The organism is Burkholderia sp. CpTa8-5, from assembly GCF_017815045.1.
GTDB classification, from domain to species: Bacteria; Pseudomonadota; Gammaproteobacteria; order Burkholderiales; family Burkholderiaceae; genus Burkholderia; species Burkholderia sola.
Window position 1 is genome coordinate 169,555 of sequence record NZ_JAGIQD010000006.1, and the last position, 163,688, is coordinate 333,242.

The 163,688-nt window shown below is 67.8% G+C and carries 126 protein-coding genes, 1 pseudogene and 3 riboswitches (1 of these 130 running past the window's edge); of the genes and pseudogenes, 83 read left to right on the forward strand and 44 right to left on the reverse strand.

Features of this window, described 5'->3' with window-relative positions:
* The 12 genes from rbsK to J8I35_RS12305 form a co-directional block, all read left to right on the forward strand.
* Nucleotides 1–161 carry the final stretch of a ribokinase gene (gene rbsK, locus J8I35_RS12250; protein WP_209925571.1) on the forward strand. Its footprint begins 769 nt before the window's first position, so 161 of the gene's 930 nt are visible here — the last part of the coding sequence; its start codon lies off the left edge, out of view; the stop codon is at nt 159–161.
* Nucleotides 162–445: 284 nt separating this feature from the next.
* Complete coding sequence (locus J8I35_RS12255) at nt 446–2,218, forward strand: methyl-accepting chemotaxis protein (protein WP_209925682.1); 1,773 nt, start codon at nt 446–448, stop codon at nt 2,216–2,218.
* Nucleotides 2,219–2,766: 548 nt separating this feature from the next.
* Nucleotides 2,767–4,689 (forward strand): PrkA family serine protein kinase, encoded by a 1,923-nt coding sequence (locus J8I35_RS12260; protein ID WP_027784391.1) that lies wholly within the window; start codon nt 2,767–2,769, stop codon nt 4,687–4,689.
* Nucleotides 4,690–4,814: 125 nt separating this feature from the next.
* A complete protein-coding gene (locus J8I35_RS12265) occupies nt 4,815–6,083 on the forward strand; it encodes a YeaH/YhbH family protein (protein WP_006476064.1) in 1,269 nt (422 codons plus the stop codon).
* Nucleotides 6,080–7,759 (forward strand): SpoVR family protein, encoded by a 1,680-nt coding sequence (locus J8I35_RS12270; RefSeq protein ID WP_050012590.1) that lies wholly within the window; start codon nt 6,080–6,082, stop codon nt 7,757–7,759. Before J8I35_RS12265 ends, J8I35_RS12270 begins: the two co-directional genes overlap by 4 nt.
* 237 nt (nt 7,760–7,996) lie before the next feature.
* Nucleotides 7,997–9,301 (forward strand): MFS family transporter, encoded by a 1,305-nt coding sequence (locus J8I35_RS12275; protein WP_050012591.1) that lies wholly within the window; start codon nt 7,997–7,999, stop codon nt 9,299–9,301.
* A gap of 426 nt (nt 9,302–9,727) precedes the next feature.
* A complete protein-coding gene (locus J8I35_RS12280) occupies nt 9,728–10,543 on the forward strand; it encodes an ABC transporter substrate-binding protein (protein ID WP_209925573.1) in 816 nt (271 codons plus the stop codon).
* Between the two features lie 96 nt (nt 10,544–10,639).
* Nucleotides 10,640–11,362, forward strand: coding sequence for an amino acid ABC transporter permease (locus J8I35_RS12285; protein ID WP_124714634.1), 723 nt, complete (start codon nt 10,640–10,642; stop codon nt 11,360–11,362).
* Between the two features lie 2 nt (nt 11,363–11,364).
* The gene (locus J8I35_RS12290; protein WP_209925574.1) at nt 11,365–12,090 is read left to right on the forward strand and encodes an amino acid ABC transporter permease; all 726 of its coding nucleotides are present in this window, start codon (nt 11,365–11,367) and stop codon (nt 12,088–12,090) included.
* Nucleotides 12,091–12,441: 351 nt separating this feature from the next.
* Nucleotides 12,442–24,462, forward strand: coding sequence for a hemagglutinin repeat-containing protein (locus J8I35_RS12295; protein ID WP_209925576.1), 12,021 nt, complete (start codon nt 12,442–12,444; stop codon nt 24,460–24,462).
* Nucleotide 24,463: 1 nt separating this feature from the next.
* Complete coding sequence (locus J8I35_RS12300) at nt 24,464–24,892, forward strand: hypothetical protein (protein ID WP_209925578.1); 429 nt, start codon at nt 24,464–24,466, stop codon at nt 24,890–24,892.
* A gap of 339 nt (nt 24,893–25,231) precedes the next feature.
* On the forward strand, nt 25,232–26,992 hold the full coding sequence (locus J8I35_RS12305; protein WP_209925580.1) for a ShlB/FhaC/HecB family hemolysin secretion/activation protein: 1,761 nt from the start codon (nt 25,232–25,234) through the stop codon (nt 26,990–26,992).
* A 175-nt stretch (nt 26,993–27,167) separates the two neighbouring features.
* Here J8I35_RS12305 and J8I35_RS12310 read toward each other — a convergent pair whose 3' ends face one another.
* Both J8I35_RS12310 and J8I35_RS12315 read right to left on the reverse strand, forming a co-directional pair.
* Nucleotides 27,168–28,439 (reverse strand): M23 family metallopeptidase, encoded by a 1,272-nt coding sequence (locus J8I35_RS12310; RefSeq protein WP_124593137.1) that lies wholly within the window; start codon nt 28,437–28,439, stop codon nt 27,168–27,170.
* Nucleotides 28,440–28,778: 339 nt separating this feature from the next.
* Nucleotides 28,779–29,426, reverse strand: coding sequence for a TetR family transcriptional regulator (locus tag J8I35_RS12315; protein ID WP_124556425.1), 648 nt, complete (start codon nt 29,424–29,426; stop codon nt 28,779–28,781).
* A gap of 151 nt (nt 29,427–29,577) precedes the next feature.
* Here J8I35_RS12315 and J8I35_RS12320 point away from each other — a divergent pair, with 151 nt between their 5' ends.
* From J8I35_RS12320 to J8I35_RS12330, 3 genes are read left to right on the forward strand one after another with little or no spacing between them, the layout of a single operon-like run.
* A complete protein-coding gene (locus J8I35_RS12320) occupies nt 29,578–30,780 on the forward strand; it encodes a MexX/AxyX family multidrug efflux RND transporter periplasmic adaptor subunit (RefSeq protein ID WP_209925581.1) in 1,203 nt (400 codons plus the stop codon).
* A 15-nt stretch (nt 30,781–30,795) separates the two neighbouring features.
* Entirely contained in the window at nt 30,796–33,936 is a 3,141-nt protein-coding gene (locus J8I35_RS12325; RefSeq protein WP_176015683.1) for a multidrug efflux RND transporter permease subunit, read from the forward strand.
* Nucleotides 33,936–35,396, forward strand: a complete 1,461-nt coding sequence (locus J8I35_RS12330; protein WP_209925684.1) for an efflux transporter outer membrane subunit — start codon at nt 33,936–33,938, stop codon at nt 35,394–35,396. The genes J8I35_RS12325 and J8I35_RS12330 overlap by 1 nt, the downstream gene beginning before the upstream one ends.
* A gap of 622 nt (nt 35,397–36,018) precedes the next feature.
* Here J8I35_RS12330 and J8I35_RS12335 read toward each other — a convergent pair.
* Nucleotides 36,019–36,219, reverse strand: a complete 201-nt coding sequence (locus tag J8I35_RS12335; protein ID WP_209925582.1) for a hypothetical protein — start codon at nt 36,217–36,219, stop codon at nt 36,019–36,021.
* A gap of 23 nt (nt 36,220–36,242) precedes the next feature.
* On the opposite strand from J8I35_RS12335, the gene J8I35_RS12340 reads away from it, so the two are divergent.
* From J8I35_RS12340 to J8I35_RS12390, 11 genes are all read left to right on the forward strand, one after another.
* Nucleotides 36,243–36,755, forward strand: coding sequence for a fimbrial protein (locus J8I35_RS12340; protein ID WP_050012601.1), 513 nt, complete (start codon nt 36,243–36,245; stop codon nt 36,753–36,755).
* A gap of 122 nt (nt 36,756–36,877) precedes the next feature.
* Entirely contained in the window at nt 36,878–39,331 is a 2,454-nt protein-coding gene (locus J8I35_RS12345) for a fimbria/pilus outer membrane usher protein (RefSeq protein ID WP_050012602.1), read from the forward strand.
* Nucleotides 39,332–39,348: 17 nt separating this feature from the next.
* Nucleotides 39,349–40,095, forward strand: coding sequence for a molecular chaperone (locus J8I35_RS12350; protein ID WP_050012603.1), 747 nt, complete (start codon nt 39,349–39,351; stop codon nt 40,093–40,095).
* Nucleotides 40,092–41,114 (forward strand): fimbrial protein, encoded by a 1,023-nt coding sequence (locus J8I35_RS12355; RefSeq protein ID WP_209925583.1) that lies wholly within the window; start codon nt 40,092–40,094, stop codon nt 41,112–41,114. The genes J8I35_RS12350 and J8I35_RS12355 overlap by 4 nt, the downstream gene beginning before the upstream one ends.
* 240 nt (nt 41,115–41,354) lie before the next feature.
* Complete coding sequence (locus J8I35_RS12360; protein ID WP_050012605.1) at nt 41,355–42,023, forward strand: RNA polymerase factor sigma-70; 669 nt, start codon at nt 41,355–41,357, stop codon at nt 42,021–42,023.
* An 85-nt stretch (nt 42,024–42,108) separates the two neighbouring features.
* A complete protein-coding gene (locus J8I35_RS12365; protein WP_050012606.1) occupies nt 42,109–42,351 on the forward strand; it encodes an MbtH family NRPS accessory protein in 243 nt (80 codons plus the stop codon).
* 45 nt (nt 42,352–42,396) lie between these two features.
* On the forward strand, nt 42,397–43,404 hold the full coding sequence (locus tag J8I35_RS12370; protein ID WP_089467403.1) for a TauD/TfdA family dioxygenase: 1,008 nt from the start codon (nt 42,397–42,399) through the stop codon (nt 43,402–43,404).
* Complete coding sequence (locus J8I35_RS12375; RefSeq protein ID WP_124652828.1) at nt 43,404–44,252, forward strand: ABC transporter ATP-binding protein; 849 nt, start codon at nt 43,404–43,406, stop codon at nt 44,250–44,252. Before J8I35_RS12370 ends, J8I35_RS12375 begins: the two co-directional genes overlap by 1 nt.
* A complete protein-coding gene (gene fhuB / locus J8I35_RS12380; protein WP_124556431.1) occupies nt 44,249–46,339 on the forward strand; it encodes a Fe(3+)-hydroxamate ABC transporter permease FhuB in 2,091 nt (696 codons plus the stop codon). The genes J8I35_RS12375 and fhuB overlap by 4 nt, the downstream gene beginning before the upstream one ends.
* Nucleotides 46,336–47,136: a siderophore-iron reductase FhuF gene (fhuF, locus tag J8I35_RS12385; protein WP_209925584.1), complete on the forward strand. Its 801-nt coding sequence runs from the start codon at nt 46,336–46,338 to the stop codon at nt 47,134–47,136. The genes fhuB and fhuF overlap by 4 nt, the downstream gene beginning before the upstream one ends.
* A complete protein-coding gene (locus J8I35_RS12390; RefSeq protein ID WP_209925585.1) occupies nt 47,133–48,158 on the forward strand; it encodes an iron-siderophore ABC transporter substrate-binding protein in 1,026 nt (341 codons plus the stop codon). Before fhuF ends, J8I35_RS12390 begins: the two co-directional genes overlap by 4 nt.
* 173 nt (nt 48,159–48,331) lie before the next feature.
* Here the strand turns inward: J8I35_RS12390 and J8I35_RS12395 are convergent, their stop codons facing one another.
* Entirely contained in the window at nt 48,332–50,077 is a 1,746-nt protein-coding gene (locus tag J8I35_RS12395) for a cyclic peptide export ABC transporter (RefSeq protein ID WP_124556434.1), read from the reverse strand.
* Nucleotides 50,078–50,350: 273 nt separating this feature from the next.
* Between J8I35_RS12395 and J8I35_RS12400 the strand changes: the two genes are divergently transcribed.
* The 9 genes from J8I35_RS12400 to J8I35_RS12440 all read left to right on the forward strand — a co-directional run bounded on the left by J8I35_RS12400 (nt 50,351) and on the right by J8I35_RS12440 (nt 72,621).
* A complete protein-coding gene (locus J8I35_RS12400) occupies nt 50,351–60,034 on the forward strand; it encodes a non-ribosomal peptide synthetase (RefSeq protein ID WP_209925586.1) in 9,684 nt (3,227 codons plus the stop codon).
* 9 nt (nt 60,035–60,043) lie between these two features.
* Nucleotides 60,044–65,032 (forward strand): non-ribosomal peptide synthetase, encoded by a 4,989-nt coding sequence (locus J8I35_RS12405; RefSeq protein WP_209925587.1) that lies wholly within the window; start codon nt 60,044–60,046, stop codon nt 65,030–65,032.
* Nucleotides 65,022–66,053, forward strand: coding sequence for a GNAT family N-acetyltransferase (locus J8I35_RS12410; protein ID WP_209925590.1), 1,032 nt, complete (start codon nt 65,022–65,024; stop codon nt 66,051–66,053). Before J8I35_RS12405 ends, J8I35_RS12410 begins: the two co-directional genes overlap by 11 nt.
* Before the next feature lie 33 nt (nt 66,054–66,086).
* Nucleotides 66,087–67,463, forward strand: a complete 1,377-nt coding sequence (locus J8I35_RS12415) for a lysine N(6)-hydroxylase/L-ornithine N(5)-oxygenase family protein (protein WP_175978246.1) — start codon at nt 66,087–66,089, stop codon at nt 67,461–67,463.
* A 22-nt stretch (nt 67,464–67,485) separates the two neighbouring features.
* Entirely contained in the window at nt 67,486–69,750 is a 2,265-nt protein-coding gene (locus tag J8I35_RS12420) for a TonB-dependent siderophore receptor (protein ID WP_089488426.1), read from the forward strand.
* Nucleotides 69,751–69,838: 88 nt separating this feature from the next.
* Nucleotides 69,839–70,678 carry a formyltransferase family protein gene (locus J8I35_RS12425; protein ID WP_124679753.1) on the forward strand — a complete coding sequence of 280 codons (840 nt, stop codon included), beginning with the start codon at nt 69,839–69,841 and terminating at the stop codon, nt 70,676–70,678.
* A complete protein-coding gene (locus tag J8I35_RS12430; protein WP_089488428.1) occupies nt 70,678–71,694 on the forward strand; it encodes a GNAT family N-acetyltransferase in 1,017 nt (338 codons plus the stop codon). Before J8I35_RS12425 ends, J8I35_RS12430 begins: the two co-directional genes overlap by 1 nt.
* Nucleotides 71,695–71,944: 250 nt before the next feature.
* A complete protein-coding gene (vapB, locus tag J8I35_RS12435; RefSeq protein ID WP_050012619.1) occupies nt 71,945–72,208 on the forward strand; it encodes a type II toxin-antitoxin system VapB family antitoxin in 264 nt (87 codons plus the stop codon).
* On the forward strand, nt 72,205–72,621 hold the full coding sequence (locus J8I35_RS12440; protein WP_089488429.1) for a PIN domain-containing protein: 417 nt from the start codon (nt 72,205–72,207) through the stop codon (nt 72,619–72,621). The genes vapB and J8I35_RS12440 overlap by 4 nt, the downstream gene beginning before the upstream one ends.
* 44 nt (nt 72,622–72,665) lie before the next feature.
* Here J8I35_RS12440 and J8I35_RS12445 read toward each other — a convergent pair whose 3' ends face one another.
* Nucleotides 72,666–73,571, reverse strand: a complete 906-nt coding sequence (locus tag J8I35_RS12445) for a nucleotidyl transferase AbiEii/AbiGii toxin family protein (protein WP_050012620.1) — start codon at nt 73,569–73,571, stop codon at nt 72,666–72,668.
* Nucleotides 73,540–74,610: a type IV toxin-antitoxin system AbiEi family antitoxin gene (locus J8I35_RS12450; RefSeq protein ID WP_209925686.1), complete on the reverse strand. Its 1,071-nt coding sequence runs from the start codon at nt 74,608–74,610 to the stop codon at nt 73,540–73,542. Before J8I35_RS12450 ends, J8I35_RS12445 begins: the two co-directional genes overlap by 32 nt.
* Nucleotides 74,611–74,969: 359 nt before the next feature.
* Here J8I35_RS12450 and J8I35_RS12455 point away from each other — a divergent pair, with 359 nt between their 5' ends.
* Together J8I35_RS12455 and J8I35_RS12460 are read left to right on the forward strand one after the other, a co-directional pair.
* Nucleotides 74,970–76,133 carry a M20 aminoacylase family protein gene (locus tag J8I35_RS12455; protein WP_209925592.1) on the forward strand — a complete coding sequence of 388 codons (1,164 nt, stop codon included), beginning with the start codon at nt 74,970–74,972 and terminating at the stop codon, nt 76,131–76,133.
* Between the two features lie 112 nt (nt 76,134–76,245).
* Nucleotides 76,246–76,533, forward strand: coding sequence for a type II toxin-antitoxin system ParD family antitoxin (locus tag J8I35_RS12460; RefSeq protein ID WP_209925600.1), 288 nt, complete (start codon nt 76,246–76,248; stop codon nt 76,531–76,533).
* Between the two features lie 35 nt (nt 76,534–76,568).
* Here the strand turns inward: J8I35_RS12460 and J8I35_RS12465 are convergent, their stop codons facing one another.
* The 4 genes from J8I35_RS12465 to cobA are packed head-to-tail and all read right to left on the reverse strand — an operon-like array spanning nt 76,569 to nt 79,702.
* Nucleotides 76,569–77,879 carry a cobyrinate a,c-diamide synthase gene (locus tag J8I35_RS12465; protein WP_209925602.1) on the reverse strand — a complete coding sequence of 437 codons (1,311 nt, stop codon included), beginning with the start codon at nt 77,877–77,879 and terminating at the stop codon, nt 76,569–76,571.
* Nucleotides 77,880–77,881: 2 nt separating this feature from the next.
* Complete coding sequence (gene cobO / locus J8I35_RS12470) at nt 77,882–78,484, reverse strand: cob(I)yrinic acid a,c-diamide adenosyltransferase (protein ID WP_050012624.1); 603 nt, start codon at nt 78,482–78,484, stop codon at nt 77,882–77,884.
* Between the two features lie 34 nt (nt 78,485–78,518).
* Nucleotides 78,519–78,896 carry a cobalamin biosynthesis protein gene (locus tag J8I35_RS12475; protein WP_209925604.1) on the reverse strand — a complete coding sequence of 126 codons (378 nt, stop codon included), beginning with the start codon at nt 78,894–78,896 and terminating at the stop codon, nt 78,519–78,521.
* On the reverse strand, nt 78,893–79,702 hold the full coding sequence (cobA, locus tag J8I35_RS12480; RefSeq protein ID WP_245170217.1) for a uroporphyrinogen-III C-methyltransferase: 810 nt from the start codon (nt 79,700–79,702) through the stop codon (nt 78,893–78,895). The genes J8I35_RS12475 and cobA overlap by 4 nt, the downstream gene beginning before the upstream one ends.
* A gap of 109 nt (nt 79,703–79,811) precedes the next feature.
* Nucleotides 79,812–80,048, reverse strand: a riboswitch (cobalamin riboswitch).
* Between the two features lie 298 nt (nt 80,049–80,346).
* Here cobA and J8I35_RS12485 point away from each other — a divergent pair.
* Entirely contained in the window at nt 80,347–81,843 is a 1,497-nt protein-coding gene (locus J8I35_RS12485; RefSeq protein WP_209925606.1) for an EAL domain-containing protein, read from the forward strand.
* A gap of 93 nt (nt 81,844–81,936) precedes the next feature.
* Here the strand turns inward: J8I35_RS12485 and J8I35_RS12490 are convergent, their stop codons facing one another.
* Nucleotides 81,937–84,075, reverse strand: a complete 2,139-nt coding sequence (locus J8I35_RS12490) for a TonB-dependent siderophore receptor (protein ID WP_209925607.1) — start codon at nt 84,073–84,075, stop codon at nt 81,937–81,939.
* Nucleotides 84,076–84,227: 152 nt separating this feature from the next.
* Nucleotides 84,228–84,493, forward strand: a riboswitch (cobalamin riboswitch).
* Between the two features lie 220 nt (nt 84,494–84,713).
* On the opposite strand from J8I35_RS12490, the gene cobW reads away from it, so the two are divergent.
* The 7 genes from cobW (at nt 84,714) to J8I35_RS12525 (ending at nt 92,903) form a co-directional block, all read left to right on the forward strand.
* Nucleotides 84,714–85,802 (forward strand): cobalamin biosynthesis protein CobW, encoded by a 1,089-nt coding sequence (gene cobW / locus J8I35_RS12495; RefSeq protein ID WP_209925608.1) that lies wholly within the window; start codon nt 84,714–84,716, stop codon nt 85,800–85,802.
* Between the two features lie 6 nt (nt 85,803–85,808).
* Nucleotides 85,809–89,618, forward strand: coding sequence for a cobaltochelatase subunit CobN (gene cobN / locus J8I35_RS12500; RefSeq protein ID WP_209925609.1), 3,810 nt, complete (start codon nt 85,809–85,811; stop codon nt 89,616–89,618).
* Nucleotides 89,615–90,688, forward strand: coding sequence for an ATP-binding protein (locus J8I35_RS12505; protein WP_209925610.1), 1,074 nt, complete (start codon nt 89,615–89,617; stop codon nt 90,686–90,688). Before cobN ends, J8I35_RS12505 begins: the two co-directional genes overlap by 4 nt.
* 68 nt (nt 90,689–90,756) lie before the next feature.
* The gene (locus J8I35_RS12510; protein WP_209925611.1) at nt 90,757–91,365 is read left to right on the forward strand and encodes a VWA domain-containing protein; all 609 of its coding nucleotides are present in this window, start codon (nt 90,757–90,759) and stop codon (nt 91,363–91,365) included.
* A gap of 61 nt (nt 91,366–91,426) precedes the next feature.
* On the forward strand, nt 91,427–91,879 hold the full coding sequence (locus tag J8I35_RS12515) for a YaiI/YqxD family protein (RefSeq protein ID WP_050012632.1): 453 nt from the start codon (nt 91,427–91,429) through the stop codon (nt 91,877–91,879).
* A gap of 96 nt (nt 91,880–91,975) precedes the next feature.
* On the forward strand, nt 91,976–92,548 hold the full coding sequence (locus tag J8I35_RS12520) for a DUF1993 domain-containing protein (protein WP_209925613.1): 573 nt from the start codon (nt 91,976–91,978) through the stop codon (nt 92,546–92,548).
* A 28-nt stretch (nt 92,549–92,576) separates the two neighbouring features.
* A complete protein-coding gene (locus tag J8I35_RS12525) occupies nt 92,577–92,903 on the forward strand; it encodes a low molecular weight protein tyrosine phosphatase family protein (RefSeq protein ID WP_209925615.1) in 327 nt (108 codons plus the stop codon).
* A 56-nt stretch (nt 92,904–92,959) separates the two neighbouring features.
* Here the strand turns inward: J8I35_RS12525 and J8I35_RS12530 are convergent, their stop codons facing one another.
* Nucleotides 92,960–93,364 (reverse strand): NUDIX hydrolase, encoded by a 405-nt coding sequence (locus J8I35_RS12530; protein ID WP_209925617.1) that lies wholly within the window; start codon nt 93,362–93,364, stop codon nt 92,960–92,962.
* Between the two features lie 157 nt (nt 93,365–93,521).
* Nucleotides 93,522–93,782, reverse strand: coding sequence for a hypothetical protein (locus tag J8I35_RS12535; RefSeq protein ID WP_124652784.1), 261 nt, complete (start codon nt 93,780–93,782; stop codon nt 93,522–93,524).
* A gap of 277 nt (nt 93,783–94,059) precedes the next feature.
* On the opposite strand from J8I35_RS12535, the gene J8I35_RS12540 reads away from it, so the two are divergent.
* The 4 genes from J8I35_RS12540 to J8I35_RS12555 all read left to right on the forward strand — a co-directional run bounded on the left by J8I35_RS12540 (nt 94,060) and on the right by J8I35_RS12555 (nt 98,665).
* Nucleotides 94,060–95,223, forward strand: coding sequence for a CoA transferase (locus J8I35_RS12540; protein WP_050012637.1), 1,164 nt, complete (start codon nt 94,060–94,062; stop codon nt 95,221–95,223).
* A gap of 132 nt (nt 95,224–95,355) precedes the next feature.
* Nucleotides 95,356–96,657 (forward strand): citrate:proton symporter, encoded by a 1,302-nt coding sequence (locus J8I35_RS12545; protein WP_209925619.1) that lies wholly within the window; start codon nt 95,356–95,358, stop codon nt 96,655–96,657.
* A 37-nt stretch (nt 96,658–96,694) separates the two neighbouring features.
* Nucleotides 96,695–97,861, forward strand: a complete 1,167-nt coding sequence (locus tag J8I35_RS12550) for an acyl-CoA dehydrogenase family protein (RefSeq protein WP_050012639.1) — start codon at nt 96,695–96,697, stop codon at nt 97,859–97,861.
* Between the two features lie 60 nt (nt 97,862–97,921).
* Complete coding sequence (locus J8I35_RS12555; RefSeq protein ID WP_050012640.1) at nt 97,922–98,665, forward strand: IclR family transcriptional regulator; 744 nt, start codon at nt 97,922–97,924, stop codon at nt 98,663–98,665.
* A 102-nt stretch (nt 98,666–98,767) separates the two neighbouring features.
* Here the strand turns inward: J8I35_RS12555 and J8I35_RS12560 are convergent, their stop codons facing one another.
* From J8I35_RS12560 to cobG, 5 genes are all read right to left on the reverse strand, one after another.
* The gene (locus tag J8I35_RS12560) at nt 98,768–100,123 is read right to left on the reverse strand and encodes a chitinase (protein WP_209925620.1); all 1,356 of its coding nucleotides are present in this window, start codon (nt 100,121–100,123) and stop codon (nt 98,768–98,770) included.
* A gap of 347 nt (nt 100,124–100,470) precedes the next feature.
* On the reverse strand, nt 100,471–102,186 hold the full coding sequence (gene cobJ, locus J8I35_RS12565) for a precorrin-3B C(17)-methyltransferase (protein WP_209925689.1): 1,716 nt from the start codon (nt 102,184–102,186) through the stop codon (nt 100,471–100,473).
* A complete protein-coding gene (locus J8I35_RS12570; protein WP_050012643.1) occupies nt 102,183–102,917 on the reverse strand; it encodes a precorrin-2 C(20)-methyltransferase in 735 nt (244 codons plus the stop codon). Before J8I35_RS12570 ends, cobJ begins: the two co-directional genes overlap by 4 nt.
* A complete protein-coding gene (locus tag J8I35_RS12575) occupies nt 102,914–103,540 on the reverse strand; it encodes a precorrin-8X methylmutase (RefSeq protein ID WP_124593110.1) in 627 nt (208 codons plus the stop codon). Before J8I35_RS12575 ends, J8I35_RS12570 begins: the two co-directional genes overlap by 4 nt.
* Nucleotides 103,533–104,894, reverse strand: a complete 1,362-nt coding sequence (cobG, locus tag J8I35_RS12580) for a precorrin-3B synthase (protein WP_348522259.1) — start codon at nt 104,892–104,894, stop codon at nt 103,533–103,535. Before cobG ends, J8I35_RS12575 begins: the two co-directional genes overlap by 8 nt.
* A gap of 106 nt (nt 104,895–105,000) precedes the next feature.
* Nucleotides 105,001–105,192: riboswitch (cobalamin riboswitch) on the reverse strand.
* A gap of 202 nt (nt 105,193–105,394) precedes the next feature.
* Here cobG and cbiE point away from each other — a divergent pair.
* The 4 genes from cbiE to cobM are packed head-to-tail and all read left to right on the forward strand — an operon-like array spanning nt 105,395 to nt 109,253.
* Nucleotides 105,395–106,666 carry a precorrin-6y C5,15-methyltransferase (decarboxylating) subunit CbiE gene (cbiE, locus tag J8I35_RS12585; RefSeq protein ID WP_209925690.1) on the forward strand — a complete coding sequence of 424 codons (1,272 nt, stop codon included), beginning with the start codon at nt 105,395–105,397 and terminating at the stop codon, nt 106,664–106,666.
* Nucleotides 106,666–107,754: a cobalt-precorrin-5B (C(1))-methyltransferase gene (locus tag J8I35_RS12590; RefSeq protein ID WP_209925624.1), complete on the forward strand. Its 1,089-nt coding sequence runs from the start codon at nt 106,666–106,668 to the stop codon at nt 107,752–107,754. The genes cbiE and J8I35_RS12590 overlap by 1 nt, the downstream gene beginning before the upstream one ends.
* Nucleotides 107,751–108,482 carry a cobalt-precorrin-6A reductase gene (locus J8I35_RS12595; RefSeq protein ID WP_089488440.1) on the forward strand — a complete coding sequence of 244 codons (732 nt, stop codon included), beginning with the start codon at nt 107,751–107,753 and terminating at the stop codon, nt 108,480–108,482. The genes J8I35_RS12590 and J8I35_RS12595 overlap by 4 nt, the downstream gene beginning before the upstream one ends.
* 42 nt (nt 108,483–108,524) lie before the next feature.
* A complete protein-coding gene (cobM, locus tag J8I35_RS12600) occupies nt 108,525–109,253 on the forward strand; it encodes a precorrin-4 C(11)-methyltransferase (protein ID WP_050012649.1) in 729 nt (242 codons plus the stop codon).
* A 37-nt stretch (nt 109,254–109,290) separates the two neighbouring features.
* Here the strand turns inward: cobM and J8I35_RS12605 are convergent, their stop codons facing one another.
* Entirely contained in the window at nt 109,291–110,469 is a 1,179-nt protein-coding gene (locus J8I35_RS12605; protein ID WP_209925626.1) for an MFS transporter, read from the reverse strand.
* A gap of 130 nt (nt 110,470–110,599) precedes the next feature.
* Here J8I35_RS12605 and J8I35_RS12610 point away from each other — a divergent pair, with 130 nt between their 5' ends.
* Nucleotides 110,600–111,121 (forward strand): MarR family transcriptional regulator, encoded by a 522-nt coding sequence (locus tag J8I35_RS12610; RefSeq protein ID WP_209925628.1) that lies wholly within the window; start codon nt 110,600–110,602, stop codon nt 111,119–111,121.
* Nucleotides 111,122–111,313: 192 nt separating this feature from the next.
* The gene (locus J8I35_RS12615) at nt 111,314–111,796 is read left to right on the forward strand and encodes a hypothetical protein (protein ID WP_209925629.1); all 483 of its coding nucleotides are present in this window, start codon (nt 111,314–111,316) and stop codon (nt 111,794–111,796) included.
* Between the two features lie 250 nt (nt 111,797–112,046).
* Here J8I35_RS12615 and J8I35_RS12620 read toward each other — a convergent pair whose 3' ends face one another.
* The 5 genes from J8I35_RS12620 to J8I35_RS12640 form a co-directional block, all read right to left on the reverse strand.
* Complete coding sequence (locus tag J8I35_RS12620; RefSeq protein WP_209925631.1) at nt 112,047–113,183, reverse strand: FRG domain-containing protein; 1,137 nt, start codon at nt 113,181–113,183, stop codon at nt 112,047–112,049.
* A 1,193-nt stretch (nt 113,184–114,376) separates the two neighbouring features.
* Complete coding sequence (locus tag J8I35_RS12625; RefSeq protein WP_209925633.1) at nt 114,377–114,868, reverse strand: hypothetical protein; 492 nt, start codon at nt 114,866–114,868, stop codon at nt 114,377–114,379.
* Nucleotides 114,869–115,252: 384 nt separating this feature from the next.
* Nucleotides 115,253–115,957, reverse strand: a complete 705-nt coding sequence (locus tag J8I35_RS12630) for a glutathione S-transferase N-terminal domain-containing protein (RefSeq protein ID WP_050012694.1) — start codon at nt 115,955–115,957, stop codon at nt 115,253–115,255.
* A gap of 168 nt (nt 115,958–116,125) precedes the next feature.
* The gene (locus J8I35_RS12635) at nt 116,126–117,250 is read right to left on the reverse strand and encodes a porin (protein WP_209925635.1); all 1,125 of its coding nucleotides are present in this window, start codon (nt 117,248–117,250) and stop codon (nt 116,126–116,128) included.
* 237 nt (nt 117,251–117,487) lie between these two features.
* Nucleotides 117,488–120,181 (reverse strand): LuxR C-terminal-related transcriptional regulator, encoded by a 2,694-nt coding sequence (locus J8I35_RS12640; RefSeq protein WP_209925636.1) that lies wholly within the window; start codon nt 120,179–120,181, stop codon nt 117,488–117,490.
* A gap of 241 nt (nt 120,182–120,422) precedes the next feature.
* Here J8I35_RS12640 and J8I35_RS12645 point away from each other — a divergent pair, with 241 nt between their 5' ends.
* The 13 genes from J8I35_RS12645 (at nt 120,423) to J8I35_RS12705 (ending at nt 132,445) form a co-directional block, all read left to right on the forward strand.
* Entirely contained in the window at nt 120,423–121,370 is a 948-nt protein-coding gene (locus tag J8I35_RS12645) for a universal stress protein (protein ID WP_209925637.1), read from the forward strand.
* Nucleotides 121,371–121,388: 18 nt separating this feature from the next.
* A complete protein-coding gene (locus J8I35_RS12650; RefSeq protein ID WP_209925638.1) occupies nt 121,389–122,369 on the forward strand; it encodes a quinone oxidoreductase in 981 nt (326 codons plus the stop codon).
* A 10-nt stretch (nt 122,370–122,379) separates the two neighbouring features.
* Complete coding sequence (locus tag J8I35_RS12655) at nt 122,380–123,228, forward strand: TauD/TfdA family dioxygenase (protein WP_209925646.1); 849 nt, start codon at nt 122,380–122,382, stop codon at nt 123,226–123,228.
* Nucleotides 123,229–123,357: 129 nt separating this feature from the next.
* Nucleotides 123,358–124,413, forward strand: coding sequence for a 3-keto-5-aminohexanoate cleavage protein (locus J8I35_RS12660; RefSeq protein WP_209925648.1), 1,056 nt, complete (start codon nt 123,358–123,360; stop codon nt 124,411–124,413).
* A gap of 161 nt (nt 124,414–124,574) precedes the next feature.
* The gene (locus J8I35_RS12665) at nt 124,575–125,903 is read left to right on the forward strand and encodes an MFS transporter (RefSeq protein ID WP_209925650.1); all 1,329 of its coding nucleotides are present in this window, start codon (nt 124,575–124,577) and stop codon (nt 125,901–125,903) included.
* A gap of 31 nt (nt 125,904–125,934) precedes the next feature.
* Nucleotides 125,935–126,543: an alpha/beta fold hydrolase gene (locus J8I35_RS12670; protein WP_209925652.1), complete on the forward strand. Its 609-nt coding sequence runs from the start codon at nt 125,935–125,937 to the stop codon at nt 126,541–126,543.
* Between the two features lie 188 nt (nt 126,544–126,731).
* Nucleotides 126,732–127,025, forward strand: coding sequence for a type II toxin-antitoxin system death-on-curing family toxin (locus tag J8I35_RS12675; RefSeq protein ID WP_245170219.1), 294 nt, complete (start codon nt 126,732–126,734; stop codon nt 127,023–127,025).
* Between the two features lie 350 nt (nt 127,026–127,375).
* Complete coding sequence (locus tag J8I35_RS12680) at nt 127,376–128,542, forward strand: extracellular solute-binding protein (protein WP_209925654.1); 1,167 nt, start codon at nt 127,376–127,378, stop codon at nt 128,540–128,542.
* Between the two features lie 50 nt (nt 128,543–128,592).
* Nucleotides 128,593–129,672, forward strand: coding sequence for an ABC transporter ATP-binding protein (locus tag J8I35_RS12685; RefSeq protein ID WP_050012695.1), 1,080 nt, complete (start codon nt 128,593–128,595; stop codon nt 129,670–129,672).
* Between the two features lie 49 nt (nt 129,673–129,721).
* Nucleotides 129,722–130,594, forward strand: a complete 873-nt coding sequence (locus tag J8I35_RS12690; RefSeq protein ID WP_050012653.1) for a sugar ABC transporter permease — start codon at nt 129,722–129,724, stop codon at nt 130,592–130,594.
* Nucleotides 130,594–131,517, forward strand: coding sequence for an ABC transporter permease (locus tag J8I35_RS12695; RefSeq protein WP_089488443.1), 924 nt, complete (start codon nt 130,594–130,596; stop codon nt 131,515–131,517). Before J8I35_RS12690 ends, J8I35_RS12695 begins: the two co-directional genes overlap by 1 nt.
* 114 nt (nt 131,518–131,631) lie before the next feature.
* The gene (locus J8I35_RS12700) at nt 131,632–132,069 is read left to right on the forward strand and encodes a hypothetical protein (RefSeq protein ID WP_124640261.1); all 438 of its coding nucleotides are present in this window, start codon (nt 131,632–131,634) and stop codon (nt 132,067–132,069) included.
* A gap of 163 nt (nt 132,070–132,232) precedes the next feature.
* Complete coding sequence (locus J8I35_RS12705; RefSeq protein WP_046545736.1) at nt 132,233–132,445, forward strand: hypothetical protein; 213 nt, start codon at nt 132,233–132,235, stop codon at nt 132,443–132,445.
* Nucleotides 132,446–132,657: 212 nt separating this feature from the next.
* Here the strand turns inward: J8I35_RS12705 and J8I35_RS12710 are convergent, their stop codons facing one another.
* A complete protein-coding gene (locus tag J8I35_RS12710; RefSeq protein WP_209925691.1) occupies nt 132,658–133,623 on the reverse strand; it encodes a D-2-hydroxyacid dehydrogenase in 966 nt (321 codons plus the stop codon).
* Nucleotides 133,624–133,882: 259 nt separating this feature from the next.
* On the opposite strand from J8I35_RS12710, the gene J8I35_RS12715 reads away from it, so the two are divergent.
* The 5 genes from J8I35_RS12715 (at nt 133,883) to J8I35_RS12735 (ending at nt 138,506) form a co-directional block, all read left to right on the forward strand.
* Nucleotides 133,883–135,073 carry a CaiB/BaiF CoA-transferase family protein gene (locus J8I35_RS12715; RefSeq protein ID WP_089488651.1) on the forward strand — a complete coding sequence of 397 codons (1,191 nt, stop codon included), beginning with the start codon at nt 133,883–133,885 and terminating at the stop codon, nt 135,071–135,073.
* Between the two features lie 21 nt (nt 135,074–135,094).
* Entirely contained in the window at nt 135,095–136,057 is a 963-nt protein-coding gene (locus J8I35_RS12720) for a hydroxymethylglutaryl-CoA lyase (protein ID WP_209925655.1), read from the forward strand.
* Between the two features lie 27 nt (nt 136,058–136,084).
* Nucleotides 136,085–136,468 carry a VOC family protein gene (locus tag J8I35_RS12725; protein WP_050012659.1) on the forward strand — a complete coding sequence of 128 codons (384 nt, stop codon included), beginning with the start codon at nt 136,085–136,087 and terminating at the stop codon, nt 136,466–136,468.
* Between the two features lie 210 nt (nt 136,469–136,678).
* A complete protein-coding gene (locus J8I35_RS12730) occupies nt 136,679–137,506 on the forward strand; it encodes an alpha/beta hydrolase (RefSeq protein ID WP_209925657.1) in 828 nt (275 codons plus the stop codon).
* Between the two features lie 106 nt (nt 137,507–137,612).
* A complete protein-coding gene (locus J8I35_RS12735; RefSeq protein ID WP_089488446.1) occupies nt 137,613–138,506 on the forward strand; it encodes a LysR family transcriptional regulator in 894 nt (297 codons plus the stop codon).
* A gap of 74 nt (nt 138,507–138,580) precedes the next feature.
* Here the strand turns inward: J8I35_RS12735 and J8I35_RS12740 are convergent, their stop codons facing one another.
* Entirely contained in the window at nt 138,581–140,044 is a 1,464-nt protein-coding gene (locus J8I35_RS12740) for an MFS transporter (protein WP_209925659.1), read from the reverse strand.
* Nucleotides 140,045–140,527: 483 nt separating this feature from the next.
* Between J8I35_RS12740 and J8I35_RS12745 the strand changes: the two genes are divergently transcribed.
* The 3 genes from J8I35_RS12745 (at nt 140,528) to J8I35_RS12750 (ending at nt 141,587) form a co-directional block, all read left to right on the forward strand.
* Complete coding sequence (locus J8I35_RS12745; protein WP_050012663.1) at nt 140,528–140,899, forward strand: GFA family protein; 372 nt, start codon at nt 140,528–140,530, stop codon at nt 140,897–140,899.
* Entirely contained in the window at nt 140,896–141,024 is a 129-nt protein-coding gene (locus tag J8I35_RS34840) for a hypothetical protein (protein ID WP_256122098.1), read from the forward strand. Before J8I35_RS12745 ends, J8I35_RS34840 begins: the two co-directional genes overlap by 4 nt.
* A 107-nt stretch (nt 141,025–141,131) precedes the next feature.
* Complete coding sequence (locus J8I35_RS12750) at nt 141,132–141,587, forward strand: MarR family transcriptional regulator (protein WP_050012664.1); 456 nt, start codon at nt 141,132–141,134, stop codon at nt 141,585–141,587.
* A gap of 52 nt (nt 141,588–141,639) precedes the next feature.
* On the opposite strand, the gene J8I35_RS12755 is transcribed toward J8I35_RS12750, so the two are convergent.
* The 8 genes from J8I35_RS12755 to J8I35_RS12790 all read right to left on the reverse strand — a co-directional run bounded on the left by J8I35_RS12755 (nt 141,640) and on the right by J8I35_RS12790 (nt 146,254).
* The gene (locus tag J8I35_RS12755; RefSeq protein WP_209925693.1) at nt 141,640–142,356 is read right to left on the reverse strand and encodes a GNAT family N-acetyltransferase; all 717 of its coding nucleotides are present in this window, start codon (nt 142,354–142,356) and stop codon (nt 141,640–141,642) included.
* Between the two features lie 164 nt (nt 142,357–142,520).
* Nucleotides 142,521–142,847, reverse strand: coding sequence for a DUF4148 domain-containing protein (locus J8I35_RS12760; RefSeq protein ID WP_209925661.1), 327 nt, complete (start codon nt 142,845–142,847; stop codon nt 142,521–142,523).
* 72 nt (nt 142,848–142,919) lie between these two features.
* Nucleotides 142,920–143,246, reverse strand: coding sequence for a DUF4148 domain-containing protein (locus J8I35_RS12765; RefSeq protein WP_209925663.1), 327 nt, complete (start codon nt 143,244–143,246; stop codon nt 142,920–142,922).
* 64 nt (nt 143,247–143,310) lie between these two features.
* Nucleotides 143,311–143,637, reverse strand: coding sequence for a DUF4148 domain-containing protein (locus J8I35_RS12770; RefSeq protein ID WP_089488450.1), 327 nt, complete (start codon nt 143,635–143,637; stop codon nt 143,311–143,313).
* 66 nt (nt 143,638–143,703) lie between these two features.
* A complete protein-coding gene (locus J8I35_RS12775) occupies nt 143,704–144,123 on the reverse strand; it encodes an organic hydroperoxide resistance protein (RefSeq protein ID WP_050012697.1) in 420 nt (139 codons plus the stop codon).
* Between the two features lie 496 nt (nt 144,124–144,619).
* Nucleotides 144,620–145,171: a shikimate kinase gene (locus tag J8I35_RS12780; protein WP_050012670.1), complete on the reverse strand. Its 552-nt coding sequence runs from the start codon at nt 145,169–145,171 to the stop codon at nt 144,620–144,622.
* Nucleotides 145,168–145,815 (reverse strand): hypothetical protein, encoded by a 648-nt coding sequence (locus tag J8I35_RS12785; RefSeq protein WP_209925665.1) that lies wholly within the window; start codon nt 145,813–145,815, stop codon nt 145,168–145,170. Before J8I35_RS12785 ends, J8I35_RS12780 begins: the two co-directional genes overlap by 4 nt.
* A 28-nt stretch (nt 145,816–145,843) precedes the next feature.
* Nucleotides 145,844–146,254 (reverse strand): acyl-CoA thioesterase, encoded by a 411-nt coding sequence (locus J8I35_RS12790; RefSeq protein ID WP_050012672.1) that lies wholly within the window; start codon nt 146,252–146,254, stop codon nt 145,844–145,846.
* A 383-nt stretch (nt 146,255–146,637) separates the two neighbouring features.
* Here J8I35_RS12790 and J8I35_RS12795 point away from each other — a divergent pair, with 383 nt between their 5' ends.
* Nucleotides 146,638–147,750, forward strand: a complete 1,113-nt coding sequence (locus tag J8I35_RS12795; RefSeq protein WP_209925666.1) for a 3-deoxy-7-phosphoheptulonate synthase — start codon at nt 146,638–146,640, stop codon at nt 147,748–147,750.
* A 19-nt stretch (nt 147,751–147,769) separates the two neighbouring features.
* On the opposite strand, the gene J8I35_RS12800 is transcribed toward J8I35_RS12795, so the two are convergent.
* On the reverse strand, nt 147,770–149,137 hold the full coding sequence (locus tag J8I35_RS12800; RefSeq protein ID WP_050012698.1) for a glutamate--cysteine ligase: 1,368 nt from the start codon (nt 149,135–149,137) through the stop codon (nt 147,770–147,772).
* A 120-nt stretch (nt 149,138–149,257) separates the two neighbouring features.
* Complete coding sequence (locus J8I35_RS12805) at nt 149,258–150,094, reverse strand: helix-turn-helix transcriptional regulator (protein ID WP_050012673.1); 837 nt, start codon at nt 150,092–150,094, stop codon at nt 149,258–149,260.
* A 103-nt stretch (nt 150,095–150,197) separates the two neighbouring features.
* On the opposite strand from J8I35_RS12805, the gene J8I35_RS12810 reads away from it, so the two are divergent.
* The 5 genes from J8I35_RS12810 (at nt 150,198) to J8I35_RS12830 (ending at nt 155,917) form a co-directional block, all read left to right on the forward strand.
* Complete coding sequence (locus J8I35_RS12810) at nt 150,198–151,697, forward strand: efflux transporter outer membrane subunit (protein WP_209925668.1); 1,500 nt, start codon at nt 150,198–150,200, stop codon at nt 151,695–151,697.
* Nucleotides 151,698–151,706: 9 nt separating this feature from the next.
* Nucleotides 151,707–153,071 (forward strand): HlyD family efflux transporter periplasmic adaptor subunit, encoded by a 1,365-nt coding sequence (locus tag J8I35_RS12815; protein ID WP_209925671.1) that lies wholly within the window; start codon nt 151,707–151,709, stop codon nt 153,069–153,071.
* Nucleotides 153,068–154,606: a DHA2 family efflux MFS transporter permease subunit gene (locus J8I35_RS12820; RefSeq protein WP_209925673.1), complete on the forward strand. Its 1,539-nt coding sequence runs from the start codon at nt 153,068–153,070 to the stop codon at nt 154,604–154,606. The genes J8I35_RS12815 and J8I35_RS12820 overlap by 4 nt, the downstream gene beginning before the upstream one ends.
* Nucleotides 154,607–154,665: 59 nt before the next feature.
* Nucleotides 154,666–155,097, forward strand: a complete 432-nt coding sequence (locus tag J8I35_RS12825) for a hypothetical protein (RefSeq protein WP_050012700.1) — start codon at nt 154,666–154,668, stop codon at nt 155,095–155,097.
* A gap of 85 nt (nt 155,098–155,182) precedes the next feature.
* On the forward strand, nt 155,183–155,917 hold the full coding sequence (locus J8I35_RS12830) for an autoinducer binding domain-containing protein (protein ID WP_124593092.1): 735 nt from the start codon (nt 155,183–155,185) through the stop codon (nt 155,915–155,917).
* Here J8I35_RS12830 and J8I35_RS12835 read toward each other — a convergent pair.
* Genes J8I35_RS12835 through J8I35_RS12860 form a run of 6 tightly spaced genes read right to left on the reverse strand, consistent with a single transcriptional unit; the run spans nt 155,840 to nt 161,266 of the window.
* Nucleotides 155,840–156,622: a glutamine amidotransferase gene (locus tag J8I35_RS12835; RefSeq protein WP_124640231.1), complete on the reverse strand. Its 783-nt coding sequence runs from the start codon at nt 156,620–156,622 to the stop codon at nt 155,840–155,842. The genes J8I35_RS12830 and J8I35_RS12835 overlap by 78 nt on opposite strands.
* 20 nt (nt 156,623–156,642) lie before the next feature.
* Nucleotides 156,643–157,287, reverse strand: a complete 645-nt coding sequence (locus tag J8I35_RS12840; protein WP_050012677.1) for a glutathione S-transferase — start codon at nt 157,285–157,287, stop codon at nt 156,643–156,645.
* Nucleotides 157,281–158,519: a cystathionine beta-lyase gene (metC, locus tag J8I35_RS12845; protein WP_245170220.1), complete on the reverse strand. Its 1,239-nt coding sequence runs from the start codon at nt 158,517–158,519 to the stop codon at nt 157,281–157,283. Before metC ends, J8I35_RS12840 begins: the two co-directional genes overlap by 7 nt.
* Nucleotides 158,510–159,163, reverse strand: coding sequence for a pyridoxal 5'-phosphate synthase (locus tag J8I35_RS12850; protein ID WP_050012679.1), 654 nt, complete (start codon nt 159,161–159,163; stop codon nt 158,510–158,512). Before J8I35_RS12850 ends, metC begins: the two co-directional genes overlap by 10 nt.
* An 8-nt stretch (nt 159,164–159,171) precedes the next feature.
* The gene (locus tag J8I35_RS12855; protein ID WP_124556487.1) at nt 159,172–160,074 is read right to left on the reverse strand and encodes a CoA ester lyase; all 903 of its coding nucleotides are present in this window, start codon (nt 160,072–160,074) and stop codon (nt 159,172–159,174) included.
* Between the two features lie 49 nt (nt 160,075–160,123).
* Nucleotides 160,124–161,266 (reverse strand): acyl-CoA dehydrogenase family protein, encoded by a 1,143-nt coding sequence (locus J8I35_RS12860; RefSeq protein WP_209925675.1) that lies wholly within the window; start codon nt 161,264–161,266, stop codon nt 160,124–160,126.
* A gap of 207 nt (nt 161,267–161,473) precedes the next feature.
* Between J8I35_RS12860 and J8I35_RS12865 the strand changes: the two genes are divergently transcribed.
* Complete coding sequence (locus tag J8I35_RS12865; protein WP_209925677.1) at nt 161,474–162,487, forward strand: hypothetical protein; 1,014 nt, start codon at nt 161,474–161,476, stop codon at nt 162,485–162,487.
* 34 nt (nt 162,488–162,521) lie between these two features.
* Here J8I35_RS12865 and J8I35_RS12870 read toward each other — a convergent pair whose 3' ends face one another.
* Together J8I35_RS12870 and J8I35_RS12875 are read right to left on the reverse strand one after the other, a co-directional pair.
* The gene (locus J8I35_RS12870) at nt 162,522–163,100 is read right to left on the reverse strand and encodes a YbhB/YbcL family Raf kinase inhibitor-like protein (RefSeq protein ID WP_124593085.1); all 579 of its coding nucleotides are present in this window, start codon (nt 163,098–163,100) and stop codon (nt 162,522–162,524) included.
* Nucleotides 163,101–163,234: 134 nt separating this feature from the next.
* Nucleotides 163,235–163,504, reverse strand: a pseudogene (locus J8I35_RS12875) (helix-turn-helix domain-containing protein); the annotation flags it as partial.
* Nucleotides 163,505–163,688: the final 184 nt, after the last annotated feature.

Below are 163,688 nucleotides of genomic sequence, written 5' to 3' on the forward strand. Positions count from 1 at the left end.
CGGCGGCCGGCGACACCTTCATCGGCGGCTTCTCCGCACGGCTCGCGGCCGGCGCGAACGTCGATACCGCCATCCGCTTCGCGCAACGCGCGGCGGCGCTGTCGGTAACGCGCGCGGGCGCCCAGCCCTCGATCCCGACGCGGGCGGAACTGGCCGACTAGGGCCGGATCCCCAGTCTCGCGTTTTCGGTTCCCCACGCGCCCGGTCCGTCGCACGAGACGGCCGGGTGCGCTGCATTGGCGCGCCGACGCGCGTTCGCCCCGTTTTCGCTCCGACCCGAATTGCGTCGATTATTCAGCCTTATTCAATAAACAGACGAATAATGCGAAATAAACACGGCAAAACCATCAAGTTATGCGCCGCGCGGTCGTAAATGCACCGAGTGAAGCAATGCTTCGAGCCAACGGGCCGGGCCCGTTCATGACGACGCAACACAGGGTGGATGATGGTGTTCAGGAACCTGACGATTCGTGCGCGCATCGGTTTGACGATGGCGTTTCTGGCGGTACTGCTGGCTGTCACCGGCGTGCTCGGTCTGCACGGGATGACGCGTTCGAACGAGTCGACGCGCGAGATTTACACGAACCAGATGCCGAGCGCGGTCGACGTCGCGGTCTCGGAAATGTTCGCCGCACGCGAGCGCCTCGCACTCGACCGTGCGGCGCTGCTGGCCGGCACGCCGGACTCGGCGGCGGCCATCGAGCGCAGCCGCGCGATGCGCACGCAGTCGGACGCGTGGTGGCAGAAATACCTTGCGCTGCCGCGCGACGCCGACGAGGACCGGCTCGCACAGGACGTCGCCGCCCGGCGCAAGGTGCTGCAGGCCAGTTGCGACGCGTTCGCGAGTGCGGTCGCGGCCGGCGATCATGACCGGATCGGCGACGGCGCGAAGCAGCTTCAGGCGCGCTATACCGAGCTGGCCGCGGCCGGCGAAGCGCTGCGCAACTTCCAGTTCACCAATGCGCAGGCGCGCTTCGATCAGGCGGAATCGGTGTTCGAGACGATGCGCGTGCTGTCGATCGTCGTGCTGTTGGCCGGCATCGGCGCCGCGGTGCTGTCGTGGCTGACGCTGAGCCGCGCGATCGGCCGCCCGATCGCCGACGCGCTGTCGCATTTCGACGCGATCGCCGCGGGCGACCTGCGCCGGCCGATCGTCGTGGACCGGCGCGATGAGATGGGCCAGATGCTGGAGGGCCTCGCGAGGATGCAGCGCGGGCTCGTCGACACGGTGCGCACCGTGCGCGGCGGCAGCGAGTCGATCGCGACCGCGGCCCGCCAGATCGCGGCCGGCAACATCGACCTGTCGTCGCGTACCGAGGAACAGGCCGCCGCGCTGCAGGAAACCGCGTCGAGCATGGAGCAACTGACCGGCACCGTGAAGCAGAACGCGGACAATGCGCGTCAGGCAAGCTCGCTGGCCGCGAATGCGTCCGAGATTGCAAACAAGGGCAATACGGTGGTCGGCCAGGTGGTCGGCACGATGGGCGAAATCAACGACAGCTCGGCGAAAATCGCGGACATCATCGCGATCATCGAGGGAATCGCGTTCCAGACCAACATTCTTGCGCTGAATGCGGCCGTCGAAGCCGCGCGGGCCGGCGAGGAAGGCCGAGGCTTCGCGGTTGTCGCCGGCGAAGTGCGCAGCCTCGCGCAGCGTTCGTCGAGCGCGGCGAAGGAAATCAAGGCGCTGATCGACGCGTCGGTGGAGCGGATCCGGACCGGCTCGACGCTGGTCGACGAAGCCGGGCGCACGATGAGCGACGTGATCAGCGCGGTTCAGCGCGTGACGGACATCATGGGCGAGATCGCGGCGGCGTCCGAGGAGCAAAGCGGCGGGATCGACCAGGTGGCGCGCGCGGTCACGCAGATGGACGAGGTCACGCAGCAGAATGCCGCACTCGTCGAGGAAGCCGCGGCTGCCGCGCAGTCGCTCGAAGAACAGGCGGCCCGCCTGCGCGAAACGGCGGCGGTATTCCAGCTCGACGACGGAGCGACACGCGCGGGCGCCGTCGTTGCGGTGGCGGCGCGTCATGCGCCGCGCACGCCGTCCGTCCCGTCCCCCGCACCGGCTGCCGCGCGCGTCGAACGCGACGCCGCGCCGAAACGTGCGGCCGCTGCAGCGACGGCGCCGGCGCGCAAGCCTGCCGCCGTCTCGGCTGCGCCCGCGCCCGCGCCGGCCGCCGCGACCGCCGGCGGCGACGACTGGGAGACGTTCTGATCGGCGCGCGCCGCGTATCGATCCCCATTTGGTGACCCACGACGCCCGCGATTGCGGGCGTCGTCGTTTCTGCGACAGTTGAATGTGACAGCGTGGACGATCGGTCGTGCATCGGCACGTGCGTTGCGCATCGTGCACCGACGGACCCTCGGCGATGCGCTGCATGCGCGTCATGTTCCCCCGTTCGTCGTACGGGTATGTCCGTAAGGGACTGCGAAAAAAATTTGTAACGGTGCGCGCGGCGTGTCATCGCACGCGACCGCTCGAACGTATAGGAATGAAGGGAGAGGCGACGACGTCGGAGGCGTCCAACGCACGAGACGTTTCGATGTTCGACGAGACGCGGCGGATGCAGTTTCTGCGGCTCGGGAGGTCGATTGTAAAACGACGAAATGCGTTGTCCAAGCGGTGTTGTCGAGAATGACGAACTTCATACGAAGAGTTCGTGAAAAAAAATAAGAAAGGGTTTAGGATGAATTCGAACGCGCTTGCTTCTGCGCAGTCAGACGAAGGCAGGCACGTCTTCAGACTCAGGCGAGGGAGGTAGCATGGATATTTACAGCAGCTTCGCGAACCGCTTCGAAAAAACGCGAGAGGAAGAGCTCTCGCTGGAGGAGTATCTCGCGCTCTGCAAGAACGATCCATCCGCGTACGCGACGGCTGGTGAACGCATGCTGGAAGCAATCGGGGAACCTGAACAGATCGATACCCGCAACGACCCGCGCCTGTCGCGGATCTTCGCGAACAAGGTCATCAAGGTGTATCCGGCATTCCGTGAGTTCTACGGAATGGAGGAGGTGATCGAGCAGGTGGTCGCATACTTCCGCCACGCTGCGCAAGGTCTTGAAGAGAAGAAGCAGATTCTCTATCTGCTGGGCCCGGTGGGCGGCGGCAAGTCGTCGATCGCCGAGCGCCTGAAGCAACTGATGGAGCGCGTGCCGTTCTATGCGCTGAAGGGCTCGCCCGTCAACGAATCGCCGCTCGGGCTGTTCGACTACGACGAGGATGGTCCGATCCTCGAGGAACAGTACGGCATTCCGCGCCGCTACCTGAAAAGCATCCTGAGTCCGTGGGCCGTCAAGCGCCTGCACGAATACAACGGCGACATCCGCCAGTTCCGCGTGGTGCGCCGCTATCCGTCGATCCTGCGGCAGGTCGGCATCGCGAAGACCGAGCCGGGCGACGAGAACAACCAGGACATTTCGTCGCTGGTCGGCAAGGTCGATATCCGCAAGCTCGAACAGTACGCGCAGGACGATGCCGACGCCTATAGCTACTCGGGCGGCCTGTGCCTCGCGAACCAGGGCCTGCTCGAATTCGTCGAAATGTTCAAGGCGCCGATCAAGGTGCTGCACCCGCTGCTGACCGCCACGCAGGAAGGCAACTTCAAGGGCACCGAAGGTTTCGGCGCGATTCCGTTCGACGGCGTGATTCTTGCGCACTCGAACGAATCGGAGTGGAAGGCCTTCCGCAACAACCGCAACAACGAGGCACTGCTCGACCGGATCTTCGTCGTGAAGGTGCCGTACTGCCTGCGCGTGTCGGAAGAGATCAAGATCTACGAGAAGCTGATCCGCAATTCGTCGCTGGCCGAGGCCGTATGCGCGCCGGGCACGCTGAAGATGATGTCGCAGTTCTCGGTGCTGTCGCGCCTGCATGAGCCGGAGAATTCGAGCCTGTTCTCGAAGATGCAGGTGTACGACGGCGAAAACCTGAAGGACACCGATCCAAAGGCGAAGTCGTACCAGGAGTATCGCGACTACGCGGGCGTGGACGAAGGGATGACCGGCGTGTCGACACGGTTCGCGTTCAAGATCCTGTCGCGTGTGTTCAACTTCGATACGAGCGAGGTCGCGGCGAACCCGGTGCATCTGATGTACGTGCTCGAGCAGCAGATCGAACGCGAGCAGTTCCCGCCGGAAACCGAGCAGAAGTATCTGTCGTTCGTGAAGGACGTGCTCGCGTCGCGCTACGCGGAGTTCATCGGCAAGGAGATCCAGACCGCGTATCTCGAGTCGTATTCGGAGTACGGTCAGAACATCTTCGATCGCTACGTCACGTATGCGGACTTCTGGATCCAGGATCAGGAATTCCGCGATCACGACACGGGCGAGAGCTTCGACCGCGCCGCGCTGAACGCGGAACTGGAGAAGATCGAGAAGCCGGCCGGGATCAGCAATCCGAAGGATTTCCGCAACGAGATCGTGAACTTCGTGTTGCGTGCGCGGGCGGCGAACGCCGGCAAGAATCCCGTGTGGACGAGCTACGAGAAGTTGCGCGTCGTGATCGAGAAGAAGATGTTCTCGAACACCGAAGAACTGTTGCCGGTCATTTCATTCAACGCCAAGGGTTCGGCGGAGGAGCAGCGCAAGCATGAGGACTTTGTGAACCGGATGGTCGCGAAGGGCTATACGCCGAAGCAGGTGAGGCTGCTTTGCGACTGGTACCTGCGCGTGCGCAAGTCGTCATGACGCGCGCGGTATCGCGCCCGGACGGCGAGTCCGTACGGGCGCTTTCAGAGGCGCCGCCCGCATGACGGCAGACGGCATGCGCGGCGAGTGCCCCGGCAGATCGACTTTCGAGCGGGAGACCGGGAGTGCTTCATCAAATCATCGACCGCAGGCTGGCCGGCAAGAACAAGAGCATCGCCAATCGCGAACGCTTTCTGCGTCGCGTCAAGAACTACATTCGTCGTGCCGTGTCCGACGCGGTGCGCGACCGTAGCATCAAGGATATCCAGAGCACGCAGAGCATCACGATCCCGCGCAAGGACATCGCGGAGCCGAATTTCCGGCACGCGCCGGGCGGGCGTCGCGAATATGTGCACCCGGGTAATGAAGACTACGTGCGCGGCGACAAGATTCCGCGTCCGCAGGGCGGCTCGGGCGGCGGCGGCAGTCAGGCGAGCAACGAGGGCGAAGGGCAGGACGACTTCGTGTTCGAGCTGTCGCGCGACGAATTCATGCAGTACTTCTTCGACGATCTCGAACTGCCGCGCCTCGTGAAGACGCACCTGCTGACGGTGCCGAGCTGGAAGAACGTGCGCGCGGGCTGGTCGGCGGAAGGTACGCCGAACAACATCGACGTCGTGCGTTCGCTGCGCAGCGCGCTCGGCCGGCGCATCGCGCTCGGCTCGCCGCTCGTCAACGAGCTGCGCGAGCTCGAGGCGCAGCTCGAAGCGCTGAAGAGCGACCCCGAAGACCGCCGCGCGGAAATCGCGACGCTCGAGGCGGAGATTCATCACCTGAAAGGGCGCATCTGGCGGATTCCGTTCATCGATCCGTTCGACCTGCGCTACATCAACCGAGTGAAGCAGCCGCAACCGTCGAGCCAGGCCGTGATGTTCTGCCTGATGGACGTGTCGGGCTCGATGGACGAGCAGCGCAAGGATCTCGCGAAGCGCTTCTTCATCCTGCTTTACCTGTTCCTCAAGCGCAACTACGAGCGCATCGAAGTCGTGTTCATCCGCCACCACACGCGCGCCGAGGAAGTCGACGAGGACACCTTCTTCCATTCGACCGAAAGCGGCGGCACGGTCGTGTCGAGCGCGCTCGAACTGATGCGCAAGGTGATGGACGAGCGCTACTCGCCGACCGAGTGGAACATCTACGGCGCGCAGGCATCCGACGGCGACAACTGGACTGACGATTCGCCCAAGTGTCGCAAAATCCTGGAAGAGGATATCCTCACCAAGACGCGTTACTTCGCGTATATCCAGGTCGCGCCGGAAGAGCAGAATCTGTGGCTGGAATACGCGCAACTGGCCCTGTCGCAACCGCATCTCGCGATGAAAAAAGTGGAATCGGCTGCGGACATTTACCCGGTGTTTCGCGAATTGTTCGAAAAGCAGGTGGAAATGTCATGACGACCCGCCATCTGCACAACGAGTCGCGCGGCTACGAGCCGCGCCCTTCCGGCGACGATACGGCCGGCCCTGCCGCACCGCAGCAACGCGCGCAGGCCGAACCGCCGCCGCCGGCCGCCGACTTGCCCGGTTCCGGGCAAAAGGAAGCGCGTATGAACGTTGCCGAACGCAAGCCGTTGCCGTGCCCGTCCGACTGGACGTTCGAATTGCTCGAGGAATACGACACGCACATCTCGCAGGTCGCCGAACAATACGAGCTCGACATCTACCCGATCCAGCTCGAACTGATCAGCGCCGAGCAGATGATGGATGCGTATGCGTCGGTCGGGATGCCCGTCAACTACCGTCACTGGTCGTTCGGCAAGCACTTCCTCGCGACCGAGAAGAGCTACCGCCGCGGCCAGATGGGCCTGGCCTACGAAATCGTCATCAATTCGAACCCGTGCATCGCGTATCTGATGGAAGAGAACACGATGACGATGCAGGCGCTCGTCATCGCGCACGCGGCGTACGGGCACAATTCGTTCTTCAAGGGCAATTACCTGTTCCGGCTGTGGACCGACGCGCACGCGATCATCGATTATCTCGTGTACGCGAAGAACTACGTCGCGGAATGCGAGGAGCGCTACGGCCTCGATCGCGTCGAGGAACTGCTCGACTCGTGCCATGCGCTGATGAATTACGGCGTCGACCGCTACAAGCGGCCGCAGAAACCGTCGCTGTCGAAGGAGGCGGCGCTGCGGCGCGAGCGCGAGGCGTACCTGCAGTCGCAGGTCAACGAGCTGTGGCGTACGCTGCCGGGCAAGAAACCGGAGCTGACGGAGGAGCAGGACGACCGCTATCCGTCCGAGCCGCAGGAGAACCTGTTGTATTTCGCGGAGAAGAATGCCCCGCTGCTCGAACCGTGGGAGCGGGAAGTGATCCGCATCGTGCGCAAGATCGGCCAGTATTTCTATCCGCAGCGGCAGACGCAGGTAATGAACGAAGGCTGGGCGACGTTCTGGCACTACACGCTGCTCAATACGCTGTACAACCAGGGCAAGCTGGAAGACGGCTTCATGATGGAGTTCCTGCATTCGCACAGCAACGTGGTCTATCAGCCACCCGTCACGAAGCCGTACTACAGCGGGATCAATCCGTATGCGCTCGGTTTCTCGATGATGAGTGACATCCGACGGATCTGCGAAGCGCCGACGGAGGAAGACTACAAGTGGTTTCCGGAGATCGCGGGCACGCCGTGGCTGCCGGCGATGCACTACGCGATGCGCAACTTCAAGGACGAGAGCTTCATCGCGCAGTACCTGTCGCCGAACCTGATTCGCGAGATGCGGCTCTTCTCGGTGCTCGACGACGACATGCGCGATTCGCTCGAGGTATCGGCGATCCACGACGATTCCGGCTACCAGTACGTGCGGCAGGCGTTGTCGCGGCAGTACGACATCCATCACCGCGAGCCGAACATCCAGGTGTGGGCCGTCAATACGCGCGGCGACCGCAGCCTCACGCTGCGCCACTTCATGACCGACAACCGCCACCTGTCGGGCGACAGCGACGAAGTGCTCAAGCACATGGCGCGGCTCTGGCAGTTCGACGTGTACCTGGAAAGCGTCGACGAGGCCGGCACCGTGCGCAAGCGCTACGAGTGCCGCTACGTGCCGCCGGAAGTGCGCGTGTGATCGTCGCCGCAGTCGGAAATGTTTGCATCGAACGCCAGCCTTCGGGCTGGCGTTTTCATATGACGAACGCGTGGCGGGAGAAAATTTTTCTACATCCGGACGAACCCGGAGCGCTTGTTACTTTACATTTCGCTAAAATCCCGTAGCGCCGTGCGCCGGAACCGGTGCCACGTGCGACCGCACGCGGCGGCCCCCAGCCGTCTCGCCCAGAAAGCACTAAAAGGAACAGACCAACCCATGGACGTCCAGACCGACCAAGCTGCGCTGTCCGCGCATGACACCCGGCGGCGCGTGTTCGCCATCGTCGGCGCCTCATCGGGCAACCTCGTCGAGTGGTTCGACTTCTACATCTACTCGTTCTGCGCGCTGTACTTCGCGCCGGCGTTCTTCCCGAGCGGCAACACGACGACGCAGTTGCTGAACACGGCCGGCGTGTTCGCGGCCGGCTTCCTGATGCGTCCGATCGGCGGCTGGCTGTTCGGCCGCATCGCCGACCGTCACGGCCGTCGCGCGGCGATGATGATCTCGGTGCTGATGATGTGCGGCGGGTCGCTCGTGATCGCGGTGCTGCCGACCTATGCGCAGATCGGCGCGCTCGCGCCGGCGCTGCTGCTGGTCGCGCGCCTGTTCCAGGGCCTGTCGGTGGGCGGCGAGTACGGGACGAGCGCGACCTACATGAGTGAAGTCGCGCTGAAGGGCCGTCGCGGCTTCTTCGCATCGTTCCAGTACGTGACGCTGATCGGCGGCCAGCTGTGCGCGCTGCTGGTACTCGTGATCCTGCAGCAGACGCTGTCCGCCGGCGAGCTGAAAGCATGGGGCTGGCGCATTCCGTTCGTGGTCGGCGCGGCGGCCGCGCTGATTTCGCTGTACCTGCGCAAGTCGCTCGACGAGACGTCGACGAGCGCATCGCGCGACAAGAAAGACGCCGGCACGATCCGCGGCGTGTGGCAGCACAAGGGCGCGTTCTTCACCGTGGTCGGCTTCACGGCCGGCGGCTCGCTGATCTTCTACACGTTCACGACGTACATGCAGAAGTACCTCGTGAACACGGCCGGCATGCACGCGAAGACGGCCAGCAACGTGATGACCGTCGCGCTGCTCGTCTACATGCTGATGCAGCCGGTGTTCGGCGCGCTGTCGGACAAGATCGGCCGCCGCACGTCGATGATCCTGTTCGGTTCGTTCGCGGTGATCGGCACGGTGCCGCTGATGCACGCGCTGAAGGACGTGACGAGCCCGGTGGCCGCATTCGTGCTGATCACGGTGGCGCTGGCGATCGTCAGTTTCTACACGTCGATCAGCGGCCTCATCAAGGCCGAGATGTTCCCGCCGGAAGTGCGCGCGATGGGCGTCGGCCTGTCGTATGCGGTGGCGAACGCGATCTTCGGCGGCTCGGCCGAGTACGTTGCGCTGTGGTTCAAGTCGATCGGCAGCGAGGAAACCTTCTACTGGTACGTGACCGTGCTGTGCGCGATCTCGCTGATCGTGTCGTGGCGGATGCGCGATCCGAGCAAGGAAGGGTATCTGCGTCACGAGCCGTGATCGGCCGCGCGTCGCGCGTACTTGCATGATGACGAACGTCCCGCCGGTTGGCGGGACGTTTTTTTGCGGCGTGCGATTCCGCACGCGCCGGCATGAGCGTGCCGCGTCATATCGATATGGAAATCGATTCGTTGTCCATGACGGGCGATTTCCTTAATCTGGCTGCGTAGTTCGTGTGACACCTCCTTGACTGGGATTCGCGCCCGCTGCTTGCAGCGGGCGTCTTTTTTTGTGTGACCGCGTGCGTGACCGCAGCCCATGTGCCTCATCACGAAACCCGCAGAGCAAAGCACCATTTGTTGGTTCGAATTCGCCGCACGCGCTGATACGTTAGCGGCTTCGCGACGACACACTTCGTCGCGATGTGTTTCGAACCGTGCCGCCGCGCGATCCGCGGCGGCCTCCATAACAAATCAGGTCGTGCTCATGAAAATCAACACGCTCGCTACGTGGCTCATCGGGGTCGCGCTCATCTCCGCAGGCACCGTCGCGCATGCGGACCGTCTCGACGACATCAAGAAGGCCGGCGTGCTGCGCGTCGCGACGTTCGACAGCAACCCGCCGTTCGGTTATGTCGACGCGAAAAGCAACCACATCGTCGGTCTCGACGTCGATTACGCGAAGGCGCTCGCCGACAAGCTCGGCGTGAAGCTGCAACTGCAACCGACCAACCCCGCGAACCGCATTCCGTTTTTGACGTCCGGCAAGGTCGATCTCGTGCTCGCGAACTTCACGATCACCGACGAGCGCGCGAAGCAGGTCGACTTCAGCATCCCGTATTTCTCGTCGGGCCAGCAGTTTCTCGCGAAGAAGGGCGTGCTGAAATCGGCCGACCAGCTGAACGCGCTGCGCGTCGGCGCGGACAAGGGCACGACGAACGAGATCACGCTGCGCGAGAAATTCCCGAAGGCGACGATCGTCGCGTACGACGACACGCCGTTCGCGTTCGCCGCCCTGCGCGCCGGCAACGTGCAGGCGATCACGCAGGACGGCCCGAAACTGATCGGCCTGCTCGCGAACGTGCCCGACAAGCAGAACTACGAGATCCCGGCGTTCACGATCTCGAACGACTACATGGGCGTCGGCGTGCCGAAGGGCGAAACGCGCCTGCTCGGCTTCGTCAACGACACGCTGAAGGGGCTCGAGGCGAACGGCCGCGCCACGCAGATCTACGACGCATGGTTCGGGCCGACGACGAAGACGCCGCTCACGCGAATTTTCCGGATCGGCGACAAGACCTGACCTTCGCTGCACGCGCGCCGCGATCGGCCGGAACACTGGCCGCGCGGCGCTTTTCGTTTTCATCTCCGACCGCGCGCGTCGTGCGCGCTCTCCAGCATGCTCGGATTGGCTCCCAAATATCTATCCTGGCTCTGGCAGGGCTTCCTGCTGACACTCGGCCTCGCGGCCGCGTCGGCGATTGCCGCGACCGTCGGCGGGCTGCTGCTCGCCGTGATGCGGCATGCGCGCGGCAGGACGCCGCGCGCGTTCGCCGCCGCGTACGTCGTCGCATTCCGCAACACGCCGCTGCTCGTGCAACTGCTGTTCTGGTATTTCGGCGTCGCGTCGTTGCTGCCCGATACGTGGATCGCGTGGCTCAATGCGCGTCATGCGGTGAGCGCCGGCCCGTTCACGATCGCGTGGCCGTCGTTCGAATTCGTCGCGGGCTGGGTGGGATTGAGCGCCTATACGGCTGCGTTCGTCGCCGAGGAATGCGAAGCCGGCCTGCGCGGCGTGCGGCGGGCGCAACACGATGCGGCGGCCGCGCTCGGCCTCACGCCGACGCAGTCGCTGCGTTACGTGGTGCTGCCGCAGGCCGTGCGCATCGCGCTGCCGCCGCTGTTCGGCCAATACATGAATCTCGTGAAGAACTCGTCGCTCGCGATGGCGATCGGCGTGGCCGAGCTGTCGTATGCGTCGCGGCAGGTCGAGACCGAGACGTTCAAGACGTTCGCCGCGTTCGGCGTCGCGACGCTGCTGTACGTCGCGGCGGTGGCCGCGATCGAGGCCGGTGCGTATGCGGCCACGCAATGGCGCGACCGGCTCGGAGCAGGGCGCTGACGATGGATCTTTCGCTGCTGCTCTCGAATCTGCCGTACCTGTTGGTCGGTGCGTTTCCGGACGGCCCGCTCGGCGGCGCCGCGCTGTCGCTGGTGCTTGCGCTCGCGAGCGCCATTGCGTCGGCCGTGCTCGGCGTGGCGCTCGGTGTCGCGATGGCGCTCGCACGCGGTCCGTCGCGCGTGCTGCTCCTCGCATTCATCGGTTTCTTCCGCGCGACTCCGGTGCTGATGCTGATCTTCTGGACGTATTTCCTGATGCCCGTGCTGCTGCACATGGACGTGCCGGGGCTCGCGACGGTCGTGTGCGCGCTGGCGCTGGTCGGCGGCGCGTATCTCGCGCATGCGGTGCATGCGGGGATCGTCGCGGCGGGCGACGGGCAATGGCAGGCGGGGCTCTCGCTCGGGCTCACGCGCTGGCAGACGGTGCGCTACGTGCTGCTGCCGCAGGCGATCCGGATCATGACGCCGTCGTTCGTCAACCAGTGGGTCGCGCTCGTGAAGGACACGTCGCTCGCGTATATCGTCGGCGTGCCGGAGCTGTCGTTCGTCGCAACGCAGGTGAACAACCGGCTGATGGTGTATCCGGCGCCGATCTTCCTGTTCGTCGCGGTGATCTATCTGGTGCTGTGCACGTCGCTCGATGGCGCGGCGCGGTGGTTGTTGTCGCGGGGGGCGCAGGCGCGGCGTGTCGAGAGCACGGCGGTCGAACGGATCAAATCCTTGCGATGATGTAATCCCGATAAGCAATTACAAGAGATCTGATTACAGGTCGCATGCCGATTCGACCTCGCAATTCTGTCAGGGATTTTTTTGAACTGATGGGTGAGGTAAGATTCGCCCGGATTGCCGTTAACAATACCGTCGATATTTGCAGTCGGCGGAGTATTTCATTATATAAAATATCGAGATAGTCGGATTGGCATGGCAGTAATCGACCGATGTATCGAGTCGTCTCGTCCGTCGCTTCCCGGCGACGATTGACACTCGTTGACGGTGCCTTTCCACGATTTCAAATAGATTCCACGCGATGTCCGAGGCCGTCAGGGCGGATCGAACGAAAATCGCGAGTAGACCAAGAAGATGAACAAAAACCATTATCGGCTGGTATTCAGCCGCGTACGGGGTATGTTGGTTGCCGTCGAAGAAACGGCCAGCAGCACGGGGAAAACAAATACGGGCGAGACTCGCCGTGTCGCCAAGCGCGGCGCCGAGCATCCGGCAGCGAAGTTCGCATTACGGGTGACTGCATTCGGCGCGCTGGTCGCAGCCGGCGCGAATCCGATATGGGCGACTGCGCAGATCGTCGGCGCGGGGCCTCACGCGCCCGCGGTGGTGCAGACGCCGAACGGCCTGCCGCAAGTCAACATCAACACGCCGAGCGCTGCCGGCGTGTCGCTGAACACCTATAACCAGTTCGACGTTCAGAAAAACGGCGCGATCCTGAACAACGCGTCGACGATCGTCAACACGCAGCAGGCCGGCTATATCAACGGCAACCCGAACCTGAGCGCGGGGCAGGCGGCGCGCATCATCGTCAACCAGGTCAACAGCACCGCGGCGAGCCAGATCAAGGGGTATGTGGAGATCGCGGGCAGCCGCGCGGAGATCGTGCTGGCCAACCCTGCCGGTATCGTCGTGGACGGTGGCGGGTTCATCAATACCTCGCGCGCGGTCTTGACAACCGGCGTGCCGCAGTTTGGCGCGGACGGGGCGTTGACGGGCTTCAATGTCAATCGCGGCCTCGTAACCGTGCAAGGCGCGGGCCTCGATACTTCGAATGTTGATCAGACCGACATCATCGCCCGTGCCATACAGGCTAATGCCGCGATCTATGCGAAGAATCTCAATGTAGTCGCCGGTACGAATCAGGTTAATCACGACACGCTTGCCGCGACGCAGGTCGCCGGTGACGGTCCTGCACCTGCTGTCGCGATTGACGTGGCTCAGTTAGGCGGCATGTATGCCAATAGGGTGTTTCTGGTTGGCAACTCCGCAGGCGTTGGTGTCGCGAACGCAGGGACGATCGCGGCGCAGGCAGGCGATTTGACGTTGCAATCGGACGGCCGGCTTGTGCTCGCGGGCAAGACCACGGCAAGCGGCAACCTTGCGATGTCGGCGTCGGGCGGCATCCAGAATAGCGGCACCACGTATGCGCAACAATCGTTGTCGGCGAACACTGCAGCCGATCTGACGAACAGCGGGACGCTCGCGGCGCAGCAAAATACGACGGTCAACGCCGGTAGCATCAACTCGACCGGCACGCTCGGGGCGGGCGTGAACAACGACGGTTCCGTGGCGCGCAGCGGCGACCTGAACCTGACCGTGTCGGGCCAACTGACCGCGACCGGCCAAAAAGTCGCGGGCGGTAACGCGTCGCTGACGGGCGGCAGTGTGAATCTCGCCGGCAGCCAGACCGCCGCGAACGGCAATCTGTCGCTGAACGCGACGGCCGGCGACGTGAATCTGTCGAACGCGACGACGAGCGCGCAAGGCGCCATTCAGGCGAACGCATCGGGCACCGTGATCAACGATCACGGCAGCCTGTCGAGCGGCAACGGCACGACGCTGACCGGCGGCAACCTGTCGAACCAGGGCGGCAAGGTGTCGTCGCAGGGGCAGCTGTCGGTCAACGTCGCAGGCCAGATCGCCAACCAGTCCGGCGAACTGGTATCCGAAAGCACGGCGGACGTGCGTGGCGGCGCCATCGCGAACAACCAGGGCACCGTTCAGAGCGCGGCTGGCATGACGGTGGCCGGTGCGTCGCTGGACAACACGGCGGGTCGGATTACGTCGCTCAACAGCGACGGCCTCTCCGTGACGACCAGCGGCCAGTTGACCAACGCAGCGGGCAAGACTGCAAACGGCGCGCAGGGCGGCGTGATCGGTGGCAACGGCGACGTCACCGTGCACGGCGGCAACGTTGCCAACCACGGGACGATGACGTCCAGTACGAATCTGCATGTCTCGGGACAATCGATCGACAATAGCGGTGGCGCTTTGCAGGCTACGCAAAAGGTGGCGGTCGATGCGGGCGCGCGTCTGATCAACAGCGGCGGCTCGATTGTCGCTCAGACGGCGGCACTGAGCGGCACGACCCTCGACAATAGCGCAGGCGCGGTGAAGGCCGACACGGTGTCGTTGAACGCGACCGACCTCGTGAATCACGGCGGCACGATCACGCAGATCGGCACCGGCGCGATGAGTGTGAACGTGTCGGGCACGCTCGACAATTCCGGCGGCGGCACGCTGCAAACCAACAGTACCGACCTGACGCTCGCTCCCGCCTTGCTGGTCAATGACGGCGGCAAGATCACGCATGCGGGCACCGGCACGCTTACGCTCGGCAACGGCACGGGATCAGTGTCGAACATCGGCGGTACGATCGCGAGCAACGGGCGCGTGGTGGCGCAATCGGCCACGCTGAACAACACGGCCGGCTCGATCAGCGGCCAAACCAGCCTGTCGGCCACGGTCGGTAGCGCGCTGAACAATACGAATGGCAAGCTGCTGTCCAATACGGACCTTGGCATCACCAGCGGCACGCTCACGAACGACGGCGGTCAGGTTAGCGCGACTACGAACGCGATGATCCACACGGGCTCGATGACGAACCTGAGCGGTTCGATCGTTGCGCCTAACCTGTCGGTGACGGCTGATTCGACGCTTAACAATAGCGGCGGCAAGCTCGAAGCCAACCAGCTCGCGTTGACCACACCGAACCTGACGAACCATGGCGGCACGATCACGCAATATGGCTCGTCGACCATGGCTGTCGACGTCAGCGGCACGCTCGATAACTCGGCAGCCGGTGTGATTCAGACGAACAGCACCGACCTTACGCTGACCCCGGCTTCGCTCGTGAACGATGGCGGCACGATTACGCATGCGGGTACCGGCACGCTGACGATTGGCAACGGCACTGGTTCGATTTCGAACGTCGACGGCTCGATCGCGAGCAATGGGCGAGTCGTCGCGCAAAGCGGTTCGCTGAACAACACGTCGGGGGCGATCAATGGCCAAGCCGGGGTGACAGCGACGATCGCCGGCGCATTGAACAACACGCATGGCAAGCTGTTGTCCAGTACGGACCTTGCCGTTTCCAGCGGCACGCTGACGAACGACGGTGGCCAAATTGGCGCAAGCGCGAACGCGATGATCTACACGGGCGCGATGTCGAACCTGAGCGGTTCGATCGTTGCGCCTAACCTGTCGGTGAAGGCCGACTCGACGCTTGACAACAATGACGGTTCGCTCGAAGCGAATCAGCTCGCGTTGAGCGCGTCGAATCTCACGAACCGCGGCGGCACGATTACGCAACTTGGCTCGTCGGCCATGGCTGTCAACGTCAGCGGCACGCTCGACAATTCGAATGGCGGCACGCTACAAACCAACAGTACGGACCTGACGCTTTCTCCTGCATCACTCGTGAACGATGGCGGCACGATTACGCATGCCGGCAGTGGCACGCTGACGCTTGGAAACGCGACGGGATCGGTATCGAACGTTGGCGGATCGATTGCAAGCAACGGTAGCGTCGTGGAGCACTCGGCCACGCTGAACAATACGTCGGGGTTGATCAACGGCAAATCCGGGTTGACGGCGACGGTCGGCAGCGCGTTGAACAATACGAACGGCAAGTTGCAGTCCCGTGCGGACCTTGGCATTTCCAGCAGCACGCTGACGAACGACGGCGGTCAGATTGGCGCGAGCACGAATGCGTCGATCCACACGGGCTCGATGACGAACCAGAGCGGATCGGTCAGCGCGTCCAATCTGTCCGTGACGGCCGGTTCGACGATCGACAACAGCAGGGGCAAGCTCGAAGCCAACCAACTTGCGTTGACCGCGCCGAACCTGACGAACCACGGCGGGACGATCACGCAATATGGCTCGTCAGCCATGGCTGTCAACGTCAGTGGTTCGCTCGACAACTCCGCAGCGGGCGTGATTCAAACGAACAGTGCGGACCTGACGCTGGTCGCTAGCCAATTGAACAATGCCGGCGGCACGATCACGCATGCCGGCACCGGGATGCTGACCATCGCGCCGGGTAACGGCGCGAGTGCGCTGAACAATGCAGGCGGGACCATTGTCACCAAGGGGCGAGCGGTTGTCGACGCGAGCAGTTGGGACAACTCGAACGGCATTCTCGCGGCACAGGGCGGCGTGACGGCGACGGTTGCGGGCGACGTGAACAACGCACAAGGGCTGGTGCGTGCGGGCGCGTCTCTGTCGTTGACGAGCGGCGGCGCGCTGGTGAACCAGGCCGGGCACCTTCAGGCCGGTCAGGCGACGGCGGGCGACACGAGCACGCTCGCGATTCATTCCGGATCGGTCAACAACGCCGACGGGGCCATTACCGACCTCGGTACGGGCGCGATGACCGTGCAGGGCGGCAACCAGATCACGAACAGCCGCGCGGGCAACGTGTCGGGCATGGGCGCGATCACCGGTAACGGCGACGTTACGATCAGCGCGACATCGATTTCGAACACGCAAGGCGGGCAGTTGAGCGGCACGAGCCTCCATGTTCAAGGGGCGACCTTGGACAACAGCGGCGGGCAAATCGGCAGCGTTGCGAATTCGAGCGGCAACGTGGACGTGACGACGAGCGCCGCACTCACGAATACGAATGGGCAAATCAGCTCGACGCACGACCTGACGATCACGGCTCCGACACTGCAAGGCGGCGGCGCGTATAGCGCAGCGCACGATGTACGCGTGAATCTGCAAGGCGATTACACGACAACGCCGGATACGCAGTTCAACGTCGGCAACGACCTTACCTTTGCGCTACCCGGCACGTTCACCAACAACGCGGGTTTCCAAACCATCAATGGCCTGAACATTAACGCGGCCAATATCGTCAATTCGGGCGCGTTGTCGGCCGGTGGACTGCTGCATACGCAATCGAGCAATCTGTCCAACACCGGGTCGCTGGTGGGAGGGAGCGTCTCGCTCAACGCAACCGGCACGGTGTCGAACGTTGGGTCGACGGCGTTGATTGGCGCATCGGATAGCAACGGCAAGCTTGAAATTCTCGCGCACGACATCGAAAACCGTGACGACGCGACGGCGACCGATTCGATGCCGACGACGGCGATTTTCGGGATGGGTAAGGTTGTGCTCGCGGGCGGCAAGGATGCGAGCGGCAATTATACGAACGCGTCGCTGATCAATAACGTATCCGCTCTGATTCAGTCCGGCGGTGATATGGAGCTGCACGCCGACAAGGTGACGAGCACGCGTCGTGTGATGAGCACGACGGGAAGCACGAGTAACGTTGATCCGGCGGCCCTCGCGCAATACGGCATTAGCCTGTCAGGTTGCGCATCGTACTTTGTGGTGAATTGCGCGGGAGGGGGACAGATGATCGCCGGTCTCGGGCCCTCCAACATCACACCGGCCATAACAGCCGCCTTGATCGCCCAGCCGGGCGGTATGTACATTGACCCGCCGCACGGCGGCCAGTGGAACAGCGGGTACTTCTACACGACCTATACTGGAACGGCTGTGGGGAACACGGTCACGGCATTGAGCCCGACTGCGCAAATCGTGTCGGGCGGCAGTCTTAACGCAACATCGACCGGTACCCTGCAAAACTACTGGAGCAGTATCACGGCCGTTGGCAACCTCAACTTGCCGCAAAACTATGACGGCAACGGTTGGGCGGCGACGGGCCAGCAGGCGCCGACCGTGACGGTGACGTACTCGGGCCAGTACCACTACAACAACTACGACAGCAGCGAATATAACTGGCAATTGCCGTTTGGCAACGCCCCGTTCGTGACGGGCCGGCCGGGCGGCTATACCCAAGTCGCGCCAGCAGACGTCAAGACCTACCGTCTGCCGGCCTACGATTCGACCTTGGGTTCGAACGGTACGATTTCCGGCACGGGCGTGAGCATCAACAATACCGCAGGCAACGCATCGCTTCCGTCGCTCGGGCTGCTGCCCGGTCAATCGATCACGGGTTTGACGCCGGTCTCGCTCAATGGCGCAGCGGCGGGTTCGGGGGCGACGGTGACGCCTGCCACGCTCAACGGCAATGCAACGGCCTCGGCAACGACTGGTGGCGCCGTTCGAGGAACGATCGCGGGCGCGGGCGCCCAGTCGGCGGCGCCGGTGCATGGCGGCGCCTCAACACCGGTCGATCGGATCATTGCAAGCGCGACTGCGTTGAACGTGCTGAACAACCTGACGATTCCGCAGGGTGGCTTGTACCGACCGAATCCGTCGCCGAATGCGAGCTACGTGATCGAGACGAACCCGGCGTTCACGAACCAAAAGAGCTTCATTTCAAGTGACTATTTCTTCGGTCAGATTGGCGTCGACCTGACCCACATTCCGAAGCGACTGGGCGACGGGTTCTATGAGCAACAGCTTGTTCGTAATCAGGTGACGGCGCTGACCGGCCGCGCGGTATTGGGTCCATACGCGGACCTTCAGGCGATGTATCAGCAACTGATGGCGGCGGGCGCATCGTTGGAGAAGTCGCTTAATCTGCCGCTGGGCGCGAGCCTGTCTTCGGAGCAGGTATCGAAGCTGACCGGTAACGTGATCATGATGGAAACGCGCGTGGTCGACGGTCAGTCGGTGCTCGTGCCGGTCGTGTATCTGGCACAGGCGAACCAGCAGAACATCAATGGTCCGCTGATCACCGCCACCGACATCGATCTGAAGGACGCGCAGAACTTCACGAACAGCGGCACGCTGAAGGCGGACAATTCGCTGTCGATTCAAGGCAAGCAGATCGACAACGCGTTCGGTGCGCTTCAAAGCGGCGGCCTCATGTCGCTGAAGACGGACGGAAATGTCGACCTGACCTCGGCGAAGGTGAATGCGGGTAGCCTGAAGCTGAATGCAGGCGGTGATCTCATTCTCAATAGCGCGGTGAATACCGACACCCAGGTAAGCCGCGACGGTGCGACGAGCGTCAAGACGACGCTTGGGCCGATTGCTCAACTCGACGTCAAGGGCGACGCGGCGATCATCGCCGGCGGCAACCTTGAACAGCATGCGGGTGCGCTGACAGTTGGCGGGAATCTCGGCCTGCTTGTTGGCGGGAACTACGGCCTCGGTACGCAGCAAGTCGGCGAACACAAGATCGTGCAGCGCGCGAATGGCGTATCGAATACCGACATCAACGGTGTGGTTGGGAGCGCTGTGAATATTGGTGGCGTGTCGATGATCGGGGTGAATGGCGATCTGACCGCAGCCGGCGCGCAAATCAACCTGGGCAACGGGGGCACGATCGCCGCCAAGGGGAATGTCACGCTTGGCGCGGCGAGCACGACCTCGACGATCGACAGCAACAGTTCGGGTAGCGACCACCACGGCAGCTATTCGGAAACATTGCACACGTCCGACCAGACCGTGGTTGGCACGGCGGTGCATAGCGGCAATACCGTGAACGTTGCTTCAGGCAAGGACATCAACGTCATCGGAAGCACGATCTCGCTTGACCAGGGCAACGTGGGCCTGATGGCAGTCGGCAACGTGAACGTCGGCGCGGCGACCGAAACCCATGTGTCGAACATGGACGAGTCGCACGACCACGGTGGCGTCGCAAGTCATGCGAGCGCGACAAACCGGGTTGATCAGACCACCACGTATGCCAATGGCAGCACGATCTCGGCCGATGGCGTAACGGTCGTAAGCGGGAAAGACATCAACGTCACCGGTAGCTCCATTGTCGGGACGCACGATGTGGCACTGTCGGCCAAGGACAATGTCAACATCACTGCAGCAACCAACACGTATCAGGACAACGAGTATCACCAAGAGAAGCATTCGGGCCTGTCCGGCTCGGGTGGTCTGGGTATCACGATCGGATCGAGCGAAAAGAGCGATCGATATAACGCAACTTCGACGACGCAAAGCCAATCACGCAGCTCCGTCGGCAGCGTCGAAGGCAACGTGAAGGTGTCGGCTGGCAAGGACGTTCATATCGGCGGTAGCGATGTGGTCGCCGGCAAGGCGGTGGACGACGTCAAGGGCGCGACGGGTAACATCAGCATTGCTGGCGAGAACGTCACGATCGACTCGGGACAGGACCGTGCGCAATCGCATGATCAGCAAGAAGCGCGTTCGAGCGGGTTGACGGTGGCGGTCACTGGTACGCCGTTTGATACGGTGCGCAACCTGAAAGCGGATGCGTCCTCGGGCAACGGTTTCCAGCGAGGCCAATCGGTGCTGACCGAAATCGGCGCAAGTGCGGCCGATGTGCCGTCGATTTCGGTGACGTACGGTCGGAGCCGTAGCAGCAGTACGACCGACATGTCGAGTTTGACGAATGCGGGAAGCACGGTGCGTGGCGGCGGCAACGTGACCGTGAAAGCGACCGGCGGTGCGCAGAAAGATGCGAATGGGAACACCGTGGACGGCGATATTGCCGTGATTGGCTCCGCGATCAGCGCTGGCGGTACGGCGACGCTGGATGCCAACCGCGACGTGACGTTGCAGGCGTCGACCGATCAGCTTCGGCAGAGTACGTCGTCGAGCAGTTCCAGCACGAGCCTCGCGCTACTGTCGGCGCCGAGCCTTGGAGACGTCGCTCGCTGGATCGGCGGCACGGCCAACAGTGGCGGGAACAGTCCGTCACCGTACAACGCGAGCCGGAGCAATTCGGACGGCAGCCAGACGATGACCCAGCAAACGGCGTCGTCGGTCACTGGCAATAGCGTTGTCATCAAGAGCAAGACGGGCGACATTAACGTCGTCGGGTCGGGCATCAGCGGAACGCAGGGCGTCGATCTCGTCGCTACACAGGGCGCGATCAATGTACTGGCGGGGCTCGAAACCAACGTGACGCACCAGGAATCGAGTAGCCACCAGGTTGGCAGCCTCGGTAGCAACGGCACGGCGACCGGTTTTTCGGTCGGTGTGGCGAATAGCCATAGCGTGCAGGACACGTCGTCGCAAACGCAGAGCACGATGCGCAGCCAGATTGTGAGCGGCAACGGCAACGTGACGCTCGATGCGAAGCAGGACATTACGGTGGCAGGCTCCGACCTGAGTGCGGGTAAGGATTTGACGCTGATCGGCAAGAACTTGAATCTCGATCCGGGAACGGACGCGACACAGAGCCGCATGAGTCAGGATTCGAGCCAGTTCGGCGTCAGTGTTGCGCTTGGCGGTGCAGTGGGCAATGCAATCGCGCAGGCGAACCAGGCGTTTGGCCAGCCGGCGCGCGGCGGCGACTCGCGATTGGCGGCGCTCGACAAGGTACAGGCCGGACTTGCCGCATACAACGCATATCAAGTTGGTAGTGCATTGAGTAACGGGCAGCCAACGAATCAGGCACTGGTCAAGGCGACGGTCAGCATTGGCGGCGGTACCAGCCACAGCGAAGCGCAATCGAGCTCGGTCGCCAACGACGGGAGCACGCTGCACGCTGGCGGTAAGGCAACGCTGATTGCAACGGGGAGCGGAGCCAAGGATGCAAATGGCTTTGCGACCGACGGTGACATCAATGCCAGCGGGACGCAGATTAGCGCGCAGCACGTTGAGCTGAGCGCGGCGCGCGACATCAACCTGACGAGCGCGAAGGATACGAGCCAGCAATCGAGCAGTAACAGTAGCAGCAGCGGGAGTATCGGTGTCGGAGCCGCTCTCGGTGGACAGCAGAATGGTTTCACGCTTGAGCTTGGCGCGAGCACGGCACACGGCCATGCGAACGGTAACAGTGTGACGAATCGGGATACGCAGATTAACGCGAGCGATACGCTGTCGATTACGAGCGGACGCGATACGAACTTGCGTGGAGCCGAGGTGTCGGGCAATACGATCAACGCGAGTGTCGGGCGCGACCTGAACGTCCAGAGCCAGCAAGACACCAGCACCTACGACAGCAAGCAATCGAGCGCCGGATTCCAGGCAAGTATTTGCGTGCCGCCGTTCTGCTATGGCCAGACGGTCAGCGGCAGCGCGAGCGCGAGCGAGCAGAACATCAACGCGAACTATCAATCGGTGAACCAGCAAAGCGGCATCTATGCGGGTACCGGCGGGTATAACGTGAACGTTGGGAACCATACGCAGCTCGACGGTGGCGTGATCGCCAGCACGGCGACGCCTGATAAGAACAGCTTGTCGACGCAGACGCTTGGCTATTCGAATCTGGAGAACCACGCGTCTTACTCGGGCGATACGGTGGGCGTCAGCGCGAGCGGTGGATTCGGGAACAGCACGCCGGGGGGCGTGAATCTCAATACGCCTGTCAAGCAGGGCGCTAACAACACAACGGGAGCGCTGAATTCGCAGGGCCTGGGGCCGAGCGGATTCTCGGCAGCTGGCACGAGCAGCGACGCGTCGGGGACGACCTATGCGGCTGTCAGTCCTGGGAAGATCACGGTACGCGGTGACACGGGTACCGGACACGACAGCACTGCTGGGCTGAGCCGCGACACGGCGAATGCGAACGGTGCGGTACAGAACACGTTCAATGCGCAGAACGTGCAGAACGACATCGCGGTTCAGCAGTCGGTCGGCCAAGTCGGTATGCAGGTGGTGGGCGACGTAGCGAACGCATTGCAAAACAAGGCGATCGCAGACGAAACCAAGGCCCGACTGGCATATGCCAACGCTAGTGCCACAGGCGACACGGCCGGGATGGCCCAGGCACAGGCAGATTTCACGGCGGCGCAACAGCAGGAAGCTTTGTGGGGTAACGATGGTGCCGCACGCATTGCGTCGCACGCAGGAGTAGCTGCAATCGGGGCGGCGATGGGCGGTGGCAATGTGGCCGGGGCGGCCGCTGGCACGGTAGCCGGTGACATGGCAGGCAACGCCGTTGGGAACGCGCTCGGCGATACACTGGGCGGCACGTTGTTGGCGAATGCGGCATCGGGGCTGGCTGGTGCGGCGGCGGGCGGTTTGCTGGGCGGCTCGGCTGGTGCGATGAGCGGCGCAAATGGTGCATTGAGCGCGGATCTGTTCAATCGCCAACTTCACCCGCAAGAACGCACCATGATTTCTACGGCGGCGAAGGGTATTGCAGCCGCGATCGGTAAGACACAGGCTGATCAAGCGACGCTGACTGACTACTGGACCAATATGCTGACGTTGGCGGCAGGCGCAAAGGTAGACGCGGCCGCGCAGTCGCAGCTCACGAACTACGTATTCCAGTTAGCGCAGGCTGCCCAAGCGTCGGGCAATACGCAGACCCTGAACAGCTTTATGCAAAATCTGGTGATTGCACAGAACGCGATCGATCGGATGTCGGGCTACACGATCTCGGGGACGACCGGTCCGATCGTGGCGGATGGTAGCCCGGTCAAGACGTTCCAATCGACTACTGCGCAGTACAACGATAAGTACTTGTTCGATTCACCGGCTGGCACCGCGCAGGCGTTAGCGCTGGGACAGACGCCACATACAGCGGGGATTGGAGAGAAAAACTACGCTACGGCCGGTGCGATAAATCAGCAGGTGGCGGGCTTTGAGCAAAACGTGCTTCAGCGAGCTGGGGCGTCGAACGGCGCAGTTACGCCGGACTACACGGTCGAGAATCTGGTAGGGGGGGCGGCCGTTGGCAAGATTGTTTCACGCGTGCTCGGCGCGGTTTTCGGCTCAGGAGCCGAAGGAGCGGTGCAAGCCGCCGTAGACAGCAAAGTTGCTGGTGTATCGGATGGCGCTGGCGGTGCTGTTGGAGTACCCAAGACTATTCCTTATCAGCCGAGCGGGACCGTGATTCTGCAGGGAAATGCGCCAGTATGTGGTCCAGCGTGTGCGGCAATGGTTATTACAGATAACACCGGAAACTCAGTCAGTTTGGCAGACGCGATAGGTAGTTTCACAAATGGCATCCGACCAACGGGCGTCAGCACGACCGAGCTATCGAGCGTAATATCAAACGCTGGAGTGCAGAATACTGTTGAGACGGTGATGTTGCCAGGGCAACTGAGTCGAGTGTTGTCAAATGGGCAGTCGGCAATAGTTAATGTTAACGGGCACTTTATCATCGTGGACAGCGAAACGATGGTTAACGGAGTCTCGTACTACATGACTCGGGACCCTTACGTGGGTCCCCGTGGAGTCTTGGCTAGCGCACTAAATTCTGCTATGTCACGTGGCGTCAATGCAATTGTGATAGGGAAGTAACATGGATGTGAAAGATTTGCTAGATTCGCGGAGCCTGAAGCCTGGTGATCGTGTTGAAGTATCCGGCTGGCTGGTTGATACAAGCGATGGCTTGTTCATCTTGGGAGATCATTGGCCTGAAAATTATGAATACCCTTATAGGGTCAAGATCGCCAACGGAAATATCATGTATCCAATTTTGGAACAGGTTCCGAGCTTGGGCGGTGGATGGTCGCTTATATTTTATCGGGCAAAAATAAGTGCCGTTGTGGAATGTTGTTTGCCCTGGATTTTGAGGGCCGAAAACATATGCGTAGAGCCTGACAGGGGAAGCGGCCGGTATGTGGATGTCGATGTCAGGCCGGAAATAGTATCGTCATATGTTAAAAATAATGGCGAATATAAATTCGAAAGGAATAGAAATCCGGTCCGGGACTGGCTGGATGATTGATATTTGTAAATCGATGTATCGACGGATTTAAATTCTTGTTGTGGCGCCCTTGTGGTTGTGCCCGCGAGAGAGTGAGATGTTGCCGTCGGAATGCTCCTCTAGAAAAAGAGGGTCTTGGTTGGCATTGAGCCTGGAAGCGAAACACGACAGCCCACGAGCGTTGGCTGTACCCAGAGGCTTATCAAAGTCGATGTAGCAGTGCGCTAAAGATAGCAGCAGTTTTGCGGCGGAGCTAGCGCCATTGTAGTCGGTGCATTCGAGATGCACGTTTTCGCAGCAGATAAGACGGCGTGCATTCTCAACGATTATGTAGCAGGCTGAATCAGGGGTTAGTTGATAATGAGAATAAGGAATCGGCTGGTGGCTTTGCCATTCACAGCCTTGATGTCGCTCGGGGGGCACGCGCAGCAGGCTCCGACACCTGCAGACCAAGCCGCCGCCGCGCGCGCAAATGCGGAGCAGGATCGACAAGCGCAGCAACAACGCGACGCGCAGCAACGTGACGCGGCCGTGCGCGCGCCTTCGATGCGCTCGGACGTGCCGAAGATCGAAGCCTTTCCGGCGCTTCCCACGGAAACGCCGTGCTTTCGTCTCGATCGCTTCACGCTCGACGTGCCCGCGTCGTTGCCCGACGCAGTGAAAGCACAAGGTGCGTCGGCGCTGCCGATGGATCGCTTCGCGTTTGCGCGCGACTGGCTGAACCACTACGCGGGCCAATGCGTTGGCAAGCAAGGCATTGACGTGCTGGTCAAGGGGCTGTCTCAGGCAATTCTGGCGCGCGGCTACGTCACCACGCGCGTTCTCGTCCCCGAACAAGACCTGTCGACCGGTACGCTGAAACTGTCGCTGATTCCCGGCACGATCCGGCGCATCCGTTTCTCAGATGAAAAGTTGCGCGGCACGTGGAAAACTGCATTCCCGACCGGCGATGGTGAAGTATTGAATCTGCGCGACCTAGAGCAAGGTCTGGAGCAGATGAAACGCGTATCGAGCCAGGACGTCACGATGCAGATCGTTCCGGGCGAACTGCCCGGTGAAAGCGACGTGGTTCTGGACGTGAAGCGCGGCAAGCCGTGGACGGTCGTCGCATCGATCGACAACTCGGGCACGCGTGCTACCGGCAAGCTGCAAGGCAACCTGTCGGTCGGCATCGATAACCCGCTCGGCCTGAACGATACCTTCAACGTCGGCGTGAGCCAAGACCTTGAGTTCGGCGACAAGCGGCTCGGCTCGCACGGCTGGAACGGCTTCTATTCGATTCCGTGGGGTTACTGGACGGCCACGCTGTCCGCTTACACGAACACGTACTACCAGCAGATTGCTGGCGTGAATCAGACATTCGTCGCGAGCGGCAACTCAAAGACGGTCGATTTCAAACTGGCCCGCGTGCTGTCGCGTAGCCAGAACGATGTGTTCGGTGCATACGTTCGCCTGTCGCGTCGTTTCGGCCAAAGCTTTATCGAGGACACCGAGATCTCGCAGCAGCGCCGCAATAACACGATGATCGAGCTCGGCCTGACCGATCGTCACTACTTCGGCGGCGCACAGTTCGACGGCTCACTTGCATATCGTCAAGGTGTCGGTGGATTGGGCGCTCAGGACGATATGTTGGCGGCGGGAGGCGGGCCGACCTATCGCTTCAAGATGGCAGCGCTCGACGCGAACCTGGCGGTGCCCTTTGCGATCGGTAAGCAGCCATTCCGCTATGTCGGCACACTCCACGGCCAGTACACCGGGAACACGCTGTACTACATCGACGACTTGACGATTGGCAGTCGATACACGGTACGCGGCTTCGACGGTGAAACGATGCTCGCGGCGGCACGCGGCTTCTACTGGCGCAACGAACTGCAGGCGCCGATCGGGCAGACGGGGCAGGCAGTTTATGCGGGACTCGACTATGGTCGCGTATGGGGCCCGCAGCCTGTCGCCCTCGTCGGGACGCAATTGGCCGGCGCCGTGATCGGCATAAAGGGCAGCGTGGGCACGCGATTCGGAGCCTATGCGTATGACCTCTTCGCGGGTACGCCTGTCTACAAGCCGTCGGGTTTTCCGACTGCGCGAGTGATGCTTGGTTTTCAGGTGACTGCTCAGTTCTGAATGGACGCGGTCTCGTTTGTCATGAGGGAACCTATCTCGGTCAGCTACGAGGGATAAGTACTACCTCGCGCCCAAACATCGGCTCAAGCCCGTGACCAGCTGACGATGTAGAGAAGAGCGGGGAGCACTTTGACCGTACGCTCTTCTGCAACCACCAGGATCGTGTGCCTCAGAGTTAGCCTCGTTCCGCCGAGTAGTGCGTATCGAAAACCGCCCGCAACGTCGACGGACCGGTCGCAAAATCCCCCCACAGCGGCCCGTCGTTCTGCGCGAACGCGAACGGCGTCTTATTGATCGACGCGAGGCGGAAGCGCCATTGCGCGGCTTCCTGGCGGAATGCGGTGAGCTGCATGTCGGACAGCCCCGTCTGCGCGTTCGCGAGCGTGACGAGCGGATCGACCGGATCGTTCGCGACCCGCACCTCGAAATGCAGGTGCGGGCCGGTGGCCGCGCCCGTCATCCCGACCGAGCCGATGCGCTGGCCCTGCTTCACGGTTTCGCCGACCTTCAGCCCGCGAGCGTACGCGGACAGGTGCGCGTAGTACGTCGAATAGCCATCCGCATGATCGACGATCACATAGCGGCCGTAGCCGCCCGGATCGGTGCCGACGAACGATACGACGCCGTCGGCCGCCGCATCGACCGGCGTGCCGCTCGGCGCGGCGAGATCGACGCCCGTATGGAACGCCATCGCCTGCGACAACGGATGGACGCGCTCGCCGAAGAACGAACTGATGCGCGTCCACTTGACCGGCATCGTGAACGCGGCGGCTTCGAGCGGCGAACCGTCGAGCGTGTAGTACGCACCGTGCTCGGCGCCCGGCGCGCGGAACCAGATCGCGCCGAACGTGCGGCCGGCGACGCGCAGCTCGAGCGCGGTGAGGCGCGGCGTGCCGTCGTTTGTGTCGAACGCGACGCGGTAATAGTCGCCGCGCTGCGCACTCGCGCGCATCGCGACCTTGCCGGTGACGAGGTCGCCGAGCTGGATGCGCACTTCGGGCGGCACGTCGAGACGGTTCAGCGTATCGGACAGCGTGAGCTCGATGTCGCCCGCGCGCATCCCTTGCCGGCGATCGGGCGACGCGAACTGAAACAGGCTCGCGTAGCCGAGCATGTCGTTGCGATGCGCACTGAGTGGCGCGAACAGGCCCGGCTGCAGGCTGCGATCGTTGCGATCGACGTGTTCGTTGCGCTCGCCGATCGTGCGGGCGAGTTCGCTCGTCACGAAATGCTGCGCGGTGGGAAACGGCGTATCGGACAGCACGCGCTGCGGCAGCGCGGCCGTGCCCGAATCGACGGCGCCCGGCAATTGCGACACGGCCGGCAGCGCGGCGGCGAGGCCGAATGCGGCGAGGGCGCCGAGCACGGCCGCCGGCACAAGCGCGCGCACGGCGCGCTGCGCGCGACCGGGCGCGACGGCATCAGGGGTTGCGACAGACTTGACCAAGGTGTCCACATCCAGGAAAGCGGTTCAAAGGGGTGTGGGCGGGGGCCGCCGGCGGCACATCCGTCGAACGGCGACGGGGCGGGCGGCGGGCGTGCAACAAAACAGGCCCCGCCAGGGGCCTGTGTCGTTTCCGTTCGACCCAACCTGCGGGGCGGTGCCCGCTTCGAACGGCGGCGTGCATACCGGGTCGAACCCGGTTATCACGAAGACGCTAAAGAAAGATGACAGCGTCAGTCTACCGATGTTCCGCGAAACGTTAAAAATTTTAAAGAGGGTCGGCTCACTCGTTTCGCACTGCGGTAAATCGGGTTAAATCAGCATTTGTTACGACGATTTCCGTTAGTCCGGCAATTTTTGCGCGCGTCTGCGCAGGGCGCCGGACGTGCGCACGGCATCGAAACCGGCGTCGAGCATTGCCTCGGCGTCGTTCCACAGGTTGCCGCGCAGCCGGTTGGTCCAGATCATCGACGCGAACACGCCTTCGAGCAGCGACACGAGGTAGACGGCGGCCAGATGCACGTCGAGATCGGCGGCCACTTCGCCGGCCGCGATCGCGCGACGCAGCAGCGCCTTCGTGATCCGCAGCATCTGCAGCTCGAGCAGCATGCGGCGCCGCTGCAGCGCGCCGTTTTCCTCGCTCTGCTCGCATTTCGTATAGAGGATCACGAGCACGCGCTGCATCGGGCCCGGCTCGCCGCATTCCTGCAAGTAGTGCGACGCGGCGCGCCGCAGCGTGGCGAGCGGCGGCAGGCCGTCGCCCGCGTCGAACCCCTCGGACGTGCGCGCGAACGCGCGGTCGCACATCGCCAGACACACTTCCATCTTGTTGCGGTAGTGGCCGTAGACGGCACCCCGCGACATCCCGGCGGCCTCGGCGAGGTCCGCCATCGCGGTTTGCGCGACGCCTCTTTCGAGCAGCACGAGCTCGGCGGCGTCGAGGATCCGGTGCTTGATGGCGAGCGATTCTTCCCGGGTCTTGCGGGCCATGTCGTGAAATTCCTTACAGTTCGCTGTCGTTTTATTGAGACAGTGCGTCAGCCGGATGGAAAGCGGATGTATTTAATCAGTCGTGACTGATTATAATCGGCCACCCTGAGCCGCCGCATTGTATCGGCGGCGAACGATCCGAGGTCAGAACATGAATAACAAACGCACCCTGTGGCGCCGCCTGCGGCTGGCGCCGTTCGCGCTCGCGGCGCTGCTGGCCGTGGCCGGATGCGGAAAGGGCGACAAGGACGCCGAGCCGGAGACAGCGAAGCAGGCCACCGTCGTGACGGTGCGCCCGACGGCCGTGCCGATGACGGTCGAACTGCCGGGCCGGCTCGACGCGTACCGGCAGGCGGAAGTCCGCGCGCGAGTCGCGGGCATCGTCACCGCGCGCACCTACGAGGAAGGCCAGGAAGTGAAGCAGGGCGCGGTGCTGTTCCGCATCGATCCCGCGCCGCTGAAGGCCGCGCGCGACGCCGCGCAGGGCGCGCTCGCGAAGGCACAGGCCGCCGCGCTCGCGGCGACCGACAAGCGCCGTCGTTACGACGATCTCGTGCGCGATCGCGCGGTGAGCGAGCGCGACCACACCGAAGCCGTCGCGGCCGATACGCAGGCGAAGGCCGAGGTCGCGTCCGCGAAGGCCGAACTCGCGCGCGCGCAACTGCAGCTCGACTACGCGACCGTCACCGCGCCGATCGCGGGCCGTGCACGGCGCGCGCTCGTGACCGAGGGCGCGCTCGTCGGCCAGGACCAGGCGACGCCGCTCACGACCGTCGAGCAGCTCGATCCGATCTACGTGAACTTCTCGCAGCCGGCCGCCGACGTCGACACATTGCGTCGCGCGGTGAAGAGCGGGCGCGCAACGGGCATCGCGCAGCACGATGTCGCGGTGACGCTGCTGCGCGCCGACGGCACCGCATATCCGCTGAAGGGCAAGCTGCTGTTCAGCGATCTCGCGGTCGACCCGACCACCGACACCGTCGCGATGCGCGCGCTGTTCCCGAATCCGGAGCGCGAACTGCTGCCGGGCGCGTATGTGCGGATCGCGCTCGACACGGCGGTCGACCGGCGCGCGATCCTCGTGCCGCGCGACGCGCTGCTGCGCACGGCCGACCGTACGTCGGTGCGTGTCGTCGGCGCGAACGGCAAGGTCAAGGACGTCGAGGTCACGGCCGACCAGATGAGCGGCCATGACTGGCGCATCACGCGCGGCCTCGCGGGCGGCGAGCGCGTGATCGTCGACGACGTCGCGCAGTTCGCGCCCGATACGGCCGTCCAGCCCGTCGAAAAGGCGCCGCCGTCGAAGGCGGCGCCGGCAGCGGCCGCTTCGCAGGCGGCCGCCCGTCAAACCTGACCGGTTCAAACCAACATGGCACGTTTCTTCATCGATCGCCCCGTCTTCGCATGGGTGATCGCGATCTTCATCATGCTGGGTGGCCTGTTCGCGATTCGCGCGCTGCCCGTCGCGCAGTACCCGGACATCGCGCCGCCCGTCGTCAGCATTTATGCGACGTACCCGGGCGCGTCCGCGCAGGTCGTCGAGGAATCGGTGACCGCGCTGATCGAGCGCGAGATGAACGGCGCGCCGGGGCTGCTGTATACGTCCGCGACGAGCAGCGCCGGCGCGGCGTCGCTGTACCTGACGTTCAAGCAGGGCGTGAACGCCGATCTCGCGGCCGTCGAAGTGCAGAACCGGCTGAAGACGGTCGACGCGCGCCTGCCCGAGCCCGTGCGCCGCGACGGCATCCAGGTCGAGAAGGCCGCCGACAATATCCAGCTCGTCGTGTCGCTGACGTCCGACGACGGCCGGATGACCGACGTGCAGCTCGGCGAATACGCGTCGGCGAACGTCGTGCAGGCGCTGCGCCGCGTCGAGGGCGTCGGCAAGGTGCAGTTCTGGGGCGCCGAATATGCGATGCGGATCTGGCCCGACCCGGTGAAGCTGGCCGGGCACGGGCTCACCGCGTCGGACATCGCGTCGGCCGTGCGCGCGCACAACGCGCGCGTGACGATCGGCGACATCGGCCGCAGCGCGGTGCCGGACAGCGCGCCGATCGCGGCGACCGTGTTCGCGGACGCGCCGCTGAAGACGCCAGCCGATTTCGGCGCGATCGCGCTGCGCGCGCGGGCCGACGGCTCCGCGCTGTTCCTGCGCGACGTCGCGCGCGTCGAATTCGGCGGCAACGACTACAACTATCCGTCGTACGTGAACGGCAAGGTCGCGACCGGGATGGGCATCAAGCTCGCGCCGGGCTCGAACGCGGTGTCCACCGAGAAGCGCGTGCGCGCGACGATGGACGAGCTGTCCCGATACTTCCCGCCGGGCGTGAAATACCAGATTCCGTACGAGACGTCGTCGTTCGTGCGCGTGTCGATGAACAAGGTCGTCACGACGCTGATCGAGGCCGGCGTGCTGGTGTTCCTCGTGATGTTCCTGTTCATGCAGAACCTGCGCGCGACGCTGATCCCGACGCTCGTCGTGCCGGTCGCGCTCGCGGGCACGTTCGGCGTGATGTATGCGGCCGGCTTCTCGATCAACGTGCTGACGATGTTCGGGATGGTGCTCGCGATCGGCATCCTCGTCGACGACGCGATCGTCGTCGTCGAGAACGTCGAGCGGCTGATGGTCGAGGAGGGGCTCGCGCCGTACGACGCGACCGTCAAGGCGATGCAGCAGATCAGCGGCGCGATCGTCGGGATCACCGTGGTGCTGACGTCGGTGTTCGTGCCGATGGCGTTCTTCGGCGGCGCGGTGGGCAACATCTACCGGCAGTTCGCGCTGTCGCTCGCGGTGTCGATCGGCTTCTCGGCCTTCCTCGCGCTGTCGCTGACACCCGCGCTGTGCGCGACGCTGCTCAAGCCGGTGGCCGGCGACCATCACGAGAAGCGCGGCTTCTTCGGCGGGTTCAACCGCTTCGTCGCGCGCGCGACGCAGCGCTATGCGACGCGGGTCGGCACGATGCTGAAGAAGCCGCTGCGCTGGCTCGTCGTGTATGGCGCGCTGACCGCGGCCGCGGTGCTGATGCTCACGCAGTTGCCGACCGCATTCCTGCCGGACGAGGACCAGGGCAACTTCATGGTGATGGTGATCCGCCCGCAAGGCACGCCGCTCGCGGAAACGATGCAGAGCGTGCGCGCGGTCGAGTCGGCGATCCGCCGCGACGAGCCGACCGCCTATACGTATGCGCTCGGCGGCTTCAACCTGTACGGCGAAGGGCCGAACGGCGGGATGATCTTCGTCACGCTGAAGAACTGGAAGGAGCGCAAGGCCGTGCGCGACCACGTGCAGTCGATCGTCGCGCGCATCAACGAGCGCTTCGCGGGCACGCCGAACACGACGGTCTTCGCGATGAACTCGCCGGCGCTGCCCGATCTCGGCTCGTCGAGCGGCTTCGACTTCCGGCTGCAGAACCGCGGCGGGCTCGACTACGCGACGTTCAGCGCCGCGCGCGAGCAACTGCTCGCGGCGGGCGGCAAGGATCGCGCGCTCACCGACCTGATGTTCGCGGGCACGCAGGACGCGCCGCAACTGAAGCTCGACATCGATCGCGCGAAGGCGTCCGCGCTCGGCGTGTCGATGGACGAGATCAACACGACGCTCGCGGTGATGTTCGGCTCCGACTATATCGGCGACTTCATGCACGGCACGCAGGTGCGGCGCGTGATGGTGCAGGCCGACGGGCGGCACCGGCTCGATCCGGACGACGTGAAGAAGCTGCGCGTGCGCAACGCGCGCGGCGAGATGGTGCCGCTCGCGGCGTTCACGACGCTGCACTGGACGATGGGGCCGCCGCAGCTCACGCGCTACAACGGCTATCCGTCGTTCACGATCAACGGCTCGGCCGCGGCCGGCCACAGCAGCGGCGACGCGATGGCCGCGATCGAGCGGATCGCCGCGAAGCTGCCGGCCGGCATCGGCCATGCGTGGTCGGGGCAGTCGTTCGAGGAGCGGCTGTCGGGCGCGCAGGCGCCGATGCTGTTCGCGCTGTCGGTGCTCGTCGTGTTCCTCGCGCTCGCGGCGCTCTACGAGAGCTGGTCGATTCCGTTCGCGGTGATGCTGGTCGTGCCGCTCGGCGTGATCGGCGCGGTGCTCGGCGTGACGCTGCGGATGATGCCGAACGACATCTATTTCAAGGTGGGGCTGATCGCGACGATCGGGCTGTCCGCGAAGAACGCGATCCTGATCGTCGAAGTCGCGAAGGATCTCGTCGCGCAGCGCATGTCGCTCGTCGACGCGGCGCTCGAGGCCGCGCGCCTGCGGCTGCGGCCGATCGTGATGACGTCGCTCGCGTTCGGCGTCGGCGTGCTGCCGCTCGCGTTCGCGTCGGGCGCCGCGTCCGGCGCGCAGACGGCGATCGGCACCGGCGTGCTCGGCGGCGTGATCACGGCGACCGTGCTCGCGGTGTTCCTCGTCCCGCTGTTTTTCGTGATCGTCGGCCGCCTGTTCGACGTCGGCCCGCGCCGGCGCGGCGGTGCGCAGCCGACGACGATGGAGGGTTCGCAACCATGATGTTCGCGCTGAATGCACGCGCCGCGCGGCGGGTGCCGGTCGCGCTGGCCGCCGCGCTCGCGCTCGCCGGGTGCTCGCTCGCGCCGCGTTACGAGCGCCCGGCGGCGCCGGTGCCGGCGTCCTATGCGCCGGTCGACGGCAGTACGGCGCCGGCGGCCCTACCGAGCGCGGCACGGGATGCCGCGCTGCTCGACGACTGGCATGCGTATTTCACCGATCCGGCGCTGCAGGCGTGGATCGACGCGGCGCTCGCGAACAATCGCGACCTGCGGATCGCGGCCGGCCGGCTCGAGGAAGCGCGCGCGCTGTACGGCGTGCAGCGCGCGGACCGGATGCCGTCGGTCGACGCGAATCTCGGCTACGAACGCGCGCGCCAGTACGACCCGGTCGTGCGCGAAAGCGCGATCAGCGGGCTGTATCGTGCGGGCGTCGGCGTCAGCGCATACGAGCTCGATCTGTTCGGCCGGGTGCGCAACCTGTCCGACGCGGCGCTCGCCGAGTATTTCGCGACTGCCGACGCGCAGCGCACGGTCCGTATCGGCGTGATCGCCGAGGTGGCGGGCGCGTACGTTTCCGAACGATCGTTGCACGAGCAACTGGCGCTCGCTGAGCGCACGCTCGAAGCCCGCGAACGGGTGGCCGCGCTCACGCAACGCCGCTATGCCGCCGGCACGAGCGACGCGATCGAGCTGCGTTCGGCCGAGATGCTGGTGGCGTCCGCGCGCGCGTCGCAGGCCGCGCTGCAGCGCGAGCATGCGCAGGCCGTACGGGCGCTGCAACTGCTGGCGGGCGACTTCGCGCGCAACGTGCCCGACGACGCGACCGCGCTCGACACGCTGTCGATCGCGCCCGTGGCGCCGGGCGCGCCGAGCGAACTGCTCGAACGGCGGCCAGACATCCGGCAGGCCGAGGCGCGGCTGAAGGCCGCGAACGCGAACATCGGCGCGGCGCGCGCGGCGTTCTTCCCGCGCGTCGCGCTGACGACCGACTACGGCTCGGTGAGCGACGCGTTATCGAGCCTGTTCGCGGCCGGCACCAGCGTGTGGACGTTCGCGCCGCGCATCACGCTGCCGATCTTCGCGGGCGGTCGCAATCGCGCGAACCTCGACGTCGCGCACGCGCGCAAGGACATCGCGGTCGCCGAATACGAGAAGGCGGTGCAGACCGCGTTTCGCGAAGTGGCCGATGCGTTCGCCGCGCGCGACTGGATCGACCGGCAGCTTGCCGCGCAGCAGGACGTATATGCGGCGGACGGCGCACGGCTGAGGCTCGCGGAGCGCCGCTATGCGGGCGGCGTCGCGACCTATCTCGAGCTGCTCGACGCGCAGCGCAGCACGTACGAGTCGGGGCAGGAGCTGATCCGGCTCAGGCAGCTCAGGCTCGCGAACGCGATCGCGCTGTATCGCGCGCTCGGCGGCGGCTGGGCGCCGGCAACGGCGGAGGCCGCGGCTTCCGCGTGACGTGCGACGCGTCGCCTGACGCGGCAGCGTGTCGGGCGACATGACGGCGGCCGTACGATTCAACGTGCGGCCGCTGCTTCGACAGCGCGTGATGCCCGTCGTTTCGCCGCGCGGCATCGGCGCTTCCTGGCGCTGTTCCGCGCCTCCTTTTCATCTCCCGGCAGGGCAGAGCGGTTGCTTCCCTGCCACCCGCATCCGGCGACCGGTCGTGCCGCTCCCCGGCGCAAACGTGTGCCGCGTTCTTTCCTTTTTCATCTCGTCCAATCCGGCAAGCGAGCCGCGTTCCAGCGGCCGCGCATGCATGCGATTCAAGATCGGCAATTGACGAATGGATTAATCAACATATCGGAATTAATGGTGGCGGCAAAGTGTCGCGGTAAAACGTTTGTATTCTTGCGCAATCGTTTGCGTGATAAATCCATATTGATGGAATGCCATCGTTAATTTCCTGTCAGTTGAAAATGATTCGATATTGGCGTTGTAATCGGACAACGATGGCGGTGTTGGACAATGTTTTGTCCTTTGAGTGGCGGTCCTGCTCAAGCCGGCGCCAGTAAGGAAGTGCGCGGCGTCGATGATTATCGGCAAGAAATTCCCTTAATCTTCAATCGGTTCCGGAAAATCAAAAAGGACTGCGGATAAAAAATCCGGGATTGAAAATGGAAGGGAAATAATGAGGTTTTAGAGGGGTAAATCGAACATTGTCAGATGCATTTGACAATGATTTACAGACATCTTTCGTGGTTATCTCGATAATGCCGCCTCGTGTCGGACGGGAGCCACCACGCGCTGTCGTTTGTGTCCGCCACGTCGTCCATTCCATTTGCACTCCTTACGGGAAACCTCATGAAAAAATCCATCCTGAGCGCTGTCGCACTCGCAGCCCTGTCCACCTCGGCCTTCGCAGCGGGCACCGGCACGATCAACTTCACGGGCGAGATCGTCGCGGGCGCATGCGGCATCGACTCGGGCTCGGTCAACCAGACCGTGAACCTCGGCAAGGTGCCGACCAACGTGTTCAAGCAAGCCGGCGACAAGTCCACGCCGACCAACTTCGACATCAAGCTGACCGATTGCGACACCAGCGTCGCGAAGAACGCGTACTTCACGTTCACGGGCACGTCGAGCGCGGGCCAGCCGAAGCTGCTCGCCACGATCGGTTCGGCAACCAACGTCGGCATCCGCCTGCAGGCCGCGTCGGGCGAATACCTCGACAACGGCGCCGAGCAGAAGGCGCCGACGTTGCTGCAGAACGGCACGAACATCGCGCGCTTCGCGGCGATGTACGAAGCGACGGCAGCCGGCGTGACGCCGGGTACCGCCGACGGCGTCGCGAACTTCACGGTCCGCTACCAGTAAGCATCCGTACCGGAGGAGGGATGCGTGCATCCCTTCCTCCTTCGTCCTTCCTCTCGTTTTCCTTCTCCTCGGACTCCCGGTAGCACCGCGTGCGAATCAGACATTCCTTCCTTTGCGTCTCCGTGCTGGTCGTCGGCAGCCAGAGCCAGGCGACGGAATTCAATTCGTCGTTCCTCGACATCGACGGAACGCGCAACGTCGACCTGTCGCAGTTCTCGCAGGCCGACTTCACGCTGCCCGGCGAGTACATGCTCGACGTGCAGGTCAACGACCTGTACCTCGGATTGCAGCCGATCGAATTCGTGGCGGTCGATGCGACGGGCGCGGGCAAGCCGTGCCTGCGGCCGGAGCTCGTCGCGCGGTTCGGCCTGAAGCCGTCGCTGGTCAAGGACCTGCCGCGCTTCCGGGGCGGTAGCTGCGTCGACCTGGCCGCGATCGAAGGGGCGACCGTGCGTTACCTGAAAAGCGACGGGCGGCTCAAGATCACGATTCCGCAGGCGGCGCTCGAATTCACCGATTCGACCTACCTGCCGCCGGAGCACTGGTCCGAAGGGATTCCCGGCGCGATGCTCGACTATCGCGTGATCGCGAACACGAACCGCAACTTCGGTGCGGGCGGCGGGCAGACGAATGCGATCCAGGCGTACGGGACGGTCGGCGCGAACTGGGATGCGTGGCGTTTTCGCGGCGACTACCAGGCGCAATCGAACGTGGGTAACACCGCGTACGCGGATCGCACGTTCCGCTTCAGCCGGCTTTATGCGTTTCGCGCGCTGCCGTCGATCCAGTCGACGGTGACGTTCGGCGACGACTACCTGACCTCCGACATTTTCGACACGTTCGCGCTGACGGGCGCGTCGATCCGCAGCGACGACCGCATGCTGCCGCCGTCGCTGCGCGGCTATGCGCCGCTGATCTCGGGCGTCGCGCGCACCAACGCGACCGTGACCGTGTCGCAGGCCGGCCGCGTGCTGTACGTGACGCGCGTGTCGCCGGGCGCATTTGCGCTGCAGAACATCAACACGAGCGTGCAGGGCACGCTCGACGTCGCGGTCGAGGAAGAGGACGGCAGCGTGCAGCGCTTCCAGGTGACGACGGCCGCCGTGCCGTTCCTCGCGCGCACCGGCCAGTTGCGCTACAAGGCCGCGGTCGGCAAGCCGCGGCTGTTCGGCGGCGCCGGCATCACGCCGTTCTTCGGCTTCGGCGAAATCGCGTACGGCCTGCCGTTCGACGTCACCGCGTATGGCGGCTTCATCGCCGCGTCCGGCTATACGTCGATCGCGCTCGGCGTCGGCCGCGATTTCGGCGCGTTCGGCGCGGTGTCGGCCGACGTCACGCATGCGCGGGCGCGCTTGTGGTGGAACGGCGCGACACGCAACGGCAACTCGTATCGGATCAACTATTCGAAGCACTTCGACGGGCTCGATGCGGACGTGCGCTTCTTCGGCTACCGCTTCTCCGAGCGCGAGTACACCAGCTTCGCGCAGTTCTCCGGCGACCCGACCGCGTACGGCCTCGCCAACAGCAAGCAGCGCTATTCGGCGACGCTGTCGAAGCGCTTCGGCGACACGTCGACCTATTTCTCGTACGACCAGACGACCTACTGGGCGCGCGCGTCCGAGCAGCGCGTCGGCCTGACGCTCACGCGTGCATTCTCGATCGGCACGCTGCGCAACCTGAACGTCAGCGTGTCGGCATTCCGCACGCAAAGCGCCGGCGCCAGCGGCAACCAGTTCTCGGTCACCGCGACGCTGCCGATCGGCGGCCGCCACACCGTCACGTCGAACCTGACGACGGGCAACGGCAGCACCAGCGTGAACGCGGGCTACATCTACGACGATCCGGCCGGCCGCACCTATCAGGTCAATGCGGGCGAGACCGACGGCCGCGCGTCGGCGAACGCGAGCTTCCGGCAGCGCACGTCGGCGTACCAGCTCACCGCGCAGGCATCGACGCTCGCCAATGCGTATGCGGCCGCGTCGCTCGAAGTCGACGGCTCGTTCGTCGCGACGCAGTACGGCGTGTCCGCGCACGCGAACGGCAACGCGGGCGATACGCGGCTGCTGGTGTCGACCGACGGCGTGCCCGACGTGCCGCTGTCCGGCACGCTCACGCACACCGATTCGCGCGGCTATGCGGTCCTCGACGGCATCTCGCCTTACAACGTGTACGACGCGACCGTGAACGTCGAGAAGCTGCCGCTCGAAGTGCAGGTGACGAACCCGATCCAGCGCATGGTGCTGACCGACGGCGCGATCGGCTTCGTGAAGTTCTCCGCCGCGCGCGGCAGCAACCTGTACCTGACGCTGACCGACGCGGCCGGCCACGCGCTGCCGTTCGGCGCGTCGGTGCAGGACGCGGCGAACGGCAAGGAGCTCGGCATCGTCGGCGAGGGCGGCGCGGCGTTCCTGACCCAGGTTCAGCCGAAATCCGCGCTGGCGGTGCGGGCGGGCGAACGCACGCTGTGCACGATCGACGCGCTGCCGAATCAGCTCCAACTCGAAGGCACGCCGATTCCGGTGACGTGCCGGACACCGGGCGAGTCGCATGCGGCGGCCGCGCGGGTCGAACGATGATTTTCATGGATCCAGCGATGAAGAACGCTTTCTCCCTTTCTTTCCCGCGGCGCGCGCTGTGCGCGTTCGCGACCGTCGGCGCGATGCTGGCTGGCGCCGCGCAGGCGGCGATCGTGCCCGATCGCACGCGCGTGATCTTCAACGAGGGCGAGCAGGCCGCGATCGTGACGATCACCAACAAGAGCGCGACATATCCGTATCTCGTGCAGTCGTGGCTCGAGGACGCGAAGGGCAACAAGACCACATCGCCGCTGATGGTCGTGCCGCCGCTGCAGCGCATCGAGGCGAACGAGCGCAACGTGCTGCGGATCGCGAAGCTGCCGGGCACCGAGTTGCCGGCCGATCGCGAAACGGTGTTCTACTTGAACATCCGCGAAGTGCCGCCGAAGACCGATACGCCGAACACGCTGCAGATCGCGCTGCATACGCAGATGAAGCTGTTCTACCGGCCGAAGGCCGTGCAGCCCGCGCGCGACGAGGACTGGACGCTGCCGATGACGCTGCGGGTGGAGGCGGCCGCGCACAAGCTCGTGTTCGACAACCCGACGCCGTACCACGTGACGGTGGTCGACGTGAGCGCGGGCGCGCAGAAGACGCCGGTGCCGATCGAGCCGGTGATGGTGAGCCCGATGAGCACGGCCGACGTGCCGTTCAAGGCCGCGACGCCGGCGACGCTGTTCGTCACGCATATCGACGATTACGGCGGCCAGGTGGCGGTCGAGTATGCGTGCGACGCCGGTGTGTGCAAGAGCGTGAAGCAATGAGCGCGGGCATGCGTCATCGGGCGGCGCCGGCGGCATGGCTGCGCTGGGTCGTCCTCGCGCTGCTGATCGCGGCCGTGCAGCCGGCGTGGGCGCTGCGCTGCCTGACGAACAGCGGCGCGACGTCGTTGACCGAGCCGATCGGCGGCGTGGCGTCGTATCCGACCGACGCGCCGGACGGCTACGTGATCTGGGTGTCGCCGGTGCGCACGACGTCGGGGTATTGCTACAAGGACCTGGGGGACGCCGGCAGCCTGAAGGTCGTCGACAACATCTACTTCTACGCGAATCCGAATCGTACGGACCCTGCCGCATGGGGACTCGAGATCGGCATCCGCTACAAGGGCGTCGATTATTTCGACAAGACCAGCAATCGCGGCGGCGGGGTGTTTACCGGGTATTCGGTGCCGCCGTGCACCCGGTACGACTTCGACCGCGGGCGTTGCCAGCGCACGAACATCAGCATCGACTACCAGGTCGTCGTGCGCAAGAAGGGCAACTGGATCCAGCCGCCGAGCGATATCTACACGGTGTTCCAGTTCGACGGCGAGTTCGGGCTGAATGCGTTCGGCACGAGCTTCCAGTACCGGCTGAGCGGCCTGCGCAACCTCAAGCCGACACCGTGCTTCGTCGACGTCCTCGTGACGCCCGAACCGGGCATCGTCAATTTCGGGCAGGTGCAGGCGGCGGGTAACGGCTTCATGCCGGCGGTGCCCCGCAAGCGGTTCTCGTTGTCGCTGACCAAGAAATGCAACGTCGCGGTGCGGGTGGACGGGTATTTCGAAACGAGTTTTCCGGTCCAGAACGGTTTGCTGGTGCCGGCGCAGGACAGCAATTTCGGGATCGGCATCGAGGATAGCCAGGGCAAGACCATTCCGTTCAACCAGCAGTTCACGCTGGCTCAGTTCGCGTCCAACGTAATGAATCAGAGCGTGCTGATGGACGCGGTGCTGAAGTCGTTCGGGCCGCCGAAGATCGGGCGGTTCGATGCGACGGCGACGATCCGGTTGTTCATCTACTGACGGCGGTGGGCGCGGCCGCGTCGTGAATCTCGGCCGTTTCGGTCACCGGGCAACTTCCTTCGGCCCGGAAAGCTTGCCGTGCTTCGTAGACCCGTCGCGTTCGTCCTGTCCGCCGAAGCAGGCATTCCGGCAATTGTTCAGACAAATCCCACTAACCCAAAGGGTTATCTCGTAATCGGATTGAGAATGATTTGCGTTTACGTTAAATTCCCTTATCTCGGAATTTGACGGAGCAGATCGATGGCGATGGCGGAAGTGCTCGACCGACCGGTAGCGGCAGCGGCAAACCCGTTCCTCGGCAGTTATCCGGACCTGCCGCCGCGCGCCGCGCCGCGTGCGCGCCGGGCGTCCGAGCCGCGTGCGCAGGGCGCGCTGCTCGATGTGCTGATCTCGCATCGCGCGATGCTCGTCAACGTCGCGCGCGGCTTCGTCGGCTGCGCGAGCCGCGCGGAGGACGTCGTGCACGACGTGTTCGTGAAACTCGTCGAGTTCCCCAATCAGGACGCGGTGCGCCAGCCGGTCGCGTACGTGACGCGGATGGTGCGCAACGCATCGATCGACGCGTGCCGCCGGCAAAGTCTCGAAAACGTCTATCACACCGAAGAGGACGACGGCTACGACGTGCCGTCGCCCGAGCCGACGCCGGAAGCCGCGTTGATGACGCGCGATACGCTGCGGCGCGTGTGCGCCGCGCTCGACGACCTGCCGGCGCGCAGCCGGGCGGCATTCGAGATGGTGCGGCTGCGCGAGGAGACGCTGCAGACCGCGGCGCGCGCGCTGAACGTGTCGCAGACGCTCGTGCATTTCATGGTGCGCGACGCGGAGCGCCACTGCGCGGAATGCCTCGACGCATGCCATCGCGGCGTCGCCTGCCCGGTGTTCCTGGGCGGCCGCGCACGGCGGCGGTAAAAAAACGCGCCGGCCAACCGTCTATCAGACAGGAGCGGCCGAATCCGCCGCTTCGCTTCCTTCAACCGCCCAGCGATTTCCGATCATGACGCAAGCCCCGACGCCTTCCGCCGACACCGACGATCTCGTCTATACGGTCGTCATCAACGACGAAGAACAGTATTCGATCTGGCCGACGTTCCGGCCCGTGCCCGCCGGCTGGCGCGAGATCGGCGTGAGCGGCCCGAAGGCCGACTGTCTCGCGCACATCGAAACCGTCTGGACCGACATGCGCCCCGCGAGCCTGCGCCGCGCGATGGACGGCGAGCGCGCGACGCGCGCGTCGTGACCCATTGCGCCGCACGTGCGGCGCGTCACCTGAAGAGGACGTTGCATGACCCTGCTTTCGTTGCCGACGCTCGACGACCTGCGTATCGAGCCGGGACTGCCCACCGTCGTGTCGCCGCGCGGCAACGACGGGATGTCGATCGACGACGTCGCGCCGCTCGCGCGCGAGATCGCGGCCGACACGCTCGAACGGGCGGGCGGCGTGCTGTTCACGGGCTTTCGCGTGCCGTCGATCGACACGTTCCAGCAATTCGCGGCCTCGTTCGGCGATCCGCTGATCGGCTATGAATACGCGTCGACGCCGCGCAGCCAGGTCGAAGGCGCGGTCTACACGTCGACCGAATACCCGCCGCACCGCGCGATTCCGCTGCACAACGAGCAGTCGTACACGCGCGAATGGCCGCTGCGGATCTGGTTCCACTGCGCGCTCGCCGCGCCGAAGGGCGGGGCGACGCCGATCGCGGACAGCCGCGCCGTTTACCGCGCGCTCGATCCGGCGCTCGTCGCGCGCTTCGAGAAGCGCGAGCTGCTGTACGTGCGCAATTTCGGGCAGGGGCTCGATCTGCCGTGGCAGCAGTCGTTCGGCACCGACGAGCCGGCCGAGGTCGAGCGGATGTGCGCGGCGCGCGGCATCGAGTGCGCGTGGCGCACCGACGACGACGGCGAACTGCTGCTGCGCACGCGCGAGCGTTGCCAGGCCGTCGCGCGCCATCCGCGCACGGGGGACCGCGTATGGTTCAACCAGGCGAACCTGTTTCACCTGTCGGCGCTCGACGACGACATGCAGGAAGCGCTCGTCGACGCGGTCGGGCTCGAGAACGTGCCGCGCAACGTGTATTACGGCGACGGCGAACCGCTCGAGGCCGACGCGCTCGCGCAGATCCGCGGCGTGCTCGACCAGCAGCGCATCGTGTTCCCGTGGCGCACCGGCGACGTGCTGATGCTCGACAACATGCTGACCGCGCATGCGCGCGACCCGTTCGAGGGGCCGCGCAAGGTCGTCGTCGCGATGGCGCAGAGTTACACGGTCCCGCGCGACCGAACGGAGGATTGATGACGCGTCGTACCGCCGCGCTTGCCGCGCGCGGGCTGTCGGTGGGATATCGCGACCATGTCGTGATCGACGGGCTGGACCTGTCGATCGCGGCCGGCCGCGTCACCGCGCTGTGCGGACCGAACGGCTGCGGCAAGAGCACGCTGCTGCGCACGCTCGCGGGCCTGCAGCCCGCGCGTGCCGGCCACGTTGAAGTCAACGGCAAGCCGCTCGCATCGTTTCGCCGTCGCGCGCTCGCGCGCGAGCTGACGATGCTCGCGCAGTTCAACCAGATTCCGTCGGGCCTCACGGTGCGCGAACTCGTCGCGTACGGGCGCTATGCGTACGGCGGCTTCCTGCGCGGCCTGTCGCGCGCCGATCATGCGGCGATCGACGAGGCGCTCGACACGAGCGGCCTTGCGAACGATGCGGAGCGCGACGTCGGCGCGCTGTCGGGCGGCGAACGCCAGCGCGCGTGGATCGCGATGGCGCTCGCGCAGCAGGCGCCGATCGTGCTGCTCGACGAACCGACGACGTATCTCGACATTCATCACCAGCTCGACATCCTCGATGCGCTGCGTGCGCTGAACCGCGCGCGCGGGCTGACGATCGTCTGGGTGTTGCACGACCTGAACCAGGCGGCCGCGTACAGCGACGAGATCGTGCTGATGCGCGCGGGCCGTCTCGTCGCGCAGGGCACGCCCGACGCGATGCTCGAGCCCGCGCGGCTGCGCGCGGCGTTCGGCGTCGAGATGCTGAAGCTCGCGCATCCGCAGACGGGCGCGCCGATGTGCGTGCCGGCCTACGGGCCGTCGACCGACGGCGCGCCGCAGGCGGCCGGCGTCTTCGACCGGGATCTCGCCGTATGACGACGTTCGCGATGCGCAAGCGCCTCGCGGCGACGGGCAAGAGCGCGGCGAAGGGCCGGGCCGGCGCGATCGCGTTCGGTCTCGTCGCGCTGATCGCGCTGCTCGCGGCGCTGCGGATCGCCCCCGATCTGCGCGTGTGGTGGGACGCGGCGCCCGGCAGCGATGCCGCGTCGCTCGCGCACGTATTCCTGTTCGACCTCAATCTGCCGCGCGTCGCGGCCGCGCTCGTCGCGGGCGGCTGCCTCGGCATCGCCGGCGCACTGTTCCAGTCGCTCACGCGCAATCCGCTCGCGTCGCCCGACCTGCTCGGCGTGACGGGTGGCGCCCAGCTCGGCCTGCTCGCGGCGATGCTGGTGCCGGCGCTGGCGGGCGTCGCGTCGGTGCCGCTGCTGTTCGTGTGCGGGCTCGCGGCCGCCGCGTGCGCGATCGTCGCGGCGGGCGGCTGGCGCGCGACGCCGTTGCGGCTCGTGCTCGCGGGCAGCGTGTGCATGCTGCTGTTCGCCGCGCTGTCGACGCTCGTGCTCGCGTTCTTCGAGCAGAACATCGCGGGCGCCGCGCTGTGGACCAACGGCAGCCTGTACCAGCCGGGCGCGGCGGGCCTCGCGCTCGCCGCGCGCTGGCTCGTGGTGCCGCTGGTCGCGCTGCCGTTCGTGATCCGGCCGCTGAATCCGCTCACGCTCGGCGACGATGCGGCGGCCGCGGCCGGCGTGCGCGTCGATGCGACGCGGCTTGCCGCGACGATCGTCGCGGTCGCGTTCACGAGCGTGGCGGTCAGCATCGCGGGCCCGCTGTCGTACGTCGGCCTCGTCGCGCCGAACCTGCTGCGCCAGGTGCGCGGCGCGCGCGCGGCGCGGCTCGGCGTGCTGGTGCCGCTGTCGGCGCTCGCCGGCGGCGCGCTCGTGCTCGTCACCGACAGCGCGGTGCTCGCATCGGGCCTCGACGCGACGCTGTCGACCGGCGTCGCGATCGCGCTGGTCGGCACGCCGCTGATGCTCGCGATGATCCGGCGCGGCGCCGCGTGGTCGGGCGTGCTGCACGCGGATGCCGAACGTGCGGCGGGCGGCGGCTCGACGCGGCTCGTCGGCTGGCTCGAACGGCTCGGCTGGCCGTTGCGCACCGTGCTGTTCGTCGTGGCGGGCTTGCTCGTGGTTTTTGTCGGCGTGTCGGCCGGCCCCGAATGGCTGTCGCCCGCGCGCTGGTCGGCCGCGCTGTCCGGTCACGATGCGCTCGCGCGGATGCTGATCGACCTGCGCCTGCCGCGCCTGCTGTGCGCGCTGCTCGCCGGCGCGTTGCTGGCGGTCAGCGGCGTCGCGATGCAGAGCGTCGTGCGCAATCCGCTCGCGGGCCCGGAAGTGCTCGGCGTCACGCAGGGCGCGGGGCTCGTCACGCTGTTCGCATTGTCGACGTGGCCGCTGATGGGCCACGTGACGCTGGCCGCCGCCGCGCTGATCGGCGGCGGGCTGTCGCTCGCGATCACGCTCGCGCTGAATCACCGGCATCGCTACGCGCCGCTCGCGGTCGCGCTGACCGGCATCGTGATCGGCGCGCTGTGGACCACGCTCGCGCAATGGCTGATCACGCAGGAAAGCGTGCAGCCCGCGCGCTTCGTCGTATGGCTCGTCGGCGGTACGTACGGCCGCAGCTGGGGCGAGGTGTCGATGCTGCTGCCGTGGTGCGTGCTCGCGGTGCCGGTGTTCGCGTGGCTCGCGAAACCGCTCGACATGCTCGCGCTCGGCGACGATCAGGCGGCCGCGCTCGGCCTGCCGGTGGCCGCGCTGCGGCCGCTCGCGCTGACGATCGCGACGCTCGCCGCGTGCGCGGCCGTCGCGGCGGTCGGGCCGGTCGGTTTCATCGGGCTGATGGCGCCGCACGTCGCGACGATGCTCGGCGCGCGCCGACATCGCACGCGGCTGTGGCTCGCGGCGGCGTGCGGCGCACTGATCCTCGGCGTCGCGGATCTCGCGGCGCGCACCGTCGTCGCGCCGCGCGAAGTGCCGGCCGGCGTGCTGACCGCGCTGATCGGCGCGCCGTACCTGCTCGGGCTGCTGATTCTCGAGGGGCGCCGCGCCCGGCGCGCCGGGCGATGACGCCGGCGCTCGACGGCGCGCGCGCCACGCGCTTTTCGGCGTTCGCGCCGGAACCGTTCGCCGAGCACCTCGACGCCGTGTGGCTCGGCATGCCCGACGATGGGCACGCGCCGGGCCGCATCGTCGTGCCAGTCAGCGCGTTGCCCGCGCACCGCGACGCCGTGCTCGCCGCGATGGTCGACCATTACGGCGGCGATCCGGCGCAGCATGCGCGTGCGCTGATGTCGCAATGGAGCAAATACTATTTCGGCCGCGCGGCGCCGGCCGGCGTCGTTGCCGCGCTGACGCTCCGCCGGCCGCTCGACATGACGCCCGAGCGCACGTTCGTCGCGCTCGACGACGGGATGCCGGCCGCACTGTATTTCGCGAGCGATGCGCTCGGCGCGCCGTGCGACGAACCGGAGCCGCGCTATGCGGGGCTCATCGCGCATCTCGGCGCGGTGATCGACCTGCTCGCCGCGATGGGCCGCGTCACGCCGCGCGTGCTGTGGAGCAACGCGGGCAATCTGCTCGACTATCTACTCGATACGTACCGTTCGCTGCCGTGCGCGGCGGATCCCGTCCGCGATGCGGACTGGCTGTTCGGCTCGACCTGCGTGCGCGGCGAATGGAATCCGCTGCGCCAGCCCGTGCGCGATGCCGTGCCGCGCTCGCCGCTGCTGCCGACGCCGTTTCGCGCGCGCCGCGTGTGCTGCCTGCGCTACGAAATTCCTGGAGAAACGCAACTGTGTGGAAGCTGCCCGCTGCTACTGACGATGGACGACGCGGCGCTGGCCGAGCAGGACGCGATCCGGTGACGCACGCCGGCCGCCGGTATGTGCTTGGGACGCTCGCGGCCGCGCTCGGCGCCGCGTGGTGCGGCGCGTTTTCCGCATCGGCCGCCGCAGCTTCCGTGGCCGGGAGCGCCGGCGGTACGCAAGGCGCCGTGTCGCTGGCCGGCAATCCCGTCGTGTCGCAGGCCAGCGCGAAGATGCCCATGCGGCCGCAGCGCGTGGTCGCGCTCGACTTCATGTTCGCGGAAAGCGTGATCGCGCTCGACCTCGTGCCGGTCGGGATGGCCGATACCGCGTTCTATCCGGGTTGGCTCGGTTATCGGAGCGAGCAGCTCGCGCACGTGACCGACATCGGCTCGCGGCAGGAGCCGGGGCTCGAGGCGATCGCGGCGGTCAAGCCGGACCTGATCATCGGCGTCGGGTTCCGGCATGCACCGATCTTCGACGCGCTCGACCGGATCGCGCCGACGATCCTGTTCCAGTTCAGCCCGAACGTGTCCGAAGGCGGCGTGCCCGTCACGCAGCTCGACTGGATGCGGCAGATCTTCCGGACGATCGGCGCGGTGACGGGGCGCGACGCGCGCGCGCAGGCGGTCGAAGCGCAACTCGACGCCGGCATCGCGCGCAATGCGGCGCGGCTCGCGGCCGCGGGCCGCCACGGCGAGCGCGTCGCGCTGCTGCAGGATCTCGGCTTGCCCGATCGTTACTGGGCCTATACCGGCAACAGCACGTCGGCCGGCCTCGCGCGGGCGCTCGGGCTCGATCCGTGGCCGAAGAAGCCGACGCGGGAAGGCACGCTGTACGTGACGTCGGCCGACCTGCTGCGGCAGCGCGACCTGGCCGTGATGTTCGTGACCGCATCGGGTATGGATGTGCCGCTTTCCGCGAAACTCGATTCGCCGGTGTGGCGCTTCGTGCCCGCGATGAAGGAACACCGGATCGCGCTGATCGAGCGCAACATCTGGGGGTTCGGCGGGCCGATGTCGGCGCTGAAGCTGGCCGACGTGATGACCGATACGATGCTGAAGCTGCCGGCCGTGCGTTGAGCGTGCGGACGAGGCCGCGTTGACGGGCAGGGCGTGGCGACCGACTTGACGACGCGGGGCTTCCGCCTGTCCTTTCGCTACACGTCAGCCACATTCCCCGCTGAAACGACCATCGCCGACACACTGCCCATGCAGCGTGTCGGCGATTTTTTCGATCGACTGTCGGTGTCGTGTTACGCGCTCAGCGCATCGACGCCATCCTGCGCGCGCAGGCGCGCCGGCTGCGTGTCGCTGACGATGCGCCCGTTGTCGAGCTTCAGCAGACGGTCGGCGAGATCGAAGTAGCGGTCGTCGTGCGTGATCACGATCACGGCCTTGCCGCGCGCGCGCAGCTCGGGCAGCAATTGTTCGTAGAACACGGCCTTGAACGACGGATCCTGGTCGGCCGCCCATTCGTCGAACAGGTAGAACGGGCGATCTTCCAGGTACGCGACGACGAGCGCGAGCCGCTTGCGCTGCCCGGTCGACAACGCGCGCGTCGAGAATGCGCCGTCGACCACCTTCACCTTGTGGTCGAGCGCGAGTTTCGCGACGAGCGCGTTCGCCCGCGCATCGGCCTGCGCACGCGACGGATCGTCGGGGTCGACGATGCCGAGCAGCGCATCGAACAGATGGAAATCGTTGAACACTGCGCTGAAGCGCTGCCGGTAGGCCGCGCGTTCGCGCCAGCCGATCGTGCGGCCGTCGACCTCGATCGTGCCTTCCTCGGGCTCGTACAACCCCGTCAACACCTTCGCGAGCGTCGTCTTGCCGCTGCCGTTGCCGCCGACGATGAACACGAGTTCGCCCGGCTTGATCGTCAGGTCGATCGGCCCGATGCTGAACATCCGTTCGTCGCGCTCGTGGAAATACGCATGCGTGACGCCGCGCAGCGTGACCGCGCCGGCCGGCGGCACGTCGGGCGCATCGGCCGCGGGCGGCACCGTGCGCAGCGCGCCGAACTCGGCCATCACGCCTTCGATCCGCGTGAGCGACACGCGCGCCGCGTTGACGGTCGGCAGGTTGTTCAGCAGGCCGTCGAGCGGCACGAGCATGAACAGGAACACGACGACGTAGCCGGCGGCCGCGGCCGGATCGGCATGCACGCCGAGCTGCGGCCAGAACGACGCGATACCGAGGAACACGTAGAACAGGAAGATGATCCAGCCGACGCCGACCGCATACGCGCTGAACGCGCGGCGTCGATGGTCGCGCACTTCGCCGATCGCGGCGCCGAGCTGGCCGTCGACGAACTGGCGGGCGCGCGCGTCGTGCAGCTTCAGCTCCTTCGCGCCGGAGAACAGCGAGCCGAGATAGCCGAACAGGCGGTCCTGCGCCTGGCCGGCCGCTTCGAGCGCCGCGATCGCGCGGCGGTCGCCGGTGTGATAGCCGAGCGAGCCGGCGACGATCGCGGCCAGCGCCAGCACGCACACGGGCCAGGACAGCCACGCGAGATAGCCGAGGCAGCCGAACACGATCGAGCCGTGCATGACCAGGTTCGGCAGCGCGAAGAACAGCATCGACACGTTGGTCGCGTCGTCGGTCAGCACCGACTGCACGGGCGCCGCGCCGATCCGCTCGATGTCGCGCAGTTCGGCCGCGCCGACGCGCCGCGCCAGATGCACGCGCAGCCGCGCCATCGTGTCCTGCGACAGGCGGGCGAACAGCGTGCCCGACACGATCCGCGTGACGAGCGCGATCACCGCGCACAGCGCGAAGCGCCACGCGAGCGCGGCGTCGGCGGCGCCCGGTTGCGACAGCGCGCGGTTCAGCGTCGCGACGAGCAGCACGCTCGCGACGCCGTTCAGCACGCACGCGGTGAGCGCCAGCGTGAGCGACACGCGGCTTTCGCGCAGCAGCGCAAGGATCAGGCGCGCCGCGGGGCGGCCGGGGGAAGCGTCGAGGGACGGCGGGGAAGAAGGCTCGTGGGCGGCTGTCATCGGCAACGTCGGTAAAGGGGAAGGCAGGCAATAACGCGAAAAACGGCAAATCTGACGCAAAAGCGGCGGGCGGGGCGCGCCCCGTTCCGGCTTTCCTTCCTGATAGACGAACGGGCCGCGCAAATATTTAGCGACATCGCCAAAAAAAGCGGTCGCACGCATTTTGCGCACAAAGCGGTAAAAAATCGGCCGCGTCGTTCGTCACACCAGTGAAGCCGCCCCAAGCGGCCCCGAGACTTGGCCGAAGCGGCCGGACCGAAGGATTTCACGCACATGACGAGTTTCCCGACTGCGCTGCATCACCGAATCCGCGAACTGGCGCGCATCGCGCCCGACGCACCCGCCATCGCGGTGCCTTTCCAGAACGACCTGCGCCTGTCGCGCGGTGCGCTCGACGCACGTGCGTCGCAACTCGCCCGGCAACTGCGGGCGGCCGGCGTCGGCGCCGAAGTGCGGGTCGGCGTGTGCGTCGAGCGGTCGGGCGACCTGTTCGTCGCGCTGCTGGCCGTGCTGAAGGCCGGCGGCGTGTTCGTGCCGCTCGATCCGCGCCATCCGGCCGCGCGCCTCGACTGGATCGTGCAGGACGCGCAACTGCGGCACGGCATCGTCGACGCCGCCGGCCGCGCGGCGCTCGGCACGCCGTTCGAACACGCGTTCGACGCAGCGGTGGAAGCATCGGGCGTCGCGCAGGATCACGTGTTCGATGACGACATCGTGACCGTGCATCCGCGTTCGGCCGCTTACATGATCTATACGTCGGGCTCGACCGGCACGCCGAAGGCGGTGGTCGTCGAGCACGGGCCGCTCGCCGCGCATTGCGACGCGCTCGCGGCCGCGCTGCCGATCGAGGGCGGCGACCGTCTGCTGCATTTCGCGTCGGTCAACTTCGACGCCGCGCACGAATGCTGGCTCGCGCCGCTCGCGGTCGGCGCCGGCATCGTCGTGGCGCCGCCGCAGCCGTTCGCGCCGGTGGACGCGCATGCGCTGATGGTGCGCGAAGCCGTGAACGTCGCCGCGTTTCCGCCCGCGTACCTGCGTGAATTCGCGGCCGTCGCCGCGCGCGACGGCGTGCCGCCGGCCTTGCGCGTGCTCGCGTTCGGCGGCGAAGCGCTGCCGCAGCAGGCGTTCGAATTCGTGCGCCGCACGTTCCCGGCGGTGCGCCTGATCAACGGTTACGGGCCGACCGAAGCCGTGATCTCGCCGATGCTGTGGCCGGTCGAGCCGGGCGAGACGCCGGTGCTGGCCGCGGACGACGCGTATGCGTCGCTGCCGATCGGCCGCGTGATCGGCCCGCGGGTCGCGTGCATCGACGGCGCCGACGCCGATGGGGTGGGCGAACTGCTGCTCGGCGGCGTGTGCGTCGCACGCGGTTATCACGGTCGCCCGGCGCTCACGGCCGAGCGTTTCATTCCCGATGCGGACGGTGAACCCGGCGCGCGCGTCTATCGCACCGGCGACCTGGCACGCCTGCGCGACGACGACGCATACGATTATTTGGGCCGCCTCGACGATCAGGTCCAGGTGCGCGGCGTGCGCGTGGAGCCGGCGGAAATCGCCGCGTGCCTGCGCTCGCACCCGGCCGTGACCGACGCGGCCGTGATGGCCGACACCGCCAACGGGCCGACGCGGCTGATCGCGTGCGTCGCGTTGCGCGCGGCGGCCGACGATGCCGCATTGAAGGCGCATGTGGCCGCGCAATTGCCGGCCGCGTGGCAGCCGCACGGGTTCGTGCGGTGCGATGCGCTGCCTTACACGCTGAACGGCAAGCTCGACCGTGCCGCGCTGCGCGAGCGGATTGCCGCCCAGCGGATTGCCGCCGCGCGCGATACGACGCAAGCCGCGGGCGACGCGTCGCGCACACCGACCGAACAACAGATCGCGGGCCTCTGGCAGACGCTGCTGGGCCTCGACGCCACGCCGTCGCGCGACGATCGTTTCTTCGCGCTGGGCGCCGATTCGCTCGCCGCGATGCAGTTGCAGGCCGCGATCCGTGCCGCCATGCGCGTGAATCTGCGGCTCGACACGCTGTTCGCCGATCCGGCGCTCGCCGAACTGGCCGAAATCGTCGATCGCGCGGAACGCGAGACCGGCGAACCGCTGGCCGCGATTGCCGCGCGCCGCGCGCCGGCCGATGCGGCCGCGTCGGGTGCGACGTACGTCGATCGTGCGGCATCGCTCGCCCAGCAACGCTTCTGGGTGCTCGCGCAAACGCGCGACGCAAGCGCGGCGTATCACATCGCCGCGCACTGGACGATCGACGGCGTGCTCGACCGCGACGCGCTGCAGCGCGCGCTCGATCACGTGATCGGCCGACATGAAGCGTGGCGCACGACACTCGTGGACAACGACGACGGCGTCGTGATGCAGCGGATTCACGCGCATCTGCCGGTGTCGATCGCGTCGGTCGACCTGCGCGAGCAGCCGCCGGCTGCCCGCGACGCGCACGCCGCGCGTCTTGCCGAGCGCGACGCGGCCGAACCGTTCGACCTCGCGCGCGGCCCGCTGCTGCGCGCGACGCTGGTCGTGCTCGCGGACGACCGTCACCGCCTGCTGCTGACCGCGCATCACGCGATCACCGATGGCTGGAGTTCGCGTTGCGCGTTCGACGAACTGTCCGCTGCGTACTGCGCGTATGCCGAAGGCCGAGAACCGTCGCTGCCCGGATTGCCGATCCAGTACGCGGACTACGCGGACTGGCAGCGCGACATGCTGGCCGGCGGCGAGGGCGAGCGCCAGCTCGACTACTGGCGCGGCGCGTTGTGCGACGTGCCGGGCCCGCTCGCGCTGCCGGTCGACCGCCAGCCGGGCGCCGCACGCACGCTGCACGGCGCGCGCGTATCGGTGCGCCTGCCCGATGCGGTCGCGGCCGACGTGCGGCAACTCGCGCGCGACGCGCAGGCGACCGTCTTCACGGTGCTGCTGGCCGCGCTCGACGCATGGCTGTCGCGACTGACCGGCGAAACCGACGTCGTCGTCGCGGTGCCGGTCGCGCATCGTCAGCGCCCCGAAACGCGTGCGTTGCTGGGTCTTTTCCTGAATACGGTCGCGCTGCGCGTCCGCGTGGCGCCGACGCTGCCGTTCCGTGCGCTCGTCGATGCGGCGCGTACCGCGGCGCTCGACGCGGTCGCGCACCAGGACGTGCCGTTCGAGCGCGTCGTCGACGCGGTGAAGCCGCCCGTCAAGCGCGGCGACGAATGGCTGCGCGTGAAGTTCGCGCAGCAGTTCGACGCACGGCACGACAGCGTGCTGTCGGGCGCCACGGCGGTCGCGACGCCGGGGCCCGATCTCGCCGCGCGCTTCGATTTCGCGCTGGATTTCACCGACGACGCGAACGGGATCGAACTGGTCGCGGCCTATGCGACCGACTGCATCGATGCCGATACCGCGCGTGCGTGGCTCGACAGCTATGCGGCGCTCGTCGCGTCCGCCGCGCATGAACCGCACGCGACGACGGCCGCGCTGCCGTGCGATGCATCGGCTGCGTCGCGCCAACCGCGCGACGGCCGTGCGCTGCGCATCGAACATGCCGACATCGTCGCCGCATTCGCGCGGCAGGCGGCTGCCTATCCGCATCGCGTCGCACTTTCTGACGCATCGACCTCGCTGACGTTCGCCGAACTCGACGACGCATCGAACCGCATCGCGCGGGCGCTGACGCAACGCGGCGTCGCCGCCGAAGCGGCGGTCGTCGTCTGCATCGAGCGTTCGGCACGGTTCGTCGTCGGCCTGCTCGGCGCGCTGAAAGCCGGCGCGCTGGCCGTGCTGCTCGACCCCGCGCAGCCGGCCGCGCGCCTTGTGGCTGCTGCTGCCGACTGCGGCGCACGCTGGGCGCTCGTCGCCGAGCCGGCCGCGTGGCCGGCCGGCATCGACACACAGCCGCTCGACGTCGACGCGCTCGCGCAGGACGCGACGCTCGCCCATGCGGCCGGCATGCGCGTCGCGCCGCACCCGCAACAGGGCGCGTACCTGATCTACACGTCGGGCTCGACCGGCACGCCGAAGGGCGTCGTCGTGTCGCACGGCGCGCTGGCCGACTACGTGCAGGGGATGCTCGACGAACTCGCGTTCGCGCCCGACGCGTCGTTCGCGATGGTGTCGACCGTCGCCGCGGACCTCGGCCACACGACGCTGTTCGGCGCGTTGTGCGCGGGCCGTACGCTGCACCTGCTGCCGGCCGCGTGCGCGTTCGATCCGGACCTGTTCGCCGACGAAATGCGCCGCCGCGACGTGGGCGTGCTGAAGATCGTGCCGAGCCACCTGCAGGCGCTGCTCGACGCGCGCGTGCCGGCCGACGTGCTGCCGCGCCACGCGCTCGTGACGGGCGGCGAAACGCTCACGTGGGCGCTCGTCGCACGGCTGGCCGCGCTCGCGCCGGCCTGCCGCGTGATCAACCATTACGGGCCGACCGAAGCGACGGTCGGCGCGATCGCGTGCGACACGGCGTCGATTGCCGCCGACGCGCGCGATCCGGCGAGCGGCGTGCCGCTCGGCCTGCCGCTGCCGAATGCGCGCGCGCTGGTGCTCGACGCGTTCGGCGCGTGCGTGCCGGCCGGCGCGACCGGCGAGCTGTATCTGGGCGGGCCGGGCGTCGCGCGCGGCTACCTCGGCCGGCCCGCGCAAACGGCGGAGCGCTTCGTGCCCGATCCTTTCACGCCGGGCGCGCGGCTGTATCGGACGGGCGACCGCGTGCGGTTGCGCACGGACGGCCGTCTGGCATTCCTCGGCCGCATCGACGATCAGGTGAAGATTCGCGGCTATCGCGTCGAGCCGGGCGAGGTCAGTGCGGCCGTGCGCGCGACCGGCCCGATCGCGCAGGCTGAAACGCTCGCGATCGAGCACGATAGCCGCCTGCGGCTCGCGACGTTCGTCGTGATGCGCGACGGCGCGGCGTTCGACGAAGCCGCGGTGCGCGCCGCGCTGGCCGCGACGCTGCCCGACTACATGGTGCCCGCGCAGTTTGTCTCGCTCGCGCGTCTGCCGGTGACCGCGAACGGCAAGATCGATCGCGCGGCATTGCGCGAACTGGCCGCCGTGCCGGTTGCGGTCGCGTCCGGCGATGCACCGCAAGGCGCGGTCGAAACGGTGCTTGCCGATGTCTGGCAGGCCGTGCTGAAGGCGCCGAAGGTCGGCCGCGACGACAACTTCTTCGAACTGGGCGGCGACTCGATCCTCGTGCTGCAGGTGATCGCCCGGGCGCGCAAGCGCGGTGTCCGCTTCACGCCGAAGCAGCTGTTCGACGGGCCGACCGTCGCCGAACTCGCGCGCGTCGCGAAAACGGATGACACGGCCGTCACCGCGCAGCACCCTGCGGTTGCGCCTGCAACGGCCACGCCGGCTGCGAAGCCGATCCTGACGCCCGCACAACAGCGCTTCTTCGCGCTCGATATCCCGCACCGCGGCCACTGGAACCAGTCGGTGTCGTTCGACGTGCGCGGCGCGTTCGACGCGGACGCATTCGCGCGCGCATTCGACGCGTTGCTCACACATCACGACGCATTCCGCCAGCGCTTCGCATGCGCCGCCGACGGCACGTGGCACGCGAGCGATGCGGCGAAGCCGTACGACGCGCTGCCGTTCGTCGAAGTCGCCGCACGCGACGAAGCCGATGCACTGGCGCGCTTCGACGCGCTGCAACGCCGTCTCGATCTCGGCAACGGGCCGCTCGCCTGCGCATGCGCGGCACGGCTGCCGGACGGTTCGACGCGGCTCTATCTCGCGATTCACCATGCGATCGTCGACGGCGTGTCGTGGCGCATCCTGCTCGACGATCTCGACACCGCCTACCGCGCGGCATGCGAGCGCACGCCGGTCCGCCTGTCGCAGCCGGGCCTGCGCGCGGACGCCTGGGCCGCACGGCTCGCCCGCGCGGCAACGGAACCGGTGTCGCCGTTCGCAGCGGAAGCCGCCTACTGGGCCGGCACGGCGCAGGGCGACGACATCGCGCCCGATCACCCCGACGCAGCGGCGACGAACGCCGATGCGGCCGTCGTCGTGCAGACGATCGACGCGACATTGACCCGCGCCGCACTGACCGACGCGCACGCGGCCTATCGCACGCAGACGATCGAGCTGCTCGGCGCGGCGCTCGCACTCGCGCTGGCCGGCGCGCGCGGTGCCGCATCGTGCCGGGTCGAACTCGAGGGGCACGGCCGCGAAGCGCTGTTCGACGACGCGGATGCCAGCCGCACGATCGGCTGGCTGACGAGCCATTACCCGGTGACGCTGCCGGTCGCAGCCACGGCCCGCGACACGCTGTGCGCGGTCAAGGACACGCTGCGCGCGGTGCCGCACAAGGGGCTCGGCTTCGGCGTGCTCGCGCACTACGGCGATGCGGCCACGCGTGCGGCGCTGGCCGCCGTGCCGCGTCCGCGCGTCACGTTCAACTATCTCGGCCAGTTCGACGCGCCGCGCGACGCGACGCTCGTCCCGCGCTTCGGCGGCACCGGCGTCGAGCGCGATCCTCGAGGCCCGCTCGGCAATACGCTCGCGATCCATGCGTACCTCGACACGGACGGCGACGGCGCGCGCACGCTGAAGGTGCACTGGGTCTACGGTGCGCCGCAATTCGAACGCGCGACGATCGACGCATTCGCCGAACGCTTCGCGACCGCGCTGCGCGAACTCGTCGATGCATGCGTGTCGCGCGTCGCGCATCGCGGCGCCGGCGCGACGCCGGGCGATTTCCCGCTCGCGCAGGCCGCCGGCCTCACGCAGGCCGCGATCGAACGCGCGCCGCTCGACTGGCGCGCGATCGACGACGTGTATCCGCTGTCGCCGATGCAGCAGGGCATCCTGTTCCATGCGCTGTTCGCGCCCGGCCACGCGAGCTACGTGAACCAGCTCGTCGCGACCGCGACCGCGACCGCGCTGGACGCCGACCGGCTCGCGGCCGCATTCGACGCGTCCGTCGCGCGTCACGACATCCTGCGCACGAGCGTGATGCCGGACGAAGCCGCGCCGCTGCAATGCGTGCATCGGCACGCACGCATGCCGGTCGAGCAACTCGACTGGCGCACGCGCGGCGACACGCTCGACGCCGATTTCGACGCATGGCTCGCGGCCGACCGCACGCGCGGCTTCGACTGGCGCGCGCCGCCGCTGATGCGGCTCACGCTGATCCGCGTGACGGACGATGCGTGGCGGGTCGTCTGGACGCGCCACCACGTGCTGCTCGACGGCTGGAGCACCGCGCGCCTGCTCGCCGACGTGCTGCGCGACTACCGCGACCCGGACGCCGTGTCGCCGTTCGCGAGCCGCCCGGCGCTGCGCTATCGCGATTTCATCGCATGGCTCGGCACGCGCGACCGCGACGCCGACGAGCACTTCTGGACCGACCGCCTGGCGCGGCTCGATGCACCGACGCTGATCGCGGAGCGCACGGCCGATCGCGCGGATGCCGAGATGGTCACGTGGCGCGCGACGCTCGACGCCGACACGACGGCGCGCGTCGCGCAAACCGCCCGCGCGCTGAAGCTGACCGTCAACACGCTGGTGCAGGGCGCATGGGCGCTCGCGCTGCAGCGGATGACGCACCAGCCGGCCGTCGCGTTCGGCGCGACCGTCGCCGGCCGCCCCGATGCGCTTGCGGACGTCGACTCGGTGCTCGGCCTCTTCATCAACACGCTGCCGGTCATCACCGCGCCGGCGCCGCAGCAACGTGCGGCCGACTGGCTGCAAGCGCTGCAACGCGAGAACGCGGCGGCCGCCGAACACGCGCACACGCCGCTCGCCGACATCCAGCGCTGGGCGCGCGGGTCGGGCGGCGCACTGTTCGACACGCTGGTCGTGTTCGAGAACTATCCGGTGGACGAGTCGGTGCGTGACGCCGATCCGCGCGCGCTGGCGTTGAGCGGCATACGCAGCATCGAAGCGACCGATTTCGCGCTGACGCTCGTAATCGAAAGCGGCGCCGAACTGACGATCGACTACGGCTACGACACCGCACGCGTCGACGCGCGTCAGGTCGAGACCTGGCATCGCGCGTTTGCCTGCGCGCTCGATGCGCTGGCCCGTACGCCGGACGCGCTGCTGGGCACGCTGTCGATCGCCGACGATGCGACCCGCGATACGCTCGTGCATGCGCAGCACACCGCACATGTCTGGCCGTCCGAACAGCGGCAGCCGCTGCATCTGCAATTCGCCGACGCGGTACGGGCGACACCCGACGCGACCGCGCTCGAATACGCGGACGCTCACGGCCGCGTGCAGCGCGCGACCTATCGCGAACTCGACGCCGCGACGTCGCGCATCGCCGCCGCACTGCGCCGGCGCGGCGTGCAGCCCGACACACCCGTCGCGCTGTGCGTCGAGCGCTCGTTCGACATGGTGATGGCGCTCGTCGGCGTGCTGAAGGCCGGCGCCGCGTACCTGCCGGTCGATCCCGACTATCCGGCCGAGCGCATTGCGTACCTGCTGCGCGACGCGCGGCCGGCCGTCGCGATCACGCAGGCGCATCTGCGCGAGCAGGTCGAGGCCGCGCTGGGCGAGGGCGCCGATACGCAACTGCTGACGGTCGCGGACCTGCTGGCCGACGAGGCGGGCGGTATTGACGACGAAGCCGCCGCGATCGACGACGCGCAGCTCGCGTACCTGATCTATACGTCCGGCTCGACCGGCAAGCCGAAGGGCGCCGGCAACACGCACGGCGCGCTCGCGAACCGGATCGCGTGGATGCAGCACGCGTACCGGCTGACGCGCGACGACGTCGTGCTGCACAAGACCCCGTTCGGCTTCGACGTGTCGGTGTGGGAATTCGTGTGGCCGCTCGCGATCGGCGCGAAGCTCGCGATCGCCGCGCCGGGCGATCACCGCGATCCGGCGCGCCTGGCCGCCGCGATTCACGCGCACGGCGTGACGGTGCTGCATTTCGTGCCGTCGATGCTGGCCGCGTTCGCCGCGCATCTCGACGATTTCTCGGCCGCCGCGCAATGCGACAGCGTGCGCCTGATCGTCGCGAGCGGGGAGGCGCTGGCGCCCGAGCTCGTCGCGAAGATGGCGCGCCTGTTGCCGAACGCGACGCTCGTGAACCTGTACGGGCCGACCGAGGCCGCGATCGACGTATCGCACTGGACCTGCGGCCCCGACGACGCGCAGGCGGTCGCGGTGCCGATCGGCCATCCGATCGCGAACCTGCAACTGCACGTGCTCGATGCCGCGTGGCAGCCGGTGCCGGCCGGCGCGACCGGCGAACTGTATCTCGCGGGCGCGGGCCTTGCGCGCGGCTATCTCGGCCGTCCGGCGCTGACTGCCGAGCGGTTCGTGCCCGATCCGTTCGTGCCAGGCGCCCGCATGTACCGCACCGGCGACCTCGCACGCCGGCGCGCGGACGGCGCGCTCGACTACCTCGGCCGCGTCGACACGCAGGTGAAGCTGCGCGGCCAGCGGATCGAGCCGGGCGAGATCGAGGCGCTGCTGCGCGCGGCGCCGGGCGTCAACGATGCGGTCGTGGTCGTGCGCGACGCGCAACTGATCGGCTATGTCGCGCGCGGCGACGCGGGCCCGCTCGACCGTGCAGCGCTGCTCGGTGCGTTGCGCGCGCAACTGCCGGCGTACATGGTGCCGTCGCAGTTGATCGAGCTCGATGCATTGCCGGTCACGCCGAACGGCAAATGCGACCGCCATGCGCTGCCCGCGCCGGTGCGCGAAGCGACCGAAGCCGTCGAACTCGCGACCGATACCGAGCGCGCGCTCGCCGACATCTGGCAGCGCGTGCTGCATGTGGACGCGATCGGCCGCGACGGCGATTTCTTCCTGCTCGGCGGCCACTCGCTGCTCGCGACGCAGGCCCACGCGCAGGCGAACCTGCACTGGGGGCTCGCGCTGCCGCTGCGCACGCTGTTCGACACGCGCACGCTGGCGCGCTGCGCGGAAGCGATCGACGTGGCCTGCGCGGCACGCGGCGCGACCGATGCGGCGAGCGCGATCGACGCGCTGCTCGGCGAACTGGAAACCCAATAAGGACGACGGATGACGAAGGTTCAACCCGACTGGCTCGCGCTCGCGACGCGTTTCGCGCAACTGCCCGACGCGCAGCGTGCGGTCTTCATCGACAAGCTCGGCGCGGCCGGCATCGACTTCCGCGTGCTGCCGATCCCGCCGCGCACGCCGCGCAGCGATCGCGTGCCGGCATCGTTCGCGCAGACGCGGCTGTGGCTGCACGCGCGGCTGATCGATGCGCCGGACGCGTACCACATCACCGAGCGCCTCGCGCTGACGGGGCCGCTCGACGTACATGCGCTGCGTCTTGCATGCGACGCGTTGATTGCGCGCCATGAGGCGCTGCGCACGACCTTCGACGAAGCGCAGGACGGCGTCGCGCAGACGATCCACGCACCGCTGCGCTGCCCGTGGCGCGAAACCGATCTCGAAGCGTTGCCGGACGCGCAGCGCGCGGCACGCGCGGAAGCCGTCGCGACGGCCGACGAAGCCGAGCCGTTCGATCTCGGCACGGCGCCGCTCGTGCGCGCGCATCTGGTGCGCTTCGACGCGACGCATCACTGGCTCGCGCTGACCGTCCATCACATCGTGTCGGACGGCTGGTCGTCGGGCGTGATGCTGTTCGAGCTTGCGGCGTTCTATCGCGCGTATGCGTCGGGCGAACCGGTGACGCTCGCGCCGCTGCCGATTCAGTACGCCGACTACGCGCTGTGGCAGCGCCGCTGGCTCGATGCCGGCGAGCGCGACCGTCAGCTCGCGTTCTGGCGCGAACGGCTCGATCCGCAGCGCGGCGTGCTGACGCTGCCCGGCGCGACCGCACGGCCGGCCCGTCGCAGTGCGCGCGGCGCGCGCCATGTGTTTTCGCTCGACGCGCGCGTCGCTGCGCAGTTGCGCGCGTTCGCGGCCGCGTCCGGCGCGACGCCGTTCGCGGTGCTGCTCGCCGCGCTCGATGCGTTGCTGGCGCGCGCGACCGGCGACGCGCGGATCTGCGTCGGCGTGCCGGCCGCGAACCGCGAGCGCGCGGAAGTCGCCGGCCTGATCGGCTTCTTCGTCAATACGCTCGCGATCGACGTCGACGTGCCCGCGCACGGCGATTTCTCGTCGCTGGTCGCGCGTACGCAGCGTGCGCTCGTCGATGCGCAGATGCACCAGGACGTGCCGTTCGAGCAGGTGGTCGACGCGCTCGGCGTGCCGCGCAGCGCGAGCCACCATCCGCTGTTCCAGGTGATGGCCGCGTATGGCGAACGCCGCGCGCTGCCGCCGCTCGGCGCGGCGTCGGCCGCGCTGCTGCCGTCGGGCACGCCGTCCGCGAAATTCGACCTGACGCTGTCCGTCGAAGCGACGCCGGACGGCACGTTCGACGCCGCCTTCATCTACGCGCTCGACCTGTTCGACGCGGATGCGATCGCACGGCTGGCCGCGCGCTTCGTCACGCTGCTGACCGATGCGCTCGCGCGCCCGGATCTGCCGATCGGCGATCTCGACTGGCTGCCTGCCGACGAACGCGCGCAGCTCTTCGCGTGGAACGCGCCGGCCGGCGCGACCGCCGCCGAGCCGTTCGTACCGGTGCATGCACGCATCGCCGCCCATGCGCACGCGCGGCCCGACGCACGCGGTGTCGCCGATATCGATCGCGCGTTGACGCGCGGCGAGGTCGATGCCCGTGCCGCACGTTTGGCGCGCCATCTGGTGGCGGCCGGCGTGCGGCCCGAGATGCGCGTCGGCGTCGCGCTGCAGCGCTCGGTCGACCTGCTCGTCGCGCTGATCGCGGTGCTGAAGTCGGGCGCCGCGTTCGTGCCGCTCGATCCGGCTCATCCGCGCGAACGGCTCGCGCAGATCGTCGGCGATGCGGCCATTGCGCACGTGCTGACCGACGCCGCGAGCGCCGCGTCGCTGCCCGACTTGCCTGAATTGCGCATCTGGCGCGCGGACGAAATCGCCGCGCTCGACGAAGCCGCGCACGTCGCGCTGCCGGACGTGCTGCCCGGTCATGCGGCGTATGCGATCTACACGTCGGGTTCGACCGGCAAGCCGAAGGGCGTGATCGTCGACCACGCGTCGTTCGCGCTGCATTGCGCGGCGATCGCCGAGCGCTACGGCGCAGGCGAGCACGACGTGTTCCTGCTGTTCCAGTCGGTCAATTTCGACGGCGCGCACGAAGGCTGGTTTTCGCAATACATGTCGGGCGCCGCCGTGTCGGTGACGGCCGACGTGCTGTGGCCGCCCGCGCAGACCTGCGCGATGATGATCCGCGACGGCGTGACGATGACCTACGTGCCGCCCGGCTGCGCGGCCCAGCTCGCCGAATGGGCGCTCGCGCACGGCGCGCCGCCGACGCTGCGTTCGCTGACCGTCGGCGGCGAGGCGACGTCGCGCGAGGCGTTCGCGATGCTGCGCCGCGCGCTGCCGAAGGTGCGCGTGGTCAACGGCTACGGCCCGACCGAAACGGTCATCACGCCGACGCTGTGGATGTTCCGTCCCGGCGACGATCTCGCGAAGCTCGGCGACGCCGCGTATCTGCCGATCGGTACGCTGGTCGGCGCGCGCACCGCGCACGTGCTCGATGCGCGACTGCATCCGCTGCCGGTCGGCGTGATCGGCGAACTGTATCTGGGCGGCGAGGGCATCGGCGTCGCACGCGGCTACCTCGACCGGCCGGCGCTGACGGCCGAGCGTTTCGTGCCCGATCCGTATGGTGTGCCGGGCGCGCGGCTGTACCGGACCGGCGACCTCGTGCGGCGCCGCGCGGACGGCGTGTTCGATTTCATCGGCCGCGTCGATCATCAGGTGAAGCTGCGCGGCCTGCGCATCGAACTCGGCGAAATCGAAGCGCAGCTCGCCGCGCACGACGCGGTGCGCGAAGCCTGCGCGGTCGTGCACGGACAGGGCGCGCTCGCGCAACTCGTCGCGTATGTCGAGTTGACCGCCGAAGCGCAGGCGGCCGCGCAGCCGGTCGAAGCCGCGACGCTCGATGCGCACCTGCGCCGCACGCTGCCCGACTACATGGTGCCCGCGCAACTGATCGTGCTCGACGCGTTGCCGCGCAACGCGAACAGCAAGGTCGACCGCGCGCGGTTGCCGGCGCCGGTGCGGGTCGAACGTGCGTACGAGGCACCGCACGACGGCGACGAAGCCGCGCTCGCGGCGATCTGGTGCGACGTGCTGAACCTCGAACGCGTGGGCCGCGGCGATCACTTCTTCGACCTCGGCGGCCATTCGCTTGCAGCCGTGCGCGTCGCGACGCGCGTGGCCGAGCGGCTCGGCCGCGACGTGCCGGTGCGTGCGTTGTTCGAGGCGCCCGTGCTCGCGCAATACGCGCGGCAGGTGGCCGATGCGCCGCGCGCCGCGCATACCGGCGCCACGGCGCCGGGCGTCGCCATGGCCAAACCGGACGCGCACGGCGTGTGGCCGCTGTCGCCCGCGCAGCTCGGCCTGTGGTTCCTGTGGCGCGCGCAGCCGGACAGCGCCGCATACAACATTCCGGTCGCGCTGCGCGTGCGCGGCCCGCTCGACGTCGATGCGCTGCGCGCCGCGTTCGCGGATGCCGCCGCCGGGCATCCGGCGCTGCGCGCGCGGCTCGTCGTCCGCGACGGCGCGCTGCCGGGCCAGCGGATCGACGCAGACGTTGCCGTCGATCTGCCGGTGATCGACCTGTCGGCGCAAGCCGATGCGCTGGCTCGCGCGACCGCGCTGACCGACGCGGATGCGCTCGCCCCGTTCGACCTCGCGGCCGACGCGCCGCTGTGGCGCGCCCGCGTGTTGCGGCTCGGTGCGGACGATCACGTGCTGTCGGTGACGATCCACCACATCGTGTCGGACGGCGAATCGATCGAGCTGTGGCTCGACGCGGTGCGTGCCCGCTATGTCGCCCGCGTGCAGCGCAGCGCCGTGCCGGCCGGTGAAGCCGTCGAACCGGCCGCGCCACCGCTCGTGCTGCCCGCGCCGTGCCATCCGGCGCGCGTCGCGTACTGGTGCGATGCGCTCGCCGATCTGCCGTCGCGCATATTGCCGCAGCGCACCGATGCGCCGGCCGTGCCGCAATGGCGCGCGGCCCGCATCGCATTCGAATTCGATGCGCCACTGATTCGCGCCGCGCGCGCCGCCGCGTCGGCCTCGCACGCGACGCTGCCGATGCTGCTGCACGCGGCGCTCAACACCGCGCTGTTCCGCGCGACGGGCGCGGCCGACCAGCCGGTCGGCGTGCTCGCGTCGACGCGCGAACTCACGGGCGACGCGGCCCGCGCCGCGCTGGGCCTGTTCATCAACTCGGTCGTCGTGCGCACGCGGATCGCCCCGTCCGCGCGCCGTGCGGACGTGCTCGCGCAAGTGCGCGACACCGCGCTTGCCGCATATGCGCATGCCGACGTGCCGTTCGCCGACGTCGTGGCCGCGCTGCGTGCGCCGCGCGCCGCGCAGGCCAATCCGCTGTTCCAGGTGATGTTCAACTACCTGCGCCCGACCGGCGCCGCCGCACGCGACTGGGCCGGTCTGTCGCTGGCCGGATTCGACGACGTGCGCCATCGCGTCGTGTTCACGCTGGAGCTGGACGTCGTCGAGCATCCGGATGGCCGCGTGAGCGCCGCGTTCTCGTATGCGGACGAACTGCTCGCGCGCGATTTCGTCGAGACGCTCGTCGATCTGTATCACGACGAAGTCGCGCGGTTCGCCGGCGCGTCGGAGGCGGCGCTCGGCGCACCTGATAAGCACGCAGCCGCGCACGCTGCGTCCGGCGCACGCGCCGGCGCCGCGACCCAGCCCCCTGCAATGCCGTCCCATGCGGCCGCCGCGCTCGCCGCGCTGTGGTCGGACACGTTCGCGACGGCCGCACCCGAGGCCGATGCAGACCTGTTCGAAGCCGGCGCGACGTCGTTCGACGTCGTGCGCTTCGTCGACGTGGCCGGCCGTGCCGGTCATGCGCTGACGGTCGCCGACGTGTTCGCGGCGCCGACGCTCGCGGCGCTCGGCGCGCGGCTCGATGCGCAAGCGGAAACGGGGCAGGAGGCGCGCCATGCTGGCTGAAGTGCGCCCGGACGGATTCACGATGCTCGATACCTACCGCCTCGCGTTCGCGGACGGCCTGTTCGCCGCGCGCGACGGCGCGGAGATCCGCGTCGCGCAGGGCGACGGGATCGGCGCGCAGTTGCTGCGCGCGCAGCTCGGCGACGACGGCGCGCTGCGCCTCGTCGCCTATAACCATCGCGCGGCGCCGGCCGATCAGCGGCGGGCGCTGCTGGCCGCACTCGCCGCGGCGTTCTCGGACAGCGCGCGCCACGCGGCGATTCGGCTCGACCCGGCCGCATGGCCGGCGGTCGCGCTCGACGCGCTGCGCGCGAGCGGCGTGCTGGCCGACGGCGGCCGCTGCCTGCGCGACGGCTGGGCGCAGCAGGCCGACCTGTGGCGCGTCGGCGCGGCGCTGCCGTGCGCGACGCTGCCGACGATCACCGACGGCCGGCGTCATCCGCGCCGTCCGCCCGCACCGCGCGGCGACGTCTATGCGCGCGACCTGCCGGCGCTCGGCGTGCGCTTCACGCTGCGCGGCTGGCAGCCGGCGGAAGACACCGAGCGGCTCGCGCGCTGGTTCGACGAGCCGCGCGTGCGCGACGGCTGGCCCGGCGCACAGCCCGCGCCACGCGGCGCGGAAGACGCGCAGGAAACCGATCCGCACGTGACGCGGCTGGTCGGCTGTTTCGACGACGAGCCGTTCGCGTATTTCGAAGCGTTCTGGCTGAAGGAGGACGCGCTCGCGCCGCACGTCGCGGCGCGCGACTACGACCGCGGGCTGCGGATGCTGGTCGGCGAGCCGCGCTGGCGCGGTGCGCACCGCGTGGCCGGCTGGCTGCCGTCCGTCGTGCATTACCTGTTTCTCGACGACCTGCGTACCGAAGCGGTCGGCTGTGCCGTTCCGGCCGGCCACACGCGGGTTGCCGACCATCTCGCGCGGCATGGCTTCGCGCGGCAGCGCCGTCTCGCGCTGGCCGACGCGCAGCCGCTGTGGATGCGCACGCTGCGCGAGACGTTCTTCTCCGGCCGTCACGTCTGACGGGCCGGATTCACCGATAAAGGGAGCTGAGACATGCAGAGAGAAACCGTATTCGACCTGATCGGCGTCGGCTTCGGGCCGTCGAATCTGGCGCTGGCCGTGCGCCTCGCGGAGCGCGGCGGCGCGCACACGCTCGCCCATTGCTTCATCGAGCGCCAGCCGGAGTTCGGCTGGCATCGCGGGATGCTGCTCGACGACTGCCGGATGCAGATCTCGTTTCTGAAGGATCTCGTGACGATGCGCGATCCGAAAAGCCGCTACACGTTCATCAACTACCTGTTCGAACGCGGCCGGCTCAACGAATTCATCAACCTGAAGAACTTCTATCCGACCCGTGTCGAATTCCACGACTACCTGAGCTGGGTGGCCGACGCGTTCGACGATCGCGTCCATTACAGCGAGACCGTGCTCGGGATCGAACCCGTGCGCGGCGACGGCGCGAAGATCGACGCGCTGCGCGTGCTGTCGCGCGACGCGGCCGGCCACGAGCGCCAGCGCATCACGCGTGCGCTGTCGGTGGGCGTCGGCGGCACGCCGGCGATTCCCGATGCGTTCGCCGCGCTCGGCCGCGACCGCGTGATCCATTCGTCGACGTATCTGGCCGACATCGACCGGCTCGTCGCGTCGCCCGACGGCGAGCGCCGCCGCGTCGCGGTGATCGGCGCGGGGCAGAGCGCGGCCGAGGTGTTCATCGACCTCGCGCGCCGCTTCCCGCACGTCGACGCGAGCCTCGTGATGCGCGCGGGCGCGCTGAAGCCGGCCGACGACAGCCCGTTCGTCAACGAAATCTTCAGCCCCGAATTCACCGACGTCGTCTATGCGCAGCCGCACGACGCGCGCCGCGCGCTGCTCGAGCGCTATCGCGACACGAACTACGCGGTGGTCGACCGGCCGCTGATCGAGCAGATCTACGAAATGCTCTATCTGCAGCGCATCGACGGCACGCCGCGTCATGCGCTGCTCGCGAACAGCGCGATCGAGGCCGCGGTGCGCACCGCCGACGGCCGCATCGAGCTGACGCTGCGCGACCGGATGAGCGGCGCCACGCGCGTCGAGCGTTTCGACGCGCTCGTGCTCGCGACCGGCTACCGCCGCGACACGCATTCGGCGCTGCTCGAAGGGCTCGCGCCGCACCTGGGCGATGCGCTCACGCGCGGCGACGTCACGCGCGACTACCTGCTCGCGACGCCCGAGCACTTCGCGCCGCGCATCTACCTGCAAGGCTGCTGCGAAGACAGCCACGGCCTGTCCGACACGCTGCTGTCGGTACTGGCGCGCCGCGCCGACGAGATCTGCGCGTCGCTCGAGGACGGGATCGCACCCGCGCACGACGAAGGCGCGGCGCGGGCCACGCACGAAAAACGACCGAACAACGGGGTGAGCGCGGGCCGGATGGCTTTCGCTCTTTGACAAAGGCGCGGTCGGAGACCGCATGAAAAAAGTGGAGCAGAAGAAGATGGAGTGGGCAACAGGCACGCGTTTGCGTGCGATCGCAGCCGCGGCAAGCGTCGCGTTCGGTACAGCGGCGGCAGGGCACGCGTACGCGCAGACGGCGCCGGCCGTGAACGCGGGCGCCGCGGCGTCGGCCAGCAGTGCGCAAAGCGGCGCGACGACGTCAACGTCGAGCACCGCGCAGAACGGCACGCTGCCGGCGATCACCGTCAACGCGGCCTCGGCCGGCGACGGCACGGTCGGACTCGTCGCGAAGCGCAGCACGACCGGCACCAAGACCGACACGCCGCTCAACGAGATCCCGCAGACGATCAACGTCGTCACCGCGCAGCAGATCGAGATGACCGGCGCCACCGACGTGAACGCGGCGCTGCGCTACGTGCCGGGCTTCTCGTCGTACGGGTCGGACAACCGCTCCGACTGGTACGCTGCGCTGCGCGGCTTCACGCCGACCGCCTACGTGAACGGGCTGCAGGTGCCGAACACGATCAACCTCGCGAGCTGGCGCGTCGATCCGTACATGATCGACAGCATCAGCGTGCTGCGCGGGCCGACCTCGGTGCTGTACGGCGCGGGCGATCCCGGTGCGATCATCGACGTGCACACCAAGCTCGCCGACGGCGAGCGCGTGCGCGAAGCCGGCGTGCAGATCGGCAACTACGCGCGCAAGCAGTTCATGATCGACGTCGGCGACAAGCTCGATCCGGACGGCAAGTATGCGTACCGGTTCGTCGGCGTCGCGCGCGACGGCAACGCCATGACGGGCCCGAACAACGACCAGCGCGTCGCGCTCGCGCCGTCGTTCCGCTGGCGCCCGGACGCGGATACGTCGCTGACGCTGTCCGCGACCTACCTGCAGGACTGGGGCGACATCTCGTCGAACTTCCTGCCCGCGCAGGGCACGGTGCTGCCGAACCCGAACGGGCAGATCAACAAGGACATCTACGAAGGCGACGGCAGCTTCAACTACTACCGCAAGAAGCAGTGGTCGGTCGGCTACCAGTTCGAGCGCAACCTGACGCCGGCCTGGACGTTCCGCCAGAATACGCGGCTGATGCACCTGTCGCTCGACAACGGCTCGGTGTTCGGCAACGGCTTCGTCGACGGCAGCACGACCGACGTGTCGCGCTGGGCCGGCGTGTTCCAGATGAACTACAGTCGCTTCGACATCGACAACAACCTCGAGGGCCGCTTCGCGACGGGCCCGCTGCAGCACACGCTGCTGCTCGGCTTCCAGTACAACCGGCAGACCGCGACCGACAGCGAGTGGCTCGCCGCCGCGCCGCCGCTGAACATCTACAACCCGGTGTACCAGCCGGTCACGACGGCGGTGTTCACGCCCGACGCGACGTTCCGCACCAACACGTACACGACGCTGAACACGTTCGGCCTGTACGCGCAGGACCAGATCAAGTGGAACCGCTGGACGCTGACGCTCGGCGGCCGCGAGGACTGGGTCAACATGCGGCAGGACGACCGCGCGGCCGGCACGTCGACGAAGGCCGACGTGACGGCGTTCACGGGCCGCGTCGGCCTCACGTACCAGGGCGACTACGGGCTGTCGCCGTACGTCAGCTACGCGACGTCGTTCAATCCGCTGATCGGCGTGAACCTGGTCGGCGGCGGACTGCCGCAGCCCACGCGCGGCAAGCAGATCGAAGCCGGCCTGCGCTGGCAGCCGCCCGGCAAGAACCTGATGCTGAACGCGGCGATCTACCAGATCAACCAGACCAACGTGCTCACGTCGGCGCTGCCGAGCCAGGACCCGACCGGCACGAAGTCGGTGCAGACGGGCGAAGTGCGTTCGCGCGGGATCGAGTTGAGCGCGACCGGCAAGGTCACGCGCAACCTGTCGGTGATCGCGTCGTACGTCTATCAGGACGTGAAGAACGTGCAGGCCAACGACGTTTCGCTGAACAACTGGCCGGTCGACATTCCGCGTCCGCGCCAGATGGCGTCGCTGTGGACCGACTGGACCTGGTACACGGGGCCGCTCGCCGGCTTCGGCCTCGGCGGCGGCATTCGCTACCAGAGCGCGTCGGCCGGTGCGGCCGACAACTCGCTGACGGTATCGAGCGTCACGCTGTTCGACGCGGGCCTGCATTACGACATGCGCAACTGGCGCTTCGCGGTGAACGGGACGAACCTGTTCAACCGCCATTACATCAGCGGTTGCCAGTCGAACAACGTCTGCATCTTCGGGACCGACCGCACGGTGATCGCCACCGCGAAATACAACTGGTGACGTCGCGCGCCGCGGCTCGCCGGCCGGCCTTCGTAGCCGGGGCAGGCCGGCCGCGGCGCCTTCGTCCGCTTTTTTCCACGACGCCTCCATGCCGAAGAAAAATCTCGTCTACATCCAGTCGCTGCGCAACGGCGCGGCCGATCGCGCCGGCCAGCCGGTCGCTTATCGGGGCGGCACGCGCTACATGAAGGCGCCGCTCGAATTCCTCGTCGAGCGCCTGAACGATTCGCCGCTCGGCGAACGCTACACGCTCCAGGGCGTGATCGTCGACGACGACGAAGGCTCGCCGGCCGACCGCGCGAAAGTGGCCGATTACGGCTTCGCGCGCACGCCGGGCCGCCCGTGGATCCTGCCGGAAGGGCTGACGGTGCAGGGCCGGCCGGTCGACGAGCTGTTCTGTTCGATCCCGTCGACGTACCGGCGGCTGCCGCGCGACGCGCGCGAGCGCGTGGCCGGCAAACAGGCGTTCGAGCGGCGCCTGCTCGAGCGCCTGCTCGAACTCGACGCCGACGTCGTCGTGCTCGACGGGCTGCTCGTGATCCTCGACGAACTCGTGCGGCCGGGCGCGCGCTTTCACCGGCGCATCGCGAACATCCACCCGGGCATTACCGCCGACGATTCGCCGTACCAGCGGCGCGGCGCGTGGGCGACGCTCGACGCGCTGCACGGCGCGCGCGGCGAACGGGTCGACTGGGCCACCGGCGCGACGTCGTCCATCGAACCCGTGACGATGACGGGCGCGTCGTTCCACTACGTCGACAACGGTATCGATTCCGGCGAGGTGATCTGCGACGTGCTCGACACGCCGATCGCGCCGGACGACACGATTCTCGAACTGCGCTGGAACAACTTCCAGCGCAGCCTGTTTCCGGCGCTCGAGCGCGGGCTGCACGTGCTCGCCGATCGCCACGACGCGGGAGCATTGTGATGCAAGACACGCTGACGAAACCGGCCGGCGCCGCCGACGCCGTCGAAGGTGAAGTGGCCGCCGCGCTCGACGGCGCCGCGCACGGGCAGGCGGCGGCGGTCGTCGAGCATGCGCTCGACGCATGGCGGCCCGACGACGCGCCCGACGCGCTGCTCCCGACGTTAGTGGCGCTGTTCAACACCGACACGCGGCACGACGCGGCGACGATCACGGTGCCGCTCGGCGGCGCCGATGCGGCGGCCGTGGCCTCGTACGTCGCGCGTGCGGTGCGCGAAGGCGTGATCGACGGCGCGCAGGTCGCGGGCGACGCGCTGCGGCTCACCGTGTCGCGCACGACGTTCTGGCAGAACCCGCGGCCGTGGCTGAAGGCGCCTGCGTCGGGCGGGATGCCGCTGCGCTACGCGATCACGAACGGCCACCGGCATCCGGTGCGGCCGCCGTCGCCGGCCGGCGAGATCTATGCGCGCGCGATGCCGCAGGTCGGGATGACGTTCAGCCTGCGCACCGTCGACATCGACGCGCACGCGGACCTGTTCAGCGGCTGGATGAACCTCGACCGCGTCGCGCATTTCTGGGACCAGCGCGGCACGCGCGACGAGCATGCGGCGTATCTCGCCGAACGGCTGGCCGATCCGCACATGCACCCGATGATCGGCTATTTCGACGACACGCCGTTCGGCTATTTCGAGTTCTACTGGGCGAAGGAGGACCGCCTCGCGCCGTTCTACGACGCGCACGACTACGATCGCGGGCTGCACCTGCTGATCGGCGACTCGCGGTTCCAGAGCGCCGGCAAGCTGCATGCGTGGTGGAGCGGGGTGCTGCACTACATGTTCGTCGACGAACCGCGTACGCAGCGGCTCGTCGGCGAGCCGCGCGTCGATCACGTGCGGCATATCGCGTACATGCATCGGCTCGGGTTCTACACGCTGAAGGAATTCGATTTCCCGCACAAGCGCGCGGCGCTCACGGTGATCGAGCGCGATACGTTCTTTGACACTTTCCGGTTGCCGTGACGAGGCGGGCGCGCGGCGTCGGTGCGACGGCCTGCGTAGCCTGGCGATGCGCATGCATCGGCCGTCCGGTATATGGACCGCGCGGCCTGCGTCGTGAAGAATGGATCGCTCCTCTCATCGACGACAGGCCGGCAGCATGAATCAGACATCCGCGACAACGTGGGACGCAACCGCGAATGCGCGTCCCGACAAATTGACATATGCCAGCATATGTTTAGAATGGGCGCATCGTACTCCCATGGAGTGGCTCATGCGCACTGTTTCCATTTTCAAGAACGCCCGTAACCAGGCAATCCGCATCCCGAAGGACATGGAGTTCGAGGGTGTCACGGAACTCGAGATCCGCCGCGAGGGCGACACGCTGCTGTTGCGGCCGGTACGTCCCACGTGGCTGTCGTTCGCGAACGAACCGCTGGCCGATGCCGATTTCCTGGCCGAACGCCCGGCCGTCATCGAGTCCGGTCGCTTCGACCTGTCCGGCGATGCCGACGCGCCGTCGGAGTCCAACCGGTGACCACGCTCTACATGCTCGATACGAATATCTGTTCGTTCATCATGCGCGAGCGGCCGCCCGTGGTGCTGTCGCGGTTGCAGTCGTGCGTCAACGCACAGCACCGGATCGTCGTGTCGGCCGTGACCTACGCCGAGATGCGCTTTGGCGCGGTGGGCAAGAAAGCGTCGCCGAAGCATGCGGAACTCGTGACGGCCTTCGTTTCGCGGTTGGATGGCGTGCTGTCGTGGGATTCGGCGGCAGTCGACGCCACCGCCGCGATTCGGGCGGATCTCGCCCTACGCGGCACGCCGATCGGCGCGAACGATGCGTCGATCGCCGGACATGCGATCGCGGCCGGCGCGGTGCTGGTCACGAACAACGGCCGCGAATTCAGTCGTGTCGCGGGGTTGCCCGTCGAAGACTGGGTGGCTTGACCCCGACGCGCGGCAGCGTCGTCCGCTTGCCGGGCTGCGTCACGTCACACGCGGCGGGCGGGTGGGCCGGCAAGAAAGGCGTCACGGAACGCGTCGAGATACCGGTCCGCGTCGTCGTCGAACTCACCCGGCAACAGCGCGAACGCACGTGCCAGCAGGTCCTGCCCGAGCATCGCGTACATCGTTTCGTCGGCTAGCAGCGCGTGAATGGCGTCGCGCGTATGCGGCAACGCAATCCGTTTCGCATCGCGCGCCAGCAACGCCGCCGCCGCCAGCTCCGGCTGGAAACCATGTCGTTCCACCAGATCGGGCGCGACGTCCCAGATGCGCTCGCGATTACCCGCGTCGTGAAAATGCGTGAGCAGGAACAGCAGGTCGTACGCGTCGCTGTTCTGGCGCGCGCGCCGGTCCTTCCACGCAAGCAGCTTCAGCAGCACGAGCGCCGGCAGGCTGGCCACCGGCACCACGACGCCCGCGCCGACCGACACGGGCAGTGCCGTATCGACCGCCTCCTGGAAACCCAGCACGTTCAGCACGAACTCGCCGCCGGGCGGCCACGCGATTTCCCCGGGCGGCGTTTCGAGCGGCCCGAACGGCACGAGATCGAGTTCGGTGCGAAAACCCGGCGTGCCGCTGTCGAACAGCAGCTTCTGCTGATGCTTCGGCGCGTGCGCGAATTGTCCGGTCGCGACGAGCGCATCGACGAGCTGCGCGTGAAACGGCCAGCTCACCGCGCATACGGCAACGTCGACATCCCGCGTCGCACGCACCGGACGGATGCCGTGCACGTGCCACATCAGAATGTCGCGCGCGGTCGCACCGGCCACGACGAAGGCCGCGTCGAGATGCGCGCAGGCCGCGCCGACCGCTTGCAGCAGCGCGACCGCCGCCGGCTCGAGCGGCCGGCTCGCATCGATTTCAAGCGGGCGGGTGGGCGAGGTATCGGTCATGGAGCTGCGCGGCGGCGGCAAGGTTGCGGCTGTCTCCGGACGAGACGAGATCCGCATAGATCAGAAGCGGCGGCACGAGCGGCACATCCTGCTCGCGCCAGTCGAGCGCCGGCGAGCGCGGCCAGAACGCTTCGAGGATTTCGACGTCGCCACGTTCGTCCGGACGCATGCGGCCTTGCAGCAGCAGGCGGTTCGGCACGGCGCCGTGCGTATAGACGGTGATCGTGGCCGGCTTCAGATCGTGAGTCAGCAGATCGGCCGCGGGTTCGCCGCCGAGTTGCGCATCGAAGGACGCGAAATCGAAGTCGCGCCACCAGTCTGGCGAGATCGCGGCAAACCGCCGGGCCGGCAACTTCGCGCGCAGGCGGCTCGGGTAGAGCGCGACCCACTCCTGTACGAAGCGCGGCCAGTCGGGAATCAGGCGCTCGCCGTTGCGCCGTTGCGCGACGAGGCCGCGCGCGATCAGATCGTCCATCGCAAGGTTGACCGTGCCGAGCGCGACGCCCGACGCGGCGGCAATCCCCCGATACGGCTGCGCGACGAGGCCCGACTGCGTCGCGAGTGCGAACATCACGGCGAGCCCCTTCGGCGTGGTCGCGCGTGACGCCTGACGGCGCGGCGTGCGGGCAGGTTTCGGCCGACCGGCGATCATCACGGTGGCCTCCGGCTGGATCAGGCTCGCATTGCCGGCGGTATCGAGAAACGGGATGTCGTGCTCGATCAGGCGGGCGGCCAGTTCGGCGGAAAAATAAGGCGCGACCAGCATCAGCGGCCGCTCGCCCGGCGCCGGCGTGCCGCCGCGGCGACGCAGCGCCGCGAGCGCGCCCTGCAGCGATTCGACGCCGATGCTCACGGCCGCCGGCATCTCGATAGTCTGCCCGGCGATGTCGAAGCGGATCATTGCGTCGGCGCGCGCCCGGTACGTCGCCGGCACGCGCACGGGCCGCGCAGCGAAGCGCCGGCTCGCGCGCGCGAACGCGGCACAGGCCTCATCGAGCACGTGCTGTTCCGATATCGGAAGAGGAGCGTTTGCGGGCATCACGGAGGATCGATTGTTCACTGTTTTGTCAGCGTACACAAAAAATGTACATTCGTCAAAAAATGAACAAACGTTCCCAACCATTTGATGTAAATGGATTATTCCAGATTGTTGGGCGACACCCAACGATCCCCTCCGCATGAAAATTCGAACCTGAACACACAGTGTCGTGCGTGCCGATCGCCAGCGGCAGTCGTCCGGACGGCATAGCGCTCGCGAGGGCCACGCTTCGTCCCCTGCGTGCGCGATCCGACCGGCAATCAGTGGTTGCCGCCACGACGACTTTCTGTCTGTCCGGTTGCTGCTCATCGCACTATCCTTGCCTGCACATTCCCCACTGCACAACAGGAGACGACACCGTGACGCACAGCGTGATCCCCGCAGGCCTCGCCGACGAAATGATCGAGATCCGGCACCGCATCCATGCGCATCCCGAACTGGGTTTCGAGGAATTCGCGACGAGCGACCTCGTCGCCGAGCAGCTGCAGTCGTGGGGCTACGCCGTGCATCGCGGGCTCGGCGGCACCGGCGTCGTCGCGCAGTTGAAAGTGGGCGACGGCGCGCAGCGCCTCGGCCTGCGCGCCGACATGGACGCGCTGCCGATCCACGAAGCGACGGGCCTGCCGTACCAGAGCACGGTCCCCGGCAAGATGCACGCGTGCGGCCACGACGGGCACACGGCGATGTTGCTCGCGGCCGCGAAGCATCTCGCGCGCGAACGCCGCTTCTCGGGCACGCTGAACCTGATTTTCCAGCCGGCCGAGGAAGGGCTCGGCGGTGCGAAGAAGATGCTCGACGAAGGGCTGTTCGAGCAATTTCCGTGTGACGCGATCTTCGCGATGCACAACATGCCGGGCTTCCCGACCGGCAAGTTCGGTTTCCTGCCGGGGCCGTTCATGGCGTCGTCGGATACCGTCGTCATCGACGTGCAGGGCCGCGGCGGCCACGGCGCGGTGCCGCACCGGGCGATCGATCCGGTGGTCGTGTGCGCGCAGATCGTGCTGGCGTTGCAGACGATCGTGTCGCGCAACGTGTCGCCGCTCGACATGGCGATCATCACGGTCGGCGCGATCCACGCGGGCGACGCGCCGAACGTGATTCCCGATCGCGCGCAGATGCGCCTGTCGGTGCGCGCGCTGAAGCCCGACGTGCGCAACCTGCTCGAAACGCGCATCAAGGAGGTCGTCCATGCGCAGGCGGCCGTGTTCGGCGCGACCGCGACGATCGACTACCAGCGCCGCTATCCGGTGCTCGTGAACGATGCGGAGATGACGGCGTTCGCGCGCGGCGTCGCACGCGAATGGGGCGGCGAAGCCAATCTGATCGACGGGATGGTGCCGCTCACCGGCAGCGAGGATTTCGCGTTCCTGCTCGAGAAACGGCCGGGCTGCTATCTGATCATCGGCAACGGCGACGGGGAGGGCGGCTGCATGGTGCATAACCCCGGCTACGACTTCAACGATGCGGTGCTGCCGACTGGCGCGTCGTACTGGGTGAAGTTGGCCGAGGCGTTTCTGGTGTGATGGAGGATGCGGCGCGAGGTTGGGGCCGGGCATTCACAATCCGCTCCCAGTCATGACAGACGGCATGTACCTGGCCTTGGTATATGCCCATCGTGCTCAAACGAAGTGAATCATGTCGAGAAAAGCGCCTGTTCCTCCAGACGATCACGTTGTCGAGTACGTCGACGCCGGCGGGCTGACGGAGCGATGTTCCGATAGCGACACCATGCGAGCGAGATGGCGGCCGCCCGAATCATGCAACGCACAGGTGCGTGCGTTGCATGACGCGCTGGACGCCGGGGAGGCCTCCGGTCATCCCAAGACGTTCGACGGAGAAACCTTCCTGGCTCGCATGCGGGCGCAACGCGTTGCGGTCAAGGCCGGTCACGCCTGGTCACACGCTTCCTGTCCCGAATCCTGAAGAGCGTTGGCGTCGTACCGCCGAAGGCCGGCCGATCATGTCTCGAATGCTTCCCCACCGAACAGCGCCACGACCGCATCCGGATTCGACGGCCAGTACATGTGCATGTACGTCGCGACGATCGCACCCGCGCGATAAACGGCTTCGCCGCTGCCAGCCTCGCCATCGGGCCGGGCCGCGGTCGCGACCGGCGCCAGCGCCGTATCCAGTCGCGAATAATGAAACGTATGGCCGCGCATCGGCCCGGTGCGCGTATCGAGCTGCTGCATGCCGAGCGCCGCGAACCGGCGCTGCATCGTCGCATGCCCCGGCAGCAGGCCGAGCATCGGCGTCGTCGAGCCGTCCACGTCGGTCAGCGATTCGCACAGGTACACCATCCCCCCGCATTCCGCGACGATCGGCCGGCCGGCTGCCGCATGCGCGCGAATCGTCCGTGCGGTCAGCGCATTCCCGGCAAGCGTCGCCGCGTGCAGTTCCGGATAGCCGCCGGGCAAAAACAATGCATCGCAATCGTCGGGCACGGGTTCGTCGGCGAGCGGCGAGAAGAACCGCGGCTCGGCACCGAGCGTATCCAGCAACGCGAGATTGGCCGGATAGATGAACGAAAACGCCGCATCGCGCGCCACCGCGATCCGCTTGCCGGCCAGCGCGCGCGGCAGCGGCGCGGCCACGTCCGGTTCCGCGAACGTGACGGCAGCCGGCAACTCGACAAGCGCGGTTTGCGCGAGCACATCGGCCGCGCGCTCGAGCCGTGCATCGAGATCGTCGATATCGGCCGGCTGATGCAGCCCGAGATGCCGCTCCGGCAACGCGATGCCTGCATCGGCCGGCACGTGCCCGAGCCAGCGCAGGTCGTCGGGCAACGCCTGTTGCAGCAATTCCGCGTGCCGTGCCGAGCCGACGCGGTTCGCCAGCACGCCGTGAAACGGCACCTCGGGCCGGAACCGCGCGAGCCCGAACGCGATCGCCGCGAACGTCTGCGCCATCGCCTTCGCCGAAATCACCGCGACGACCGGCACGCCGAACGCGGCCGCGAGATCGGCGCTGCTCGGCGTGCCGTCGAATAGCCCCATCACGCCTTCGATCAGGATCAGGTCCGCGTCGTGCGCGGCGTCGGCGAGCAGCGCGCGGCAACCGGCCTCGCCGACCATCCCGAGATCGAGCGCATGCACGGGTGCGCCGCACGCGCGTTCGAGCAGCATCGGATCGAGAAAATCCGGCCCGGTCTTGAACACGCGCACGCGACGGCCGAGCCGGCGGTGCAGCCGCGCGAGGCCGGCCGTCACCGACGTCTTGCCCTGTCCGGACGCGGGCGCGCTGACGAACAGCGCGGGGCAGGCCGGCATGCTCAGAACTCCACGCCGCGCTGCGCCTTCACGCCTTGCTCCTTGTACGGATGCTTGACGAGCCGCATTTCGGTGACGAGATCGGCCGCATCGATCAGCGCATCGGGCGCGTGCCGCCCGGTGACGACGACGTGCACCGACTCCGGTCGAGCCGTGAGCGTCGCGAGCACTTCGTCGAGCGGCAGGTATTCGTACTTCAGCACGGTGTTCAGCTCGTCGAGGATCACCATCCGGTAATCGCCGCTTTCGATCATCCGGCGCGCCTCGTCCCAGCCCTTGCGCGCGGTCGCGATGTCGGCGTCGCGGTTTTGCGTGTTCCACGTATAGCCGTCGCCCATCGTCACGAAATCGCACTCCGCGACCGCGCCGAGGAAGTCGCGCTCGGACGTATGCAGCGCGCCCTTGATGAACTGCACGACACCGAGCCGCATCCCGTGGCCGAGCACGCGCACGGCCATCCCGAACGCGGCCGTGCTCTTGCCCTTGCCGTTGCCGGTGTGGACGATCAGCAGGCCCTTTTCCTGGGTGGCGGCGGCCTGTTTCTTTTCATGGCCGGCGCGGCGGCGTTCGGCCATCCGCTGATGGGATTCGGAATCGGTCTTCATCGGGAGTCGTCCTGTCGAAAGCGAAACAATGGGTTCAAAGCGGGCCGGCGAGCGCGACCGTCACGCCGTCCCGGATGGATTTGGGGCCGAGCAGCCGGCCGTGCGGCGCGGCGAGCTGCGCGCACGGCTCGGCTACGCCCGCGATGCCGAAGCGGGCGAGCGCGGCGCCGGACGGACCGCTCGTGGCCAGTTCCGGGCGGCTCGCGAGTTGCGCCGCGTCGAACGCGACGAGCGGCCAGCCGCGGCGCGCGCACAGCGTGCGCAGCGCACGGGCGCGCGCCTTGTCGGCGAGCGTCGCGACGAGCGCCGGTTCGGCGGCCGGGTAGCACGCGAGCGCGGCGCGGATCGCGGCATCGAGTTGCGCGGCCGTGACGCCCGCGCGGAAACCGACACCGAGCGCGACGCGCATCATGCGTGGCCGCGGAGCGCCGCACGCACCGCCGGATCGTCGGCGAGCGCCGCGACGCGGCCGATCACGACGATCGCCGGCGAGCCGATACCGGTTTCCGCGATGCGATCGACGAGCGTATCGAGCGTCGCGACGACGTGGCGCTGTTCGGGGCGCGTCGCGTTCTCGATCGCCGCGCACGGCGTGTCGGCGGGCAGCCCGCCGTCGCGCAACGCCGCGGCAATCGCGTCGAGCCGGCGGATGCCCATGTAGACCACGATCGTCATGCGGGTGGCCGCGAGTGCGCGCCAGTCGGGCTCGTCGGCCCCCGCGCCGTGGCCCGTGACGAAGATCACGCCTTGCGCGTCGCCGCGGTGCGTGACCGGGATGCCGAGCGCGGCCGGCGCGGCGATGCCCGCGGTGATTCCGTTGACGACTTCCACCGGACAACCCGCCGCACCGAGCGCGATCAGCTCCTCGCCGCCGCGGCCGAACACGAACGGATCGCCGCCCTTGAGCCGCGCGACGCTGCGGCCCGCGCGCAGGTGCGCGAGCATCGCGGCCACGATCGCCGCCTGCGGCGTCGACGCATGGCCGCCACGCTTGCCGACGTGCTCGATCAGCGCATCGGCGCGCGCATGGCGCAGCACGTCGGGGTTCACGAGATCGTCGACGAGCAGCACGTCGGCCGCGCCGATCGCGCGCACGGCCCGGAGCGTCAGCAGGTCGGCGTCGCCGGGGCCGGCGCCGATCAGCCACGCGCGGCTCATCGCGCGCGGCACGGCGCGCACCGTGTCGAAACAGTGGAACAGGGAAGGCGGGCGGCGCATCGGCGGCCGGCGGGCAGGCAGTGCATGTCGGATCGGGCGAAACCCGCGCGAACGCGGGTGGAATGCGCACCCCATCCGTTCCCCGCGGATCGGGCGTTCGGCGAGCATCGCGCTCGCCCCTTGCGTCGGCCGGTATCCGGGCTGGCCGCTTGCCAGGCCGCAGCCTTCCCGCCCGTCGAAGGGCAGTGGCATCGCGGGCGGCCTGGGCGCACGCGCGGGAAAGCGCGTTGCGCGGGCGGCGTACCGTTGCGGGGACAGCACAGGCCGGGCGGATGTCCGCCTCCTGTTTCCCGTTTAACTGCATGCGCGGAATGCGCATGCGAGCACCGAACGCGGCGCATACGATAGCACAGCGTGCGTCGGGCGCGAGGCCGGCGAACCGCGCCCGCATCCGTCCGGGACTCAATCCGGGGAAGAGGCATTGCGTACCCGCAATATTGGTGTGCAATCATCTGGTCGACATCGTAAGCAAGGCGCCGGCTTCGGGCTGCCAGTCGCACGAAGCTGACGAGACCCATACCAAAATCGGCTCGCTCTGCCGGACCTGCAGGGCGATGGCCACTACATCGCGAAGTGCCGCGCCTATGGCGAACGTACGCAGATGGACAACCTCCAGTGGGGCCGGTTATGCACTCGCGATCGGCATGCTGGTCGTTTCGGCAGGACTGGCGCTGAAAGCCTGGCCGCTTGTTACGAAGACCGTGCTGGCGCAATCGGTTGCGGGGCTGGGGGCGCAAGTCGTGCAGCAGATCGACCTTGTGTTCGATTCGGCGGCCAGGACGCTTGCCGACGTGGATGCTTCCCCGTACGCGGACTGCTCGCCGCGAGACTTGCGCCTGTTGCGATCGGCTTCCGTGCAGTCGAAGTACGTCAAGGACGTCGGACGCCTGTCGGGCACCGATCTGCTTTGCACGACGATGCTGGGCATGCTGTCCAGGCCCTTTTCTCCGAAGCGGCAGCCATTCCGGCTGACCGACGCGATGTCGGCCTTCTGGACCGTGCCGTTGTTGTCGAGTCCTGACACGCTGGGGCTCGTGGTCGCGGGAAGGAGGGCGAACCTGCTGATGGATCTGGACGCATTCAGGGTACTGCCGCCGTCAGGTCTGCACTACGTGATCGGGCTCAAAGGCCACCCAACCGCGCTCGTCATCGGGCTCGACGCGCGCGGCGTCCCGGCGTACGTCGATGCCAGCCAGGTGCCGGGGTTTCGGGCCGGCAAATCATTCTGCTCGGCCCGCGTGCCGGTGTGCACGATCGTCGTCGTGACACCGCAAGCACTGGCAAACGCCAGTCGGCACGCCGCCTGGCTGCTGGGGATCGCCGGTGGCGCGGCGGGCTGCTGTCTGGGGCTCGGGGCGCTGATGCTGCACCGACGGTGGACGGCGCTTCCCGCGCAGATACGTCGAGCGCTGGCAAACGGGCAATTTGTCCTGCGCTATCAGCCGATCGTCGCGCTGGGCGCGTCATCGCGGATCGTCTCCGCCGAGGCGCTGATCCGCTGGATCGACGGGCCAGCCGCACCCGACGTGTTCATTGCCGACGCCGAACGCGCCGGCATGATCGCCGACGTCACGGCCTTCGTCGTGCGCACGGTCCTGCGGGAGATGCGCCTGCTGTTCGACAGCGAGCCGGACTTTCGCGTGACCATCAACGTCAGCGCTGACGAACTGCGGGACGGCAGCCTGATGGCGACGCTGGACCGTTGCTGGCCGGCCGGATTGTCGCGCAAGCATGTCGGCTTCGAACTGACCGAACGGTCGACCGTGGAACTGCCGGAAATTGTGCCGGCGCTTCGGCAATTGCGCGATCTCGGGCATCCCGTCTACATGGACGATTTCGGCACGGGCTACTCCAGCCTGAGCCTGTTGCAGCATCTTCCGATCGACTACATCAAGGTCGACCGTTCGCTTCTGCCAGCCGCGCCGCAGCATGACGGCACCTCGATCATTCCGGAGATCCTCGCGATTGCCCGTCGGCTCGGGGTCGGCGTGGTCTTTGAGGGCGTCGAGACCCGTGAGCAGGCGCAGATGCTCGACATCCCGGGGCTGTCGATCGGCGCGCAGGGCTGGTATTTCGGGCGTCCCGATACAGTGCAAGCGCTGCAGGAAGCGATCGCGGAGCAGTCGCCGCGAACCGGCTGAGCATCCGGACCGAAACGCCGGTCGCGACGACCGCTCGTCTTGACGCCGTCCCCCGCGGGCCGGCCGTGCGGGGCGTCGGCGCGGCCCGCGCGGTCAGAACTTGTACGCCGCCGTCAGCGTGAACATGCGTGGCGCACCGGGCATGATCTGCGCGAGGCCCGTCGCATTCGCGTAATAGTCGCGATCGGTCAGGTTGACGGCCGCCAGCGTGACCTCGAAGTCGCGCGTGCGATAGCCGGCCTTGCCGTCCCAGCGAACGTAGGCGGGTAGTTCGAGCAGGTTGTCGCGATCGGCGTAACGCGCACCTTCGTACACCAGCCCGAGTTCGGCGAAAAATCCGCGCAGCGGCGCATGGCTGACGAACAGGCTGCCGTTCGCCCCGGACACGCCCGCCGACCGCTTGCCCGCGTACTTCGGCTCGGCGTCGACCACCCGCGCGTGTTGCCAGCCGATGCCGCCGCGGACGAACCAGTCGCCCGTGAGCCGGCCGGCGACGCCCAGTTCCAGGCCGCGATTGCGTTCGAGGCCGGTGAGGTCGAAAAAGCCCGGCCGAACCGGGTCGGCGACGCGGCGGTTGTACAGATCGAGCTGAAACAGTGCGAGGGTCGTGGTGAGCGCGCCGCCGCGCCAGTCGCTTTTCACGCCGATCTCGTATTGGCGGTTGTATTGCGGGCCGAGATCGTTGGCGTTGCCGCGCGCGTCCGGCGTGATGCCGATCAGGTCGCCGCCGACCGGCGCGAAGCTCTTGCTGTACGACGCATACACGCTGTGCGCGCGGACCGGCGACCACACGACGCCGAGCCGCGGGCTCCATGCCGTCGTCGTGCGCCGCGAATGCAGATCGTTCAGCACGTTGGTCGAATCGACGTCGAAACGTTCGCCGCGCAGGCCGCCGAGCAACTTCCACGCTCGACCGAGGTCGATGCGGTCCTGCGCGAAGATCGCGTAGTCGCTCACGCGATGGCGGTTCATCGCATACGGGCGCGGCGCCGAACCGGCCAGAGCGAAACGATCCGGTCCGCTGATCGGGACCGGCGTCGCGTCGGCCTGCCAGAGCGTCGGACTGCGTTTCTGCCAGCCGTATTCGATGCCGAACAGCAGATGATGCAGCGCCGGTCCGGTCGCGACCTTGCCGCCCAGTTCGACGCCGGTCTGCACGTTGAGATGCGTCATGTCCTGCAGGTAGCGCGCCCGTTGCACGCGCCGGTAGTCGCGCGGCTTCGTGACGTAGCTTTGCGTGACGTAGGTATTGTCGAAGGTGCTGCGCAAATCCAGCACGCCCAGCGTATGACGCAGTTCCCAGTCGCCGCCGAGCGCGTGCGTGAAGACCGAGCGCCAGTTCATGTTCTGGTCACGGATGGTGTCGCGTCCCGCCGCACCGAAGAAGGTCGCGCGCCGCTCGGACGGCAGTGAGTACGCAACGGGTTTGCCGGCCGCGTCGAGCGCGGCGACCGGCGCCGGCATGCCGCGATCGGGCACGCGTCGGTACGCGTCGTATTCGAACTGCAGCAGCCAGCTGCGCCGCGCGTCCCGCCATTTGATCGACGGCGCGATGGTCTGGCGCGTGCCGTCGACGTGGTCGCGGAAGCTGCCGGCGTGTTCGCGTCCGGCATTGAGCCGCACGCTCCATGCGCTCGACAGCATCCGGTTGAGATCGACCGATGCGCCGAGCCGTCCATCACTGCCGGTCGCCGCCGACAGATGGCCGAAGTTTTCCGGCAACGGCTGCTTGGTGATGCGGTTGATGACGCCGCCGCCGCTGCCGCGCCCGTACAGCGCCGCCGCCGGCCCCTTCAGCACTTCGACGCGTTCGATGTTGCCGAGACTGCGCACGTATTGCGCATCGTCGCGCATGCCGTCGAGCAACAGGTCGCCCGCGGCGGAAAAGCCGCGAATGCGGAACGAATCGAAGCGCGTATCCGACGTATTGGACACGCCCGGCACGCCGGCCAGCGCGTCGGCCAGCGTGCGGCCGCCGTAGGACAGCGTTTCGTCGACTGCGACGCTGTCGATGGTTTGCGGGACGTCGCGCGGATCGCTCGCGGTGCGGGTTGCCGTGCTCACGCTTTCGGCGCGCGGATCGTTCGGATGACGGCGGCTGCGCACCTCGAGCGCGGGCAGTTCGTCGTCGAACTCGGCCGCCGGGGCAGGGAAGGAGGCCACGCCGGCGAGCGAGCACAGCGACAGGGCCAGCACAGGAAAGCGCCGCCCGGAGATCTGTCGTTTCGACATGAAAATTTAAGGATGACTGAGTGATTGCCTCACATTGCCGTTGCGCGGTTGCTGGTGTTGTTGTCGGGTGAATTTTATCCCGATCAGTTGAAAACGACAATCATTCGCGTCCGCTGAGGGCCGCTCGCCTTGACGCTCCCGGCCCCGCCGCCTACACTCGCACGCGTTTTGGTGCTCGCGCGCGCCGCTCCGGCACGCGCAGTTAAACGGGAAACAGGGAGCCTGCCTGCACCGCAGTCGAGCCAACCTGTGCTGCCCCCGCAACGGTAAGCGAACGCGTCGCGCGAGAAGCGCCACGCAGCGCCGCTTCGCCGCATGCCATGCGCATGCGGACGACCGCCACTGGATGCCGCGCATCCGGGAAGGCGAAGCGGCGTGTTCGTCAGCCCGGATACCGGCCTAAACGTTGGGGTTCAGCGCCGCGGGGAGGCGGCGCATCGTCCACGGCCGCAGCCGTGTTGGCATTCACGATGTCGACCGTTCGCAAGGAAGCACCATGTCCGATTCGTTGTTCCGCCCGCCGTGCGACTGTCCGCGCGGATCACGCGGCGAGCTTCCCGCGCACCGCCCGCTGAATGACCGCGCCGCCCCCGACGCGACGATCCCGTCCTGATTCCCTCTTCGACACCGGACCTACCATGACCCTACGCAAGCTGCCCGTCACGATCGTCACGGGCTTTCTCGGCAGCGGCAAGACGACGCTGATGCGCCATATCCTGCAGCACGCCGAAGGCCGCCGCATCGCGGTGATCGTCAACGAATTCGGCGAGCTCGGCATCGACGGCGAAATCCTCAAGGGCTGCGGCATCGGCTGCGACGATGCCGACGGCGCGCAGGGCGAAGCGCCGGGCCAGTTGTACGAACTCGCGAACGGCTGCCTGTGCTGCACCGTGCAGGAAGAGTTCTATCCGGTGATGGAAGCACTCGTCGAGCGCCGCGCGGACATCGACCACGTGCTGATCGAGACGTCGGGCCTCGCGCTGCCGAAGCCGCTCGTGCAGGCGTTCAACTGGCCGACGATCCGCAACAGCTTCACGGTCGACGCGGTCGTGACCGTCGTCGACGGGCCGGCCGCCGCGAGTGGCCAGTTCGCGGAAAACCCGCAGGCCGTCGACGCGCAGCGCCGCGCCGATCCGAACCTCGACCACGAATCGCCGCTGCACGAACTGTTCGCCGATCAACTGTCGTCAGCCGATCTCGTGATCGTGAACAAGGCCGACCTCGTCGGCGACGCCGAGTTCACGCAGATCGAAACCGCGATCCGCGAAGAAATCCCGCCGCAGGTGAAGATCGTGCGTGCGACGCGCGGCGAGCTCGATCTCGCGATGCTGCTCGGTCTCGAATCGGCGTCGGAGGACACGATCCATCTGCGGCACGACCATCACGGCTCGGCCGACGACGGCGATCACGATCATCATCACGACGATTTCGATTCGGTGGTGGTGTCGGGCGACGCCGGCACGCGCGAAGCGACGATCGCCGCATTGCAGCGGGTGGTCGAAGCGCACACGATCTATCGCGCGAAAGGTTTCGCCGCGCTGCCCGGCGCGCCGATGCGGCTCGTGATCCAGGGCGTCGGCCGCCGCTTCGACAGCTATTTCGACCGCCGCTGGCAGGACGGCGAAACGCGCGCGAGCCGCTTCGTGCTGATCGGCGAGGATCTCGACGCGGCCGCGCTGCAACGCGCGTTCGACGCCGCGTGCGCGGCCGAGCCGCAACAGGCGTAACGCACGATGCATCTGCTGCGCACCACGCCGGGCGGCTTCGTCGACGATACGCAGGGCGTCGTCCGGATCGACCAGCAGCCGGCCGACATCGTGATCCTGAGTTCGGCCGACACGACGCTGTCGCTGCTCGCGAGCGTCGTGCCGCACTTGCCGGCCGGGTTCCCGAGCGTGCGGCTCGCGAACGTCACGTTCCTGCGGCAGCCTGCGTCGGTCGATTTCTATGTCGACGACGTGCTGCGTCACGCGAAGACGGTCGTGATCGATCATCTCGGCGGCGAAGCGTACTGGCCGTACGGGATCGAGCAGGCCGTGTCGCTCGCGTCGAAGCGCGGGCAGCAGCTCGCGATGTTCTCGGGCGACCTGCAGGAGGACCCGAACCTCGTCGCGAAGAGCACGGTCGAGGCCGAGCTGTGCCGGCTGTGGTGGCGCTATCTGCGCGAAGGCGGCGTGCACAACGCCGACGCGCTGCTGCGCAGTATCGCGTTTCACACGCTCGGGTTCGGCGACGAGCCCGAACCGCCGCGCCCGCTGCCGGCCGCCGCGCTGTATCACCCGGCGCGCGACCGCGCGAGCGTCGACGACTGGCGGCCGCGCTGGACGCCGGGCGCGCCGGTCGTCGCGATCCTGTTCTATCGCGCGCACTGGCAGGCCGCGAACACGGCCGTGTTCGACGCGCTGGCCGATGCGTTGATCGACGAAGGATTGAATCCGCTGCCGATCGCGGTGACGTCGCTGAAGGACGCGGTGAGCCGCGAGGTCATCACGCAGCTGTGCGACACGCATGGCGTCGCGCTCGTGCTCAACACCACCGCGTTCGCGGCCGGCGCGATCGACAGCGCCGAGCCCGACGTGCTGGCCGGCGACGCGCCGGTGCTGCAGGTGATTCTGTCCGGCGGCAATCGCGACGCGTGGGTGGCCGACAACCAGGGGCTGCACGCCCGCGACATCGCGATGCATGTCGCGCTGCCCGAAGTCGATGGGCGCATCGTCACGCGCGCGGTGAGCTTCAAGGGGCTCGCGTATCATTGCCCGCACACTGAAGTCGACGTCGTGCGCTACCAGCCGGATGCGGAGCGGATCGCATTCGTCGCGGCGCTTGCGCGCGGCTGGTGCCGGCTGCGCACGCTGGATAATGCCGACAAGCGCATCGCGCTGATTCTCGCGAACTATCCGCAAAGTGAAGGACGGATCGGCAACGGCGTCGGGCTCGACACGCCGGCATCCGCGCTACGCGTGCTCGCGGCGCTGCGCGATGCGGGCTACACGGTGGCCGATCTGCCGTCTGACGGTGATGCGCTGATCGCGCAACTCACCGAAGGCGTGACCAACGATCCCGCCGTGCGCACGCTGCGTCCCGCGTTTCAGAGTTACGCGCTGGCCGACTACGTTGCGCGCTTCGCGCGACTGCCGGCGGCCGTGCGCGACGCGCTGAACGAACGCTGGGGGCCGCCCGAAGCGGACCCGACGCTGCGGCAGCAGCGCTTCACGATCGCCGGCTGGCGCGCGGGCAACGTGTTCGTCGGCATCCAGCCGTCGCGCTCGCGCGACGACAACGACTACGCGAGCTACCACGATGCGGATCTCGTGCCGCCGCACGCGTATCTCGCGTTCTATTTCTGGCTGCGCGATGCGTATCGCGTCGACGCGGTCATCCATCTCGGCAAGCACGGCAACCTCGAATGGCTGCCGGGCAAGAGCGTCGCGCTGTCCGACGCATGCTGGCCCGACCTGACGCTCGGGCCGCTGCCGCACCTGTATCCGTTCATCGTCAACGATCCGGGCGAGGGCAGCCAGGCGAAGCGCCGCGCGCAGGCGGTGATCGTCGATCACCTGATGCCGCCGCTCACGCGCGCGGAAAATTACGGCCCGCTGCAGGATCTCGAACGGCAGGTCGACGAATACTATGAAGCGCTGATGGTCGATGCGCGGCGCGCGAAGCTGTTGCGCAAGACGATCCTCGCGACGATCGCCGATCATCGTCTGCATGACGAACTGAGCGTGTCGCCGCCGCGCGATGCGGGCGACGAGGATGCGCTGCTCACGCGCGTCGATGCATGGCTGTGCGAATTGAAGGAAGCGCAGATCCGCGACGGGCTGCACGTGTTCGGCGCGTCGCCGGTCGAGCGCCAGCGGCGCGACACGCTGCTCGCATTGGCACGTTTTCCGGTCGGTGACGGCAAGGGCGAACGGGCTGGCCTGATCGGCGCGCTCGCGCACGATCTCGCGCTTGGCAGCGATTTCGACCCGCTTTCGGCCGACTGGGCCGCACCGTGGACCGGGCCGCGGCCGGCCGTGCTGCAAACGCTCGACGCGTCGCCGTGGCGGCATGCGGGCGATACGCGCGAGCGGCTCGAACGGCTGGCGCAGCATTGGCTCAACGTCGTGTGCGGAACCGCTTCGGAGGATTCCGGCCTCGACATGCCGCCGCCCGGCGAATGGCCGCATACGCTCGCGGTGCTCGAACGCGTGCGTTCGACGCTGTTGCCTGCGCTCGACGCGTGCGGCGGCGAGGAAATGCGGCAGTTGCTGCGCGGGCTCGACGGCCGCTTCGTGCCGCCGGGGCCGAGCGGTTCGCCGTCGCGCGGCCGTCCCGACGTGCTGCCCACGGGCCGCAATTTCTACTCGGTCGACACGCGCGCGGTGCCGACGCAGGCCGCGTGGTCGCTCGGGCTGAAATCCGCGCAGCAACTGATCGAACGCCATCTGCAGGATCACGGCGACTATCCGCGCGCGATCGGGCTGTCGGTCTGGGGAACGGCCACGATGCGCACCGGCGGCGACGACATCGCGCAGGCGTTCGCGCTGCTCGGCGTGCGGCCGAAATGGGCGCACGGCAGCCACCGCGTGACCGACTTCGAGATTTTGCCGATCGAGATATTCGACCGGCCGCGCATCGACGTGACGCTGCGCGTGTCCGGTTTCTTCCGCGATGCGTTCCCGAACCTGATGCATCTGTTCGACGCGGCCGTGCAGGCGGTTGCCGCACTCGACGAGCCCGAGGAACTGAACCCGATCCGCGCGCGCATCGAGCGCGAACGCGAGAAGTGGGTCGCGCAGGGCGTGGCGCCCGACGAAGCGCGCCGCCGCGCCGGCTGGCGCGTGTTCGGCGCGCGGCCGGGCAGCTACGGCGCGGGCCTGCAGGACCTGATCGACCAGCGGCGCTGGCAGACCGACGCCGATCTCGCGGATGCCTACCGTCGATGGGGCGGCCATGCATACGCGCAGAACAGCGCGGGCGACGCCGCGCCCGACGTGTTCGGCGAGCGGCTCGCGACGATCGACGTCGTCGTGCAGAACCAGGACAGCCGCGAGCACGACATTCTCGATTCGAACGACTACTACCAGTTCCAGGGTGGAATGACGGCGGCGGTGCGGCACCTGTCCGGGCAGCAGCCGAGTATCTATCACGGCGACCATGCGAACCCGGTCGCGCCGAAGATGCGCACGCTGCGCGAGGAAATCGCGCGCGTGATCCGCTCGCGCGTCGTCAACCCGAAATGGCTCGACGGCGTGAAGCGTCACGGCTACAAGGGTGCGGCCGAGCTGGCCGCGACCGTCGACTATCTATACGGCTATGACGCGACCGCGCGCGTGCTGTCCGATCACCAGTACGCGCTCGTCGCCGACGCGTACCTGTTCGACGACGCCACCCGCACGTTTCTCGAACGGCACAACCCGAACGCGCTGCACGGCATCTGCGAGCGCTTCGTCGAAGCGATGCAGCGCGGGCTGTGGCAGCAGCCGGGCCTTTATCGCGAGCGGATCGAGGCGATCTGGCTCGCCAGCGAACAACGTCAGGAAGGAGGACGGCGATGACCCATCCGACGACGCACCGCGCCCGCGCGGTTTTTCCGTTTGCGGCGCTCGTCGCGCAGGACGCGTTGCAGCAGGCGCTGCTGCTCGCCGCGATCGACCCGTCGCTCGGCGGCGTGCTCGTCAGCGGCCCGCGCGGCACCGCGAAATCGACGGCCGCGCGCGGCCTCGCGGAGCTGCTGCCGGAAGGGCAGTTCGTCACGCTGCCGCTGTCGGCGAGCGACGAGCAGGTGACGGGCACGCTCGATCTCGCGCACGCGCTGGCCGAAAACGGCGTGCGCTTCCGGCCGGGCCTGCTGGCGCGCGCGCATCGGGGCGTGTTGTATGTCGACGAAGTGAACCTGCTCGCCGACGGGCTCGTCGATACGCTGCTCGACGTCGCCGCGAGCGGCGTGAACATCGTCGAGCGCGATGGCGTGTCGCACGCGCACGACGCGCGCTTCGTGCTGGTCGGCACGATGAATCCCGAGGAGGGCGAGCTGCGTCCGCAACTGCTCGACCGCTTCGGGCTGATGGTCGAGCTGGAGAACTGCTTCGACGCTGCCCAGCGCGAGCGGATCGTGAAGGCGCGTCTTGCGTTCGATCTCGATCCGGATGCGTTTCGCGCGCGTCACGCGGCGGCCCAGCGGGCACTCGCGGACCGGATTGATGCGGCGCGTGCGCGGCTGGCGACGCTGGATTTCGATGATGCGGTCCATGCGCGCGTCAGCGCGCTGTGCATCGACGCGGCCGTCGACGGGTTGCGCGCCGATCTCGTGATGCTGCGCGCCGCGCGTGCGCTGGCCGCGCTGGAGCAGGCCGACGCGGTGACGGTGTCGCATGTGGCGCGCGTGGCCGAAGCCGTGCTGCGGCATCGGCGCCATGCGGGGCCGCCGCCGTCGCAGCAAGGTGGTGAGCACGACGATCGTTTGCGCTCGGATACACCACGGCAGCCCGACAAGCGACACGGCGGCACCGACGACACAGAGGCCGACGCGTCCGCATCGCAGGGCGACTGGGGCTACCTGCCGCCCGAACCGACCGGGCTGCGCGACGTGAAAAGCGTGGTGCCGCTGCCGCTAAAAAAACGCTGAGCCATCGAGCCGGCGCCGCCGCGAACGCGATTCGCGGTCCTCGATGGCAGACAGGCGCCGCCGCGCGCGTGCCGGGCACGGCGCGCGCCGGCACGGCCGTCGCGTGGCCGGCGACGCTCGCCGCGAAACGCGGCGGCCCGCTGCATCGCGATCATCTGCGCTACGGGAAACGCGCGGGCACGCCGCACGCGCTACATTGCTTCGTGCTCGACTGTTCGGCGTCGATGTTGTCGCATGAGCGGCTCGCGCTCGCGAAGGGGCTGATCGTCGCGTATTTCGATCAGGCTGCGCGCGCACGCGTCGAAACCGCGTTGATCTGCTTCGGCGGCAACGGCGCCGCGCGGCGCTTCGGCCCGGCCGTACCGCGCTGGTGGAACGCGCGCTGGCTCGAGCCGGTCGACGGCGGCGGCGGCACGCCGCTCGCGGACGGTGTCGCGACCGCCGCGCAGTTGCTTGCCCGCGCCGCTCGCCGCGAGCCCGGCAAGCAGCGTTGGCTGTGGGTGCTGTCCGACGGCCGCACGCGCGAGATGCCGGCCAGACCCGCGGCGGCCGATCACGTCGTGTTCGTCGACTTCGACGATGCGGCCGTGCGAATCGGGCAGGGCGCGCGGCTCGCCGCGGCGTGGGGCGCGCGATGGATGACGGCCGACGCGCTTCGCACGGATCTCGCCGGCTGATGGCCGGCCGGCGGTGCGCTATGATCGGCGTTTGCGCTTCTGCCCACTGGACACTCCCGCCATGCAAGTACTGGTCGATGCCGACGCATGTCCCGCCGTCATCAAGGACATGCTGTTTCGCGCCGCGCGTCGCGCCGAAATCCACGTGACGCTGGTCGCGAACCAGTTTCTGCGTACGCCGCCGTCGCCGTTCATCAAGGCCGTGCAGGTGCCGGCCGGCTTCGACGTGGCCGACGCGCGCATCGTCGAGCTGGCGGAACCCGGCGACCTCGTGATCACCGCCGACATCCCGCTGGCCGCCGCCGTGCTCGACAAGGGCGCGCACGCGCTCGACCCGCGCGGCAACTGGTTCAGCCGCGAGAACATCGAGGAGCGCCTGTCGACGCGCGCGATGATGGACCAGTTGCGCAGCGCGGGCATCGACACCGGCGGGCCGGCGCCGTTCAGCGCGCGCGACGGCAAGACGTTCGCGTCGCAGTTCGACCGGTTCCTCGCGCGGCACGGCAAGCCGTAACGGCATGCGTTTGCGCCCGTCTGCGCCCGGCCGGGATGCAGGTTCGCGCCGACGCTGCTATCGTGTGGCGCGAACCCTCAGCACAGGAGCGCACGCGTGTCACCGACCCAACTTCTCGTTCCGACCTACACCCAGATGCTGCGCGCCCAGTCAGCGTGGCTCGACAAGGCCGTCGCCCACCGGCAGGCCGCCGGTGACGAACCCGACGCGGCGATGACGCTGAGGCTCGCGCCCGACATGTATCCGCTCGCCGCGCAGGTGCGCTTCTCGTGTTTCCAGGCGATGGAGCCGGTGCACCGGCTGCGCGGCGAACCGCTGCCGGCGGCATTGCTCGCGTTGCGCGAGGCGGGCTGGAATGCCGATGCGCAACCTGGCTCGCCGGCCGATGCGCAGGCGCTCATCTCCGGCACGCTCGCCTTTCTCGGCGAACTCGCACCGGATGCGCTCGATGGCGGCGCAGCGCTGCCGATCTCGCTCGAGATGCCGAACGGGGTCGCGTTCGACATGACCGGCGAACAGTACGCGCGCGACTGGGCGCTGCCGCAGTTCTACTTTCACGCGATCGCCGCGTACGCGATCCTGCGCCATCACGGCGTCGAACTCGGCAAGGCCGATTACGTGCCGCACATGCTCGCCTACGTGCGGCCGGGCACGATTCCGCAGGGTTGAGCCGGCCTCCGGGCGGCCGCGAAGCGACATGGCACATGCTCTGTTCATCTGCAGCCGCAACCGGCTACGCAGCCCGACGGCCGAAGCGGTGTTCGCCGCGTGGCCGGGCGTCGAAACCGACTCCGCGGGCCTCGCGCCCGACGCGGACGTGCGGTTGTCCGCCGAGCAGCTCGATTGGGCGGACATCGTGTTCGTGATGGAGCGCGCGCACAAAGCGCGACTGTCGGCGCAATTCGGTGCGCATCTGAAGCACCGGAAGATCGTCTGCCTCGATATCCCCGACCGCTACGCGTTCATGCAGCCCGAACTCATCGCGCTGCTCGAACGCAAGGCTGGCCCATTCCTGCGCGCGTAATCGCCGCGAGCCGTGCCCAAGCCTGAGCCGGCATCGACCTTAGCGAAGCGGTTCGCTCACGAACGCAGAAAACAGTCGAGCCGCAGCAGCTCGATGATCTGGCGTGTCGGCACGCTCGCTCGCAGCGCGTCGAGCCGGTCGACCGCGAACCACTTGCAGTGGGCGATCTCGTTGCTCGCGCGCGGCATCAGGTGCGCCGGCACGTCGGCCACGAACACGTGATGCAACTTCGTCAGCCCGCCGAACTGCACCGCGTAGTCGAGCGCGAGTCCCTCGAGCCGGGTTTCCTCCGCGAGTTCCCGCCGCGCGGCTTCGAGCGGCGTCTCGCCGCGCCGGATCGTGCCGCCCGGCAGCGACCAGCGCGCCGTGGTGCGCGCGACCAGCAGCACGCTGCTGCGCTGGCGGCACACGATCGTGGCGCGTTCCTTGATGACGGCGAGGGTATCCGGCCCGGTGCTCATGTTTTGGCAAGACAGGTGCTGAATCGTGGAGAGAAGTTCACGCCTGCGGCCGTCGTCCGACAGCAGGCGGCGACGGCGTGCAAGCCGCCGCGCCGATGTTACCGGCCGTTCGTGACAGTTCCGTGCACCGCGGTCGCACGGCGGAATGGACGAAAGCTCACGCGTGCGTGTATATCCCGCTGCGCGTCGGCTTCGTGTGGCGCGAATGGCGGCGCTTGTGAACCGCACGCCGGTGATGGGGCGACGGCGCGGTCACGTGCCGACGTGCGGGCGCGGGCCGGGCCGCCGGCGCGGCGGCATGCGGCGCGGCGCCCGGCATCCCGGTTTGCCCTTCGCCGAAATGGAAAGTCTGGTTCTGCGCATGCGCGACGCCCAGCGTCGACGCCAGCACGAAGGCCGCCAGCCACAATCGTTTCATGGAGATTCCGTCTCGTGTCGTTCGGGATGAACGTGGTCCGTCAGCTTAGCGAACGGCGGGGCGTCACCGCAACCGGCCTGCGTTCGGCGTCGTTCCCGCTTGCGCGCGACGACGCGATCCGCGCGGCAGCCGGGTCCCTCCGGGCTTGACAACATAATTCTCCGGTGTGAATATAAATTCACGCACAAGAATTATTCGTCGAATCCGGAGAAGCCGCGCGCAAGCGCCCGGCCACCGGAACCGGCAGTCCGATCGACCGGAACCAGGAGCGAGACGCATGGCGGAACACGAGCAGCAGGGCGCGCTGGCGGGATTGCGCATCATCGATCTGTCGCGGGTGCTGGGCGGCCCGTACGCGACCCAGATCCTCGCCGACCACGGCGCGGAGGTGATCAAGGTCGAGCCGCCGTCCGGCGACGAGACGCGCACGTGGGGCCCGCCGTTCGACGGCGACACCGCGTCGTATTTCCTCGGCGTGAACCGCAACAAGCTCGGCATCGCGCTCGACCTGACGCAGCCGGCCGATCGCGAGCGGCTGCTCGGGCTGCTCGAACGCGCGGACGCGCTGGTCGAGAACTTCAAGATCGGCACGATGGAGCGCTGGGGGCTCGGGTTCGACGCGCTGCATGCGCGGTTTCCGCGCCTCGTGTATTGCCGCGTGTCGGGTTTCGGCGCGGACGGCCCGCTCGGCGGGCTGCCGGGCTACGACGCGGCCGTGCAGGCGCTGGCCGGGCTGATGAGCGTCAACGGCGAAGCCGGCGGTGCGCCGCTGCGCGTCGGCGTGCCGATCGTCGATCTCGTCACGGGGCTGAACGCGGCGCTCGGCGTGCTGATGGCGCTGCGCGAGCGCGATGCGAGCGGGCGCGGCCAGTTCGTCGAATCGACGCTGTTCGACTGCGCGCTGTCGATCCTCCATCCGCATACGCCGAATTTCTTTCATTCTGGCAACGCGCCCGTGCGCACCGGTAACGCGCATCCGAACATCACGCCGTACGACAGCTTTCCGACGGCGGGCGCCGACATCTTCCTGGCGGTCGGCAACAACGGGCAGTTCGCCGCGCTGTGCGACGTGCTCGGCACGCGCGACTGGCTCGACGATCCGCGTTTCGCGGACAACCGCGCGCGCAGCCAGCACCGCGCCGCGCTGCGCACGCTGCTCGAAACGGCGCTGGCCGCGCACGACGGCGCGACGCTCGCCGAGCACCTGATGCGCCGCGGCGTGCCGTGCGCGCCCGTGCTCGGGCTCGACGCGGCGCTCGACCATCCGCATGTCGCGCACCGGCAGATGAAGGTCGAGCTGGGCCGGCACCGCGGCATCGCGTCGCCGATCAAGCTCGGCCGCACGCCGGCCACGTACCGGCGGCCGCCGCCCGCGCTGAACGAACATGCGGCGCAGGTGTTCGAGGACGACAACGGCAACGACGACCACCGCCGCACCTGACCGGCATCGCGGCGTCGGCCGTGCCGCACAGCGGCGCACGGCCGCGCGCCGCGCACACCCACATTCGGACATCACGTCGGCCCGCGCATCGACACGCCCGTCGATGCGCGCCGGCTGAAGAGGAGACGCATCATGCTCGCATGGATCGGCGCGGTCGCCATCGTCGCGCTGTTCGGCCTGATCATCACGAAGCGGCTGTCGCCGCTCGTCGCGCTGATCGTCGTGCCGGTGGCCGCGTCGCTCGCGGCCGGTTTCGGACTGCAGACCGGCAAGTTCGTCGTGCACGGCATACAGAACATCGGCCCGATCGCCGGGATGTTCGTTTTTGCGATTCTATTTTTCGGAATCCTCACCGATGCGGGGATGCTCGCCCCGATCATCGCGGGCGTGCTGCGCGTGATCGGCTGCCATCCGCCGCGCATCGTGATGGGCTCGGCGCTGCTCGCGCTGCTGATCCATCTCGACGGCTCGGGCGCGGTCACGTTTCTCGTCACGCTGCCCGCGATGATGCCGCTCTATACGCGGCTCGGGATGGATCGCCGTATCCTCGCGTGCGTCGCGTCGATGGCGGCCGGCGTCAACTTCCTGCCGTGGGTCGGCCCGATGCTGCGCGCGTCGGCCGCGCTGCACATTCCCGGTTCGGCAATCTTCACGCCGATGATCCCGGTGCAGATCGTCGGGCTCGTGTTCGTGTTCGGCACCGCGTACGTGCTCGGCGTGCGCGAGGCGAAACGGCTCGGGCTCGACCGCGCCGGCGCGGCCGCGCTCGCGATCGCGCCGCGCGAGCTGACCGACGCCGAACGCGCGTTGCGCCGCCCGGGACGCTTCGGGATCAACGTCGCGCTCACGCTCGTCGTGCTCGGCACGCTGGTGTCGGGCATCGTCGACCCGATGGTGATGTTCATGCTCGGCACGGTCGCCGCGCTGGTGATCAACTATCCGGACGTCCAGGCACAGCGCGAGCGGATCGACGCGCATGCGAAGGCCGCACTGATGATGGCGAGCGTGCTGCTCGCGGCCGGCGCGTTCACCGGCATCATGTCCGGCACAGGGATGCTGAAGGCGATGGCCGAGGTCGTCGTCGCGCACGTGCCCGTCGAGCATGCGCGCCACATGCCGTTCGTGCTCGGGCTGCTGTCGATGCCGCTCAGCCTGCTGTTCGATCCCGACTCGTTCTACTTCGGTGTGCTGCCGGTGCTCGCGGAGAGCGGCAAGCTGCTCGGCGTGCCGCCGATCCAGATGGCGCAGGCCGCATTGCTCGGCCAGATGACGACGGGCTTTCCGGTGAGCCCGCTCACGCCCGCGACGTTCCTGATCGTCGGCCTGACCGGCGTCGAGCTCGCCGAGCACCAGAAATTCACGATTCCGTTCCTGTTCGCCGCCACCGTGCTGATGGTCTTCGCCGCGGTCGCGACGGGCCTGTTTCCATTGTGAGCGGCGCGGCCGTTCACGCTTTCCGGGAGAGCAGTCCATGCAGTTCGACCTGACCGACGACCAGCGCGCGATCGAAAGCGCGATCGAGAAAATCTGCGAACGCTTCGGCGACGACTACTGGCTCGAACGCGATCGCGCCGGCGGGTTTCCCGCCGATTTCCACGCGGCGCTCGCCGACGCCGGCTGGCTCGGCATCGCAATGGACCCGGCCTACGGCGGCGCCGGGCTCGGGATGACAGAGGCGGCGCTGATGATGCGCACGATCAGCGCGTCGGGCGCAGGGCTGTCCGGCGCGTCGGCCGTCCACATGAACATCTTCGGGCTGAACCCGGTGCAGGTGTTCGGCAACGACGCGCAGAAGGCGCGCTTCCTGCCGCCGCTGATCGCCGGCCACGACAAGGCGTGTTTCGCAGTAACGGAACCCGATGCGGGGCTCGACACCACGCACCTGAGCACGCAGGCGCGCCGCGACGGCGATCACTACGTGCTGAGCGGACGCAAGATCTGGATCTCGACTGCGCAGGTCGCGAACAAGATGCTGATCATCGCGCGCACGACGCCGCTCGACCAGGTCGCGAAGCCGACCGACGGGCTGAGCCTGTTCTATACCGACCTCGACCGTTCGCATGTCGAAGTGCGCGAGATCGAGAAGATGGGCCGCAAGGCGGTCGATTCGAACATGCTGTTCATCGACAACCTGCGCGTGTCGCGCGACGACCTGATCGGCCACGAAGGCGACGGCTTCCGCTATCTGCTGCACGGGCTGAACCCCGAACGGATCCTGATCGCGGCCGAGGCGATCGGCCTCGGGCAGGCCGCGCTGCGCCGCGCGACGCAGTATGCGTGCGAGCGCGTCGTGTTCGGCCGGCCGATCGGGCAGAACCAGTCGATCCAGCATCCGCTCGCGCAGGCGTGGATGCAGCTCGAGGCCGCGTGGCTGATGGTGATGAAGGCCGCGACGCGCTACGACGCGGGCCAGTCGTGCGGCGCGGAGGCGAACGCGGCCAAATACCTCGGCGCGGAAGCCGCGTTCCACGCGTGCCAGACGGCGATCGCGACGCACGGCGGGATGGGGTACGCGAAGGAATATCACGTCGAGCGCTATCTGCGCGAGTGTATGATTCCGAGGCTCGCGCCCGTGAGTCCGCAACTGATCCTGTGCTACATCGCGGAGAAGGTGCTCGGGCTGCCGAAGTCATACTGACCGTAGCGACCCGGCGGCCCGCCCGGCGCGCGGTTTCCCGTTCCGAATCAAGCGCTCGTCATGGACGTCAAACTCGTTGCCCGCACGCTCGACCTGTTCGAGCTGTTCGCCGCCGAACGGCGGCCGCTGCCGCTCACCGAACTCGCGCGCCTGCTCAATGTGCCGGCGTCGAGTTGCCTCGCGATGGCGCGCACGCTCGTGAGCCGCGGCTATCTGTACGAAGTGCGCAAGCGCGGCGGCTACTATCCGACGCGACGCCTGCAGACGGTCGCCGCCGCGATCGACGCGACCGATCCGGTCGTCGACATCGTGCATCCGCACCTCGTCGCGCTGCGCGACGCGAGCCGCGAAACGGCGGTGCTCGGCAAGATCCAGGGTGCGTCGGTCACGTATCTCGACGTCGTCGAATCGGAACAGGCGATCCGCTATACGCGTCAGCCGGGCGAGCTGCGGCCGCTGCATGCGAACTCGATCGGCAAGGCGATTTTCGCGGAACTCGCGAGCGATGCGCAGCAGGCGCTCGGCGCGCAACTGCCGTTCGAACGCTTTACCGACGCGACGGTGGCCGACCTCCCGGCGCTCGTCGCGCAGACCGCGCGGTTTCGCGAACTCGGCTGGGCCGAGAATTTCGGCGAGAGTGCGCCGGAGCTATCGGCGATCGCGGTCGCGCTGACGCTCGACGGCGACTGGTACGGGCTGTCGGTCGTCGGGCCGACCGAGCGGATCCGCCAGCATCGCGACACGCATGCGGCGCTGCTCGTCGACGCGAAGGCGCGGCTGCAGGCCGAGCACGCGCGCGGGTAGGGCAGCGGCGCGCGACGGCGCGGGCAACGGGCCGTCGCCGGCGTGCGGTCCCGCCACGCCGGAAGCGGCCCGCCGCACGTCACGCGCGAGCGTGTCGCACCGTCACGACTTCACCCACACGCCGCCCGCGCTCGGGTTGTCGCCCTGCGTCCACCATTTCGCGCAATACTTCGCGCCCTGATACGTCACGCACGTGCCGCCCTGATACGCGGTCGTCGCCGACCACGCGGGCGTGCCGCCGCTTATCGGCTTCCACACGGCCGCCTGGCCCGGCACGTCGCCCTGCGTCCACCACTGCGCCTGATACGTGGTGCCCTGGTAGGTGACCGTCGCGCCGGCCGTATAGACCTGGCCGGCCGCCCACGGTGCGCCCGGCTGCGGCGTGCCGCCGTCCGAGCCGCCGCCGTAGTTCGGATCCTGCGTGACGCCCGCGCCCCACTTGCCGTCGAGCTTCTTGAAGATCGTCGCGAATGCGTACGGCTGCTGCGCGACGCCGGAGCAGGTCGGCGACGCATACGCGCCGCCCGACGGGCACGCCTGATCGCGGCCGACCGACCAGTTGCCGAAGAAACCGTAGCCGTTCGCGACGGCCGCGTTCAGCACGGTCTGCGCATTCGCGAGCGTGAAGGTTTCGCCCTGCACGTCGTTGACGCCGATCATCGGCGTGACGCCGACCATCTGCCACAGCTGCGCGTTGGTCTTCGGCTGGCCGGCCGACTTGAACGCGGTGTCGAGCTGCGAATAGAGCGCCTGCGCGGCGCTGATCGCGGCGGCGCCCATGTCGATGTTCGCGGGGCCGTAATCCATCGCCATCACGTTGACCGCGTCGAACGTGGTCTTGTTCGCGATGGCCGCGTTGACGACGTTCACGCCGTCCTGCGTGAGCCCGGTCGGCATCGTCGGCAGCGTCAGCGTCACGTGCAGCGGCTTGCCCTTCGCCGCATAGTCGGCTTGCAACTGCGCGACCGCCTGGAAGTTGCGCGTGACCGCCGCCGTGTCCTGCTGCGACGCGCCCTCGATGTCGAAGTCGATATGCGTGAGGCCGTACGTGTCGATCACCGTCTGGTACGCGGTCTTCAGCGCGGGAACCGTCGAGCACGCCTGCATCAGCGGCGTGCCGTTCGCGCCGCCGAACGACACCGCGACTTCGCCGCCTTTCGCGCGGTAGCTCGCGATCGACGTGGACAGCGCGGTCAGCAGCCCGCCGCTCGCGCCGTTGCCGATCGGCTGCACGCCGCCCCACGACGGCACGCAGCCGGTGCCCGCGACCACGAATGCGAGCGTGAACTGCTGGATGCCCTGGCGCACGCCGATCTGATCGACCAACGGCGTTGGATAAAGCGTCACGTCGACATACGGCGCATAGACGCCGGCACCGTGCGACACGCTCGCCATCGCGAGCAGACAACCCGCGGCAAACCCACGCGGAATGAAACGCGGCAACACATTGTTGTTCATTCTGTGTTCTCCAAGTGGAAGAGGGATACGCTGGCCTGCGTATCGTCGCCGGGGGGCAACGCACATGTCCCGCCGGCGGCGTGCCTATCTTCGAGGATTCGCGTCGAATAGGAAACTTAGGTGTTCTTCTTTTTGTTATTCGATTTCCGATACGTAACGAACTTGCCGATTCGGTCGAATATCGAAACGCGCGGAGGGCACTTTTTCCGATCGATCGCGCGCCGCCGCGCGGATGGACCGGTTCCAGCGAACCGGCATGCGGATCAACGGCTCGCTCGCATGCGCATTCACATTCGTGCGAACCCCGCCGGGATGCGGTATGCGCAACCCGGCGGGCGCAGCGGCGTTCAACGATACCAGCGCGGCGTATAGACCCATTCGCGTGCGTTGCCGATCGCGAAGCGCCGCGTCGTCGACGAGCCGACGATCACCATCGTGCGCATGTCGACCTGGTCGCTGCGCAGCGCGCCGAGGGTCGTGGTCGAAAGCGTCGCGCCCGGCCGCCCGATGTCGCGGCCGAGCACGACCACCGTGTCGGCCGCGCGATGCACGCGCACGATATCGAGCGCACGGTCGAGCTGCCACGGCCGCGCGCGCGAGATCGGGTTGTAGAACGCCATCACGAGATCGGCTTGCGCCGCGTGCCGCAGGCGCGTCTCGATCACGTCCCACGGCTTCAGGTTGTCCGACAGCGAGATCGCGCAGAAATCGTGGCCGAGCGGTGCGCCGGCCTGCGCGGCCGTCGCGAGCGACGCCGAGATGCCGGGCTCCACGCGCAGGTCGACCGCGGCCCATTGCGGGTCTCGGGCTTCATCGAGCGCTTCGAGCACGGCCGCGGCCATCGCGAATACGCCGGGGTCGCCCGACGACACGACCGCGACGCGCCGGCCCTCGGCCGCCAGTTCGAACGCATGGCGCGCACGCTGCATTTCCTCGCGATTGTCGGTGCCGTGCACGCGCTGGTCGGCCCGAAACGGGCCGGCCATGTTCACGTAGGTGGTATAGCCGAGGATGTCGGTCGAATCCGCGAGCGCCGCGCGTGCGGCCGGCGTGAGCCAGGCGGCGCCGCCCGGGCCGAGGCCGAGCACCGTCAGGCGGCCGCGTGCGCGGCCGAGCGTGGCCGGATCGACCAGGTGCGATGCGATCGCGCACGCGAGGCCGTTCGATTCTTCACGTAGCGTGTGGGCGACGCGTAATGCGCGGCCGAGCAGCGTGGTGGCGTCGGCGGGCGCGTCGCGGTCACTATCGCTATCGACGAAACGCAGCGGCACGTCGAGCGTGTTCGCCGCTTCTTCCAGTGCGGGTTCGCCGATCGCCGATGCGGGCGCGACGAGGGCCGCGAGCGCCAGCCGCGCGAGGCCCTGTGCGTCGAGCAGGGCTTCGATGCGCGCAGCAAGCGCTTCGCCGGCATGCGCGGCATTCGCGGCGACGCCGACCACCACGCTGCGCGGATGAATCACGAGTTCGTCGCGCGCGCCGCGCCACGCATCGGGCGTCACGCGAATCGCGTGCGCGGCCGCGGCATCGCGCGGCAGCGCGACGTCGTCGAGCCACGGCGCGGCGCCGTCGATGCGCATCGACGCGCCCGCGAGCAGGTCGGAGACGAAGCGCTTGCCCTGCGCGAGATCGGCGAGCGCATAGCCTTCCGGCGGATTGAGCACGCACGCGCCGAAGCGTAGTTCGCCGCTCGTCGTGATCGCGGGCGCGACGCCGACGCATTCGGCGATTTCGCGCGCGATCACGTTGACGCCCGTCAGCCCGCCGAGCAGCGGCACGACGGCCGAGCCGTCCTCCGCGACCGCGAGCACCGGCGGCTCGACGCCCTTGTCGGCGAGCGCGGGCGCGAGGCAGCGGATCACGATGCCGGCCGCGCACAGCGCGACGATCGGCAAGCCTCGCGCATAGAGTTCGCGCAGGTGAGGGCCGAGTTCGTCGAACGGCACGTCGGCCTCGACGCGCGACGCGAGACCGTGCACGAGGGCACCCGGATAACGCGCCTGGATACGCTGCGCGGTATCGAGCGCGCCCGCGCCGAGGATCACGATCGCGGGCGGCGTCGTCATCCTTGCCATTTTTCCCCCGGCACGACGAGCAGCGAGAAATACGGCGACGCCATCGGATCGACTTCGTCGAGCGGCACGATGCGCTGGTTCGCCATCGTCGCGCGCTCGACGTAGAGCGCGCGCTTCGCGAGCCCGAGTTCGTCGAGCACGCGCCGCACCTTGTCGAAATTGCGGCCGAGCTTCATCACGACGGCCGCGTCGGCCCGCGCGAGCCGCTCGCGCAGTTCGTGCTCGGGCAGCACGCCCGACAGCACCGACAGGCTCTGGTTGCGATAGACGAGCGGCTGGCCGAGCACGGCCGTGCCGCCGAGCATCGCGCACACGCCCGGGATCACCTCGGTGTCGTAGCGCGGCGCGAGACGGTCGTGCAGGTACATGTACGAGCCGTAGAAGAACGGGTCGCCTTCGCAGATTACCGCGACGTCGCGGCCTGCATCGAGGTGCGCGGCGACGATCTCGGCCGCGGTGTCGTAGAAATCGGCGATCACCGTCTCGTAGCACAGCGGCGGCGGCAGCGCCTCGGTCGTCACCGGATAGACGAGGGGCAGTTGCGTCTGTCCGTCGAGCAGGTGCGCTTCGACGATGCCGTACGCGTTGCCTTTCTTGCCCTTCGCGACGAAATACGCGACCACGGGCGCCGCCTGCAGCACGCGTAGCGCCTTGATCGTCATCAGTTCCGGATCGCCGGGGCCGACCCCGACCCCGAACAGCCGTCCGCGCGCGCGCGTCATTCGACCTCCGTCGCGAGCGCATTCACCGCGGCGGCGGCCATCGCGCTGCCGCCGCGCCGGCCGAGCAGCGTGACGTACGGCACGCCGCGGCTGTCGGCGTCGAGCGCCGCCTTCGATTCGGCCGCGCCGATGAAGCCGACCGGGAAACCGACGATCAGCGCGGGGCGCGGCGCGCCGGCGTCGATCATGTCGAGCAGGTGGAACAGCGCGGTCGGCGCATTGCCGATCACGACGACGCTGCCCGCGAGATGCGGACGCCACAGTTCGAGCGCGGCGGCCGAGCGCGTGTTGCCGAGGCGTTGCGCGAGATCGGGCACCTGCGGCTCGCCGAGCGTGCAGATCACGCGGTTGGCCGCGGGCAGCCGCGCGCGCGTGATGCCTTCGGCGACCATCCTCGCGTCGCACAGGATCGGTGCGCCGGCCGCGAGCGCGGTGCGGCCGGCCGTGCCGGCGCCGGCGGAAAAACGCAGGTCGTACACGACGTCGACCATTCCGCTCGCATGGATCACGCGTACCGCGAGTTTCTCGAGATCGGGCGGCACCTGCGACAGGTCGGCCTCGGCGCGGATCGTCGCGAACGACTGACGGTAGATTTCCTGCCCGTCGCGAATGTAGTCAAGCATCGGTGGTGTCCTGGCTGTGCCGCGCGTCCATGAGGCGGACCGCGGCCTGGTCAATCGTCAGACGGCGCGCGAGCAGGGCGCCGAGGCCCGCGGCCGCGTCGCGCCGATAAAGGTCGTAGCGTTCGGGCGCCACCGCGACGAGCGTATGCACGGCAGCGTGCGGCAGCGCGCAGTGGCGTTCGCAACCGGTCAGATGCACGTCGAGCGGATGGCCGATGCGCGCGGCGAGTGCAAGCGCGTCGCGTTTCGTGTCGGCGTGCGCTTTCGCGCAGCCCGCGCTGCCGGTGCAGGCGACGAGCGTCGCCAGCGGGTCGGACGCCGCGCACACGAGGCCGAGCGACGCGAGTGCTTCGCGCGTCGCAGCCGCGTGTTGGTTCGATACGCCGTGCATGAACACGCCTTGCCACGGCGTCATCGACAGCGTGCCGTCGCCGTCGGCTTCGGCCAGCGCGGCGAGCCGCTCCAGTTGCGCCGCGTCAAGCCGCCCGAGCGCGAATTGCGCGCCGATGCTGCAGCGTGCCGCGTCGCGCGACGGGTATGCGCCGAAACGCAACGCGGCGTCCGCGGGCGTGCGCCGCCAGCCGGCGAGCGTCGGATCGGCCGCGAGCGGGAACGGCAGATAGTGTTGCGCGCGCTCGAGCAGCATGCGTTCGCCGCACATCGACAGCAACGCGCGCATCCGCGTGACGTCGGCCGGCGCGAGATCGAGGAACGCGAGCAGCAGTGCGCGGACCAGTGCGACGCCCTGATCGATCGACACGTCGACCGACGCGGGCCGGTCGTCGTGCGCAACCGGAGGGCAGCCGGCCAGCCCCGCCGCGAGACGTACCGCGCCGTCGCCGCGACGCCACGCGGCGAGCCAGACGTCGTGCGGATGATCGAGCGCCGCGACCGCTTCGCCGCCGTCGAGCTGGATCGAGAATTTCGGCGACAGTTCGCCGCGGCGCGGCTCGCTCGCGAGCATGTCGAGCAGCGGTATGGCGAGCGCACGGCTATCGACGAGCGCGGCCGGATCGTGCCCGGCGAGCGGGCTCAGCATCACGTTGCGAACGTCGTCGCTCGCCGCGAGCGCGGCCGCATCGATGGCGGTGTTGCCGGCGCTTGTGCGCGGGCCGAGCCCTGCTTCGAGCAGCGCGCGCGCGAGCGCATCGGACGCACCGTCGCGAATGCCGCGCAACTGGAGATTCGCGCGATTGGTCGCATCGATCTCGCCGGAGCCGTGCAGGCGCGCGGCGGCGGCGATCGCACGCGCCTGGCGCGTGTCGAGCCGGCCGCCCGGCAGCTTGATCCGGCACAGCCCGCCGTCGGCGGCCGCGACCACGCGCACGAGCCCCGGGCAAGCCGACGGGCGCACGATGGGCGACGCAGGAATCGAATCGGGGGCGGAATTCAACGGGATACCGGAACAGTGTGGCGCCACGGCCAACGCATCGGTACACCCCGCCCGACGCCGACTGGCACGCACGCACTTTCTGGCCGGCAGGTCTCCTGGCTGACAGGTCGGCGCCGCCTCCCGGCCTTCCCGGTGAAACCAGTGGCATGAGGGGGAGATCGGCTCGCTGTCTACAGTTGCGGGGGCAGCCACAGCGGCGCGCGGTGCGCCCTGTGTTCCCTCTTCGGCCCCGAAGGGCACCGGCGAACGAACGGCCGTAGGATACCCGATTTCGGCCGCGATTCGCGACCGGCCGGCCGTTCGAGGCCGGCGAAGCGGGCAACGGTCGGGAGCGGGCGAGCCGGCAGATGAAACGCCGGGTGGAACACGGTACCATGCCGTTTTTTGCAACGCGGACGGCGGCACCGGCGCTTTCACGGCCGCGCGGCGACACGATGGAATCGAACGATGGGGAAGGGTGCATGACGGCGTGGCTGACGGTAGTGGGCATCGGCGACGACGGTTACGCGGGGCTCGGACGCCACGCGCGGCGCGCGCTGCTCGATGCGACGCACGTGGTCGGCGCGAAACGGCATCTCGACATGCTGCCCGCCCGGCTGCGCGCCGCGCGCGAAGCATGGCCGTCGCCGTTCGACCTGTCGGCGCTGCTCGCGCGCCGCGGCGCGCCCGTGTGCGTGCTCGCAAGCGGCGACCCGATGCTGTTCGGCGTCGGCGCGACGCTCGCCCGCGCGCTTTCCCCCGACGAATGGCGCGTGCTGCCCGCGCCGTCGTCGCTGTCGCTCGCGGCCGCGCGGCTCGGCTGGGCGCTGCAGGACGTCGGCGCGGTCTCGCTCGTCGGGCGTCCGCTCGCGACGCTGGGCCGCCACCTGCTGCCGGGCCGGCGGCTGTTCGTGCTGAGCGCCGACGGCCGTACGCCGGCCGCGGTCGCGGCCGAACTCGTCGCCCGCGGCTTCGGGCCGACGCGCATCAGCGTGTTCGAACATCTGGGCGGCCCGCTCGAACGGCGGATCGACGGCCTCGCGCACGACTGGAACATCGACGAAACCGCCGCACTCAATCTCGTCGCGCTCGACTGCCGGGCGGGCCCCGACGCGCCGCGCCGCGCGCTCACGCCCGGCCTGCCCGACGACGCGTACCGCCACGACGGCCAGCTCACCAAGCGCGACCTGCGCGCGATGACGCTCGGGCGCCTCGCGCCCGCGGCCGGCGAACTGATGTGGGACGTCGGCGCCGGCAGCGGCTCGATCGGCATCGAATGGATGCGCGCGCATCCATCCTGCCAGGCGATCGCGATCGAAGCGCATGCGGAGCGGCAGCGCTTCATCGAACACAACCGCGATACGCTCGGCGTGCCGGGCCTGCAACTCGTCGCGGGCCGTGCGCCCGATGCGCTCGCGGGGCTCGCCGCGCCCGACGCGATCTTCATCGGCGGCGGCGCGACGGCGCCCGGCGTGCTCGACACGTGCTGGGCGTCGCTGAAACCCGGCGGACGGCTGGTCGCGAACGCGGTCACGCTGCAAGGCGAGATGGCGCTCGCCGCGTGGCGCGATGCGCACGGCGGCACGCTCACGCGCGTGTCGCTCGCGCACGCCGAACCGCTCGGCCGCTTCGACACGTGGCGGCAGCCGCTGCCGGTCACGCTGTACGACGGGCGCAAGCCCGACGCGACAGACGCGGCCGACGCGGCAGGTTCGTCGAATAGGGCGAACCCGTCGAACCCAGCGGACGCGTGATGCGCGACGAAACCCCCGAACAGCCCGCGCCGCTGCGCTTCGGCTACACGACCGGCAGTTGCGCGACCGCGACGTCGCTCGCGGCCGCGCGGCTGCTGCTCGCCGGTCACGCGGACGACGCGGTCGAGATCGTGCTGCCGAAGGGACAGCGCGTGATGATGCGGCTCGAATTCTGCCGCGTCACGGCCGACGGCGCCGAAGCCGGCACGATCAAGGATGCCGGCGACGATCCGGACGTCACGCACGGCGCGCTGATCTTCGCGCGCGTCGCGCTCGCGGCAGCGCCCGGCGTGCGCTTTCATGCCGGGCCGGGCGTCGGCACGGTCACGCGCGCGGGGCTCACGCTGCCGGTCGGCGAACCGGCGATCAACCCGGTGCCGCGCCAGATGATGACCACGCACCTCGAAGCGCTCGCCGCCGAGCACGGCTATACGGGCGGTTTCGACGTGACGATCGGCGTCGAAGGCGGCGAGGCGCTCGCGCTGAAGACGATGAACCCGCGCCTGGGCATCGTCGGCGGGCTGTCGATCCTCGGCACGACCGGCATCGTGCGGCCATTTTCGTGTTCGGCCTATATCGCATCGATTCATCAGGGCATCGACGTCGCGCGGGCGAACGGCATCGCGCACATCGCCGCGTGCACCGGCAACGCGAGCGAGGATGCGATGCGCGCGTACTACCGTCTGCCCGACATGGCGCTGATCGAGATGGGCGATTTCGCGGGCGCGGTGCTCAAGCACCTGCGGCGCGCGCCGGTCGCGCGCCTTTCGATGTGCGGCGGCTTCGGCAAGCTCAGCAAGCTCGCGGCCGGCCATCTCGACCTGCACAGCCGCCATTCGAGCATCGATCTGCCGCTGCTCGCGCAGTGGGCGGCGCAAGCCGGCGCGAGCGATGCGCTGCAGGCCGCGATGCGCGCCGCGAACACGAGCCAGGAAGCGTTGAAGCTCGCGCAGGCCGACGGCGTGCCGCTCGGCGACCTCGTCTGCGCGCATGCGCTGCGGGTCGCACGCGACATCGTGCCGCCGTCGGTCGCGGTCGAAATGTTCGCGATCGACCGACAGGGCCGCTTCGTCGGGGAGGCGCGATGAGCCCGCGCATCCTGCTGCTCGGCGGCACCGGCGATGCACTGAAAATCGCGCGCGCGCTCGGCCCACATCATGTCTATAGTCTCGCCGGCCTCGGCAAGACGCCCGACGATTTGCGCTGCGACGTGCGCGTCGGCGGTTTCGGCGGCGCAGCCGGGCTGACCGCGTATCTTCGCGACGCCGGCATCGGCCTCGTGATCGACGCCACGCATCCGTATGCCGCGCAAATCAGCGCGAACGCCGCGGCGGCGACGCGCGACGCGGGCGTGCCGCTATGGGCGCTGCGCCGCGCGCCGTGGACGCCGCAACCGGGCGACGACTGGCGGATGGTCGACGACTGGGCCGGCATCGAGGCCGCGCTCGCGCCGTTCAGGCGTCCGCTGTTCACGCTCGGCCGCGAGCCGCTCGCGCATCTCGACGCGATCCCGCCGCACCAGTTCTGGCTCGTGCGCTGCCTCGATGCGCACCCCGGCAACGCCCGCGCGCAGGTCATCGCCGCGCGCGGGCCGTTCACGCCCGACGGCGAGCGCGCACTGTTCGCGCTGGCCGGCATCGACGTCGTCGTCAGCAAGAACAGTGGCGGCGCGGCCACCGAGGCCAAGCTCGACGTCGCGCGCGAACGCAGGCTGCCGGTCGTGATGCTGCGTCGGCCGCCGCTGCCCGATGCCGACCGCGCGTTCGACTCGGTCACGGCGCTCATCGACGCACTCGATCCGGCCGCGCGCGCCTGACGCGACGCAGCGGTCACCCCACGAATTGACGGAGAATTTTCGATGACGGTGTACTTCATCGGCGCGGGCCCCGGCGACCCGGAGCTGATCACGGTGAAGGGCCAGCGCCTCGTGCGCATGTGCCCGGTGATCCTGTATGCGGGTTCGCTCGTGCCGGCCGCCGTGCTCGACGGTCATTGCGCGGAGCAGGTCGTCAACACGGCCGAGCTCGACCTCGATGCGATCGTCGCGCTGCTCGCCGCCGCGCACGCGAAAGGGCAGGACGTCGCGCGCGTGCATTCGGGCGACCCGTCGCTGTACGGCGCGATCGGTGAGCAGATCCGCCGCCTGAAAGCGCTCGGGATTCCGTACGAAATCGTGCCGGGCGTGACGGCCACGGCCGCGTGCGCGGCGACGCTCGGTGTCGAGCTGACGCTGCCCGGCGTCGCGCAGACGGTGATCCTCACGCGCTTCGCGGGCAAGACGACGATGCCGGAAGGCGAAGCGCTCGGCGCGCTCGCCGCGCATCGCGCGACGCTTGCGATCCATCTCGGGGTGCGCCATCTCGCGCGTATCGTCGACGAAGTGCTGCCGCATTACGGCGCCGATTGCCCGGTGGCGGTGATCTATCGCGCGAGCTGGCCCGACGAGGAACGCGTGACGGGCACGCTGGCCGACATCGTCGGCAAGGTGCAGGGCACGCAGATCGAGCGCACCGCGCTGATCCTGATCGGGCGCGTGCTCGACGCCGAAGGGTTCGCGGATTCGACGCTGTACGCGAGCGGGGGCTGAACGCACCTGCGCCCGCGCCGCTGGCCCGCGGCGTCGCTCAGGCCCGCGCCATGCGTCGCACCTGCTTCGGCGCAAACCCTGCCGCCAGCGCGAACAGCGCGATACAGAGGCACGCCATCGCGATCCACGCGGGCGTCAGATCCGCAAGATGCTGGCGCACCAGGCCGGCCGCGAACGGAAACAAGCCTGCGACCAGGTAGCCGACGCCCTGCACGAACCCCGTCAGCGACGCGGCATCGGCCGGCGTCGCCGCATGGTCAACCGTGACGATCAACGACAGCGGAAACAGCGCGCCGATCCCCGCGCCGAGCAGCAGCGCGGCCGGCAACGCGAGCGCGTCGGGCGCGGCCAGCATCACCAGCAAGCCGACGAACAGCGACGCGATCGCCGCATGCAGCGCGGGCCGGCGATCGGGCAGGCGGTCGATCGTCGCGGAAATGGTCAGGCCCGCGACGACTTCCGCGAGCGTCACGCCACCGAGCAGGCTGCCGGCCGCGGTCGGCGACCAGCCAAGCCGCATGTAGTACGGCGGCAGCCACGCGAGCACGAGCGTGTAAGCGCCCGTCGCGATGCCGAAGAACAGCGCGAGCCGCCATGCGCGCGGCGAACGCGACGGCCGTGCATTCGATACCGACGCCGGCCCGCCGGCCAGCGCGTCGCCACCGCGGCTGGCCAGCGGCCACGCCAGTGCGGCGAGCGCCGCCGGCAGCGCCCAGCCCGCGAGCGCGGCGAGCCAGCCCCAGCGCGCCGCGGCGAACGGCGCGACGACGCTCGCGAGCACCGCGCCGCCCATGATCGACGTCGAATAGACGCCCATCGCGCCGCCGATGCGCGTCGCGAAATGCGCCTTCACGAAGCCGGGCAACAACGCCTGCACCATCGCGATCCCGACGCCCGCGCAGCACGCGCTCGCGAGCAGCAGCCATGCGTGCTGCGCCCCGACGCGCGATGCGCAGGCCAGCCCGATCAACGCGACGCCGAGCCACACGCCGCCCGCGATCCCGGTGATGCGCTGCAGCCGCCGCGCGCTCAGCGCGCCGAGGCCCATCAGCAGGATCGGGATCGTCGTCAGCAGGCTGGCCGCGCCGTCGCCAATACCCGTCGCGCGCTGGATCATGTCGAGCAACGGGCCGACCGCGGCGAGCGCCGGCCGCAGGTTCAGCCCGACGAGCACGATCGCGGCGAGCCGCCATCCGGGAGAAGTGAAGCGATTCATTGCAAGGTCCTCGATATCGGTGCGCGGCTGCCGGCGAGGCGCCGCGCGTTTTTCCGGTAAAGTATCTCGACATCAAGATATATGGCAATTTATCTTGACGTCAAGATAACTGGTGAGCCGAGGAGGGTTAATGGATCGAGCCGAGCATGCGCTCGCGCAATGGCGCGCCGAGCGTCCGGATATCGACGCAACGTCGATGGTGGTGATGGGGCGGCTGCAGGAAGCCGCGCTCGTGATCGCGCGGGACCGTCTCAATCCGCTGTTCGCGCGCTACGGCATGCAGCCGGGCGAATTCGACGTACTCGCGACGCTGCGGCGCAGTGGTGCGCCGTTCGCGCTGACGCCGACCGCGCTGTATGACGCGCTGATGATGTCGTCGGGCGGGATGACCGCGCGCATCGACCGGCTGCAGAAGGCGGGGTGGGTCGAGCGTCGGCCGAACCCGGCCGACGGGCGCGGCACGCTCGTCGCGCTGACGGATGCGGGGCGGGTGCTGATCGATGAGGCGGTTGGTGCGCACATCGATAACCAGCGCGAGGTGCTGGCCGCGTTGTCGGCGGCGGAACAGGCGCAGTTGTCGGAACTGCTGGGGAAGCTGCTGGCGGGGCTGGAAGGTGGGGCGCCGGAAGGGGAGGAAGGGACGTCGCGTTGAAGAACGCGTGATGGAACGTACGCGGCGGGCAAAAAGTTCTTTGTGAATTTTCGTGGGCGTCGCTTGCCGACCCGAAGCGGACGGTCTGCATTCTCCCGAACGGCCATTCGAGCATGCTACGCCGGCTTGCTATCATGGCACTTGGCTCCATCCGCAAGATGCGGTGCGTGGAACCCACGGAGAAATGTCTGCATGGAGAAGTTAAGGGACAATCAGCCATTAGGCGTCTTTTCCGACGTTAGAGGCCACTTCCGGTCCGAATATCAGATCGGGCGCAGGTTGGTCTGGGTGAGATGTCACCATCGCCTGAATTGCTTGGAGTGCGTTGGCAAGACCGATGAGATCTTGCCCAATATATGGGCCACAATACCAGATGCGATCGCCATTGCTGAAGACTATTCCAGGAATCAGATCCCCGATTTCTGGAGGACGCACGATAAATCTAAACGCGAAGGGCCACGCCTGGACGTGTGGGGTATAGCCGTTACGCCGGAACTTGGCGAAGCAAGCTTCGATATTTCTCGCAATTACAGCTTCGATTACTCGTCACCGACCTTTTTCAAGGACGATTACTGGAACGACCAGCCGGTTTTACTACCTGAGTTGCCTGCCCCCTATCACGTGTACGTCATCCGAAACGGGGCCGGCCAACTCAGCGTCGCCATCGATCGATAGCGAGAGGTTATCTTAAGCGATACGACGGGCCGTAAATACTTACATCACCGGATTAGCGCGAACGTCGATAACAATCCCCCCCTTAACCCGACCGTCCGCTCCTGGCCGTGCTCTGCCTGTCGGCGACCGGCGGCACGCGACCCTAAGCGGTCGCTCAGTATGATATCCCGTCAATGACCATTCGCAAGATGAACCAGACACTTCGATGTACGACGCCCCATCATTTATGAGATCGTTGAATTTAATTCTGTTATGACGAGGGGAAACGCCATGCACGCATTTCCTCACAAGCGCCGTCGATTCCGGGGAAGAGAGACCCGGCAGTAACACCCATTAATCGCAAATCAGCCATGACCGTTTCTACTTCTGATACGGGGATATCGAACGCGTCAAGGAACGATTCGCCGAGCAATCGCTCCTGAGTTTGCACGTAGTTCTCCACATCATCCACGCTCGTGACGGCTGACAGCGCCTGCTGCGGAATCACTCGAGGATTGTTCTGCGTCGGGAATTCGAGGAACGATAAGTTGTTTCGGGGAGTTGCCAGCATCAATATGGGCTCGATCGATTTCATCCACGCATCGAATCTGAATCTGAATATACGTGCATATTTACCATTCACACTTGGCGCATGCCAGTGAGATCTAAACGCGAAGAACGCAGCAACGAAAGGCGAGAATGACCAATCTAACAAGGGAGTAGGATAACCATGATGCTGTAATAAGTGAACGAATCCACCTCGATCATCATTTAAATTGATATTCATTGCCTGTGGTAGTAGACCGCCGAGGCGCTTGTGCATCATCGGCACATCCTCCGCCGTATAGCGGTACAGATTCGCGCGCCCCTCACGATGAAACAGCGAACGTAGAGGCCAGATAGCGTTCGACTGCCCCCGAAAAATAACCTTACGGTATGGGGTACCCAGAAGCTCGGCTTTCAGTTCGTTCCATGTCGTCCGCTTGCCGACGATCCGGCTTTGTGCGTCGGCCGCCATTCGACGGACTATCGCGTGCCCCGCGTCACCGACGTCCGTGGTGTATGAAAGCCGTATTCGCTCAGAATTCCAGTCGCCTTCCAAGTAAACCCGTCGCGCGACACTTTGCGACGACTTGAGAAACTGTGACGCATAGACATTGGCTTCGACGAATGGAAATGGAACATCTAGTTGCCCGGTATAGACCAAGGGAATGCTTTCAACCAAGAAAGGGTTTCGATTCGCGGGCACACGGATAGGGATTGCCCCGCATATGAAAGGTGGTTGCTGAGGCCAGTTGTAGGCAAAACCTTCGTAGTTGTCGCCAACACGGTCCAGATTTATGACGAGGTTGCCATCACGACTCTGTCCCGAGGAGCCATACTTGATACCAAGCCACTGTCCGTTCATTGTTGGATTCCGTATTGTTTTGCGTGTCGATCCAATTAACTAATCGCGCCGTCGCCAAGTCGCAATATGACGGACAGATGGTAGTCCAATGACCGACCTTTGAATAGATTCGCCGCTCGCGTGTCAATGTGCCTACGCACATGATCGACGCATATTGGCCGGATGCCGCCCGACGCGTTCGGCTGTAGTCGACTCGTTGCCGTCGTTCAGGCCGCGGCGACGTTAGCGACCGCTTTCAAGGCCCAACAGTCACCAATTCGCTACATACGGTTGAGCCTTCTGGCAACGGAAATTGTGGTTTGCAATGAAAGGAGCCGCGGATCGATGGCGCTTCTCATCAAGTGCCGCTCAATTTTCGCCCTGGGCCGCCGATATCACGCTCAGCGGTGATTGCCGCAGCAAGAATGCTACCGCTACATGTGAATCTGGAAGCAGCCGGATACCACGGTCGGCGCCGCGCACAAACTTCCACAATAGAGAGAGGAGAAGCAGCTTGCCAGTAATGGAAATCCGGTCCAGGAATCGAAAAGCGACGAATTCTAAGCAGCTGTCCTTTCTGCGCCAGGCGTTAGCAGCGACTTGTTTTGCAGCAACTATGTCCTTGTGCGGCTGCGTAACAAATACAACCCCGGGCGTCGACTTTTCCGGCGAATTCCTGGGACGCTTTCTTGTGACGGAGGCCTCCGGCGATAATGGAGTGCTAGGACGCACGTTAGAAATTGCTTCGCCGGCCGCGGGTCAGCTAGTCATCTCTATAGTTGGAGGCAGGTCCTTCGACTTGTATGACTGCAGGTCGCGGGTGGCAAATGAAAGCAACATGCTTGGGAATGACAACAGCCAAGACTCGGTTCACGAGGTTGTATGCGAGGATTCCGAAGAGTGGACCTGGGTCTTGTCCTACGGCAAGCCCGAATTGAGAGAGGAAGCCGGGCTGTTCAACAGGATTCTCCCTGGTGTACATGCCGTTCGCTCCCATTCCGGCTATGTCTTGCATCGGGGCTATCCTAACCGACTCCCGCACGTCTACGCGTTGGACCCGGTTCGATGAGTGCACGGCTACGCATTGTATCTTGGCGGGGCGCGCATCGCGCGAGTCGAATCGAAGCAGCGTGAAAATGCCAGATGGCCAGGCGGTGCCCGACCATCTAGCCACAGCATATTAAGTGCGTAAAAGGGAAAAGGCTGCCGTCGCGTCACTCTGTGCAGAACGCGCCATTTTCGAGGAATGGTCGGAGAATTTTTCGATCGACATGCTGGACAGGCTGGTGCATCAATCCATCGCTCGAGCTTTCCCCATCTGACAGTTCGACATGGCACTCGTTTCGGTGTCCTTTTATCAGGGCCGTATAGTGATGGCCCGACACCGGCGTAAACGTCACGATGCGAGTACAGGCTTCGGAGAAGTAATCCTGGGCGCGTAAAAGTGAAATCGAGAGCGGCTGCCCTGCGACCACCTTTCGAGTCAGCTCGCCATCGTCAGGTATCGCCGGCAGGCGATTTCGGTCCATGCATTCCGATGCATTGCCGAAAATGCTGGGCAAAACTAGGAAATGGTCGCTCTTCGCGAAGGTTAGCGAGGCGGTATCGCCACTTGTTGGCTCCGCGTACTGTGGAGCGACCGCAACGGCGCATCCCGCAAGCGCCGAGGCCAGTACCGGTGCGATAAGGAAGTAGAGTGATTTCACTTGGTCATCCTGTCGACTATATGCCTCACTGCGAGGGCATATCTTTAACGACAATCAACACTGAAACTTAAGGGGCGTGCCAAAAATATGGAAGCAGACTGTCGTCGCCGCCGATCGGCGACGCGGCGAGACTCGGGGGGCCGCCCTTGATTTAGCCGGTCAAGTCGTGTTTGACTTTGTCGATTGCATAGCTGCTTGCGGGGTGGAGCCGACAACCGAATGACCTCACTACGCGACGGTCGAATGGCGCCTCATGGCCGAAGACCGACAGTCTTCCCAGCGTTCCCCGAAAATTCGCGATGACCCAAAAAAAACCGCCGCACAATGCGGCGGGCGTGGCAGGTCGCAGGGCGCGGGCCGCACGTGGTGCGCCCGCGTAACCGATCAGCCCCGCGCGGGAATATTGAGCCCCCGCGCGACAGCCGGACGAGCAACAAACGCGTCAAGCACCCGCTTGACGTTCCGGAATTCGCTGAACCCGACCAGATCGCCCGCCTCATAGAAGCCGACCAGGTTCCGCACCCACGGAAAGATCGCAATATCGGCGATCGTATAGGTATCACCCATCACCCACTGGCGGTTCGCGAGATGGGCGTCGAGCACTCCGAGCAGGCGCTTCGACTCGTCGACGTAGCGCTGACGCGGTCGCTTGTCCTCGTAATCGCGCCCGGCGAACTTGTGGAAGAAGCCGACCTGGCCGAACATCGGCCCGATGCCGCCCATCTGGAACATCACCCACTGGATCGTCTCGTAGCGGCCCGCGAGATCCTTCGGGATCAGCTGGCCCGTCTTGTCCGCGAGATAGATCAGGATCGCGCCCGATTCGAACAGCGGCAGCGGCTGGCCGTCGGGGCCGTTCGGATCGATGATCGCCGGGATCTTGTTGTTCGGGTTCAGCGACAGGAATTCGGGCGACAACTGGTCGTTCGTGTCGAAGCGCACGAGGTGCGGCTCGTACGGCAGGCCGGTTTCCTCGAGCATGATCGACACCTTGACGCCGTTCGGCGTCGGCAGCGAGTAGAGCTGAAGGCGGTCGGGATGCTGGGCCGGCCACTTTTGCGTGATCGGGAAGGCGGACAGATCGGGCATGAAGGTTCGCTCGTCGAAGTGAATGATCCGCGCTGCGTTCGCGCTGCCGCGCCCGAACACGATCCACGGCGCGGCGGCGGGCCGGAGCGCGCCGAAAACGCCCACTGTAGCCGATCCCCGGAATCGCTGCAGGCGCCGGCTGCGCACGCGCCCGCACCGCCGAAGCCATCAGAAGTTGTGCCGCAGCCCGACCATCGCGGCCGTCGTGCCGACGCCGGGCGCGACCGGCTGCCCGTACACGAGCATCTGGGCCATCGTGCCGCGATTGTTCACGTGGCCGACCTGCGCGTAGACCGTCGTCCGCTTCGACAGGCTGTAGTCGGCCGCGAGCACGACCGCCGTCGACTTGTTCGCCGAGACGTTGCGATCCTTCAGGTAATACACGGCCGAGCTCACCTGCAGGAAAGGCGTGAAGCGATAGCCGACGCCAGCCGACAGCATGTCGAGGTTGACCTTGTCCGCATGCGACGGATTCCGGCCGTTGCCGTACGACGCCGACACCGAGAAATCGCGGATCGTGTATTTCGCGCCGACGTAGACGAAGCGATTGTTGTCGACGCCGGTCGGCGCGACGCCCGGCGCCGGGTTCGTGTCGTGACCGTTGTAGTAGACGGCCGACAGGGTCAGCCCGTAGTTCGCATACTTGAGCACGACCGATTCGCGCGTGCCGCCCTGGAATTGCCCCGCGACGCCGCCCGGCGCGTATTCGAGCGCGATCGACGCGCCCGCGAACGTCGGCGACTGGTAGACGAGCGCATTGCTGTCGTACAGCGCGCCGATCGAGCCGTTGGTGCTCGTCCCCGGCCAGCCGGCCGCGGTGTTCAGGCCGAGCCACGCGGTCAGCACGCTGCCGAAGAACTGCGCATTGCGCACGTCGGTGTCGGCCATCGCATAGATCATCGGCACGATCTGGCGGCCGGCCGTGAACGAACCGAACGGGCCCGACACGCCGAGCGACGCGACCTGGTTGAAGATCGCGACGGCGCCGGGTGTGTCGCTCAGCTGCAGCTTGCCGGTACCGCTGTCGAACGAGCCCTGCAGCTTGAAGTTGATCTTGTAGCCGCCGCCGATGTCCTCGCTGCCGCGGATGCCCCAGAAGCTCGAATAGATGCCGCCGTCCTTCATCCGGAACACCTTGCCGGTGTTCGGCGCGCGGGGGCTGAACGACGCGGCCGACGTGCTCTGGTACAGCAGCCCCGTGTCGATCACGCCGTACAGCGTGACGGAGGATTGCGCATGCGCGAGCGCCGAACAGCCGGCAAGCGCCGCGAGCGCGGCCAGTTTCGTCTTCATCGAAGTCTCCAGGATCGTCATTGGCCCGGACGGGATCGAGCCCGGCCGGGTAAAGCGGGTAAAGCGAGGAAGCAGCGAGGCCGGCGGCAAGGCGCGACATGCGCGCCGGGGCGAGCCGTGCGGAAAGACTACGCAACGGCAGGCAACCGCTCCCCCCCATGCGCGGGGGGCAGGGTTGCGGAGAATTGAAGGGGGGCGGACAGCTACGCCGCTATGGGCGTCCGGCTCGGACAGGTGTCAAGGCGCGTTTTCAAGCAGCCCGAGCACCAGCGCGCGGCGCACCGCATGCTTGCGCGAGCTCGCGTCGAGCTTGCCGAACAGGTTCTTCAGGTGCCACTTCACGGTTTCCTCGCCGACGGCGAGCGCGACCGCGATCTCCTTGTTCGACAGGTTGCGCGCGAGCAATTCGAGGATCGCGCGCTCCTTCGGCGTCAGCACGACGCTCGGCACCGCGCGCGGGCTCGTCGCGCCGCGCGGGGCCGGCGGCACGATGCGCGGCTGCGGCAGCGCGTGCCGCGCGGGGCCGTCGCCGGCGGCCGCCTCGTCGCCGACGCGGCGCGCCCAGTCGGCCACGGCCGGATGCGCATCGGCGAGCGTGCGCGTGAGGCCGAACATGTCCGCGAGGTTCATCGCCTCGTCGAGCAGCGCACGGCCGCCACGCCCCGACTGGTCGAGCGCGAACGCGCTGAGCGCCATGATCTCGATGCGCTCGCGGCCCATGCTCATTTCGCGGGCCAGCACGGCGGCTTCGTCGAGCGCCGCGCATGCGTCGTCCCAGCGGCGCGCGGCCAGCGCCGCGTATGCATGCGCGGTCGCCTGCAGCAGCACGACGGGGCGCCGCCACAGCGGCCCGTGCGCCGGAAATTCGGCCGCGGCGATCGCATCGATCCGCTCGACCAGTGCATGGCACGTCGCCTCGCGATAACGCGCCGCGTGAATGCGCACCTGCTCGGCGACGCTCGCGACCGACAGGCGCGGCAGCCGCCGCGCGACGCCCATCGCGTCGAGCGCCTCGAGCAAGTCGATCGCGCGATGCTCGACGCCGCGCAGCAGCGCGATGCGCGCGGCCGTGCGATAGCCGAGCAGCACGGTGTCGGGCGTGCCCGCGTGTTCGAGCACGTCGAGCCGGTTCGCGAGCAGCGCGGCGGCCTGGTCGACGCGATCGGCCTCGTAGGCGATCGCCGCGCACATCGCCGCGAGCATGCAGGTCAGCGGATGGCGCCGCCCGAGATCGGTTTCCGCGCGCGCCAGCGCCGGCGACAGCACGTCGTCCGCGAGCCGGATCTGGCCTTCGCGCAGGTAGCTCAGGCCCGCGATCAGTTCGCCCCAGCGCGCGACGTAGCCGAATCCGGCCGCCGTCTCGCCGCGCGGGGCGGCCTGCTGGAAGCGACGCGCCTGCGCCGGTTCGCCGACGATGATCGCGCGCGCCGACAGCCGGTTCGCATGCATTTGCGCGAGCCACGTCGCCGCCGGCGGCGTGAAGTCGGCCCACGGCTCGAACAGTTCGACGAAGCGATCGATTTCATCAGCGTAATACGCGGCCGCGCTGAGGATCAGCGCGCATTCGTAGCGCATCGCGGCCGGCGTGCCGTCGTCGGCCAGGATGCCCGCGATCTGGCGCCGCGCCTCGACATGGCGCTCGCCGAGCGCCAGCGCCCACGCGACCGCGATCCGCAGCGTCGGGCGCTTGTCGAGCTCCGCATCGGGCAGCAGCGCGAGCCAGTCGAGCACGTCGTTGATGCGGCCCTGCTTGATCGCATCCTCGAGGCAGCGCTGCGCGAGCGCGTACGCGGTCTCGACCTGGCCGGCCGCATACGCGTGGCGCGCGGCTTCCTCGGTCATCCCGTGCGCGTCGAGCCAGCTCGCCGCGCGAGCGTGCAGCGTGCTGCGCTCGACGTCGGCGCGCGCGGCCAGCCGATCGCGCAGCGTGTCGCGCACGAGCGGGTGCAGCCGGCACCAGTCCGAATCGTCCGATGCGATGAACAGCGGCGTGTCGCGGGCGAGCCGCGCGAGGCGATCGGGCGCGCGCGCGTCGTCGAGCAGCGCCGCGCACAGCGACGGATGCAGGCGATCGGCGACGCTCGTGCGCGTCAGGAACGCGGTGTCGTCGGCCGACAGGTTCGCGAGCAGCAGCTCGACGAGCCGGTCGCGCGTGCCGTCCACGCGGGCGGCGAGCGCATCGACCGCCTGGCGCGGATCGGCCGAGCGCGCCATCGCGGCCATCGCGAGCTGCAGCCCGAGCGGCCAGCCGTCGACGCGCTCGAACAGCCGCGCGCACGCATCGGCGTCCACCCGCTGCGCGAAGCGCGCGCCGACCAGCGCGATCGTCTCATCGAGCGTGAAACGCAGCCAGTCGGGGCCTGCCAGCGTGCATTGGCCGCCCGCGAGCAGGTCGCCGGCCGCGTGATCGAGCCCGCGCCGCGCCGCGACGACGACATGCAGGTTCTGCGGCGCGTTGTGCAGCACGTAGGTCAGCGCATCGAGACCGGCGGCCGGCAGCCGCTCCGCGTCGTCGACGATCAGCAACGCCTCCATCGACAGTTGCGCGACCTCGGCCAGCCACGCGGTCAGCCCGTCCAGCGCACGCGCCGCGCCGCCCGGGATCAACCGTCCGAAGCCTGGCCGCGCGCAGCCGGTCCGCACCGCCTGCACGAGCCCCTGCAGCAGCCGTGGCGCGTCGTCGCGCTCGTCGGCCGACAGCCACACGACCGCGCGGCCGAGCGCGACGGTTTCGCGGCGCCATTGCGCGAGCAGCGAGGTCTTGCCGTAACCGGCCGGCGCCTGCACCAGCGTGACCGGGCGACCGCCGAACGCCGGTGCGGCAAGGCTCAGCCGCGCACGCGCGAGCAGCTGCGCCGGCACGCGCGGCGCGGTCGTCTTCAGCACGAGTTCGGTGGGGGGCGCGTCGGCGCGATCGGGTGGGTAGGCCATCGGGGCAGCAGTGGGGTCCGGCGCGGCCACGCGGGCCAGCGTCCGGGGTGGGCTTGGCGGAAGGATCGGTCGAACCGCGTTCGCGCGTCAATCCCCCCCGCGCCGAGTGGGGCCGCCCGGGCGCGGCGTCGATAGCATGGGTTCCGATGCATGACGAACGCCACGAGGAGGGCACCCATGAAGATCGTATCGACCGGCGCGAAGCGTCACGCGCCGAGCGCCGGATAAGCGGAGCGGCACGATGTACCGCCATCTGCTCGTGACGGTCGACGGCGCGCCCGGCGGCATCGACGCGATCGGCGATGCGCTCGAACTGGCGCGCGCGGTCGGCGCGCGGGTCACGTTCGTGCTGTCCGCCGCCGCGCCGGACTCGCGTTTATCCGGAGCGCGGCCGCCCGGACACGGTGCGAAAGTGGAAGCCGCCGCGCGGGCGCAGGGCCTGTCCCATGCGATCGCTGGGGCCGGCCATCCGGGGGCCGGCCATCCGGGGGCCGGCCATCCGGGAGCCGGCGACGCATCGCCGGGCGCGCTCGCCGACGAGCTCGGCTGCGACCTGATCGGCGTCGCCGCGCTGCCGCCCGACGCCGATGCGGCGGCCCGCGCACGGCGGCGGCAGTTGCTCGCGACGAGCGGCGTGCCGGTGCTCGTGTGCCCGTCGCACCGGGCGCCCGCCGCGGCGCGCGTGATCGCGCGTTGTCTCGATGCGCATCGCGCGGTCGGCGTGTTGCTCGAGGCGCTGATGGCGTCCGGCGACGCCGCGCATGCGCCGCAGCGGCAAGCGGCTGATGCGCGGGATGCGCTGGCTTCGCTCGCCGCACTGCAGAACGCCCGCTTCGGCACGGCCGACGAAGCGCGGCTCTTCGCGGCATTGCGCATCCGGGCGGAGTGCGTCGCGGCCGAACTGGACGAACTCGACCGCCAGCGGCAGCGCGACACGCAAACCCTCGGCGCGCTCGCCCGGCTCGCCGAAGACGGGCTGCCGTCGGCCGCGTTCGACACCGCGCTGGCCCGCTATGCGCACGGCACGTTCGAGCAGATGGGGCGGATGGAAGGCGTGATTTTCCCGGCCGCGCGGCGCTACCTCGTCGACGCCGACTGGGCCGGACTGGACGAACCGCTGGCGGACGGCGCACCCGCGACGCCGCCACGCACGAACGAACCCGCCGATGCGCGCCGCGCATCGGACTGACGACTTACGGAGAACAAGATGGCTCATGCAGTGCGATTCCACGAAACCGGCGGCCCCGACGTACTGCGCTGGGAGGCGGTCGACGTCGGCGATCCGGGCCCCGGTCAGGTGCGCCTGCGGCACGAGGCGGTCGGCCTGAACTTCGCCGACACGTATTTCCGCAGCGGCCTGTATCCGGTGCCGCTGCCGGCCGGCATCGGCGTCGAGGCGGCCGGCGTGGTCGAGGCCGTCGGCCCCGGCGTGACGAACGTCGCCGCCGGCGACCGCGTGACGTACACGGGCTTCCTGAACACGCTCGGCGCGTACAGCACCGAACGGCTGATCGCGGCCGCGCCGCTCGTCCGGCTGCCCGCCGGCATCGCGTGCGAAACGGCCGCCGCCATGACGATGCGCGGCCTCACGTCGGCCTACCTGCTGCGCCGCATTCACGCGTTTGCGCCGGGCGACACGATCCTGCTGCACGCGGCCGCCGGCGGCGTCGGGCTGATCGTGTCGCAATGGGCGAGGCTGCTCGGGCTCACGGTGATCGGCACCGTCTCCAGCGAACACAAGGCCGCGATCGCCCGCGCACACGGCTGCGACCATACGATCGACTACAGCCGCGAGGACGTCGCGAAGCGCGTGCGCGAACTGACGGATGGCGCGGGTGTCGACGTCGTGTTCGACAGCGTCGGCAAGGACACCTTCGAAGGCTCGCTCGATTCGCTGAAGCGGCGCGGGCTCATGGTGTGCGTCGGCACCGCGTCGGGCCCGATCCCGCCGTTCGATCCGCAGCGCCTCGCGATGAAGGGCTCGCTGTACCTGACGCGCCCGGCGCTGGCCGACTACATCGCCGATCCGGCCGAGAAGAACGACCTGGCCGGCGAACTGTTCGCGCACGTCGCGGCCGGCCGCATCCGGATCGAGATCAACCAGCGCTATGCGCTGCAGGACGCCGCGCAGGCGCACCGCGATCTCGAATCGCGCAAGACCACCGGTTCATCGGTGTTCATCGTCTGAGGAGGCGCGCATGCGAGTCGAACCCCTGACCTGTGCGATCGGTGCGGAGCTGCTCGGCGTGAACCTAGCCGACGCCGTGCACGACGACGGCCTGTTCGCCGAGATCCGCGCGCAACTGCTCCGGCACCGCGTGCTGTTCCTGCGCGACCAGGACATCACGCGCGCCGAGCACGTCGCGTTCGCGCGGCGCTTCGGCGAACTCGAGGATCATCCGGTCGCCGGCAGCGATCCCGAGCACCCGGGGCTCGTGCGGATCTACAAGTCGCCCGACCAGCCGAACGACCGCTACGAGAATGCGTGGCACAGCGATGCGAGCTGGCGCGTGGCGCCGCCGTTCGGCTGCGTGCTGCGCTGCATCGACGGTCCGTCGGTTGGCGGCGACACGATGTGGGCAAACATGGTGCTCGCGTACGAGCGCCTGCCGGACCACGTGAAGCAGCAGGTCGCGGACTTGCGCGCGCGCCACAGCATCGAGGCGAGCTTCGGCGCGGCGATGCCGATCGACAGGCGGCTCGCGCTGAAGGCGCAGTATCCTGACGCCGAGCATCCGGTCGTGCGCACGCATCCGGAAACCGGCGAGAAGGTGCTGTACGTGAACGCGTTCGCGACACATTTCACGAACTTCCACACGCCGGCGCGGGTGCGCGTCGGGCAGGACGCGAACCCCGGCGCCGGCCAGTTGCTGCAGTACCTGATCAGCCAGGCCTATATCCCCGAATACCAGGTGCGCTGGCGCTGGAAGAAGAACAGCGTCGCGATCTGGGACAACCGCAGCACGCAGCATTACGCGGTGATGGACTACCCGCCGTGCGTGCGCCGGATGGAGCGCGCGGGCATCGTCGGCGACGTGCCGTTCTGAGCGCGAGCGCGGCTTAACCGATTCGCCACCCGATACACGACGCGCCGGGCTCGCCGCCCGGCGCGGCGGGGTACGCACGCCTGTACGCGTCGTACGCCCGACACACAACGATTCCCACTGGAGGACGACATGCAATTTCTCGACGATTCGCTGCACCCGGAAAACCAGCACAAGGTGGTCATCACGGTCGCGCCGTACGGCCCCGAATGGATGCCCGCCGATTTTCCGGAAGACATTCCGGTGACGATGGACGAGCACGTGCAGAAGGCCGTCGACTGCTATAACGCGGGCGCGACGGTGCTGCACCTGCACGTGCGCGAGCTCGACGGCAAGGGCAGCAAGCGGCTGTCGAAATTCAACGAACTGCTCGGCCGGTTGCGCGAGGCGGTGCCCGACATGATCCTGCAGGTCGGCGGCTCGATCTCGTTCGCGCCGGAAGGCGACGGCGCCGAGGCGAAATGGCTGTCCGACGACACGCGCCACATGCTCGCCGAGCTGACGCCGAAGCCCGACCAGGTGACGGTCGCGATCAACACCGTGCAGATGAACATCACCGAGCTGATGAGCCGCAAGGACATCGCCGGCACGTCGCTGAACGAAAACGCGCTGTGGGACGCCTATCGCGAGATGACGGTGCCGGCCGGCCCCGGCTGGGTCGACGAGCACCTGCGCCGCCTGCAGGCGGCCGGCATCCAGCCGCATTTCCAGCTCACCGGCATGCACGCGCTCGAAACGCTCGAACGGATCATCCGGCGCGGCGTCTATCGCGGCCCGCTGAACGTCACGTGGGTCGGCATCGGCGGCGGTTTCGACGGTCCGAATCCGTACAACTTCATGGAATTCGTGCGGCGTTGCCCGGACGGCGCGTGCATCACGCTCGAATCGCTGATGAAGAACGTGCTGCCGATCAACACGGTCGCGATGGCGCTCGGCCTGCATCCGCGCTGCGGGATCGAGGACACGATCATCGACCAGAAGGGCAACCGGATGACGTCGGTGCAACAGGTCGAGCAGTGCGTGCGGATCGCCCGCGAACTCGGCCGCGAGATCGCGACCGGCAAGGACGCGAAGGCGATCTACCGGATCGGCGTGCAGTACGACGGCGTCGACGAAACGCTCGCGCAGCTCGGGATGGCGCCGAACCGCCGGCCGGGCCAGGTGAGCGTGCCGCTGCGCGCGGCCTGACGCATAGCGCACCGGGCGGCCCGCGAGCGCCGCCCGCCGATCGATGTGGCGCGGCACCCATCCTCGCGTATCGGTATGGCGCGAGGCAAGCTCCCCGAAACGGAGCGGGGCCGCGCAAGCCGCGCCGGGGCATTGCCGCCCCGGCGCCGGAGGAGACACGCATGTTGATTCATCACGTCGAGCCGTCGCTGCAGGACCTGACGGCCACCGAGCGGCGCGCGCCTGCGTATGCGTGGCTCGTGTTCGGGTTGACCGTCGGGCTGCTGCTGTCCGACTACATGTCGCGGCAGGTGCTCAATGCGGTGTTTCCGCTGCTCAAGCACGCATGGGCGCTGTCGGACACGCAGCTCGGTTCGCTGTCCGGCGTCGTCGCGCTGCTGGTCGGGCTGCTGACGTTCCCGCTGTCGGTGCTGGCCGACCGCTTCGGGCGCGTGCGCAGCATCGTGCTGATGGCCGCGTTGTGGAGCGTCGCGACGCTCGGCTGCGCGCTGTCGACCCACTACGCGGAAATGCTGGTCGCGCGCGGCCTCGTCGGGCTCGGCGAAGCCGCGTACGGCAGCGTCGGCGTCGCGCTGATCCTCAGCATCTTTCCGGCCCGGCTGCGCGCGACGCTGACCGGCGCGTTCATGGCCGGCGGCGCATTCGGTTCCGTGTTCGGGATGGCGCTCGGCGGGCTGGTCGGCGCGCATCTGGGCTGGCGCTGGTCGTTCGGCGTGATGGCCGCGCTCGGCATCGTGCTGCTCGTCGCGTATCGCTGCATCGTGACCGAGCGGCGGCTCGCCGCGTGCCGCGTCGAGCCGTGCCGGCGCGAGGCCGACGCACCGCGCGACCTGCGCGGCAGCGTGCGCGCGCTGATGTCGGGGCTGTTCGCGTCGCGCTCGGTGATCTGCGCGTATGTCGGCAGCGGGCTGCACCTGTTCGTGCCCGGCGCGCTGTTCGCGTGGCTGCCGAGCTACCTGAACCGCTACTACGCGATGGCGCCCGACCGCGCGGCCGTCGTCGCGGCCGGCTTCGTGCTGCTCGCGGGCGTCGGGATGGTCGGCTGCGGGATCGTCACCGACCGCGTCGGGCGGGCCGACGGCTCGCGCAAATGGCTGACCGCGATCGCATATTGCGTGCTCACCGGCGTGTGCCTCGCGGTTGCGTTCCGGTTGCCGCCCGGGCCGCTGCAGCTCGCGCTGATCTGCGCGGGCATGCTGGTCGGCGCGGGCGCGTCCGGCGCATCGGGCGCGATGGTCGCGAACCTCACGCCGGCCGCGATCCACGCGTCGGCGTTCGCGACGCTCACGCTCGCGAACAACCTGCTCGGCATGGCGCCGGGCCCGCTGCTGACCGGGTGGGCGGCCGATCGCGCCGGGCTCGTCGGCGCACTGCAGTGGATTCCGGTCGTGCCGCTCGCGGCGGCCGTGCTGTTCGCGGTCGGACGCGCGAGCTATGCGGCCGATCTCGCGCGCGTCGAACGCGAACGGCGCGCGACACGACTTTCCTGAACTCTCTTCCCGAACGCTTCCTGGAGGCTGCATGACCCTGGCGACCACGCCCACCATCCTGATCGTGCCCGGCTTGCGCGATCACGTCGAAGACCACTGGCAGACGCATCTCGAACGACGCGTGCCGAACGCACGCTCCGTCGCGCCGCTCGATGCCGACAAACTGAGCCGCGCCGCGCGCGTCGCGGCACTCGATGCGGCGCTCGCCGCGATCGACGGGCCGGTGATCCTCGTTGCACACAGCGCGGGCGTGATGATCGTCGCGCATTGGGCACGGCAGGCCACGCGCGCGATTCACGGGGCGCTGCTCGCGGCGCCGGCCGATCTCGATACGCCGATGCCCGCAGGCTATCCGACGCCCGACGCGCTCGCCGCGCACGGCTGGACCCCGGTGCCGACCGGGCCGCTGCCGTTCCCGAGCATCGTCGCCGCGAGCCGCAACGATCCGCTCGCGCGCTTCGACCGCGTCGAGACGCTGGCGGCCGGGTGGGGCAGCCGGCTCGTCGATCTCGGCGAGGTCGGGCACCTGAACCCGGCATCCGGCTACGGCGAGTGGCGCGATGCGGAGCGGTGGATCGGGGAGGTGGCGGCGCTCGGAAAAACCCCTTTGCACCCCGGCGGCCTGACGTTCCCGGCCTGATTCGGGCGCTTCAGCGCTTGTACGGAAACCGAGAAAGGTGACGTGCTGCGGGCCGCACGAAAAGTCATTTCCGAGCACCGAGACGTGCCGATCGCATTGAAGGATCGTTGATTTGCTCGACCTCGATTACGTCATCACGATCCATGACGAGATCATCCGGGATCTGGGCGGACTGAACGGATTGGCTCATGCCGGCGGCCTTGCATCGCGTGGACAATCATGCGCATTACGCCGGGCTCGACGACGTATTCGGCATTGCCGCCACCTATGCAGTTGCCGTCGCACGAGGACATGTGTTCAACGATGCCAACAAGCGTACCGATCTCACCTGCGCGTTGACTTATATGGAGCGACAGGGGATTACGATTCCCCGTCGCGCCGATCTTGAAGATCTTATGGTCGATGTGGCTGACGGCACGGTAACCAGCGAGGAACTGGCCGAATATTTCAGCGCGGTCCGGGAACTCTCCCAACGCCGTTGACGACCGCGAGTCACCCATCCTCGTACCCATCGCCGTAGATCAATCGTTCAACGGCGTGCATCGCTGGGCTTCTTATCCGGGTACCCGCCGTCTAACGTGCCATTTGGCAATGCACCAAGGAACCCGTTTCAGTCCGCATCACGCCAACATACGACGTCCTAACACGCAAAATGTGTGCGGCGCGCCAAACTGGCCGACTGGTTACATGCCGCATTCGGATGTTTCCCGGAAGCTTTTTGTCAGGGAAAGTCCCGCCCCGCATCCCGTGGTTTTTTGTTGACCGACATCGTATAACGCCGTCATGATTTCCTGACAAGAAAGGTCCCATCCACCGACCGAAGTGAGGAGACATGAACACCACCCCGATCGCTCGCCGTGTCCGCCGGATCGCACTCGCCCTGGGCTTCACGCTGTCGGCCGGCGCGGCCGTTGCGGCCCCCGTATCGCTGAACATCGTCGACGTCGCAGGCAACCTGCAGCTCACGCAGAAGGCCATCGAGGCGTTCAAGGAGAAGAACCCGACCCTCGTCGCGAACGTCACGTTCACAAACGCACCCGCGCCGCAGTTGCCGGGCAAGATCAAGGCGATGCAGGCGGCGGGGCGCTCCGACATCGACCTCGTGCTGACGGGCACCGACGCGCTGGCCGCCGGCATCGAACAGAACCTGTGGCAGAAGCTCCTGCCCGACAACGCAGCCGCGCTCCCCGGCGTGCTCGACAAGTACGCGCCCGGCCCGCGCAAGATGCAGGATCTGGCGCAGGGCTTCGGCCTCGAAGTCACCTACATGCCGGCCGGCCCGTTGCTCGAATACAACCCGGCGAAGGTCTCCGACCCGCCGAAGACGCCCGACCAGTTGCTCGCATGGTGCAAGGCGCACCCGAACAAGCTGATCTATGCGCGCCCGGCGAACTCGGGCCCCGGCCGTACGTTCCTGATGGGGCTGCCGTACGTGCTCGGCGACAAGAATCCGCAGGACCCGATCAACGGTTGGGACAAGACCTGGGCATTCCTGAAACAGTTGAACGACTGCGTGCCGTATTACCCGGGCGGAACGTCGGCGGTGATGAAGGAGCTCGGCGAGGGCACGCGCGACATGACCGTGACCGTCACCGGCTGGGATCTCAACCCGCGCGCGCTCGGCATCGTACCGGCCGAATTCAAAGTCCAGGCGTTCGACAACATGACGTGGGTCAACGACGCGCACTACATGGTGATCCCGAAGGGCGTGCCGAAGGAAAAGCTCGACGTGCTGTTCAAGCTGATGAATTTCCTGCTCGAGCCGGCGCAGCAGGCGACGACCTACGACGACGGCTACTTCTATCCGGGCCCGGCGGTGAAGGGCGTGACGCTCGAGATGGCGCCCGCGCACAGCCAGGAAGTGATCAGGAAATTCGGCCGCCCCGAATACGCGAAGCTGCTCGCCGATCGTCCGCACGTGCAGCCGCTCAACGCGCAGGCGATGGTCGCCGCGTTTCAGAAGTGGGACCGCGAGATCGGTTCGCAGAAATCGAAATAACGCATGAACCCGCGGGCGCTCGGGCGCCCGCGCCGACGGAGTTCGCGTACATGAAGCACAGTTTCGAACGGTTGCGGCTCGACGGCGTGTGCCGCAGTTTCACCAATGCGCAAGGCGCGCAGGTTGCCGCGCTGAACGGCCTCGACCTCGAGATCCGGCGCGGCGAATTCATCGCGCTGCTCGGCCCGTCCGGCTGCGGCAAATCGACCGCGCTGAACTGCATCGCCGGGCTGCAGCCGCTCACGCGCGGCGGCATCTGGCTCGACGACACGCGCATCGACGTGCTGCCGCCCGAGCGTCGCGGCTTCGGGATGGTGTTCCAGAACTACGCGTTGTTTCCGCACATGTCGGTGCTCGACAACGTCGGCTTCGGCCTCAAGATGCGCGGCGTGGCGAAGCAGGAAACGCGGCGGCGCGCGCAGCAGGCGCTCGAGCTCGTGCAGCTCGTCGGTCACGAAGGCAAGCTGCCCGGGCAACTGTCGGGCGGCCAGCAGCAGCGCGTCGCGATCGCGCGGGCGATCGTGATCGAGCCGCCGCTCGTGCTGATGGACGAGCCGTTGTCGAACCTCGACACCAAACTGCGCATCGAGATGCGCGCCGAGATCCGCCGCATCCACACGCAGCTCGAACGCGCGACGATCTACGTCACGCACGACCAGGACGAGGCGCTGTCGATGGCCGACCGCATCGTCGTGATGAAGGAGGGCGTCGTGCAGCAGGTCGCGTCGCCGAAGGACGTCTACACGCGTCCGCACAACCTGCACGTCGCGCGCTTCATGGGCTATCGCAACGTGCTGCCGTTCACGCTCGAAGGGATGGCCGGCGACGGCGTTCGGGTGACAGCCGGTGGCGTGCGCCTCCTCGGCGTGCCGATGGCCGGCTTCGACGCGAAGGACGTCGTGATCGCGCTGCGCCCCGACGACATCGAGCGCGCGGAAGCGGGTGCCGACAATGCGTTCGACGCGACCGTCGAGACGGTCGAATACGGCGGCCGCGACTCGCTGATCCGCGCGATCACGCCGTTCGGCCCAATCTGGGCGCGCGTGGCCGGCGAGTTCGCGCAAGGCGAGGCGCTGCGGCTGCGCGTGGCGCCGGCGCGCGCGCTCGTCTATGCGGGAGACGTGCAATGAACGGGCTGCGCCAATCGGCATGCGCGGGGGTACCTCGCCCGGAGGCCGCATGAGCACGCTCGCGACCGGCGGCACGCCGCGCGATGCGAAGGCGTGGCTCGTCACGCCGGCGCTCGCGTTCATCGCCGCGCTGTTCATCTATCCGTTCGCGTACGGCCTCGTGCTGTCGTTCCAGCCGACGAACGGCGGCGGCGCGCTCGCGAACTACGTGCAGTTCTTCACCGACACCGCGATGTGGCCGACCGTGCTCGTCACGCTGAAGCTCGCGGTGCCCGCGACGCTGCTCAACGTCGGCATCGCGGTGCCCGTCGCGTTCGCGCTACGCCGCAGTTCGCGGTACCAGAAGTTCGTCACGACGCTGCTCGTGATTCCCGTCACGCTCGGCACGGTGCTCGTCGCCGACGGGATGCTCACGTATTTCGGGCCGAACGGCTGGTTTCCGCAGGCGCTGCAGGGGCTGCACCTGTACACCGACGAAGTGCGTCTCACGCATAACTACTGGGGCGTGCTGCTGTCGCTGATCGTGTCGGGCTTTCCGTTCGCGTTCCTGCTGATGCTGTCGTACATCAGCGGCATCGACCCGACGCTCGCGCGCGCAGCCGCGACGCTCGGCGCGAACCCGTGGCAGCAGTTTCGCCGGATCTACCTGCCGCTGCTCGTGCCGGGGCTCACGATGGCCGCGTGCCTGTCGTTCGTGCAGGCGTTCTCGGTGTTCCCGTCGGCCGTGCTGCTCGGCGCGCCGGCCGGCCCGACGCGCGTGATCTCGATCGCGGCGGCCGAAGCCGCGTTCGAGAGCTACGACTATTCGCTCGCGTCGGCGATCGCGATCGTGATGGGCTTCGTGCAGCTGCTGGTGGTCGCGTCGATGCTCGGCGCGCGCCGCTTCTTCTATACGGGTGCGGTCACGGGAGGCAAGGGCTGATGGCGACCGACAATCATGCCGCTCGCACGTGGCCGCCGAAGCACGACGCGCCCGATGCGCGACCCGTCGACGCAAGGGAACCGCACCGGATGAAAAGCAATCTCGCCGGCCGCGCATGGAAGGCGCTCGTCTGGGGGCTGATGGCGTTCTTCCTGCTGAACGTGATGCTGCTGATCGCGACCGTCGCGGTGAACTCGGTCGCGACGCGCTGGTTCGGCACGCCGCTGCCGCAGGGCTTCACGCTGCACTGGTATGCGAAGGCGTGGGAAGACTTCCAGCTCGCGAGCGTGCTGTGGGTGACCGTCGAGGTCGTCGGCGCGGTCGTGCTGCTGTCGATCGCGCTCGGCGTGCCGGCCGCGTATGCGCTCGCGCGCGTACAGTTTCGCGGCAAGCGCTTCGCGCTGCTGGTGTTCCTGCTGCCGCTGATGGTGCCGCCCGTCACCTACGGGATTCCGATGGCGACCGTGATGTACAAGATCGGGCTGGCGGGCACGCTGCCGGGCGTGATCCTCGCGAACCTCGTGCCGGCGCTGCCGTTCGTGATCCTCGTGATGACGCCGTTCATCGAGCAGATCGACCCGAATCTCGAAGCCGCCGCGCGTATCTTCGGCGCGAACACGTCGCGCTATTTCCGCTACGTGCTGCTGCCGCTGCTCGTGCCCGGCATGCTCGCGGCCGGGTTGCTCGTGCTGGTGCGCACGATCGGGATGTTCGAACTGACGTTCTTCACCGCGGGGCCGAGCACGCAGACGCTCGTCGTCGCGCTGTATTACGCGGTGTTCTCGACCGGCGTGCGCGCGCCGCAGTCGATCGACGCGATGGCGATGATCTACATGGCCATCACGCTCGTGTGGGTCGTGATCGCGTTGCAGTTCGTCAGTCCGACCCAGCTCGTGAGCCGCGTGAAGCAGGAGCGGCAGTAGGCGAGGGCGGCAACGGACGCGCCCGGGCCGCCGTGCAATTGGTTACAAATGGATACCGCGCACGATACGCGGACGTTGCAGACTACGCGGCGTTCACCCGATCGACGAATATCCATGAAGTTTCAAACGCTGCTGACACTCGCCGGTGCCTCGACGCTGCTGGCCGCCTGCAATCTGCTCCACGACGGTCCCGGATCGAGCGACGTCGACGCCGCCGTGCGCCGCGCGCTCGAGGCCGAAAACCACGGCGGGCTGAACGCGCTGTTCGGCCAGCCGTTGCCCGTGTCGGCCGACGTCGTGTCGGCGAAACCCGACGGCGACTGCAAGAAGCTCGGCGACCGCACGTACTCGTGCGACGTCGTGGTCACGTGGCGGAATGCCGATTACTCGCCGTCGCGCGCGAACCTGACCTTCGTGAAGGCGGCCGACGGCTCATGGCAGACGTCCGGCGTCGATGCGGCGCTCGTGACGGGCACCGCGAAGTCATTGATCGACCATATCGGCAAGGCCTGGCCGGGCAATGCGGCGAGCGGCGCGTCGGCGGCGGAGTGACGCGAGGGCGGCCAGCCTGGACCGCACTGCTGCTTTTTCCCGATAAAAAAGGGCGCGAGCATCGCGCCTATCTCGTTTGAACGCATCCTCGGTATGCAGCCAGGGTTATAGGGAAAACCCTTATCTCAAGGTATAATTCCGGCCATGAGAGAAAGGTCATACCATGCCTGAACGCTTCCAAACCCTTGAAAAATTTGTGTTTTCCCTCGTCGTGATGTCCGCCGTCGTGTGCTCGGCCTTCCTCGCGTACGAGCGTCACCCCGAGATCAGGATCGCACTGCACGAAGGCGAAGCGCTGATGCGCGAGAGCGCCAAGTACTCGGTCATCTGCTCGCCGTCCAAGGTCGACCCTTGCGTCGAGATGTCCGCTTACTGAGCCGGCTTTCCGCTTTTCGGGCTTGGGCGACGTCACTGCCGGTCTCAATGCCCTGAAGTCGTCTCGTCACGTATTCGGAAACCGGCCGCAAGACAGCGGCGAATGCACGAACCCGTTACGTGCCGAGTCGCCGGCATAAGCAGCCCCGCATCCGGTCGGCCCCGCTTCGAGCAATCGAGCGGGGCCGTTCTGTTTGTGCATGTCTGCGCGTATCACACGACATGCCGCGGCTCGCCACCGACGAACGCGGCGACGTTGTCCACGAGCTGATCGGCCAGCGCCTGCATCGCTTCGTCACTGGCCCATGCGACATGCGGTGTCAGGATGAACGCCGGATGCGACAGGATCGCGTGAAACGGATGCGCGGCCGGCAGCGGCTCCTGCGTAACCACGTCGAATCCCGCGCCTGCGATCTGCCCCGACTGCAACGCGTCGACGAGCGCGCTTTCGTCCACGAGCCCGCCGCGCGCGGTATTGATCAGCAGCGGCCGGCGCGCCATCCGCGCGAACGCATGTGCGTCGATCAGATGCCGCGTCGCGGGCGTGAGCGGACAGTGCAGCGTGATCACGTCGCTGACGCGCAGCAGCGTGTCGAGCGGCGCATAACCGTCGCCCGCTGCGTCGTCGTGCGCGGCGAACAACACGCGCATGTCGAGCGCCCGCGCGATGGCGGCCACCGCACGCCCGAGCACGCCGTCGCCGACGATCCCGAGCGTCGAACCGGCCAGGTCGCGAATCGGATGATCGAAGAAGCAGAACTGCCCGCTGTCGAGCCAGCGCCCGCCACGTACCGCGTCGCGATACGCGACGAGGCTGCGGCGCAGCGCGAAGATCAGCGCGAACGTGTGCTCGGGCACCGTACGCATCGCATAGCCGCGAATATTGCTCACGACGATGCCGCGTGCCGCACATACATCGAGATCGACGATATCGGTGCCGGTCGCGGCGATCGCGATCATCCGCAACCGCCGCGCGTCGGCGACGGTTGTCGCATCGAGCCGCACCTTGTTGGTCACGACGATGTCCGCATCGCGGATGCGCGCCGCGACTTCGTGCGCGGCCGTCCGGTCGAACGTCTGCACCATGTGCGGAAACGGAAACGGCTTCAGCACGGTCTGCGGCGACAGCGTCGCGCGATCGAGGAACACGATCTTCGCGGGAGAAGAAACGGAAAACATGGCGGGTCTCGCTGACAGGCGCCCGGCGGCGCGGAACGGATCCGATTCTGCGCGCGGCGCGCGCGCCGCCGTTTGACCGTTGCGGGAGCGTGCTTTCCCGGATGGAAAGGCTGGCGCGTCACACCTGGCCGATAGCGCACTCGCGCCGTCGTCCGCCTTTCCGTTTCGGAAAGTCTGGTTGACCATCGATCGATTTTCGCCGCGCGCGAACGCCGTCATGATCGTCGTCATCGACAACACGATTTCATCGGAGACAGTCATGACACGCCCCCTGGACGGCATCCGCGTGCTGGAACTTGGCCAACTGATCGCCGGGCCGTTCGCGGGCCGGATGCTCGCCGAATTCGGCGCGGAGGTCATCAAGGTCGAGCCGCCCGGCGTCGGCGATCCGCTGCGCAAATGGCGGCTGCTGCACGACGGCACGTCGGTCTGGTGGGCCGCGCAGTCGCGCAACAAGACCTCGCTCACGCTCGACCTGCGCACGCCCGAAGGGCAGGATGTCGTGCGCCGCCTCGTCGCCGACACCGACGTGCTGATCGAAAACTTCCGGCCCGGCACGCTCGAAGGCTGGGGGCTCGGCTGGGACGCGCTGTCCGCGATCAACCCGGGGCTCGTGATGCTGCGCGTGTCGGGCTTCGGGCAGACGGGCCCGTATCGCGACCGCCCCGGCTTCGGCGTGATCGCCGAGGCGATGGGCGGCCTGCGCCACCTGACCGGCGAGCCGGGCCGCACGCCGGTACGCGTCGGCATCTCGCTCGGCGATTCGCTGTCCGCGCTGCACGGCGTGATCGGTGTGCTGCTCGCGTTGCGGCATCGCGAACAGCAGGGCGGCAAGGGGCAGGTCGTCGACGTCGCGCTGTACGAATCGGTGTTCAACATGATGGAAAGCCTGCTGCCCGAATATGCGGCGTTCGGCGCGGTGCGCGAGCCGGCCGGCAGCAGCCTGCCGGGCATCGCACCGACCAACGCGTACCGCTGCCGCGACGGCCGGTACGCGTTGATCGCCGGCAACGGCGACAGCATTTTCCGGCGCCTGATGGAACTGATCGGCCGGCCCGATCTCGGCAACGATCCGGCGCTCGCGCACAACGACGGGCGCGTCGCCCAGGTCGCGCGCATCGATGCGGCGATCGGCGAATGGAGCGCGCGTCACGACCTCGACGACGTGCTCGCCGCGCTGAACGACGCGCGCATTCCGTCCGGGCGCATCTACGACGTGGCCGACATCGCGGCCGATCCGCACTACCGTGCGCGCGACATGATCGTCGACGCCGCGCTGCCCGACGGCACCCCGGTGCTCGTGCCGGGCATCGTGCCGAAACTCGACGCGACGCCCGGGCGCATCGAGCGGCCGGCGCCCGCGCTCGGCGCGGATACCGATGCGGTGCTCGAATCGCTCGGCATCGACGCGGCGACCCGCGACGACTGGCGCACGCGCGGCGTGATCTGAAACGACCACCGGGACGAAGACATGAACCTCCATCCGCAACGACTCCATATTCACGAAGTCGCGACCCGCGACGGTTTCCAGAACGAAGCGGCGTTCGTCGACACCGACGACAAGATCGCGCTCGTCGACGCGCTGAGCGCCTGCGGCTACGCGAAGATCGAGGTCACGTCGTTCACGTCGCCGAAGGCGATTCCCGCGCTGCGCGACGCGGAAGCCGTGATGCACGGCATCGCGCGCGCGCCGGGCGTCGTCTATACGGTGCTCGTGCCGAACGTGCGCGGCGCCGAGCGCGCGCTGTCGTGCGGCGTCGACGAGGTCAACCTCGTGATGTCGATGAGCGAGAGCCACAACCGCGCGAACCTGCGGATGACGCGCGAGCAGTCGTTCGCGCAGTTGCGCGACGTGATCGACGCGGTGCGCGGCACGGGTGTCGCGATCAACGTGTCGCTGTCGACCGCGATGGGCTGCCCGATGGAAGGCGACGTGCCGGCCGAAACGGTGCTCGCGTGGATGCAGCGCTTCGCGGATCTCGGCGTGCACGGCTTCACGCTGTGCGACACGACGGGCATGGCGTTTCCGTCGCAGGTGCGCGACTTGTCGCGCCGCGCACGCGAGCGCTTCCTGGCGTTGCAGCTCACGCTGCACTTTCACAACACGCGCGGGATGGCGCTCGCGAACACGCTCGCGGCGCTCGACGCCGGCATCGACCGCTTCGATGCGTCGCTTGGCGGGCTCGGCGGCTGCCCGTATGCGCCGGGCGCGACCGGCAACGCGTGCACCGAGGAACTCGTGCACATGCTCGAACTCGACGGCTACGATACGGGCATCGACCTCGTGGCCGTGCTCGCCGCGTCGGCGCGGCTGCCCGCGCTGATCGGGCACGACGTGCCGAGCCAGATCTTGAAGGCCGGGCGCCGCTCGGACCTTCATCCGCCCCCGCGCGCCGATACCTGCGACATGCCCGCGCAACGCGCTTTCTCGTGAACGTCAACAGAAACAGGAGCGAATCCCATGGCGCTGATCGATCACCTCGATCATCTCGTGCTGACCTGCGTCGATCCGGAGCGGACGAAGCATTTCTACACCGAGGTGTTGCAGATGCAGCTCGACACCTTCGGCGCGGGCCGGCTCGCGTTCCGTTTCGGTAACCAGAAGATCAACCTGCACGTGCGCGGCGCGGAATTCGAGCCGAAAGCGCACGTGCCGGTGCCGGGCGCGCTCGACCTGTGCTTCATCGCGTCGGTCCCGCTCGACGACGTGATCGCGCACCTGCGGCGCGTCGACTGGCCGATCGTCGAAGGGCCCGTCGAACGCACGGGCGCGACGCAGAAGATCCGCTCGGTCTACGTGCGCGATCCCGACCTGAACCTGATCGAAATCTCCGAACCGATCTGACCGGCCGCGCGAGCACCGGCACGCTGCGCGCACGCCGCCACAATCCTTCGCCGAAAGCGGACACGCAGGCGCCGCGCCCGCCGATTCCGGATAGCCGTGCGCGGCCGCGCTGCGGATAATGGCGCCACGGCGTCGGCGCGGCCGCCGCCTTCGCCGCGCACGGAACCCACCGGCCGCGCGCATCCGCAACCCGATCCAGGCGCTTTCCGAATGACGATCCTCTATCGCGGCATGGACCGCACGGCGCTCGACGCCGCGTACCTGAACACGAAGGCCGTTCCCGATTTCCCCGCGTTGCTGGCGTCATGCCAGACGCGCAGCGCGGCGCTGTACGCGGCAACGCCCGGCCGGCGCGACCTGCGTTACGGCGCGCAACCCGCGCAGCGCTTCGACTGGCTGCCGTGCGGACAGCCCGACGCGCCGCTGTTCGTGTTCATTCACGGCGGCTACTGGCAGCACTGCGCGAAAGAGGATTTCGCGTATGCGGCGAGCGGGCCGCTCGCGCGTGGCTACGACGTCGTGCTCGCCGAATACTCGCTCGCGCCGGTCGCGACGATGACCGATATCGTCGGCGAGATCGGCGCGCTGCTCGACCATCTCGCGGCCGACCGCGACGGCCTCGGCACCGCGGGGCGGCCGATCCACCTGAGCGGCCATTCGGCGGGTGGCCACCTGACGGCCATGCATCGCGCGCATCCGGCCGTCGTGTCGGCACTCGCGATCAGCCCGCTCGTCGATCTCAAACCGATCGCGCTGTGCTGCCTGAACGACAAGCTGCAGCTCACCGCGCGCGAAGTCGACGCATACAGTCCGCTGCATCACATTGGGCCCGGCGCCCCGACCGTCATTGCGGTCGGCGACGCCGAACTGCCCGAACTCATCCGGCAAGCAGACGTCTACGCGACGGCGTGCGAAGCCGCCGGCGAGCGGATCGTCCGCACATGGCTGCGCGGCATGCAGCACTTCGCGGTGCTCGACGATCTCGCGACGCCGGACGGCGCGATGCTCGACGCCTTGCATGCAATCGCGCCGCGCTAGCCGGGCCATATCCCGCCATATCGCACGCGCACGGCCCGGCGTATGATCGGCGTCAGGCCGGCGCGCTGACGGCATACCCCGGCACGGCCTTCCAGGATTCCACGACATGGTGAACCCGCTTCATTTCGATCTGCAGTCGCTGCGCGTGTTCGCGCTCGTCGCCGAGCACGGTAGCCTGACGAAGGCGGCCGAACACGGCCAGCTCACGCTGTCCGCGGTCAGCAAGCGCATTGCCGAACTCGAAAGCGTGACCGGCAGCGCGCTGTTCGTCCGGCATGCGCGCGGCGTCGAGCTGACGCCCGCGGGCCGCGCGCTGCTCGATCATGCGGCGAAGGTGATCGAGCAGGTGAACCGGATGGCGCACGAGATGAGCGACTACGTCGCCGGCGTGCGCGGCCATATCCACGTGTGGACCAATACGTCAGCGATCGTCCAGTTCCTGCCCGCCGATCTTGCCGCGTTCCTCACCGACCACCCCGGCATCAAGGTCAGTCTCGAGGAGCGGCTGAGCCACGAGATCGTCGACGCGCTCGCGTCGGGCAAGGCCGATCTCGGCGTATTCGCCGACAACGTGCCGGCGCCCGGCATCGACCGGCGGCTGTACCGGCGCGACGAACTCGTGCTGCTCGTGCCGCGCACGCACCGGTTCGCCGCGCGCGACAGCATCCGCTTCGCGGATACGCTCGACGAGGACTACGTAGGCTTGAGCGACGGCAGCTCGCTGCTCGCGCGGATGACCGACGCCGCGTTCGCGGCCGAGCGCTCGCTGAAGCTGCGGATCCAGGTATCGAATTTCGACGGTGTGAGCCGGATGATCGAGGCCGGCCTCGGCATCGGCGTGCTGCCGCGCGACGCGGTGACCGGCGAGCGCGCGGCGCGGCTCGGTGTCGTGAAGCTCGACGACGCGTGGGCAACGCGCACGCTGTGGGTCGGCGTGAAGGCCGACACGGTGCTGACGACCGACGTCGCGAAGCTGTTTGATTTCATGTCGGCGCGGTGAATGCGATGGTGCGATGGTGCGATGAAACGGCGACGCACGGGCATGCGCCCGTGCGCTCCGTGCCGACTGCCGCGTCAAACCGGATTGATCTCATCCTGGCTGCGCCGCGTGGTCAGCGGCCCCAGCACGCGCAGCGTGACGGCGACGACGCCGAGCGCGGCCGAGATCACGCCGAACATCGCGCCCGCGCCGTAGTTGACGAGCACCGGCAGCAACACGAACGGCAGCGCGCCGCTGACGATGCGCGACAGCGCATAGGTGCTCCCGATCGCCGTCGAGCGTACGCGTGCCGGGAAGATCTCGGCCTGATACACGTGATACGCGTTGCTGAACACGTTCGACGCGCACGTCGTCAGGAATCCGAAGCCGACGATCAGCACGGTATTGCCCGAATACGCGAAGCACAGCCCGAACACCGCGATCGACAGGATCGACACGATCACGAGCGTGCGGCGCTCGATCCAGTTGAGCAGCGGAATCGACAGCAGCGAGCCGATCGGATAGCCGATGAACGATAGCGCGATGAACAGCGTGCTGTCCGTCACGTCGAAACCGCGACTCTTCACGACCGTGCCGGCCAGCGTGCCGAATCCGTAATAGCCGAAGCCCTGGAACAGGTGAAAGATCGCCAGCATCAGGTAGCGCGCGCCATACGGTTGGCGGCGCAGCAGCGCGATGCGCTCGCCGAGCCCGAGCGGCCGCTGCGGCTCGGCCGGTTCCGCGAAGTGTTCGGGCGCGCGCACGCCGGCGCTTTCCGCAAAGCGCCGCAGCGCCGCGTGCGCCTCGGCCGTGCGGCCTTGCGCGAGCAGCCAGCGCGGGCTTTCCGGCAGCCGGTGCTGGACGAACAGCACGTACACGGCGCCGAGGCTGCCGATCGCGAGAATGATGCGCCAGCCGGCGACGCCCGCCACATGCAGCGGGTTCAGCCACAGCGCGAGAAAGCCGACGAGCGGCACCGCGACATACGAAGTCGTATAGGCCCACGCGGCGAGCCGGCCGCGCTTGTCCTTCGGCAGGATTTCGGACAGGAAGCTGTCGGCAACCGGATAGATCGCGCCGACGCCGATGCCGGTCAGGAAACGGCAGGCCACGAGCATGTCGGCGTTCACCGAAAACGCGCCGACCAGCGAGAACGCGCTGTACCACCCGAGCGTGAGCAGGAACGCCTTGCGTCGGCCGATACGGTCGGCCAGGCTGCCCAGGCACATCGCGCCGACGAACATGCCGATGAACGCGGACGCCAGCAACAGCTTGAAATCGGCGCTTTGTCGGCTCAGCCCGTATTCGTGCTGCAACGCGGAGCCGATCGTACTGACGAGAAAGATCTCGTACATGTCGAAGAACAACCCGATGCCGATCACCCAGACGACGAATCGATGCAACGCACCGACCGGCAGATCGTCCATGAAATCGCCGAGCGTGACGCGGCGGCCGGGGAGGGCCGCCGTGTCGACGCCGGCGCCTGCGGAGGCGGCCGGCGGGCGGGCGGACGCGGGTCCGCCCGCGTGGCCGTCGAGGTCGAGGGATTGGCTGTTCATCGTGTCTCCTGATTATCGATATGCGGTGTTGCGGGCTCTGGCCGTTCGCGACCCGCGTAACACGTCGGCCGCCCGGCGCGACGACAGGCATCGCCGGGCTCGCGCAAGCGTCTGCCATGCGGGTTGCGCCGATCGTCCGATACATGGTGGGCAAATCGGCGGCACGTGATAATTGAGGATGTCTCAAGCCTCCTTTCCTGAGCAGAAAGGGTGGGGCGCGCGCGGTGGCCAGATTCGCGCGGCAGGCCGTTGCAGCCTGCGTGGCGGGCGGGTGCATATCGAAAACGATGCGCACCCGCGCGATCCCTTGGCCCGGGAAAACCATGACGCCGATTCTAGGGATGAAACCGGAAATGCGATACCTGTCGCCGCGCGCGGTAGATTTGCAATGTCCTGTATCCGCGCCGACTACCGATACAGTGCGATACACCGCCCGCGCGCGGGTTCGCTATAAAGCAGGCATGACCTCTTCCGGAGTCCATCATGTCTGCAACCTGGTTCAAGGGGTCCTGCCATTGCGGGGCCGTCAAATTCGAAGTCACGACGGCGATTGCGCCGGCCATTCGCTGCAACTGCAGTCTGTGCCGCCGACGCGGCGCGTTGATGAGCCCGATGTTCGCCGCCGCCAATCTGAGCGTCATCGAAGGCGAGGACGCACTGACGTGCTATCGCTTCAACACGCACACCGCGCGTCACTACTTCTGCAGCGGCTGCGGCGTCTATCCGTTCCACCAGACCCGCAAGGATCCGGCCTGCTGGCGCGTCAATCTCGGTTGCCTCGACGGCGTCGATCCGTATGCGCTCGACGCGGCGGTCGCCGATGGCGCGAGCCTCTCGGTCGTGGAGGACGCATGAAACGCTGGCTGATGATCCTGCTGTTTGCCGCGGGCGGGCTCGCGACCGAAATCGCGCATCCGGTGCAGTGCACGTTGCTGTCGGTGAGCCGTCAGCAAACCGGCAAGCGCCGCAAGCCGGGCTGAGCGCGCGGCGCGTCGGCCGATCGCCCCCGATTATCATGCTTCCGATAAGATCGCATGCGATATATAATGCGATTGTCTGCGACCGTTCGTGTCGCTGGAGGAAGTCCATGAAACCGACCGAAACCCCGTCGCCTGCCGCGCCGAAGCTGTCCGAGTTCCTGTGCTTTGCGATCTACTCGGCGAACCTCGCGTTCGGCAAGGCGTACAAGCCGATCCTCGACGAGCTCGGCCTCACGTATACGCAATACATCACGATCATCGCGCTGTGGGAGCAGGACAACCAGACCGTCGGCCAACTCGGCGAGAAGCTGTTCCTCGAATCCAATACGCTGACGCCGATCCTGAAGAAGCTCGAGGCAATGGGCTATCTGGAGCGGCACCGCGATCCGTCCGACGAGCGCCAGGTGCTCGTCAGCCTGACGAAAAGCGGCCGCCGCGTGCGCGAGAAAGGGCTCGACATGAACCTGGTCGAAGCGACCGGGCTGAAGCCGGACGAGTTCGCGAAGGTGCAGAAGGCGATCGTCACGCTGCGCGGCAACCTGATCCGCTCGACCGACGCATAAAAACACGCAGGCGCGACAAGCGGCCGACGCGGGCATCGCGCCGGCCGCGCGGTCATGCGCGCGCATCGTCCAGCACCAGCAGGTGCATCTCGCGACGGACGACGAAACCGAGCGCGAGATAGCGCTCGATCGCCACCTGGTTCGTCGTGAGGACGTGCAGGAAAGGCGTTTGCGAACGCGCACCGATCGTCGCGATCAGCGACCGGATCAGCCGCGCCGCCAGCCCTTGCCGCCGAAACGCGGCATCCACGCAGACGGCGCTGATCTCGGTATATCCGTCCACCTGCATCCGCTCGCCGGCCATCGCGGCCAGCCGGCCGTCACGGCGCACGCCGATGTAGTGGCCGAGCTCGAACGTGCGCGGGCCGAACGGGCCCGGCTGCGCGGCGGCGGTCAGCGCGAGCATGTCCGGCACGTCGGCTTCGCCGAGCGGAACATGCTCCGATTCGGGGGCCGGCTCGAACGTCCGTTCGCAAGTCATCTGAAGCAACGTCGCGCGCCGGATCACCGACAATCCCGCCGGCGGCTCGATTTCGTTCGGCGTAACGAGCGCCGCCGGCCCGTGTGCGGCGATCAGCGCGCGCAGTGCGTCCAACGACGCCGGGCTCGTGTCGTCGATCGCGGCGAACGGCGCGATGGCCGTCGGGAACCGCAGCGCACGGCCGTCGCCGAGCGCAAAACGGCGCTGCCTGCCCGTGAGCGCATTCCAGACGACCCGGTCGAGCACGTGCGCATCGCCTGTCGTGTTTGCGGTCATCGCGTCCGGCATCGGCGGCTCCTTGGTGGAAGATCGGGGCCGCACAGAATAATCCTGGATGGGCCGGGCAGGTAGCGCCGTCAACGCAGATCCGCGCAACATGAAAAAAGCGCATGCGATTATATCGCATACGCTTTATATGGGGGACTTCGGCGACCGAATTCGCCGTACCGCGCTCAATGTCCGAAATAGATCGAGCGCTCGGCGGTGCGCAGCGTGTTTCGGCTGCCGGACTGCGAGGCGCCGCCGGCGTCGCTGCCGTAACCGGTTGTCTGCGTGTCGGCCGCGACGGCGCCGTCGTCCCGAATCCGTTTCAGCGCCGCCTGGATATTGTCCGGGTAGTTCGGATCGTTGGGGCGATTCGGCTGGTAGCCGGCTTGCTGCAACGCGGCCAGTTCCGCACGCACCTGCGCACGGGTGACGGTGCTTTCGCTTGCAAAAACCGGCGCGGCGACGGTGGCCGACACGGCAACGAGAAGGGCGGCAATCAGTTGGGTTTTCATTTTTCACCTCGATAGAAAAGGAATTCGGGAAGCGCACCGCACGCCGGCCATCGGCGTCGTTCGCGTGTTCGTTCAATGGCCGAAGTAGATCGAGCGTTCGGCAATATGCGTCGCCGGCCGGCTGCCCGACTGCGTCGCGGCGGCGGCATCGTTGCCGTAACCGGATGCCGACGTATCGGCCGCCACCGCATCGTTCGCATGAATGCGCGTCAACGCGGCCTGCAGGTCGGCCGGGTAATGCGGATCGTTCGCGCGGCCCGGCCGATAGCCGGCTTGTTCAAGCTGGACGAGCTCGGCGCGTACTTGCGCGCGGGACACGACGGCTGCGTCGGCAAACGCCGGTGCGGCGACAGAAGCGGAAACGGCGACGAGAAGGGCAGCAATCAATGGGGTTTTCATCATTCACCTCGAAAAAATGGCATCAGGAATAAAAGGACTCGCGGTTCACGTACCGGTGGGGTGCTCAGTGACCGAAGTACACGGAGCGCTCGGCCACGCTTGCGACATAGCGGCGGCCGGATTGCGTCGCGGTGTCGCCGTTGCTGCCGTAGCCGGCAGCCTGTGCGTTGGCCGCGACGGCATCGTCGGCGTGGATCTGCGTCAGCGCGGCCTGCAGATCGTTCGGGTAGGTGGCGTCGGTCGCGCGGTTCAGCGGATAGCCGACGTGTTGAAGCTGCGCGAGTTCGGCGCGCACCTGCGCACGCGTCACGGCGGATTCATTGGCAAACGCCGGAGCGGCAACGGCAGACGAAACAGCGACGAGCAGCGCAGCGATCAATTGAGTCTTCATTTTTCATCTCGATAGAAAAGGAATCGGGAATTCGAGAAGGCGGCGTTCGGCCGCCCGATGCAACGTTCAGGCGATCCGGATCTCGACGTCTATGTTGCCGCGCGTCGCCTTCGAATACGGGCAGGTCTGGTGTGCGGTGTCGACGATGCGTTGCGCGACGTCGCGTTCGAGCCCCGGCACGCTCACGTTCAACCGGGCCTGCAGGAAGTACGCGTTGCCCGCCGTGCCAAGATCGACTTCGGCGTCGACCGCGAGATCGGCCGGCAGCGTCACCTTCTCGGCACGCGCGGCAAGCTGCATCGCGCCGATGAAGCAGGCCGACCAGCCGGCCGCGAACAGCTGTTCCGGGTTGGTGCCGGTGCCGGCGCTGCCCGGCGACGACAACTGGATGTCGAGGCGGCCGTCGGAACTGCGCGCCGCGCCGTCGCGGCCGCCGGAAGTCGTATGCGTCTTGCCCGTGTACAGCACTTTGTCGATCTTGCTCATCATTTGCTCCGTCAGTTGAGGTTTGTGTCAGATGCGATTCGATCGCATGCGATGCAGTTTCCGCCTGGCCGCCGCTTGAGTCAAGCGGATTCGATTAAATCGTATGCGATATTTTGTATTTCAATGTATCTGAAACGGGCAGCGCCTTTCCTGGCAAGGCTTTTCAGGCGATTTCGCCCCCAATGAACCACGGCTGCCCAGTGGACGATGCGGTTTCGCCGCTCTGGTTCTTGGCCGATAGGGTTCGGACGCTCGGCAAGGTGATCGCCGCGCGCGAATGTCGAAACGTGGCGAGCGCTCGCGAGGGAACCGATTTTCCGGTGGTTTGACGACCTGAACCTTCTGTCGCGGAACATGCAGTTGGATAAAACAATGCATCTATCCGGATAACTTTTCTTATCACAATAGCACTGTTGGTAAACCAAACTCGCCGTTTCAAAAACGCGCGGGCCACCGAACTGCGCTCGATTCGAAGGGCAGGGAACTGAATGCGCCGTCACGCCGGCGCGCTCATCCGCGCAAACAGCACCGTCAACACCTCCGCCGTTGCGCGCGAGACGTCGTGTGCGGTCGTGTCCACCAGCGCGTGCGCGCATTCGCGATACAGCGGGTCACGCATCCGGTACAGCGCGGCGAGCGTCTGCCGCGGCTCGCCCGCCTGCAGCAGCGGCCGACACCGCGCGTCGTCGCGCGTACGCCGCCACAGCACATCGGGGTCCGCATGCAGATAGATCACGCTGCCGCGTTCGCTCAGGCGTGCGCGGGTGCGCGGATTCAGAACCGCGCCTCCGCCGGTCGCCACGACCACGTTCGCGCGCTGCGTCAGCTCGTCGACGATCTGCGCTTCGAGCAGCCGAAAGCCGCCTTCGCCCACCCGGTCGAACAGCGCGGCGACCGAGCGCCCCATGCGCCGCTCGATCTCGTCGTCGCTGTCGGCGAACGACCAGCCGAGCGACGCCGCGAGCGCGCGGCCAAGCGTCGACTTGCCCGCGCCCATCATGCCGACCAGAAACGCGCGCCCGCCGGCCGTCGCTACGGCGGTGTTCATAACCGTCGCGCGAGCGGCCAGCGCGCCCGCGTCGCCAGACAGATCCGTCGCGCGCGCACTGCGTCCGACAGCGTGTCGAGCGCCGCGCCGGTCGACGCGTCATCGGCGTCGAGCAGCGCGCCGAGTATCGGCTCGTCCGGATCGCCGGCCGCGATGTGTTCGGCCGCATCCGTCGCAATGGTTCGCGGCGTGCGTTCGGGCCCCGCGTCGCGGTCGGGCCGTCGCCACCTGTCGTGCAGATCGCGCCATCGCACGACCAGCCCGGAGAGCAGCGCACCGCCCGGCACGGCCGCGTCGTCGGGTGCCATCGCCGAGCCGTCGGGCGTCGTACACCGTGTGACCCAGCTCGCGAATTCGAGCAGCGACGCATCGTGCGTGATCGTCGCCGCGTCGAGCGCGACGGCCACGCCGGCGTCCCGCAGCCGGCCGAGCAGCGTCCGCACGCCGTCGTGCGCGCCACCGCACGGCTGCAGCAGCACCTCCAGCTCGTCCTCGTGGCGATACGCGAGCGCACGGTGCCGTTCGAGCGCAGCCGGCTTGAGCAAGGCCTGCGCCGCATGCCGGACGATCACGATCGCGCGATCGTCCCGCCGCTCCACGATCGCGCCGATCCGGCGCCGGGCGCGCGCCACCGCGCAGCTCACGCGTCGCTCCCGAATGGGTGCGCACGCATCACAGCGACCCCTGGAATTCGAGCACGCGCGTCTTGAATTCGTCGGGCACGGGCAGCGTCGTGTTGTTCGCGTAATCGAACATCACGTGCGTCGACACGCCGCGCGCGACGATGGTCTGGTCGTCGCGCTCCATCAGGTGTTCGAGATCGAAGCTCTTGCTGCCGAAGCGCACGATGCTCGAGCGGATGGTCAGGTTGTCGCCGAATTGCGCGGGCGCGAGGTACTCGCACTGCGTCTTCACCATGATGTGCGGCAGTTTCTCGCTGCGGGGCAGGCCGAGCAGGTCGAACATGTAGCAGAGATACGAATGCTGCAGGTAGTCGTAATAGACGGGGCTGCTCACATGCCCCATCGAATCCGTATCGCGATACTTGACGTGAATAGGGGTTTCGTAATGCCGTTTCGACATGGTGACTCTCCGCAATGACTGGGTTGATTTATATTTTCGAGCCCGAATGGCCCTCGGGCATCCGAAAATTAATCGAACGACTATCGGGCCGCCACTATCAGAACGAATAGCGACGCGCGGCGGAAAGTCGCATCAGCCTGCAGTCCCCTCTGCGAAATCACATCCCCATTTTCGAATGAAACCCGATGAATATGCGGTTCCACACGCCGCAAACGTACACGCACCGGGTTCCTCGATTATCGAGTCCGACTCTTATCCTTCTCATTCATAAAGTTATGAATTAGAAACTGATAAATATGTTAGTTGCGCGTAGAAAGCGCCATTCAATACAGTCGCGCTGTAGTGAAAAAATCCAGTTCATTATCGACAGGAGGGCAGTCCCCATGCATGCAAACGCCTGGACGACAAACCGCGACGCCGTGTCGCGCTTGCCGTCCCCTGCGGATCTGGCCGGCGCACTGCCGCCGGCGTGGCGCGCGTCGCGCACCGTTCACACGACCCGCCGCGCGATCGTCGACGTGCTCGACGGCGCGGACGACCGGCTCGTGGTCATCGCCGGCCCGTGCTCGATACACGATCCCGACGCCGCACGCGACTACGCGGCACGGCTCGCGCTGCAACGCGCGCGCTTCGCGGACGAGCTGGAAATCGTGATGCGCGTGTACTTCGAGAAGCCGCGCACGACGGTCGGCTGGAAGGGGCTGATCAACGATCCGCTGCTCGACGGCAGCGATCGGATCGACGTCGGGCTGCGGACGGCCCGCGCGCTGCTGTGCGACCTCAACGGCGCGGAGATGCCGGCCGCGACCGAGTTTCTCGATCCGCTGTCGCCGCGTTACCTGGCCGATCTGGTCGCCTGGGGCGCGATCGGCGCGCGCACCGTGGAGTCGCAGGTGCATCGCGAGCTGGCGTCGTCGCTGCCGATTCCGATCGGCTTCAAGAACGGCACCGACGGCAATGTCCAGGTCGCCGTCGATGCGATGCGCGCGGCGGCGCACGCGCACCGATTCCTGTCGATCGATGCCGACGGCCGGCTATGCGCGAGCGCGTCGCCCGGCAATCCGCATACGCACGTCGTGCTGCGCGGCGGGCGCGAGCCGAACTTCGACGCGGCCGCCGTGCATGCCGCCTGCGAGCGGATGACGGCCGCGCACGTCGCCCCGCGCGTGATGATCGACGTCAGTCACGGCAACAGCCGACGCCAGTACCGGAACCAGCTCGCCGTCGGCGCGGAAGCCGCCGCGCAGGTGGCGGCCGGCGATACGCGCATCGTCGGCGTGCTGATCGAATCGCACCTGATCGAAGGGCGGCAGGATCTCGTGCCGGGCGTGCCGCTGCGCTACGGGCAGAGCATCACGGACGCGTGCCTGTCGTTCGCCGATACCGCGCAGCTGTTCGAGACGCTCGCGCACGCCGTGCGTACCCGGCGACGCGGCCATGCGCTGCCGCTCGGCGCCGAGTTCGCGCACGAGCCGCTGCTTGCCTGCTGCGCGTGAGCGGCCCGGCGCGACGCGCTCAGATGGCGGCTTCGTCATGGATCCGCGTCGCGTCGCCGGCCCACGCATCGCGATAGCGGGCCAGCCAGTGTTCGGCCTGGGTCGGCGCGCCGGCGACGATTTCGTCGAGCGGCGCGAGATACATCGATTCGTCGCGTCCGGCCGCATCGTTGCGCGCCCGCGCGCGCAGGCCGCGATGCGCGATCGCGAGCGCATCGGCCGCCACCGCGCGTAACGACCGGCCGTCGGCCGGCGTGTCGAGCCCGGTACGCGGCACGTCGCGACGCAGCGCGAGCAGCGTGCCGCGGTCGATCTCGGCAGCCAGCGTCTCGGCTTCCGACAGCGCGGCCGGATCGTACAGCAGGCCGGTCCAGAACGCGGACAGCGCGACCATCATGTCCGGCGAGCCGGCATCGGCGCCGCGCATCTCGAGATAGCGCTTCAGCCGCACCTCGGTGAACACCGTGGTCAGATGGTCCGCGAAATCGCCCAGCGTCGGCATCTCGCCTTCGAGATGCGGAATGCGCCGCCGCAGAAAATCGCGGAACGTGTGCCCGGTCGCGTCCGCATAGCGATCGCCGCGCCGTACGAAGTACATCGGCACGTTGTCGAGCAGCCAGCTCACGTAGCGCTCGAAGCCGAAGCTGCGCGACAGGAACAGCGCCGGCACGCCGCAGCGATCCGCGTCGGTATCGAGCCACGTGTCGGCGCGCGTCGACAGCAAGCCCGACGGGCGGCCGTCGCGGAACGGCGAATTCGCGAACAGCGCGGTCGCGACCGGCTGCAACGCGAGCGACACGCGCAGCTTGCGCGCCATGTCGCTTTCCGACGCGAAATCGAGGTTGACCTGCACGGTGCACGTGCGCTGCATCATGTCGAGCCCGCGCGTGCCGACGCGCGGCATGTAGCGCCGCATGATCGCGTAGCGCTGCTTCGGCATCCACGGCAGCGCGTCGCGCGACAGGTGAGGGTGAAAACCGAGCGGCACGCAGCGCAGGCCGAGCGGATCGCATGCCGCACGGGCCGCGGCGAGGTGCGCATGCAGTTCGGTGTGCGTATCGTGCAGCGTATCGAGCGGCGCACCCGACAGTTCGAGCTGGCCGGCCGGTTCGAGCGAGATCGCGGCGCCGTCGCGCTGGATCACGCCGACGGTCTGCCCGGCATCGACGATCGGCGTCCCGTCGCCGCGCAGCCGCGCCAGCACCTCGGCGATGCCGGACGGTCCTTCATAACGCGCAGCCGCGTGCGTCGCGCGGGAAACGACGAATTTCTCGTGCTCGGTACCGATCCGGAACTGCGCGGCCGGCTTGCAGCCGGCGGCCAGATGATCGGCGAGCTGCTGCTCGGAGACGATCGGCGTGTTGTCCGATCCGACGGCGTTCGACATCGACATCCTCCACAGGTCACATTGGGCGACCGACCGGCCGGTCGCACGGCGACTATAGCGACGTCGATGCGCGCGCAGTACTGGCAGGGGTGATAGGGGGCCGGGCGATGCCGCACGGCATTACGGCTGCTTGCGCTTCGCGAAGTAATGCGCGGGCGAATCGCCGAACGCGCGGCGGAACATCGCGATGAAATTGCTCGGCGTCGCATAGCCGAGCGCGTCCGCGATGTTGGCGACGCTGTCGCCGTTCGCCAGACGTTCGAGCGCATGCGTGAGCCGCGCCTGCTGCCGCCACTGCGCGAAGCTCGTGCCGGTTTCCGCGACGAACAGCCGGCTCAGCGTGCGGGCGGACAGCCCGGCCCATTCGGCCCACGCGTCGAGCGTCCGGCTGTCGTGCGGCTGCCCGAGGATCGCGTTGGCGATCCGCAGCAACCGCCGGTCGCGCGGCATCGGCAAGTGCAGCGGTTCGTGCGGCGCGCGGCGCATCTCGTCGAGCAGCACGACGCTCATGCGCGCCTGCTCGAGGTCGAGCCGGTCCTGGTCGGCCCACGACACCGCGCGCCGCACGAGCGCGCGCATCAGTTCGCTGATCGCGATCACGCACGGCTGGTCGGGCATCCGGCGGCTCGCGGCCGGTGCGATCACGACGCTCCAGCCGCTCAGCGCACCGCTGATGCTGACCTTGTGCTGCTCGCCCGGCGGAATCCAGCCCGCGCGATGCGGCGGCAGCAGCCACGAACCGTGCGGCGTGCGCACGTGCGCGAACCCGCTTTCGACGCAGAACACCTGACCGCGCAGATGGCTGTGCCAGTCGACCTCGCGCGTGCCGAGCTGGTAGGTGTTGCTGCCGTCGTCCTCGCCCCAGACGGCGATCAGCGACGGGCCGTCCGCGCGTTCGCTCGGATCGGCGTCGGCGCGTTGCGCCGCGCGGGCGGGAGAGGTGTCTCGGATGGGCATGGCCGGATTTCATTATTTTTTGTCTAAACAACATTATCAGCTTTGCCGGGGAGCGTCCAACAATGCGTGTCGTATTCAAACTCAAACGAATCCGAGGAATGCGATGCATGCAGTACTTGCTCCGCCGCCGCGCGATGCCGTCGCGCCGCGCGTCCTGTCGCGAATGGCCGTCGCCGTCGTGCTCGCCATGCTCGGCGCCTGCGCGAGCCGCGACGGGCTCACGCCCGCCGGCACGCTGCGCGGCGTCGATACGCTCGCCGCATCGCGCAGCCTCGCGCATGCGCCGGTCGCCGACTGGCCGGCCGCCGACTGGTGGGTTGCGCTGAACGATACGCAACTGAATGCGCTGATCGACGAAGCGCTTGCCGGCAACCCGGATCTCGCGACCGCCGATGCGCGTGCGCGCGAAGCGCAGGCGCTCGTGATCGAAGCGCAGGCCGCCCGGCTGCCGCACCTCGTCGGCCGCGCCGGCGCGAAAGGGGAACGCATGTCCGCCACGCAGTTCTCGACGGGCGAGGGCGGCGGTGTCTTCAGCCACACGCGCGAGATCAATCTCGGCCTGAGCTGGGATCTCGATCTGTGGGGTGGCCGCCGCGCCGCGTGGGAAGCCGCGCTCGGCGAAGCACGGGCCGCGCAGATCGATGCACGGGCCGCGCGCGTGCTGCTGTCCGTCAACGTCGCGCGCGCCTACGTGAATCTCGCCTATGCGTTCGATCAGCAGGACGTCGCGCGCGCCGAATACGATCGCGCCGACGAAGCGCTGTCGCTGACGCGTCAGCGTGTCACGAAAGGCATCGACAACGTCGCGCAACAGCGCCAGGCCGAAAGCGAAGTCGCGGCCGCGATGCGCGAGCAGGCACGCGCGGCGCAGGCGATCGACAGCGCGCGCATCGCGCTCGCGATCCTGCTCGGCGCAGGCCCCGATCGCGGCCTCGCGCTCGTGCGGCCCGCGCCGCTGCCCACCGCCGCGCTCGCGGTGCCGGCCGACCTGCCGGCCGCGCTGCTCGGCCGGCGCGCCGATCTCGTCGCCGCACGCTGGCGGGTGGAAGCCGCGAGCCGCAACGTCGCGGCCGCCCGCGCGGACTTCCTGCCCGACGTGAGTCTCACCGCGCTGATCGGTCTCGCGACGCGCGGCGGCGCATCGCTGTTCCAGGCCGCCTCGCGCACCTACAACGTCAGCCCGGCCGTGAGCCTGCCGATCTTCGACGGCGGCGAACGGCGCGGCGTGCTGCGCAAGCGCGACGCGCAATACGACGTCGCGGTCGCCGGCTACAACAAGACGCTGATCGGCGCGATCGGCGAGGTGGCCGACGATCTGCACCGGCTGCATTCGCTCGCGGTGCAGGCCGACGCGCAGCAGCGCGCGTTCGACGCCGCCACCGATGCATGGCGGCTCGCGGACGCGCGCTACCGGGCCGGCGTCGGCAGCTACCTCGACGCGCTCGTCGTGCGCCAGCAGCTGTTGATCGCGAGTCGCGAAGTCGCCGCGTTGCGCGCCCAGCGCGCGGACCAGTCGCTGCAGCTCGTCGCCGCGCTCGGCGGCGGCTTCCGCGCCGAGCCGGACGACGTCGCGCTCGCCGCCACTCCTTCCCACCGTCCTTGACATCGAACCATGAGCAGCGACAACACCCTGCAGACTCCCGCGCGGCCCGCAACCGCCGATCCCGCCAGCGCCCGCCAGCCCCCGTCGGCCGACCACACCGGTGCGCCGCGCGCGCCGGGCGGGTCGGACGCCCGCACGCAACCGGCTCCGGGCGGCGCCGCACCGGCCACGCCGCCGCCCGCACGACGCAAGCACCTCGTGCGCGCGCTCGTCGCCGTGTTCGCGCTCGGCATCGTCGGCTGGGGCATCTGGTACGGGATCGTCGGCCGCTGGTACGAGTCCACCGACAACGCGTACGCGCAAGGCAACGTCGTCGAATTGACGCCGCAGGTGACGGGCACCGTCGTGTCGATCGACGCGGACGACGGCAACCTCGTACGCGCCGGCACGCCGCTCGTCCGTCTCGACCCGAGCGACGCGCAGATCGCGCTCGCGGCCGCGCAGGCCGACCTCGCGGCCACGGTGCGCAAGGTGCGCGGCCTGTACAGCAACGAGCGCGGGCTCGCGAACAGCATCGACGGCGCGCGCGCCGACCTCGACGCACGGCGCACCGCGCTCGACAAGGCGAAAGCCGACTATCGGCGCCGCGAGGATCTCGGCCGCTCCGGCGCGATCTCGCGCGAGGAGCTCGCGCATGCGCTCGACACGCTGACGTCCGCGCAAAGCGCGTACGCCGCCGCGCAAAGCGCGCTCGCGACGTTGACCGAACAGCACCAGACGAGCAAGGCGCTCGTCGACGACACCGCGGTCGCGTCGCATCCCGACGTCCAGGCCGCGGCGTCGCGGCTGCGCGCCGCCTACCTGGCCCGTGCGCGCACCGACATCGTCGCGCCCGTCACCGGCTATGTCGCGAAGCGCACGGTGCAGGTCGGGCAGCGCGTGTCGCCGGGCGTGCCGCTGCTCGCGGTCGTGCCGCTGCGCGAGCTGTGGGTCGACGCGAACTTCACCGAAAAGCAGCTCGAACACATGCGGATCGGCCAACCGGTCGAGCTGACCGCCGACCTGTACGGCGACGCCGTGCGCTATATGGGCCGCGTGCAGAGCCTCGGCGTCGGCACCGGCAGCGCGTTCTCGCTGCTGCCCGCGCAGAACGCGACCGGCAACTGGATCAAGATCGTGCAGCGCTTGCCGGTGCGCATCGAACTGACGGACCCGTCGCAACTCGACGCGCATCCGCTGCGCATCGGCCTGTCGATGCATGCGCGCGTCGACCAGCACGACCGCAGCGGTGCGATGCTGTCGCATCGCGCGCAGGATGCGCCGGTGTTCCGGACCGACGTGTACCGCGACGAGCTCGCGCGCGCCGACAGCCTGATCGCCGACGTCGTGCATGCGAACCTGCCGGCGGCCGTGCATGCGGAGCGTGTGCGATGAGCGGCCCGATGCCGGCCGCCGACGCCGGCTTTCGTCCGTCGAGCGTCGCGCTGACGACGTTCGGCCTCGCCCTCGCGGTGTTCATGCAGGTGCTCGACGGCACCGTCGCGAACGTGTCGCTGCCGACGATCGCCGGCAACTTCGGCGTCAGCACGACGCAGAGCGCATGGGTCGTCACGACGTTCTCGGTCAGTAATGCGATCGCGTTGCCGCTGACTGGGTTTCTCGTGAAGCGCGTCGGGCAGGTCCGGCTGTTCGTATGGGCGACGCTGGCGTTCACGTTCGCCTCGCTGCTGTGCGGCCTTGCGCAAAACCTGCCGCAGCTCGTTGCGTTCCGCGCGCTGCAGGGCCTCGTGGCCGGGCCGATGATCCCGACCACCCAGGCGCTGATGCTGTCGATCTACCCGCCGCAGCGGCGCGGCTTCGCGCTGTCGATGATCGCGATGGTGACCGTCGTCGCGCCGATCGCGGGCCCCGTGTTCGGCGGCTGGGTGACGGAACATTACTCGTGGCGCTGGGCGTTCCTGATCAATCTGCCGATCGGCGTGTTCGCCGCGATGTGCGTGTTCGCGCAGATGCGCGCGCGCGTCGAGACGACGGTTGCCGCGCGCGTCGACTATGTCGGTCTCGCGGCGCTCGTGGTCGGCGTCGGCGCGCTGCAGATCGTGCTCGACAAGGGCAACGAAGCCGACTGGTTCAACTCGACGTTCATCGTCGTGATGTCGGTGGTCGCCGCGTTCGGGATCGCGCTGTTCCTGATCTGGGAGCTCAACGAGCCGAACCCGATCGTGAACCTGCGGCTGTTCAAGCATCGCAACTTCGCGGCCGGCACGCTGACGCTCGTGCTCGCGTACTCGGCGTTCTTCGCGGTCAACGTGATCGTGCCGCAGTGGTTGCAGCGCACGCTCGGCTATACGGCGTTCTGGGCGGGGCTGGCCGTCGCGCCGATGGGCGTGATCCCCGTGCTGATGACGCCGTTCATGGGCAAGTACGCACCGCGCTTCAACATGCGCGTGCTCGTGTGCTGCGCGTTCGCGATCCTCGGCATGTCGTCGTTCCTGCGCGCGGGCTTCGTGCCCGACGTCGACTTCACGCACATCGCGCTGATCCAGCTGCTGCAGGGCCTTGGCCTCGCGCTGTTCATCATGCCGATCAACAGCATCCTGCTGTCCGACCTGAAGCCGGACGAGATCGCCGCGGGCTCCGGCTTGTCCACGTTCCTGCGCACGCTCGGCGCGAGCTTCGCCGTGTCGATCACGTCGTTCCTGTGGGACCGGCGCGCGATCCTGCATCACGCGCAGCTCAGCGAGCACCTGAGCAAGTTCGATCCGGCCGTTCGCGCCGAACTCGCGCAACTCGGCGGCGGCGATCCGCAACGCGCGGCGACGCTGCTCGGCAACCTGGTCGACGCTCAGGCCTACCAGATTTCGTTCAACGACGTGTCGTTCGCGCTCGGCTGCGTGTATCTCGCGGTGATCGCGGTGGTGTGGCTCGCCCGCCCGCCATTCGGCCCCGGCGCCGCCGCGAAACGATGAAACGGGCGCCGCGCGGCCCGTTCCGACCCATGCTGTTCAATTCGATGGAGATTGACCCGATGCCTACCCACCACGCTGAAAACGCGCCGTCCGCACTGGCGGCGCTCGCCGTGTTCGACGTCACGGAATTTCCGCTCGTCGTCGTGCGCAACGATGCAATCGCATCCGCCGGCTACGCGCAGCGCTGGCTCGACGACATGCACGCGCTGATGCGGCACGGCGAGCCGTTTGTCATGATCTTTCCGCCGGCCCGGCCCGACGAGCAGCACGACGACCGCAAGGAACGCGGCATGTGGCTCAAGCAGAACCGCGCCGCGCTCGCCGCGGTCTGCCGCGCGCTCGTGTCGGTCGAACCGGACCCGCGCGAGCGCGAAGCGGCCATCGCCAACGCGGCCGGCATCGAAAAGGCGTTCGGGATTCCGTTCGACGTGACGGCTTCGCTCGACGACGCGAAGCAGGCCGGTCGGCGACGCTTGACGGAGGCGGTCTAGCGCGGCCCGTTCGCGCGCAACGCCTCGAACCGGTTGCGCAAGTCCGCCTGATTGCAGATTCCAACAATTAAACGGGGTGGCCTGTATGAAAGGACTGGATTGTCTTAAATGGTTGGTACCCGGCGACACGGACGCGTCATGGCAGCGAATGACCGACGCGGCCGCCGGCATGGGGTTCGACAAGGTCGTGCTGATCGTGTTGCCGTTCGCCGGCGCGTCGTTCGATCTCGCGCGCAAGTGGAGCAGCGGCGTGCCGGGCTGGACGGCGCTGTACCGGCAGCGGCAGTTCGACCGCATCGACCCGATGCTGCAGCATTGCTTCCGTTCGGCGCTGCCGCTCGTCTGGGACGGCGCGCTGTTCGGGCTGCCCGAGCAACGGCCATGCTACGAAGCGGCGGCCGCGTACGGCATGCGCAGCGGCGTCGTGCTGCCCGTGCGCGGCCCGAAGGGGGAGGTCGGCATGCTGTCGTGCGCGAGCGCGGACGATCTCGCCGCCACGTGCGAGCGCTGCGACCGGCATCTGGCGGCGCTCACGCTGTTGCGCGACATCGCCTGCGAAGCGATCGCCGGCACACGCTGCCACGCACCGCCCGACAGCGTGCCGCGCCTCAGCCGGCGGGAGGTCGAGTGCCTGCGCTGGCATGCGGCCGGCAAGACCTCGTGGGAAATCGGCCACATCCTGAACGTGACCGAGTCGTGCATCAACTTCCACTTCATGAACATCCGCCGCAAGTTCAACGTGTCACGTCGGCACGAAGCCGTGCTGCGCGCGGTCGAGTGGGGGCTGATCAGCATCTCCGACGTGACGGTGCCGACCTGACGCCGGCGTCTCGTCGAGCCAGCGGTCGAGAAACGCGCTGAGCCACGCGGCCGTCGCGCGGTCGTGCCGGCAGCCTTCGCTGGCCTGCGTCGCCAGGTCCTGCGCGCCGGGCACCGTCAGCTTGTGCGCGGCCGCCGTGCTCCAGCGCCGCATCATCGAATAGCTCACTTCCGGATGGAACTGGACACCGTACGCGCGCGGCCCGTAACGGACGGCCTGGTTCTCGAAATGCTCGCCGGTCGCGAGGATCTCGAGCCCGGCCACGCGCTCGAAGCCTTCGCGATGCCACTGGTACACGTGCGACGGCCATGAACCGAGCCGACGGCCGGCCGGCGTCGCGGCGATCGGCCAGTAGCCGATTTCCGCGCGCCCGTCGCGATGCGTATTCACGCGCCCCCCCAGATGGCGAATCATCATCTGCGCGCCGAGGCAGACGCCGAGAAACGGCGCCGCCTCGCGCAGCGGCACACCGATCCAGTCGATCTCGTCGCGGATCCAGCGATCGCCGTCGTTGGCGCTCATCGGCCCGCCGAACACCACGGCGCCCGCATGGTCGGCGAGCGTCGCCGGCAACGGATCGCCGAGCGGCGGGCGGCGGATGTCGAGTGGATGGCCGCGGGCGGCGAGCAGCCGGCCGATCCGGCCGGGGCTCGACTGTTCGCGATGCAGCACGATCAGGATCGGACGAAGGGCTAAGTGCGTCATGTCGGGTGTTCGGTAGAAGGTCAGCCCGGCTGGCCGCGCAACGCGTCGAACGACACCATCACCTGTTCGCGATAGGCGGGCCGTCGGCACAGGCGGGCGTACCAGGCCTCGACGTGCGGCAACGGCGGCCGCTCGACGTCGAGCGAGAAATAGCGGAACAGCGTCGCACCGGCCGGAATGTCGGCCAGGCCCGGCGACGCGCCACCGAGAAACGGCTGGGTCGACAGCAACCGGTCGAGCAGCCGGTAATGCGTCGCGCTGCGCGCGGCCTTGTCGAGCACGATCGCCTCGTCGCGCCGCTCCGGCGGCGTTCGCACGAGCGCCCAGAACAAGCCGGTCATCACGTCGGGCTCGAGCGCGGTCTGCGACCAGTCCATCCAGCGCTCCGCGCGCGAGCGGGCGAACGTGTCGCGGCACCAGAACGGATTGTTCGGCACGCGCGCGGCAAGATAGCGCAGGATCGTGTGCGACTCCCACACGACGTCGCCGTCCCAGTCGATCACCGGAATTCGGCAGGTCGGATTCAGCGCCGCGAACGCGGGCGTTTGCAGCGAGCCATGCTCGCCGCCGACCGCAATATGCCGGTAAGGCAGGCCGAGCTCGCCGATGAGCCACAACACCTTCTGCACGTTGAACGACGTGCGGCGGCCCCAGACGGTCAGCATCGCGCGGCATCCTCGCAAGCGGCGATCGACGCGCATGCCGCATAGCGGTCGAGGCCCGCCGCAAGATCGGCGATCAGGTCGTCCGCATCCTCGAGCCCGATGTGCAGGCGCACGCCGCGGCTACCGGACGGCCAGCGCGCCGCGAGGCCGTGCGCGTCCAGCTCGAACGGCAGCGCGAGGCTCTCGTAGCCGCCCCACGAATAGCCGAGCCCGAACAGCGTCAGGTGATCGAGAAACGCGTCGATCGCGTGCGCGGGCGCCGGCTGCAGCACGATCGAGAACAGCCCCGACGCGCCGCGGAAATCGCGGCGCCACAGCGCGTGGCCGTCGTCGCCCGGCAATGCCGGATACAGCACCCGCTGCACCTCGGGACGCCGCTCGAGCCAGCTCGCGACGGCGAGCGCGTTGCGCTGGTGCTGCCGCAGCCGCACGCCGAGCGTGCGCAATCCGCGCAGCGCGAGATAGACGTCGTCGGGGCCCGCGCACAGTCCGAGATCACCGTGCAGTTGCTTCAGCGCGGGCCACGCGCGCGCGTTGGCCGACACCGTGCCGAGCATCGCATCCGAGTGCCCGACCAGATACTTGGTGCCGGCCTGGATCGACACGTCGATCCCGAAAGCATGCGGCTGAAAGAACAGCGGCGTGGCCCAGCTATTGTCCGCGATGACCTGCGCGCCGTGCGCGTGCGCGAGCCGCACGAGGGCAGGGATGTCGTGCATGTCGAACGTGTAGGAGCCGGGCACCTCGACGTACAGTGCGCGCGTGTTCGGACGAAACGCGGCCGCGACGGGCGTGCTGCCGTCGTACCACGTCGTCTCGACGCCGAGCCGCGCCAGCATGCCTTCGCATGCGTGACGCACCGGGCCGTAGACCGATGCGGTCATCAGCAGATGGTCGCCGGGTGTCAGGCACGACAGCAGCGCGAGCGTGCACGCGGACAGGCCCGACGGGCACAGCACCGCGCCGGCGCCGCCTTCGAGGCTCGTCACCGCGCGCTCGAGCGCGTCCGTCGTCGGCGTGCCGCGACGGCCGTAGATATACGGCTGCGTGCGGTTCAGCAGATCCGACACCGTCGGGCTGAGCACGGTCGACGCATGGTAGACGGGCGGATTGACGAAGCCGTGCCATGCGGCGCTGTCGCGGCCGGCGTGCGCGAGCCGCGTGTCGTCGTGCAGGCGGTCATGCATGCCGTCGCGCGGCAGCGACGGCGGTTCGTCACGCTTCACGGCCATAGCGCGCACCGCTCCCAGCGCTCGCCGGCGCGGCGATACGCCTGCCGCGCGAAACGGCGCGAACTGTCGGCCCGCCAGAACTCGACGTCGTCCGGCGCCAGCGTATACAGGTGCCAGTCGTCCGACACGAGCGCCGGATCGGCGGCCAGCCGTTCGAGCTGCGCGTCGATCGCACGCGCCAGGTCGGCCGGATCGTCGAGCCGTTCGCTTTGCCGTCCGGCCAGGATGCTCGCGCGCGACCGCTCGGGGCGGCTCGCGAAATCGGCATGGCCTTCGGCGTCCGGCAAGCGCTCGACCGGGCCGCTCAGCCGGATCTGGCTCGCGATCGCGGGCCAGTAGAACGTCAGCGCCGCGAACGGCAGGTTCGCGAGCTGGCGCCCCTTCGGACTGCGTGCGTTCGCCGCGAAATGCCAGCCGCGCGCGTCGAGGTTCAGCAGCACGACGGAACGTGCATCGGGCCGTCCGTCCGGGCGGACCGTCGACAGCGTCGTCACCTGCGGTTCGAGCGCGCCCGCGGTCACGGCCTCGTCGAGCCAGCGTTCGAACTGCGCGTGCGGCGTATCGGCCCAGTGGTCGGCCGGCACGTGCGGCGCGGCATGCGCGAGGGTTTTCAGCGCCTTCAGGCGCGTGGCGATCGTATCCATGGCGACACTCATGCGATGCCGAATTGCGTCGCGCGGGCGATCAGCCGATGCGCGGCGAGATAGTCGGGGACTTCCGCGAGGAAGCCGTCGACGACGGCGGCGGCTACACGACGGCCGCCGGAGGTACGCCGCGCGTGATCGAACGCGTCGATCACGCGGCGGGCGAGAGCGACTTCATCGGCCGTCGGCGTCAGCACGCGATTGACGACCGGCACGAACTGCGCGTTGACGATCGCTTTCGCCTGGTAGCCGAGGCCGCGCGACACGCGCATGTCGAGCTCCGCGCCTTCGTTGTCGGCATAGCTGTACGGGCAGTCGATCGCGGTTACGCCGACCGCCGCGCATTCGACGCGAAAGCGCGAGCGCACGTAGTCGAGCTCGCGGCCCGCACGGGTGCGCTCGGCACCCATGTCGGCCACCATGTCCTCGGTCGCGACGAGCACGGCCGACACGCGCGGGCTCGAGCGTGCGATCGCCATCGTGTTCACGAGGCCGAGCGTCGTCTCGACGTTCGGCACCAGTTCGGTCGAGCCCGGCGCGATGTCGTATTCCCGCTCGAAACGCGTGACGGCTTCGTCGAGCGCGACGACCTGCTCGGGCGTCGCGACGTACGACATCATCACGATGTCCGGGCGGCCGCGCATCGCGGCGCGCAGGTCGTCGATGCCGCCCGCGTCGAGCGGATTCACGCGTACGGACGCCAGCACGCCGGCGTCGCGCCAGCCGGCGAGCACCCGCTCGCTCAGTTCGCGCGCGGCCGGGCGCCGGTCGGGAGGCGTAAAGGTTTCGAGTTCCTGGATCAGCACATCCGCGCCGCTCGCGGTGCCGTCAACGAGCGCATCGTGATCGGCGCCGGCGAGAAACAGCCAGGAGCGGCGCAGGCGGGAAGGGCGTCGGTTCGTCGGTGTCATGCGTGGTTTCCTGTAGGGCGCGGGGTGCGCGTGGCGATGGCGCGGGCACTCAGCCGGCGCGCATCATCTGGTTGAAGATGTTCTTGCGATGCATTTCCTCGGTGCCGCCGACGCTCATGAAGCCCAGCGCGTCCGCCGCGAACGCGGCCACGGGCCCGGCCTGATAGCCGAGGCTGCCGTACAGCCGCACGAGACCGATCGCGCCGTCGACGAGATCCTGCGCGCCGACCAGCTTCGCGATCGAGCACGTCATCAACGCCTGCGGGTGATCCGTCAGCAACTGCGCGAGCGCGCCACGCGCGAGCCACGTGCCGCGCTCGATGCCGATCTGCAGGTCGACGAGGCGGCGCTGCACGTACTGGTGGGCATCGATCGTGCTGTCGAAGCTGCGTCGCTCGCGGCAATAGCCGATCGCATCGCGCAGATAGGGCGCCGTCACCTGCGCCGCGACGAGGCCGTAATAGAGACGGCCGAGCGAGATGATGTCGATCAGGTTGCCGAGCCCGGCACCCGGTTCGCCGAGCAACTGGCCGCGCGTGATCGGACAGTCGTCGAAATGCAGCGCGCCGGTGGGCAGGTCTTCGAGGCCGAGCTTGCGGTCGGGCGGGGACACCGTCATGCCCGGCTGATCGCGATCGACGATGACGAGCGCGGTGTTGCGCCGGCCCGGCGTTTCGATGCGCGTGACGACGAGAATGAAGCGCGCGAGCGGCGCATGCGCGATATTGAATTTGCTGCCGGTCAGCCGGTAGCCGTCGCCGTGCTCGGCGAGCGTCGTCGCGATGCTGCGCACATCGGTGCCGGTGCCCGGCTCGGCAATCGCGGTCGCGCTCAGTTCGCCACGCAGGATCGCGCCGAAATAGCGGTCCTGCTGCGCCGCCGTGCCGTGGCGCTCGAGTGCGCGCACCATGCCGGCCTGCGCGATCACCGACAGCAGCAGCGCCGGGCGGCGGATCGACGACGCAAGCCCTTCGAGCGCCGCGGAAAAATGCCACCAGCCGTGACCGTCGCCGCCATACGTGTCGGGCACGATCATGTCCCACAGTCCTTCGTGCCCAAGCCGCATCCAGCCGGTCTCGTCGAATTCGGCCGGCGTGCGGCCGTCCTGCTCCACGGCCGCGGCGATCTCCGCGCCGATCTCGCGAAAGCGCGCACGTGTCGCGTGCTGTTCCTGTGTCCAGTCGAATGGCATCTGTCGTGTCTCCGGTCGAAGCGGCGCGGCCGTCGACGGCGCGCCAGCGATGACGACAAGGTTAAGGGGGCAGGGACAGCGCAGGTACTGGCAGTAGTGGTAGTTGCAGGGTGAATGAGCGGTTTCGCCGGATCTGACCGGACGCCGCCTATAATCGCTATCAACTTCTCCACGAAATCGCGGTGACCAAGGTGAGGGGGTGTCCAAATGGGACCGTGCCGTCGCATCCGTTCGCGCTTCGTCGTCGCAAGCTCGATCGCTGGTCTGACAATACTGGCGTGCCCGGTACACGCGCACGCCGAGGACGGTCCTTCGAGTTCGCCGAGCGGACCCACATCATCGGAGAGAACGCTCAACGCCTATGCGGTGTATGGCGACGGACGCGCGACCGAGGGCGGCGACATGCATTGGCGTGCGTACGAAGTCGGCTTCGGCGACGTCTTGAATGACTACCTCTCCGTCTATCTTGCCTATTTGAACGAGGGGCATCCGCTGGATCACCACCGTGACGGTTTCGCCGCGTTGGGTTCGTTTCGTTGGCCGCTCGGCAGTCGTATGGCGCTCGAATTTTCGGCGGGCCCGTATTTCAGCATGGACACGACACATGTCGACGACCAGCCACGCAATGAAAAGCGCTGGGGCGTGCGTGCGTCGGCAGCGGTGCGGTATTACGTCGTTCCCAACCGCTTCTTCCTCAAGCTGCAGTACAACCACGTCCAGATGATTGGCGGATTCAATTCCGACGCGGTGCTCTTCGGTATCGGCTCGGATTTCGGCGGCGCTCCTGGCCCGGTGTTTTCGGACGGCAAGACGCAGGTCGGCGTTTGGGCCGGGACGTCGCAGACGAACCGTCCTCGAGTGCCGATCGAAAAAGGATACATGGTCGAAGTCAAGCGGCCGCTCGGCAATGCGTGGGCCTATTCGGCGAGCTTCATCTATGAAGGCAACAATGGCGTGGCCGGCCGACGAGGCGTGGCCGCGCAATTCTGGTACGTCGCGCCGGTCACGAGCAAATGGACGCTTTCGGCCGGCGTCGGTCCGTATCTCTCGCGGGATCGGAACGACGTTTCCGGCACGACACGACTCAATGCGTTGCTCAGCGCGCAAGTGGCCTATCGGATCACGAACGAGTGGGCGGCGAGCTTGCGCTTCAATCGTGTCGCAACCGGCAACGACAAGGACCAGGACATGTTCATGGTCGGCGTGGCGCGCAATTTCTAGTGATGGTGGAATGTCATTGGCGTAATGACAACCATCAATCGTGAGTCAATGCGCGACGATATCGGGCGACGTATTTCGCCTGAGCGATGACTTTCCCGTGCATCTGATAGGCGACGAGTGCAGGACTCGCCGCCGGCGCCACGTCAATTTTTTCCACGTCCAAGGCCGACGCCGTCACGACATATCGATGCGACGCCCCCGGAGGCGGGCAGGGCCCACCGTATCCGGATTCGCCAAAGTCCGTCAACGTCTCGACAGCGCCCGCCGGCAGGAATTTCGGATTGCCGGACGCGCCTTTTTCGATCGACGACTCCGAAGGTGGAATATTGACGATCTCCCAGTGCGTCCAGCCGAGCCCGCCGGTCGGCGCATCGGGGTCGAAAATTGTGACGACGATGCTCTTCGTGCCGCGCGGAACGTGAGTCCACGAAATTCGCGGCGAAACGTTCTGACCGCGACAGCCAAAGCCTCCGTACACGTGTTCGTTCGTAAAATGCCCGTGACTGAGGTCATCGACCATGATGGTGAACGGCGCCGCGCTGGCGATCGCCGGGATGACCGCTAGTGCCGCTGAAGTGCATAGAATCGCGGGAAATAAAATCCTCGATCGCATGATGTGCTCCGTTGAAGGGTAAGCGTTCCGTACAACGGTAACAACGGTATCGTGTAGCGATTCGCCCCGGAAGCCAGATTCGCGAACCACGGTGTTGCCTTCGCTGCAACGTCGTTGGCAGGACGTTCAGTCGAGTCGGCATAGCGTTCGCGGATGATCGAGAGTGCCCGGTCGGCCGTCACGGCGTCCAATCGGTTGTTGCTGGGCTTCGCGCGCCGCTGCGACACGAGACCTTGCGGCCCGTGCTCCCGCAGTCGGCCAACCAGTCGCCGAATCTGCCGCGTCGTCAGTCCGAGTCGCTCGACCGCGCGCCACGGCTTGAACTTGCCGTCCGCCACGTCCTGAATGACCTTGAATCGGTCCAGTTCTCGCATCGTCATCGTGATCCGTTCTGTCGCAGCCATCGAAGCTCCCGGCGCCGGACAACCGGCGGCCGGATAGCTTACGCGGCACGAAAGCGGACATTTGAACTTAGCTAGAAGCGGACATTACAACTTAGCCGCTACACAACTGTCGTAGCCATTTCAAGATGTCGGGGCGCCAGCCAGATAGAAATGTCGCGTTTTCAGGGGTTCAGGATTTGTTTCT

Excerpts from the sequence above, each read along its gene's own strand:
- J8I35_RS12255 (WP_209925682.1), top strand. The coding sequence starts at position 446 with ATGGTGTTCAGGAACCTGACGATTCGTGCGCGCATCGGTTTGACGATG.
- J8I35_RS12260 (WP_027784391.1), top strand. The coding sequence starts at position 2,767 with ATGGATATTTACAGCAGCTTCGCGAACCGCTTCGAAAAAACGCGAGAG.
- J8I35_RS12270 (WP_050012590.1), top strand. The coding sequence starts at position 6,080 with ATGACGACCCGCCATCTGCACAACGAGTCGCGCGGCTACGAGCCGCGC.
- J8I35_RS12275 (WP_050012591.1), top strand. The coding sequence starts at position 7,997 with ATGGACGTCCAGACCGACCAAGCTGCGCTGTCCGCGCATGACACCCGG.
- J8I35_RS12280 (WP_209925573.1), top strand. The coding sequence starts at position 9,728 with ATGAAAATCAACACGCTCGCTACGTGGCTCATCGGGGTCGCGCTCATC.
- J8I35_RS12285 (WP_124714634.1), top strand. The coding sequence starts at position 10,640 with ATGCTCGGATTGGCTCCCAAATATCTATCCTGGCTCTGGCAGGGCTTC.
- J8I35_RS12290 (WP_209925574.1), top strand. The coding sequence starts at position 11,365 with ATGGATCTTTCGCTGCTGCTCTCGAATCTGCCGTACCTGTTGGTCGGT.
- J8I35_RS12295 (WP_209925576.1), top strand. The coding sequence starts at position 12,442 with ATGAACAAAAACCATTATCGGCTGGTATTCAGCCGCGTACGGGGTATG.
- J8I35_RS12300 (WP_209925578.1), top strand. The coding sequence starts at position 24,464 with ATGGATGTGAAAGATTTGCTAGATTCGCGGAGCCTGAAGCCTGGTGAT.
- J8I35_RS12305 (WP_209925580.1), top strand. The coding sequence starts at position 25,232 with ATGAGAATAAGGAATCGGCTGGTGGCTTTGCCATTCACAGCCTTGATG.
- J8I35_RS12315 (WP_124556425.1), bottom strand. The coding sequence starts at position 29,426 with ATGGCCCGCAAGACCCGGGAAGAATCGCTCGCCATCAAGCACCGGATC.
- J8I35_RS12320 (WP_209925581.1), top strand. The coding sequence starts at position 29,578 with ATGAATAACAAACGCACCCTGTGGCGCCGCCTGCGGCTGGCGCCGTTC.
- J8I35_RS12325 (WP_176015683.1), top strand. The coding sequence starts at position 30,796 with ATGGCACGTTTCTTCATCGATCGCCCCGTCTTCGCATGGGTGATCGCG.
- J8I35_RS12330 (WP_209925684.1), top strand. The coding sequence starts at position 33,936 with ATGTTCGCGCTGAATGCACGCGCCGCGCGGCGGGTGCCGGTCGCGCTG.
- J8I35_RS12335 (WP_209925582.1), bottom strand. The coding sequence starts at position 36,219 with ATGGAATGGACGACGTGGCGGACACAAACGACAGCGCGTGGTGGCTCC.
- J8I35_RS12340 (WP_050012601.1), top strand. The coding sequence starts at position 36,243 with ATGAAAAAATCCATCCTGAGCGCTGTCGCACTCGCAGCCCTGTCCACC.
- J8I35_RS12350 (WP_050012603.1), top strand. The coding sequence starts at position 39,349 with ATGAAGAACGCTTTCTCCCTTTCTTTCCCGCGGCGCGCGCTGTGCGCG.
- J8I35_RS12355 (WP_209925583.1), top strand. The coding sequence starts at position 40,092 with ATGAGCGCGGGCATGCGTCATCGGGCGGCGCCGGCGGCATGGCTGCGC.
- J8I35_RS12360 (WP_050012605.1), top strand. The coding sequence starts at position 41,355 with ATGGCGATGGCGGAAGTGCTCGACCGACCGGTAGCGGCAGCGGCAAAC.
- J8I35_RS12365 (WP_050012606.1), top strand. The coding sequence starts at position 42,109 with ATGACGCAAGCCCCGACGCCTTCCGCCGACACCGACGATCTCGTCTAT.
- J8I35_RS12370 (WP_089467403.1), top strand. The coding sequence starts at position 42,397 with ATGACCCTGCTTTCGTTGCCGACGCTCGACGACCTGCGTATCGAGCCG.
- J8I35_RS12375 (WP_124652828.1), top strand. The coding sequence starts at position 43,404 with ATGACGCGTCGTACCGCCGCGCTTGCCGCGCGCGGGCTGTCGGTGGGA.
- fhuB (WP_124556431.1), top strand. The coding sequence starts at position 44,249 with ATGACGACGTTCGCGATGCGCAAGCGCCTCGCGGCGACGGGCAAGAGC.
- fhuF (WP_209925584.1), top strand. The coding sequence starts at position 46,336 with ATGACGCCGGCGCTCGACGGCGCGCGCGCCACGCGCTTTTCGGCGTTC.
- J8I35_RS12395 (WP_124556434.1), bottom strand. The coding sequence starts at position 50,077 with ATGACAGCCGCCCACGAGCCTTCTTCCCCGCCGTCCCTCGACGCTTCC.
- J8I35_RS12400 (WP_209925586.1), top strand. The coding sequence starts at position 50,351 with ATGACGAGTTTCCCGACTGCGCTGCATCACCGAATCCGCGAACTGGCG.
- J8I35_RS12405 (WP_209925587.1), top strand. The coding sequence starts at position 60,044 with ATGACGAAGGTTCAACCCGACTGGCTCGCGCTCGCGACGCGTTTCGCG.
- J8I35_RS12410 (WP_209925590.1), top strand. The coding sequence starts at position 65,022 with ATGCTGGCTGAAGTGCGCCCGGACGGATTCACGATGCTCGATACCTAC.
- J8I35_RS12415 (WP_175978246.1), top strand. The coding sequence starts at position 66,087 with ATGCAGAGAGAAACCGTATTCGACCTGATCGGCGTCGGCTTCGGGCCG.
- J8I35_RS12420 (WP_089488426.1), top strand. The coding sequence starts at position 67,486 with ATGAAAAAAGTGGAGCAGAAGAAGATGGAGTGGGCAACAGGCACGCGT.
- J8I35_RS12425 (WP_124679753.1), top strand. The coding sequence starts at position 69,839 with ATGCCGAAGAAAAATCTCGTCTACATCCAGTCGCTGCGCAACGGCGCG.
- J8I35_RS12430 (WP_089488428.1), top strand. The coding sequence starts at position 70,678 with ATGCAAGACACGCTGACGAAACCGGCCGGCGCCGCCGACGCCGTCGAA.
- vapB (WP_050012619.1), top strand. The coding sequence starts at position 71,945 with ATGCGCACTGTTTCCATTTTCAAGAACGCCCGTAACCAGGCAATCCGC.
- J8I35_RS12445 (WP_050012620.1), bottom strand. The coding sequence starts at position 73,571 with ATGACCGATACCTCGCCCACCCGCCCGCTTGAAATCGATGCGAGCCGG.
- J8I35_RS12450 (WP_209925686.1), bottom strand. The coding sequence starts at position 74,610 with ATGCCCGCAAACGCTCCTCTTCCGATATCGGAACAGCACGTGCTCGAT.
- J8I35_RS12460 (WP_209925600.1), top strand. The coding sequence starts at position 76,246 with ATGTCGAGAAAAGCGCCTGTTCCTCCAGACGATCACGTTGTCGAGTAC.
- J8I35_RS12465 (WP_209925602.1), bottom strand. The coding sequence starts at position 77,879 with ATGCCGGCCTGCCCCGCGCTGTTCGTCAGCGCGCCCGCGTCCGGACAG.
- cobO (WP_050012624.1), bottom strand. The coding sequence starts at position 78,484 with ATGAAGACCGATTCCGAATCCCATCAGCGGATGGCCGAACGCCGCCGC.
- J8I35_RS12475 (WP_209925604.1), bottom strand. The coding sequence starts at position 78,896 with ATGATGCGCGTCGCGCTCGGTGTCGGTTTCCGCGCGGGCGTCACGGCC.
- cobA (WP_245170217.1), bottom strand. The coding sequence starts at position 79,702 with ATGCGCCGCCCGCCTTCCCTGTTCCACTGTTTCGACACGGTGCGCGCC.
- J8I35_RS12485 (WP_209925606.1), top strand. The coding sequence starts at position 80,347 with ATGCTGGTCGTTTCGGCAGGACTGGCGCTGAAAGCCTGGCCGCTTGTT.
- J8I35_RS12490 (WP_209925607.1), bottom strand. The coding sequence starts at position 84,075 with ATGTCGAAACGACAGATCTCCGGGCGGCGCTTTCCTGTGCTGGCCCTG.
- cobW (WP_209925608.1), top strand. The coding sequence starts at position 84,714 with ATGACCCTACGCAAGCTGCCCGTCACGATCGTCACGGGCTTTCTCGGC.
- cobN (WP_209925609.1), top strand. The coding sequence starts at position 85,809 with ATGCATCTGCTGCGCACCACGCCGGGCGGCTTCGTCGACGATACGCAG.
- J8I35_RS12505 (WP_209925610.1), top strand. The coding sequence starts at position 89,615 with ATGACCCATCCGACGACGCACCGCGCCCGCGCGGTTTTTCCGTTTGCG.
- J8I35_RS12515 (WP_050012632.1), top strand. The coding sequence starts at position 91,427 with ATGCAAGTACTGGTCGATGCCGACGCATGTCCCGCCGTCATCAAGGAC.
- J8I35_RS12525 (WP_209925615.1), top strand. The coding sequence starts at position 92,577 with ATGGCACATGCTCTGTTCATCTGCAGCCGCAACCGGCTACGCAGCCCG.
- J8I35_RS12530 (WP_209925617.1), bottom strand. The coding sequence starts at position 93,364 with ATGAGCACCGGGCCGGATACCCTCGCCGTCATCAAGGAACGCGCCACG.
- J8I35_RS12535 (WP_124652784.1), bottom strand. The coding sequence starts at position 93,782 with ATGAAACGATTGTGGCTGGCGGCCTTCGTGCTGGCGTCGACGCTGGGC.
- J8I35_RS12540 (WP_050012637.1), top strand. The coding sequence starts at position 94,060 with ATGGCGGAACACGAGCAGCAGGGCGCGCTGGCGGGATTGCGCATCATC.
- J8I35_RS12545 (WP_209925619.1), top strand. The coding sequence starts at position 95,356 with ATGCTCGCATGGATCGGCGCGGTCGCCATCGTCGCGCTGTTCGGCCTG.
- J8I35_RS12550 (WP_050012639.1), top strand. The coding sequence starts at position 96,695 with ATGCAGTTCGACCTGACCGACGACCAGCGCGCGATCGAAAGCGCGATC.
- J8I35_RS12555 (WP_050012640.1), top strand. The coding sequence starts at position 97,922 with ATGGACGTCAAACTCGTTGCCCGCACGCTCGACCTGTTCGAGCTGTTC.
- J8I35_RS12560 (WP_209925620.1), bottom strand. The coding sequence starts at position 100,123 with ATGAACAACAATGTGTTGCCGCGTTTCATTCCGCGTGGGTTTGCCGCG.
- cobJ (WP_209925689.1), bottom strand. The coding sequence starts at position 102,186 with ATGACGACGCCGCCCGCGATCGTGATCCTCGGCGCGGGCGCGCTCGAT.
- J8I35_RS12570 (WP_050012643.1), bottom strand. The coding sequence starts at position 102,917 with ATGACGCGCGCGCGCGGACGGCTGTTCGGGGTCGGGGTCGGCCCCGGC.
- J8I35_RS12575 (WP_124593110.1), bottom strand. The coding sequence starts at position 103,540 with ATGCTTGACTACATTCGCGACGGGCAGGAAATCTACCGTCAGTCGTTC.
- cbiE (WP_209925690.1), top strand. The coding sequence starts at position 105,395 with ATGACGGCGTGGCTGACGGTAGTGGGCATCGGCGACGACGGTTACGCG.
- J8I35_RS12590 (WP_209925624.1), top strand. The coding sequence starts at position 106,666 with ATGCGCGACGAAACCCCCGAACAGCCCGCGCCGCTGCGCTTCGGCTAC.
- J8I35_RS12595 (WP_089488440.1), top strand. The coding sequence starts at position 107,751 with ATGAGCCCGCGCATCCTGCTGCTCGGCGGCACCGGCGATGCACTGAAA.
- cobM (WP_050012649.1), top strand. The coding sequence starts at position 108,525 with ATGACGGTGTACTTCATCGGCGCGGGCCCCGGCGACCCGGAGCTGATC.
- J8I35_RS12605 (WP_209925626.1), bottom strand. The coding sequence starts at position 110,469 with ATGAATCGCTTCACTTCTCCCGGATGGCGGCTCGCCGCGATCGTGCTC.
- J8I35_RS12610 (WP_209925628.1), top strand. The coding sequence starts at position 110,600 with ATGGATCGAGCCGAGCATGCGCTCGCGCAATGGCGCGCCGAGCGTCCG.
- J8I35_RS12615 (WP_209925629.1), top strand. The coding sequence starts at position 111,314 with ATGGAGAAGTTAAGGGACAATCAGCCATTAGGCGTCTTTTCCGACGTT.
- J8I35_RS12620 (WP_209925631.1), bottom strand. The coding sequence starts at position 113,183 with ATGAACGGACAGTGGCTTGGTATCAAGTATGGCTCCTCGGGACAGAGT.
- J8I35_RS12630 (WP_050012694.1), bottom strand. The coding sequence starts at position 115,957 with ATGCCCGATCTGTCCGCCTTCCCGATCACGCAAAAGTGGCCGGCCCAG.
- J8I35_RS12635 (WP_209925635.1), bottom strand. The coding sequence starts at position 117,250 with ATGAAGACGAAACTGGCCGCGCTCGCGGCGCTTGCCGGCTGTTCGGCG.
- J8I35_RS12640 (WP_209925636.1), bottom strand. The coding sequence starts at position 120,181 with ATGGCCTACCCACCCGATCGCGCCGACGCGCCCCCCACCGAACTCGTG.
- J8I35_RS12645 (WP_209925637.1), top strand. The coding sequence starts at position 120,423 with ATGTACCGCCATCTGCTCGTGACGGTCGACGGCGCGCCCGGCGGCATC.
- J8I35_RS12650 (WP_209925638.1), top strand. The coding sequence starts at position 121,389 with ATGGCTCATGCAGTGCGATTCCACGAAACCGGCGGCCCCGACGTACTG.
- J8I35_RS12655 (WP_209925646.1), top strand. The coding sequence starts at position 122,380 with ATGCGAGTCGAACCCCTGACCTGTGCGATCGGTGCGGAGCTGCTCGGC.
- J8I35_RS12660 (WP_209925648.1), top strand. The coding sequence starts at position 123,358 with ATGCAATTTCTCGACGATTCGCTGCACCCGGAAAACCAGCACAAGGTG.
- J8I35_RS12665 (WP_209925650.1), top strand. The coding sequence starts at position 124,575 with ATGTTGATTCATCACGTCGAGCCGTCGCTGCAGGACCTGACGGCCACC.
- J8I35_RS12670 (WP_209925652.1), top strand. The coding sequence starts at position 125,935 with ATGACCCTGGCGACCACGCCCACCATCCTGATCGTGCCCGGCTTGCGC.
- J8I35_RS12675 (WP_245170219.1), top strand. The coding sequence starts at position 126,732 with ATGCCGGCGGCCTTGCATCGCGTGGACAATCATGCGCATTACGCCGGG.
- J8I35_RS12680 (WP_209925654.1), top strand. The coding sequence starts at position 127,376 with ATGAACACCACCCCGATCGCTCGCCGTGTCCGCCGGATCGCACTCGCC.
- J8I35_RS12685 (WP_050012695.1), top strand. The coding sequence starts at position 128,593 with ATGAAGCACAGTTTCGAACGGTTGCGGCTCGACGGCGTGTGCCGCAGT.
- J8I35_RS12690 (WP_050012653.1), top strand. The coding sequence starts at position 129,722 with ATGAGCACGCTCGCGACCGGCGGCACGCCGCGCGATGCGAAGGCGTGG.
- J8I35_RS12695 (WP_089488443.1), top strand. The coding sequence starts at position 130,594 with ATGGCGACCGACAATCATGCCGCTCGCACGTGGCCGCCGAAGCACGAC.
- J8I35_RS12700 (WP_124640261.1), top strand. The coding sequence starts at position 131,632 with ATGAAGTTTCAAACGCTGCTGACACTCGCCGGTGCCTCGACGCTGCTG.
- J8I35_RS12705 (WP_046545736.1), top strand. The coding sequence starts at position 132,233 with ATGCCTGAACGCTTCCAAACCCTTGAAAAATTTGTGTTTTCCCTCGTC.
- J8I35_RS12710 (WP_209925691.1), bottom strand. The coding sequence starts at position 133,623 with ATGTTTTCCGTTTCTTCTCCCGCGAAGATCGTGTTCCTCGATCGCGCG.
- J8I35_RS12715 (WP_089488651.1), top strand. The coding sequence starts at position 133,883 with ATGACACGCCCCCTGGACGGCATCCGCGTGCTGGAACTTGGCCAACTG.
- J8I35_RS12720 (WP_209925655.1), top strand. The coding sequence starts at position 135,095 with ATGAACCTCCATCCGCAACGACTCCATATTCACGAAGTCGCGACCCGC.
- J8I35_RS12725 (WP_050012659.1), top strand. The coding sequence starts at position 136,085 with ATGGCGCTGATCGATCACCTCGATCATCTCGTGCTGACCTGCGTCGAT.
- J8I35_RS12730 (WP_209925657.1), top strand. The coding sequence starts at position 136,679 with ATGACGATCCTCTATCGCGGCATGGACCGCACGGCGCTCGACGCCGCG.
- J8I35_RS12735 (WP_089488446.1), top strand. The coding sequence starts at position 137,613 with ATGGTGAACCCGCTTCATTTCGATCTGCAGTCGCTGCGCGTGTTCGCG.
- J8I35_RS12740 (WP_209925659.1), bottom strand. The coding sequence starts at position 140,044 with ATGAACAGCCAATCCCTCGACCTCGACGGCCACGCGGGCGGACCCGCG.
- J8I35_RS12745 (WP_050012663.1), top strand. The coding sequence starts at position 140,528 with ATGTCTGCAACCTGGTTCAAGGGGTCCTGCCATTGCGGGGCCGTCAAA.
- J8I35_RS34840 (WP_256122098.1), top strand. The coding sequence starts at position 140,896 with ATGAAACGCTGGCTGATGATCCTGCTGTTTGCCGCGGGCGGGCTCGCG.
- J8I35_RS12750 (WP_050012664.1), top strand. The coding sequence starts at position 141,132 with ATGAAACCGACCGAAACCCCGTCGCCTGCCGCGCCGAAGCTGTCCGAG.
- J8I35_RS12755 (WP_209925693.1), bottom strand. The coding sequence starts at position 142,356 with ATGCCGGACGCGATGACCGCAAACACGACAGGCGATGCGCACGTGCTC.
- J8I35_RS12760 (WP_209925661.1), bottom strand. The coding sequence starts at position 142,847 with ATGAAAACCCAACTGATTGCCGCCCTTCTCGTTGCCGTGTCGGCCACC.
- J8I35_RS12765 (WP_209925663.1), bottom strand. The coding sequence starts at position 143,246 with ATGAAAACCCCATTGATTGCTGCCCTTCTCGTCGCCGTTTCCGCTTCT.
- J8I35_RS12770 (WP_089488450.1), bottom strand. The coding sequence starts at position 143,637 with ATGAAGACTCAATTGATCGCTGCGCTGCTCGTCGCTGTTTCGTCTGCC.
- J8I35_RS12775 (WP_050012697.1), bottom strand. The coding sequence starts at position 144,123 with ATGAGCAAGATCGACAAAGTGCTGTACACGGGCAAGACGCATACGACT.
- J8I35_RS12780 (WP_050012670.1), bottom strand. The coding sequence starts at position 145,171 with ATGAACACCGCCGTAGCGACGGCCGGCGGGCGCGCGTTTCTGGTCGGC.
- J8I35_RS12790 (WP_050012672.1), bottom strand. The coding sequence starts at position 146,254 with ATGTCGAAACGGCATTACGAAACCCCTATTCACGTCAAGTATCGCGAT.
- J8I35_RS12795 (WP_209925666.1), top strand. The coding sequence starts at position 146,638 with ATGCATGCAAACGCCTGGACGACAAACCGCGACGCCGTGTCGCGCTTG.
- J8I35_RS12800 (WP_050012698.1), bottom strand. The coding sequence starts at position 149,137 with ATGTCGAACGCCGTCGGATCGGACAACACGCCGATCGTCTCCGAGCAG.
- J8I35_RS12805 (WP_050012673.1), bottom strand. The coding sequence starts at position 150,094 with ATGCCCATCCGAGACACCTCTCCCGCCCGCGCGGCGCAACGCGCCGAC.
- J8I35_RS12810 (WP_209925668.1), top strand. The coding sequence starts at position 150,198 with ATGCATGCAGTACTTGCTCCGCCGCCGCGCGATGCCGTCGCGCCGCGC.
- J8I35_RS12815 (WP_209925671.1), top strand. The coding sequence starts at position 151,707 with ATGAGCAGCGACAACACCCTGCAGACTCCCGCGCGGCCCGCAACCGCC.
- J8I35_RS12820 (WP_209925673.1), top strand. The coding sequence starts at position 153,068 with ATGAGCGGCCCGATGCCGGCCGCCGACGCCGGCTTTCGTCCGTCGAGC.
- J8I35_RS12825 (WP_050012700.1), top strand. The coding sequence starts at position 154,666 with ATGCCTACCCACCACGCTGAAAACGCGCCGTCCGCACTGGCGGCGCTC.
- J8I35_RS12830 (WP_124593092.1), top strand. The coding sequence starts at position 155,183 with ATGAAAGGACTGGATTGTCTTAAATGGTTGGTACCCGGCGACACGGAC.
- J8I35_RS12835 (WP_124640231.1), bottom strand. The coding sequence starts at position 156,622 with ATGACGCACTTAGCCCTTCGTCCGATCCTGATCGTGCTGCATCGCGAA.
- J8I35_RS12840 (WP_050012677.1), bottom strand. The coding sequence starts at position 157,287 with ATGCTGACCGTCTGGGGCCGCCGCACGTCGTTCAACGTGCAGAAGGTG.
- metC (WP_245170220.1), bottom strand. The coding sequence starts at position 158,519 with ATGGCCGTGAAGCGTGACGAACCGCCGTCGCTGCCGCGCGACGGCATG.
- J8I35_RS12850 (WP_050012679.1), bottom strand. The coding sequence starts at position 159,163 with ATGGATACGATCGCCACGCGCCTGAAGGCGCTGAAAACCCTCGCGCAT.
- J8I35_RS12855 (WP_124556487.1), bottom strand. The coding sequence starts at position 160,074 with ATGACACCGACGAACCGACGCCCTTCCCGCCTGCGCCGCTCCTGGCTG.
- J8I35_RS12860 (WP_209925675.1), bottom strand. The coding sequence starts at position 161,266 with ATGCCATTCGACTGGACACAGGAACAGCACGCGACACGTGCGCGCTTT.
- J8I35_RS12865 (WP_209925677.1), top strand. The coding sequence starts at position 161,474 with ATGGGACCGTGCCGTCGCATCCGTTCGCGCTTCGTCGTCGCAAGCTCG.
- J8I35_RS12870 (WP_124593085.1), bottom strand. The coding sequence starts at position 163,100 with ATGCGATCGAGGATTTTATTTCCCGCGATTCTATGCACTTCAGCGGCA.